Source organism: Marinobacter sp. ANT_B65, assembly GCF_002407605.1.
In the GTDB taxonomy this organism is placed as follows: Bacteria; Pseudomonadota; Gammaproteobacteria; order Pseudomonadales; family Oleiphilaceae; genus Marinobacter.
Genome location: NZ_NXGV01000003.1, coordinates 57,271 through 287,956, shown reverse-complemented (window position 1 = coordinate 287,956; position 230,686 = coordinate 57,271). Strand labels below are relative to the sequence as shown.

General features: G+C 53.1%; 200 protein-coding genes, 3 tRNA genes and 2 pseudogenes (2 of these 205 running past the window's edge). 133 read left to right on the top strand and 72 right to left on the bottom strand.

Features of this window, described 5'->3' with window-relative positions; translation table 11 throughout:
• Nucleotides 1–347, top strand: the end of a protein-coding gene (locus CPA50_RS14400; RefSeq protein WP_096783230.1) for an acyl-CoA dehydrogenase family protein. 805 nt of this gene lie to the left of the window's left edge; only the last 347 of its 1,152 coding nucleotides appear in the window; its start codon lies beyond the left edge, outside the window; its stop codon occupies nucleotides 345–347.
• Nucleotides 348–365: 18 nt separating this feature from the next.
• Nucleotides 366–1,547: an acetyl-CoA C-acyltransferase gene (locus CPA50_RS14395; protein WP_096783229.1), complete on the top strand. Its 1,182-nt coding sequence runs from the start codon at nucleotides 366–368 to the stop codon at nucleotides 1,545–1,547.
• A gap of 44 nt (nucleotides 1,548–1,591) precedes the next feature.
• Here CPA50_RS14395 and CPA50_RS14390 read toward each other — a convergent pair whose 3' ends face one another.
• From CPA50_RS14390 to ilvG, 8 genes are all read right to left on the bottom strand, one after another.
• Nucleotides 1,592–2,302 (bottom strand): GntR family transcriptional regulator, encoded by a 711-nt coding sequence (locus tag CPA50_RS14390; protein ID WP_096783228.1) that lies wholly within the window; start codon nucleotides 2,300–2,302, stop codon nucleotides 1,592–1,594.
• Nucleotides 2,283–3,980 (bottom strand): dipeptide ABC transporter ATP-binding protein, encoded by a 1,698-nt coding sequence (locus tag CPA50_RS14385; protein ID WP_096783227.1) that lies wholly within the window; start codon nucleotides 3,978–3,980, stop codon nucleotides 2,283–2,285. Before CPA50_RS14385 ends, CPA50_RS14390 begins: the two co-directional genes overlap by 20 nt.
• Before the next feature lie 9 nt (nucleotides 3,981–3,989).
• On the bottom strand, nucleotides 3,990–4,883 hold the full coding sequence (locus CPA50_RS14380) for an ABC transporter permease (protein WP_096783226.1): 894 nt from the start codon (nucleotides 4,881–4,883) through the stop codon (nucleotides 3,990–3,992).
• Nucleotide 4,884: 1 nt separating this feature from the next.
• The gene (locus tag CPA50_RS14375; protein ID WP_096783225.1) at nucleotides 4,885–5,913 is read right to left on the bottom strand and encodes an ABC transporter permease; all 1,029 of its coding nucleotides are present in this window, start codon (nucleotides 5,911–5,913) and stop codon (nucleotides 4,885–4,887) included.
• Nucleotides 5,914–5,935: 22 nt separating this feature from the next.
• Nucleotides 5,936–7,555, bottom strand: a complete 1,620-nt coding sequence (locus tag CPA50_RS14370) for an ABC transporter substrate-binding protein (RefSeq protein ID WP_096783224.1) — start codon at nucleotides 7,553–7,555, stop codon at nucleotides 5,936–5,938.
• Nucleotides 7,556–7,788: 233 nt separating this feature from the next.
• Nucleotides 7,789–9,003 (bottom strand): MFS transporter, encoded by a 1,215-nt coding sequence (locus CPA50_RS14365; protein ID WP_227519664.1) that lies wholly within the window; start codon nucleotides 9,001–9,003, stop codon nucleotides 7,789–7,791.
• Between the two features lie 33 nt (nucleotides 9,004–9,036).
• Complete coding sequence (locus CPA50_RS14360; RefSeq protein ID WP_096783223.1) at nucleotides 9,037–9,321, bottom strand: ACT domain-containing protein; 285 nt, start codon at nucleotides 9,319–9,321, stop codon at nucleotides 9,037–9,039.
• Nucleotides 9,318–11,018, bottom strand: coding sequence for an acetolactate synthase 2 catalytic subunit (gene ilvG, locus CPA50_RS14355; protein WP_096783222.1), 1,701 nt, complete (start codon nucleotides 11,016–11,018; stop codon nucleotides 9,318–9,320). The genes CPA50_RS14360 and ilvG overlap by 4 nt, the downstream gene beginning before the upstream one ends.
• 334 nt (nucleotides 11,019–11,352) lie before the next feature.
• On the opposite strand from ilvG, the gene CPA50_RS14350 reads away from it, so the two are divergent.
• Together CPA50_RS14350 and CPA50_RS14345 are read left to right on the top strand one after the other, a co-directional pair.
• On the top strand, nucleotides 11,353–12,435 hold the full coding sequence (locus CPA50_RS14350; protein ID WP_096783221.1) for an efflux RND transporter periplasmic adaptor subunit: 1,083 nt from the start codon (nucleotides 11,353–11,355) through the stop codon (nucleotides 12,433–12,435).
• Nucleotides 12,436–12,441: 6 nt separating this feature from the next.
• Entirely contained in the window at nucleotides 12,442–15,504 is a 3,063-nt protein-coding gene (locus CPA50_RS14345) for an efflux RND transporter permease subunit (RefSeq protein WP_096783220.1), read from the top strand.
• Between the two features lie 81 nt (nucleotides 15,505–15,585).
• On the opposite strand, the gene djlA is transcribed toward CPA50_RS14345, so the two are convergent.
• Nucleotides 15,586–16,362: a co-chaperone DjlA gene (gene djlA / locus CPA50_RS14340; RefSeq protein ID WP_096783219.1), complete on the bottom strand. Its 777-nt coding sequence runs from the start codon at nucleotides 16,360–16,362 to the stop codon at nucleotides 15,586–15,588.
• Between the two features lie 168 nt (nucleotides 16,363–16,530).
• Here djlA and alkB point away from each other — a divergent pair, with 168 nt between their 5' ends.
• Nucleotides 16,531–17,181 carry a DNA oxidative demethylase AlkB gene (gene alkB, locus CPA50_RS14335; RefSeq protein ID WP_096783218.1) on the top strand — a complete coding sequence of 217 codons (651 nt, stop codon included), beginning with the start codon at nucleotides 16,531–16,533 and terminating at the stop codon, nucleotides 17,179–17,181.
• Between the two features lie 11 nt (nucleotides 17,182–17,192).
• On the opposite strand, the gene CPA50_RS14330 is transcribed toward alkB, so the two are convergent.
• On the bottom strand, nucleotides 17,193–18,473 hold the full coding sequence (locus CPA50_RS14330) for an MgtC/SapB family protein (RefSeq protein WP_096783217.1): 1,281 nt from the start codon (nucleotides 18,471–18,473) through the stop codon (nucleotides 17,193–17,195).
• Between the two features lie 195 nt (nucleotides 18,474–18,668).
• On the opposite strand from CPA50_RS14330, the gene CPA50_RS14325 reads away from it, so the two are divergent.
• The gene (locus CPA50_RS14325) at nucleotides 18,669–20,156 is read left to right on the top strand and encodes a SulP family inorganic anion transporter (protein ID WP_096783216.1); all 1,488 of its coding nucleotides are present in this window, start codon (nucleotides 18,669–18,671) and stop codon (nucleotides 20,154–20,156) included.
• Between the two features lies 1 nt (nucleotide 20,157).
• Nucleotides 20,158–21,054: a universal stress protein gene (locus CPA50_RS14320; protein WP_096783215.1), complete on the top strand. Its 897-nt coding sequence runs from the start codon at nucleotides 20,158–20,160 to the stop codon at nucleotides 21,052–21,054.
• Between the two features lie 78 nt (nucleotides 21,055–21,132).
• On the opposite strand, the gene trpB is transcribed toward CPA50_RS14320, so the two are convergent.
• From trpB to CPA50_RS14300, 4 genes are all read right to left on the bottom strand, one after another.
• The gene (gene trpB, locus CPA50_RS14315; protein ID WP_096783214.1) at nucleotides 21,133–22,338 is read right to left on the bottom strand and encodes a tryptophan synthase subunit beta; all 1,206 of its coding nucleotides are present in this window, start codon (nucleotides 22,336–22,338) and stop codon (nucleotides 21,133–21,135) included.
• Between the two features lie 100 nt (nucleotides 22,339–22,438).
• Entirely contained in the window at nucleotides 22,439–23,632 is a 1,194-nt protein-coding gene (locus tag CPA50_RS14310) for an NAD(P)/FAD-dependent oxidoreductase (protein ID WP_096783213.1), read from the bottom strand.
• A 43-nt stretch (nucleotides 23,633–23,675) separates the two neighbouring features.
• Nucleotides 23,676–24,482, bottom strand: coding sequence for a PhzF family phenazine biosynthesis protein (locus CPA50_RS14305; protein ID WP_096783212.1), 807 nt, complete (start codon nucleotides 24,480–24,482; stop codon nucleotides 23,676–23,678).
• A complete protein-coding gene (locus tag CPA50_RS14300; protein ID WP_096783211.1) occupies nucleotides 24,479–24,760 on the bottom strand; it encodes a hypothetical protein in 282 nt (93 codons plus the stop codon). The genes CPA50_RS14305 and CPA50_RS14300 overlap by 4 nt, the downstream gene beginning before the upstream one ends.
• Nucleotides 24,761–24,988: 228 nt before the next feature.
• On the opposite strand from CPA50_RS14300, the gene CPA50_RS14295 reads away from it, so the two are divergent.
• The gene (locus CPA50_RS14295; protein ID WP_096783210.1) at nucleotides 24,989–26,404 is read left to right on the top strand and encodes a PLP-dependent aminotransferase family protein; all 1,416 of its coding nucleotides are present in this window, start codon (nucleotides 24,989–24,991) and stop codon (nucleotides 26,402–26,404) included.
• 20 nt (nucleotides 26,405–26,424) lie between these two features.
• Here the strand turns inward: CPA50_RS14295 and CPA50_RS14290 are convergent, their stop codons facing one another.
• Together CPA50_RS14290 and CPA50_RS14285 are read right to left on the bottom strand one after the other, a co-directional pair.
• Nucleotides 26,425–27,078 carry a response regulator transcription factor gene (locus CPA50_RS14290; RefSeq protein WP_096783209.1) on the bottom strand — a complete coding sequence of 218 codons (654 nt, stop codon included), beginning with the start codon at nucleotides 27,076–27,078 and terminating at the stop codon, nucleotides 26,425–26,427.
• A complete protein-coding gene (locus CPA50_RS14285; RefSeq protein ID WP_096783208.1) occupies nucleotides 27,071–28,549 on the bottom strand; it encodes a PAS domain S-box protein in 1,479 nt (492 codons plus the stop codon). The genes CPA50_RS14290 and CPA50_RS14285 overlap by 8 nt, the downstream gene beginning before the upstream one ends.
• A 180-nt stretch (nucleotides 28,550–28,729) precedes the next feature.
• Between CPA50_RS14285 and CPA50_RS14280 the strand changes: the two genes are divergently transcribed.
• The 4 genes from CPA50_RS14280 to CPA50_RS14265 all read left to right on the top strand — a co-directional run bounded on the left by CPA50_RS14280 (nucleotide 28,730) and on the right by CPA50_RS14265 (nucleotide 33,735).
• On the top strand, nucleotides 28,730–30,358 hold the full coding sequence (locus CPA50_RS14280) for an acyl-CoA synthetase (RefSeq protein WP_096783207.1): 1,629 nt from the start codon (nucleotides 28,730–28,732) through the stop codon (nucleotides 30,356–30,358).
• Between the two features lie 97 nt (nucleotides 30,359–30,455).
• Nucleotides 30,456–31,829, top strand: a complete 1,374-nt coding sequence (locus CPA50_RS14275) for a solute carrier family 23 protein (protein WP_096783206.1) — start codon at nucleotides 30,456–30,458, stop codon at nucleotides 31,827–31,829.
• 64 nt (nucleotides 31,830–31,893) lie between these two features.
• Nucleotides 31,894–33,063, top strand: a complete 1,170-nt coding sequence (locus CPA50_RS14270) for a hypothetical protein (protein WP_227519662.1) — start codon at nucleotides 31,894–31,896, stop codon at nucleotides 33,061–33,063.
• Nucleotides 33,064–33,102: 39 nt separating this feature from the next.
• Nucleotides 33,103–33,735 carry a LysE family translocator gene (locus CPA50_RS14265; protein WP_179397237.1) on the top strand — a complete coding sequence of 211 codons (633 nt, stop codon included), beginning with the start codon at nucleotides 33,103–33,105 and terminating at the stop codon, nucleotides 33,733–33,735.
• Nucleotides 33,736–33,827: 92 nt separating this feature from the next.
• On the opposite strand, the gene fdxA is transcribed toward CPA50_RS14265, so the two are convergent.
• Nucleotides 33,828–34,151, bottom strand: coding sequence for a ferredoxin FdxA (fdxA, locus tag CPA50_RS14260; RefSeq protein WP_096783204.1), 324 nt, complete (start codon nucleotides 34,149–34,151; stop codon nucleotides 33,828–33,830).
• A gap of 147 nt (nucleotides 34,152–34,298) precedes the next feature.
• Complete coding sequence (mutS, locus tag CPA50_RS14255; RefSeq protein WP_096783203.1) at nucleotides 34,299–36,917, bottom strand: DNA mismatch repair protein MutS; 2,619 nt, start codon at nucleotides 36,915–36,917, stop codon at nucleotides 34,299–34,301.
• Between the two features lie 82 nt (nucleotides 36,918–36,999).
• Between mutS and CPA50_RS14250 the strand changes: the two genes are divergently transcribed.
• The 4 genes from CPA50_RS14250 (at nucleotide 37,000) to CPA50_RS14235 (ending at nucleotide 40,523) form a co-directional block, all read left to right on the top strand.
• A complete protein-coding gene (locus CPA50_RS14250) occupies nucleotides 37,000–37,500 on the top strand; it encodes a nicotinamide-nucleotide amidohydrolase family protein (protein ID WP_096783202.1) in 501 nt (166 codons plus the stop codon).
• Nucleotides 37,501–37,676: 176 nt separating this feature from the next.
• Nucleotides 37,677–38,726 carry a recombinase RecA gene (gene recA / locus CPA50_RS14245; RefSeq protein WP_096783533.1) on the top strand — a complete coding sequence of 350 codons (1,050 nt, stop codon included), beginning with the start codon at nucleotides 37,677–37,679 and terminating at the stop codon, nucleotides 38,724–38,726.
• Nucleotides 38,727–38,991: 265 nt separating this feature from the next.
• The gene (locus CPA50_RS14240) at nucleotides 38,992–39,831 is read left to right on the top strand and encodes a type IV pili methyl-accepting chemotaxis transducer N-terminal domain-containing protein (protein WP_096783201.1); all 840 of its coding nucleotides are present in this window, start codon (nucleotides 38,992–38,994) and stop codon (nucleotides 39,829–39,831) included.
• A gap of 221 nt (nucleotides 39,832–40,052) precedes the next feature.
• Nucleotides 40,053–40,523 carry a flavodoxin family protein gene (locus CPA50_RS14235; RefSeq protein WP_096783200.1) on the top strand — a complete coding sequence of 157 codons (471 nt, stop codon included), beginning with the start codon at nucleotides 40,053–40,055 and terminating at the stop codon, nucleotides 40,521–40,523.
• Nucleotides 40,524–40,538: 15 nt separating this feature from the next.
• Here the strand turns inward: CPA50_RS14235 and CPA50_RS14230 are convergent, their stop codons facing one another.
• Nucleotides 40,539–41,447 (bottom strand): LysR family transcriptional regulator, encoded by a 909-nt coding sequence (locus CPA50_RS14230; RefSeq protein ID WP_096783199.1) that lies wholly within the window; start codon nucleotides 41,445–41,447, stop codon nucleotides 40,539–40,541.
• 163 nt (nucleotides 41,448–41,610) lie between these two features.
• Here CPA50_RS14230 and CPA50_RS14225 point away from each other — a divergent pair, with 163 nt between their 5' ends.
• Both CPA50_RS14225 and CPA50_RS14220 read left to right on the top strand, forming a co-directional pair.
• On the top strand, nucleotides 41,611–42,411 hold the full coding sequence (locus CPA50_RS14225; protein WP_202971770.1) for a DNA-binding response regulator: 801 nt from the start codon (nucleotides 41,611–41,613) through the stop codon (nucleotides 42,409–42,411).
• A 19-nt stretch (nucleotides 42,412–42,430) separates the two neighbouring features.
• Nucleotides 42,431–44,800 carry a hybrid sensor histidine kinase/response regulator gene (locus CPA50_RS14220; protein ID WP_096783198.1) on the top strand — a complete coding sequence of 790 codons (2,370 nt, stop codon included), beginning with the start codon at nucleotides 42,431–42,433 and terminating at the stop codon, nucleotides 44,798–44,800.
• On the opposite strand, the gene CPA50_RS14215 is transcribed toward CPA50_RS14220, so the two are convergent.
• From CPA50_RS14215 to CPA50_RS14205, 3 genes are read right to left on the bottom strand one after another with little or no spacing between them, the layout of a single operon-like run.
• Complete coding sequence (locus CPA50_RS14215; protein WP_096783197.1) at nucleotides 44,787–45,728, bottom strand: diguanylate cyclase domain-containing protein; 942 nt, start codon at nucleotides 45,726–45,728, stop codon at nucleotides 44,787–44,789. The genes CPA50_RS14220 and CPA50_RS14215 overlap by 14 nt on opposite strands.
• 30 nt (nucleotides 45,729–45,758) lie before the next feature.
• Nucleotides 45,759–48,089 carry an ATP-binding protein gene (locus tag CPA50_RS14210; RefSeq protein WP_096783196.1) on the bottom strand — a complete coding sequence of 777 codons (2,331 nt, stop codon included), beginning with the start codon at nucleotides 48,087–48,089 and terminating at the stop codon, nucleotides 45,759–45,761.
• An 8-nt stretch (nucleotides 48,090–48,097) separates the two neighbouring features.
• Nucleotides 48,098–49,360: an ABC transporter substrate-binding protein gene (locus CPA50_RS14205; RefSeq protein ID WP_096783195.1), complete on the bottom strand. Its 1,263-nt coding sequence runs from the start codon at nucleotides 49,358–49,360 to the stop codon at nucleotides 48,098–48,100.
• Nucleotides 49,361–49,746: 386 nt separating this feature from the next.
• Between CPA50_RS14205 and CPA50_RS14200 the strand changes: the two genes are divergently transcribed.
• The 9 genes from CPA50_RS14200 to CPA50_RS14160 all read left to right on the top strand — a co-directional run bounded on the left by CPA50_RS14200 (nucleotide 49,747) and on the right by CPA50_RS14160 (nucleotide 69,344).
• A complete protein-coding gene (locus tag CPA50_RS14200) occupies nucleotides 49,747–57,768 on the top strand; it encodes an SdrD B-like domain-containing protein (RefSeq protein WP_096783194.1) in 8,022 nt (2,673 codons plus the stop codon).
• Nucleotides 57,765–61,913 (top strand): OmpA family protein, encoded by a 4,149-nt coding sequence (locus CPA50_RS14195; RefSeq protein ID WP_096783193.1) that lies wholly within the window; start codon nucleotides 57,765–57,767, stop codon nucleotides 61,911–61,913. The genes CPA50_RS14200 and CPA50_RS14195 overlap by 4 nt, the downstream gene beginning before the upstream one ends.
• A 149-nt stretch (nucleotides 61,914–62,062) precedes the next feature.
• Nucleotides 62,063–62,590, top strand: a complete 528-nt coding sequence (locus CPA50_RS14190; protein ID WP_096783192.1) for a sigma-70 family RNA polymerase sigma factor — start codon at nucleotides 62,063–62,065, stop codon at nucleotides 62,588–62,590.
• A gap of 85 nt (nucleotides 62,591–62,675) precedes the next feature.
• On the top strand, nucleotides 62,676–63,995 hold the full coding sequence (locus CPA50_RS14185; protein WP_096783191.1) for a permease: 1,320 nt from the start codon (nucleotides 62,676–62,678) through the stop codon (nucleotides 63,993–63,995).
• Between the two features lie 39 nt (nucleotides 63,996–64,034).
• Entirely contained in the window at nucleotides 64,035–64,265 is a 231-nt protein-coding gene (locus CPA50_RS14180) for a thioredoxin family protein (RefSeq protein ID WP_096783190.1), read from the top strand.
• Between the two features lie 92 nt (nucleotides 64,266–64,357).
• Nucleotides 64,358–66,766: a Lon protease family protein gene (locus CPA50_RS14175; RefSeq protein ID WP_096783189.1), complete on the top strand. Its 2,409-nt coding sequence runs from the start codon at nucleotides 64,358–64,360 to the stop codon at nucleotides 66,764–66,766.
• A 39-nt stretch (nucleotides 66,767–66,805) separates the two neighbouring features.
• Nucleotides 66,806–67,432, top strand: coding sequence for a response regulator FixJ (fixJ, locus tag CPA50_RS14170; protein WP_096783188.1), 627 nt, complete (start codon nucleotides 66,806–66,808; stop codon nucleotides 67,430–67,432).
• A 46-nt stretch (nucleotides 67,433–67,478) separates the two neighbouring features.
• The gene (locus tag CPA50_RS14165) at nucleotides 67,479–69,071 is read left to right on the top strand and encodes a response regulator (protein WP_096783187.1); all 1,593 of its coding nucleotides are present in this window, start codon (nucleotides 67,479–67,481) and stop codon (nucleotides 69,069–69,071) included.
• A gap of 196 nt (nucleotides 69,072–69,267) precedes the next feature.
• A tRNA-Asp gene (locus CPA50_RS14160) sits at nucleotides 69,268–69,344 on the top strand.
• Nucleotides 69,345–69,423: 79 nt separating this feature from the next.
• Here CPA50_RS14160 and CPA50_RS14155 read toward each other — a convergent pair.
• Nucleotides 69,424–70,314: a LysR substrate-binding domain-containing protein gene (locus CPA50_RS14155; RefSeq protein ID WP_096783186.1), complete on the bottom strand. Its 891-nt coding sequence runs from the start codon at nucleotides 70,312–70,314 to the stop codon at nucleotides 69,424–69,426.
• Nucleotides 70,315–70,518: 204 nt separating this feature from the next.
• Between CPA50_RS14155 and CPA50_RS14150 the strand changes: the two genes are divergently transcribed.
• Both CPA50_RS14150 and fghA read left to right on the top strand, forming a co-directional pair.
• Nucleotides 70,519–71,637, top strand: a complete 1,119-nt coding sequence (locus CPA50_RS14150; RefSeq protein ID WP_227519686.1) for an S-(hydroxymethyl)glutathione dehydrogenase/class III alcohol dehydrogenase — start codon at nucleotides 70,519–70,521, stop codon at nucleotides 71,635–71,637.
• 52 nt (nucleotides 71,638–71,689) lie between these two features.
• Nucleotides 71,690–72,529, top strand: a complete 840-nt coding sequence (gene fghA, locus CPA50_RS14145; protein ID WP_096783184.1) for an S-formylglutathione hydrolase — start codon at nucleotides 71,690–71,692, stop codon at nucleotides 72,527–72,529.
• A 30-nt stretch (nucleotides 72,530–72,559) separates the two neighbouring features.
• Here the strand turns inward: fghA and CPA50_RS14140 are convergent, their stop codons facing one another.
• A complete protein-coding gene (locus CPA50_RS14140; RefSeq protein ID WP_096783183.1) occupies nucleotides 72,560–73,642 on the bottom strand; it encodes an AraC family transcriptional regulator in 1,083 nt (360 codons plus the stop codon).
• Between the two features lie 147 nt (nucleotides 73,643–73,789).
• On the opposite strand from CPA50_RS14140, the gene CPA50_RS14135 reads away from it, so the two are divergent.
• From CPA50_RS14135 to CPA50_RS14035, 21 genes are all read left to right on the top strand, one after another.
• Nucleotides 73,790–75,859, top strand: coding sequence for an NADPH-dependent 2,4-dienoyl-CoA reductase (locus tag CPA50_RS14135; RefSeq protein WP_096783182.1), 2,070 nt, complete (start codon nucleotides 73,790–73,792; stop codon nucleotides 75,857–75,859).
• Nucleotides 75,860–75,958: 99 nt separating this feature from the next.
• A complete protein-coding gene (locus CPA50_RS14130) occupies nucleotides 75,959–77,203 on the top strand; it encodes a DNA repair protein (protein ID WP_096783181.1) in 1,245 nt (414 codons plus the stop codon).
• A gap of 137 nt (nucleotides 77,204–77,340) precedes the next feature.
• Nucleotides 77,341–78,225 (top strand): NAD(+) kinase, encoded by an 885-nt coding sequence (locus tag CPA50_RS14125; protein ID WP_096783180.1) that lies wholly within the window; start codon nucleotides 77,341–77,343, stop codon nucleotides 78,223–78,225.
• Nucleotides 78,226–78,227: 2 nt separating this feature from the next.
• The gene (locus CPA50_RS14120) at nucleotides 78,228–79,247 is read left to right on the top strand and encodes a metallophosphoesterase (protein ID WP_096783179.1); all 1,020 of its coding nucleotides are present in this window, start codon (nucleotides 78,228–78,230) and stop codon (nucleotides 79,245–79,247) included.
• A 49-nt stretch (nucleotides 79,248–79,296) separates the two neighbouring features.
• Nucleotides 79,297–80,160 (top strand): rhomboid family intramembrane serine protease, encoded by an 864-nt coding sequence (locus tag CPA50_RS14115; RefSeq protein ID WP_096783178.1) that lies wholly within the window; start codon nucleotides 79,297–79,299, stop codon nucleotides 80,158–80,160.
• A gap of 165 nt (nucleotides 80,161–80,325) precedes the next feature.
• Nucleotides 80,326–80,619 carry a YeaC family protein gene (locus CPA50_RS14110; RefSeq protein ID WP_096783177.1) on the top strand — a complete coding sequence of 98 codons (294 nt, stop codon included), beginning with the start codon at nucleotides 80,326–80,328 and terminating at the stop codon, nucleotides 80,617–80,619.
• A 35-nt stretch (nucleotides 80,620–80,654) separates the two neighbouring features.
• Nucleotides 80,655–81,455, top strand: a complete 801-nt coding sequence (locus CPA50_RS14105; RefSeq protein WP_227519684.1) for a DUF2797 domain-containing protein — start codon at nucleotides 80,655–80,657, stop codon at nucleotides 81,453–81,455.
• An 82-nt stretch (nucleotides 81,456–81,537) separates the two neighbouring features.
• On the top strand, nucleotides 81,538–84,186 hold the full coding sequence (gene pepN, locus CPA50_RS14100) for an aminopeptidase N (RefSeq protein WP_096783175.1): 2,649 nt from the start codon (nucleotides 81,538–81,540) through the stop codon (nucleotides 84,184–84,186).
• Nucleotides 84,187–84,362: 176 nt separating this feature from the next.
• Nucleotides 84,363–85,751 (top strand): DUF1329 domain-containing protein, encoded by a 1,389-nt coding sequence (locus CPA50_RS14095; protein ID WP_096783174.1) that lies wholly within the window; start codon nucleotides 84,363–84,365, stop codon nucleotides 85,749–85,751.
• A 98-nt stretch (nucleotides 85,752–85,849) separates the two neighbouring features.
• Nucleotides 85,850–86,998, top strand: coding sequence for a WD40/YVTN/BNR-like repeat-containing protein (locus CPA50_RS14090; RefSeq protein ID WP_096783173.1), 1,149 nt, complete (start codon nucleotides 85,850–85,852; stop codon nucleotides 86,996–86,998).
• 46 nt (nucleotides 86,999–87,044) lie between these two features.
• Complete coding sequence (locus CPA50_RS14085; protein ID WP_096783172.1) at nucleotides 87,045–89,429, top strand: efflux RND transporter permease subunit; 2,385 nt, start codon at nucleotides 87,045–87,047, stop codon at nucleotides 89,427–89,429.
• Nucleotides 89,430–89,614: 185 nt separating this feature from the next.
• A complete protein-coding gene (locus CPA50_RS14080; RefSeq protein WP_096783171.1) occupies nucleotides 89,615–90,598 on the top strand; it encodes a TAXI family TRAP transporter solute-binding subunit in 984 nt (327 codons plus the stop codon).
• 82 nt (nucleotides 90,599–90,680) lie between these two features.
• Nucleotides 90,681–93,290: a TRAP transporter permease gene (locus tag CPA50_RS14075; protein ID WP_096783170.1), complete on the top strand. Its 2,610-nt coding sequence runs from the start codon at nucleotides 90,681–90,683 to the stop codon at nucleotides 93,288–93,290.
• Between the two features lie 172 nt (nucleotides 93,291–93,462).
• Nucleotides 93,463–95,388, top strand: coding sequence for a threonine--tRNA ligase (gene thrS, locus CPA50_RS14070; RefSeq protein ID WP_096783169.1), 1,926 nt, complete (start codon nucleotides 93,463–93,465; stop codon nucleotides 95,386–95,388).
• Nucleotides 95,385–95,930 (top strand): translation initiation factor IF-3, encoded by a 546-nt coding sequence (gene infC, locus CPA50_RS14065; RefSeq protein WP_096783168.1) that lies wholly within the window; start codon nucleotides 95,385–95,387, stop codon nucleotides 95,928–95,930. Before thrS ends, infC begins: the two co-directional genes overlap by 4 nt.
• Before the next feature lie 96 nt (nucleotides 95,931–96,026).
• On the top strand, nucleotides 96,027–96,215 hold the full coding sequence (rpmI, locus tag CPA50_RS14060; RefSeq protein WP_096783167.1) for a 50S ribosomal protein L35: 189 nt from the start codon (nucleotides 96,027–96,029) through the stop codon (nucleotides 96,213–96,215).
• Nucleotides 96,216–96,263: 48 nt separating this feature from the next.
• Nucleotides 96,264–96,617: a 50S ribosomal protein L20 gene (gene rplT / locus CPA50_RS14055; protein WP_022989373.1), complete on the top strand. Its 354-nt coding sequence runs from the start codon at nucleotides 96,264–96,266 to the stop codon at nucleotides 96,615–96,617.
• Between the two features lie 158 nt (nucleotides 96,618–96,775).
• Nucleotides 96,776–97,774 (top strand): phenylalanine--tRNA ligase subunit alpha, encoded by a 999-nt coding sequence (gene pheS, locus CPA50_RS14050; RefSeq protein WP_096783166.1) that lies wholly within the window; start codon nucleotides 96,776–96,778, stop codon nucleotides 97,772–97,774.
• Between the two features lie 60 nt (nucleotides 97,775–97,834).
• On the top strand, nucleotides 97,835–100,207 hold the full coding sequence (gene pheT / locus CPA50_RS14045; protein ID WP_096783165.1) for a phenylalanine--tRNA ligase subunit beta: 2,373 nt from the start codon (nucleotides 97,835–97,837) through the stop codon (nucleotides 100,205–100,207).
• A 3-nt stretch (nucleotides 100,208–100,210) separates the two neighbouring features.
• Complete coding sequence (gene ihfA / locus CPA50_RS14040; protein ID WP_096783164.1) at nucleotides 100,211–100,513, top strand: integration host factor subunit alpha; 303 nt, start codon at nucleotides 100,211–100,213, stop codon at nucleotides 100,511–100,513.
• Entirely contained in the window at nucleotides 100,494–100,859 is a 366-nt protein-coding gene (locus CPA50_RS14035) for a MerR family transcriptional regulator (protein ID WP_096783163.1), read from the top strand. Before ihfA ends, CPA50_RS14035 begins: the two co-directional genes overlap by 20 nt.
• Before the next feature lie 67 nt (nucleotides 100,860–100,926).
• Here CPA50_RS14035 and CPA50_RS14030 read toward each other — a convergent pair whose 3' ends face one another.
• On the bottom strand, nucleotides 100,927–101,115 hold the full coding sequence (locus CPA50_RS14030) for a DUF2892 domain-containing protein (protein ID WP_096783162.1): 189 nt from the start codon (nucleotides 101,113–101,115) through the stop codon (nucleotides 100,927–100,929).
• A gap of 113 nt (nucleotides 101,116–101,228) precedes the next feature.
• Here CPA50_RS14030 and CPA50_RS14025 point away from each other — a divergent pair, with 113 nt between their 5' ends.
• On the top strand, nucleotides 101,229–101,834 hold the full coding sequence (locus CPA50_RS14025; RefSeq protein WP_096783161.1) for a Crp/Fnr family transcriptional regulator: 606 nt from the start codon (nucleotides 101,229–101,231) through the stop codon (nucleotides 101,832–101,834).
• A 55-nt stretch (nucleotides 101,835–101,889) separates the two neighbouring features.
• On the opposite strand, the gene CPA50_RS14020 is transcribed toward CPA50_RS14025, so the two are convergent.
• From CPA50_RS14020 to cysP, 5 genes are read right to left on the bottom strand one after another with little or no spacing between them, the layout of a single operon-like run.
• Complete coding sequence (locus CPA50_RS14020; RefSeq protein ID WP_096783160.1) at nucleotides 101,890–103,323, bottom strand: aldehyde dehydrogenase family protein; 1,434 nt, start codon at nucleotides 103,321–103,323, stop codon at nucleotides 101,890–101,892.
• A gap of 60 nt (nucleotides 103,324–103,383) precedes the next feature.
• On the bottom strand, nucleotides 103,384–104,523 hold the full coding sequence (locus CPA50_RS14015; protein WP_096783159.1) for a sulfate/molybdate ABC transporter ATP-binding protein: 1,140 nt from the start codon (nucleotides 104,521–104,523) through the stop codon (nucleotides 103,384–103,386).
• Nucleotides 104,523–105,392: a sulfate ABC transporter permease subunit CysW gene (gene cysW / locus CPA50_RS14010; protein WP_096783158.1), complete on the bottom strand. Its 870-nt coding sequence runs from the start codon at nucleotides 105,390–105,392 to the stop codon at nucleotides 104,523–104,525. Before cysW ends, CPA50_RS14015 begins: the two co-directional genes overlap by 1 nt.
• 4 nt (nucleotides 105,393–105,396) lie before the next feature.
• The gene (gene cysT / locus CPA50_RS14005) at nucleotides 105,397–106,278 is read right to left on the bottom strand and encodes a sulfate/thiosulfate ABC transporter permease CysT (RefSeq protein ID WP_096783157.1); all 882 of its coding nucleotides are present in this window, start codon (nucleotides 106,276–106,278) and stop codon (nucleotides 105,397–105,399) included.
• A 3-nt stretch (nucleotides 106,279–106,281) separates the two neighbouring features.
• On the bottom strand, nucleotides 106,282–107,295 hold the full coding sequence (gene cysP, locus CPA50_RS14000) for a thiosulfate ABC transporter substrate-binding protein CysP (RefSeq protein ID WP_096783156.1): 1,014 nt from the start codon (nucleotides 107,293–107,295) through the stop codon (nucleotides 106,282–106,284).
• A gap of 197 nt (nucleotides 107,296–107,492) precedes the next feature.
• Between cysP and CPA50_RS13995 the strand changes: the two genes are divergently transcribed.
• Genes CPA50_RS13995 through CPA50_RS13985 form a run of 3 tightly spaced genes read left to right on the top strand, consistent with a single transcriptional unit; the run spans nucleotide 107,493 to nucleotide 109,634 of the window.
• Nucleotides 107,493–108,131, top strand: a complete 639-nt coding sequence (locus CPA50_RS13995) for an SDR family oxidoreductase (protein WP_096783155.1) — start codon at nucleotides 107,493–107,495, stop codon at nucleotides 108,129–108,131.
• A 32-nt stretch (nucleotides 108,132–108,163) separates the two neighbouring features.
• Entirely contained in the window at nucleotides 108,164–108,859 is a 696-nt protein-coding gene (locus tag CPA50_RS13990; RefSeq protein WP_096783154.1) for a hypothetical protein, read from the top strand.
• Between the two features lie 46 nt (nucleotides 108,860–108,905).
• Nucleotides 108,906–109,634: a molecular chaperone DnaJ gene (locus CPA50_RS13985; RefSeq protein ID WP_096783153.1), complete on the top strand. Its 729-nt coding sequence runs from the start codon at nucleotides 108,906–108,908 to the stop codon at nucleotides 109,632–109,634.
• On the opposite strand, the gene CPA50_RS13980 is transcribed toward CPA50_RS13985, so the two are convergent.
• The gene (locus CPA50_RS13980) at nucleotides 109,631–110,716 is read right to left on the bottom strand and encodes an alpha/beta hydrolase (RefSeq protein WP_096783152.1); all 1,086 of its coding nucleotides are present in this window, start codon (nucleotides 110,714–110,716) and stop codon (nucleotides 109,631–109,633) included. The two genes, CPA50_RS13985 and CPA50_RS13980, sit on opposite strands and share 4 nt — an antisense overlap.
• Before the next feature lie 445 nt (nucleotides 110,717–111,161).
• On the opposite strand from CPA50_RS13980, the gene CPA50_RS13975 reads away from it, so the two are divergent.
• The 15 genes and pseudogenes from CPA50_RS13975 to CPA50_RS19945 form a co-directional block, all read left to right on the top strand.
• Complete coding sequence (locus CPA50_RS13975; protein ID WP_096783531.1) at nucleotides 111,162–112,118, top strand: hypothetical protein; 957 nt, start codon at nucleotides 111,162–111,164, stop codon at nucleotides 112,116–112,118.
• Between the two features lie 133 nt (nucleotides 112,119–112,251).
• Nucleotides 112,252–113,835 (top strand): IS1182 family transposase, encoded by a 1,584-nt coding sequence (locus tag CPA50_RS13970; protein WP_096783151.1) that lies wholly within the window; start codon nucleotides 112,252–112,254, stop codon nucleotides 113,833–113,835.
• 354 nt (nucleotides 113,836–114,189) lie between these two features.
• Nucleotides 114,190–114,369, top strand: coding sequence for a type II toxin-antitoxin system HicA family toxin (locus tag CPA50_RS13965; RefSeq protein ID WP_048494339.1), 180 nt, complete (start codon nucleotides 114,190–114,192; stop codon nucleotides 114,367–114,369).
• Nucleotides 114,370–114,562: 193 nt separating this feature from the next.
• Nucleotides 114,563–114,967: a type II toxin-antitoxin system HicB family antitoxin gene (locus tag CPA50_RS13960; protein WP_096783150.1), complete on the top strand. Its 405-nt coding sequence runs from the start codon at nucleotides 114,563–114,565 to the stop codon at nucleotides 114,965–114,967.
• Between the two features lie 146 nt (nucleotides 114,968–115,113).
• On the top strand, nucleotides 115,114–115,740 hold the full coding sequence (locus tag CPA50_RS13955; RefSeq protein WP_096783149.1) for a hypothetical protein: 627 nt from the start codon (nucleotides 115,114–115,116) through the stop codon (nucleotides 115,738–115,740).
• A gap of 494 nt (nucleotides 115,741–116,234) precedes the next feature.
• A complete protein-coding gene (locus CPA50_RS19715) occupies nucleotides 116,235–116,954 on the top strand; it encodes a reverse transcriptase domain-containing protein (RefSeq protein WP_227519661.1) in 720 nt (239 codons plus the stop codon).
• Between the two features lie 87 nt (nucleotides 116,955–117,041).
• A complete protein-coding gene (locus CPA50_RS19710) occupies nucleotides 117,042–117,560 on the top strand; it encodes a group II intron maturase-specific domain-containing protein (protein WP_227519660.1) in 519 nt (172 codons plus the stop codon).
• Between the two features lie 145 nt (nucleotides 117,561–117,705).
• Complete coding sequence (locus tag CPA50_RS13945) at nucleotides 117,706–117,999, top strand: putative quinol monooxygenase (protein WP_096783148.1); 294 nt, start codon at nucleotides 117,706–117,708, stop codon at nucleotides 117,997–117,999.
• A gap of 175 nt (nucleotides 118,000–118,174) precedes the next feature.
• Nucleotides 118,175–118,576, top strand: coding sequence for a hypothetical protein (locus CPA50_RS13940; protein ID WP_096783147.1), 402 nt, complete (start codon nucleotides 118,175–118,177; stop codon nucleotides 118,574–118,576).
• A gap of 108 nt (nucleotides 118,577–118,684) precedes the next feature.
• Nucleotides 118,685–119,149 (top strand): hypothetical protein, encoded by a 465-nt coding sequence (locus CPA50_RS13935; RefSeq protein ID WP_096783146.1) that lies wholly within the window; start codon nucleotides 118,685–118,687, stop codon nucleotides 119,147–119,149.
• A gap of 309 nt (nucleotides 119,150–119,458) precedes the next feature.
• The gene (locus CPA50_RS13930) at nucleotides 119,459–119,737 is read left to right on the top strand and encodes a type II toxin-antitoxin system RelE/ParE family toxin (RefSeq protein ID WP_096783145.1); all 279 of its coding nucleotides are present in this window, start codon (nucleotides 119,459–119,461) and stop codon (nucleotides 119,735–119,737) included.
• Between the two features lie 10 nt (nucleotides 119,738–119,747).
• Nucleotides 119,748–120,062, top strand: coding sequence for a HigA family addiction module antitoxin (locus CPA50_RS13925; RefSeq protein WP_096783144.1), 315 nt, complete (start codon nucleotides 119,748–119,750; stop codon nucleotides 120,060–120,062).
• 94 nt (nucleotides 120,063–120,156) lie between these two features.
• Complete coding sequence (locus tag CPA50_RS13920) at nucleotides 120,157–120,513, top strand: hypothetical protein (RefSeq protein ID WP_096783143.1); 357 nt, start codon at nucleotides 120,157–120,159, stop codon at nucleotides 120,511–120,513.
• A gap of 91 nt (nucleotides 120,514–120,604) precedes the next feature.
• The gene (locus CPA50_RS19950) at nucleotides 120,605–120,841 is read left to right on the top strand and encodes a transposase (RefSeq protein ID WP_413772165.1); all 237 of its coding nucleotides are present in this window, start codon (nucleotides 120,605–120,607) and stop codon (nucleotides 120,839–120,841) included.
• Nucleotides 120,775–121,059 (top strand): annotated as a pseudogene (locus CPA50_RS19945) (IS3 family transposase); the annotation flags it as partial. The gene CPA50_RS19950 and the pseudogene CPA50_RS19945, both read left to right, overlap by 67 nt.
• A 212-nt stretch (nucleotides 121,060–121,271) precedes the next feature.
• On the opposite strand, the gene CPA50_RS13910 reads toward CPA50_RS19945, so the two are convergent.
• A tRNA-Pro gene (locus CPA50_RS13910) sits at nucleotides 121,272–121,348 on the bottom strand.
• Nucleotides 121,349–121,497: 149 nt separating this feature from the next.
• On the bottom strand, nucleotides 121,498–123,141 hold the full coding sequence (locus tag CPA50_RS13905) for an FMN-binding glutamate synthase family protein (protein WP_096783142.1): 1,644 nt from the start codon (nucleotides 123,139–123,141) through the stop codon (nucleotides 121,498–121,500).
• A gap of 157 nt (nucleotides 123,142–123,298) precedes the next feature.
• On the opposite strand from CPA50_RS13905, the gene CPA50_RS13900 reads away from it, so the two are divergent.
• Nucleotides 123,299–124,888, top strand: coding sequence for a BCCT family transporter (locus CPA50_RS13900; protein WP_096783141.1), 1,590 nt, complete (start codon nucleotides 123,299–123,301; stop codon nucleotides 124,886–124,888).
• 107 nt (nucleotides 124,889–124,995) lie between these two features.
• On the opposite strand, the gene CPA50_RS13895 is transcribed toward CPA50_RS13900, so the two are convergent.
• From CPA50_RS13895 to CPA50_RS13885, 3 genes are read right to left on the bottom strand one after another with little or no spacing between them, the layout of a single operon-like run.
• Nucleotides 124,996–125,943, bottom strand: coding sequence for an alpha-L-glutamate ligase-like protein (locus CPA50_RS13895; RefSeq protein WP_096783140.1), 948 nt, complete (start codon nucleotides 125,941–125,943; stop codon nucleotides 124,996–124,998).
• 1 nt (nucleotide 125,944) lies between these two features.
• The gene (locus CPA50_RS13890; protein WP_096783139.1) at nucleotides 125,945–127,462 is read right to left on the bottom strand and encodes an inactive transglutaminase family protein; all 1,518 of its coding nucleotides are present in this window, start codon (nucleotides 127,460–127,462) and stop codon (nucleotides 125,945–125,947) included.
• Entirely contained in the window at nucleotides 127,462–128,163 is a 702-nt protein-coding gene (locus CPA50_RS13885; RefSeq protein ID WP_179397236.1) for an ATP-dependent zinc protease, read from the bottom strand. The genes CPA50_RS13890 and CPA50_RS13885 overlap by 1 nt, the downstream gene beginning before the upstream one ends.
• 547 nt (nucleotides 128,164–128,710) lie before the next feature.
• Here CPA50_RS13885 and CPA50_RS13880 point away from each other — a divergent pair.
• Together CPA50_RS13880 and CPA50_RS13875 are read left to right on the top strand one after the other, a co-directional pair.
• A complete protein-coding gene (locus CPA50_RS13880) occupies nucleotides 128,711–130,096 on the top strand; it encodes a DNA recombination protein RmuC (RefSeq protein ID WP_179397235.1) in 1,386 nt (461 codons plus the stop codon).
• Between the two features lie 5 nt (nucleotides 130,097–130,101).
• The gene (locus CPA50_RS13875; protein ID WP_227519659.1) at nucleotides 130,102–130,980 is read left to right on the top strand and encodes a hypothetical protein; all 879 of its coding nucleotides are present in this window, start codon (nucleotides 130,102–130,104) and stop codon (nucleotides 130,978–130,980) included.
• Here the strand turns inward: CPA50_RS13875 and CPA50_RS13870 are convergent.
• Nucleotides 130,977–132,002 carry an AraC family transcriptional regulator gene (locus tag CPA50_RS13870; RefSeq protein ID WP_096783137.1) on the bottom strand — a complete coding sequence of 342 codons (1,026 nt, stop codon included), beginning with the start codon at nucleotides 132,000–132,002 and terminating at the stop codon, nucleotides 130,977–130,979. The genes CPA50_RS13875 and CPA50_RS13870 overlap by 4 nt on opposite strands.
• A gap of 186 nt (nucleotides 132,003–132,188) precedes the next feature.
• On the opposite strand from CPA50_RS13870, the gene CPA50_RS13865 reads away from it, so the two are divergent.
• Nucleotides 132,189–133,295 (top strand): CaiB/BaiF CoA transferase family protein, encoded by a 1,107-nt coding sequence (locus tag CPA50_RS13865; RefSeq protein ID WP_096783136.1) that lies wholly within the window; start codon nucleotides 132,189–132,191, stop codon nucleotides 133,293–133,295.
• A 123-nt stretch (nucleotides 133,296–133,418) separates the two neighbouring features.
• Nucleotides 133,419–136,082, top strand: a complete 2,664-nt coding sequence (locus CPA50_RS13860) for a penicillin acylase family protein (protein ID WP_096783135.1) — start codon at nucleotides 133,419–133,421, stop codon at nucleotides 136,080–136,082.
• Between the two features lie 57 nt (nucleotides 136,083–136,139).
• On the opposite strand, the gene CPA50_RS13855 is transcribed toward CPA50_RS13860, so the two are convergent.
• Both CPA50_RS13855 and CPA50_RS13850 read right to left on the bottom strand, forming a co-directional pair.
• A complete protein-coding gene (locus CPA50_RS13855) occupies nucleotides 136,140–139,019 on the bottom strand; it encodes a hypothetical protein (RefSeq protein ID WP_096783134.1) in 2,880 nt (959 codons plus the stop codon).
• 360 nt (nucleotides 139,020–139,379) lie between these two features.
• Nucleotides 139,380–140,153 carry an enoyl-CoA hydratase gene (locus CPA50_RS13850; RefSeq protein WP_096783133.1) on the bottom strand — a complete coding sequence of 258 codons (774 nt, stop codon included), beginning with the start codon at nucleotides 140,151–140,153 and terminating at the stop codon, nucleotides 139,380–139,382.
• A 184-nt stretch (nucleotides 140,154–140,337) separates the two neighbouring features.
• Here CPA50_RS13850 and CPA50_RS13845 point away from each other — a divergent pair, with 184 nt between their 5' ends.
• The gene (locus CPA50_RS13845; protein WP_096783132.1) at nucleotides 140,338–141,852 is read left to right on the top strand and encodes a fumarate hydratase; all 1,515 of its coding nucleotides are present in this window, start codon (nucleotides 140,338–140,340) and stop codon (nucleotides 141,850–141,852) included.
• Nucleotides 141,853–142,375: 523 nt separating this feature from the next.
• On the opposite strand, the gene CPA50_RS13835 is transcribed toward CPA50_RS13845, so the two are convergent.
• The 3 genes from CPA50_RS13835 to CPA50_RS13825 all read right to left on the bottom strand — a co-directional run bounded on the left by CPA50_RS13835 (nucleotide 142,376) and on the right by CPA50_RS13825 (nucleotide 145,266).
• Complete coding sequence (locus CPA50_RS13835; protein WP_096783130.1) at nucleotides 142,376–142,951, bottom strand: hypothetical protein; 576 nt, start codon at nucleotides 142,949–142,951, stop codon at nucleotides 142,376–142,378.
• 20 nt (nucleotides 142,952–142,971) lie between these two features.
• Nucleotides 142,972–143,604, bottom strand: coding sequence for a hypothetical protein (locus CPA50_RS13830; protein WP_179397234.1), 633 nt, complete (start codon nucleotides 143,602–143,604; stop codon nucleotides 142,972–142,974).
• Nucleotides 143,605–143,811: 207 nt separating this feature from the next.
• Nucleotides 143,812–145,266, bottom strand: a complete 1,455-nt coding sequence (locus tag CPA50_RS13825; RefSeq protein ID WP_096783128.1) for a protein adenylyltransferase SelO — start codon at nucleotides 145,264–145,266, stop codon at nucleotides 143,812–143,814.
• A 77-nt stretch (nucleotides 145,267–145,343) separates the two neighbouring features.
• Between CPA50_RS13825 and CPA50_RS13820 the strand changes: the two genes are divergently transcribed.
• The 6 genes from CPA50_RS13820 to CPA50_RS13795 all read left to right on the top strand — a co-directional run bounded on the left by CPA50_RS13820 (nucleotide 145,344) and on the right by CPA50_RS13795 (nucleotide 152,315).
• Nucleotides 145,344–146,285, top strand: coding sequence for a hypothetical protein (locus CPA50_RS13820; protein WP_096783127.1), 942 nt, complete (start codon nucleotides 145,344–145,346; stop codon nucleotides 146,283–146,285).
• Between the two features lie 11 nt (nucleotides 146,286–146,296).
• The gene (locus tag CPA50_RS13815) at nucleotides 146,297–147,112 is read left to right on the top strand and encodes an HAD-IIB family hydrolase (protein WP_096783126.1); all 816 of its coding nucleotides are present in this window, start codon (nucleotides 146,297–146,299) and stop codon (nucleotides 147,110–147,112) included.
• Between the two features lie 20 nt (nucleotides 147,113–147,132).
• On the top strand, nucleotides 147,133–148,356 hold the full coding sequence (locus CPA50_RS13810) for a glycosyl transferase (RefSeq protein WP_096783125.1): 1,224 nt from the start codon (nucleotides 147,133–147,135) through the stop codon (nucleotides 148,354–148,356).
• Nucleotides 148,353–150,083: a sugar phosphorylase gene (locus tag CPA50_RS13805; RefSeq protein ID WP_096783124.1), complete on the top strand. Its 1,731-nt coding sequence runs from the start codon at nucleotides 148,353–148,355 to the stop codon at nucleotides 150,081–150,083. The genes CPA50_RS13810 and CPA50_RS13805 overlap by 4 nt, the downstream gene beginning before the upstream one ends.
• Nucleotides 150,084–150,097: 14 nt before the next feature.
• Nucleotides 150,098–151,282 (top strand): DUF3524 domain-containing protein, encoded by a 1,185-nt coding sequence (locus CPA50_RS13800; protein WP_096783123.1) that lies wholly within the window; start codon nucleotides 150,098–150,100, stop codon nucleotides 151,280–151,282.
• A gap of 67 nt (nucleotides 151,283–151,349) precedes the next feature.
• Nucleotides 151,350–152,315, top strand: coding sequence for an NAD(P)H-quinone oxidoreductase (locus CPA50_RS13795; RefSeq protein ID WP_413772166.1), 966 nt, complete (start codon nucleotides 151,350–151,352; stop codon nucleotides 152,313–152,315).
• A 34-nt stretch (nucleotides 152,316–152,349) separates the two neighbouring features.
• Here CPA50_RS13795 and CPA50_RS13790 read toward each other — a convergent pair whose 3' ends face one another.
• From CPA50_RS13790 to CPA50_RS13775, 3 genes are all read right to left on the bottom strand, one after another.
• Nucleotides 152,350–153,375 carry an NADP-dependent oxidoreductase gene (locus CPA50_RS13790; protein WP_096783121.1) on the bottom strand — a complete coding sequence of 342 codons (1,026 nt, stop codon included), beginning with the start codon at nucleotides 153,373–153,375 and terminating at the stop codon, nucleotides 152,350–152,352.
• A 98-nt stretch (nucleotides 153,376–153,473) separates the two neighbouring features.
• The gene (locus CPA50_RS13785) at nucleotides 153,474–155,342 is read right to left on the bottom strand and encodes an MFS transporter (protein ID WP_096783120.1); all 1,869 of its coding nucleotides are present in this window, start codon (nucleotides 155,340–155,342) and stop codon (nucleotides 153,474–153,476) included.
• A 194-nt stretch (nucleotides 155,343–155,536) separates the two neighbouring features.
• Nucleotides 155,537–156,454 carry a DUF1853 family protein gene (locus CPA50_RS13775; protein WP_096783118.1) on the bottom strand — a complete coding sequence of 306 codons (918 nt, stop codon included), beginning with the start codon at nucleotides 156,452–156,454 and terminating at the stop codon, nucleotides 155,537–155,539.
• 113 nt (nucleotides 156,455–156,567) lie between these two features.
• On the opposite strand from CPA50_RS13775, the gene CPA50_RS13770 reads away from it, so the two are divergent.
• The 3 genes from CPA50_RS13770 to CPA50_RS13760 all read left to right on the top strand — a co-directional run bounded on the left by CPA50_RS13770 (nucleotide 156,568) and on the right by CPA50_RS13760 (nucleotide 158,908).
• Complete coding sequence (locus CPA50_RS13770; RefSeq protein ID WP_096783117.1) at nucleotides 156,568–157,008, top strand: VOC family protein; 441 nt, start codon at nucleotides 156,568–156,570, stop codon at nucleotides 157,006–157,008.
• A gap of 132 nt (nucleotides 157,009–157,140) precedes the next feature.
• Nucleotides 157,141–158,562 (top strand): hypothetical protein, encoded by a 1,422-nt coding sequence (locus CPA50_RS13765; protein WP_096783116.1) that lies wholly within the window; start codon nucleotides 157,141–157,143, stop codon nucleotides 158,560–158,562.
• Nucleotides 158,534–158,908, top strand: a complete 375-nt coding sequence (locus tag CPA50_RS13760; protein WP_096783115.1) for a hypothetical protein — start codon at nucleotides 158,534–158,536, stop codon at nucleotides 158,906–158,908. The genes CPA50_RS13765 and CPA50_RS13760 overlap by 29 nt, the downstream gene beginning before the upstream one ends.
• Before the next feature lie 65 nt (nucleotides 158,909–158,973).
• Here the strand turns inward: CPA50_RS13760 and CPA50_RS19850 are convergent, their stop codons facing one another.
• The gene (locus tag CPA50_RS19850) at nucleotides 158,974–159,516 is read right to left on the bottom strand and encodes a cold-shock protein (protein WP_096783114.1); all 543 of its coding nucleotides are present in this window, start codon (nucleotides 159,514–159,516) and stop codon (nucleotides 158,974–158,976) included.
• A 251-nt stretch (nucleotides 159,517–159,767) separates the two neighbouring features.
• On the opposite strand from CPA50_RS19850, the gene CPA50_RS13750 reads away from it, so the two are divergent.
• Entirely contained in the window at nucleotides 159,768–159,986 is a 219-nt protein-coding gene (locus tag CPA50_RS13750) for a SlyX family protein (protein WP_096783113.1), read from the top strand.
• A gap of 72 nt (nucleotides 159,987–160,058) precedes the next feature.
• Here the strand turns inward: CPA50_RS13750 and dapE are convergent, their stop codons facing one another.
• Genes dapE through map form a run of 6 tightly spaced genes read right to left on the bottom strand, consistent with a single transcriptional unit; the run spans nucleotide 160,059 to nucleotide 167,182 of the window.
• The gene (dapE, locus tag CPA50_RS13745) at nucleotides 160,059–161,195 is read right to left on the bottom strand and encodes a succinyl-diaminopimelate desuccinylase (RefSeq protein ID WP_096783112.1); all 1,137 of its coding nucleotides are present in this window, start codon (nucleotides 161,193–161,195) and stop codon (nucleotides 160,059–160,061) included.
• Nucleotides 161,182–162,210 (bottom strand): 2,3,4,5-tetrahydropyridine-2,6-dicarboxylate N-succinyltransferase, encoded by a 1,029-nt coding sequence (gene dapD / locus CPA50_RS13740; RefSeq protein WP_096783111.1) that lies wholly within the window; start codon nucleotides 162,208–162,210, stop codon nucleotides 161,182–161,184. The genes dapE and dapD overlap by 14 nt, the downstream gene beginning before the upstream one ends.
• Nucleotides 162,211–162,227: 17 nt before the next feature.
• Nucleotides 162,228–162,569 carry an ArsC family reductase gene (locus CPA50_RS13735; RefSeq protein ID WP_096783110.1) on the bottom strand — a complete coding sequence of 114 codons (342 nt, stop codon included), beginning with the start codon at nucleotides 162,567–162,569 and terminating at the stop codon, nucleotides 162,228–162,230.
• Nucleotides 162,570–162,572: 3 nt separating this feature from the next.
• Complete coding sequence (gene dapC / locus CPA50_RS13730) at nucleotides 162,573–163,769, bottom strand: succinyldiaminopimelate transaminase (RefSeq protein WP_096783109.1); 1,197 nt, start codon at nucleotides 163,767–163,769, stop codon at nucleotides 162,573–162,575.
• On the bottom strand, nucleotides 163,766–166,411 hold the full coding sequence (locus tag CPA50_RS13725) for a [protein-PII] uridylyltransferase (RefSeq protein ID WP_096783108.1): 2,646 nt from the start codon (nucleotides 166,409–166,411) through the stop codon (nucleotides 163,766–163,768). The genes dapC and CPA50_RS13725 overlap by 4 nt, the downstream gene beginning before the upstream one ends.
• The gene (gene map / locus CPA50_RS13720; protein WP_096783107.1) at nucleotides 166,412–167,182 is read right to left on the bottom strand and encodes a type I methionyl aminopeptidase; all 771 of its coding nucleotides are present in this window, start codon (nucleotides 167,180–167,182) and stop codon (nucleotides 166,412–166,414) included.
• 261 nt (nucleotides 167,183–167,443) lie between these two features.
• On the opposite strand from map, the gene rpsB reads away from it, so the two are divergent.
• The 24 genes from rpsB to CPA50_RS13600 all read left to right on the top strand — a co-directional run bounded on the left by rpsB (nucleotide 167,444) and on the right by CPA50_RS13600 (nucleotide 187,178).
• The gene (rpsB, locus tag CPA50_RS13715; RefSeq protein ID WP_096783106.1) at nucleotides 167,444–168,196 is read left to right on the top strand and encodes a 30S ribosomal protein S2; all 753 of its coding nucleotides are present in this window, start codon (nucleotides 167,444–167,446) and stop codon (nucleotides 168,194–168,196) included.
• A 91-nt stretch (nucleotides 168,197–168,287) separates the two neighbouring features.
• Nucleotides 168,288–169,157, top strand: coding sequence for a translation elongation factor Ts (gene tsf, locus CPA50_RS13710; protein ID WP_096783105.1), 870 nt, complete (start codon nucleotides 168,288–168,290; stop codon nucleotides 169,155–169,157).
• A gap of 171 nt (nucleotides 169,158–169,328) precedes the next feature.
• Nucleotides 169,329–170,057 (top strand): UMP kinase, encoded by a 729-nt coding sequence (pyrH, locus tag CPA50_RS13705; protein WP_096783104.1) that lies wholly within the window; start codon nucleotides 169,329–169,331, stop codon nucleotides 170,055–170,057.
• Between the two features lie 42 nt (nucleotides 170,058–170,099).
• Nucleotides 170,100–170,657: a ribosome recycling factor gene (gene frr / locus CPA50_RS13700; protein ID WP_096783103.1), complete on the top strand. Its 558-nt coding sequence runs from the start codon at nucleotides 170,100–170,102 to the stop codon at nucleotides 170,655–170,657.
• Between the two features lie 70 nt (nucleotides 170,658–170,727).
• The gene (gene uppS / locus CPA50_RS13695) at nucleotides 170,728–171,489 is read left to right on the top strand and encodes a polyprenyl diphosphate synthase (protein ID WP_096783102.1); all 762 of its coding nucleotides are present in this window, start codon (nucleotides 170,728–170,730) and stop codon (nucleotides 171,487–171,489) included.
• A gap of 30 nt (nucleotides 171,490–171,519) precedes the next feature.
• A complete protein-coding gene (locus tag CPA50_RS13690) occupies nucleotides 171,520–172,362 on the top strand; it encodes a phosphatidate cytidylyltransferase (RefSeq protein WP_096783101.1) in 843 nt (280 codons plus the stop codon).
• A gap of 2 nt (nucleotides 172,363–172,364) precedes the next feature.
• Nucleotides 172,365–173,549 carry a 1-deoxy-D-xylulose-5-phosphate reductoisomerase gene (gene ispC / locus CPA50_RS13685; protein WP_096783100.1) on the top strand — a complete coding sequence of 395 codons (1,185 nt, stop codon included), beginning with the start codon at nucleotides 172,365–172,367 and terminating at the stop codon, nucleotides 173,547–173,549.
• 47 nt (nucleotides 173,550–173,596) lie between these two features.
• Entirely contained in the window at nucleotides 173,597–174,946 is a 1,350-nt protein-coding gene (gene rseP, locus CPA50_RS13680) for an RIP metalloprotease RseP (protein WP_096783099.1), read from the top strand.
• 44 nt (nucleotides 174,947–174,990) lie between these two features.
• Entirely contained in the window at nucleotides 174,991–177,309 is a 2,319-nt protein-coding gene (bamA, locus tag CPA50_RS13675) for an outer membrane protein assembly factor BamA (RefSeq protein ID WP_096783098.1), read from the top strand.
• Between the two features lie 47 nt (nucleotides 177,310–177,356).
• Nucleotides 177,357–177,851, top strand: coding sequence for an OmpH family outer membrane protein (locus CPA50_RS13670; RefSeq protein ID WP_096783097.1), 495 nt, complete (start codon nucleotides 177,357–177,359; stop codon nucleotides 177,849–177,851).
• A 48-nt stretch (nucleotides 177,852–177,899) separates the two neighbouring features.
• Nucleotides 177,900–178,925, top strand: coding sequence for a UDP-3-O-(3-hydroxymyristoyl)glucosamine N-acyltransferase (gene lpxD, locus CPA50_RS13665; RefSeq protein ID WP_096783096.1), 1,026 nt, complete (start codon nucleotides 177,900–177,902; stop codon nucleotides 178,923–178,925).
• 11 nt (nucleotides 178,926–178,936) lie between these two features.
• A complete protein-coding gene (fabZ, locus tag CPA50_RS13660; protein ID WP_096783095.1) occupies nucleotides 178,937–179,374 on the top strand; it encodes a 3-hydroxyacyl-ACP dehydratase FabZ in 438 nt (145 codons plus the stop codon).
• Nucleotides 179,374–180,165, top strand: coding sequence for an acyl-ACP--UDP-N-acetylglucosamine O-acyltransferase (lpxA, locus tag CPA50_RS13655; RefSeq protein ID WP_096783094.1), 792 nt, complete (start codon nucleotides 179,374–179,376; stop codon nucleotides 180,163–180,165). The genes fabZ and lpxA overlap by 1 nt, the downstream gene beginning before the upstream one ends.
• A 20-nt stretch (nucleotides 180,166–180,185) precedes the next feature.
• Nucleotides 180,186–181,367: a lipid-A-disaccharide synthase gene (gene lpxB, locus CPA50_RS13650; RefSeq protein WP_096783093.1), complete on the top strand. Its 1,182-nt coding sequence runs from the start codon at nucleotides 180,186–180,188 to the stop codon at nucleotides 181,365–181,367.
• Nucleotides 181,368–182,057, top strand: a complete 690-nt coding sequence (gene rnhB, locus CPA50_RS13645) for a ribonuclease HII (RefSeq protein ID WP_096783092.1) — start codon at nucleotides 181,368–181,370, stop codon at nucleotides 182,055–182,057.
• A gap of 67 nt (nucleotides 182,058–182,124) precedes the next feature.
• Nucleotides 182,125–182,201 (top strand) — tRNA-Met (locus tag CPA50_RS13640).
• A 543-nt stretch (nucleotides 182,202–182,744) separates the two neighbouring features.
• Nucleotides 182,745–183,242 (top strand): hypothetical protein, encoded by a 498-nt coding sequence (locus CPA50_RS13635; RefSeq protein WP_096783091.1) that lies wholly within the window; start codon nucleotides 182,745–182,747, stop codon nucleotides 183,240–183,242.
• 90 nt (nucleotides 183,243–183,332) lie between these two features.
• Nucleotides 183,333–183,662, top strand: a complete 330-nt coding sequence (locus CPA50_RS13630; protein WP_096783090.1) for a hypothetical protein — start codon at nucleotides 183,333–183,335, stop codon at nucleotides 183,660–183,662.
• Nucleotides 183,663–183,764: 102 nt separating this feature from the next.
• Complete coding sequence (locus CPA50_RS13625) at nucleotides 183,765–184,391, top strand: DJ-1/PfpI family protein (protein WP_096783089.1); 627 nt, start codon at nucleotides 183,765–183,767, stop codon at nucleotides 184,389–184,391.
• An 81-nt stretch (nucleotides 184,392–184,472) separates the two neighbouring features.
• Nucleotides 184,473–184,847, top strand: a complete 375-nt coding sequence (locus CPA50_RS13620; protein ID WP_096783088.1) for a hypothetical protein — start codon at nucleotides 184,473–184,475, stop codon at nucleotides 184,845–184,847.
• Between the two features lie 86 nt (nucleotides 184,848–184,933).
• A complete protein-coding gene (locus CPA50_RS13615; protein ID WP_096783087.1) occupies nucleotides 184,934–185,191 on the top strand; it encodes a hypothetical protein in 258 nt (85 codons plus the stop codon).
• A gap of 71 nt (nucleotides 185,192–185,262) precedes the next feature.
• Nucleotides 185,263–185,547 carry a hypothetical protein gene (locus tag CPA50_RS13610; protein ID WP_096783086.1) on the top strand — a complete coding sequence of 95 codons (285 nt, stop codon included), beginning with the start codon at nucleotides 185,263–185,265 and terminating at the stop codon, nucleotides 185,545–185,547.
• 113 nt (nucleotides 185,548–185,660) lie between these two features.
• Nucleotides 185,661–186,101 carry a hypothetical protein gene (locus CPA50_RS13605; RefSeq protein WP_096783085.1) on the top strand — a complete coding sequence of 147 codons (441 nt, stop codon included), beginning with the start codon at nucleotides 185,661–185,663 and terminating at the stop codon, nucleotides 186,099–186,101.
• 90 nt (nucleotides 186,102–186,191) lie between these two features.
• Nucleotides 186,192–187,178, top strand: a complete 987-nt coding sequence (locus CPA50_RS13600) for a hypothetical protein (RefSeq protein WP_096783084.1) — start codon at nucleotides 186,192–186,194, stop codon at nucleotides 187,176–187,178.
• 736 nt (nucleotides 187,179–187,914) lie between these two features.
• Here CPA50_RS13600 and CPA50_RS13590 read toward each other — a convergent pair.
• Nucleotides 187,915–188,940 (bottom strand): IS110 family transposase, encoded by a 1,026-nt coding sequence (locus CPA50_RS13590; RefSeq protein WP_096783082.1) that lies wholly within the window; start codon nucleotides 188,938–188,940, stop codon nucleotides 187,915–187,917.
• Nucleotides 188,941–189,541: 601 nt separating this feature from the next.
• On the opposite strand from CPA50_RS13590, the gene CPA50_RS13580 reads away from it, so the two are divergent.
• The 4 genes and pseudogenes from CPA50_RS13580 (at nucleotide 189,542) to CPA50_RS19700 (ending at nucleotide 192,233) form a co-directional block, all read left to right on the top strand.
• On the top strand, nucleotides 189,542–190,411 hold the full coding sequence (locus CPA50_RS13580; RefSeq protein WP_179397233.1) for a DUF3553 domain-containing protein: 870 nt from the start codon (nucleotides 189,542–189,544) through the stop codon (nucleotides 190,409–190,411).
• A 77-nt stretch (nucleotides 190,412–190,488) separates the two neighbouring features.
• A complete protein-coding gene (locus CPA50_RS13575) occupies nucleotides 190,489–190,860 on the top strand; it encodes a transposase (protein ID WP_096783079.1) in 372 nt (123 codons plus the stop codon).
• Nucleotides 190,845–191,669, top strand: a pseudogene (locus tag CPA50_RS13570) (IS3 family transposase); the annotation flags it as partial. The gene CPA50_RS13575 and the pseudogene CPA50_RS13570, both read left to right, overlap by 16 nt.
• A gap of 99 nt (nucleotides 191,670–191,768) precedes the next feature.
• Nucleotides 191,769–192,233: an excalibur calcium-binding domain-containing protein gene (locus tag CPA50_RS19700; protein WP_227519658.1), complete on the top strand. Its 465-nt coding sequence runs from the start codon at nucleotides 191,769–191,771 to the stop codon at nucleotides 192,231–192,233.
• 356 nt (nucleotides 192,234–192,589) lie between these two features.
• On the opposite strand, the gene CPA50_RS13555 is transcribed toward CPA50_RS19700, so the two are convergent.
• Nucleotides 192,590–193,615, bottom strand: a complete 1,026-nt coding sequence (locus CPA50_RS13555) for an IS110 family transposase (protein ID WP_096783077.1) — start codon at nucleotides 193,613–193,615, stop codon at nucleotides 192,590–192,592.
• Nucleotides 193,616–193,725: 110 nt separating this feature from the next.
• Here CPA50_RS13555 and CPA50_RS13550 point away from each other — a divergent pair, with 110 nt between their 5' ends.
• The 11 genes from CPA50_RS13550 to CPA50_RS13480 all read left to right on the top strand — a co-directional run bounded on the left by CPA50_RS13550 (nucleotide 193,726) and on the right by CPA50_RS13480 (nucleotide 200,791).
• Nucleotides 193,726–194,010 carry a hypothetical protein gene (locus CPA50_RS13550; protein ID WP_096783076.1) on the top strand — a complete coding sequence of 95 codons (285 nt, stop codon included), beginning with the start codon at nucleotides 193,726–193,728 and terminating at the stop codon, nucleotides 194,008–194,010.
• 485 nt (nucleotides 194,011–194,495) lie between these two features.
• The gene (locus CPA50_RS13540) at nucleotides 194,496–194,894 is read left to right on the top strand and encodes a GFA family protein (RefSeq protein WP_096783074.1); all 399 of its coding nucleotides are present in this window, start codon (nucleotides 194,496–194,498) and stop codon (nucleotides 194,892–194,894) included.
• A 646-nt stretch (nucleotides 194,895–195,540) separates the two neighbouring features.
• Nucleotides 195,541–195,969 (top strand): LysM peptidoglycan-binding domain-containing protein, encoded by a 429-nt coding sequence (locus CPA50_RS13530; RefSeq protein ID WP_096783072.1) that lies wholly within the window; start codon nucleotides 195,541–195,543, stop codon nucleotides 195,967–195,969.
• A gap of 601 nt (nucleotides 195,970–196,570) precedes the next feature.
• Entirely contained in the window at nucleotides 196,571–196,972 is a 402-nt protein-coding gene (locus CPA50_RS13520) for a GFA family protein (RefSeq protein ID WP_096783070.1), read from the top strand.
• A gap of 114 nt (nucleotides 196,973–197,086) precedes the next feature.
• Complete coding sequence (locus CPA50_RS13515) at nucleotides 197,087–197,488, top strand: GFA family protein (protein WP_096783069.1); 402 nt, start codon at nucleotides 197,087–197,089, stop codon at nucleotides 197,486–197,488.
• Between the two features lie 190 nt (nucleotides 197,489–197,678).
• Nucleotides 197,679–197,924 carry a type II toxin-antitoxin system CcdA family antitoxin gene (locus CPA50_RS13510; RefSeq protein WP_096783068.1) on the top strand — a complete coding sequence of 82 codons (246 nt, stop codon included), beginning with the start codon at nucleotides 197,679–197,681 and terminating at the stop codon, nucleotides 197,922–197,924.
• 209 nt (nucleotides 197,925–198,133) lie between these two features.
• Entirely contained in the window at nucleotides 198,134–198,610 is a 477-nt protein-coding gene (locus CPA50_RS13500) for a GNAT family N-acetyltransferase (RefSeq protein WP_227519657.1), read from the top strand.
• A 104-nt stretch (nucleotides 198,611–198,714) separates the two neighbouring features.
• Nucleotides 198,715–199,032, top strand: coding sequence for an antibiotic biosynthesis monooxygenase family protein (locus CPA50_RS13495; protein ID WP_096783067.1), 318 nt, complete (start codon nucleotides 198,715–198,717; stop codon nucleotides 199,030–199,032).
• Nucleotides 199,033–199,165: 133 nt separating this feature from the next.
• Nucleotides 199,166–200,080 carry a DMT family transporter gene (locus tag CPA50_RS13490; RefSeq protein WP_264754001.1) on the top strand — a complete coding sequence of 305 codons (915 nt, stop codon included), beginning with the start codon at nucleotides 199,166–199,168 and terminating at the stop codon, nucleotides 200,078–200,080.
• A gap of 10 nt (nucleotides 200,081–200,090) precedes the next feature.
• Complete coding sequence (locus CPA50_RS13485) at nucleotides 200,091–200,375, top strand: hypothetical protein (RefSeq protein ID WP_096783065.1); 285 nt, start codon at nucleotides 200,091–200,093, stop codon at nucleotides 200,373–200,375.
• A gap of 110 nt (nucleotides 200,376–200,485) precedes the next feature.
• A complete protein-coding gene (locus CPA50_RS13480; protein WP_096783064.1) occupies nucleotides 200,486–200,791 on the top strand; it encodes an NIPSNAP family protein in 306 nt (101 codons plus the stop codon).
• Between the two features lie 249 nt (nucleotides 200,792–201,040).
• Here CPA50_RS13480 and CPA50_RS13475 read toward each other — a convergent pair whose 3' ends face one another.
• From CPA50_RS13475 to CPA50_RS13435, 9 genes are all read right to left on the bottom strand, one after another.
• Entirely contained in the window at nucleotides 201,041–201,520 is a 480-nt protein-coding gene (locus CPA50_RS13475; protein WP_143750750.1) for a hypothetical protein, read from the bottom strand.
• Between the two features lie 280 nt (nucleotides 201,521–201,800).
• A complete protein-coding gene (locus tag CPA50_RS13470) occupies nucleotides 201,801–202,793 on the bottom strand; it encodes a DctP family TRAP transporter solute-binding subunit (protein ID WP_227519656.1) in 993 nt (330 codons plus the stop codon).
• 367 nt (nucleotides 202,794–203,160) lie between these two features.
• A complete protein-coding gene (locus CPA50_RS13465) occupies nucleotides 203,161–204,321 on the bottom strand; it encodes an alpha-hydroxy acid oxidase (protein WP_096783061.1) in 1,161 nt (386 codons plus the stop codon).
• 104 nt (nucleotides 204,322–204,425) lie between these two features.
• Nucleotides 204,426–205,676 carry a flavin-containing monooxygenase gene (locus tag CPA50_RS13460; RefSeq protein ID WP_096783060.1) on the bottom strand — a complete coding sequence of 417 codons (1,251 nt, stop codon included), beginning with the start codon at nucleotides 205,674–205,676 and terminating at the stop codon, nucleotides 204,426–204,428.
• Nucleotides 205,677–205,952: 276 nt separating this feature from the next.
• On the bottom strand, nucleotides 205,953–207,104 hold the full coding sequence (gene argE, locus CPA50_RS13455; RefSeq protein ID WP_096783059.1) for an acetylornithine deacetylase: 1,152 nt from the start codon (nucleotides 207,102–207,104) through the stop codon (nucleotides 205,953–205,955).
• Nucleotides 207,105–207,779 (bottom strand): DUF1028 domain-containing protein, encoded by a 675-nt coding sequence (locus tag CPA50_RS13450; protein WP_096783058.1) that lies wholly within the window; start codon nucleotides 207,777–207,779, stop codon nucleotides 207,105–207,107. It lies immediately after the preceding gene.
• Nucleotides 207,780–207,877: 98 nt separating this feature from the next.
• Nucleotides 207,878–208,696: an ABC transporter permease gene (locus CPA50_RS13445; protein WP_096783057.1), complete on the bottom strand. Its 819-nt coding sequence runs from the start codon at nucleotides 208,694–208,696 to the stop codon at nucleotides 207,878–207,880.
• 1 nt (nucleotide 208,697) lies between these two features.
• The gene (locus CPA50_RS13440) at nucleotides 208,698–209,552 is read right to left on the bottom strand and encodes an ABC transporter permease (RefSeq protein ID WP_096783056.1); all 855 of its coding nucleotides are present in this window, start codon (nucleotides 209,550–209,552) and stop codon (nucleotides 208,698–208,700) included.
• Nucleotides 209,553–209,650: 98 nt separating this feature from the next.
• A complete protein-coding gene (locus tag CPA50_RS13435; protein WP_096783055.1) occupies nucleotides 209,651–210,676 on the bottom strand; it encodes an ABC transporter substrate-binding protein in 1,026 nt (341 codons plus the stop codon).
• Nucleotides 210,677–211,046: 370 nt separating this feature from the next.
• On the opposite strand from CPA50_RS13435, the gene CPA50_RS13430 reads away from it, so the two are divergent.
• Nucleotides 211,047–212,021, top strand: coding sequence for a LysR substrate-binding domain-containing protein (locus tag CPA50_RS13430; protein WP_096783054.1), 975 nt, complete (start codon nucleotides 211,047–211,049; stop codon nucleotides 212,019–212,021).
• 5 nt (nucleotides 212,022–212,026) lie between these two features.
• Here CPA50_RS13430 and CPA50_RS13425 read toward each other — a convergent pair whose 3' ends face one another.
• From CPA50_RS13425 to CPA50_RS13400, 6 genes are read right to left on the bottom strand one after another with little or no spacing between them, the layout of a single operon-like run.
• Nucleotides 212,027–212,959 carry a 2-hydroxyacid dehydrogenase gene (locus tag CPA50_RS13425; RefSeq protein WP_096783053.1) on the bottom strand — a complete coding sequence of 311 codons (933 nt, stop codon included), beginning with the start codon at nucleotides 212,957–212,959 and terminating at the stop codon, nucleotides 212,027–212,029.
• Nucleotides 212,956–213,405 (bottom strand): type II 3-dehydroquinate dehydratase, encoded by a 450-nt coding sequence (locus CPA50_RS13420; protein ID WP_096783052.1) that lies wholly within the window; start codon nucleotides 213,403–213,405, stop codon nucleotides 212,956–212,958. Before CPA50_RS13420 ends, CPA50_RS13425 begins: the two co-directional genes overlap by 4 nt.
• Before the next feature lie 14 nt (nucleotides 213,406–213,419).
• The gene (locus tag CPA50_RS13415; protein ID WP_096783051.1) at nucleotides 213,420–214,034 is read right to left on the bottom strand and encodes a glutathione S-transferase; all 615 of its coding nucleotides are present in this window, start codon (nucleotides 214,032–214,034) and stop codon (nucleotides 213,420–213,422) included.
• Between the two features lie 34 nt (nucleotides 214,035–214,068).
• Complete coding sequence (locus CPA50_RS13410) at nucleotides 214,069–215,073, bottom strand: NAD(P)H-quinone oxidoreductase (RefSeq protein ID WP_096783050.1); 1,005 nt, start codon at nucleotides 215,071–215,073, stop codon at nucleotides 214,069–214,071.
• 18 nt (nucleotides 215,074–215,091) lie between these two features.
• A complete protein-coding gene (locus CPA50_RS13405) occupies nucleotides 215,092–216,237 on the bottom strand; it encodes an ABC transporter ATP-binding protein (protein ID WP_096783049.1) in 1,146 nt (381 codons plus the stop codon).
• A gap of 16 nt (nucleotides 216,238–216,253) precedes the next feature.
• Nucleotides 216,254–216,679, bottom strand: coding sequence for a RidA family protein (locus CPA50_RS13400; RefSeq protein ID WP_096783048.1), 426 nt, complete (start codon nucleotides 216,677–216,679; stop codon nucleotides 216,254–216,256).
• Nucleotides 216,680–217,038: 359 nt separating this feature from the next.
• On the opposite strand from CPA50_RS13400, the gene CPA50_RS13395 reads away from it, so the two are divergent.
• The 4 genes from CPA50_RS13395 (at nucleotide 217,039) to codA (ending at nucleotide 221,560) form a co-directional block, all read left to right on the top strand.
• Nucleotides 217,039–218,046 carry a lipid A deacylase LpxR family protein gene (locus tag CPA50_RS13395; RefSeq protein ID WP_096783047.1) on the top strand — a complete coding sequence of 336 codons (1,008 nt, stop codon included), beginning with the start codon at nucleotides 217,039–217,041 and terminating at the stop codon, nucleotides 218,044–218,046.
• Nucleotides 218,047–218,312: 266 nt separating this feature from the next.
• Nucleotides 218,313–219,596, top strand: coding sequence for a cytosine permease (gene codB / locus CPA50_RS13390; RefSeq protein ID WP_096783046.1), 1,284 nt, complete (start codon nucleotides 218,313–218,315; stop codon nucleotides 219,594–219,596).
• Nucleotides 219,597–220,298 (top strand): PucR family transcriptional regulator, encoded by a 702-nt coding sequence (locus tag CPA50_RS13385; RefSeq protein WP_096783045.1) that lies wholly within the window; start codon nucleotides 219,597–219,599, stop codon nucleotides 220,296–220,298.
• 32 nt (nucleotides 220,299–220,330) lie between these two features.
• A complete protein-coding gene (gene codA, locus CPA50_RS13380; RefSeq protein WP_096783044.1) occupies nucleotides 220,331–221,560 on the top strand; it encodes a cytosine deaminase in 1,230 nt (409 codons plus the stop codon).
• A gap of 58 nt (nucleotides 221,561–221,618) precedes the next feature.
• Here the strand turns inward: codA and CPA50_RS13375 are convergent, their stop codons facing one another.
• The 3 genes from CPA50_RS13375 to CPA50_RS13365 are packed head-to-tail and all read right to left on the bottom strand — an operon-like array spanning nucleotide 221,619 to nucleotide 224,392.
• Entirely contained in the window at nucleotides 221,619–222,881 is a 1,263-nt protein-coding gene (locus tag CPA50_RS13375; RefSeq protein ID WP_096783043.1) for a TRAP transporter large permease, read from the bottom strand.
• Entirely contained in the window at nucleotides 222,878–223,396 is a 519-nt protein-coding gene (locus tag CPA50_RS13370) for a TRAP transporter small permease (RefSeq protein ID WP_096783042.1), read from the bottom strand. Before CPA50_RS13370 ends, CPA50_RS13375 begins: the two co-directional genes overlap by 4 nt.
• On the bottom strand, nucleotides 223,397–224,392 hold the full coding sequence (locus CPA50_RS13365; RefSeq protein ID WP_096783041.1) for a TRAP transporter substrate-binding protein: 996 nt from the start codon (nucleotides 224,390–224,392) through the stop codon (nucleotides 223,397–223,399).
• Between the two features lie 197 nt (nucleotides 224,393–224,589).
• Here CPA50_RS13365 and CPA50_RS13360 point away from each other — a divergent pair, with 197 nt between their 5' ends.
• The 4 genes in view from CPA50_RS13360 to CPA50_RS13345 are tightly spaced (each overlapping or abutting the next) and all read left to right on the top strand, a layout consistent with a single transcriptional unit that may run on beyond the window.
• Complete coding sequence (locus CPA50_RS13360; protein ID WP_179397232.1) at nucleotides 224,590–228,333, top strand: ATP-binding protein; 3,744 nt, start codon at nucleotides 224,590–224,592, stop codon at nucleotides 228,331–228,333.
• On the top strand, nucleotides 228,326–228,961 hold the full coding sequence (locus CPA50_RS13355) for a condensin complex protein MksE (RefSeq protein ID WP_096783039.1): 636 nt from the start codon (nucleotides 228,326–228,328) through the stop codon (nucleotides 228,959–228,961). The genes CPA50_RS13360 and CPA50_RS13355 overlap by 8 nt, the downstream gene beginning before the upstream one ends.
• On the top strand, nucleotides 228,961–230,205 hold the full coding sequence (locus CPA50_RS13350; RefSeq protein ID WP_096783038.1) for a hypothetical protein: 1,245 nt from the start codon (nucleotides 228,961–228,963) through the stop codon (nucleotides 230,203–230,205). The genes CPA50_RS13355 and CPA50_RS13350 overlap by 1 nt, the downstream gene beginning before the upstream one ends.
• Nucleotides 230,195–230,686: the 5' portion of a hypothetical protein gene (locus CPA50_RS13345; RefSeq protein ID WP_096783037.1), read on the top strand. 378 nt of this gene lie beyond the right edge of the window; 492 of the gene's 870 nt are visible here — the first part of the coding sequence; its start codon is at nucleotides 230,195–230,197; its stop codon lies beyond the right edge, outside the window. The genes CPA50_RS13350 and CPA50_RS13345 overlap by 11 nt, the downstream gene beginning before the upstream one ends.

Sequence of the window (230,686 nt, the reverse complement as noted above, 5' to 3'; positions counted from 1 at the left end):
AACGGGTTCTGTTTGGCCAGAAACTGGCCCAGATCCAGAACACCCGGTTTGAAATTGCCCGCATGGAAACCGACTACCAGGTTAACAAGGCTTTTGTCAGTCAGTGCATCAGCCAGTATGAAGCTGGTGAGCTGGACGCGCCGACGGCGTCGATGGCCAAGTACAGCGCGACCGAAATGCAGTGCCGTGTGGCAGATGGCTGCCTGCAGCTGTTTGGTGGTTATGGCTACACCACAGAGTACCCCATTTCCCGTGCATTTACGGACGCCCGGGTTCAGCGTATTTATGGCGGTACGTCCGAGGTCATGAAAGAAATTATTGCCCGCTCTGTTCTGGGTAGAGTCTGACATTATTGAGGTTTGAGTATGAGTGATAACAGCGTTGTGATTGCTGGATCTGCCCGGACGCCCATGGGCGCCATGATGGGAGCCCTGAGTTCTGTACGCTCTCCGGAGTTGGCAGCCTCTTCTATCAAGGCTGCTATTGAACGCAGTGGCCTGACCCCCGCAGACATCCAGGAAGTGATTATGGGTTGTGTGTTGCCGGCTGGATTGGGGCAGGCTCCTGCACGCCAGGCATCCCGCGCGGCAGGCATTCCCGACAGCTCCGGGTGTACTACGGTAAACAAGATGTGCGGTTCCGGTATGCAGGCTGTGATGCTGGCTCATGACCAGATCAAGGCAGGTACCAACAGCATCATGATTGCTGGCGGTATGGAAAATATGAGCCAGGCGCCTTACCTGTTGCCAAAGGCCCGTGGCGGCATGCGTATGGGTCACGGTCAGGTGATGGACAGTATGTTCCTCGACGGCCTTGAAGATGCCTACGAAGGCGGCTTGATGGGCGTGTTTGCCCAACGTTCAGCTGATGATTACAACATCACCAGGGAGGCAATGGACGAATTTTCCATTGGCTCGCTGAACAAAGCACTGGCGGCTATAGAGAACGGTTGGTTCAAATCTGAAATCTCACCAGTTTCCATCGCTGGCCGTGGCGGTGAAACTCTGGTCGATACCGATGAACAGCCGGGTAAGGCAAGGCCGGAAAAAATTCCTACGCTCAAACCCGCTTTTGCTAAAGATGGTACGGTAACCGCTGCCAACTCCAGCTCCATCAGTGACGGTGCCTCTGCTCTGGTACTGGCTTCTGCGGCAGAAGCCAAAGCCCGTGGCCTGACGCCTCAGGCCCGAATTGTGGCTCATGCGACGCACGCCCGCTTACCGGCGGAGTTTACACTGGCTCCCATCGGTGCGATTGAAAAGGTGCTGGAAAAGGCTGGCTGGACCAAGGACGATGTGGATCTGTTCGAGATCAACGAAGCCTTTGCGGTTGTCAGCCTGCTGGCGATCAATGAGCTCAGCCTCCCGGCTGAAAAGGTTAATGTATACGGTGGCGCCTGTGCTCTCGGCCATCCTATCGGTTCTTCCGGATCGCGTATCCTGGTCACACTCATCAATGCGCTGAAGCAGAAAGGGCTGAAGCGAGGTGTGGCTTCCCTTTGTATTGGCGGCGGAGAGGCAACTGCGGTTGCTGTTGAGCTGGTCTGATTTTCAGCCTCCCACACTCTTAACGCTTGCAGTGGGGAGGCTTTTTACCTGGAGGCAATGTCCTCGTCACTATGCTCTTGCCGCGGCAGGTGTTCTGCCACGAATCCGGCTGACATGGCACTCACTGTCTGAACGTGGCTGCGCATCAGTCGCGCTGCCCCGTCAGCATCACCTGCGAGAATGGCGCTTAAAATTGCATCGTGTTCCTCCCAGGACTTGCTCATCCGGTTTGTCATGCGAAACTGCGCACGGCGGAAGGGTGCGAGGCGGGTACGGGTGGCCTCTGCAAGCTGTTTCAGTTGAGGGCTCTGAGCTGCCTGAAAAATCAGTGCATGGAAGTCCTGGTTGAACTGGTCGTATTCGTCTGAGGTGCCGTCTCTCACCAGGTGAATCGAGTTTTTGTGTAGTTTTTCCAGTGCTTGCCTCTGTTGACGGCTCATTCTCAGAGTTGCCAGCCTGGCTAATGAAGCCTCCAGTTCCGCCATGGCTTCGTACAGGTAGTTCAATGAATCAGTAGATAAGGTCGCGACTATTACCCCGCGGTTCGGTCGGTGAGTGACCAGCCCCATGGCGGCGAGATGCCCAAAGGTTTCACGAATGGGGGTTCGGGATACGCCAAAGCGTTCGGCCACGGCTTTTGCATCCAGCTTGGCACCAGGCAGCAGTTTGCCGCTGACGATGTCATCGGCCAGCGTATGAACGATTGTATCCACGGTTTTGCCCTTACGTGGGCCTTCAGCGGAAGTCAGTGTCATGCCAGGTCTCTCCTTGGACGCTTGACGTATGGCTGGCCGGAGGGTGCGGAATCGCGGCCAGCAGGCTCCGGGTGTAATCGGTCTCTGGTTGATCCATTATGGCCCGGGTATCACCTTCTTCAACAATTTCTCCCTTCTGCATCACGATAATGCGATCACACAAGAGGCGAACCACGTTCAGGTCGTGGCTGATAAACAGATAGCTCATGCCGAGATGATGTTTAAGGTCTTCCAGCAAATTCAGAACCACGGCCTGGACCGAGACATCCAGCGCAGCCGTCGGTTCGTCCAGAATCAGAAGCTGTGGATCCAGGGCAACAGCTCGCGCAATACCCACTCGCGCCTTCTGGCCACCGGACAGTTGGTGGGGATAGCGGTCCAGCAGATCGTGCGGCAGGCCAACCAGGCTTGCAAGCTCCAGTACCCGTGCTTTTCGTTCAGCTTTGCTCAGGTCTTTGGCAAGGCGCTTCAACGGATCTTCGATAGAGCGCTCAGCGCTCCAGCGCGGATTAAGGCTGTCGGTCGGATCCTGAAACACCATTTGTAGCTTGCTGCGTAACGGGTGGGATGCAAATTGGCTGGCAGGAATGCTGGCAATGTCTTCGCCCAGAAATTCGATCCGCCCCTCGGTTGTATCAAGTAACCGCATGAGCATGGCCGAGGTGGTGGATTTTCCGCATCCGCTTTCTCCCACCAGTCCCAGGCTTTCGCCCTGGCGAATACTGAATGACAAATCCCGAACCGCAAGGTGGTGGTTTTCCGATCCCGGCTTGCCGAAGCTCTTTTTGAGATTGCTGACCGTTAGCAGAGGTGGCCCCGGAGGGCTGGACTCCGGCAGCGGATCAGTCTTGTCGAGCATTGCCTTCGGCAGCAGGTCCCGCACATTTGAATCACGACGCGGTGTGGCCTGCAGCAATTGTTTGGTGTAGTCCTTCCGGGGCGACTGGAATAACACTGTGGACGGGTTTTGCTCAACAACACGGCCTTTTTCCATCACCATCAGTCGATCGCAGTAGGCGGCTGCCAGGCCGAGATCATGGGTAATGAGTATGGTCGACATGTTGAAGCGCGCTGTGAGTTCCACAATCAGGTCCATCACTGCTTTCTGGGTAGTAACGTCCAGACCTGTTGTGGGTTCGTCGGCGATCAGCAGCTGAGGTTTGCAAGCGAGCGCAATGGCGATAACAACCCGTTGGCACATGCCGCCCGAGAGTTCAAACGGGTAGGCATCGAAGCGCTTCTCGGCGTCTGCGATTTTTACTGCCTGGAGCATTTCGATGGCTTTGCCCCGAGCCTCTGCACGGGTTGCCTGATTGTGCTGGATCAGAACATCGGCCACCTGCTGGCCAATTTTTCGTATGGGGTTCAGAGCAGCCCGCGGATTCTGGAAAATCATGGAGATTTCCCGGCCACGGATATCGCGCATGTCGGATTCCGGGATTTTCTGCAGGGCCATACCACCGTAGATAATCTTGCCGCTGGTAATCTTTCCCGCGCGATCCAGTATTTTCATTACCGCATAGGATGTGACGGATTTGCCGGAACCGGATTCGCCAACAATGCCCAGAGTTTCTCCCTTGGCGACTGAAAGGGAAACGGCGTCGATGGCACGGACAATTCCTTTGCGGGTATTGAAATCAACGCTCAGTCGTTGAACATCAAGTAAGGGTACGTTCATGGGAGTTCCTTATGTCCGTCGCTGGGGGTCGACAAGATCACGTAGTCCGTCGCCGATCAGATTAAAGGTAAACACTGCCAGCATCAGGGCCATGCCGGGGAAGACCACAAGCCACCACTCTCCCGAGATGATGAAGTTGGCGCCTTCAGCGACCATGATCCCCCACTCAGGCGTTGGTGGCTGTACGCCCAGGCCTATAAAAGAAAGGCCGGCAGCATTGAGGATGGCCCATCCCATATTGAGCGAGATCTGCACCATCATCGGGGGCAGGGTATTTGGGAAAATGTGCCCGAACAGTACTCTGAGCTCCGAGTTACCGGACAGACGGGCGGCCTGAACAAATCCTGCATTGCGCCGGATGCCGACTTCGGCCCGGGCCATGCGGGCGTAGAACGGCAAGTTGATAATGGCGGTAGCGTAGACAATGTTTTCAACAGAATTCCCTGCTGCAGCTACTATGCCCATAGCCAGGACGAACAGCGGGAAAGCCATGATAGTGTCCATCAGGCGCCCTGCGATCCTGTCGGTCCAGCCGCCGAAATAGCCGGACAGTGAACCGATAACAGAACCGAAGAAAAATGACAGAGCGACCGCAGACACAGATATCATCAGATCCAGACGTGTGGCGACGACAACTCTGGAGAAAACATCCCGTCCGAGATGATCGGTGCCAAACCAGTGCGCAAGGCTGGGCGGGGTCAGAGCCGGGCCTGCGCCTGTTTCGACCGGGTCAAAAGGCACCAGGTAGGGGCCAAAAAGGGCCATGATGATCAGAGCGATGAACATGGCGAATGAGATACCGGTTAGCGGGTTTTCCGCCATGATGTATCCAAGGTGCTGCCAATAGCCTTCGCGAGCTGGCTCTGCGGGTGAGGTTGCCGGTGTGGCTAATGATGAAGTCATGTTATTCCTCCTCACTCACACGCGGGTCGATCAGCGTGTAGGCCAGATCGATCAGCAGATTGAGGGATACGAACAGAAGTGCCATGGACAGGACGAATCCCTGAACGGCGGCGTAATCGGATACCACCAGAGCCTCTACAGCGAAGGAGCCAATACCTGGCCACGCGAATACCTTCTCGACCAGCACGTTGGCGCCGAGCACGAACGAAAATACCATCCCGAGTGTTGTCACAACCGGCAACAGGGCATTCCTGAATGCGTAATCAATCAGAACCCGACGGCTGCTCAATCCTGCTGCGCGGGCTGTGCGGACATAGTCGCTGGCAAGGGTCTGCAGCATTGCGGCCCGGGTCATTCGGGCGATAGGTGCAAGGGTAAACAACGCAAGGGTGATAACCGGAAGCGCCATTTGAGCAAGGGAAGCCTTGAACAGAGCCCAGTCGCCAGCGATCAGTGAGTCGATCGTATAAAAGCCGGTGACCGTTTCCGGTGGCAGAAACATCATATCCAGCCGGCCCATGGGCGGTGGGGCCCAGCCGAGTAGATAGTAGAATACGTACAGCAATGCCAAACCTGTAAAGAACGTCGGCAATGAGACACCGGCCGTTACGAGGAAGCGACACAGGTGATCTACCCAGGAGTTGGGGCGGGTTGCCGCCAGAACCCCGAGTGGAATGGCGATCACCAGTGATAACAACAGGGCCGCCAGAGTCAGTTCCAGGGATGCGGGTAAGCGTTTTGCGAGTTCCTGGGCCACGGTTTGCCCGGTTGAAATGGCAACCCCCAGATCACCCTGCATCAGATCGCCCACATAAGTGACGAACTGCATCGGCATTGGCTGGTCCAGCCCCAGGTTTTTACGTACCTGTTCAATGGACGCTTCATCGGCCATGTCGCCGGCAAAATAGGCCGCAGGATCCCCGGGCAATGCCCGGGTCAGCAGAAAGCACACCACCAGAATACCGAAGATCGTTGGGACCGCCTGTAATAGGCGGGCCAGTACCCGCCTGGACTTTACTCCGAGAGCCACGTGTTACTCCTTAATGACGAAATCAGGCCGGTTTAAGCGGACGGATATCCATCTGGCGGTGGAACCAGTATTCGTAACCTTCAACACCTTCCTTGAAGGCCACGTTCAGCGTTGGTTGCCACAAAGGAATGCGGGGGATGTCGTCGAAGGCAATCTCGATCATCCGTGTCACATTGGGGGTGTATGCAGGGTCCGTGACGGCCATATCGAGAGTTTCGTCGATCAGTCTGGTCATCTCCGGATTGTCGTAATTGTAGGAATTGAAAAGATTGCCTTTGATGTAGGCCCAGAAAAAGTAGTAATCCGGGGTGTTCAGCCAGCCACCAAAATTTTCCAGATGCAGTGGGAGTTTTTTCTCAACCAGGGCAATGGTGCGCCAGTTGGCGCCTGGGATTTTTTCTATCGTGGCTGTGATACCAATCTGGGCAAGGCCCTGTTGAATCAGCAATGCGGTTGGTTCTGCCCAGTCGGCGACCGAGAGGTTAAAAGACAGCGGGACTTCGAAGCCATCTTTGTAGTCTGTCTGTGCCAGCAACTCCCGCGCTTTTTCCAGATTCAGTTCATAGGGAGACTTTTGCGGCCAGGCGATACTGGTGACCTCATCAGTGCCTCCCCACATGGGCATGCCCTGGCCATAGGCGGCCTGCTCAAAAATCTTTTCATAGGGAATAGCCCAGGCAATGGCCTGGCGAACCCGTTTATCTTTAAACGGTTCGAAATCCATATTGGTACAAAGTGAGTAGATACAGTTCTCAATAGGGGTGCTGACTACTTTTATACCGTCTTTACTGGCCAGTTCTTTGGCATCTTTATTGGGGATGTCCTGTGATGCGGTCACGCTTCCCCGTTCGATAAGAGCGCGTCGGGTTGATTGTGCCGGAACCTCACGCTGTATCACCCGCTGATAGCTGGGAAGAGGGCCGCATGCCCAGTTGTCATTGCGTTCATAAACCAACTGTTCACCGGCATTCCATCGGGATACTTTGAATGCGCCTGATCCCGCAGGAGTGCGGTGCAGGTACTCTGTTGCCCAAGGGTCTTCCGTGGTTGCATTGGCTTTGGCAACTTGTGAGTTGATTATGATGGGAATGGGTGTCGCCAGGTCGGGTAACGCCAGCTTGGATGCAAAGGGCAGGGTGATCTGGAAGGTACGATCATCCAGGGCCTTGAACTGATCCGGCGACTCAAGCCGGCCAGCCTTCATTTGAACGGTCGGGAAGCCACCCAGAGAGACTGCACGATCCAGCGACCATTTTACGTCGTGGGCTGTGACAGGCTTGCCATCCCAAAAAGTGGCGCCTTCCCGGATCCTGAAGGTCATAACCGTCCCGTCCTCGTTAATCTCCCAGGACTCGGCCATTTCCGGTTGAACGTTGTTGTAGTCATAGCTCAGAGAACCGTCGGGCATTTCCTTGGTGCCAAAGCTGACCAGACGGTCGTAGCAGTTAATGGCGACCTGGTAGCTGGTTCGGTTGGTGCCGCTGCGATGAATGTCCAGGCTGTTGATAGTTCCGCCGATTACAACCACGGCGGTTTCGTTTGATGCGGCCAGAGCACTTCGCGGAAGTAACTGGCTAAGGGGAATAAGGCTGGCCCCTACTGATAATGTGGTGGCGCCTTTGAGGAAATTTCGACGATTCATTATGCATGCTCCATTTTGCGGATTATGCAAATAGTGCATGCACCTTCCAAGCCAACTTGATTTTTTATAATTGAACCAAAAGAGTATGTTGTAAATCTTGAAGGCTGAGGCGTGTAAAGAACAAAATGGAATGCTGACTGGATATTGTATGCACGGTCTTGGGTCGTGCCAGGTAGAGGTAGCACCATTAAGGCGCCGTGTTCTGATTTAAAACCGGCCTCCGTTATACAGGATTACTTACCAGGAATATGGAGACCCAGGCCATCGGTTTTCAGCTTGTTGAGCCGGCGCATTGACCAGAGCCCCAATACCGGACCAGGAAGCAGCCAAAGCGTTACCCACACCCCTTCGGATTCCCATAGATTACTGGTTATCCAGATAGCAGGCAGGGTCAGCGCAAAACCGATGGCGTTCATTACAGCCAGCGATGCGCCAACAAACTCTCTGGGGGCTGCGGCGGCAGCCAGTGCAGAAAACTGCGGCGAGTCTGCAATGACGGTGATGCCCCACAGGGCCAGCAGGAACAACAGTATTCCGGGCGGAACCCAGGGAAGAAAAGGGTAGGCCAGACAAATTACCCCTGAGATTGCCAGAGAACCGTTTGCTACCCATTCACTTCCAAATCGCCGGCTGAGTTTGCCGCCCCATATACACCCGAAAAACCCTAACCCGATTACCAGAAACGAAAGCAGGGGTATTGTTGTTGGAGATGCCTGCATGCGAAGCACTTCTCGCGTGATAAGTAATGGTGTCAGAGTCCAGAAAGCATAAAGCTCCCAGCAATGGCCAAAGTAGCCGCCGGCTACCGCCCGGAATCTGGGCGATCTGAGCCCGGCAAGCCCTGTGCGCAATCGCGTTTTTGCAGTACTGACAGGCAGGTGAGGGCCATCTCCCAAAAACAGAATCATCATGCCGCCAAGAAGAGCCAGGGCTGAGGAGCCCAGTAATGGCCATTGCCAGGGCAGGCCGGGCGTCATGCCGCGCAACAGGTGCGGCATGGCGGTGCCGAGAGTCAGCATGCCAACCAGCCAGGCCAGTGCTGTCCCCGTATGTCTGGGAGTCCAGCCAATAACCAGTTTCATACCGAGAGGGTAGATGCCGGCAAGACAGAGGCCTGTCAGAAAACGCATGACAAGGTCGAACGGCGGGGAAGATGCTGTCAGCACAAAACCAGCATTCATCAGAGCTCCAAGCAGGCTGGAGCATGCAAAAATATAGCTGGCCCTATAGCGGTCAGCCAGCCCGGAAATTGCAATGGTGAGCGTGCCAATGATGAAGCCAGCCTGTACGGAGAGCGTTAAGCTTCCGAGATCTGACTCAGTTAGCCCCAGTTCACGGGAAAGGGATAACCAGACTCCGTTTATACTGAACCACAGGGAGGTGCCACAAAGCTGCGCCAGGACGATGACAAATAACGGATGGCGTTGTGTAGCCTTGCGAAAAATCACGGGTTTTTCCCCTGTTGTTATTGCCCCCGGCTGTCAGGCCGTTCGGCTTGCTGCAGGTGCCAGGGCTGGTGTGGTTAGTATAACCTCCGCCACAGTGTGCAGCTTTTCCAGCTGGGATTGAAGCATAGTTACAGGTCGGGTGCCTTGAACGGTCAGAGCAATATCCAGAACGCCGTCTTTGGTTTCCACTGCCATCTTCGCAATCCGGAAGCCGCGGATACGAACGACCTGGCACAGGCGTTCAAGCGCAGCGGCTTCGTGGTTCATGCGACAGGTGATTGTATAATTGGGTGCGTTATTGCCGTTCTCAGTGGTCATGCAACCTTCTCCTTTTTATCTGCGGTGTTGCGGCGGGTTTCATCAATCATCTCTTTGTTACTCCCGCCTGGTTTTACAATTGGCCAGACGTTTTCATCCCGGGCAATAGCAACATGCAGAAGCATCGGGCCGTGGTAGGCGAGTATGGTTTCAATACCCCGGCGAACCTGGTCGGTACGCTCAATTTTCAGGGCTGGGATATCGAACGCCCGGGCCATAGCGACAAAATCCGGGTTGTCGTCGAGGTTAATCTGGCTCTCCCGGTTGTTGTAAAACAGCTCCTGTTGCTGGCGCACCATGCCCAGGCACTGGTTGTCCATAATGATCAGTTTCACTGGCAGGTTATACCGGCGAATGGTGGCCATTTCCTGCGCGTTCATCATGAAGGAACCGTCGCCGGTTACATTCAGAACGGTACTGTCAGGCCTGGCAAACTGGGCCCCGATTGCCGCAGGCAAACCAAAACCCATGGTGCCCAGGCCGCCGCTGGTGAGATGATGGCGCGGGTGGTCGAACTGGTAATGCTGGGCTATCCACATCTGATGCTGGCCAACATCGCACGCAATAGTCGTGTCATCCGGTGCAATCCGGGATAGCTGGCGAATGAATGCAGGGCCAGTAATTGGAGCCAGAGGCTCTTCATTATCTGCTGCCTGAAAACCTCCCGTCGTGCGCCAGGTCTGGCATTGCCTGCGCCATTCGCTGATCTCCAGAGGCGCTTCTCTGAGTGTTCGTGTCAGTTCTTTGAGAATGGCGTTCAGGTCGCCGCGAATTGCGAGCTCTGCACTCAGGAGTTTGTTCATTTCAGCCGCGTCGGCGTCAATGTGGATCAGGCGTGCATTTGGCGCAAATCCCTCCAGCTTGCCGGTGGCGCGGTCGTCCAGGCGGGCACCGATTACCAGAAGGAGGTCGCATTCATCTACGGCACGGTTTGCAGCACGGGAACCGTGCATGCCCAGCATGCCGAGGTTGTGAGTACTGTGTTTGCCAGGGTTTCCGATACCCTTGAGTGTTACTACCGCCGGCAGCCCGGAGTTCTCGGCAAATTCATGAAAGCTCTCTTCTGCATGGGCCAGGCTTATGCCTCCGCCACTGTAAAGCAGTGGCTTGCGGGCTGTTCGCAGCATGGCTATCGCGCTGGCGAGGTCGGGGCATACGGCTTCCCGCAGTATCGAACGGCCGATCGGGGCAGCTGCAGTTTCTGCCAGTAACACATCCTTTGGGATATCAATCCATACAGGCCCGGGTCGCCCGCTTTGAGCCAGTTCAATGGCTTCGTCCAGAATGACAGGCAGTTCGTCAGCACTCTCAACCAGATAGCTGTGTTTTACGATTCCAAGAGTCATTCCCAGAACATCGGTTTCCTGAAAGGCATCAGTGCCAATCAACGAGGAGGGAACCTGGCCAGTTATTACCAGCATGGGGGTTGAGTCCCGGTGCGCGTTGGCTACACCCGTAATCAGGTTGGTAGCGCCGGGGCCGGAGGTGGCAATGCAAACACCCAGCTTGCCGCTGGCCCGGGCATAGCCGTCCGCAGCCAGGGCACAGCCTTGTTCATGACGACAAAGCACATGTTCTACGTTCACATCATCCACCAAGGCATCGTATAGCGGCATTATGCAGCCGCCCGGGTAACCAAAAACCGTCTGGATGTTGTGGTGGTGGAACGTTTCAAGAATGTGCTGTGCGCCGTTCATTGTCGTATTTCCTGTTTTTTTCTTCCGCAAAAAAGAAACCCCCGGGACCTTGCGGTGCCGGGGGTTTCTGGTGTTTCGTCAGGCTTGTCTCTATCTCACCCGCTTATCCACGCAAAAGCCCCCGGAAGGTATCACTACCACCAGGACTGACACTGCAAGGATGATTACGGAGTTAAGATTCATAAAACGGACAATCTGCTCTGAATTCGTAAAAAGATTCTGTGTAGAATCTACCTCACGTTTTAAACAGGTTGCAACCGTTTAATCCGTTTTTTTTCAGAGGGCGTTTTTATTTCAGCTGCAATTCATTGGTTTCACGCTGTGTAGGTATTTCATGAGCAGAGTAAAGTGGAGTTCGTTGGGATTGTCCATAGTGGTGGTGATTGCTCTGGTGATCTGGATGGCAACGGGCGATATCAGGGTTGCCAGCACCAAAGCGCCGGAACAGCAGGAAGTCGCGCAGCAGAAACGGACCCGGGTCCAGGTGACAACTCTCAACGCTCAACTATATGAGCCGGGTCTTCTGCTCCAGGGCCAGATTGAGCCGTGGAATGCTGTAACAGTGAGCGCCCGGATTGCCGGCACAGTTGAAACCATTGAAGCAGAGCTCGGTGATTCAGTTAAAGCCGGTGATGTGTTGTTAACCCTTTCGGAAGACGGCCGCAGTGCAGAGGTCGCGCGCTGGCAGGCTCAGGCCAGAAAGCTTGAGGCAGATCTGTCTGCAGCACGCAGGCTTCGCGCCAGCAACCTGACATCCCAGTCGGAAATTCTCGGTCTTGAAAGCGAACTGGCTGCAGCCCGTTCGGAGTTGAAGGCTGCTGAGCTTGCTGTTTCCCATCTCAGGCCTTCGGCGCCTTTTGATGGAGTGATTAACGGTAAAAGCGTGGAGGCAGGAAGTCTGGTTCAGGTGGGCTCACCCTTGTATGACCTGGTTCGGATCGACCGGCTTAAAGCCAAAGGGCAGGTGCCACAGCAATCCGTTGCGCAAGTCGCTCCCGGCCAGAAAGTGCTGGTGCGTCCTCTGGATGGGGATGCACTTGAGGGCGTGATCACTTTTGTGGCCAGTGCCGCAAACCGCGAAACCCGTAGTTTTGCTATAGAGATCGCCGTTGAAAATCCGGAGCAGAAACGCATTGCCGGTGGCAGCGCCAACCTTCGTGTTGCGCTGGCGGATGTTCAGGCCACTTTTATTTCCCCGGCTTTTTTGTCTCTGGGTGAAGATGGCCGGCCCGGAGTGAAATATGTTGATGAAGATAATCAGGTTGTTTTTGGCGCGGTAACCTTGCTCAGTGTTTCGACCGAGGGTGCCTGGGTAACCGGTTTACCCGATGAGATTCGCCTGATTACCCGTGGCGGTGGATTTGTCAGCGAGGGCGAGTACGTTGAGCCTGTTGATGTCGCTGAAAAACAGGGCTGAGCAATTATGCGTGCACTCATTTTCGCCGCAATAGATCGTAGCCGCACCACACTGTTAACCCTGCTGTTTTTGATTCTGGGTGGTGTAGCTGCTTTTCAGACAATCCCGCGGGAAGCGAACCCTGACGTTACCATTCCCATGATCTATATCTCCATGACGCTGGAAGGCATAAGCCCGGAAGACGCAGAGCGACTGCTGGTGCGGCCTATGGAACAGGAGTTGCGCTCGCTTGAGGGTGTCAAGGAAATGCGGGGTACAGCTTCAGAGGGCCATGCTTCGGTGATGCTGGAGTTCGATGCCGGTTTTGATCCGGACACAGCTCTGCAGGATGTGCGGGAAAAGGTGGATACTGCCCGCAGTAACCTCCCGCAAGAGGCGGATGAACCACGGGTGAATGAGATCAATGTTTCTCTTTTCCCTGTGCTTTCCATTGGTCTTTCCGGACCCCTTTCTGAACGGGAATTGATAACCATCGCCCGCGAGTTTCAGGATGCTATCGAGGCGATTCCGGAGGTCCTGGAAGTCGAGATTGGAGGCGATCGGGAGGATCTGCTGGAAATTGTTGTAGACCCCCAGGTGCTGGAAAGCTATGGCATAGACTTTGATAACCTCGGCTCTCTGGTTACCCGCAACAATCAGCTGGTGGCAGCCGGCTCGCTGGATACCGGTAATGGGCGCATGACGCTGAAAGTCCCTGGCGTTATCGAGAATATTGAAGATGTTATGTCCATGCCGATCAAAGTTGATGGCGATACCGTAGTGACTTTCGGCGACGTAGCCATGCTCCAGCGCACCTTCAAAGACCCGACCGGATTTGCCCGCATCAATGGCGAGCCGGCTCTGGTGCTGGAAGTGTCAAAGCGCACTGGCGCAAACATTATAGAAACCGTGGGTCAGGTGCGTGAGCTGATCGCCCGGGCACAGCCCCAGTTGCCGGAGGCTCTGGATATTCGCTATATCATGGACCAGTCTGATGAAGTCCGGGATATGCTGAGTGACCTGCTCAATAACGTACTGACCGCCATTGTGCTGGTCATCATTGTGATCATCGCTGCCATGGGACCGCGATCCGCCATGCTGGTAGGGCTTACTATTCCTGGTGCCTTTCTTACCGGCATTCTGGTGATCTGGATGATGGGCCTGACCCTGAATATCGTTGTGCTCTTCAGCCTGATTCTGGTTGCAGGAATGCTGGTCGACGGTGCCATTGTGGTATCAGAGCTGGCAGACCGTAACCTCTCTGAAGGGCAGACAGTGAAAGACGCCTGGGCGGAGGCAGCAAGCCGCATGGCCTGGCCTATTATCGCGTCTACTGCCACCACTTTAGCGGTGTTTGTACCGCTTCTGTTCTGGCCCGGTGTTGTGGGAGAGTTCATGAAGTTTCTGCCCATCACCGTAATCATCTGTCTGGTTGCATCTCTGGCGATGGCTCTTGTGTTTCTGCCGGTTCTGGGGGGTATCAGCGGTGGTCGGCGTGCCCGTGCGGTCAGTGAAAGCGGGCAAATGATGCAGGGTTACCGTCGTTTGCTCTCCACACTCCTGTCTTATCCCGGTTTTACCTTGATGGGCGTGTTGGCGATCGTTGTGCTGGTCTATATCGCCTATGGAAAGTTCAACTATGGCGTAGAGTTCTTTCCCAGTGTGGAGCCGGATTCAGCTCAGGTGCAGGTTCGCGCGCGCGGAGATCTCTCGGTGCTGGAACGGGATGCCATTGTGCGGCAGGTAGAAGATCGTTTGCAGGGTATGCCTGAAGTGAAAGCTGTTTACGCCCGGTCAATGCTGAGCGCCAGTACGCAGATGGCTCCGGATGTGATCGGAGTGCTTCAGTTCCAGTTTACCGACTGGTTTTCCCGCCGCCGTGCCAGCGAGATTCTTGAGGATTTTATGGCCCGCACTGAGGATATTCCGGGTATTGAACTTGAGTTTCGAAAGCAGGAGAACGGCCCGGCGGGCGGCAAGCCAATTGAGCTTCAGATCAGTAGTCGCGAAAGCAGCAAACTTAACGGGTATGTAGACCAGATAGAAGAGCAGATGCGTGCCCAGGGCGGATTTCTGGATATTGAAGATGATCGGAGCTTACCCGGTATTGAATGGCGCCTGGAAGTTGACCGGGAAGCTGCTGCCCGGTTTGGAACCGATGTGCTCAGCATTGGCAGTGCAGTTCGTCTGGTTACCAATGGGCTGGTACTGGCAACCTACCGGCCCGAAGATGTGCGGGACGAGGTGGACATTGCGGTACGGGTTCCGAATAACTGGCGCGAGCTGGATCATTTGCAGCGCCAGACAATCAGCACACCCCGGGGGCAGGTGCCGCTATCGCAGTTTCTCGATCTGCAGCCGGGAAGCAAGACCGGCAGTATTGCCCGGGTTGATGGTCAGCGAACGGTTACTATCAAATCAGATATCCAGCCCGGCGAGCAGGTGGACAGTTTACTGAAAGCGTTACAGGCAAATCTCCCTGAGCCCCCTGATGGCGTGTCGGTGAAGTTTGCAGGTGAAAACGAAGATCAGCAGCAGGCTTCCAACTTCCTGGCAACCGCATTTCTGGTGGCGATTGCCGTGATGCTGCTTATTCTGGTGACCCAGTTCAACTCGCTGTATCAGAGCTTTCTGATTCTCTCAGCGATTGTGCTTTCCACCGCAGGGGTTCTTCTGGGATTACTTCTGAACGGGCAGTCTTTCGGTGTTGTTATGGTCGGTATGGGCATTATTGCGCTGGCAGGGATTGTGGTGAACAACAACATCATTCTGATTGATACCTATAACCAGATGAAGAAAGAGGGGATGGCTGCTTACGAGGCAGCGCTGGAAACCAGTTGCCTGCGCTTACGCCCGGTGATCCTGACCGCTGTGACCACCGTGCTGGGGTTGATGCCCATGGTCCTCGGTATCAATGTAAATCTTCTGGCGCCATCGTTGGGGTTAGGGGCTCCATCCACGCAATGGTGGGCGCAACTTTCCAGCGCTATTGCCGGGGGGCTGGCTTTCGCAACCATACTTACGTTGTTACTGACACCCGCTATGCTGGTGCTCGGTGACAAAGCAGGCCAGAAGTTGAGAAGCTTTTAACGTGACTGCGGCATGGTTGACTGTTGCGGGTTCACAAGCCCGTTAAATTAACCGGGCTCGTGAAGGTTCAGCTAAGGGGAATCAGGCGCTGTTTTTGCGGGATTCCTTGATGATGTCGTAGGCGTGGGTTATTTCCTGAGTCCGTTCTTCTGCCATTTCGCGCATGCTTTCCGGAAGACCACGCCCTGCAAGTTTGTCGGGGTGGTTCTCGCTCATCAGCTTGCGATAGACTTTTTTAAGTTCAGCGTCACTGATTGACGGCGAGACTCCCAGAACCTTATAGGCGTCGTCGTTCTGTTGGGCCGTAGACCGCTGGCCTCCGGCCTGGCCAGTATGCGCGCCGCGCAACATGGCTTCCAGTTGATCAACCTGGCTTTCAGGCAGGCCCAGACCGCGGGCAATGCGAACCAGCATCTCGTGCTCTGCCGGGTGTACAACGCCATCTGCTGCAACCGCTGAAACCTGCACCTGAAGGAACATCTGCAGGAAAGCCGGCTGGCCTCCACTGATGCGCATGAAGTGTTCCAGCTCTGCATCCAGATCGAAGCCTTCGGCTTTACCCCGGCTGAACGCTGCTTTGGCGGTTGTAATCTGGGCTTCGTTCAGGCGAAAACGCATGAACATGGTTTCAGCCATCTGTATTTCATCTTTCGATACAACGCCATCTGCTTTGCAAAGGGCGCCCATAACCGCGAATACAGATTCAACAAAGCCGGATTGAATATTCTGAAGTTTGCCAATCAATCGGCTTTTAGCGCGGTTAAGCAGAAATGCACCCAGAGCTGCCCCCACCAGTAAACCGGGGAACTTGCCAAAGGTGTAACCAATCAGACCACCAATGATCATTGCAAACAGCATTAAAACGTCCTTACTGGATAATGGATAAGACCACAGAATATACGTGTTTTTCAGCGGTTCTTCATGAACAGGCTTTCATTCATGCTACATGTTTTACTTTTCCCATGTGAAAGGGCTTGTTTTTCGTGTTAAAAATGCTCTCTGTAAAGTCCATTTAAAAGGCAGTTGATGACACCTGATCTGTTTGCCGATCAGCCGGTGGAAGCGTCTACAGAGGCTCTTTCCGAAGGCGCAATTGTACTCCGGCAGTTCGCATCTGCTATCGGGGAGGACCTGCTGCTGGAGGTGAAGGGGGTAACGGCGGTCGCTCCGCTGAGGCACATGAAAACACCCGGCGGGCACAGCATGTCCGTTGCCATGAGTTGTTGTGGAAGCCTGGGGTGGGTTACTGATGCGAGAGGGTATCGCTATCAGGCTGAAGATCCTGATTCCGGCGTCCCCTGGCCAGAGATGCCGGCCGCTTTCACCGATTTGGCCTGGCGGGCTGCAAATGCGGCGGGATATACGGGGTTTACTCCGGATGCCTGTCTTATTAACTGTTATGAGCCGGGTGCAAAAATGGGGCTGCATCAGGATAAAAACGAACAAGACCTTTCGCAGCCTATAGTATCTGTTTCTCTCGGGTTGCCTCAGGTATTTCAGTTTGGCGGGCTCACTCGCAGTGAACGACCATCGAATATCCCGCTGAGCCACGGCGATGTGGTGGTCTGGGGCGGGCCCTCAAGGTTGCGCTACCACGGAGTGCTTGCCCTTAAAGCGGGAGCCCACCTGCTGACTGGTGCCTGCCGTTACAACCTGACATTCCGTTGTGCGCGTTAGCCATTCAGAGATCACTGAAGCCACGCCACAAGAAGTCCCGCACCCAGTGAAAGCAGCATGGGGCCCGCCACATAGAGTCCCGTTTGCCGGTTGCCAATCACCCAGGCCATGCCTGACTTGACCAGATTGTTGGTGGTCGCGGCAATAACAATGCCCATAACCGCCGTATCCATCGCAAGGCTGGTGTTGGACATGCGGCCCAGGGAAAGAGTAATCGCATCCACATCAGCAATGCCAGAGGTGGCTGCCAGCACGTACACGCCAGTGTTGCCCAGCCAGTTCTCAAGAAAATCGCCAAGAAGCAGGATAACGGTCAGGAGTATGCCGAAAACCAGAGCGGATTTCAGGTCGAGTGGGTTCTGACCGAGCGTCGGCTGGCTGACCTGGTTTGCACCAGAGTTCCGTTGCCAAATAACAATGGCCGGCACATAAAGGAGGATGGACATCACCACTACTGGCCATACGAGGCTTGGAAGCAGGTCACGGTTGATTACGAAGCAGTACACCAGTATGCGAGGGAACATGGTGCCGCAGGCAATCAGAATGCCGGTTGCAAATTGCGCGTTCAACGCTGGGTACAGCTTGGCCTGGCGGGCAAAATGCAGGGTCAATGCGGTGGAGGAGCTCAGGCCACCAAACAGGCCGGTAAAGAGAATGCCCTTGCGGGTGCCGGCAACCCGCATTGCGAAATAGCCGATGAACGACAGAGATGCGATCATCACCACCATCCACCAGATTTCACGAGGGTTTAATACTCCCCCGGGGCCCATTGCTTCATTGGGTAGCAACGGCAACATCACCACAGATATAAGAAGCAGTTTGAGTGCTGCGTCCAGTTCATGGGCTTTGAGTTTGTTGACCCAGCTGTGAATCTCTTCTTTATTGTCGAGAATAAGGGCGGTGATCACAGCGGCTGCCGTTGCCATCACAGGATCCACCGCCACAGCAATGGCACCGAAGCAGAAGGTCAGTGTCATGCCGACCATGCCGGTAATGCTGAAGTTGCGGATATGATCGAGTCGTTCACTGTACGCCACGATTGCCATGGCAACGACGCTCAACAGTAGAACCGGGAAGGCCCAGGGGGTGATCTCCTGGGCCAGTACCGCTGAAATGCCACCCAGAAGACCGGTGAGTGAAAACGTGCGGATACCGGCTATGCGTTCCCCGGATTTCTGTTCACGGGCGTCCCAACCTCGTTCAAGCCCTATAATTGCGCCAAGAAGGAGCGCCACAAATAAATGCAGTATGGTCTGGTTTGCGGTCAGGAACTGGGATGCGACATCATCCATAAACAGGCGAAACTCCGTTTAACCTCAGGCTAGGCCTTAATAATACCAGCCTGCAACGCTCAGGGGACAGGCGCTCTTACGCATGTACCCGCAGTTTGATAGAATTTGCGCCCTTTCTTCTGCCGGTATTTCCTTAATTCATGCACCGGCAAAGCCCTAATTTTTAAACCGCACAGACACCTGGACACCCGAACTATGGTAAACACCCTGAAAGCCAACTGGTTTTCCAACACCAAGGGCGACTTGCTCGCCGGAATTGTGGTTGCCCTGGCCCTGATTCCGGAAGCGATTGCTTTCTCGATCATCGCCGGTGTAGACCCCAAAGTGGGGCTTTATGCCTCGTTTTGTATCGCAGTGATTATCGCCTTTGTGGGTGGTCGCCCGGGTATGATCTCTGCAGCAACCGGTGCTATGGCGCTGCTTATGGTCACGTTGGTGAAAGAGCACGGCCTGGAATATCTTATGGCTGCTACTCTGTTAACTGGTGTGATCCAGATCCTGGCTGGCTGGCTGAAGCTGGGCAGTCTCATGCGATTTGTGTCACGCTCAGTCGTTACCGGCTTTGTGAATGCCCTCGCCATTCTGATTTTTATGGCGCAGTTACCTGAGCTGACCAACGTAACCTGGCACGTATATGCCATGACCGCCGCCGGGCTGGGAATCATCTACCTGTTCCCTTATGTGCCGGTGCTGGGCAAGGTGCTGCCTTCTCCTCTGATCTGTATCGTGGCCCTGACGATTGTCGCTGTGCTGTTCAATATCGATGTACGCACCGTAGGCGATATGGGTGAATTGCCTGACACTCTGCCGATCTTTCTCTGGCCGGATGTACCGCTGAACCTCGAAACCCTGATGATCATCCTGCCGTATTCCATTCCGCTGGCGGTAGTCGGTTTGCTGGAATCCATGATGACGGCCACTATTGTGGATGAGCTGACCGATACAGAAAGTGACCGCAACCGTGAATGTCGCGGGCAGGGCATCGCCAACATAGGGTCTGGCCTGTTTGGTGGTATGGCTGGCTGCGCGATGATTGGCCAGTCTGTTATCAATATCAAATCAGGGGGGCGGACCCGGCTCTCCACTCTCACCGCCGGTGTTTTCCTGATGGTGATGATCGTGATTCTGGACGATATTCTGGTGCAGATCCCCATGGCCGCCCTGGTAGCTGTGATGATTATGGTGTCTATTGGCACCTTCTCCTGGGAATCCATTCGCAACCTGAAAACCCATCCGCTTTCGACCAACATTGTCATGCTGGTAACCGTGTGTGTGGTTGTTGCAACCCACAATCTCGCATTGGGCGTTTTTGCCGGGGTGCTGCTTGCATCACTGTTCTTTGCCAACAAGATCGGGCACTTTATGGAAGTGCAGACAACGCTGGATGAATCATCGGGTACGCGTACCTACAAGGTAATGGGGCAGGTTTTCTTCAGCTCCTCGGAAAAATTCATTGCCGCGTTTGATTTTCGTGAAGTGGTCGATAAAGTGATCATAGATGTCAGCCGTGCCCATTTCTGGGACATTACCTCAGTGGGCGCACTGGACAAGGTGGTTATCAAATTCCGTCGTGACGGAGCGGAAGTGGAAGTGATTGGCATGAACGAAGCCAGCGCCACCATCGTTGACCGTTTTGGTGTGCACGACAAGCCGGAAGGCATTGATCAGCTGATGGGCCATTAATATGCAGGATTCGACAAGCAATCTCCAAACCGGTACTCCCCAGGATACACTGCAGGTTTTAGCCTGCATTGACGGTTCACGAGCCGCGCCAGCGGTTTGTGATTACGCGGCCTGGGCCAGTAAGCATATGGACTCACCGCTGACCCTGCTGCATGTGCTGGATAAAGAGCGTTATCCGTCAGAGCCGGACCTGGCAGGGAACATTGGCCTGGGCAGCCGGGAGCAGCTTCTGGACGAGCTGGCACAACTGGACCGTAAGCGGGCCAAGCTGGCTCTGGAACACGGTAACCACATGCTGGAGGAGGCTGCCAGCAGGTTGCAGGAGGCTGGCGTAAGCAATATCAAAAAGCGCCAGCGCCATGGTGATCTGACGGAATCTCTGTTGGGAATGCAGGGGGAGATTCGACTGCTGGTGATGGGGCTGCACGGCGAAAGCAGTTCCGACGGTGAGCACCACATTGGCAGCCAGCTTGAAACGGTTATTCGCAGTATGAGTCGTCCGATTCTGCTGGTGCCGAATGAATTCTCCACGCCCAAAAGCGCCATGCTGGCGTTTGATGGCAGCGCAACTGCGTTTCGCGGAGTTGAACACCTGGCTGCCAGCCCGGTTCTCAAAGGCATGCCATTGCATCTGGTGATGGTAGGTGCTGAAACGCCGGAGGCCATGAGCCAACTGCACAAGGCCAGGGAGATGCTGGCGCCCTTACAATCGGACATCACCCTGAGCATCCGTAGCGGTGAGGTAGAGCCGGTGTTGCACAGTTATCAGGAAGAATTTGGTATCGATATTCTGGTGATGGGCGCTTACGGGCATTCGAAAATACGCCGTTTTCTGCTGGGCAGTACGACTACCAGCATGCTGACAACGGCAAAAAAACCCCTGGTAATTCTGCGTTAGATAGCAACGCGCCACCGGGCTACAAAAAAGGCGAAGCCGTATAAGGGTTTCGCCTTTTTTTGTGGCCTGAAAAAGCAGTTACAGGCCCAGTTTTTCTGCTACGTAGTCGGCGTCCTTGTCTCCCCGCCCTGAGAGGTTGACCAGGATTGACTGATCTGATGACATTTCTGGCGCTTCGCGTATCGCCCAGGCAACGGCGTGGGCACTTTCCAGGGCAGGGATAATCCCTTCCACACGTGACAGCATCATAAACGCATCCAGGCACTCGGTGTCATTGGCGCAGGCGTATTCCACTCGCCCCAGATCCTTGAGATAGCCGTGCTGCGGACCGCTGCCGGGGTAGTCCAGCCCGGATGCAATGGAGTGCACCGGCAGTGGATTACCTTCACTGTCTTCAAGCACATAGCAGGCCATACCGTGTAACTGACCGGGCTTGCCCAATGTCATGGTTGCAGCGTGGCGTTCTGTATCCAGACCTTCTCCGGCCGGTTCAACTCCCACCAGTTTGACACTCTCATCATTCAGGAAGGCTGTGAAAATGCCCATGGCATTGGAGCCACCGCCTACGCAGGCAGCTATGTAATCCGGCAGTTTCTTGTAACGTTCCAGAAACTGCGCCCGGGCTTCACGCCCCACAACCGACTGAAAGTCACGAACCATTCCTGGGAAGGGATGCGGTCCAACAACCGAGCCAATAGCGTAAATAAAATGTTTCGGGTCTTTCAGGTACTCCTCAAAGGCACTGTCGACCGCGTCCTTGAGTGTTGCTGTACCGCGTGAAACCGGAATTAATGTGGCGCCCAGGATTTTCATCTTGGTTACGTTCGGGTGCTCTTTGGCGATATCCACAGTTCCCATGTGGATCTCGCAGGGGATGCCGACGAGGGCACAGGCCGTTGCCAGAGCGACTCCGTGCTGGCCTGCTCCTGTTTCGGCGATCACTTTGGTTTTACCCATGAACTTCGCCAGCAGGGCTTCACCCAGACAGTGATTGATCTTGTGTGCACCGGTATGATTCAGGTCTTCCCGCTTCAGGTAGATGCGCGCTCCGCCGAGCTTCTCAGACAAACGACGCGCATAAAAAATCGGGCTGGGCCGGCCTACATAATCCGCCAGCAGGTAAGCCAGTTCGTCCTGAAAATCCTTGCGTTGACGGATCTCCTGATAGGCAGCGCTGATTTCATCCATTACCTGCTTCAGTTCCGGCGGTACGAACTGCCCGCCGAATTTACCAAAAAAACCGTTTTCGTCAGGCAGGTTGTCATAAGGGGAAGGTGTGGTCATAAGGCGGTGTCTCGTCTTGAAATTATGATCGCAATGATAGCGCCCTGTACTGGGCTGCTCAACGGCAACAGAAGTTCGGTAAGGACATGCTGTTCTTAAGTCAGGCAGCCTGCCCGGCCGCCACTCCTGACGCCCATGCCCACTGGAAGTTGTGGCCGCCCAGGTGGCCGGTTACGTCTACAACCTCTCCGATGAAGTACAGGTTTGGATGGTCCAGTGCTGCCATGGTTTTCGATGAAAGCTGGCGGGTATCTACGCCGCCCAGCGTAACCTCGGCGGTGCGATAACCTTCGGTTCCCGCCGGTTTGACCGTCCACTGGCTCAGTATGCATGCAACCTGCTCAAGATCACTGTTCCGGTAGCCCTGAAGAGGGCCTTGCCAGTGGTAAAGCTCGCTGAATGCCTGCGCAAAGCGTTTGGGCAGATGCTGAGTGAGATACTGGGCAAGGGTTGATTGCGGCTTCTGTTTGCGCAAGGCGGTCAGGTCTTCGCGGACGTTGCGTTCCGGGAGCAGGTTGATGGTGAGCGGGTCACCGGGCTGCCAGAAGCTGGATATCTGCAGCATGGACGGCCCACTCAGGCCTCGGTGTGTGACCAGCATGGGTTCACGGAAATGGTGGTTATTGCAGGCCGCATCTACCGGGCAGCTTACACCAGCGAGAGGGGCCAGTTGCTGTTTCAGTTCGGGGTGCAGCGTGAATGGAACCAGTCCGGCCCGGGTGGGCAGAACCGTGAGGCCGAACTGGCGGGCAACCTCGTAACCGAACCCTGTGGCCCCCATGGTCGGGATGGATAGTCCCCCGCAGGCGATGACCAGGGATTCACAGGTCAGGGAACCTGAGCCAGTGTCCACATGGTAGTGCCCGGCCTTTTGGGTAATGCCCCTGATACTGGTTTTCATACGAATTTCAGCACCTGCCCAGTCGCATTCGGTCAGCAGCATGGTGAGGATGTCTTTTGCGCTGTCTTTGCAGAACAGCTGCCCGGCAGCCTTCTCTTCATGTTCTATACCGTGACGTTCAACAAGGTCCAGAAAATGCTGAGGGGTATAGCGTTTCAGGGCCGAGATGCAGAAGCGGGGGTTGTCCGACAGAAAATTCGCAGGCGAGCTGTTCAGGTTGGTGAAGTTGCAGCGCCCGCCGCCGGACATGAGAATCTTTTTCCCGGGCTTGTTGGCATGATCCAGTACCAGTACTTTGCGGCCGCGATAGCCGGCAGTGGCTGCGCACATCAGGCCTGCGGCACCGGCCCCGATAATGATCACATCGTATTGGTTGCTGGAACTTGCCGTCATTGCTGCCCGCCGGTTGGTTTCTTTGGCGGGCAGTATACCAGCCTCAGGGCATATGTACGGTGCCCTCCATATAGAAAGCTGCCTGTCCGGCGATGCCGACACGGTCGCCCTTCAACTCGCAGTGCAGCAGACCGCCCCGGGCGGAGACTTGCCGGGCCTCGAGCCGTGTCCTGCCGAGCCGTTTGGCCCAGTAAGGCACCAGAACACTGTGGGTTGAGCCAGTAACCGGGTCTTCATCAATGCCCGCGCCAGGGGCAAAGTAACGGCTCACAAAGTCCGCGGTTTCTCCGGGTGCTGTAATAATCAGCCCCTGATTCCCCAGTTGCATGAGTTTTCGCATGTCGGGCTGCGCTGCCAGCACGGCCGCCTCGCTTTCCAGAACAGCCATGTAATTGGTGTCTGCGGGTACGTAGAAGACCGTCCTGGGTGTGCTATCAAGGGCCTCGCTGATGATTTTCGGGGTCTCCTGTTCTTCGATCGGGAGGTTTGGGAAGTCCAGAACCAGCCAGTCGTCTGGGGTTCTGCCAACACCGAGAGGGCCGCTTTTCGAATGAAAACGAATCTGTTCTGCTGGCCAGTGCAGTTTGTGGAAAATTACCCAGGCGCTGGCCAGGGTTGCGTGCCCGCACAGTGGAACTTCAACGCCGGGGGTGAACCAGCGGATATGAAAGTCGTAGTTGCTGGTGTCGGATCCGCGCACAAAAAACGCAGTTTCTGACAAATTGTTCTCCGCCGCCAGTGCCTGCAATGTTTCATCCGGGAGCCATTCCTCCAGCGGCATTACAGCTGCAGGATTACCTTTGAATATCTCGCTTGTGAAGGCGTCTACCTGATAGATGGGGTAGCTCATGTTCTGTTCTCCGGGAGTAAGTGCCTGGCGTAGTGGTGAGCCTTGTAGCTGGCAAATTGTGCCAGTTCATGTTCACTGTAAAAGTGGAACTCAGGCAGCGGGCTCTTGTGGGTCACTACCCAGTGTTCCATGTCTGGCTGCTGTACAGAAAATCCGAGATCTTCGAGCCACTGACGTTTGGTGGTTAGGTCCTCTCCATACAGGGAGGCAGGCTTGTCCTGCAGGCCAAAAAGATTGTTCCGGGTTGCTGGCAGAGCATGACTGTTGGCGATTCCCATTGTGAAACTCCTTCTTCTGTTTGCGATGTTGTTATTCTCCTCCTGTGCTGACGGCCATAACAGATTCAGATATTCTGTTTTTGAACCGGTACAGAGTTATATTTCAGCTATCTGTATTGGTGGTATTTCCGGCATCTGTACTGTTCGTGTCAGGTGTCGGTCTGCTGCAATAGAGGCGGTGGCAATTCAACTGGTCAGAGATTTCATGGATTCGGTGAGGCAGACAGGATGGGTGTTCTATATAACCAGGTAGCAGACAGGCTTCAGGCACTTATCAAGGATGGCGTCTATCGGGAAGGAGATCGCCTGCCCGGTGTCAGGGTTTTGAGCAAACAGTTTGGTGTCAGCATATCAACAGTGTTGCAGGCGCATCAGACTCTTGAGGCCCGTGGTTACCTTCAGCCCCGGGAGCGCAGTGGTTATTTTGTGCGTTTGCCCGCCGTTGATGCCCCTGAGCCGGTAATGCAAAGGCACCGGAACCGCCCGGTTCCGGTCACGGCCCGTGAGATGACACTGGAATTGTGCGCTGATGCGCAAAAGCTCATGGTGCCTCTCGCGACCGCCATTCCTCACGCGGATTACCTGCCGTTGCGGCAGATCCAGCAAAGTACGCTTTGGGCAGCGAGGCGTGGACTTGAGACTCTGGACTATGCCTTTCCCGGCAAGGAGTCGTTCCGAAGGCAGATTGCCCAGCGCATGGCTGCTGTGGGCGTTCAGGTTACTCTGGATGATGTACTCGTTACCAACGGTGCCCAGGAGGCTATTATTCTGGGTTTGCGTGCGGTTACCCAGCCCGGGGATATAGTGGCAGTTGAGTCGCCGTCATTTCCGGGCATCCTTCAGGCTCTGGAAGTAGTCGGGCTGCGGGCGTTGGAAATCCCGACTCATCCCTCTGATGGTCTCAGCCTTGAAGGCCTGGAGCTCGCCCTGGAGCAGTGGCCTCTGAAAGCCTGCGTGGTGGTGACGAACCACAGCAATCCTATGGGTGCACGGATGCCGGATGAGCGGAAAAAGCAGCTGGTGTCGATGCTTGCCGCCGCCGGGGTTCCGCTGATTGAGGACGATATATACGGTGATCTTTACCACACTGGGGAAAGGCCGCGACCCGCTAAGGCCTTTGATCGCGCGGACAATGTGATCTACTGCAGTTCGTTTTCAAAAACCATTTCCCCGGGGCTGAGACTGGGCTGGATGCTACCCGGGCGGTATATGGCCAGTGCCAGACAGCAAAAGTATTTTTCCAACCTGGCTACCTCTTCCATTCCCCAGCTGGCGGTCGCGCATTTTCTTGAACAGGGCGGCTATGACCGGTATTTGCGGTCTGCACGGGAGCACTACCGGGAGGCGACAGAGCGTATGAGGGCGGCTGTAGCGCGGTCATTTCCTGTGGGTACGGCGGTGAGCCGGCCCCAGGGCGGCTTTGTGCTCTGGGTGCAACTTCCTGAGGGAGTCTCCGGAACCCGGGTCTATCATCGCGCCCGGGCGGAAAATATCAACGTGGCGCCGGGCCTGATGTTCTCGATTTCAGACAAGTTTGAGTCCTGCCTTCGTCTGAATGGTGGCAACCCCTGGACCGAACGAATTGATCAGGCCATTGCCAGGCTTGGTGCACTGGCACATGAGGAGCTGGGCCAAGGCGGCTGAAGAAACGGGGCGGAGGCTGATCAGGATTCAGAGCGAAGATGCAATGGATCAATCAGCCCGGCGGTGATTGCAATACCTGTAAGGTCAGGCAACCGCTCCGCACCCAGACGCTTCATTACCCTGGCTCTGTACAGGTCGATGGTCTTGACGCTGACCCCCAGTTGATCGGCAATTTCCCGGCTGGTGTAGCCTTGCGCCATAGGCAGAAAAACATCCCGCTCCCGGCGCGTAAGCGTGGTGATCAGCTCCCCTGTCTGCTCGTCGCCCAGTTGCAGTTCGCTGGACTGCTGATGGGCCGCCAACGCTTGCTGGACGCTGTCCAGAAGCAGTTGCTCGTTAAAGGGCTTTTCAATGAAATCAAAGGCGCCGGATTTAAAAGCACGTACTACTATCGGAACATCTGCGTGGCCAGACACAAAAATAATTGGCAGCTCAATTGCCCGTTTCTGAAGTTCTTCCTGCACGTTAAGCCCGCCAACACCAGGCATCCGGATATCGAGAATTACACAGCCCCCCCGGTTATCCTCAAGAGCATCAAGAAACTTGCGGCCATCGCTGTACGCCTGCACTTTCAAGCCGACCGACTCCAGCAGCCACTGGGTTGATTCCAGCATGCCGGCGTCGTCATCAACAACATAAACAGTGGTCGTATCCGGGCCGGTGTTGTTACTCATAGGGGGAAATCTCCGTGCTTGTTATACGTTTGTTTGCCGGTTTTTTCGGGAACCGGCATATTAACCTGAGGCCTCCTGCCGGGTCAGGCTGTGCATCCAGAAAACCGCCGAAACCTTCAATAATGGACCTGCTCATGGAGAGCCCCAGCCCAAGTCCATGGGGTTTGCTGGTATAAAACGGCTGGAACATCTGCCGGATGCCCTGCTCGTCAAGGCCGGGGCCTTCATCCGTAACTTCAATCAGCGTTTCGGTCTCGTGATTTATGGCGGTTGAAAGTATCAGGCGGGTTCGTGCGCCGCATGCCTGAGTAGGGCGCGCCTCCACGTTTGCTTCGATACCATTGCGGATCAGATTGATCAGTACCTGTTCCAGCAACACCGGATCTGCGGTTATGGTCGGGTCACAGGCTGCGGGTGAGCAGATGATGTCCACATCGTTTTTTTCGGCGTCCCATTGGCATAGTCGGGCGACATTGGTGAGGGTCTGGTTAAGTGAAACTGTTTCAGTGCGCTTCCGGCCTTTGCGGAGAAATCCGCGCAACCGCTTGATGACTTCGGACGCGCGATTGGCATGATGGATGGTTTTTTTAAGGCCATCGCTGACCCGTTCAAGATGCTCAGGATTTGTAGCGGCACTTTGCAGGTACCGCTGGCTTGCGCTGGCGAAGTTCACGATCGTCGCCAGTGGCTGATTCATTTCGTGGGCGATGCTTGAGGCCAGCTCGCCAAGAGCTGCCAGCCGTGCTGTACGGGCAAGTTCATCGGCCAGCTTGCGGCTGTTTTCCTCCGATTCCACCCTCGCCGTGATGTCCCTCGATACGCTGACTACTTCAACAACCGCACCTGTATAGGTTTCCCGTATGGCACGGCTTGCTATCTCAAACCAGCGTTTGCTGCCGTCACGGTGAGTTATGCCCAGAGTCATGGTGGCGTAGCCGTCGTCTCTCAGGTGGATGTGGCTTTCTCTCAGCTGCCGGGTAGTGCTGTCGCTATGAAAAATCTCCTCCAGCGGTTTGCCCCTCAGCTCTTCTGGCCAGTAACCAAGCAGGCGCCATGAAGCCGGGGTTGCATCGATAAAGCGTCCGTCCGGAGTGTGACGTGAAATAAGGTCTGTGGTGTTTTCTGTGATTAATCGATAAAGGCGGTTCGATCGAATGGCCTGTTCGTGAGTCCGGACATCTTCAGTAGCATCTCTGCCGCGAGCCAGTACTTCGCCGGTTTCCGGGCAGGGAATAAACGTCCACATAAGTATGGTGTTATTGATCCTCGCTTCCACGTGTTCGATGGCCCTGGACTGCTCCAGAGCAGCCTTAACCAGCGACGGCGCGTTTGGCGGGAGCAAATCCAGCGGTCCGGACAGGCTGTTCGCCAGGCGTAACTCTTCGGCGGCCAGGTTGCCGCGCAAAAAACCTGCGTCGCCATCCAGTATCAGGCCAGGTTGCGGATCTACGTTCGACAAGCTAAAACCCATAGTAGGGACAGGACCGGTTGTGTGAAACTGGATATAGTAAATACACTATAATACGTTGGTGTAATTTCTATAAATTCTTCTGTTCATTAGCATTATCTGCCAGATAAAAGTATAGCGGCTCAAGCGATTTTTCTGAATACGCTACAAAAACAACAGGCTCACTAAAGAGAGTACTACTCAATGACCTCGATTTTTGATCAGGGCCTTGCGCCCGTTGATGCCAATTACGCTGTTAACTCTCCCATCGATTTTATTGAACGTACAGCCAGTGTGTATCCGGATTACACCTCCATTATTCATGGTGCTATCCGTTATAACTGGTCGCAGACCTATGATCGTTCCCGGAGGCTTGCCTCTGCGCTGAAAGGCCGTGGAATTGGCCGGGGCGATACAGTCGCCGCTATGCTGCCCAACATCCCTGCGATGGTGGAATGCCACTTTGGTGTGCCCATGGTTGGCGCCGTGCTGAACACGCTGAATGTGCGTCTGGATGCAGAAGCCATTGCGTTTATGCTTGGGCACGGGGAAGCCAAAGTCGTGATCGCCGACCGGGAGTTTGGTGAGGTGATTCGCGAAGCTGTCAGCCGCATGGAAGACAAGCCGCTGGTTATCGATGTGGACGACCCCGAATACGGAGAGGGGGTTCAGGTCAGTGACCTGGACTACGAAGCCTTCCTGAAAGAGGGTGACCCTCAGTTCCAGTGGAGCTTTCCTGAGAATGAATGGGATGCCATTTCACTGAACTACACGTCCGGAACCACCGGCAACCCCAAAGGCGTGGTGTATCACCACCGCGGTGCCTATATCAACTCGCTGGGGAACCAGGCGGTATGGTCGATGGGTATGCATCCTGTGTATCTGTGGACATTGCCCATGTTCCACTGCAACGGTTGGTGTTTTCCCTGGACAATTACAGCTATGGCGGGCACTCATGTTTGCCTGCGTCGTGTTGATCCGGAAAAAATTCTGCGGCTGATCAAAGAGCATCAGGTCACCCATATGTGCGGTGCTCCCATTGTTCTGAACGCTCTGCTGAATGTCCCCCCTGAGTCCAAGGCGGGTATTGATCACGAAGTCCGTTCCATGATCGCTGGTGCTGCGCCCCCTGCGCAGGTGATAGGTGCTGTTGAAGAAATGGGCATCAAGGTGACTCATGTATACGGCCTGACGGAAGTTTATGGCCCGGTAACTGTCTGCGCCTGGAAATCCGAGTGGGACGAACTGCCTCTGGATGGACGTGCGCGAATCAAAGCCCGCCAGGGCGTGCGTTACCACACACTTGCCGGCACTATGGTTGGTGATCCCAATACTATGGCGCCTGTTCCCAAAGACGGCAAAACCATCGGAGAAATCTTCCTGCGCGGTAATACCGTGATGAAGGGATATCTGAAAAACCCGAAAGCCACCGAAGAGGCATTCCGTGGCGGTTGGTTCCATACAGGCGACCTGGCTGTGTGGCATGAAGACGGTTACATGGAAATCAAGGATCGCCTTAAAGACATCATTATCTCCGGCGGTGAGAACATTTCCACCATCGAAGTTGAGGATGCCCTTTATCGGCACCCTTCCGTTCTGGAAGCTGCTGTAGTGGCGCGCCCGGATGAAAAATGGGGTGAAACGCCCTGTGCATTTGTAACACTGAAGCCAGAAGCCGGCGATGTTAGTGAAGAAGATATTATCAGCTTCTGCCGTGAACACCTGGCCCGCTTCAAAGTCCCTAAAACTGTCGTTTTCTCGGAGTTGCCAAAAACGTCTACGGGTAAAATCCAGAAATTCGTATTAAGGGATCAGGCCAAAGAACTGGGCTGATCTTCTGACCGGCAGCACCGGCCCTGGTGCTGTCGTATATCACCACAAAAACAACACATTTAGCATGCACCGCCAGGCGCGTGCAGGAGATACTATTATGCAAATGTTTCATCGAAAGAACGGGGAAGAGCAGCCATTCTGGCCTGCGGGCCCGTTCAAGATCCGTCTTCCTTTTGTCCATTACCGTTGGGAATTTGCGGAAATGGTGCAAGCCCTGATCATGTTCGTGGTGAGCCTCGCCATGATCCCGCTACTGGAAACCTACCTTGGTGTGCCCTACGACGTGGCACTGGCCTATGTAGTGATCTGTGGTATTGGTTTTATGCTGCCTGCGCTGTTGGGTGTGCCTCTTGTTCCAGGCTGGATTACGCCGGGCATTCCTGTTGTGTTGTTGTTCCTGAGTGACTATGAGCCGGGCCCCGAGGCAATACAGGCGTTGTTTGCACTACAGTTTCTGGTGTTTGTTATTTTCCTGGTGCTCGGAATTACGCGCCTCGGAAGCAAACTGGTAGACGTGATACCCCGCTCCATGAAGGGCGGCATTATTATCGGTGCTGGTATTGCGGCGCTTATGGGCGAGATTGAGGCCGGCGGTCGTTTGGCTAATACGCCGATCTCCTTGATTGTTGGTGGTCTGGTTTGCCTGTACCTGATGTTCTCTGTGTCGTTCAAGGGGTTTGTAGAGACTAACTCTATAGCCCGCAAGATCGCGAACTATGGCATGGTGCCAGGCATGATTGTGGCAATTCTTGTGGGCTTTGCTACAGGAGAATATGACGTGCCAGATGTGCAGTGGGGTATTACCAAGCCTGCTTTCGACGAGCTGTGGAACTATCTTCCGTTTTCTGTTGGTTTTCCGGACGCTGAAGTATTTTTTTACGCCATTCCTACGGCGGTAATTGCCTATGTTATTGCTTTCGGGGATATCGTGGTGGGCCAGTCCCTGATGAACCGTGTTGATCATCTTCGTAAAGACGAAGATATTGATAACAGCATCGACCGCGTACACCTGGTTACCGCAATCCGGAACGGTGGCCATGCCTTCTTTGCTCCGTATCCTGGCCTGGCAGGTCCGATCTGGACCGCGGTAACGGCTACGATGGCCGAGCGCTACAAATATGGTCGCAACGCTATGGACTCTATTTACAGCGGCGGCGGCACATTCTGGATTACGGGCTTCATCGCTCTGTTTGTTTTGCCTCTGGTGAGCTTTTTTCAGCCGGTGCTTCCCATAGCGCTTTCCCTGACGCTTTTGTTGACTGGCTACATCTGCCTGATGGTTGGCCTGGAACAGCTGGAAAATAACACTGAGCGGGGCATCGCGGGCACCATGGGAGTGGTGTTGGCAGTCTATGGCGCTGGCTGGGGACTTGCGACCGGCGCAGTTCTCTATTTGTTGATTGAAAGAACCAAATTGCTTGGCTTTACTGCGGACCCTGAAGCTCCGGGTGCAGATGAGGTTGGCAAGTAGTTAATTGGTTGCCCCCGGCACGCTCCGGGGGGAATCCACACACTGTGTGTCTTTGGGAGGCGGAATGCCTCCCCTTTTTTTGCCCGCTTGTCGTTTTCTGGATGCCTTCCTTCCTGGTTCCCCGGGGCTTCGTGTTAGCCTCATGGTATATACAGCCATTGTCGGCATATTTGATCATATCAACAGGGCCTCGAGTATTGTGACGAAAGCGAAGGTTGATCCAGCCAGTCGACTGCTTGAACTGCATGTGAAGCACGAGCTCGCCTCTCTGAAGGGGGCAAAACTCCGGAAGTTTCTGAGGCAGGAAGCCAGTGAGCTATTTGATTATGCGGGTAATATCAGTCTGAACCGTATAGCCTCTGAAAATCAGGTGATGGAGACTGTTCAGCGTGTTGTCGTGGATATGGAACTGAATGCCGGGGTTCCGGAGCTGGCGGGCGAGATGGCTGCCAGAGTGCTGAATGCACCGGTTCAGGCTACGACAGCCCTGCAGGATATTCTTACCCGGGACCAGGCTGCAGCCTTTGTGGAAGAAATGCTTGAGCTGCGACAGCAGCGTGAGCAGCTGATCAGTGAAATCATGACGCACCCGGTTTACCAGGAACTGGTCTCGAATGTGGTGTATCAAGGGGTGGTTAATTACCTTTATGAAGACAACCTGATTGCCAAATCGGTACCTGGCGTTGGCTCCATGATGAAGTTCGGCAAGCGTATGGCCAATAAGGCAGTGCCCGGGCTGGATGAAACCTTCGAGCGCCGTCTGAAGGCCTGGCTCTCAGACAGTCTGCCTGGGCTGATCACTCGCAGTGAGCAATTCCTGCAACGGGCTCTCTCTGACGATGAAGTGCGGGACACGGCCATGGCAACCTGGGTTGCCATGGAAGACCGGACGCTGGCTGATTTGCAGGAAGGGTTGGGTGAGGTTCAGTTGCAGGAATTTGTAGCATTGGGTTATGAGTTCTGGCTTCGGTTCCGGAAAACGGACTACTTTACGGGCTGTGCCCGCGCCGTGGTTATGCACCTGTTTGAAAAGTATGGTGACCGGCCGCTTGCCGACCTGCTCGGCGCCTTGGGGATTACCCGTGAAATGATTCTGTCAGAGGTGGACGCCTGGGCTATTCCGGTTATAGACGTGCTCAGGGAAGAGGGTTATCTTGAGGCCCTTGTGCGCAGGCGGTTGTCAGCTTTTTATAATTCCGCTGCAGTACGCAAGATTTTTGCGCAGGAGTCATAATACTTTCGGTCTCCTGCATCAATAGATGTGGAGGTCTGTTTGTTTTCTGAGCTGTTCTGGGCTTATCTGATTGCCATAAGCCTGCTGACTGTCACGCCAGGGGTTGATACGCTGCTGGTCATGCGTAACGCCGGCCGCGGGGGCCTCCGTGACGGCTGTGTGACCAGTGTGGGTATTTGCAGTGGTCTTTTTATTCACGCGACGCTTTCGGCGTTGGGTATCTCCCTTCTTTTGCTTGAAACAGCCTGGGCATTCTCTGCACTGAAATGGGCCGGAGCCTGTTACCTGATCTGGCTTGGCCTTGGTTCGTTGAGGCAGGCTTTAAAACCCAGGTCTGTTTCCGGCGCAGAAGCACCTTTGGTTGTGCGTCAGGGTGTACCTCTGGTGGTGTCATTTCGTGAAGGGCTGCTGTCCAATGTATTGAATCCGAAAACCGCCCTGTTCTATATGGCTTTGTTGCCCCAGTTCGTGGATCCGGCGGGAAATGCCTTTCAACAGTCTTTAATGCTGGCTGGTGTGCACTTTCTTCTGGCGATGTTCTGGCAGTGTGGACTGGCATGGGTGGTTGTGCGTTTCCGGGGTGCGGGTATCGGGGCACGGGCCAGGCGACTGCTCAATGGGCTGACCGGGGGGTTCTTTATTGCCATGGGAGCCAGGCTGGCGGGCAATTGACTGCGGATTTCAGGGTGTAAGAGCAAAAAAGGGAAGCCTGCAGAGGCTTCCCTTTTGTCACATTCAGGCGCTTGCGTTAACCAGCACCAGAATTATTTCTCCAGATACTGAAGCTTATTGGGTTTGCCATCCCATTCTTCGGCTTCCGGGAGCGGGTCTTTTTTCTCGGTAATGTTGGGCCATTTCCCCGCCAGGTCGGCGTTGAGTTCCACAAACTGCACCTGATCGGCAGGCAGTTCATCTTCTGAGAAAATCGCTTCAGCCGGGCATTCGGGCTCGCACAGCGCACAGTCGATACACTCGTCCGGGTCGATTACCAGGAAGTTCGGGCCTTCGTAGAAGCAGTCTACCGGGCATACTTCCACACAGTCTGTGTATTTGCACTTGATGCAGTTATCGGTAACGATAAACGCCATAATCAGATCCCTGGTCCAGTGGTCAATCTCATCCGGAGCTTGTTGTCAGCTCCATGGTTCTGTTTTGATGGGCGATATTGTAGGGAGCGGCCCGCGCAGCCGCAAGCGTTTGGCTGCTATAACCTTATTACCCAGATCAACTTTCTGTCAGTTTTTCAGTAATCCTTTCAATTCATACAGCCGGTTCATCGCCTCTCTGGGTGACAACTCGTCCAGGTCGAGACTTTTCAACGTTTCCTCTACAGCGCTGGGCTCCGGACAGGCAAACATATCGCCCTGATAGACCGCCTGGCTGGGCATCGTTGATATTTTTTTCTCAACCTCGGTTATCGGCGCTGGTCTGGCTTCTGCGGGTACTGAACTGCCTTCCAGCAGTTTCAGTTGTGTTTTGGCGTTGCCGATAACGCTTTGGGGGACTCCGGCCAGCTTGGCTACCTGCAAACCGTAACTCTGGCTTGCAGGGCCTTCGTGTACGTTGTGCAGGAAAACAATGCTGTCGTCGTGCTCGGTTGCGGTCAGGTGCACGTTAACTGCGTGCTCCATGTCGTCCGCCAGTTGCGTGAGCTCAAAATAGTGGGTGGCGAACAGGGTATAGCAGCGAATTTCTTTTGCCAGGTGTTCTGCTGTAGCCCAGGCGAGGGACAGACCATCAAATGTACTGGTGCCGCGGCCAACTTCGTCCATCAGAACAAGGCTCAGCTCTGTTGCATTGTGCAGAATGTTTGCGGTCTCTGTCATTTCAACCATAAAGGTAGAACGGCCACCAGCGGTGTCATCAGAAGAACCCATGCGAGTAAAAATACGGTCCAGCGGGCCCAGTACGGCGCGGTTGGCCGGCACGAAACTCCCGGTGTATGCGAGCAGGGCAATCAAGGCTGCCTGGCGCATATAGGTGGATTTACCGCCCATGTTGGGGCCGGTAATAACCAGCATCCGGCGTTGAGTATCCATCAGCAGATTGTTGGGTACGAAAGGTTCGTCAAGAAGCTGCTCGACAACAGGGTGTCGGCCATCTTCAATTTCGAACCCCGGAGCATCGCGGAATTCAGGTGCTGCGAAGCGCAGAGTGCTTGCCCGTTCTGCGAAATTGCTGATGACATCAAGCTCTGCCAGCGCCTGAGCGGCATCCTGCAGTGGCGCGAGTTGCTCTGCGACGGTTTCAAGCACCTCGTCGTAGAGTGCTTTTTCTCTTGCCAGAGCCCGGCTTTTGGCGCTCAGGGCTTTGTCTTCAAAAACTTTCAGTTCTGGCGTTATGAAGCGCTCTGCGTTTTTCAGCGTCTGGCGACGAATGTAATCCGCTGGCGCCTGGGCAGACTGGGCCCGGCTGATCTCAATGTAATAGCCGTGCACCCGGTTATAACCTACTTTCAGGGTGCTGATTCCGGTACGTTCCCGCTCCCGGGTTTCCACGTCCAGCAAATACTGGCCAGCGTTTTCGCTGATGTTGCGCAGCTCGTCCAGTTCTTCATCAAAGCCCTCACGGATAACACCGCCTTCCCGGATTACGACCGGAGGGTTGTCTATAATCGCGCGTTCCAGGGTGTCTGCCAGCTCGGGGTACTCGCCAATTATCCCGGCCAGAGCTGCGATGTGTTGTGAGTTTACCGGCTTTAGTGTTTCCTGAAGCTCCGGCAGGGCCAGGAATGCATCCCGCAGACGGGCGAGGTCCCGGGGCCGGGCTGAGCGCAGTGCAACCCGGGCCAGTACCCGTTCAATATCGCCCACTGTCTTCAGCAGGTTATGCACCGGTTCGTAGTGGAAGCCATCAAGCAGAGCAGATACCGCTTGCTGGCGCTGCTGCACCACGGTTGCATCCCGCAGTGGTCGGTTCAGCCAGCGCCTTAGCTCCCGCCCGCCCATGGATGTTGCGGTTTTGTCCATGACCCATGCCAGCGTGTGCTGGTGGCCACCCATAAGGTTGATGTCGATTTCCAGGTTCCGGCGGCTGGTGGCATCGAGAATCACCGCTTCATCCCGGCGTTCACGGGTCAGTTTGCGGATGTGGGGCAGGGCGGTGCGTTGGGTTTCTTTGGCATACTGCAACAGGCAGCCGGCGGCACAAATGGCCAGGGTGAGATCGTCGCAGCCAAAACCCGTCAGATCACGAACCTGCAATTGTTGGGTAATGACCCGGCGAGCTGTGTCGGATTCGAACAGCCAGGGACCCTGGCGCCGGATACCGGTAAAGCCAGCCAGGACTTCCTCAAATGGAAAATCTTCGCTGATCAGTATCTCCGCCGGACGTAAACGCTGCAGTTCTCCCTGCAGGGCTTCAAGGTTTTCCAGTTCGGAAACTGCAAAACGCCCACTGGAAATATCCAGGGATGCAAAACCAAACTGCTCCTGGTGGTGGAAAATGGCAGCAAGCAGGTTGTCGCGGCGATCTTCCAGATAGGCATCATCACTGAGAGTGCCTGGGGTGACAATCCTTACAACCTGGCGGTCAACTGGCCCTTTGCTGGTTGCGGGGTCTCCGATCTGTTCGCAGATGGCGATGGATTGACCCGCTCTGACCAGCCGTGCAATGTACCCTTCAGATGCATGAAACGGGATACCGGCCATGGGAATCGGATTGCCGCCGGACTGTCCCCTTGCGGTGAGGGTTATGTCCATCAGCTCGGCAGCTTTTTTTGCGTCGTCGTAGAACAGCTCGTAAAAGTCACCCATGCGGTAGAACACCAGTTCATCCGGGTGCTGACCCTTGATCCTGAGGTATTGCTGCATCATTGGAGTGTGCTTGGAAAAATCATTCTGAGCTGCTGACATGGACAAATCCGGATAATCTTGCTTTGGGTGAAGCCAAGGATTGTAAGAAAATAACGCCCTTGATGAAATGAAGGAGAGCATTATGCCTGCCAGTGATCACGAACTCGAACAAGCTGGAAGCCAGTTGGGTGAAAAGCTGTTAGCAGAGAATCTTACCCTGATAACGGCTGAAAGTTGCACCGGAGGCTGGGTTGCAAAGGTAATGACTGATAAACCGGGGTCTTCTGCTTATGTGGTGGGGGGACTGGTGACCTACAGTAACCATGCAAAACAGAAGCTGCTGGGTGTTGCTGGCAGAACTCTGGATACCCACGGAGCTGTCAGCGAACCGGTTGTCCGGGAGATGGTTGCAGGTGCGCTGGCCACAACCGGGGCTGGTGTTGCCGTGGCTGTCAGCGGTGTTGCTGGGCCTGGGGGGGGGAGTAAAAAAAAGCCCGTGGGTACAGTCTGGTTCGCCTGGGGATCAAGTGCGGAAAACACTGAGGCGGTCGTTCAGCACTTCAGTGGTGATCGTGATCAGGTGCGCCGCCAGGCAGTTCTCTTTGCCCTGCAAGGTGTTAGCGGTTTTTTGGAAAAAGCCTGAATGTTTTCGTATCAGCCTTTCATAATCACAGGGGTTGGTCTCTTTCTCCGGGTATGCTTTAATACTGTTCAAATATACAGGGATCCTGCTGTAACCGCTGTGCAGGTTCCCTTCATTATCTCTCCGCTGGCTTGTTCTACCTTGCCGGCGGCCAAGGCAACAGAGGGTTTGCACTGATGGAAGACAACCGCAAAAAAGCATTGAGCGCTGCGCTGGGCCAGATCGAGCGCCAGTTTGGTAAGGGCGCAGTAATGAAAATGGGCGATCAGCCCCGCGAAGCCATACCTGCGGTCTCCACTGGTTCTCTGGGGCTGGATGTTGCTTTGGGTATAGGCGGCTTGCCTTACGGCCGTATTGTTGAAATTTACGGGCCTGAAAGTTCCGGTAAAACAACCCTGACTCTTCAGGTCATCGCCGAAGCGCAAAAAGCTGGCAAAACCTGTGCCTTTATAGATGCGGAGCACGCTCTGGATCCCATCTATGCTGAAAAGCTGGGTGTTAATGTGGATGACCTGCTGGTTTCCCAGCCAGATACCGGGGAGCAGGCGCTGGAAATCGCAGATATGCTCGTGCGCTCCAACGCAGTAGACGTCATTGTTGTTGACTCCGTTGCGGCGTTGACCCCGAAAGCAGAAATTGAAGGTGAAATGGGCGATAGCCACGTTGGCCTGCAGGCTCGTCTTATGTCACAGGCACTGCGTAAGCTAACGGGTAACGTGAAAAATGCCAACTGCCTGATGGTGTTTATCAACCAGATCCGTATGAAAATTGGCGTGATGTTCGGCAGTCCTGAAACGACTACGGGTGGTAACGCTCTGAAATTCTATTCGTCAGTACGCCTTGATATCCGCCGCATCGGCGCGGTTAAAGAGGGTGATGAAGTTGTTGGTAACGAAACCCGGGTTAAAGTCGTCAAGAACAAGGTAGCTCCGCCTTTCCGTCAGGCAGAGTTCCAGATTCTTTACGGCAAGGGTATTTATCACATGGCAGAAGTGCTCGATATGGGCGTTAAAGAAGGCTTTGTGGATAAATCCGGCGCCTGGTATGCCTACAACGGTGACAAAATCGGTCAGGGTAAGGCTAACGCCTGTAAGTTCCTTGAAGAAAACATGGATCTGGCCAAGGAAATTGAAGCCAAGGTACGTGAAAGGCTGATGCCGAAGCCGGTTTCCAAGAAAGACGCTGAAGCTGAAGTGCCGGCAGAAGCGGATGGTGAACTGCTTTAAGATAATCCGGAGGGTATTGTGCCCTCCAGAAAGAAATTGCTTGTTATAGCTTATGCAACTCCTCCGAATACCTCCCACCCTGCGCAATTCTGTTGCGCAGGGTGCCGGCAATAAGACATTGAAAGCGTAGAAGTAACCACAAAGAAACTAATGATTATTATCAACGCTATTTTCCTTTACGAAGTTTAGCATCAGAAACTCATAATTCTGGCGCAGGCGGTGCTTCTTTGGGCTCCCTTCTGCCCCAGTGACAGAGGAGTACCTGATGCGGCTCAGTTATAGGATGCTCAGGCGTAGCCAGTTTGCTGGCCGCCCTGTGCAAGCGGTGATTCCGCCCTTGCTAATAATTGCAACTCTGATTATCTTGCTCGCCTCTGTACCGACGAACGCTGGTGCTGAAGTATTGGCTCCTACTTCTGCGATCAACAAGGCTGGAATGCAGCGGATGTTGACTCAGCGTATCGTCAAATCCTATTTACTGATTGGCCAGGATGTCGCTGCTAACAAGGCCCAGAAACAGCTGGATGAAAGTGTGGCTCTTTTTGAGGAAAACCTCGGAGACTTGGAAGGTTTTTCACCTACACCGGAAATTACCGCATCGCTACAAGACATTCGCCGGGAATGGAACAGATTCCGTCAGCTGGCAATTGCCAGACCAGAGCATAGCCAGGCACTTGGCGTGATCGAAGGTGGCTCCCGTTTGCTTGGGCTATGCGAGGAAAATGTCGAGTTGTTTGAAACCTATTCAGGCGGAAAGAAGGGGGAGCTGATCAACCTCTCCGGGCGTCAGCGTATGTTGTCACAACGTATAGGTATGTTATATGTCGCCAAGAGCTGGAGGATCTCTGGTGAGATGCTGGACAAAGAGTTTGAGCAGGCGCTGGGTGATTTTGATCGTGCACTGACGGTTCTGACTCAATCTTCTCTTAATACCGGTGAGATAAACCAGGCTTTGAGTGAAGTTGTGGCTCAATGGAAGTTCTCACGATCGGGGTTTGAGATGGTGGAAAGCGGGCGTTATGTACCTTTTGTTATTCAGGTGACTACTGAGTCCATGCTCAAGAAAATGGATAAAATTGCGGGTTTGTACGTTTCCATTGAATAGCCCTTGAAATACATACTCTCTGGTACACCTTGATATCTGCCGTACCGGTGCGGTAAAAGGAATATAGTGAAGCTGCAGGTAACGAAGCTTGCCTTGAATTTCGCAAGAACACTATGGCTTCACTTTTCTGCCAGGTCAGTCCTCAGCATTTTGTGGAAAGGGCATTTCCCCGATGACAGGATTGGGTGGTGATCTGCTCCAGAACCGACCAGGAGGTGAGTATGGATCGCAAAAAGAAACTGCTTATTGTTGCCCATGCACCGTCTCCGAATACCCTTACCCTGCGCAACGCCGTTGCGCAGGGCGCAAGCCATGAAGATATTGAAAATGTTGCAGTAACCGTGCTGGCACCACTGGATGCCGGCCCGGATGATGTTCTTGCCTGTGACGCCATTCTCCTTGGCACCACTGAAAACCTTGGATATATGAGTGGCGCCCTCAAGGACTTTTTCGATCGCTGCTACTACCCCTGCCTGGAGAAAACCCAGGGTCTGCCTTTTACCTATTACATTCGCGCGGGTCACGACGGCACCGGAACGCGGCGTGCTATCGACAGCATTACCACCGGACTGCGCTGGAAACTTATCCAGGAGCCATTGGTCTGCCGGGGAGAATACCGGGAAGAATTCGAAGAGCAGTGTCGAGAGCTGGGTATGTACGTCGCTGCAAGTCTGGATGCGGGGCTTGTCTGAGTATCCCCGGCTTTTCTACATCCCCTCCTGATCTTCAGTCTCTGCCGATGCTTGTCTGATCGCGTCAATAAGGCAGCGTGTTGTCAGAGTAATGCCGCGGAACGATGGAGTGAGACTTTTCAGCTGTAGGGGTTCGGGCCGTGCGCTTTCGCAGACTGGCTGAAGAACCTGGTTTTCGAGCTCGTGGCGGCATGCTAACAATGGCAAACATGCAATGCCGATCCCTGCTTTGGCGGCCTCTTTCAGCATGTAGAGATCCGGAGCGATAAAGGCGGGGTTTTTGATGATTCTGGTAGTTTTTTTTACAACCCAGGGGTGGGGGTTGCCATTATCTCCCCAGGCCAGGAGTTGACCATCCCGTAGATCTGCCATGTGTGTTACATCACCAAGATTCTGGATATATTGCGGACTCGCAAGCAGTTGTTGCTGCAAGGTTGCGATCGGGCGGACTACAAGCTCGGCACTGTCCGTTGGCGAAGGGTGAACGCTGAGGCAAAGGTCGAGGTGTCGCAAAGCTGTACTGGCAAAATTCTCGGCGATGTGAACCTCATAGCGGACGTCCGGGTTCTCATTTTTGAATTGGCTCAGAACCTTGAGCAACCACTCCGACAGAATTGTTGGTATTGCCACGCGAATAAGTCCGCCAGGTCTTTCGAGAGTGTCCCAGGCACTGATCTGGGCAGCACGAGCTGCAGTCAGCATATCGAGCGCGTGTCGATAAATTTCTTCACCGATTGTCGTCAAGACCAGCCTGCGGTTGTTGCGGTTGAGCAACTGAACACCCAGTCGTTCTTCAAGGTGCCTGACTCTTTTGCTAAGGCTGGATTTTGCGACTCCCATATGCTCTGCGGCTGCAGAGAAACTACCTAGTTCTACAACCGAAGTGAACCAGAATAATTCGGTAAAGTAGTCTGCATCGCGCAATGTTTCTTCCTCGGTACAACAGTTTATTGTTCGACTGGCGGCAACGCCTGTATTATTCGTGATATGTTACCTCGGCGTAATGTATAAGGCTTTTGAATGCACGGCTTGAGCTTTTGTTTGCGCGGAAAGCTTCCTGTAAGAACGTACTTAAGGCAAGTGTTATATGGATACCACCAGAACGGCGTTTGGCGTGCGTGCGGCACCAGTTGATGAGATGTCCATACCTCATATTTTGGTGGTTGATGATTCGCCAGAGGATGTCCGCCCTATACTGCTGGCGATAAAAGCGCAGGGCTGGCGAATTTCTTTAGCTCATGATGCCCGTCAAGGTTTGCAGCGCGCACTTGTGCTGGACCCTGATCTGATTTTGCTGGATGTCCAGATGCCCCACATGAATGGCTTTACCTTCTGTCGTTTGTTGCGTGAATCTGATGAAACACGGGCTACTCCGGTTATATTTCTCACTTCAGCCGGGTCATTGGAGCAGCGCCTGGAAGGGCTCAAGACGGGCGGGGTCGATTACGTTCTCAAACCTTATGAGCCCCTGGAAGTGCTGGCACGTATGCGAATTCACATGCAGCTACAGCATCGGGACACTGTGGAATCCGGTGAGTCTGTGGTGGCAGCCAACAGTGATGACGAACTGCTGCTGCGGGCAGCTGTGCGCTATATTTCACAGAATCTGAGAGACCTCCCATCGCTCCAGGAAATCGCGCGTAGCGTGGGAACCCATGATAAGCGTTTGTCTAAACTGTTTCGCGAGCATATCGGAGTGACAGTGTTCGCGTACATTCGGGAAATACGCTTGCGGAAGAGCCAGGAACTGCTGAGTGACGGCAACATGAGTGTTCAGGATATTTCTGACTGGCTTGGTTTCGGCAGTGCCTGCAATTTCACGACTGCTTTTCGCCGCGATGTGGGAATGACACCGAGTCAGTTCCGTCAACAGGCTAAGGGTAAGTAAACTGCTATATCGATATCTGATGTCAGTCCTGGTCGTTTGGCTGGTGTTTTATTCCATACCGCTGTCGGCGCAGGAAAAGCTTGAGCTCTGTGCCTCCAATGAGATGGCTATCCTCAGTCATGTCAGCATCCTTGAAGACTCGTCACAGCGCCTGGACTATCGCGATGTTGCCGCGACCGGCGACGAAAGTTTCTATCATATCGATGACAGACCTCCATCCTGGGGGTATACCAGATCTGCGGTATGGCTGCGTTTTGAATTGGTGAACAGCGGAGCCTCTTCTTGTGAGCGTTGGCTGATAGTAGGCGAACCCAGGTTAGAGGATGTTCAGGTGCACTCGTTTCACAATGGAATTTGGAGCGAGATGACAGGGGGAAGTGCTTACCCCTTGGAACAGTGGGCAGTAGCCGCGCGTCAGCCTCGCTTCAGGATTGCACTAGGCGCAGGGGAGGAGATGGAGGTTCTGGTTCGTATTGCCAGCAGAAGTTCAATGTTGGTACAGCCTGAACTCTGGGACGACAGAACGTTAATTCAAAACGTGACAGCCAGCCATTTAATCGAAGGTGTAATCCTCGGGACAATACTGCTTCTTCTATGTGTTGGGCTGGTCATTGCTGTAATCACCCGGTTTCGTTTGTTGCTCTTGAGTTGCCTGGCATTGTTTTTTTATTCACTGGTGTATTTCATATTAAACGGGTACCTGTTCTATTTACCTTCATTATTGCCTTGGTCAAGGGAATTGATCGGAATACTTTCGATGACTTCCGGGGCATTTTTTTACGCTTATTGTTATCTGCTTTTCCAGGTGCGCAGCCTTGGTTCGTGGGTGAACCTGGCGTTTTTCGTTTATGCCCTGATTGCAGTTGTTGTGCTTTTGGTTGGCGCGTCCGGAGATCCCGTATCGAGTTCCGGTTTGTATTCCTTTTTCATGTTTGGGCACTACCCTCTGGTTCTGATCCTGCCCCTGGTCGCTGTCTACCAGGGTATCAGGCCTGCATGGCCTGCATGGTTGCTCAGCAGTCTGGCGCTGTTTCAAGTGGGCTTGTGGGTCTGGTGGCAAGCTGGAGAACACATCTGGCATTATACTGGCGAGCACCAGCAGGAGTCAGTTTTTACGTTGATTGTACTGGTTCTAAGTACCCTGATGTCTGGCGTGGTTCGTTCCCGGCAACAAAAACAGGAGGCACTCGCCGAGGTTTCCCTCCTGCAACGTGTTGAGAATGAGCGGCTGGAGAAAAAGGTTGAGTTGCGTACCCGGCAACTACGCGAAGCACTTCACGCCCGCAGTACTCTGCTAGCCCGGGTTAGTCATGACCTTCGAAGCCCTTTGAACCGTATTGTTAATAATGTGCGTCAGGTGAGGGGGCAGCTTATTCCTGAATACCTCAACAAGATTGAGCGCATTGCTCTTCAACAACTTGAGTTCATCGATGACCTTCTCGATTTCTCCAGAACGGAGTTGAATGAGATTGAACTTAGCCTGGAACCCGGGTATCTGTTTGGATTCCTGAAAGAGATAGAAGAAGAAGGGCTAGACCTCGCATCAAGTCATGGCAACCGGTTGAACTGCTCCTTTGCGGATAATTTGCCCAGACTGGTCAATGCCGATTTTCGCCAACTCCGGCGAGTTCTGGTTAATCTGCTGCATAACGCTGCCAAGTTCACGAAAGAAGGCTCAATTGAACTGAAGGTTGAGAGCATTGCCAGCCAGGGCGGGAAGTTCTGTATACACTTTTCAGTTGAAGACAGCGGGGCCGGGTTTTCTCAGGAAATCAGCAGCAGGCTGCTTATGCCGTTTCAGCGTGGCAATAATGTAAAGAGTGTGGAAGGTGTCGGTCTTGGTCTGTCGATTGTCAAAAGCTTGCTGGAGCAGATGGGATCACGCCTGAGCCTTGAGAGCAGTGAGAGCCGTGGTAGCACTTTCAGCTTTTTATTGTGGCTGAACGATGCTTCGGAAGATGAGATAGATTCGGTTTTTCTGGAGAGTTACGTCACCACAACGGATGGTTGCGGGCGTAGCCTTATGATAGTGGATGATGTGGCGTTGCCTCGAATGTTCCTCGGTGATCTGTTCTCGGGTTATGGCTTTGAAGTGATGTTGGCGGCTGATGCTGAAGAAGCTCTGGCCGGATTGAAAACCAGGCGGATTGATCTGGTTATTACCGATCAGTTTATGCCAGACAAAGATGGCTGGGATTTGCTGCGGGAAGTTCGTCGCTCTCATCCGGGGTTGCCGGTATTGCTCTATTCCGCTTCTCCCGCACGCTCGCGACACGACACACAAGAGCTCTTCTTTGATGCCGTGCTGCTTAAACCATCCAGTACAGGGGATTTGTTGGCTTGCATAGAAAGGCTCTGCCCCCTGTCTTCGCCGGTTATTCCGCAATAACCTGATTGCGACCTTTGTTTTTTGCCTCATATAGATAGTGGTCAGCTTCAGCGATCAGTCTCTTCGGGGAGCTACTAACATTCGGGACTATGCTTTTCGCACCAATGCTCACGGTAACCCAGGGAGCGACCGTTGAAGCCCGGTGAGGAATCTGGAGGTCCTGCACAGCATCGCGGATACCTTCTGCGATGATGCTGGCACCATTCTGATCCGCATGGGGGAGGATGCAGGCGAATTCCTCACCACCATAGCGGCTGGCAAGATCGTGTTTGCGCTGCATCTGACGATTGATTGCAGTAGCAACCTGCTCAAGAACCTGGTCGCCGGCCTGGTGGCCGTAGTGGTCATTGAAGGGTTTAAAGGCATCAACATCAATCATTAACAGACCGAGTGGCTCCTGGAGCTTGATAAGACGCTGCCATTCCACACTCAATACCTGGTCAAAACTGCGACGGTTAGCCAGTCCTGTAAGACCATCAAACTGGGCCAGTCGCTGCAGTTGCATGCGTTGTCGTTGAATAAGGAGATGGTTGCGTACGCGGGCTCTCAGAATGGCAGGGCTGAAGGGTTTGGCAATATAGTCAATGGCCCCGAGCCTGAGGCCCTGCTCTTCATTGACTTCTTCGTCGAGGACCGTCAGAAAGATCACTGCGATGTGAGCAGTTCTGGGATCCTGCTTCAGACGTCGGCAAACCTCAAACCCGCTCATTCCGGGCATGTGCGCGTCCAGCAGAATCAGGTCCGGTTGCTCACTGGCAGCAAGCTGAAGTGCCTGCTCTCCACTGTGTGCTTGTATCGGGTGGCAGATATCCTCTATCTCTGCAGCCGCAAAGGCAAGGCTCAGGGGCTGGTCGTCAACAAGAAGAACCTGTTGTCTTCCATGACTTGCTGTTTTGCTGAAGCGTTGCTGGCTTATAAGGTCATGCATGAAAACGGATTCCTGACCTGTGTAGGGTTATCACCGTTGGAAGTGCCTTTGTAATTCCTGTGTAGCATCCATAGTTGCATGGTGAATTTCCTGCACCAGTTTCTGTATGGCTTGAGCATCCGAATCCCGGGTGGCCCGCTTCAATGCCTCGCCGAGATTTTTCAGATTATTGAGCCCTACGTGTCCGGCGGTACCTATCAGGTCATGGGCGTGCTGGAGAAGCTGTTGCGGCTCGGTTTGTGCTGTCAGTGATTGAAACACCTGCCCGCGTTGCTGGCAATCTTCAAGGAGCATGTCAATCATATTGTTGAACTTTTCCGGGGCAATAAGGCGCTTGAGATGCTCCAGTGGCCTCGGGTCCAGAGCCCGGCTCGGGCTCTTTTTGCAGTGTTCCGCGAGAATTCTCAGGAGCGCCTTGTCATCTACAGGTTTGGCTACATGTGCGTTCATGCCTGCCTCAAGGCACGATGCCACGTCCTGCTCAGTGACGTTGGCGGTCATAGCGATGACTGGAATCTGTCTGAAGCGTGGGTTTCTGCGTAACCGGCGGGTTGCACTGAGGCCGTCAAGCTCTGGCATCATCATGTCCATTAGAATCACGTCGTAGGTATTGTCAGCCGAGGCCTCAAGCATATCCAGGGCCTTCTGCCCGTCGCTTGCACTATCAACCAGGATGCCAGCATCCATTAACAGTTCGCTGGCGACAAGCCGGTTAAGTTCGTTGTCATCTACCAGAAGCAGACGTAGCCCATGCAGATTATGAGTGGGCTCAAGCTGCTGTCTGAGGGGAGCTGTTGCGGGAATCGTTTCATCCGCCTCGGGAAGGTAAACCCGAACACGAAACCAGAAGGTGCTGCCCTGCCCAGGCGTACTGTGGACACCGGTACTGCCCCCCATCAATTCGGCAAGGTTGCGGGAAATCGCCAGGCCCAGACCTGTACCACCGAAACGTCGGGAAATCGAGTTGTCAGCCTGGTGAAATGGTTGAAACAGCTGCTGAATTTGCTCGTCGTCCAGGCCAATGCCCTGATCTTCAACTTCACCGTACAGGTACAGAGACTTATCGGTTTCCTGTTCTGATTTCAGGCGAATAACGATCTGCCCGTGATCGCTGAATTTAAGTGCATTGTTGGTATAGTTAAGCAGAATCTGGCTAATCCGCATCGGATCGCCGACGAGCAGATCAGGGCAGTCTTTCACATCCAGAACCAGGCTCAACCCCTTGCTTTCAGTTGTTTCTTCAAGCATTTCTTCGACATCGGTCAACAATTCTTCGGGAGAAAAAGAAATTGCCTCCACGGAGACACGACCGCTGTCTATCTTTGAGTAATCCAGGATGTCGTTAATAATGCCCAGTAAATGCTCACCGGCACGCATGATTTTCTCTACCCGGTCTTTTTGGCGAGGCTCAAGCGGGTGGCGAAGGCTGAGTTGTGCGAGCCCCAGGATGGCATTCATTGGGGTGCGGATTTCGTGGCTCATTGTTGCCAGGAAGTTGGCTTTGGCCTGAGCCACTTGTTCTGCAAGCTCCCGTGCTCTGGCGTTAGCTGCTGCTTCAACCTCCAGTCTGTCGGCTCGTAGCATAGTGTCACGAAACACCTGGAGAGCCTTTGCCATTTCGCCGACTTCATCATGGCGCTGAGTATGTTGGATATTCTGTTGATAGTCCCGGGTACTCAGCCTGCGCATTGCGTTGGTCAGTTGTTTTATGGGGCGTGATATCTGAGTAAATGACAGGTAGGCCGACAGGCCAATGACTGTCACCAGAGCCAGACTAAAGAGCAGCGTTGTATTGAATAGTGTGTTGCGGGTTGTCATATCAAGTGTTTGTGAAGCCCGCTGAAAACGCTCGACAGTGGCTTCTTTGAGATCGTCCATGTCCTGACGCATCGCGTTGAGTTGCGGGTCAAAGTCTTCATGAATGATATTCAGAGCCTTATCGCCTCGCCAGCGAGCGGCGGAGTTAATAATTGCGTCAGCCAGCGCAAAAACTTTCTCTTTCTGTTGTTGTATTGCGTCGAGTTTTGAATTTCCCTCATCAAGCAGTGGAGCAATGCGTGTGATTTTATCATTGAGCTGGATCTGAAGATTTTTGAGTTTTTCCTGTGTTGCCCGCATCTTTGCCACTTCCTGTTCGGTCAGAACAGAGAGTACAAGTTTGCTGGAATCGCTCAGGTCCAGTATGGCCTCGTTGATCAGAAGTGAGGCCTGGGCATCTCTGTTCAACAGAGCACGGTAGTTGTGATTCACGTCGTACAGGTTGGTCATGGAATAGAAGGTGATGCCGACAGCCAGAGCACCCAAAAGGATAACCAGCATAACGATTTTGCTGGTCAGTTTAAGATTACTGAACAGATGCATTGGCTTTCCTATGAGCGTGGTGCTTGAGAAATGATGTGAGCCAGGCGGCTTACCGCCTGGCTGTTGCTTATGTGGCCCATAAGGTGATCACTGATAACCTTGTAAAGAGCATTCTTGACAGGCCCGGGGTTGGCGTTCCCCATTGCAATTGATCCCAGCATCGCCCGGCGCATATTCGCGGCACGCATGTCGTTGATCGCCTGCTGACCGCATTGATCAAAGGCCGCTCGCGGCACATCCACCCGCGCTGGCGCCGCTCCGGTCGCGATATTGAGATCGCGTTGTAGCTCAATGCTCATAAGGGTTTTAACAAATTTGTTTCTTGTTTCGGGTTCAGCGGCATAGTCTTTGAACAGAATGTACTGGTCGCTATTAAAGAGCACCAATCCCTGGGTATCTGGAAAGCGGTAACAATCGTAGTCACGGCCAGATATCAGTCCCATGGCTTTAAATTCGCCACCAACCCAACTTCCCTGAACCTGCAACAAGGCTTGCCCTGAATGTACAAGTTCGGTTGCCTGGTTCCAGCTGCGTTTCGTCACCCCCGTATCCAGATAGTTTCGTAGCAGACTCATGCGTTGAAATATCAGGTCAACAATTTCGATATCCAGAGCCGTAGGGTCCAGCTCCATAAACACTCGGCGATAGAACTCTGCGCCTCCAACACCCGCGGCCACAGATTCAAACAGCAAGGTGTGCTCCCAGGCCTCCCTGCCAATCGCGATGGGGATCAGCCCGCTGGCTTTGGCTGTATCGAGCATATTTATCAGATCGGGCCAGGTGTCTGGCTGCTTCAAGCCCAGGCGGGTGAGTTGTGCATGATTCACCCAGAGCCAGTTGGTGGAATGCGTATTTATGGGCACACCCACCCAGTGTCCCTGGTATTTGGAAAGGTGCTGGATGGCGAATGGGATGACTTCATCCCATTGGTACTCCTCGGCAATATTGTCAAGGCTCAATAGCTTGCCCTGACGGGCCCAGTCGCGAATGTCATAGCCAATAGCCTGTGACGCCATCGGTGGTTTCCCGGCAGCTACCCGCCGGCGCAGTACGTCGCTGAAGCGATGGGTGCCGCTTCCGGCAAAGGCCTCGGCGTGCCAGCCAATACCCTGTTTCTCAACATGGCGCCGGATAGTATTAATGCTTTCTTTCTCTCCGTCGGAAACCCACCAGTGAAGAATGTCGACAGTATTGCTTGAAGAGGGTTGTGCCGCCGCTGACGCACAAAGCAGAAGGCCGCAGATAAAAGCAATTGAGCGCGGTTGGGACATTACTGGATCCAATGGGTGGCTGGCTGGGAACCGTCTTTAATTTTGAGGTATCTGACCCGGATCTACAAATCTAAGGTGGCAAACGTTCACATCCATCCGCAATCGGGTTGCTTGTTTGTCCGCTCAGTCAAAGGTCTCTGATTTGCCTCGCTTTGCCTGGAAAGTGTGTCTGTAACCGGGGTTGCCGGCGCCCGTATGTGGAAAAGGTTATATGGAAACCTTTGCCAGCGCGGATTTTCAATCACTTAGGCGCAACCCAGTGTTCGTTTGCCTGATCTGTTCGGCTCTCTATAAGGCCGGTTAACATTCTGTAATGCAGCTTCAAGCTGGCGGTTAGTGTGCCTGTAACTTTGGCACAGCGAATTTAATGATCAGGGAATCCCGTTATGTTTCATCCGGAAGTCACCAGACGAATGGTGCGGTTGTTCGTTAATTTGAGCCTTGTATGTTCAATGCTGTTGCCAGCACTGGTTCATGCAAACATCGGGGTCAGCAAGACCCAGGCCCCGGGTTATGCCGGCACCAAGTATGTCGGTGACATTGATGCCTTCCGGATTCGGCTTACTAATAATGATGACACCGCTGTTGTTACTTCTGTCAGCTTTACGGACACCATGCCCCCAGGCTTTCAAGTGGCGGGAGGCGCTGTGGTGTCAGCGGTCTGTGCAGACGGTACCGGGGCTGCTGCGGGTTTTTCCGGGACAGTAACCGCGCCGCTGGGTAGTAATACGTTTGGGCTGACTGGCGGTGTGATTCCGCCTCGTAACGGCGGGAGTGAGGCGGGTTTCTGTGAGCTGGTCGTAGAGGTTACGTCAACGGTTGCCGGCTCCGGCACTAACGAGTTGCCTGTTAACAGCGTTACCGGAATTCGTGCAGGAACCCCCGTAAGCAACGCAGACCCGGCGGTTCAGTCCTTGAATTTTGAAGGGCTGAGTTCTCCAGGCATAAGTAAGAGTTTCGGCGCCAGCGAAATTGTAAAAGCCGACGAGCCTACGCGGCTGACTATCACTATTGCTAACAACGCCTCGCAGCCACTGCCATTGAATGGTGTCGGGGATAGTCCTGCTTTTGCCATCCGCGACAGACTGGGTGATTCTGGTCTGAGAGTGGCTCCGGACCCCGATGTGCAGATCAGTTGTGGAGGAACGCCTCCATCCTTTTCACCCTCAGCAGGGGACCTCACCATTACCGCTGTTGGCGGAGAGATAGCTGCAGAAAGTGCCTGCGAACTGAGCGTTATGGTCGTGGCTGACGGTGTTACTAACGCCTACTCCACAAGTGTCGTTAACACTATTGATCGCAATACGGATTTCGCTAACAAGCGGGGCCTGATTCCCTCATCGAACGCTACTGCGACCTTGAGTGCAACCGCGCCTTTGCGGGTAAGCAAGCGCTTTACTCCAGCCACAATCTCCGCTGGTCAGGAAGCCATTCTGGAAATTCGCTTGACCAATGCCAGCCCATTGACAGGCATGCAACTGGGAGCTTTCGCGGATGATATTGATGGCCCTGGGGATATTGGTTTAGAGATCACCTCGGCGCCTACAGTCAGTTGCAGTGGAGGTTCCAGCCTGTCCGGCCTGACTGGTCTGGGTAGTCAGACTCTAGAATTTACCAGTGGATCGCTTCAGCCGGATAGCAGTTGCCTTATACGGGTTCCCTATACTGCCACTCTGGATGTCGCGGGTACTGCGCAGGCTTTTACTAATACGATTCCTGAAGGGGGGATTACAGTTACCAGTCCGGCTGGCGTTGTCAGTCAACAGGCAGTAGCTTCAGTTACCGTTGCGGACCGGTTCCGTGTCGAGAAGAGTCGTAGCCCAGCAGTGGTTGCGCCCGGCAACCCAGTGCGTTTTGATGTTCGGGTCAGAAATTTCCGTATTCAGCCGGAAACTGTGACGGTCACGGATCGTCTGCCAACAGGAATGCAGTTATTGGGGGCAGCGGAATCGTATCCTGATCCGGCTTTGAGTGGCGCAGGTTGCTCGACGCTCGTCGTTGGCGGTAGTGAGGAAGAGCCTACTTTCACTTTTGATATGCCGGCAGGTGTCGATGGCACTCCGTCTGCCTGTACGGTGCGGTTTTGGGCTATGGCGCCGGAGGGAGCCTCGGCGGGCGTCACCATTACTAATAGTATTGCCGGTGGAGATGTGTGTAGTGGCGGAATCTGCAGTGATATCACGGACAGTGCCAGCTATACCGTAAGCAGTTCTACCTTGGCCGTTGAAAAAGAGTTTGATGAGAGCTCCAGGCCGGAAGGTGCTCCCGCAACCATGACGTTGACCTTGCTGAACTGGTCAGCACAACCGTTGACCGATGTTTCGCTCACCGATAATTTGCCCGTTGGAACCAACGGCACGCAAATGCGGGTAGCCTCTCCCAATAATGCGTCGACCACTTGTGGTGGAGTTGTCAGTGCCTTACCGGGTAGTGACCAGGTGGTGTTGTCCGGTGCTACGGTGCCAGCCCGCGCTGACCTGGGTATTGGTTCGGCTGGGCGTTGTACGCTGACCGTTAATGTCTCGGGAGCTGCAGGTTCGTACGTTAATACCCTGCCGCAAGGTGCGGCGACGGGAACTGAAATTCTCAGTGATGGGGTCACCCGAGCGGTTGAAAGCCCTGGTCCTGTTAGTCGTAGTATCGATTTCGTGTCGGCACTCAGTGGCAGTAAGTCATTTCTTCCGGATGTGATTCAGCCAGGTGGGAGCTCAACAGTCAGGATCCGGTTTACGAACAGCCAGCCGGGCGTGCTGGAAAATGTCAGCCTTACCGACAACCTTCCAGCCGGGATGTTGGTTGCTGACCCGGCCAATGCCTATTCTACATGTGCCGGTTCGCCGATTGTCAGTGCGCAGCCTGGGGCAAATGCTGTCAGTCTGAGCGGTGCTCAGGTTGCAACCGGTAATTGTGACCTGCTGTTTGATGTCACGGCGACCGGTGGTAGCAACTGGGTAAACACCATAGCACCAGGCGAGTTGACCGCGGCCGGTGGTGTACAGAACGTAAGCTCTTTCGGGGCAACTCTGCGAAATGCCTCTGGCGGCGGGCTCTCTGTATCGTTAAACCACTCCAGCCCGAGTCTGTCTGCGCCTGGGGCTGCCACTCAGCTTATCATTACGCTTTTTAATAATGGCAGCCTGGATCTCACCAACCTGAATCTGGCCGGTTACTTTACGGATACAGGCCTGGCTTCGGGCACTTTAACCGGAGAGCTGATTGCCAGTTCGCCCAACGCTTCGACTACCTGTACCGACGGCGTAGTCACTGCAACACCGGGTGAGGCTGAGCTGAACCTGACGGGAGCCAGCCTGGAAACAGGACAGACCTGTACTGTCATTGTCGATGTCACGATGAATACTACAGGTACTGTCACCGCAACCATTCCAGCTGGCAGCATCGTATCTGCGCAGGGTATCACTAATGATGACCCTGCCTTGAGTAGCTTGCAGACCAGTGCCGGATTGGGTGTGGTCAAAGACTTTGATCCTCAGGTAGTGACTCCGGGGGAACACTCCCGGCTACGTATCACCTTGTATAATCCGACGTCGCAGGTTGTAAGAAACCTTGAATTCGTTGATGACTTCCCAGGTGGGTTGACCGTTGCTTCGCCACCTAATGCAGTGAGCACCTGTCAGGGTACTTTGAATAATTCCGCTGATCAGTTTTCGGTCACTGGTGGACAGATACCGGCAGGTACTGCAACGGGTCCCGCCAGCTGTTATCTGGAAATTGACGTTGTCGCTGCCGCCCAGGGCGATTATGACAACGTGATCCCGGCAGGGGACGTTACTGGCCAGGTTGGTGGTACCCCCGTTAGTAATAATGATCCTGCGCAGGGTACGTTACGGGCAAGGTCGGCTTTGGTGGTTCATAAAGCCATTAGTAATTTCACTCTCGATTCGGGCGATCCTTCGGGCTTCAGTACCGGCACAGCTCAGGGCTCGGCAAGTAGTCCTTACCGCCTTTCCATTGTGGTTGAAAACCAGAACGATATTGCACTAAACGGGCTGGCTTTTACCGATAACCTGCCAGACGGGTTAGTTATCGCACAGACGCCAGATGCTGCAACCACCTGTTCTGGTAGCGTAAATGTTGTGCCTTCAGGGCAGACTGTGCGCCTGACCGGCGGGGTTATTTCAGCCAATGCCAGCTGCACCGTGAGCGTAGATGTTCTCAGCAACGTCGCAGGCACCTATACCAACACGCTGCCAACTGGAGCCGTCAGAACTACGGAAGGCGTGACCAACTCGGAAACCACGCAAGCGCGTATCGTTATTTCCTCGCCGCCAACCGTTGCAAAACAGTTTGAACCAGCGGTAATTGCGCAAAACGGCATTTCCCGGCTGACTGTTTATGTCAATAACCCAAATGACAGTGCGATGACGTTGACGTCTGCGCTGGTAGATACCCTTCCTGTTTCGCCGGGTGATGTCATCGTAGCTGCAGCTCCGGACATTGGTGGTACCTGTCCTTCTGCTGCTGTAACTGCCGGAGCAGGAACGGGTTCAGTGACTCTTGCCAGCGGCACAGTGGTTCCTGCTGGTGGCTGTACCATCGAGTTGGATGTAACAGCTTCTGCATCAGGCGAACACACCAATATTATTGAGGCTGGCGCTCTGGAGACGGATCTGGGCAGTAATGCGCAACCGGCCTACGCATCATTGGCGGTGAGTACCCTGGGTTATGTTTCTGGCCGGGTATACCTGGACAACAACTTGACGGACGGGCAGGCGTACGTGCCGGGTGTGGACGATCCGTTAGCCGGGATTGCAATAGAATTGCGCAGTGGCAGTGACTGTACAGGTGCTTTGGTCAGTGGCATCCCTACGCTGCAGAACCCTGCGCAAACGTCGGCTTCTGGAAGCTATGTATTCAGTGGGTTACCTGCTGGCACTTACTCTGTTTGTCAGAATGGACAGCCAACCGGTTCGCTTAACGCAAATCCGGTTGCCGGCAGCATAAACATGCTTAATGGCAGCACCGGAACTGAGGGTGTTGCCTCCAATCCGGCTTCGGGGTCGCCCTCCAGCCAGATTGCGGGTATTCAGCTGGATGCCAACGGTGCAGGCGAAGTTAGTGGTTCGGTAGGTAATCTGTTTCCTGAGGTTACGCCTTCCAGGCTTGGAGGCAGTGTTTACATTGATCTGAACAATGACGGGGTACGCCAGGGCAATGAAACCGGGCTTCCAGGTGTTGTAGTGACTTTGTCAGGCACAGACTGGCAGGGCCAGGCTGTGAGCCGGACGACCACGACCGATAGCAACGGCAATTATGTTTTTGACGATTTGCCGCCGGGTGAATACACAGTTACTGAGCCAGATCAGCCTGCAGGAACGGCTAACGGTATCACCAGTGCAGGCTCGACCGGAGGCACTCCGTCTACAGTTGATGTGTTGCCAAGCAATATTCAGAACATAGCGCTTGCTCCGGACACCAGCCTGGATGGCCTTGATTTTGGCGAGTTGGCCACCGGGCGCAGTATCTTTGGCCGGGTTTTTTATGACAGGGACAATAACGGTGTTTTTGACGGCAATGATGCAGGCATTGGTGGGGAGAGAGTGGTGCTGTCCGGTGTTGATATCAGTGGGAATGCGGTCAGTGTTACTCGTGTAACCAATGATGATGGCACATACGCTTTCACGGATTTACCTCCCGGTGTATATGAGGTTTCGCAGCCCACTCAGCCGAGTGGTTACCGGAACGGTGAGACGTTAGTGGGTTCTGCGGGGGGCGTCGCGACTTTGGTGGAGGTTGTTCCTAGCACTATTTCCCAGATAGACCTCAGTGTTACTCGTATATCTGTTGGCAACGACTTCGCAGAACTGGCGAAGCCCGCCTCCCCCCGAGGTACCATTTCAGGGCGGGTGTTTCACGATCAGGATGCCAATGACCTCTATGACGGAGATGACATCGGCCTGGGTGGGCAGCTTGTAGTGCTTGAAGGGACAGATTTCAATGGCAATGCGGTTAGTGTCAACGTTCTTACCAACGATGATGGCACCTATGTATTCAACAACCTGTTACCGGGTCTTTATCGGCTGACTCAGCCAAATCAGCCGGAAGGCTTGCTGAATGGATCGACAATATCAGGGTCTGCAGGGGGGCTTGCGACGGCGACAACGGTTACGCCAAGTGCGATTTTCAATATTGATCTGAGTAGCATTCTGGTGTCTGAAGAGAACAACTTTGCTGAGTGGAGTAACCCGGCAGAGGATACCCGCACTATCTCTGGCCGCGTCTATCATGACCGCAACGTCAATGACAGTTATGACGAGGATGACACTGGTCTGGGTGGGCAACCTGTGTTGCTTTCAGGTACAGACATCAACGGCAACCCGGTTAATGCCAGTGTTCTTACGAACAGCGATGGCACTTATACGTTCGTGGATCTGCCGCCGGGTGTGTATCAGATCACTCAGCCAGACCAACCTGAGGGGCTGTTAAACGGGACGACAATTCCAGGCACAGCAGGTGGTCAGGCCACAACGCCTGAGGTTACCCCAAGTGCTATTTCCGGTGTGGATCTGCGTGTTGCACTTGCTTCAGAAAACAACGACTTTCTGGAGTGGACTGTGCCGTCATTGTCTGGACGTGTCTGGCGCGACAGCAATCACGATGACGTGTATGACCCGGGTGAAATTTCGATACCCGACTGGACCGTCGAACTCTGGCGCGACGGTGTCAAAATTTCTGAAATGATTACTGATGCAGATGGTGGCTATGAATTCAGCAACCTGATGCCGGGTACTGGTTATGAAGTTCGTTTCCGGCATCCGGACAGCGGTAGCTATTTTGGCCGCCCGGTGCCCAATGAGTCGGGAACAGGTTATACCGTGGGTGTAGTCAGCCCAGGCAACCCGGTCGGAGCGGATAATACAACGGGGTCGTTGAGCAATATGACGATTCCTGGCGGGAGGGATGTTTACGAGCATAGCTTGCCGCTTGATCCGGCAGGGGTTGTCTATGATGCGGTAAGCCGCCTGCCAGTACCTGGTGCAACGGTTACTATCAGCGGCCCGGCAGGGTTTACCACCGATGATGTGTTGGGTGGGTCTACCGTTCAGGTCACTGCCAGCGACGGCTTGTATCAGTTCCTGTTGTTGGGTACTGCACCGGCGGGAACCTATACGCTGACGGTAACTCCTCCCGAGGGGTATCTCTCTACACCTTCGCAGCTGATTGAAGCTTGTAACAACGCGCTTGAAGTCGGTGCATTTCCGGACCCGGCGCTGGTTCAGAATAGCAATCAGGCCCCTGTCGAGTCATCGTCGCTGCACGATTCACGCACCTGCGCTACCAATACTGCAAATCTTATGACAGGAGCTGAGACCACTCAGTATTACACCAGCTTTGAGTTCAACGGTAGCTCGGCAGATATTGTGAACAATCATATACCCGTTGATCCGCTCCTTAGCGGGGCGATTTCCATGACCAAAACAACGCCCAAAGTCAGCGTTACCCGTGGTGAAATCGTGCCCTACGTGCTCACTGCAACAAACACACTGACTGTGGACTTTTCCAATATTGTGCTGGAAGACCAAATCCCATCAGGCTTTCAGTATGTCAGTGGTTCCGCCCGGATTGATGACGCCCCGTTTGAGCCAGTGGTTCAGGGGCAATTGTTGAAGTGGCCGGGGCAATCGCTGACCGGAGGCCAGGTTGTGACGGTCAAATTACTGCTGGTTGTTGGCTCCGGGGTTGGGTTTAACGATTACGTGAATCAGGCCTGGGCCACGAACGTACTGGCCTCGACCCGGGTATCCAATGTTGCTACAGCGACTGTCCGGGTTGTGCCTGACCCTACCTTCGACTGCAGTGACATTGTTGGTACCGTTTACGATGACGAGAACCGGAATGGATATCAGGATTCAGGCGAGAGTGGTTTGCCTGGCGTGCGCCTGGCGACACCGCGTGGCTGGCTGGTAACGACGGACAAGTTCGGCCGTTACCACGTGGCCTGTGCGGATGTTCCAAGCGAACTGCGTGGTGCCAACTTTATTATCAAGGTGGATGAGCGCACGCTGCCAAGTGGTTATCGCATCACTACCGAGAATCCGCGGGTCGTGCGTATCACGCAGGGCCGGATGACCAAAGCCAATTTCGGGGCCAGCATCCATCGGGTTATTCGCCTGGATCTGGGCAGCGATGCCTTCAACTCCGACAACGAACTGAATTCCAACTACCAGACGCGCATGCAGGAAGTATTGGACCTGCTGCATGCCGAGCCATCAATACTGCGCATTGCTTATCGCATGCCGGTGGATTCACCGGTTGATCAGGCACGTGAGCGCATAGGATACATCCGCGACTGGATTACAGAGCGCTGGGAACCGGACGGTTGCTGTTATGACCTGCAACTTGAGGAAGAAATTGTGCCGGCGACTGACAGCGTGGAGGTGATCCGATGAAGGCTTGTAACTTGATGAAGAGCGCTGTAGCAGCGCTGATGTTCCTGCCTCTGTCTGCGACAGCAGGTAATGATCCTCAGGAATGTGGCGTGGATAAAGGTTGTGGTATGCAAGGGCCCCGGGGGGCCATACAGGATGAATCCCTGATTCAGCGCCGCCCCTTTGCGGTTGCTGGTTTGCCAGCGTTGCCCGAAAATTCTGAGCGCGAATTGCCTCAGGAACGCTTGATCTTGTGGCAGTTGCCGGGTGATGTATTGACAGAGCGTGCACAGATACTGGATCTGAATGACGAAAAGATCAGCTCAGTCAAGCTGGATGCCGACCTGCCAGTGGTTCGTTTTGAATCTGGCCGCTCCGTGATTCCGGAACAGGACAATGAGGCACTTCAGAAGCTACTTGACCGGCTTGCTGACAAGCGCAATCTGCGCATGCGCTTTATAGGCCATACCGACCCTCAAAGGTTGTCGCAGCGCACGAAGGCACTTTACGGTGATAACTATGGCCTCGGTATGAAAAGAGCTGAGGAGGTTGGTGGTATTTTTGGTCAGCGTCTGAGTCTCGGCGCCGATCAGCTTGAGTTCCATAGCCGCGGGCCGGACGAGCCACTGGTCAGCAATGACACTCTGGCGGGCATGGCGATCAACCGCCGTGTGGAAGTCGAAATCTGGTATGACGAAGTTACTCCTGTAGTTACTACTGTGGCTGCTCCATTGCCTCTGGTCTGCTCCGGCGGAACGGTTGCAGCGGATGATGTAGATCCCTTCCGCATCAGTCTGGATGGCCGGCAACTGAATACTTCGGGGTTGCCAGGCAGCGCCGATAACCAGCGCTGTATTGATGTGGCTCTGGCTCGCGATCTGTTGCAGGTGCGTTATGACAACCTGTCGGCGAAGCCTCGCCTGAACGTGGTGTCTGGCCCTCGCCTGGCGCATGTCGGGGAGCCTGTGGAGTTTCGTGGCTACAGTAACTATCTGCACTGGATAGATCGTGCTGAAGTCCGGATCCTGGGGCGTACTGGCCTGTTTTCAGGCGTCGATGTCCTGGCGACACAAGCACTGGATGAGCAGCTGGCTGGTGAATGGGTACCAGCGGGCGAGCTCCCGGACAGGTTGTATTACCAGTTGAGAGTATACGATGCTGAGGGTCGGTTTGATGAGACCAGTCCCCGGCCACTGAACTTGTCACGGGTACCGGTGACAGAGGAAGAAGTAGTGGATGCCGAGGCTGACCTGCTCGCAGGGTATGGCGAGAACCGTCTGCAGCGTCACCGGATTCCGGTCGCTGGCGGCACAGTGACGGTTAATGGCAATGATGTCAGGCCAGATCAGCAGGTATACGTTATGGGGCGGCCGGTGCCAGTAGACCTAAATGGGCGCTTTGCCAATAGTCAGATTATTCCCCGGGGATTGCACAGTGTCGAGGTCGCGGTACTGAATGAGGACGGTAAGGGGCGTATCTATCGACGAGATCTGCGTCTTCCGGCCAAGGACTGGTTCACCGTGGCCATTGCCGACATTACCGTCGGTCAGCAAAACACCACCGGACCGGCCCGTCTGGTGACTGGCGAAGACCGCTATTATGACGACAAACTCTATGTCGACGGCCGACTGGCGTTCTACACCAAAGGTAAGATCGATAACAAGTACACGGTGACCGCGAGTGTTGATACCACTGAAGAATCCTTCAGCAGCATTCTGAGCAACTTCAACGACAAGAACCCCAGCGAGTTCCTCCGTCGTATGGATAGTGATCAGGGGTGGACAACCTTTGGTGACGATTCCACGCTGGTTGAGGATGCACCGACCCGAGGCAAGTTCTACCTTAAAGTAGAAGACGGCAAATCTCATGCGATGTGGGGGAATTTCCGGGAAGAGATTCGGGCAACAGAGTTAAGTCAGATCGATCGTAGCCTCTACGGCGCACAGCTTCGTTTCAACAGCGATGACTACACCGCTTTTGGCGAACGTCGTCTGCAGATTGAAGGGTTCGCGGCTCAGCCGGGTACGGCGTCGGCACGTGAAGAGTTCCGTGGTACCGGTGGCTCCCTTTACTTCCTGAAGCATCAGGATCTGACACAGGGCAGTGAGCGGGTACGTATTGAGGTTCGGGACCAGGACTCTAACCTGGTGCTGTACAGCCAGGATCTGGTTTCGGGTATTGATTATGATGTTAATGCCCTGCAAGGGCGGATCATTCTGTCCGAGCCGCTCTCCAGCACCGTTGATGGCAGTCTTCTGGTGCGATCTGGTGGCAGCCTTAGTGGCAATGCGGCTTATCTGGTGGTTGGTTACGAATATTCACCTGGCGTCGATGAACTGGACGACATCGCCGTGGGCGGACGGGCAGCTTACTGGGCTTCTGACTGGGCACGTATCGGCGTGACGGGCAGTCGGCAGGAGCAGACCGGTAGCGATACACAGGAGTTGGCAGGGGTTGATGTGCTGTTGCGCCAGAGTGACCGCAGCTGGATCAAGCTTGAATCGGCGCAAAGCACTGGCGACAGTTTTGAGCAGTTTACTTCCTTTGATGGTGGTTTTGGTTTCAGCAGCAGCGTAGTGGGAACCACCTCAGATGCCCGTGCCCACCGGTTGGAAACCGCATTCTCCCTGCACGATCTGGGCAGTGAGAACGAGGGTGGCGGTACCTTCTACTTCGAGCAACGGGACGCTGGCTTTTCTGCACCAGGGCGTTTAACAAGCCTGGATACCCAGCAGGTTGGAGGTAGCTTCACGGCGCCGGTTGGCGATGATACCGAAGTGATCGTTAAAGCGGATGAGCTGGATGAGGACGGCGGTACCCTGAAGCGCTCGGCTGAGGCTGCGATTGCTCACGATCTCGATGAGAACTGGCAGCTTTCCGCGGGCATTCGGGCGGATGATCAGGAAACCCAGGTAGGCACCAACGACGGGAGTCGTAATGATCTCCTGGTGCAGGCGTTATACCGGGATAACGAAGACTGGTCGGTGTATGGCTTTACCCAGGGAACGCTTGATCGCAGTGGCACTCGCTCGGCCAACAACAGAGGCGGTGTAGGTGGTCATTATCGTATCAACCCCCGCACATCGCTAAGCGGTGAAATCTCCGACGGTAATCTGGGCGTGGGAGGCAAGGCCGGGGTTAATTACGATGCGTCTGACCGCACCAACCTTTATCTCAACTACGAACTGGACAATGATCGCACCGATGATGGCTTTGGTGGCCGAACCAGCCAGATTGTAACCGGTGCACGTTCGCGCTGGACCAACACGGTGAGTGTATACGCGGAGCAACGCTATCAGGACGCGAGCGAACAAAGTGGTCTGATTCAGGCCTATGGACTCGACTTTGCGCCGAATGATAACTGGAGCTATGGCCTGAACACGGAGTTCGGAACCATCAACAGTGAATTGGGTGATGAACTCAGGCGGCGGGCTCTAGGTGGTAAAATCGGGTATAGCGGCGAAGAAGTGCTCTATGCCGGTTCTCTCGAATACCGTGAAGACAAAACCGATGCTGAAACCCGTGATGTCTGGCTGATGCGCAACAATTTCAGCTACAGGATCAACCCGGAATGGCGCTTTATCAGTAAGCTGGATCTTTCGATTGGCAACTCGACCCTGGGTGACTTCTTTGATGGTAACTTCGTTGAAGGGTCTGTCGGCTATGCCTACCGCCCGGTATTCAATGACAGGCTTAATTTGCTGACCAAGTATACTTACCTGTCTGATCTGGCGCCGTCTGAACAGTTGAGCAGTTCTACTGGGAGCACCATCGATTATTCACAGCGCAGCCATGTTTTTGCGATCGACGGTATTTACGACCTGACAGAACGCTGGAGTGTGGGCGGACGATACGCTTATCGCTTGAGCGAACTGCGCATGAGTCGTGACGACTCAGCTGAATGGTTTGACAGTCGCGGGCAGCTTGCGGCCCTTCGCCTTGACTGGCACGTTACGCGTAAGTGGGATCTCATGACCGAAGTGCGCCAGCGTGATGAGTTTGCTGCTGATGATAGCCGCACCGGGGCGCTGGTAGGCATGTATCGTCATTTTGGCAACCATCTGAAAGCCGGGTTAGGCTATAACTTCAGCGATTTCAGCGACGACCTTACAGACATGTCGTTCCGGAGTCAGGGCTGGTTTATTAACGCCGTAGGCAAGTACTGACCGTTTATCTGCCGCCGGGCCCGGTGGCGGAGTTTCTTACCCTTCTTCTGAATATAATCCCCCGGCTGGCATTTGTTGCCAGTTTGGGGTGCTTGTACAATCGGTGCTCATATATCCCCCATCATCCCGCAGCCTGGAATGAATCTGATATGACGCCTGTCTGCATTTTGAGTGCCTGGGATCAGTACGAAAAGGAGTTGCGTGCTTTCCTGCTGACACGAATAACGGATCCTCACGAAGCGGATGATGTGCTTCAGGAGCTGTTTCTCAAACTCGTCTTGCAAGGCGATACTTTCTGCGAAGTGCAAAATCCCAGGGCCTGGTTGTTCAGGGTCGCACGTAATTATCTGGCCGACCGTTTTCGCACTGCTAAAACGTTCATTGATCTGGATCCGGACATGCCGCATGAGCGGGCGGAAAAACCTCCGGTTGTTCAGCTGGAGGGATGCCTGATACGGAATCTGGCTCATCTTTCTGAAGAGGACCGGAATGTCATTGAGCAATGTGATCTGCAAGGCCAGTTGCAGGAGCGCTACGCAGAGCAGAGTGGATTGACACTGAGTGCGGTCAAATCCCGGCTGTTAAGGGCCAGGCAGCGCCTGAGGAAAGAAATTGTTGTAAATTGCCAGGTAAGATTCGATGAAAATGGGCAAGTCTGTTGCCATGAGCCCCGGTGAAAGTATTTTTTCTGCATCCTTTTGAGAGTGTGTTCGTCTTCATAACAGGAATGTTTCAATTACGCCCACTTCAAGGAGCTTTTAGATGAACTTACGATTACGCGAGCTGTACGCCAGCAACTCTCGTGAAGCCAACCTTCTGTTTTTTATGCTGGCCACCTTTCTGCTGATCTACTTTATTCCCGCCGGAACGGCGCGCTTCGATAACGCCGTGCTGGAGGCTGTCCGGCTGACCCACTGGTACGCTCAGGAGCACGTTATTCTGTGCCTGCTGCCAGCATTCCTGATTGCCGGAGCCATGTCGGCATACATTAGCCAGGATGCAGTGATGCGCTATCTGGGGCCGGATGCGTCCAAACCCGTGGCATTTAGCGTTGCGTCTGTCTCGGGAACTCTGTTGGCGGTCTGTTCCTGTACTGTCCTGCCTCTGTTCGGTGGTATCTACAAACGCGGTGCCGGCCTCGGTGCGGCGATTGCGTTTCTGTATTCAGGGCCGGCCATCAATATCATGGCGGTCGTTGTAACAGCAAAGGTGCTGGGGCCTGAGATCGGTATTGCCCGGGCTGTAGGGGCTATTCTGTTCGCGCTGGTGATTGGCACCATCATGCACCTCATCTATCGCAAGGAGGAAGCACAGCGAACAGTCAATAACGCCCGGGGATTTGGTGGCGGAGATTCGGATAAACCCATGAGTGCGATCGTACCTTTTTTCGCGCTGATGGTCGGGGTGCTGGTTTTCGCAAACTGGGCTGCGGCGGATAGCCAGGTCTGGATGCAGATTTATGCATGGAAGTGGGAAATTACAGCATTGCTGTCTGCTGCACTGGCAGGCCTGCTGGTTTGGCGCTGGCAGTGGCCTGTTACCCGGTTATTGATCCTGACGGCTGTGGTTGTTGTTGCGGCTGTGATTGTTCCAACAGCTCCCGAGCTACCTTTTGCTATCGGTATTGCCGGGTTGATGATTATCGCGGCTTTACGCGAGCAGGACCGGGAGTGGTCGATACAAAGCTGGGATTTTGCAAAACAGATATTGCCCCTGCTATTGGGCGGGGTATTCATTGCAGGCTTCGCACTGGGCCGTCCGGGCCATGAAGGCATCATTCCTTCGGAATGGGTCGCCATGGCTGTAGGTGATAATACTCTGGCTTCAACCATCATCGCTTCTGTGCTGGGCGCGCTGATGTACTTTTCTACCCTGACTGAGGTCCCGATTGTAGAAGCGCTGATGGGGGCAGGTATGGGTAAGGGACCGGCACTGGCGCTGCTATTGGCCGGGCCGGCGCTCTCGTTGCCGAACATGCTTGTTATCCGCACTATTCTGGGTACGCAAAAAACACTGGTTTATTGTGCGCTGGTGGTGGTAATGGCCACCCTGACGGGTTTTGTCTATGGTAACTGGTGGTAATTCCACCTTTCGGTATCACATTAAAAATGAGGAAAAACCATGAAATTCACTATCTATGGAAGCGGTTGTGCCAAATGCAAACAGCTGACGGCCAACGCAGAAGATGCGGCCAGTGCGAAAGGGCTTGAATACGAAGTGGAAAAAGTAACAGACACTAATGCCATCATTGATGCAGGCATCATGCGCACTCCGGCGCTGGCCATTGATGGCGAGATCGTTATTGAGGGTAAGGTAGCCAGCGCAGATCAGATTCAGCAGTTGCTGGGCTAGTGTTTATAGAAATCTCTTCTCCGGGCGCGACAGACTGGCCCGCAGAACCTACAATGACCGGCCAATGAGTTAACCGTTACAGGGACCCAACCTTGAAGTCACTGCCTCTGCATCAGCTATACAAAGCCTGTGTTCTGAAAGATCTTCCGTTCAAGTCCACCAGACAACTGGTGCCCCTGGCCGAAATCGTAGGCCAGAACCGGGCCCAGGAGGCCGTTCGCTTTGCTATGGCCATGCCCCATAGCGGCTATAACGTGTACGCCGTGGGGCGTGACGGTCTGGGTAAACGTACAATGATGCTGCGCTATCTTGAGCACCACCTGGATACCGATCATCAGACCCACGACTGGTGCTATGTCGCAGACTTTGAGGAGCCCCGGGTTCCCAAATTGCTTAAGTTGCCAGCAGGTGAAGGCGCACGGCTGAAGCGGGACATGGAAAAACTCATGGGCCGGCTGGTGAAGGTTATCCCGCAGACTTTCGACAGCGACAGCTTTCTGGAGCGTTCAGAACAGCTCAAGGAAGAGTATGGAAAGAAGCAGGAAGACGAGCTTGAAAAAGTAGCCGCTCAGGCGCGCCGGAAAAAAGTCAACCTCACGATTACCACGCCCGGCGGATACCGTCTGGTGGCAATGAACGGCGATCAGCCTCATACGGCAGAAACGTTCAAGGCGCTGACAGATGCACAGAGAGAAAAATTCGAGGACTCTGTAAACCGGCTTGAGAAAAAGCTCCGCCAGGCATTGCGTAAGCTGGCTGACTGGGAACAGGAGTATGCCGATAAACAGCAGGCGCTGAACAGGGAAACACTGGAAGGTATATCTGGTCACCAGATTGATGAGCTGATCGAAAGTTATAAGGATCTTCCGGATGTGGTTGCCTACTTCGAGGCGGTGCGGGCTGACCTGGTTGAGAATCTGGAAATCTTTCTGGACGACAACGAAGAACAGGCTGCAATCGCCTATGCGTCTCTGGATAAAAAGATGCCACGCCGTTATCTGGTTAACGTTCTGGTACATCAGAAGAGCAACGAAGTTCCGATGGTGGTGGAAGACAATCCGACTTATCACAACCTGTTCGGATACGTTGAAAACGTAACCTATAAAGGCACTGTATTCACGGACTTTTCGCTGATTCGTGCAGGTAGCCTGCACCGGGCCAACGGCGGTTATCTGTTGATGGATGCTATCAAGATGCTTGAGCAGCCATTTGTCTGGGACGGGCTGAAGAGGGCCTTGCGTGCCCGGTCTCTTCAGATCAACTCCCTTGAGCGTGAACTGACCCTTTCAGGAACTATCTCGATAGAGCCTCAGGGTGTACCGCTGGATGTGAAGCTGGTGCTTTTCGGCGATCGTGAAACCTGGATGTTGTTACAGGATTACGACCCCGAGTTTGCGGAGCTGTTTCGGGTAACCGCAGACTTTGAGAATGAAATGTTCCGCTCTGAAGACAGCCAGGTGCTGTATGCCAAGTTTATCGCCAGCGTCGTAAAAGAAAAGAAACTCCTGCATTGCACAAACAAGGCAGTAGCAAGAGTTATAGAGTACAGCGCCCGTATGGCTGAGCATCAGGACAGGCTTTCGCTGCATGCGGCAAACATAGCCAATTTGCTTCGGGAGTCGGATTTCTGGGCAAGACAGGCGAATGCAAAACTGATTCAGGATATTCATGTAGAGCGGGCTCTGGAGAGTGCCAAATACCGTAGCAGCCGGATCCGGGACCAGTTCTACGATTCAATCCGGGACGGTTCTACTCTGGTATCAACTCAGGGTGCGGTTGTAGGGCAGGTGAATGCCCTCTCTGTGCTCTCTTCCGGTGGGTTTGAGTTCGGCCTGTCTAACCGTGTTACCGCTACCTGCTATTATGGGAGCGGTGAAATCATGGATATTGAGCGGGATGTAAAGCTGGGTGGCAATATTCACTCTAAAGGCGTCATGATACTCAGCGCATTGATTTCGTCACGTTTTGCTGTGAATGACCCGATGCATCTTTCCGCAAGTATTACGTTTGAGCAGAATTATGGTGAAGTGGATGGCGACAGTGCTTCGCTGGCAGAGCTATGTGCGCTGCTCTCTTCACTTTCCGGCATTCCGGTGCGACAGGATCTGGCAATTACCGGCTCTGTAAATCAGTTTGGTGAGGTCCAGCCTATCGGCGGTGTTAATGAAAAAGTTGAAGGGTTCTTTGCTACCTGTCAGCTTAAGGGCGGGTTAACGGGTACCCAGGGCGTCATCATACCGGCAAACAATGTACAGAACCTTATGCTGGACAGTGAAGTGGTTCAGGCGGTGCGCGAAGGCCGTTTTGCAGTGTACGAAGCATTGCATGTTGAGGATGCTGTTGGCCTGTTGCTGGGTAAGCCCGCTGGCAAGCCTGATAGCAAAGGCAACTATCCGAAACAGAGTGTTTTTGGCATTATCCAGCAACGGCTTGAGAAAATGCGCGAACACGAGCGCCAGGAGCACGCTCGGGACGATCAGAAAGATCCGTCCATTCACTGAGTGGTTGTCACAATAAAACAGACAGGAGATGGCACACACATGACTGATATTCAGCAGACTGTTTACGTGGTGGAAGATGACGAGGCAGTTCGTGACTCACTGGAACTGTTACTGAGATCTGACGACAAACCAGTCAAAACTTATGAAAACGCAGCTGCGTTTCTTAAGGACTACTCTGAAAAAATGGCCGGATGCATTGTGCTGGATATTCGCATGCCGGGCATGGATGGAATGGAACTGCAGAAGAAGCTGAACGACAAACATTCGATTCTGCCAATTATTTTTGTAACCGGGCACGGCGATGTGCCTATGGCAGTGGATGCCATGAAAGAGGGTGCAGTGGATTTTATCCAGAAGCCTTACCGTGAAGAGGCACTGCTGGAGAAGATCGAAGCTGCACTGGAACAGGATCTCGAGCAAAGGAAGACGCTTGGAGAAAAGCAGGAAATTATTCGCCGGATCAAAAGCCTGACCCCTCGGGAACATGAAATCATGGACCGGATGATAGAAGGTCAGGCGAACAAGGTAATCGCTATCGAACTGGAAATCAGCCAGCGCACAGTAGAGATTCACCGCTCACGGGTAATGCACAAGATGGGTACGCATTCGCTGGCACACCTTGTACGTATGGTACTGTCCGTAAAGGACCTTATCGACGCGCGGTAATCTCACCGGCATTATACGGTTATCTTTCTAACCGGCTTTTTATGATATGACTGAAGTTGTCAGTGAAAGTGCAGAGGTTACGGTTCTGCTTGTGGATGATAATCCACAGAACCTGAAAGTTCTCTATGAGACGTTGAAAGATAAAGGCTATCGGCTACTGATTGCCAATGAAGGCGAAAAAGCGCTGGATCTTGCTCATCGGCACCAGCCTGAAGTCGTTCTGCTCGATATCATGATGCCTGAAATGGACGGCTATGAGGTGTGTGAACGCCTCAAAGCTGATCCTGAAACGGCTGATTGTGCCGTGGTATTTCTCTCAGCTCTGGATGACCTGCAAGCAAAGGTAAAAGGCTTCTCTCTTGGGGGCGCCGACTATATCTCCAAGCCGTTTCAGTCTCAGGAGGTTATTGCCAGGGTCAAGACCCACGCACGTATGACCCGGCTTGAGCGTGAACTGCAGGCGCGCAACCGGGAGCTTCAGAGTGACCAGACCCGCATCCTGAATTCCATCAGTGAAGGCATTTACGGCCTTGATGAAAACGGAACAATTGAGTTTGCCAACCCTGCTGCAGGCGCCATTATGGGGTGTCCGGTAGAGGATCTGATTGGTCGTAATTTTTTTGAAATTCACTTCTCGACTGCTGAAGAATGCAAAACCAGCCTTCCGGTTTACGCGACCTGTAGCCACGGTGTGGCGGAAGAGCAGCGTGATATCCGGATGCTTCGTGCGGATGAAACAGGGTTTTCTGCAGAATACCGCTCTACACCCAAGCACGATGGAGAGGAGTCGCAGGGTGCCGTGGTTGTGTTCCGTGACATTACCGCAGAGCTGGAGAGCGAACAGGCGCTGGAAGAGGCGAGAGAGCTGGTTCAGGAGCAGCGTGACCAGTTAGCTCATACTTCTCGTCTGACGACCATGGGGGAGATGGCTGCGGGTGTGGCCCATGAGGTCAATCAGCCGCTGACGGCGATTGCGAATTATGCGCGGGTTGCCAAGCGGGTTATGGCCAAAGAGAGCCCGAACCTGAGCATGCTGCAGGAGACTCTGGACAAGATTGAGGCGCAATCCCATCGCGCCAGCGAGATTATTCGCAGGATCCGGCGTTTCATGAAGAAACCGGCAACCGGGAAAGAAGTGCTGTCCGTATCTGCATTGCTGGAAGATACCCGCCAGTTTGCAGAAGTGGATATGAGAAATAATGATGGAGAAATTCAGCTTTTCGTTCCGGATGACTTGCCGGATGTTCTGGCTGACCCGATTCAGGTGCAGCAGGTTGCTCTGAACCTGATACGAAACGCGCTTGAGGCCACTCGCAGTGCTGAATCTTCATTGCCGGTTGAGGTCAGTGCCAGTGTTACGGACCATGGCTGTGTCCGGGTTGAGGTTCGCGACTATGGCGTAGGGCTGGCCGAGGATGCGGAAGAAAAGCTGTTTTTGCCGTTTTACACCACGAAAGATGAGGGTATGGGCATTGGCTTGCCTACGTGTCGCTCCCTGATTCAGGCGCAGGGGGGCAATATTGGCTTCGAGCGCCCCGAAGGCGGTGGAGCACGATTCTTCTTCACGCTTCCTGTTGTTAGCACCCAGAGTAGTCCATCTTGCACGCCAGGTGACGAGAGCATATCTGAACCTGTCTAGGGCTCATATGATGCGCTGATGGATTCCGGCGCTGACGATTCATGCAGGGTGATGGGGTCGCGTAATACACTGGTTTATTGAATTTTTATCAGAAAGGCGTTGACATGTCCGGGCACCTCTATATAATGCGCTCTCGTTGTCACCGAGCAATCAGAAGCAGGATTGCAAAGCCTTTCAAAGCAATCGGTTATGACTCGGAGCGGTAGTTCAGTTGGTTAGAATACCGGCCTGTCACGCCGGGGGTCGCGGGTTCGAGTCCCGTCCGCTCCGCCATATTTAAAAAGCCGTTAGCTATTTTATAGCTAACGGCTTTTTTCGTTTCAGTCCCCTGTCGCTGGGTCCAGCCTTCTTCTTATTGCTGATGCCTGTTGTCCGACTGAAGAGATTCGCTCAGATAGTCCAGCAGCATGCGCACCTTCGGAGACAGGTGGCGGTTTTGGGGATAGATAGCCCAGATACCGTCATCGGCTTCCTGCCAGTGTTCCAGCAGGCTGATCAGTTCTCCGGATGCCAGAGAAGGCTGCACATAATAATCAGGTAGCTGAACAATACCTATGCCTTTAAGGGCAGCATCTAGAAGTGCCCAGCCGCTGTCGCATTTGATATTGCCTTTTATCCGGATATTATGGAGTTTTCCCCGCTCCTGAAACCGCCAGTAATCCAGATTGCCCTGCAGACAGTTGTGTTGTTCCAGTTCAGACAGAGAATGGGGAAACCCATAGGTCGATAGATATTCCGGTGAGGCGCATACGTACAGGGCTCTTGATGACAATCGTCTGGCCATCATGCTGGAATCCTCGAGCTTGCCCAATCGCACGGCCAGATCATAGCTTTCGCCCACAAGATCCAGTTTCTGGTTAGTGAGGTTCAGCTGTACCTCAAGCTCCGGGTAGCGCAGAACGAAATCGTTCACCAGAGGGGCGATGGTTTTCTCCCCGAAGGTGACCGGTGCGGTCAGCCGTAACTGGCCTTTGGGAACAAGCTGAAGGTTGGTCATGGCGCGCTCCGCTTCTTCCAGACCGTCCAGCACCTGTCTGCAGTGTTGGTAGTAGGTCTGCCCGGCTTCGGTTACCGAAACCTTGCGGGTGGTTCGGTAAAACAGCCGTGTAGATAACCTGGACTCCAGTGCGCTGACCTGACGACTGACCTGAGCTGTTGAGATTCCCAGCCTTTTGGCAGCTGCGGTAAAGCTCTCTGCTTCTGCAACTGCTACAAATTCACTGACACCTTCCCAAATAAACATCCACTGATCCTCACGTTGCAGGCCGAATGCGCCGGGATATAAAGCACTACCCGGGAAAACACTTCTGCTATTGTTACTCACCAGTAAAGGTGAATTAACATATTATGGGATTATCACTTCATACGATAGGAATACAATGTCCCTATTAAAATGGCGGACCCCTCTGCCTGAGCTTTACAACGACTGGAGAGTTTTATGACTCAGATAATCAAATCCAAAGCCGCCATCGCCTGGGGCCCGACACAACCCCTGTCCATTGAAGAAGTGGATGTTATGCCCCCGCAGGCAGGTGAAGTGCGTATCCGTGTTATTGCCAGCGGTGTGTGCCATACGGATGCGTTTACCTTGTCCGGTGAAGATCCGGAAGGCATCTTTCCAGTGATTCTGGGGCACGAAGGCGGCGGTATTGTGGAGTCCATCGGTGAAGGCGTAACCAGTGTTCAGGTGGGTGACCATGTCATCCCTCTGTATACCCCGGAGTGTGGGGAGTGCAAATTCTGCACGTCGGGCAAAACGAACCTGTGCCAGAAAATCCGTGAGACTCAGGGTAAAGGCCTGATGCCGGATGGCACCAGCCGTTTCTCGAAAGACGGCCAGCCCATTTTCCATTACATGGGGTGCTCAACCTTCTCCGAGTACACCGTATTGCCAGAAATCGCTTTAGCAAAGGTCAATAAAGACGCACCGCTTGAAGAAGTGTGTTTGCTCGGTTGTGGCGTCACCACGGGCATGGGTGCGGTCATGAACACGGCCAAAGTAGAGGAGGGCGCAACTGTGGCCATCTTCGGCATTGGCGGCATTGGCCTTTCTGCAGTTATCGGGGCCACCATGGCCAAAGCCAGTCGCATCATTGCTATTGATATTAATGAGAGCAAGTTCGAGCTGGCCCGCAAGCTGGGGGCTACCGACTGCATCAATCCAAATGACTACGACAAACCAATTCAGGAAGTGATTGTTGAGCTGACTGACGGTGGTGTGGATTACTCGTTCGAATGTATCGGTAACGTAAATGTGATGCGTTCAGCTCTGGAATGCTGCCACAAAGGCTGGGGCGAGTCAGTGATTATTGGTGTAGCTGGTGCCGGACAGGAAATCTCTACCCGCCCATTCCAGTTGGTAACCGGGCGGGTCTGGAGAGGCTCAGCCTTTGGGGGTGTCAAGGGTCGTTCAGAGCTGCCAGGAATTGTTGACCGTTATATGCAGGGTGAATTTGCACTGAACGATTTCATTACTCATACCATGGGCCTGGAAGAGATCAACGAAGCCTTTGATCTGATGCATGAAGGAAAGAGCATTCGATCCGTTATCCACTTCGACAAGTAGTCAGGATGGCCGTCTGTGCCTTGTGCGGGCGGCTATTTTTTGAGAGGTTCCAATGAGTATAGAAAATCTGAGCCACAATAAGAGCTTCGATGGCTGGCATAAACAGTACAGCCATTACTCGGAAACGCTGAATTGCACCATGCGTTTCGCTATCTACCTGCCACCCCAGGCCTCAAATGGCGACAAGGTGCCGGCCTTGTACTGGTTGTCCGGTCTGACCTGCACTGATGAGAATTTCATGCAGAAGGCGGGGGCCCATCGTATCGCAGCCGAACTGGGAGTGGCCATTATTGCACCGGACACCAGTCCCCGTGGTGATGATGTGGCGGACGATGAAGGCTATGATCTGGGCAAGGGCGCAGGTTTCTACGTTAATGCTACCCAGGCCCCCTGGAGCCGGCACTACCGGATGTATGATTATGTGCTGAACGAACTGCCGGCACTTATCGAATCCATGTTCCCGGTCAGTGATCAGCGCTCAATTTCCGGTCACTCCATGGGCGGACACGGAGCCCTGGTTCTGGCGTTGCGGAATCCGGAGCGCTATCGCTCGGTATCCGCCTTCAGCCCGATCAGCAACCCTGTTAATTGCCCCTGGGGCAAGAAAGCCTTTGGTGCATACCTGGGCAAGGATACCTCCAGTTGGGCAGACTATGACGCCAGCATGCTGATGCGTAAGGCCAGCGAGTTTGTGCCAGCACTGGTAGATCAGGGGGAGGCCGATGATTTCCTGGTGGAACAACTGAAGCCGGAAACGCTGGAAGATGCCGCTATGCAGAGTGGCTATCCGCTGGAGCTGAACCGGCGCGAAGGCTTTGATCACAGCTATTACTTTATTGCCAGCTTCATTGAGCAACACCTGCGTTTCCATGCCGGGTACCTGTTTCGGTAATGTCTTGGGCCCGTGGTTGCGTGCTGTGGGTCAGGTCAGTAATTGAGGGGTTGTCTCACGGAACTGCTTTCGATGCTCCCCCGGGCTGACCCCGAACCAGCGGCGGTAAGCTTTGTGCAGTGCGGCGGGATTGGCAAATCCGAGAAGCCAGGCTATTTCAGATAATGAGGTTTCTGTTTCCCGGATATAGTCCCTTGCCAGTTGTTTTCTGGTGTCATCCATCAGTTCCCGGAACCCGGTGTTCTCTGCGGCCAGCTGTCTCTGTAGCGTCCATGGTGTGATGCCCAGCTTTGAAGCAATCGTCTCAAGGCTGGGGGTCTCTCCCCTGAACAGCGGTGTTAACAGGCTTCTTACCTGATCCCCGGTTGTCCAGCCCCGTTGAATCTCTTGCAGTTCCTTGTCGCAAATCTGTGTCAGCTTTTCATGCATGGCTGGTTGTGCCTGCATCGTTTCCCGCGTCCATGCATCCTGTCTGACAGTGAGGCTGTTCACCGGTGCACTAAACTGAACAGGGCAGCGGAACCAGGTCTCAAATAGCTCGTCCATCCCTGTGGACGGGTATTCTATGGTGACTCGTTCCAGCACATCCCACTGGCCGGTAATTGTGCGTAAGAACTGTGTCCAGCCAGCCAGTACCGAGTCCACAACAAAGTAATTGAAGGCGTTATAAGGGCGGATAGAGTAGAACTGTAATCTCCTTTTCTCCGGTTGGGCAGTTGGGGTTCCGCGGGCGTTACGGCTGGTCAGCAAAGAGTAGCGAATAAGTGTCAGCAAGCCTGCGCCCGCAGTGCTGGCGGCCTCGCCGGCAAGGCCTGCGATCCCGGCGTCCACCGGTCGGGACAAGGCTCCCATTCTGAGACCCAGCCCCGCATTGCCGCAGGCCTCAATTGCTGCATGGCCCATCCTCATGAACCGTGGAATACTGATTCGGGCTGCAGGCGATGTGAGTGTCTGTTCGCTGAGTTGAAAGCGCCGCTTCAGATCCTGCACATTTACGCCCTCCGCTTCTGCAGCGCGGAGCATTACGCCCACATGGAGAACGCTGATATCGCCCAAAGGGTTGCGCTTAGGGTTGAGGGGCGAGAGTGGTGAGCGGGGATCCGGTAAGTTCATCGTCTTTCTCGGCGGTTTTGTTATTTAAGGATACCAGAATGTTGTTCAGGGATATTGTTGAAGGCGTCCCGCACCGGTAATTTAGTCATTATCAATAAGAGCCGGGCGATTAAAGCCTTGCGAAAAATTACGATGAGGAGACCCGTTATGACCACCAATACAACTCCAGGAATGGCCAGGTACCCGCATTTGCTTGAGCCGCTTGACCTTGGATTTACCAGGCTGCGTAACCGCACGCTGATGGGGTCGATGCACACAGGGCTGGAAGAGGCGAAAAACGGCTTCGAACGTCTGGCTGAATTCTACGCTGAGCGGGCCCGTGGCGGCGTTGGCCTGATTGTTACCGGAGGTATTGGCCCAAACCCTGAGGGCGGTGTTTTCCAGGGCGCGGCCAAAATGACCAACGATGAGGAAGTTGAGAAACACAAGATTATCACCGGTGCAGTGCATAATGCTGACGGCAAGATCTGCATGCAGATTCTTCACGCGGGTCGTTATGCATACTCTCCTGCTCTGGTCGCACCTTCTGCTATTCAGGCGCCTATCAATCCGTTCAAGCCTAAAGAGCTGGATGAGGCTGGTATTGAAAAACAGATTGAAGACTACGCTGTATGCGCGCAGCTGGCTCAGAAGGCGGGTTATGACGGTGTTGAGATCATGGGGTCTGAAGGCTACTTCATTAACCAGTTTATTGTGTCTCATACCAATCACCGCACAGATCAGTGGGGCGGCAGCTATGAGAATCGTATCCGCCTGCCCATCGAAATTGTGCGTCGTGTCCGCGAGCGGGTTGGCGAGAATTTCATACTGATTTACCGTCTTTCCATGCTTGACCTTATTGAAGACGGCAGCACCTGGGAAGAAGTGGTGCTTCTGGCCAAAGAGATTGAAAAAGCCGGTGCGACTATCATCAACACCGGTATCGGCTGGCATGAAGCCCGTGTGCCCACCATTGCGACCTCTGTTCCGCGTGGTGCCTTTACCAAAGTAACAGCTCGCCTCAAAGGTGAAGTCAGTATTCCACTGGTCACCACAAACCGTATCAACATGCCGGACGTTGCCGAAAAGATTCTGGCGGAAGGCGACGCAGATATGGTGTCCATGGCTCGTCCATTCCTGGCGGACGCGGATCTGGTTCTGAAAGCGGCGGAAGACCGCGCCACCGAGATCAATACCTGTATTGGTTGCAATCAGGCGTGCCTGGATCACACTTTTGGTGGCAAGTTGACCTCGTGCCTCGTGAATCCTCGCGCATGCCACGAAACCGAACTAACCTATGTGAAAACAGCATCGCCCAAGTCAATTGCTGTCGTGGGTGCCGGGCCTGCCGGGATGGCTTTTGCGTCAGTTGCGGCAGAGCGGGGCCATAATGTGACACTGTTTGATGCCGGCAAAGAGATCGGTGGCCAGTTCAATGTAGCCAAGCTGATTCCGGGTAAAGAGGAGTTTTACGAAACTCTGCGTTATTACCGTGTGATGCTTGATAAGCGTGGTGTTGATGTTCGCCTCGAAACCCGTGTGAGTGTCGATGATCTGAAAGCCGGTAACTTCGATGAAGTTGTGCTGGCAACGGGCGTAGAGCCGCGCACACCGGATATCGAGGGAATTGATAACCCGAAAGTGATCGGCTATCTCGATGCCCTGCTGGAACGTAAGCCTGTAGGGCAGAAGGTTGCAGTTATCGGTGCGGGAGGTATCGGTTTTGACGTGTCCGAATTTATCGTGCACAAGGGTACTTCCGCTGCGCTGGATACTGATCACTTCATGCGCGAGTGGGGTGTGGATCTGACGGTAGAGCACCGCGGAGGTATTCAGGGTGTAACGCCGGAAGTTCCGGAACCTGCACGGGAAGTCTATCTGCTGCAAAGAAAGGCTTCGAAAGTTGGCAAAAATCTGGGCAAGACCACCGGCTGGATTCACCGGACCTCGCTCAAGAACCGCAACGTTCAGATGATTCCAGGTGTTACCTATCGCAAGATTGATGATGAAGGGCTGCACATAACAGTAACGCCCAAGGGCGCGGAGAAGGGTGAAGACCGGGTTTTGCCGGTCGATACTATTATTCTTTGTGCAGGCCAGGAGCCTCTGCGTGAACTGCAGGGTGGCCTTGAAGCCGCAGGGCTTAAGGTACACCTTATCGGCGGCTCGGATGTAGCTGCGGAACTGGATGCCAAGCGTGCTATTGATCAGGGTAGCCGACTGGCAGCCAGTATCTGATCACAAAACGTTGCAGTTTTTCGCTGTGCACCGGAAACTCTCTGGCTAGACTGTTAACTTTGGCGCTGTCAGAGAGTTTTTGATTTTAGGGAGTCTGCAATGGTTTCTGCCGGCCCGGCAACGGACGATTATTCGGCGGTGTTTTTTATCGAAGGCAACGAGGTGGCCCGCCAGATGCGTGCCAGTGAGTTTGGTGCCTTTCTTGACGGCTATGTCGGGTTGTCGGATCTCGCTGAAACCGACGTAAAAGCTGTACTGGTTGATCTGAGTAGCGATCTTCTGGTGCGGGCTCTGGTGTTTTTCCGTATCTGGTTTGATGAGGAAGGCAGAGCCGATAGCAGCTGGAACATGCCTATTGAGGAGCTCGCTGCCCGTGGCGCCAAAGGCCCGAATATGGGCGGTGGAGCTATTCGTCTGGTGTGTCGCAGCCAGTGCCCGGAGCCCAGGTACGCCTCCGAGTTATGGGATCCGGATATGACGCCGGGCAATAATCATTTTCAGGTTATCCGCAAAGCCGTCAACGCGAATAATCTCAAGTTTCGCCGTATTGAGCCTGAAGAGGAAAATATTCCCGTGCTTCTCGCCGGACAGGAGGCTCCAGTTCCGGATGAGGCGTCACGCATCGAAGCTGATCGCGCGCGTCTGGCTCAGCTGATTCGTGAGCAACGCCTGCGCATCAAAACCCTGCAAAGCGTTCATCGGGACATGCTATCCGAAGTGCAGCGTGAGCACCGGCTTGAAATCAAGGCCCAGCGCAATGAAATCGCCGACCTCAGCCAGAGGTACGAACGCCAGCGCCTCAGCAATGAACAGCTGAAGCAACGGCTGGCGGAGCGGAACCAGCAGTATCTGACGCTGCAGGAACAGGTGGCTTCCAGTGGCGAAGGTAAGGATCGCGATGACGCCAATGTGAATGCCGAGCTGGTATTGCTCAGGGAGCAACTCGACAGTAAACGGCGTGAACTGGAATATAAGGAAGAGAAAATCGCAGCTCTTGAGCAAGAGGCTGACGAACTCAGATATCGTGAGCCACCCGAAAATTCCATTATGAGTCATCTCAGGAAACAGTCTGTTTTCCTGGTGGCCTACCACCCGGGTGTCGGGCACCTGACTTTGCCCTACCATGAGATTGAAACCTACTTCAATAACCCCACTACCTATGCTTCAGAGCACTGTGGTATGAATGAGCCTTCGTACCTCCAGTGGCTTGAACACTACGAGAATCCTGTGTGCCAGCATTTGGACGAGAACGGAGACGTTTGTGGTGAGCCCCTGTTGCGCGCAAGTCAGCCAGGAGATTTCCGGCCCGGTTTCGATGACCATTGTGAAAACCATCAGCCCTGAAAGCTGGCGGACTTTTCAGGAGTTCTGACGAACTATTTTCAGTATAGGGATGACTTTCGTTAGACTGTAGGTCAGATTGAGATAGGCGCCGGCGGGCTTGTCCGCTCTCGTCATATTCCGACACCACAGGAAGCTTCATGGATCATTTCAGAAACATAGGCGTTATCGGCCGGATGGGCAGCGTTAAAGTGGTTGAATCCTTACGCCAGCTCAAACAATACCTGGTTGCTAACCATTATCACGTAATCCTTGAGGAAGACACGGCCAGCATGTTGCCCGGCCACGGCTTCCAGGTTGCCAGCAAAAAACTCCTTGGCGAAATCTGTGATCTGGTTATTGTGGTGGGCGGTGACGGAAGCTTGCTGGGAGCTGCCCGGGAACTGGCAAAATCCAAGATTCCCCTGCTTGGTGTAAATCGTGGCCGGCTGGGTTTCCTTACGGATATTTCGCCCTCGGATCTGGAAGAGCGCCTGGGTAAAGTTCTTGGCGGGGAGTACATTGAGGAAACGCGGTTTCTGCTTGATGGCAATGTAGAGCGTAACGGGCAGCCGCTTGGTTTTGGTACCGCACTGAATGATGTGGTTCTGCACCCGGGGAAATCTACCCGGATGATTGGCTTCGATTTATATGTCGATGGTCACTTTGTATACAGTCAGCGCTCAGATGGTCTGATTGTTTCTACCCCTACCGGCTCAACCGCTTACTCGCTTTCAGCAGGAGGGCCGATTATGCATCCGAAACTGGACGCTATTGTACTGGTTCCGATGTTCCCTCATACGCTCAGTAGCCGTCCGATCGTGGTGGATGGCAAGAGTGAAATAAAGCTGGTTATCGGGGAAACCAATGAAACTTATCCGCAGATCAGCTTTGATGGCCAGATGAATATCGCCTGTGCGCCAGGTGACATTATTCGCATATCCAAAAAACCCTTCAAAATCCGGCTGATTCATCCAACAGACCACAATTTCTACGCCACCTGCCGTGACAAACTTGGCTGGGCCAGCGAAATATCAGCGAGTTGATCATGGCCGGAAGCAATGATACTGCAAGTCGTGGTTACGACATCATCGGAGATGTTCACGGTTGCGCGAACACCCTCGCACGGCTGCTTGAGCAGATGGGGTACAGCAAAGTTAACGGCGTGTACCAGCACCGCCGCCGTCAGGCTGTATTTATCGGGGATATCATCGATCGCGGCCCGAGAATCCGGGAAGCCCTGCATCTCGTAAGGGATATGGTTGAGCGGGGTTCGGCGCGGATCGTAATGGGGAATCATGAGTACAATGCTCTGGGCTATTGCACACGTGCACGGCCGGGCAGTGGCAAAACATGGTTACGTGAGCACAATGCCCGTCACGACCGGCTGATCAGGGAAACTCTTGATCAGTTTGATGCTTACCCTCATGAATGGAATGATTTTCTTGAGTGGTTTTTTACTATTCCCCTGTTTATCGAAGACGAGGATTTTCGTGCAGTGCACGCGTGTTGGGATAATGATCTCATCGAGAAGTTCAAACAGGTGCAGGGTGGTGCATGCATTGATGAAGACTTCCTTCACGCTTCTGCCGCTATAGATTCTTTCGCCGGACAAGTCATGGATACGCTGTTACGGGGTACTGATCTTCGTCTTCCCAGGGGGATGAAAATTACCGGGCGTGATGGATATGTCCGGGAGTTCTTTCGCACCAAATTCTGGGCGGATAACCCGAAAACCTATGCAGATGTTGTGTTTCAGCCTGACCCATTGCCGGGGGAAGTCGCCAGCAGGGTTCTGGCAGAGCATGAGCGTAAGCAGCTTATCAGTTATCCCCTGGATGCCCCGCCTGTGTTTGTTGGCCATTACTGGATGGAGAGCGAACCAGCTCCGCTCAGGTCCAATGTTGCCTGTATTGATTTCAGTGCAGTGAAATACGGCCGGTTGGTGGCATACCGGATGGATGGTGAGCGTGTGCTTTCCCGGGACAAGTTTGTCTGGGTAAATGTGGCTCGGGATCACCAAGATTCTCCGGATTATCCCACCAGTGAAGACAGTGTCGCGCGCTGATGCAATTTCGTGAGCGTCCGTCGGAATATTTCATGAGGCAAGGTAGATTGTGTACCGAGTAAAACAGCTGGATACAAGTATAAATCTTGGCGGGTTTAGTCAGTGGTTGAGGGGCCAGGGTGTTCCTCACCGGATTAGTGAGGAGGGTGGTTTCCAGGTGCTCTGGCTGGAAAATCCGGATCACGCAGAGCCCGTTCTTGAGGCCCTGGACAGGTTCCTTGCAGAGCCGGAAATCCGGCAGGCAGTGGATGATCTCAATCGCTCACCAGTGTTTGTGGCCGGTCGCTGGCAGCCATCTCCTCGTCATGCACCTCTGGTGCTCGGAATGATTGTGCTGGGTGTGCTGATGGCCTGGTTTACCGGTCTTGGCAGCAACCAGTTTACGACCAGCCTGATGATTGTTGATCCACGGGTGCATGATTGGGGCAATATGGCCGCGCGCATTGACGCTCTCTCTGCAACGCTTGCCAGCGGTCAGGTCTGGCGACTGTTCACGCCGGATTTCCTGCACTTCAGCTGGACCCATATTATATTTAATTCTGTGATGCTGTGGTTTCTGGGCAGCCAGGTTGAATGGTTTGACGGTCGTGGCCGGCTGGCTGTACTTTTCGTCATAACCAGCCTTTTCTCCAACGGGCTGCAATATATGATTTCGGGGCCCCTGTTCGGCGGTCTTTCCGGAGTAGTTTATGGCATTCTCGGGTATTGTTGGCTGAGTCAGCGAACTCTTCCCCGGTTTCAGTTTCCCCCGGCGCTGGTAACCTTTGCGGTGGTATGGATGGTGATCGGGTTTACACCTTTGCCTGAATTGCTTGGTCTTGGGAGTATGGCAAACGAAGCTCATCTGGGCGGGTTTGTCGCTGGTCTGGTGTTGGCGGCCATATTGCCGGCACGTAAAAAACAGCGCACATAAAAAAACCCCACCAGAGGTGGGGTATAAAAGAAGCATATAGCTCCTGATGAGAGAGACCAAATGATACGACCGTCGTCATTTGGTAAAGTAATGATAATCATTATCGTTTATGTCTGTCAAACGATTCCTCTACTTTATTTATGAAGGTTTGTTCAGGAGAGCCGGATGACCTACGAAGAACTAATTGAAAGGCTAGACCCCAACGTCTATCAGAGCCTGCGTCAGTCCATTGAACTCGGTAAGTGGCCCGATGGCCGCAAGATTACGCCGCAGCAGCGTGCGATCAGTCTGGAAGCCGTTATTTATTATGAAAACCTGCACAATATTCCAGAGCAGGAGAGGGTGGGGTATCTCGACAGAGGCAGCAAAGCGGGCACAGCATGTGATCCTTCTGTGAGTCGCAACCTGCCCGACAGTAATGACGTTGATCCTGACCAGTTTGTAGAGATCAAGTCTTGAATAACCGTGTCGATGTAACCGGAAGGCTCAGGAAAATGCCTGCAGATGCAGGGAATCCCGTGTCTTATGATCTGGCTGTGGGTGATGCCCGTGTGCCAATGAATGAGCTTATTGGCAAGCCTCTGCGTTTTGATTTCGAGGGCGTAATCCGTTGCATCCATTGCGACAGGAAAACAAAAAAGAGCTTCAGCCAGGGTTTTTGCTATCCCTGCTTCCGAAAACTTGCCGCCTGTGACAGCTGCATCATGAGCCCGGAGAAATGCCATTATCATCTGGGCACCTGCCGGGAACCAGAATGGGGGGAGACCCACTGTATGGTTGAGCATGTCGTCTATCTGGCCAACTCCTCCGGCCTGAAGGTAGGCATTACCCGTGGCTCACAAGTTCCGACGCGATGGATAGACCAGGGGGCAGTCGATGCGATTCCGATGCTGAGAGTGGCTACCCGTTACCTGTCAGGCCTGGTTGAAGTTGCTTGCAAGGCTCATGTTGCAGACCGTACAAACTGGCGCGCCATGCTAAAGGGTGATGTTCCCGAGGTGGATCTTGTGCACGAACGCCAGAGAATACTGGCACTGATTGCCGGTGATATTGCCGCGTTGCGGGATGAGCACGGCCAGGATGCAATCCGGGAGGTCGATGAGCAGGGTCTTGGTCTGAGTTACCCCGTGCAAACCTGGCCGGAGAAAATCAAAACCCATAATCTGGACAAAACACCGGAAGTTGAGGGGGTCCTTGAAGGTATCAAGGGCCAGTACCTGATTCTGGATACCGGGGTGATCAATATCCGTAAATTTACCGGCTATGAAGTCCGTTTTCGGGTAATGGGTGATTAGCTCACCTGTTCCCGCCCTATCTGATAATGCCCGTGCAGCCTGTCTGAGTCTGGCTGCCGGCTGAGAAATCTGGAGACAATCAATGCGCACCGAGCAGCCAAAAACCATCTATCTGAGTGACTATAAAGTACCTGCACATCTGGTAGATACAGTCGATCTACGCTTCGAACTCTTTGACGACGGTGCACGGGTACACAGTACACTGTCCGTGCGTCGCAATCCTGAATCCGCTGAAATGGCTGCACCTCTGGTTCTGGACGGAGACAGTCTTAAACTTGAGCTTGTTGCACTCAATGGGAAAGAACTCCCGGCAGACGATTATCAGGATACGGGTGATCGGCTGGTGATTGCAGAAGTGCCAGACCAGTTCGAATTAACGGTCGTGACATGGGTTGAACCCCAGAACAATACGCGCCTTGAAGGTTTGTATAAATCGTCCGGAATGTTCTGTACCCAGTGCGAAGCAGAAGGCTTCCGCTGCATTACCTATTTCCCGGACCGGCCTGATGTCATGGCCCGTTATCGCACCCGTATCGAAGCAGATAAGAGTAGTTGCCCGGTTCTGCTCTCCAATGGTAACGATGTAGAAAGGGGTGACCTTGAGAATGGCCGCCATTTCGTCACCTGGGAAGATCCGTTTCCCAAGCCCTCTTATCTCTTTGCCCTGGTGGCCGGTGACCTGGTTGAAAAACAGGATACCTTTACAACCTGTTCCGGCCGCGACATTGCCTTACGGATCTATGTAGAGCCCCGTAATGCTGCCAAGTGCGGGCATGCCATGGACTCTCTCAAGCGCTCTATGCGCTGGGATGAAGAAGTCTATGGTCGCGAATACGATCTCGATATCTTCATGATCGTTGCCGTGGATGACTTCAACATGGGGGCCATGGAAAACAAAGGCCTGAATATCTTCAACTCATCCTGTGTGCTGGCCAGCCAGGAAACGGCGACCGATCTTGCGTTTCAGCGCATTGAGGCAATTGTTGCTCATGAGTACTTCCATAACTGGTCTGGTAACCGGGTTACATGCCGCGACTGGTTCCAGCTGAGCCTGAAAGAAGGGTTCACCGTATTCCGGGATTCCACTTTCTCTGCAGACGTAGGCTCGCCAACGGTCAAGCGAATTGAAGATGTGACATTGTTGCGCACCGCTCAGTTTGCTGAAGATGCAGGTCCTATGGCCCACCCGGTGCGGCCGGCGTCTTATATGGAAATTTCCAACTTTTACACCCTGACTATCTACGAGAAGGGGGCTGAAGTTGTTCGCATGATCCACACCTTGCTCGGGCCGGATCTGTTCCGTAAGGGCAGCGACCTGTATTTCGAGCGCCATGATGGTCAGGCAGTCACTACTGATGATTTTGTGAAAGCGATGGAAGATGCGTCTGGCAGGGATCTTACACAGTTCCGCTTGTGGTATGAGCAGGCGGGCACACCAGTGCTGACAGTGTCGGACGATTATGATGCAGAGCGGGAAGTCTACCGTCTGACTATCCGGCAGTCGGTGCCGGATACACCAGGCCAGACCAACAAGAAGCCTCAGCATATCCCGTTTGCCCTGGGTCTTCTGGGCCCTGATGGGGAGGAGTTGCCTCTCAGTCCTGAAAACGCTGAAGGTGCTGCAAACTCGCCCACAGAGCGTGTTCTGGAGTTGACCGAGGCGAGTCATACCTTTGAGTTTTACGGGCTGGCGCAGAAGCCGGTGCCCTCGCTGCTGCGCGATTTCTCTGCGCCGGTGCGTGTGGTGTACCCCTGGAGCCGGGAACAGCTGGTATTCCTGATGAGCCATGATCCGGATGGTTTCAACCGCTGGGACGCAGGCCAGCGACTTGCGGTTGATGTTATCCAGTCGCTTGTTGGCTCACCCGGTACCTCTGAAATTGAACCGCGTCTGGTAGAAGCTTATCGCACCTTGCTTAATGACTCTGAGCTTGACCAGGCTCTGGTGGCGAAAATGCTGCAACTGCCTTCTGAAGCCTATTTGATTGAACTGGCTGACAGCCCGGATGTTGCGGCTATTCACAGTGCGCGGGAACTGGTTCTGAACCACCTTGCGGTCGAGCTGCGGGATGAGCTGATCACCTGCTATCACCGGAACACCAAGGTGGGTACTTATGAGGTTACGCCGGAATCCATTGCCCGTCGAAGCCTGAGAAACACTGCGTTGGCCTGGTTGCTGATGATTGGTGACGACACAGGTCGTGAGCTGGCGGTCCAGCAGCTTCGCGAAGCTGACAACATGACTGATCGTATGGGTGCACTTCGTGCTTTGGTCAACTCTGAATACGCGGATGAACGAAACAAGGCATTGGCCGGGTTCTATGAGCAGTTCCAGAGTGATCCCCAGGTTGTTGAGCAGTGGTTCTCGGTACAGTCGTCCAGCGATCGCGCCGGTCAGTTGCCACAGATTCACGCATTGCTGAATCATTCTGCCTTTGATTGGAAAAACCCCAACAAAGTCCGTTCTGTCATTGGTGTATTTGCAGGGCAGAATCTGGCGGCCTTCCACAATCCGGATGGTTCGGGCTATTCGTTTCTGGCCGACCAGGTGTGCAGGCTCGACGACAGCAACCCTCAGATAGCTGCACGCCTGGTGACGCCACTGACACGCTGGAAAAAATTTGCCCCTGCATACAGTTCTCTGATGCGCTCAGCTCTTGAACGAATCCGGGACAAGGCGGGACTCTCTGCAGACCTTTATGAGGTGGTGCATAAGAGCCTCGAAGCCTGAGGAATGGGAACGTAGCGGCTGCAATTGGAAGTACCGGTTGCAGCCGGATACAAAATCGCACTTTCGGTCGATAGACAACCTTGATGAATTCGCTAACCTGTCGGAAAGCCTGTCCTTTCTCCAGGTAATAATAAAAAGCCTTCTCAGAGGCCTTCAGTCGAATTCAGGGTTATATAATGATCAATAAAAAGAGTGTGATACTCGGTAGCTTACTCGCCCTCTCGATGGCATCCGCTTCTTCCTGGGCAGCAGTTTCTCCAGATGAAGCTTCACGTCTGGGCAAGGATCTCACACCGTTTGGTTCGATCAGGGCCGGAAACGACTCCGGAACCATTCCGGCCTGGACCGGCGGTCTCACCAAGCCTCCCGCGGGCTATCAGGGCTCAGGGCAGCATCATATAGATCCGTTTCCGAAGGATGAGGTGCTGTTTACAATCAATGCCTCCAATATGGATCTGTATGCCGAGCATCTCACCGATGGCGTTCGTGCCATGTTCGAGGCATATCCCACCAGTTTCCGTGTACCGGTATACCAGTCCCGCCGTACTCACGCGATACCCGAGTGGGTTGCGGAAAATACCCGGAAGAACGCGGTAAAGGCAGAAGTTGTGGGCAAGGGAGAAGGTCTGCAGGGTGCGTTTGGCGGCTACCCTTTCCCGATTCTTCACGGCAATCGTGAACAGAAAGCCTGGCAGGTGATCTGGAATCATCTCACGCGCTGGCGCGGAGTTTCGGCCACTCGTCGGTCAAGTGAAGTTGCTGTGCAGGTTAGTGGCGACTATTCGCTGGTGACTTCGCAGCAGGAAGCGTTTTTTAATTTCTATAATCCCGAGGGTAGTGAAAGTGAGCTGGATAACATCATTTTCTACTATCTTTCGTTTACCCAGTCTCCGCCTCGCCTTGCCGGTGGCGCTATTCTCGTCCATGAAACCCTGAACCAGATTATCAACCCGAGAAACGGTTGGGGCTATAACGCCGGACAGCGTCGCGTGCGGCGCGCTCCGAACCTGGGGTACGATTCGCCGATTGCAGCTGCAGAGAATCTCAGAACCGCAGACGATACAGACATATTTAACGGTGCTCTGGATAGATACAACTGGTCCTATGAAGGTTTGAAGGAAGTCTATATTCCTTACAATAACTACCGGATTGGTAAAAAAGGTCTCCCATATTCGGAAATACTCGGCACTTCTCATCTGAATCCTGATTACACCCGCTGGGAGCTTCAGCGCGTACATGTGGTTGAAGCCACGTTGAAAGAAGGTGCACGCCATATCTACCACAAGCGTCGCTTCTATGTGGATGCCGACAGCTGGAATACGGTTTTACTGGATCAGTATGACGGTCGTGGTGAGCTGTGGCGTGTGACTATGGGTATTGCGAAAAATTATTATGAACTTCCGGGTGTGTGGACGGTTCTGGACGTCTATCATGATTTACAGGCTCGTCGTTATCATGCACTCGGCCTGGATACGGAAGAACCCAATACCCGGGTCTTTACTGACGCGGTTCCGAATAAGCGCTATTTTTCTCCGGCGTCTTTGCGTCGCAGGAGTGTCCGCTAGGGCGGGCAGTCTTTCTGCGGTATCAGGCTGATGCCGGCATGTTTTTCGTTATTACCGGTCAGAGACATACAGTTAAAACAACATAATAGGCAATCTGAATGGCTAAAAGGTTGAGGTGCAAGACTCTGGGGGCAGCCTGCCTCGGGCTTTCCATGGTTTGGTCCGCGCCAGCGGCGTACGCGCTTGCAGATATTATCGAAACGCCTGCCCGGCAAACCGAACTGGCTCCGGCTAACCTCCTGAATGACGCTGTGCGTGCGGGTGACCGCGTTGTTGCTGTCGGAGAGAGAGGGCATATCATCTACTCGGACGACGACGGGCAAACCTGGGTACAGGGAAATGTCCCTGTTTCTGTAACCTTAACTGCGGTGGATTTCGGATCTGAGACCCATGGCTGGGCAGTAGGTCACAGTGGTGTAGTGCTGCATACCGAAGATGCAGGTGAGAACTGGAGCCTGCAGTTGACCGGCGTTGATGCTGCTGAGCTGGCCATCGCCAGTAAGGAAGACCAGGTCGCTGCGATGGAGGAGCGCATTGAAGAGGCTCCTGAATCGGAAAAAAGCGACCTGGAGTGGGCGCTGGATGATCTGTTTTTTACTCTGGAAAATATGCAGTCGGATTTGGATATTGGTCCTGTAAATCCGCTGCTTGGGGTTTGGTTTGAGGATGATCAGCACGGATTTGTGGTGGGTGCTTACGGCATGATCCTACGCACGGAAGATGGCGGAGAATCCTGGAGTGACTGGGCTCCGAAAATTGAAAATGCCCAGAACTTCCACCTTAACAGTATTGCCCGCATAGCGGGTGGCGGGCTTGTGATTGTTGGTGAAGCAGGGCAGATCCACGTATCTGTGGACGGCGGGGACACGTGGGAGCGGCAGGAAAGCCCCTATCCGGGCTCTCTTTTCGGCGTAATCGGAACGGGGAAGGTCAACGAGATCCTGGCGTTCGGTTTACGTGGGAATATGCTGTTCTCTCCTGATCTGGGAAAGAGTTGGCGTATGGTCCCGAATAGTGCCGGTGCAACACTGAATGATGGAGCCGTTGCTGATGACGGCCGCATAACCTTGGTGGGTAACGGCGGCACTGTGCTGATGAGCGGCAATGGCGCCGATTCATTTCGTGAGCATTTCCGTGAAGACCGGGCCGGAATTATGAGTGTTGTTCCGGTATCGGGGACTAACCTTCTTATCGTAGGTGAAAGCGGCGTAAAAATTACTGATGCCCGTGGAAAGAACCTTCAATAACGCCCTGATGTGGCAACAACTGAAAAAATAATAGAGGGGCTTTTGAATGTCCAACCCGAACCATGACAGGGGTGATCACTACCTGACAACGCCCAAGGCGGAGCCGTTTCTGGAGCGTCTGATTTTTAACAATCGGGTCGTTATCCTTATAGGCTTTCTTCTGCTTACGGCGTTTCTGGGCTACAACGCTGTAAAGATCCAGCCAGATGCCAGTTTCGAGCGAATGATCCCGCTCGATCATCCCTACGTCATCAATATGCTGGACCACCGGAACGATCTGGAGAACCTCGGTAACTTCGTGCGTATTGCCGTGGAAACCAAAACCGGTGACATTTTCTCCGCAGAGTATATGGAGACTCTGAAGCAGATCACCGATGAGGTTTTTTACCTTGATGGTGTGGATCGCTCCGGCCTGAAAACTCTCTGGACATCAAACGTTCGCTGGGTAGAAGTAACCGAGCAGGGATTTCAGGGTGGTACTGTTATTCCGGATAACTACGATGGTTCGCCCGCGAGTCTGGAACAGTTACGCCAGAATATTCTTCGTTCTAACGAAGTAGGGCGGCTGGTTTCTGATAACTTCAAGTCTACGATTGTGTACGCCCCTCTGTATGAAAAGAACCTGGAAACGGGCGAGCCGCTGGATTACGCAACCTTTTCCCGTCAGCTCGAAGAAAAAATACGGGATAAGTACAAAGAGCAGAATCCCGATATTGATATTCATATCGTGGGTTTTGCAAAAAAAGTCGGTGATCTGATTGAAGGTATCGGTTCCATTGCCTGGTTTGCGGGTATCACGATCCTTCTGACGACGTTGCTGCTCTTCTGGTATTCACGGAGCGTCACAGGCACGCTTGTGCCCGTATTTACGTCGATTGTTGCCGTATTCCTGCAACTGGGCGCACTGAGGCTTCTGGGCTACGGTCTGGATCCATACTCGGTACTGGTGCCGTTCCTTGTGTTTGCTATAGGTATCAGTCATGGCGTCCAGATTGTAAATGCCATGGCGGTGGAAGCCGCCAAGGGTTTTGATGCCGAAACATCTGCACGCCTCGCGTTTCGTGCGCTTTATATTCCCGGCATGCTGGCACTGATTTCCGATGCCTTTGGTTTCCTTACCCTGTTCTTCATCGAGATCGACGTTATCCGTGATCTGGCCATTGCGGCTGGTCTGGGTGTGGCATTCGTTATCATTACCAACCTGGTACTGCATGTTCTGATTATGTCCTACCTCGGGATTTCCAAAGGTGGTATCCGCCACGTACAGAATCACGGTGAAAAGCAGGATCGGAAATGGCGCCTCATGTCTTACTTCGCCCATCCCGGGATTGCACCGGTTTCATTGCTCATTGCGGTGATTGGCCTGGGCCTGGGCCTGTATTACAAGCAGGGGCTTAAGGTAGGAGACCTTGATCAGGGCGCTCCGGAGCTTCGCGCGGACTCGCGTTACAATCTGGATAACGCGTATATTATCGATAACTATTCCACGAGTGCGGATGTGCTGGTCGTGATGGTGGAGACACCGGAAGAGCAGTGTACCCAGTACAGTGTACTCAGGGCTATGGACTCGCTGCAGTGGGAGTTGCAGAACACTCCGGGCGTTCAGTCTTCTGCCTCGCTTGCAGACGTATCCAAAATTGTTACCAAGGCTCTGAACGAGGGTAGCTGGAAGTGGTACGAGATATCCCGCAACCAGACCATTATCAATGCGTCCATCCGTGAGGCACCATCCGGTCTTATCAACACCAACTGTAGTCTGACTCCGGTTCTGGTGTTCCTCGAAGATCACAAAGCAGAAACTCTTGAAACCGTGGTTGAGAGGGTTGAGGTATTCGCCAAAGCGAACAGCGATGAGAATCATACATTCCTGTTGGCGGCTGGTAATGCCGGCGTCGAAGCTGCGACCAATGAAGTTATTGCCAATGCCAAAGATATGATGCTCATCATGGTTTATGGTGTGGTGAGCTTGTTATGCTTCGCGACTTTCCGCTCCATCCGTGCGGTGCTGTGTATTGTGGTTCCCTTGGGGCTGACCTCGGTTCTCTGTGAAGCCATAATGGCGGTTTCGGGTATTGGTATCAAAGTTGCCACCTTGCCTGTTATCGCACTGGGTGTAGGTATTGGCGTGGACTACGGCATCTATATCTACAGCAAGCTGGAAAAATACCTTTTGGAAGGTAAACTTCTCCAGGATGCCTATTTCGAGACTCTGCGCTCAACGGGCAAGGCTGTTATGTTTACCGGTGTAACGCTTGGACTTGGTGTAGTGACCTGGATTTTCTCACCTATCAAGTTCCAGGCTGATATGGGCTTCCTGCTGTTCTTCATGTTCCTTTGGAATATGGTCGGGGCAATCTGGTTGCTGCCAGCGCTTGCGCGATTCCTGTTGCGGCCGGATCAAATGATCGCGAAAGCAAACGCTGCAAAATAGAAATGTTCAGCCAATGACAAAAGAGCCCGTGCGCGGGCTTTTTTGTTGCTGACTCAGTTGGTTAGCGAGCTAACCCATACTTTATTTATCGTGAAAAGTGGTCTATGTTCTGTGGTGAGTGTTTAGCTTGCCTGCGGGCTCAGATGGGCAGTTAATAACATCGAAAAAAAATAGGGAATATTCATATGACTCTGAAATTTAAAGCCTCTGCATTTGCAATTGCTGCGGCTGTTAGCCTGAGTGCAGCTTCTACAGTTGTTTCCGCTCAGGAACAACGTTTTGTGACCATCGGCACAGGTGGTGTAACCGGTGTTTACTATCCTGCCGGTGGCGCTATTTGCCGTCTGGTTAATATGGATCGCAAAGAGCACGGTATTCGGTGCTCTGTAGAGAGTACTGGTGGTTCTGTATACAACCTGAACGCCATTGCTCAGGGTGAGTTGGATCTGGCGGTGGCTCAGTCAGACTGGCAGTTCCATGCTTACAATGGCAGCAGTCAGTTCAAAGACGACGGCCCCAATAAAAAACTGCGTGCGGTTTTCTCCATGCACCCGGAGCCGTTCACCGTGATTGCCAGCAAAGGCTCTGGCATCAAAACCTTTGAAGATCTGGAAGGTAAGCGTGTTTCCGTTGGTAACCCGGGTTCCGGTCAGCGAGCTACTGCAGAAGTGCTGATGAATGAAATGGGCTGGACCATGGACAAGTTCTCTCTGGCAGCAGAGCTGAAAGCCGCGGAACAGTCTCAGGCGCTTTGTGATGGCAACATCGACGCGTTCTTCTACACCGTTGGCCACCCCTCCGGTGCTATTAAAGAGGCCACCACGTCTTGTGACAGTGTTGTCGTAAGTGTTGACAACGATGCTACCAAAACGCTGATCGACGAAAACCCGTACTACCGTAAAGCTATCATCCCGGGCGGTATGTACCGCGGAAGTGATAACGATGTTGCAACCTTTGGTGTCGCTGCGACCTTCGTATCGTCTACTGATGTGCCAGACGATGTTGTGTATCAGGTAGTTCGTGCGGTGTTTGAAAATTTTGACAGCTTCAAACGTCTGCACCCTGCCTTTGCAAACCTGAAAAAAGAAGAAATGGTATCGGATGCGCTGAGTGCGCCTCTGCACCCGGGCGCGGTCAAGTACTACAAAGAAGCCGGCCTGATCAAGTAAGTCTTACCCCCTGCCGCCGCGCACCGCTTGGGTGCCCGGCGGCCATTTCGTTTTATCGATTAATCTTCAACAGGATATTGCTATGACCGATAGCGAGCCGAAAGTCGGAGGTGCCATCGACAAACAGAATGTGGAAAAATTCCTTCAAACCGAAACCGGGGGAAGGGCGGCCACTGGGACCGCCGCCATTATTCTGTTCGCGGTGCCTTTGCTGTGGTCTCTTTTTCAGCTGTGGATAGCTTCACCACTGCCGTTTATTCTGGAAGTAGGGGTGTTCAACTCCACCGAAGCTCGTTCTATTCATTTGGCCTTTGCCTCGTTTCTTGCATTTGCCGCCTTTCCTATGTTCAAAGGCCGGCACACTGGCCACGTACCGTTTTACGACTGGATTCTTGCCCTGGGGGCAGCGTTCACTGCCTCTTATTTGTATGTCTTCTATGACCAGCTCGCTACCCGTCCGGGCGCACCTGAAACTCAGGACCTGGTTGTTGCTCTGACCGGTCTGGTGTTCCTGCTGGAGGCGACCCGCCGGGCACTGGGCCTGCCGTTGGCTGTGGTTGCTACAGTATTTATTATTTACGCTCTGGGCGGGCCGTTTATGCCCGATGTTATTGCCCATAAAGGCGCAAGCCTCAGTAAGCTGGCGTCGCATCAATGGTTAGGCACCGAAGGGGTCTTTGGTGTGGCACTGGGTGTGTCGACCAGTTTCGTGTTCCTGTTCGTGCTGTTTGGTGCTCTGCTGGAGCGCGCTGGTGCCGGAAACTACTTCATAAAAGTAGCTTATGCCATGCTTGGTCACATGCGCGGCGGCCCTGCCAAGGCAGCAGTGGTGGCCAGTGGGCTCAGCGGTATTATTTCCGGCTCCTCCATCGCCAACGTTGTGACGACGGGTACCTTCACCATCCCGCTTATGAAGAAAGTAGGTTTTCCGGCTACAAAAGCTGGAGCTGTGGAAGTGGCTGCGTCTACCAATGGTCAGCTGACTCCGCCGATTATGGGGGCTGCAGCGTTTCTGATGGTTGAGTATGTGGGGATCTCTTACCTTGAAGTGATCAAGCATGCCATTCTGCCGGCGATGATTTCCTACGTGGCGCTTATCTATATCGTGCACCTGGAAGCCTGTAAAATGAACATGAAAGGCGTGGAGCGGCTGGACAAGCCTACTCTGGCCCAGCGCATGCTTGTATGGGTTATGCTTTTGCTCGGCCTGAGCGCCCTCACTCTGGCGGTATATTACGGGGTAGGCTGGACGAAGGATGTGTTCGGAAGTGCTGCCATGTGGGTGCTTACGCCGCTGCTGGTGGCGATATACATCGCGCTTGTGGGCTATGGTTCGCGCTTCCCGGATCTGGAAGAGGATGATCCTGATTCTCTTATGGAGAAACTGCCTCCTGTCGGGGCAACGGTAAAAACCGGCCTGTACTTCCTGTTGCCAGTAGTTGTACTTGTGTGGTGCCTGACAGTAGAGCGCTTCTCGCCGCAGTTGTCGGCCTTTTGGGCAACAGTGTTTATGGTGTTTATCATCATTACCCAGCGGCCGCTGAAGGCGTTCTTTAAAAACAGCGGTCAGTATCTGGATGGTCTGAAGCAGGGCTGTGATGATCTGATGCACTCACTGGTTACGGGTGCACGCAACATGGTTGGCATAGGTGTGGCGACTGCTACCGCAGGCATTGTGGTGGGTACTGTGACCCTGACAGGTATTGGCCTTGTGATGACTCAGTTTGTTGAGTTTATCTCCGGTGGCAACCTTCTGCTAATGCTAGCGTTCACCGCTGTTATCAGTCTGATACTGGGTATGGGGCTGCCGACAACAGCCAACTACATCGTGGTGTCTACGCTGATGGCTCCGGTCATCGTGACTCTGGGGGCGGAAAACGGCTTGCTGGTGCCATTGATTGCTGTTCACCTCTTCGTATTTTACTTCGGCATACTGGCAGACGACACGCCGCCCGTGGGTCTTGCGGCTTATGCTGCGGCGGCCATTTCGGGTGCCGACCCGATACGAACGGGTATTCAGGGTTTCACCTACGACATACGAACGGCCATTTTGCCGTTCATGTTTATCTTCAATACTCAGCTGTTGCTGATCGGGCTGACTGGCTGGTTTGATCTGCTGGTCACGATTTTCGGCGCTGTGACTGCCATGCTGGTATTTTCTGCTGCTACTCAGGGTTTCTGGTTCACCAAAACCCGTTGGTGGGAAACCATTGGTTTGCTGCTGATAACATTTACTCTGTTCCGCCCCGGCTTCTGGTGGGATGAAATTTATCCACCTACAAATGGTCACCCTGGGGTGGAGTTGCTGCAGCACGTAGATGATGTACCCGCAGGGCAACCTATTGTCCTTCAGGCTTCCGGGATGTCATTGTCAGGTGACGATGTATCCAAGTACCTGCAGTTGGCACTGCCTGCCGGCGATACACCGGAGGAAAGGCTGGCTGCAGCGGGGCTGGAAGTGTCAGCGGCGGGAGATGTGATGAACGTCGATTTTGTCAACTTTGGCAGTGATGCGGAAAAAGCCGGGCTTAGCTTCGGATGGGTTATTGAAACCGTTCAGGTAGAAAACCCCCGTCCTCCAAAAGAATTGATGTTCATTCCGGCGCTGCTCTTGCTTGGAGTGCTGGCCTTTGCACAACTCCGGCGCAGGGCGGGTGAAGGTGAACGGCCGGCTTTCGTACCCTCGCGATAACCAAAAGAACGCGGCCTGAAAGCCCCTAAGCGAAACCCGGCATTAACCTGCCGGGTTTTTTTCTGTTAAACTCCGCCCCATTCTTTCCGGCTCTGCGGTTTGTATCGTGGAAGCCATTCACCCAAGTGGTCTTTGGTATAGATCACCGCTGAGCATCTATCTGGAGTCTTTTATGCCCGTCGTAACCCTGCCTGATGGCAGTCATCGTAGTTTTGCCCAGCCCGTCAGCGTTCACGAAGTAGCTGCTGACATCGGCGCTGGCCTCGCCAAGGCCGCTCTGGCCGGTAAAGTTGATGGCAGTCTTGTCGATACCAGCTATGTGATCGAGCATGACGTAGAGCTGGCTATTATTACCGAGCGCGACGCCGATGGCCTTGAGGTAATTCGCCACTCAACCGCTCACCTGTTGGCGATGGCAGTCAAAGAACTTTTCCCTGAGGCCCAGGTTACGATCGGCCCGGTGGTGGATGACGGTTTTTACTACGACTTCAAATATGATCGCCCCTTTACCAACGAAGATCTGGCGCGTATTGAAAAGCGTATGTCAGAGTTGGCCAAGCAGGACATTCCTGTAACTCGCTCTGTGCTGTCCCGGAGTGAGGCAGTTCAGTTGTTCACTGACATGGGCGAAGAATACAAGGTCCGTATTATTGAAGATATTCCTGGCGACGAAGATCTGTCGTTCTATCGTCAGGGTGATTTTGTTGACCTTTGCCGCGGCCCGCACGTGCCCAGCACCGGCAAAATGAAAGCTTTCAAGCTTACCAAGGTAGCTGGCGCATACTGGCGCGGGGATACCAGTAACGAGCAGTTACAGCGGGTGTATGGCACTGCCTGGGCGAATAAGAAAGATCTGAAAGCCTATCTGCACCGCATCGAAGAAGCAGAAAAGCGTGACCATCGCAAAGTCGGTAAAAAACTGGGTCTCTTTCATATGCAGGAAGAGGCACCTGGCATGGTGTTCTGGCATCCGGCAGGCTGGACTATATACCAGGAAATCGAACAGTACATGCGTCAAATCCTGCGCCGCCATGATTACCAGGAGATCAAGACGCCTCAGGTGGTGTCCCGCGTGCTATGGGAAAAGTCCGGTCATTGGGACAAGTTCAAAGAGGGGATGTTTACCACTGAGTCGGAAAAACACGACTATGCCATCAAGCCCATGAACTGCCCGTGCCACGTCCAGGTGTTCAATCAGGGTCTGAAAAGCTACAAGGATTTACCTTTGCGTCTGGCTGAGTTTGGTTCGTGCCACCGCAACGAAGCCTCCGGGGCATTGCACGGTCTGATGCGGGTGCGTGGTTTTACCCAGGATGATGCTCATATTTTCTGTGAAGAGGATGCTATTCAGGAGGAAGTGTCGAGGTTCATCGATCTACTCCATGAAGTGTACAAGGATTTTGGCTTTACCGAGATCCTGTACAAGCTCTCCACCCGCCCGGAACAGCGCGTGGGTTCCGATGAAGTCTGGGATAAATCTGAGGCTGCACTGGAAGAAGCATTGAACCGTGAAGGCGTTGACTGGGAGCTATTGCCGGGCGAAGGTGCTTTTTATGGCCCGAAAATCGAGTTTTCCCTCAAAGATTGTATCGGTCGGGTATGGCAGTGTGGCACTATTCAGGTAGATTTTTCCATGCCTGGACGCCTCGGTGCCCAATACGTTGCGGATAACTCCGAGCGCAAAACGCCGGTTATGTTACACCGTGCCGTACTTGGATCATTCGAACGTTTTATCGGTATCCTGATTGAGGAATATGAGGGGGCTTTCCCGACGTGGCTGGCTCCGACTCAGGTAGCGATTCTCAATATTACCGATAATCAGCGTGATTATTGTCAGAATCTGGAGAAAAAGTTCGATTCTTTGGGTTTTAGGGTTAATGCTGACTTGAGAAACGAGAAGATCGGCTTTAAAATCCGCGAGCATACTATTAACAAAGTTCCTTACCTTGTCGTTGTCGGCGATAAAGAAGTCGAGAACAACGTTGTTGCGGTGAGAACCCGCAAAGGCGAAGATTTGGGAACTCTATCGCTCGAAGCGTTTGAGCAGCTTCTGCAGGAAGATGTTGAGCGCAAGAGCAGAACCAAGACGGAGATTTGACTATTAAACAGCGAACGAATCGGGGTGGGCGTACGCCTAAGGCGCCTATCAATGAGAATATTGATGCAACTGAAGTCCGCCTGATAGATGCCGAAGGTAATCAGGTAGGTGTAGTTCCGATCGAAGACGCCCTCAAGATGGCAGAGGAGGCGACCCTGGATCTGGTACAGGTTACAGATTCCGATCCGATCGTCTGTAAAATAATGGACTATGGCAAAAAGGTCTTCGACGAGAAAAAAGCGAAGGCCGCTGCCAAGAAGAAGCAGAAACAGACGCAAGTCAAAGAGCTTAAGTTCCGACCAGGAACTGAAGAAGGGGATTATCAGGTAAAACTACGCAACCTGGTACGTTTCCTTGAAGGCGGGGACCGCGGCAAAATCACTATCCGCTTCCGTGGCCGTGAGATGGCACACCAGGAAATTGGTATGAAGCTCATGGAACGCATCGAAGCAGATATTGAGGCGCTGGCTCAGGTTGAAATGCGGCCGAAAATGGAAGGCCGTCAGATGACCATGATTGTGGCTCCCCGCAAAAAGAAGTGAGCCTGATTCAATGATGCATCCCCTGCTGAAAGCGGGGGATTTGTCGTTCAGGTTCATATTTATGTATTTAAAAAAACAGAATGCGGAGTTTTAAAAATGCCTAAGATGAAAACCAAAAGTGGAGCGGCCAAGCGGTTCAAAAAAACTGCTACCGGCTTCAAGCACAAGTCAGCCTTCACCAGTCACATCCTGACCAAGAAGACCCCCAAGCGTAAGCGTCAGCTGCGTGGTACTTCATTGGTTGCCAAATCTGATGTGGCTTCCGTAAAGCGTATGCTCGCGTAAATAGCGCAGACTACACTCACAACGGTTTCAAGGTAGAAGGATTATAGTATGGCTCGTGTTAAGCGTGGCGTGGTTGCACGTCGTCGTCACAAGAAGATTCTAAAGCAGGCCAAGGGTTACTACGGCGCTCGTAGCCGTGTATTCCGCGTTGCCAAGCAAGCGGTTATCAAAGCCGGTCAGTATGCATATCGCGACCGTCGTAACCGTAAGCGTGCATTCCGCGCACTGTGGATTGCTCGTATCAACGCTGGTGCCCGGGCTAACGGCCTGTCGTACAGCCGTTTGATCGCTGGCCTGAAAAAGGCAAACGTTGAAATCGATCGTAAGGTTCTGGCTGATCTGGCCATGAACGAACAGCAGGCGTTTGCCGCTGTGGTTGAGAAAGCAAAAGCATCTCTCTGATCGCTTAGCTCTTTCATCGATTACGAATCGAATCGGTGTCGCCGTTGATTTTCTGGCGTAACAGGCACCGTTTAATAGGGGAAGGGCACGCTCTTCCCCTATTTTTGTTTCAAGATTTCAAATTTTGAAATCCTCACTTCTGGTTTGGAGCAGGGTCAATGGAAAACCTGGAGCAACTGGTTCAGGATGGTTTGGATGCAGTTGAGAAAGCCGACAGCTTGCAAGCGCTTGATCAAATTCGCGTTGAATATCTTGGCAAGAAAGGCGTTATTACCCAGCAGGCGAAAACTCTGGGAAAACTCTCCGCAGAAGAGCGCCCCGCTGCCGGCCAGAAGATTAATGAAGCAAAAGGACAGGTTGAGCAGGCAATTAACGCCCGGCGCAGTGACCTTGAGCGGATTGCCATTGAGCAGAAACTTGCTGGTGAATCCATAGATGTGAGCTTGCCTGGTCGTGGTCAGGATCTTGGCGGGCTGCACCCGGTTACCCGAACACTTCAGCGTATTGAAGATTTCTTTTCCCGTGCCGGTTATACGGTCGAGCAGGGGCCGGAAATCGAAGATGATTACCATAATTTTGAAGCCCTCAATATTCCGGGCCACCATCCCGCCCGGGCAATGCACGATACCTTTTATTTTAATCCCGGTACCCTGCTGCGCACCCATACATCTCCGGTTCAGATCCGGACTATGGAAGCTGGTAAGCCTCCATTTCGTATGATCTGCCCGGGGCGTGTTTATCGATGTGATTCGGATGTGACCCATACCCCGATGTTTCATCAGGTTGAAGGGTTGCTGGTCGAAAAAAATGTCAGTTTTGCCGACCTGAAGAGTACGGTTGAAGAGTTCCTTCGGGTCTTTTTTGAACGTGATCTTCAGGTGCGCTTCCGCCCGTCTTACTTTCCGTTCACTGAGCCCTCCGCAGAGGTGGATATTGAGTGGGGCCGTGAAGCCGATGGAAGCATCAAGTGGCTGGAGATCATGGGTTGCGGCATGGTGCACCCGAAGGTGTTCGGTTACTGCGGTATTGATGCCGAAGAGTATCGTGGATTTGCATTCGGCATGGGTGTAGAGCGTTTGGCTATGCTTCGCTATGGCGTAAATGACTTGCGTATGTTCTTCGAGAACGATTTGCGCTTTTTACGCCAGTTCCGTTAAAGCGGAACCTTACGGCATCCAAATCAACAGTCGAAACCGAATCAGGATAAGGCAATAACCATGAAATTCAGTGAGCAGTGGCTGCGCGAGTGGGTTAACCCGGATATCAGTTCTCAGGAACTGATGGATCAGATTACGATGGCAGGTCTGGAAGTTGATGGCTTTGAGCCTGTAGCCGGCAAGTTTCAGGGAGTTGTGGTTGGCGAAGTTCAGTCTGTTGAGCCACACCCCAATGCCGACAAGCTGCGGGTATGTCAGGTAAATGACGGCAGCCAGACCGTTCAGGTAGTGTGTGGTGCACCCAATGTACGCCCAGGCCTGAAGGTGCCTTTTGCTGTACTGGGTGCAGTTTTGCCTGGTGACTTCAAAATCCGTAAAGCCAAACTCCGCGGTGAACCTTCTGAAGGTATGCTGTGTTCCGAGTCTGAGTTGGGGTTGTCTGAAAGCCACGCAGGCCTCATGGAATTGTCGTCTGATGCTCCGGTCGGTGCAGCGCTGAACGATTACCTTAAGCTGAATGACGTAGCTATTGATGTTGATCTGACCCCGAACCGCAGTGATTGTCTCTCGATTAAAGGTATTGCCCGCGAAGTTGGCGTACTGAACAGTCTGACTCCCCTGTTTCCAGAGATTGATCCGGTTGAAGCTGTGCATTCTGAGGTGCCGGATATTCGCATTGATGCACCCCAGGGGTGTCCGCGTTATCTGGGCCGCATCCTTCGCAATGTGAATTTGCAGGCTGAAACGCCCTTGTGGATGCGGGAAAAGCTTCGCCGTTCAGGTGTGCGTTCGATTGACGTTGCCGTTGATGTAACCAATTACGTGATGCTGGAGCAGGGGCAGCCCTTGCATGCGTTCGATCGCGATGAAATCAGCGGAGGCATTGTTGTGCGCATGGCGCATCCGGCGGAGAAACTGGTATTGCTGGATGGTCAGGAAGTTGAGTTAACGGAGCAGACGCTGGTCATTGCTGACCATGAGAAACCTGTTGCTATCGCCGGGATCATGGGTGGTGAGCACTCCGGTGTCAGCGCTAAAACCCGCGATCTGATACTTGAAGCTGCTTATTTTGATCCAATTACCCTCGCGGGCAAGGCTCGCCACTATGGCTTGCATACCGATGCCTCGCATCGCTTTGAGCGCGGTGTGGATTACGAGCTTGCACGTGACGCCATGGAGCGTGCAACCCGGTTGCTCATGGATATTGCAGGCGGCGAGCCTGGCGAGATTGTTGAGGTTGTCAGTACAGAGCACCTGCCTCAGGAGCGCGCCATTGATCTTCGTTCACAGCGCCTGGCGGACGTGCTGGGTCTTGATATAGACAGGACCAAGGTTGAGGAAATTCTGATCCGGTTAGGCCTGAGTGTTGGCAAACTGCTGAAGAACGGTTGGCGTATCAATGTGCCCAGCTTTCGTCCCGATATTTCAATTGAAGAAGACCTGATTGAAGAAGTTGGTCGCATATACGGCTACAACAACTTACCTGTAACCGAACCGACAGGCTCGCTCGGTCTGAGAACGAACGAGGAGGCGGTCCGTCCTGTATCGGCTATACGGGATTACTTTGTTTCCCATGGGTACCAGGAGGCGATCACTTACAGTTTTGTGGATCCGAAGGTACAGGCGCAGGTTGATCCCGAGCGTGAAGGAATAGCCCTGGCTAACCCCATTTCCTCCGACTTGTCGGTTATGCGGACAACTCTGTGGAGCGGCCTTCTGAAAACAGTCGCTTATAACCAGAATCGTCAGCAGCCGCGAATCCGCATGTTTGAGACGGGTCTGCGCTTTTTGCAGGATGGCCAGCGTATTGATCAGCAGCCTATGCTTGCAGGCGTAGTTGTTGGTTCCCAATATCCTGAAAACTGGGTAAACGGTCGCAGAACTGCAGACTTCTTTGATGTAAAAGGTGAGTTGGAGGGGTTGTTCAGCTTGCTGGGTATTGAAATCGGGTTTGTTGCTGGCCGGCATCCGGCTTTGCACCCGGGCCAGACGGCTGAGCTCCTGCGAGATGGCGAGCATGTTGGGTGGCTGGGTACATTGCACCCGCAAGTTCAGAAAAATCTTGAACTTAATGGCACGATTCTGATGTTTGAGCTATCCTTGAACTCAGTCATTACCGGATATGTGCCTAATTTCAAAGAAATTTCGAAATTCCCGGAAGTTCGTCGGGATTTGGCTATCATTATCGGTAGTAAGGTCTCGTTTGCCGATGTTGAGCGTATAGCCCGAAAACATGCTGGTGAGCGTCTGACAGCGTTGCGTGCGTTTGATGTATATGAAGGAGAGGGTCTGGGTGAAGGCAACCGAAGCCTGGCCTTGAGCCTGTTCTGGCAACATCCTGAGCGTACGTTGAATGAAGATGAAGTGCATTCGCTCTTCAATGGTGTCATCGACGCACTGAAGGAAGAGTTGGGGGCAACACTGAGGAGTTGAGAGATGGCGGCTTTGACGAAAGCGGAAATGGCGGAGCGCTTGTATGAGGAGTTGGGCCTGAACAAACGCGAAGCCAAGGAAATGGTGGAAGCTTTCTTCGATGAGATCAGAGGCGCGCTCAGCCACAATGAACAGGTAAAACTGTCGGGTTTCGGTAATTTCGACCTTCGTGATAAAAAACAGCGCCCAGGACGAAATCCGAAAACTGGTGAAGAGATTCCGATAAGCGCAAGACGTGTTGTTACGTTTCGCCCGGGTCAGAAACTGAAACAGAAAGTAGAAGCGTATGTTGGAACCGAGTCATAACAACGAACTCCCCGCGATTCCCGGGAAAAGATACTTCACAATTGGCGAAGTAGCTGATTTGTGCGCAGTGAAAGCTCACGTGCTGCGTTATTGGGAACAGGAGTTTCCGCAGTTATCTCCGGTTAAACGTCGGGGTAACCGGCGTTATTATCAGCGCGCTGACGTTATTACTATCCGTCAGATACGCAGCTTGTTGTACGAACAGGGTTATACCATTGGTGGTGCCAAGCAGAAGCTTAGTAGCCATGAGGTAAAAGACGACACAACCCAGTATAAACAGCTTATCCGGCAAATGATTTCCGAGCTGGAAGAGGTTCTGGACGTACTTAACGCACCAGTAAAGTAGGCTGCTCTTTTGAACGACAAAGCCGAAGTGATATCCGTCACTTCGGCTTTGTTGTACCTGTATTGGTCTATTTCTTTTTACAGGTTTTAATACCCAGCAGTGAATATGCAGGGCAGTTGCCCATCAGTGCTGTTGCCAGCGGCACAATACCGATCCAGCCCCAAGGTGTTTGTGGGCCGACAAATACCAATGCCAGAAGTACAATGCCAACGACGGCGCGAATAATCCGATCTGCTGAACCCATATTAACGCTCATGATCTGTTCTCCTGTGTTGATATGAGGCTATGGTTATTACTTTAGCGCCCGCCAGCGTCCAGTTCAGTGATAAAGTCACACTGGCACCCGTATTAAGAGCCCAGGAAGGATTCATGCTGCATCATAGTGTTCTTGAAACATTGCCCAGAGAGCTCCAGAAAGATGCTCTTGAAAGCATTCAGGTTATGCGATTCCCTCCGGGCAAGATTCTGTTCCGGGCGGGTGAGCATTGCCAGGGTCTGCCGTTGATGCTTAGTGGTGCCGTGAAGGTTCAGATGACAGGCGTCTCTGGCAACAGCATTGTGTTATACCGCATGGGCACTGATGACATTTGCACGCTCTCCATCGGTTGCCTGATGACTGGCTATGGGTATCGCGCAGAAGCAATTGTAGAGGAAGAATCTGAGGCGGCCATGGTTCCCCGGGGATTGTTTGACCGGCTAATGGATCAGTCTGCTGCGTTTCGCCTGGCTATTATGGAATCGTACGGGCGTCGGCTCGATGATCTCATGTTACTTGTGGAAGAGGTCGCGTTTCGCCGCATGGATGAGCGCCTTGATGAGTGGTTAAGCGCACGGTGTAGCCCCATCCATATAACTCATCAGGAGCTGGCTGTTGAGCTGGGAACTGCCAGAGAAGTTGTCAGCCGGTTGCTCAAAGAACTTGAGCGTAAGGGCAGGGTGCAGTTGTCACGTGGCAGAATTGATCTGATTGAGTAAACCCGGCGCCTCTCAGGTTAGCGTGGAGGCGCCAGGTCGGTTATTCAGGTGAGTATTACCAGTCAGTGACGGATTTAACTTCCAGGAACTCTTCCAGGCCCCAGACACCGCCCTCGCGGCTGCCATTACCGGACTGCTTCATGCCGCCGAATGGAAAGCCGGCCGATCCCGATTTGCCATTAATTTCCACCATGCCGGACCTGACCTGTCTGGCGACTCTACGGGCTTTATCCTTATCGGATGTCTGGATGTAGTTTGTAAGGCCGTAGAGCGTATCGTTAGCCAGCTCTATCGCTTCTTCTTCGGTTTCAAAAGGCGTTATAGCCAACACAGGGCCGAAGATCTCTTCGCTCCAGATGGTCATGCCCTGAGTGACATCCGCGAAAACCGTTGGCTTTACGAAATACCCTTTTTCAAGCCCCTCTGGACGCCCTTCGCCGCCGGCAACCAGTGTGGCGCCTTCCTCTATGCCCTTTTTGATCAGCGCTTGAACCTTTAGAAACTGCTGTTCGGAGACTACGGGGCCGATGTGCCGGCCTTCGTTGCCTGCAGGGCCTACGTCGGTTTTGCCGGCAATCATTGCCGCGGTTTCAACGGCCTGGCTGTATAAAGACTTTTCCACCAGCATTCGTGTAGGGGCGTTACAGGACTGGCCCGAGTTGGCAAAGCAGTGGCGTACACCACGGGTTACGGCTTTTTCATCAGCATCGGCGAAGATGATGTTTGCGCCTTTGCCGCCCAGCTCCAGACCGACCCGCTTAACGGTGTCTGCTGCTGCAATTGTAATTGCTTTGCCGGCACGGGTTGAGCCGGTAAAGCTGACCAGATCAATATCCGGATGGCTGGAGAGTTGCGAACCGACGCCTGCACCATCGCCGTTTACAAGGTTGAAAACGCCTTCCGGGAAACCGGCACTATCAATCATCTCCGCGAGAAGCATGGCCGACAGGGGGGAAATCTCGGATGGTTTGAGAACCACTGTGCAGCCAGCGGCCAGTGCCGGAGCCACCTTGAGCATCACCTGGTTCATAGGCCAGTTCCAGGGTGTAATCAGCGCACAGACACCGACCGCTTCATGCAGAATGATGTTGTCTGGTGCATGGTCGCCAAGGGGATGCTCAAAGTTAAAGGACTTCAGGGCACGTATAGTATTTTTCAGGTGTACGGCACCAGCGCCAACCTGTGCGCTTCTCGCGAGATCAATAGGTGCGCCCATTTCCTGGCTGATGGCCTGGGCCATTTCTTCTGATCGTGCCTTGTAAGTTTCGAACAGGCGCTCCAGCAGCTCAACACGCTGCTCTCTGGCAGACGCTGACCAGGCAGGGAAGGCTTTTTTTGCGGAATTGACAGCGTTGTCCGTATCAGCCTGTGAGCCCAGGGTGATTGTGGAAAACCCTTGCTCGTCAGAAGGGTTGATAACTTCCAGTTGTTGGGTGCTCTCGGGTGTAACCCACTGCCCGTTAATATAAAACTTGCTTGCGTCCATTATTGCTCAGCTCTTCGTTGGGAATTTGAATTATGGTAACAGATTCGCCAGAGCTGATTGTATTCAAGATGGGCAAAGTGTCCGGGCCTGACTGTGTGTTGCCTCTGCCCAGTTAACAGGTGATGGACGGGTATCTTCGCCGGTGAACAGATGCCCGACTTCTGGCACCGCATACCGCAGGTCGCCGCGAGTGGGGCGCTGTTGATTAAATTCTGCGTGGGTGATGCCCACTTCCCAGATATCGTCTGAGCTTTCGCTGTGCCAGCCTACCGGACTGAGTTCAATGCGCACCTCTGAGCCAATCAGGCTGACGGCCTCAATGCGCAGCGGCAGATTGGCGCGCGGGTCAGGGGATGTGGCCAGGCGGACTTCATGGGGGCGCAGATAAAGCTGTGCATCGCCTTGGTGCCTGATCCCCGGAAGGCTCACCCAGGCTTTGCCCTGGCTCAGGCGGCCATGCTCAACTGTACCGGACAGCGCATTTACCTGCCCGAGGAAGTCGAATACAAAGCGACTGTCAGGGCGGGCGTAGAGTTCGATAGGTTCATTCACCTGCTCTACATTACCCTGGCTCATAACCACTACCTGATCAGACAATTCCAAAGCTTCTTCCTGATCGTGGGTCACAAATATACTGGTGAAGTGGAACTCATCGTGCAGATTGCGCAGCCAGCGGCGGAGGTCTTTACGCACCTTGGCGTCCAGCGCGCCGAAAGGTTCGTCCAGCAGCAGAATTTTTGGTCGTGTTGCAATGGCGCGGGCAAGAGCAACGCGCTGCTTTTGGCCGCCGGACAGTTGCGCAGGATAACGCTGTGCCAGGTGCGGCAGTTGTATCATATCCAGCAGTTCACTGACGCGGGCCTGAATCTCCGCCTTGGGTGGGCGTTTGTTCCGTGGAAGCGAGTCCAGGCCAAACGCAATGTTTTGCGCTACTGTCATGTGGCGGAACAGGGCGTAGTGCTGGAAGACAAAACCTATGTTGCGATCACGCACGTGAAGGCCTGTTACGTCCTTGCCTGAGAAGCTGATACGCCCGCTATCGGAAGATTCCAGCCCGGCGATAATGCGCAACAGGGTGGTTTTTCCTGAACCGGAGGGTCCTAGCAAGGCGGTCAGCTTGCCTTCCGGGATGTCGAGAGAGACGTTGTTCAGCGCCTGATACTTACCAAAACGCTTGTTGATGCCATCAACTGTGATGCTCATTATATGGTCTCCTCTGATTGCTGGCGGTTCAGAACACGGGCCTGTCGCCATTCAACAAAGCCTTTGGCTGCGAGTGTAAATACAGCAATACATGCCAGTAGCGAAGCGCTGGCAAAGGCGCCAACAATATTGTAATCCTGATACAGCAGCTCAACGTGCAGGGGGAGTGTGTTGGTTTGCCCGCGGATATTGCCTGATACCACCGATACAGCGCCAAATTCACCCACGGCCCGGGCATTAGTGAGCACTACGCCGTATATCAGTGCCCATTTGATGTTGGGCAGGGTGATCGTACGGAAGATGCGCCAGCCTGAAGCGCCCAGCACCACGCCGGCTTCTTCTTCCTCGCTGCCCTGTTGCTGCATCAGCGGTATGAGTTCACGGGCTACAAACGGGCAGGTGACAAAAATCGTGACCATTACAATTCCGGGCCAGGAAAACATCAGCTGCACGTCGTAGTCAGCCAGCCAACTGCCAATCCAGCCATTGCGACCGTATAGCAACAGGTACAGCAGACCGGCAACAACCGGGGACACTGCAAACGGGATGTCGATCAGTGTTATCAGCAGTTTTCGGCCGGGGAAACGAAAACGTGTTACCAGCCAGGCCAGAGCAGTGCCAAATATCAGGTTGAGGGGAACCGTGAGCGCGGCTACAAACAGTGTCAGGCCGATGGCATGTAATGTGTACTGATCAAGAAGGTTGTCTGCCAAGGTGCTCCAGCCGGCTCCCAGGGCCTCAACAAAAATAACCAGCAAAGGCATTATCAGCAAACCAACAGTGACGGCCAGGGCAATGCCTGTCAGCAGCCATTTTATAACCGGACCATCGCCAACCCGGCGGTGCCTGGAGGAATGGGAGCTGTGCATTGAGTCAGCGTCCTTCTATGCGTTTGAGGTAGCGGGCCTGCCAAAGGGTAATGGCGAAAAGCATCACCAGCGACACCAGAAGAATTACCGAGGCAATAGCGCTGGCGGCTGCGTAGTCGTACTCCTGCAGGCGGACAAAAATCATCAGGCTGGTCACTTCGCTGACGTAAGGCATGTTGCCGGCAATAAAAATAACGGCACCGAACTCACCAAGGCTTCGGGTGAAAGAAAGCGCTACCCCGGTCATCAGTGCCGGCCATAAAGCCGGAAATATAACTTTGCGGAATACATAGCCATCACTGGCACCGAGGCTGACAGCCGCTTCTTCGTCTTCGGGGGCCAGCTCTTCCAGCACAGGCTGAACCGTGCGCACCACAAAGGGCAGGCTGGTAAATGCCATTGCTACCACTATTCCCACCGGGGTGAAGGCCACTTCAATCCCCAGCTTGCTCAGCCATTGTCCGTACCAGCCGTTGGCGGCAAACAGTGTAGCCAGGGTAATGCCTGCAACAGCGGTGGGAAGAGCAAATGGCAAATCCACTACTGCATCAATCAGGCGTTTACCGGGAAACTCATAACGCACCAGCACCCAGGCCAGCAGCAACCCGAAAGCACCGTTAAACACCGAGGCGGCCAGGGCTGACAGCGCCGTAACCTTATAGGAAGCGACTACCCGCGGATCGGTAATTACAAACCAGAACTCGTTAAAGCTCATGGCTGATACTTCAATCACCAATCCTGTGAGCGGTAACATCAGTATCAGGCTTATAAAAAGCAGCGAAATACCGAGGCTCAAGCCGAACCCCGGTAGTACCCGCTTGCTGCGGTTTCCGCTCCGTGGCCAGCGCTGCGGACTTACAGCACTGGCCTGGTCTGCCGTAGACACGGATTACTTCCGGCGTTGCAGTTGGTCGAGTTTTCCACCACTGGCAAAGTGCTCTTTTGTGGCGTTTTCCCAGCTACCGGCAATGGCATCGATGGGCAGCAGTTTTACGTCAGGAAAGCGGTCGGCGGTTTCCTGTTTTACTGTATCGTTGTGAACCCGGTAGTTGAATCCGGCCAGCAGGCGCTGGGCGTCTTCGCTGTACAGATGCTCAAGGTAGGCTTTTGCCAGGTCTTCAGTTTTGTTCTGCTTTACGTATTCATCAATCCAGGTGACCGGAAATTCAGCCAGAAAGCTTACTTTGGGCGTTACCACCTCATACTCGCCGTTGTCGTAACGGTCGGCCAGATTCAGCACTTCCGATTCAAAAGTCAGCAGCACATCACCGATTTCCCGCTCGATAAAAGTCGTGGTTGCACCGCGACCACCGCTGTCAAATACCTTTACATGGCCCAGAAAATCCCCCATGAAGTTGTCGATTTTCTGCTGGTCATCGCCAAAGCTGTCCTGGGCGTAGCCCAGCGCAGCCAGGTAGGTATAGCGGCCGTTTCCTGAGGTTTTCGGGTTAGGCATAACCAGAGCGACATCTTCTTTGATCAGATCGTCCCAGTTTTCAATATTTTTGGGGTTGCCCTTGCGGACCAGAAAAGCCATCGTGGAGTAGTAAGGTGAGCTGTTATTGGGCAGGCGTTCGGCCCAGTTTTCCGGGATCAGTCGCCCACGTGTGTGCAGAATGTCAATGTCGGTAACCTGATTAAAGGTAACCACATCGGCTTTCAACCCCTGGATTATGGCTTGGGCCTGCTTTGAGGAGCCTGCATGGGACTGGCTGATCTCAACAGTTTCTCCGGTTTTCTCTTCCCAGTATTTGTTGAACTGCACGTTGTAGGCTGCGAACAGTTCCCGGGCAATGTCATAGGACGTATTGAGCAGTTCGCGATCGGCCGATACCGCAGGTTGTGCGAAGAGTGACGCACTGAGCGCAAGACCGGTAACCAGGCCTTTGAATATACTTGGCATGACATTCCCCTGAAACAAATGATGTGTTGGAGAGGAATCTATCAAAGCCAGAATAAAACTGGAAAGAATATAAAATCATGTATTTCAGCCTTTATGGAATAAAGGTCGGTTAAGGAGAGTCCACGGGTTGAGTTGAGCGGGTGTCACACAGATTTTTAACCTGAAACCATCAGAAACAGCCAGTCAGGAGGTTTGCCATGCATGTGTTTATTGCAGGGTCCAACGGACAGATAGGGCAACATCTGTTGCGTGAAATGGCAGATAGCGATCACGAGGCCCGGGCTATGATCCGGCATCCGGATCAGGGGCCTGAATTGCAGCAACTGGGCGCCACCGAAACCGTGCTCGGTGATCTGGAAAAGGATTGCAGCGAAGCCATGAGAGGCTGTGATGCAGTCATTTTTGCCGCAGGCTCGGGGCCTCATACCGGGCCGGATAAAACCATAGATGTGGATCAGGATGGTGCCATCCGGCTCATTGATAGTGCCAGCGCCATGGGCATAAAGCGTTTTATCATCGTGAGCAGTATGGGTGCCGGAGAGCCGCAAAACGGGCCTGAAAAACTTCGCCATTATCTGCAGGCCAAGCACAACGCTGACGAGCATCTGATAAACAGTGGCCTGACTTACACTATTGTACGGCCTGGCCAGCTGACTAATGACGAGGGTACAGGCAAGGTTACAGTCAGTGCGAAGCATGAGAGCGTCGGGAGAATTTCACGGCAGGATGTTGCTCGCGTTCTGCTGGCAGTGCTGGATGAGAATACGGCCGCTAACCGGGTTTTTGACGTGGTGTCTGGTGATGTGCCCATAGCTGAGGCACTTGAAAAACTGTAACACCCGCTTGACCAGGAGGTTTACAAAAGCGTATGTCCGACAAAGAACTCCGTACCAGATCCGATAAAAAGTCGATCGACCAGTTCATTCAGCAGGTTCGTAAGCTGCCTCCGCAAGTTGGAGGGCAGGGCCGGCTGATTTTCGCACTGGATGCCACCGCCAGTCGCGGTGCTACCTGGGATGAGGCTTGTCACTTGCAGAGTGAGTTGTTCCTGGCGACCAAGGATTTGGGCGGTCTGGCCATTCAGCTTTGCTACTACCGCGGTTTCAGGGAATTCAAAGCCACGGGGTTTGTAAATGAGACCGGCCAGTTACTTAATCTGATGAATGGCGTTTCCTGCCTGGGCGGACATACCCAGATTGGCAGAGTGTTGGCGCATGCAAGGGAAGAAACCCGTGCAAAAGCCGTCAAGGCTCTTGTGTTTATCGGTGATTCCTGTGAAGAACCTGTGGATGAGCTTTGCCATATTGCCGGAGAGTTGGGCATGCTGCGAACCCCGGTATTTATGTTTCACGAGGGTGCTGATGCCCATGCCAGGGCAGTGTTTCAGCAGGTGAGTAAATTGTCAGGAGGCGCCTATGCGCCCTTTGACCGTAACAGCCCGCAAGTACTTAAGGATCTTATGGCCGCTGTTGCGGTCTATGCTTCGGGGGGAGTCAAGGCCTTGAAGGACTATTCCAGCAGCAGTTCCCCGGAGGTAGAGCGTTTGATTCGACAGATCAGATAGCACTTTTTCCAATCAACCGGTGGGCCAGCTGGCCCGGAGTATCCGAGTGCCACTTACGTTTCTGGTTATTGCAGTGACGGTTGTTGCGCTGGTCTGGCTACGTAATCAGCCGCCCAGCCAACGAAAATCCGCTATTCTGAAACTGGCGGTCATTGCCAGCCTTCTGATACTGGTTCTTCTGGCTGTTACCGGCCGCCTGAATATCCTGTTTGCCTTGCTGGTATTCCTGTTTCCCCTGCTACGCCGGTTCTTGCCATCTCTGCTGATGGGGCGGATGCCGGGCCTGGGAGGGAGTGGAGCGAAGGCCAGGCCGGGCAATCGATCCCATGTCTCCAGTGAAATCCTCAATATGACACTGGACCACGACTCCGGAAATATGAGCGGGGAAGTGTTGACAGGACCCATGGCCGGGCGGGCGCTGGCGGATCTTGGTGAAAGTGAATTTATAGAGCTGCTGAGATATTGCCGGGACCAGGATGAAGATTCTGCGCGGCTTCTGGAAACCTATCTGGACCGCCGTTTCGGTGACTCCTGGCGCGATGACGATCCGGCTGACGACGACAGCAAAAATGGAAGTGAGCGCGATAGTTCGGGCGGTAGCGGTGCTCTGACTGAGAGCGAAGCACTGGATATTCTGGGGCTGGAGGCTGGTGCGAGTCGGGATGAGATCATTCAGGCTCACCGCCGGGTGATGCAAAAAATACACCCGGACCGTGGAGGGAGTAATTATCTGGCCGCCCGAGTCAACGAGGCCAAAGAGCGACTGTTGAGCTAAGTGGCTTCAGAAACCGCTTCTACCCGCGCCAGAAATTCCGCTATATGCTCGAATGCTTCTTCTGCTTCCGGCAGTAGTGGCGTAAACAGATGCCATACATGAACCATGTCGGGCCAGGTTTCGATTTCTACCGGTGAGCCGGCGGCCTGTGCTTTTGCTGCATACCTTTGTGCGTTTTCCAGTAGCAGCTCTGATTCGCTGACGTGAATCAGTGTGGGTGGGAGGTTGTGGAGGTCTCCGCGCAGGGGAGAGGCTATCGGGCTTGTGGGCAGTACCCGAAAGCCCAACACTGTTCCCCACCACAATAGTGGCAGGGGAATTCGTGCCAGCTTCTCGACGGTTGGCCCCAGCATGGCATCGGTTTTCAGATTAGCTCGTTTGCCCAGCGAGGTGAGCATGAGTTCGGTAGAGGGTGACAGGGCAATAGCGGCATCCGGTGCTTGCAGCCCCTGGTCTCTTATCCAGGCAAGTAGCCCTAGTGTGTGACTGCCGCCTGCGGAGTCCCCGGCGACCACCAGAAAATCGGCCGCGGCCTTGCCGTCAGGGCCGTTCCCGAGTATCCAGAGGTACGCCTGCCGACAGTCGATAATACCGTCAAGATAGCGGTTTTCCGGCATCAGCCGGTAATCAAGGGCGAATACGCTGGCGTTGGCCAGCCTGGACAGTCGGTCGGTGATGGTGCGATGGCTTTTGGGACTGCCTGCGATCCAGGATCCGCCGTGAATGTACAGGATCCGGCGGTTGGGTTCTGATCCAGGTGCCATTACCCATTCCCCCTTTGGCGAGCCGTTTGCTGAGGGGCGGGTTTTCGAGATGAATTCCAGACCATCGCTCATGCTATCCATGTAGCTGCGAAGGGCTTTTATCCGCGCGCGACCGTGAAGGCCTTCAGCGACGGTATGCATACCCCCAACCTTTGCAAGCACTTGCTGGCGGGATGCGTTGTGCTGCTGGTGAGTGGTGTTTTCATTGTGGTCCCTGGCATCGTGCTTCCGGCGCAGAAAAAACACCACCACAGCCGCCAGCACGACCATCATCAGGCCAAACCACATCATTGCGAACCAGACGATTCCGAAAATCATGTGTAACCCCTAGCGTGGATTAATCATGGTTCACACGGAGGGCCGTGAGTACTGCTCACTGTAGCATGGCTTTGGGGTAATCGATGTGGATCAGCGGGCCTGGTCGGACTTCGTTGATGTACAGCCTTACTTGTTCATCGGTATTGCGATTGAACGGAGATATACGACAACTGTCGCAGAAAACGCAAGATTTTGAGGGAAGGACCTTACAACCCTATGAAAAACATGGAATAGTTACTGGTGAATGATTGGGGATAAGCGAACAGATATTTTGGGTGAAATCCGACAATTGACGCTTATTTCCAGCCAGACTATCTTTCAGGGTAGGTAGTTTTCTGATAACAAAGGAAAATTTGATGGGTGGCATGTGCAGCGTTGGGAAATATACGCGTTTGGATAGATGTCATTTGTCGTTGAATTAGCTGTTATGTTTTTCGGAGATCTGATGTTAGAACTTTTAATTCCCATACGGAAGACTCTAAATAAATCTGCTTTAATGGAGTTATCGAATTGGTTTTCTGAAATGCCAGATAATTCAGCTTGGTATGTCATTTCCGATTACTGTTTTGGAGATAAAACTAAACAAAATGATACTGTTTCTTTTACGATACTTCTTCATCACGATAAAATTGAAAACATAAAGGAATATATTAATCATTTTGCTCCAAAGGATATAAAGTCAACTAGAACAATTTCAGAAGAATTTCTTCAGTATATTAATTCTCCAGTAGCTTTTACGTTTACATTTGTAATTGACAGAAAATCAAATTTATTACGTGATTATGCATCTGACGAAAACATGTTGTCATTTCTAGCTCCATTTCGAGATGTTGTGAATAATATTGCTTCAAACTCGACTTTTGATGCCTATGTTGACGGCGTACTAAAACGTTCAAGCCTCTTTGAGGCTGATTTTAAAAAGAAAAACTTCAATTCGAAATTAGCTCGCCAGATTTACTTAGTCTCAGCGTTTGCTAGTTTAGTATTCGAGTGCTTAACCATAACCAAGAAACCCGAATACATTCAGTGGGTTTCAGATCGAGATGCGCTGGCAGAAAGGTATGATGGATTTATTTATGACTTGTCTTATTTTTTGTTTCTAACTGGGTATTCTGAATATATTCCATCGATTGAAGATTCACCAACGATACTTGATAAACCCAAATTTATCTTTCCTGAGCCTGAAAAATCAGGTAAGAACTTTTTCGATGAATTAATACGTATTCCAGATTATCTTGCAGGAACATTAGCCGATCTTGATATTACAGCTAATACCTTTAGTAAAGATAAATACAATACAATATTACTTGGTTCTATGGTTAATTCTAAGAACCATGTTGTACTAAATGTATCCGGTTCTGGCAATGACTTAACATGTAGACGTTTGGTGCACAAAACATAACAAGGCGCTGCTGTCGGACAATTTTTCCGCTGCGCTCCAAAATTGCCGCAGAGCAAGGCGTTGAGGCTGTAGAAAAACCCCGAAATCGCGCCTCGGTTTGATAGGATTGAGCAAACAGGCAAGGAGCTGTCAGATGTCCAAAGCCAAGCCCCGCTTCAGGCCCTATAACCACGATCAGGACACTATTCTCGTGGTGAATTATAAAGAGCAGCTCCAACCCGGCACCTTCGAACATGCCGTGCACTACCTGATTCAGCACAAGCTCGATCTGTCGGTTTTTTATCCCCGCTATTGCAACAAGGACACAGGCCGTCGGGCCTACGATCCGGCGATTCTGCTGCCCGTTATTCTGTTTGCCTATTCCCGCGGTATCACCTCCAGCCGGGAGATCCAGTGGTGCTGCGAGACCAGCGTTATTTTCAAAGCCCTGTCCTGCGACACGGCGCCCCATTTCACGACCTTGGCCAAGTTCGTCAGCAGCCATGCTGATGAGATTGAGGAACTGTTCGAACAGGTACTGCTGGTCTGTGACGAGCAGGGCTTGCTGGGCCACGAACTGTTTGCCATCGACGGTTGCAAGATGTCCTCCAATGCCGCCAAAGAATGGTCCGGCACCTTTAAAGAGTTGGAGGAGAAACGCCAGAAACTCAAACGACTCATCCGCCACCACCTGAAAGAACACCACGAACGGGATGAAGCGGAAACCGAAGCCGAACTGGACCGGGATATCCGCCGTGCGAAGACGGTTCTCTCTCTGGACGAGTCTTTGCAGAAAGTAGACCGCTTCCTAAAGACGAGCAGTCCAAGGATGGGCCAAGGGAAACGACGCAAGGAAGTGAAGAGCAACATCACCGATAACGAAAGCGGCAAGATGACCACCAGCAAAGGCACGATCCAGGGCTATAACGGCGTGGCCACGGTGGACAAGAAACACCAGATCATCATCGATGCTCAAGCCTTCGGCGAAGGCCAGGAACACCACACTCTGCAACCGGTTCTGGAAAGTGTCGAAGCCCGATTCAGGAAACTGGGCATCGCGGACAACATTTACCAGCAAGGCACTGTGGTAACCGCCGACACCGGCTTCGCCAACGAAGCCAATATGAAGTACCTGCATGAACGGAATATCAATGGCTACATTCCGGACAACCGGTTCCGCAGCCGGGATCCCAAGTTCGCGCATCAGAAAGACAAATACGGCAAACGTCACCAGAACCAGCCCGACACAGGCTGGAAAGACATCATTCCGGCCCGTGAATTCCAGTTCGATCCGGTCACGCTCACCTGTATCTGCCCGGCAGGGCAAGAGCTTCATTATGAGGCGACTCGCACGGATGAGAATGGTGTCTCCCGTGCCCACTTCAAAGGCCGCCTGCTGCAGTGTCGTTATTGCCCCAAAAAGCACCAGTGCATGCAAACCCCGGCGTCGGCTGACCACCGCAAAGGCAGTGGCAGGCAAGTGACGTTTGCATTAGAGCGCAATCGTGCGCCGAGCTACACCGACTGGATGAAGCATCGGGTGGATAGCCCTAAAGGTAAAGAGATTTACAGTCATCGCATGTCGGTGGTGGAACCCGTGTTCGGCAACATTGGCACCAACAAACGGCTGAACCGGTTCAGTCTCAGGGGTAAGAAGAAGGTGCAGGGCCAGTGGCAGTTGTACTGCTTGGTACACAATATTGAGAAGCTGGCTAATTATGGGCGGATGGCGGCATGACCGGGGGAGCAAGCCCTCCAGAAATACCCCTTAGGCACAAGGTTACGGGCGCCTGAACACTGAAATACCGGGATTGAGGGCTATAAAGGGCAATCAATCCGAAAACTGGAAGTTGCTGGACGAACTGACCGGCTAAAAAAAACGAGATCGCAGGCGGTGGAATACTCGCTCATTTTTGGGTTTTTCTACAGCCTCGTTAAATTGCCCTGTTCTCTTTGTCTTTCGAGATCAAAGAGTATCTCTCCGCAGAAGATCCCTAGTGAGACACCTTTCGGTGTGTAAGGTGTGTAAGAAATTGACTTTCGTGTGTTGCGTGTGTAGGCTAACTTTGTCATTTTGATTAAGGACCCGCTTATGGATAGTCGGAAACTTGTCAAGATGATCGAAGCAGATGGTTGGCAGCTCATTCGAACGAGGGGGAGCCATCAACAGTTCAAGCACCCAGAAAAGCTTGGACTGGTGACGATTCCCCATCCAAAGAAAGATCTTCCAACTGGCACTGTTAAGAGCATCTTGAAGCAAGCCGGGCTTTAAAGCCCGGCCGCTTTTCCGAGCCAATTGGGGGGTAAATCCAACAAAGGAGGAAGGCGCGAGGCGATTGAGATACGCGCAACTATAAAGTTCATCAACTAAGTTCGTTGAATTGACTGTTAAGTTAACCAAAGTAAATTGTCATTTAATAAATAGACCTTTAAATGAAATCTAAGTGGAAAGTGGAGGTGGTGATATGTTCTATCCCATCCTGATCCAACAAGAAGGGGACAGTGCCTACGGAGTGATTGTGCCGGATCTTCCCGGCTGTCACTCAGCAGGAGATACCTTTAATGAAGCAGTAGAAAATGCAGCAGAAGCGATTGATTTCCATATGGAGACTATGGCGGAAGAGGGAATAGAGATTCCGGCCGCCAGTGATCTAGGAGAGCTAACAGGTAATCCGAATTACGCCAACGGCGTTTGGGTAATGGTTCAAGTCGATGTGGTTCGTTATCTTGGTACAGCCCAACGAATCAATATCTCGCTGCCGAATCGCCTGATTACTCAGATCGACCGCTTCGTGGACACACATAAGGCCTACAAGGATCGATCGAAGTTTTTAGCAGATGCTGCAATGAAAATTTTGCATCACGTTTAATCTTCTATCGCCTTAGTAAATAAAAAGCCCTGCATTTTGTAGGGCTTTTTATTTTGAACTTGATATCCAATTTAACAAGGTGGTCAACGGGACGCCAACTACGCTGCGCTCCGTTGGCGCCCATTACCACTGGCGTTAGGTGAAAAATGAGCAAGCCTGATGAGAATATTGAAAGCATCGAACAAGCCGTAACTTTGCTTGAGGAAGACTTGAAGATAGAACCGGGATTTCTCATCAAGTTAAACGATGAGGATGACTGGTCATTCGTAATAAAAAGTCACGCATTTCTCGAGGCGGCGCTTTCTCATTTGATATCAGAAGCGCTGTCCGAAGCTGCACTTCATGATGTTTTCGCCAACATCGAGACTTCAAATAACAAGTCTGGAAAGCTAGCTTTCATAAAGGCGCTAGACTTGCTTGATGACGAGGCCCGGCGCTTTATCCGTGCTCTTTCCGAGCTTCGTAATAGTCTCGTGCATGACATTGGGCAGGTGGGATTTTCATTCGAGGACTACGTTGCCTCCTTGGAAAAACAGCAAAAAGCGAATTTTGTTAGGTCATTCGGCTATTTCGCAAACGGCGAAAACTTTGAACTTGGCGGCCAATCAGTGAGTACCAAGGAGTTTATGCTCAAGAGTCCAAAGCGGGGCACTTGGTTCAGCGTGATGGCGCTATGTTCAGTCATTTATTTGGCTAAGGGTAATGTAAAAGTACGTAAGATTTTGGCGTCTCTTCAAGTAGATATCGAGGCTGGCCCTAATCTGGACACCTAACAAATTGTTGTAGGTTGTTCCGGCCTGCGGCCTCCACCGGACGCCCCTGTCGGGGCGCCGCTAAACAAAAGCGTGTGTGCCGGGCATGGCACAGAACTAGGGAGGTGAAAGTCCTCCTGCTAGGTGTTCGCAGAGCCGAAGGCTAGGAGAAGGGCAAGGGCGTCATCGCGTGGTGGGGTCTGAAGGAGGCCCAATCCAAAGCGGCGGGGCGACGAACAGGAACCCGATACGAGGTGTGGTGCATCCGGGGCGAGCGAGCACGTGACCGTGAAGCCCTCCTTCTGCGACCGGGATGTGCTTTATAAATCGGGCGTTTACGCCGTGAAAGCTCTGAGCCTTACCCCGGGAGGTCTGCCATGTGTGGACGGACCCACTGAGAGACGAGTGATCGCCTCTGATCGCATGGCAGAAATCAGCCGAGGGCATAGTAGGTTCACCCGTGAACTGAAGGCCCGAACAGAGACAGGAGTCGAGAATCCGTGCAGGGTAATGGGATGGCATCCGCAAAGCAGCTTTCGCTGCCCCTGGAGAATCCAGGGGATGAACCTGTTTCCGGAAATCGGGAAAACTCGCACTCCGTTCAACCCTCACCGTGGATGGCGCGTGTATTGAGCAGGGACAACCTCAATCGCGCGCTGAAACAGGTTCGACGTAACAAAGGAGCGCCGGGCATCGACGGCATGACCCTGGATGAACTGCCAGATTATCTGCGCCAACACTGGCCAGAGATCCGGCAGCAGCTGCTCCAGCAGACCTACAGACCCAAACCGGTCCGTCGGGTCGCCATCCCCAAAGCCAACGGCGGTTCCCGCCCGCTGGGCATTCCTACGGTTCTGGATCGCTTTATTCAGCAGGCGATTGCCCAGGTGATCCAACAGGACTGGGAACCCCGCTTCCACCCGCACAGTTATGGCTTCCGTCCAGGACGCTCTGCGCATCAAGCAGTCCGACACGGACAGCATTGCACTCGGGAAGGCCGTAACTGGGTAGTGGATCTGGACTTGGAAGCCTTCTTCGATCGGGTAAATCATGATCGGCTGATGGCACGGCTGAAACGGCACACGCTGGACAAGCCGCTGCTCAGGCTGATCAACCGATACCTGAAAGCAGGCGTCCAGATCAACCATCACAAAGAGCCTACACCCGAAGGCGTGCCGCAAGGCGGCCCCTTGTCCCCGGTGTTGGCCAACGTGGTGCTGGATGAACTGGACTGAGAACTGGAGCGGCGCAACCTGCTCTTCGCCCGTTACGCGGACGACTGCCAGATCTACGTTGGCAGTCGCCGTGCAGGCGAGCGGGTAATGGTGAGTCTGACGCGCTTTATCGAGGACTCGCTGAAGCTCACAGTGAATACACGAAAGAGCGCGGTAGACCGGCCTTGGAAGCGCAGCTTCCTAGGCTTCACCCTCAGCCGGAAAGGGCAACGCTTGAAGGTGGCCAGCAAAGCCATCACGAAGCTGAAAACCCAGATCCGGATACTGAGCCGCCGAACACGGGGCCACTCACTGGCCCAGGTGATCGCAGATCTAAAAGAGACCCTGCTTGGTTGGAAAGCGTACTTCGACGCAGCCGAAGTGCTGAGCCCGCTGCGGGACCTGGACAAGTGGATAAGGCGGAGAATGAGAAGTTACGTGTGGAAGCAATGGGGCCGAAGAGGGTATCGTGAGCTGAGAAAGCGGGGTGTCCCGGTCAGATTGACCTGGAACACCGCGAAATCAGCTCACGGCCCGTGGCGGCTGAGTCATTCGCCAGCACTGCGGCACGCCTTACCGGCCCGGTTGTTCCAGAGCTATGGACTGCCGGAATTGGCAGTACGGTAAAGGGTTGAATCAAGTCACTGAATCGCCGTGGTACGTGATCCGTATGCCCGGTGATGTGGGAGGAGGGGCATCGTGAGGTGCCTCCCTATCCCGATTAGGCTCAAAACCAGCATCGAAAATCCGATGTACAAAAGGAGAAATGTTCATGGATGAAATCAATCTATTGGTGTTCATAGAAGTTTTGCCGGGTAAGCGTACCGAGCAGATTGAGGCCTATAAGGTGCTCAAACCTCTAGTCGAGGCAGAGCCTGGCTGCCTGCGGTACGAGTTGCTTGCTGACTCCAATGACGAGAATAGGTTTGTTCTTGTCGAAAAATGGGCCTCGCAAGAGGCTCTTGATGCTCACGATAATACTGCACATATGGTGGCTGCGGATGCCCACAGTCCAACATTCCGTGCAGGGCCTGCAAGGGTTCAGAAAGCCAGTGCCGTACTCTAAAAGCATAACAAATCAATTAAGTACGTTCCGGCCTGCGGCCTCCACCGGACGGCTCTGTCGGGCCGCCGCTTATTTTCGGCGTTATGAAGAAGATCCCACAAGGGGCATACTCCAGAAGGAGATGTCTTCTGTACCTGGCATAAGCCGCAGTGCAGGCAACGTATAGGGAAGTAATGTGCCAAGACGATTAACTCAAACTAAGCCGAACACGCACCAAGCCCTTAAAAACTCTTCGTACGAGAGCATGGTTGTAAGCTGGTTGATGCAAGATGGCTGGCAGGTGTTTTTGCCAGTGCTCGACCATGGTCATCAGACGGATATTCTCATCTCAGACGGACCCAATTATTTCAGAGTCCAGGTCAAAACAGTTGGCGCCACCGGTAATGACCACGTGGTCCACAATCAGTGGAAAGACAGTAATATCGATTGCGTAGTCTATTTTGCTAGAAATTCTAACTGGGGAGTAGTTGCCCCAGCATTTGAAGAGGACAGTCGTCCGATTACCCACGACTCGCACGTGAGGTTCAATCAGGGCAAAAAGGAGTTCCTGACGGCGTTTCATAAATTGGAGGTCTAGACCTTCATGACAAGGTGATCAACGGGGCGCCAACTACGCTGCGCTCTGTTGGCGCCCATTACCATCGGCGTTTGGCAAGAAACACAAATCAATCAAGGAGGATGAAAGATGAGTCAGTGCTATACATCTGGCGATTTTCAAAAATACTTTAACGAAAATATGAAGGATTTGGGGCTGCCCGTTCCTTCTACGTTATTCGATACTTATCAAACTGCAGTTGCGACGGCATCCACACTTGTAGGAACTCTGGCGACCTTAGGAAAGGGGGCCACCATGGGAGAAGTGATCGGTGCCACAGTGGGCTTAGAAAAACTGGCGGTTGCCGCTTCCATAGGCGCTGCCGCTTATACGGGAGCTGTCATTGGCAGTATTGCGGTTGCAAGTGGTCGCTCTTTGGGATGTGGTTCTCGAATATCGGACCTTTTTGTATTTGCCGAGCAGAACAATCTCCAATTTAAAGGGCTGGCTGCGTTTTATACACGTAACCCCCAAGTCTTGGATAAAGGCAGCAGTTTTCGAAGCAGCTTCGGTATTCGCGCTAAAAATTCACCTTCAGTTTTCGAGTACGCGTGATGTTAAAGAACATAGTGTTTCTACTAGCCTGTGTGGCACTCACGGCATTGGCTTGGGGAGTTTTCCAAGTATTTGGCCAATATACTTTCCTGATAATGCTGGTCATCACCATAGCTGCCTTGTTAGCCAAGGTTGGCAAACCCAAGTTTGGTGGAAGGGAGTAGCCTAACCAGTAGCGCAAGCGGGCCGGTTTTTCGGCGCGGTAACGCCTCCAAACCGGCCGCTTCGCATGGTGTTATGCCTTTCTTCCAATCAATCCCTTAGGTAGTCACGCTTTACGTTATTATCGCGCTGCGTTATTATTTGACCATGATCATATCGTTCAAGTGTAAGGATACCGAGAAGCTGGCAACTGGTCGCCGCATCAGGCGTTTTGTCAATTATGAGCGTGTTGCCTTGAGGAAAATTCGGCAACTCCAGGCTGCGAGCCAGTTGGATGATTTGAAAGTACCGCCCGGAAATATGTTGGAGCCATTGCATGGTGACCGCCAAGGTCAGCACAGCATTCGAATCAACAAACAGTTCCGGGTTTGCTTCCGCTGGACCAAGGCCGGCGCGGAAGAGGTCGAAATTGTTGATTACCATTAGGAGGTAATTCATGCGCAACATTGATCCCGTAACGCCAGGCGAGTTACTGAAAGAAGAATTTCTTGAGCCGATGGGCATTTCTCAATATCGCCTTGCTAAAGAAATTGGCGTGCCTGCCCAGAGAATAGGCCAGATTATCGCGGGTAAGCGTTCGATAACTGCAGACACAGACCTGCGACTGTGTCGCTTCTTTGGTTTGTCCAATGGGTATTGGCTGCGGGCTCAGGCAGCCTACGACACAGAGATTGCGGAAGAGGCTCTTGAGAGCCAATTGAAGAATATTCGTCCGTGGAACTCTGTGCCGGGAATTGGCCATAGGCCATAACCAACGGCTGCACGGCGACCGATTTTCCGCCGCTTCGCGGCTCCAAACCGGCGCGTGAGCCGAGCGTTATGAGCCATGAGGGTTTCAGATAGATATGGAAAAATGGCTTAAGGAAATGGAAGCCTCGCTGAAAGAGGCTGTCGAGGCTGCAAGGGTTGGAGAAATCCCGCCTGAAAATCTCTATATGATTGCTCCGCTGATCTATTCCAAACGCAACCATATGAACAATGATGCGCTCCTCCAGCAAATGGTGGATGGGAATGAGGAGCAGGTGCAGAGGGACTGGGCATGCGATGAAAGGTCAAAGGATCAGTATAGATTCCATTATGTTGCCTCATACCTCTCATGCTATGTGGTTGCTGGGAAAATAGAAGAGATCAAATACGACGAACTCATGGAATACGTGACCAGCAAACTGGACCTGTTCACTGATGATTACGGTCTTGAGTAAAGCTCATAACCAGTCATTCAAGTTCGTTCGGGTTCTACCCCGTTACTGCGGACATTCCTAAAAAGAGGCGCAATGTGCCAAAGGGGTGTTCATGTCCAGACGCAGAAAATATAGCTCAGAGTTCAAACGCGAAGCCATTGCTTTGACTCGCCAACCCGGTGTGAGCTATCGACAGGTAGCCTTGGAGATAGGCATCATTCCCAATCTGTTGTCGCAGTCAGTTCCCGATACGTCTTATGTGCCGATGCCTGAAGGTGTCGGCCACCAGGTATCCGAAACCATCTGGAGCGGAACTTCTCCGCTCTGGAGCCGGACACCAAATGGGTGACGGATATCACGGAGATATCCACGCAGGAAGGCGAGGGATTCTTCGGAATGCTCAAGCGGGAGCGAATTTACCTCCGGCGCTACCGCACTCAGAACGACGCGCGAGCTGATGTATCCGACTACATTGAGCGGTTCCATAATTCCAGGATGCGACGTAGAGTTGCTGCTCGGGATATGAAGCTGTCCACCATTTTAAAACCGTCCGTGGAAATGGGGTAGAGCCCCCGTGAATTAAATGGGTACCTGCTTTAATACGCTTTAACCTGTCCCTTCTGCTTTAACGATTCATCTTAATCTTAATAGAACTTCAAAAAGCGCGTCGCAATATCGGGTGATTACAAAAGGTATTGAGTTTTTATTGAGTTAGTTTTGAGTTGCCCAAAAACAAAAAAGCCAGATCACTCGTAAGTGTCTGGCTTAATTGCTTAAATTGGTCGGGACGGAAGGATTTGAACCTTCGACCCCTTGCACCCCATGCAAGTGCGCTACCAAGCTGCGCTACGCCCCGTTTTGCTAATTGCTGCCTTCTCAAAGCCGGGCTTTGATGGCATGTGCCAATGAGACTTAAAAGAGGAATCTCAGTGGCTTAGCGGGAGCGAAGTCTACACTAGCCCGAATCAAAAATAAACAGGCTTTTGGAGGTTCGCTCCCGAATTTTTAGCGAAGCTTGGTTTCTCTGAGCTGCTGAACGAACTCGGGAGGATCAAAGCTGTCTGGTTGCGAATCCGCCCAGTACTTATCGAAGACTGCCAGGCCGGTTTTTCCTTCAAGCAGTGCACCGGGAGCCAGGAAGGGGAAAAGGTCCATATACGAATGTACCTCTGTTTTTGATACCCGGCGTACGATGTGCTCCGGCCCCAGTTCGCCCGGGTGGCACAGGCCGGAAGCTTCCAGCATATGTTGCAGGGCATCCAGGGTGTTTTTGTGGAAGTTGTAAACCCTCTGGCTTTTGTCTTCCACATCCAGCTTGTTGCTTCTTCTCGGGTCCTGAGTGGCGACGCCGCTGGGGCAGAGGCCAGTATGGCAGTTAAGTGCCTGGATGCAGCCCAGAGAGAACATGTAGCCACGGGCCGCATTGCACCAGTCGGCCCCCAGAGCCAGCGTACGGGCTATATTAAAGGCAGATGTGATTTTACCGGCGGCACCAATGGAGATGTCTTCCCTGAGATTGGTGCCTACCAGAGTATTGTGTACAAGGAGTAGTGCTTCCGTCATCGGAGTGCCAATACGATTGATGAATTCCAGTGGCGCTGCCCCGGTGCCACCTTCGCCGCCATCTACAACGATAAAGTCGGGTTTGCTGCCGGTTTTCAGTATTGCTTTAACAATGGCAAACCACTCCCAGGGGTGGCCAATAGCAAGTTTGAATCCGACGGGTTTACCTCCTGATAATTCGCGGAGCTGGTCCAGAAATTCAAGCATTTCAACGGGCGTTGAAAAAGCAGAGTGCTGTGCTGGAGAAATACAGTCTTCGCCGATGGATACGCCTCGGGCTTCCGCAATTTCCGGTGTTACTTTTGCTCCGGGAAGAATGCCCCCGTGGCCGGGTTTTGCGCCTTGAGATAGTTTGACCTCTATCATTTTTACCTGGTCGAGTGTGGCATTCTTTGCAAACTGCTCGGGGCTGAATGATCCGTCTTTGTTTCTGCAGCCAAAGTAGCCGGAGCCGATCTCCCATACCAGATCGCCACCCGGTTCCTTGTGGTAGCGGGAGATAGAACCTTCACCGGTATCGTGATAAAAGCCTCCCATTTTAGCGCCGGTATTCAGGCTCAGAATGGCGTTTGCAGAAAGAGAGCCAAAGCTCATGGCTGAGATGTTGAACACACTTGCACTGTAGGGCTTGGCACAGCGTGAACCAATCTCTACGCGAAAGTTGCTGTCAGCGATGGTGCACGGTTTGAGGGAGTGGTTTATCCACTCGAATCCTTCTTCGTACATGCCCAGTTGTGAGCCGAAAGGGCGCTTGTCCAGTACGTTCTTGGCGCGCTGGTAAATGATGGTTCGCTGTTCTCTGGAGAAAGGCCGCTCTTCCGTATCAGACTGAATGAAATACTGCCGGATTTCCGGCCCTACGGATTCGAACAGGTAGCGGAAGTGCACCATGATTGGGTAGTTTCTGCTGACTGTGTGCTTCTTCTGGAGCACATCGTAGGTGCCTAGAATCGTCAGGGCGCCGAATATGCACGGAAAAAAGTACCCCTCCTCGAAACCCAGGCTTAGAACCAGTGAAACAAGAAAGCCTGCAATGCTGATGACGTAGGCTGAGTAACGCATTGGGAAAGAGGTTGTTTTCTGCATGAATATCTCGTTTGGCTCCTTGGACGTTGTTGGTATGGTCAGTTATGACGGCTTTGATGTTTTGAGCTCAAAGTATTATTATGACGCGCTTGTAACGTTTGAATCCAGGTGTATGAACGGTATTCGTTACTAAATTCTGAATCAGGAGGCGCCAAACGTGGGCGACGTAGTAAAAGACGAATATCAAACGGATTACGTAGCCGGCCAGGATAATATCAATCCATTCGGGCTGGATCTGCATGCTCCGGTATTTCCGATCACCGCGATACTGGTGGTCGTTTTTGTTATAGGCACACTGATGTTCCCTGAGGCCGCGAAGGCTTTGCTGGATGGCGCCAAGCTGGACATTATTGCAACCTTTGACTGGTTTTTCCTGTTAAGTGCCAATATTTTTGTGATTGTTTGCCTGGCTTTGATTGTGATGCCGGTGGGTAAGATTCGCCTGGGTGGAATGGATGCCAAACCTGAGTTCTCCACTATGTCCTGGTTTGCCATGCTTTTTGCGGCCGGCATGGGTATCGGCCTTATGTTCTGGGCAGTTGCAGAACCTGTGGCCTATTATACCGGCTGGTACGGGACGCCTTTTAATGTAGCTGCGAATACGCCCGAAGCCCGTGATCTTGCTATGGGTGCCACCATGTATCACTGGGGGCTTCACCCATGGGCGGTGTACTCAATCGTAGCACTTTCATTGGCGTTCTTTTCTTTCAACAAGGGTATGCCGCTGACCATTCGTTCAGCCTTCTTCCCGCTGCTGAAGGACAAAGTCTGGGGCTGGCCTGGCCACATTATTGATATTCTCGCCGTTGTAGCCACGATTTTTGGCCTGGCGACTTCTCTTGGATTTGGTGCGCAGCAGGCTGCGTCTGGTTTTGACTACCTGTTTGATACTGGTTCCGGAATCAACGTGCAGATGGCAATTATCGTTGGTGTTACGGCCGTTGCACTTATGTCTGTACTCCGGGGTCTTGATGGCGGGGTTAAAATACTCAGCAATATCAATATGTCTCTGGCCGCTATTTTGCTGTTTTTCATAATATTTGCCGGCCCGACCATGAGTATTCTGGAAACCTTGTGGGTGACGACTTCCAGTTATGTCACCAACATTGTGTCTTTCAGCAACCCGTTTGGCCGTGAAGATGAAGCCTGGATGCGTGGCTGGACTGTGTTCTACTGGGCCTGGTGGATTTCCTGGTCGCCGTTCGTAGGTATGTTTATCGCACGGGTTTCCAAGGGCCGGACTGTTCGCGAGTTTGTAACTGCGGTACTGATTATTCCGACGCTCATTACTTCTGTATGGATGAGTTCGTTCGGTGGTGCTGCGCTTGAACAGATTGATCAGGGCATTGGTGCCCTTGCTGAAGATGGCATTACTGAGGTTTCTCTGGCCACGTTCCAGATGTTTGCAAACCTGCCATTTACCGGCATCCTCTCGTTTATAGGCATTATACTGGTGCTTGTGTTCTTTATAACGTCTTCCGATTCCGGCTCACTGGTTATAGATAGCATAACCGCTGGTGGTAAAACCGATGCTCCTACAACACAGCGTGTGTTCTGGGTAGTAATGGAAGGCGCTATTGCTGCGGCATTGATCTTTGGCGGCGGCGCGGATGCGCTGGGTGCCATTCAGGCCACGGCAGTCAGTGCGGGTCTGCCCTTTACGGTGATTCTGCTGGTTATGACCTGGGGCTTGCTGAAAGGCTTGACCCATGAGCGCAAGTTGCTGATCGCCAGAGGTGAGATGTAGTTGTTGCGGAAATAACCAGGCATAAAAAAACCGGAGCTTTGGCTCCGGTTTTTTTATGCCTGTCATTATGACCAGGAAAATCTCAGGCAGAATCGTGTATTTTCAGCTCAAAGTCTGGCGAAGGTTTCCATCGCGTAGTTTGCCCGTTCTCTGGGAGTAAAGTGAGGGCGCTTAAGGCTTTCAACAGCGCGCAATCTCGGTAACAGGCCGCGGCCATTCGCCATCTGGATGGCCAGGCCGGGCCGGGCGTTAAGCTCAAGCAGCAGAGGGCCTTCGTTGGCATCGACTACAAGGTCAACGCCCATATAGCCCAAACCGGTGGCCTCGTAGCAACGAGAGGCCATTTCCAGCATCTCTTCCCAGTCATTGATGTCTATGTTTTCAAGTGCCAGTCCGGTGTCCGGATGAAGCGTAATAGGGCGGTTGAACTGCACTGCATTCAGGCTTTTGCCAGAGCCTATATCCAGCCCTACACCCACTGCACCCTGATGCAGGTTAGCTTTGCCATCAGATGCCGTGGTAGCTAACCGCAGCATTGCCATTACCGGGTAGCCCTGGAATACGACAATGCGTATGTCTGGTACACCCTGGTGAGAGTATCTGGCTAGTGAAGGGGCCGACTCTACGAGGTTTTCTACTATGGCAACGTCTGGTGTGCCCGCCAGGGAATAGAGGCCTGCCAGAATATTGGTAAGGTGCCGCTCCAGCACAGGAGCACCTACTCGCGCACCGGATGCCTTTACAAAGAAATCTTCATCCCGGCCGGTGATTACAGTAATGCCTTTGCCGCCAGAGCCCTTCGCGGGCTTAATGGCAAAGCCTGCAAGCCCTTCGGCCATTTCCCTGAAATGGGAAATCTCATGTTGGTGTTTTACAACCTGCAGGAGCTTTGGTGTTTTCACACCATACTCGGCAACAACCAGCTTTGTTTTAAGTTTGTTGTCTACCAGTGGATAGGATGAGCGCTCGTTGTAACGCGCAATATAGTTCACGTTGCGCTGGTTCATGTTCAGCATGCCCAGCCTTTTCAGTGTGCGCGGCGAGATCCAGTCCATATCAGTCGTAGGCCTTCATCGGCGTGAAGCGTTTTAGCTCGGTGAGTTTGTAGCCGGTGTATTGTCCCATCAGAAGAATCAGTCCCAGAATTGCAAAATGCAGCTCGGGGAAGTTGAACGTAAGATGGCCTGCCAGGGGGGCGCTCATCAGTAAATAGGCGCAGATTGCCACAAACAGACTGCCTGAGCCCTGAACCAGAACCTCCTGGCCACCTTCTTCTTCCCAGAGTATGGACATACGCTCAATGGTCCAGGCAATGATGACCATGGGGAAAAAGGTTACGGTCATACCTGTATTGAAGCCCATCTGATAACCGAAGACGCTCAGGCCTGCGGTAATAAAAATGACGAGAATGATCAGTGCCGATATCCGGGAGACCAGCAGAAGGTTCAGGCTGGAAAGGTATCCTCGCATCGCCAGCCCGATAGAAACGACTGAAAGAAAGGCGATAAGACCCGGTACGAGCGTGGTCTGTACGAAAGCGACGGCAATCAGCACTGGCATGAAGGTGCCCGAAGTGCGGATACCGATCACGATCCGCATGAATGCAACCACCAGAGCCCCGAGTGGCAGCAGCAGAAGCATGCGGAACATGCTCTGTTCTTCAATAGGGAGTTCATAGAAGCTCAGAAAACCCAGGCCCTTGCCATCAGATTGCATAGCCGCAAGCTGAAGGGCTGGCACGGTTTGCCGAAGCATGGAGAAGCTGATCTCGGAGTTACCACCTCCGACAACGTCCAGCAGTGATTCGGAACCTTGCCTCCACAGCAGAATGTCTTCCGGAACGCCTTGAGCCGCAGTTTTTGGGTTCAGCGTGAGCCAGCGTTCACCATTGTATATCTGCAGAAACGGTATCAGTTGCTGTCGCCGGCGGGCATCCTCAAGCTTCAGACCATCCGCGGTTCTGGCAGGGATGCCGGAGTGGTTGAGCATGTTAACCAGCAGTGGAAGATAATTCTCTTCAGAGACCAGCAGAGTCGTATTCTGAACTCGGGTGTCTGGTTGCATCAGGCGAATCAGTTCCCGTGTCATGCTCTCAGGTGTGCTTGAGCGCGCCTCAGCCTGAGATAAAATTTCGCGAACAGCTGTTGCCTGGGGTTCTTCCCAGAATAGCTTTTGGGTTTTTGGCTGCTGGGATGGTTGTGTCGGTTGAGCTCCCGGATCGGGTATGAATTGCGCTTTAAAGTATAGGGTTTGCGGGCCCGAAACTTCACGTTTAGTCCATTCGGCACGCCGGCTGCCGGACTTATCTATGATTGAGAAACCATAGCCCGGTGAGGCTGCCTGTTCAGTGAGGATGCGGAACCCGGGCGGCTGTTCCGGAATGTTCAGGCTTGCTACGACGGGATCGTCAGCTCCGTCAAAATCAACTCGTGCCTCTATCATCCATACCGGGCGCTGTTCTCCTGTAAGCCAGGGGATGCCCAGTTCTATGTGTCGCCATACAGCGAGTGAAATGCCAGCGGAAATCAACAGCAAAACGGCGATATAAAACGGCAAACGGGAGGGGCTACTCACTATTTTTCCCCATTGTTATTGTCGGTAAGGATAGATTCAGGTAGCTCGGTAGCATATTCCTTGCCAACATCAATCAGCATGACATCCCGGAGTACGTTGCGACCAATGAGAGCCTGGTAGGTAAGATTGCTCCGGTCTGCAAGCGTAAATTCCGCGACCTGCTGATGGTCTCCAATGGTGAATTGAAGTTCCACTACCACGCGTCGCTCAGCTTCGTCAGCGCTGGCCTGAATCACCTTGACCCGGCGGGAGATTTCCTTTTCAAGGGTGACCAGGTCCTCTGTGCCCGGTACGGGTACATCAAAGCGTACCCAGTTTCCGCCGTCCCGCTCAAAGCGGGTAATGTTGCGGGCATCAAGAGAGGACGTTTCCGCACCACTATCAATCCGGGCCTTGTAAATCAGTCCGGGACCGGCGAGATAAAAGTTTTCAACCTCGCCGACAATCACTTTTCCTTTAAGGCGGTCGGCCCGGCCGTTTGAATGGTCAGAAGCAGGGCAGGCTTTCTGGGCGGGCACGGGCGGGCAGGAAGGCTTTGCAACCTGAGTTGCAATGGCGTCCAGCACCTTTTGGGTCGCGGCTTCGTTATTTTCCAGAACCTTCTGGTGTCGAACCGTTGCGTTTTTTTCCATGGTAACCAGCGTTGCACGCTGGCTCTGAACCGAGGCGTTCAGGTCGCTGAGGTCAGATTTAGGAACCATAAAGTATCTGTCTGCTGAACACCCCGTCAGCAGAACAGTGCCTGCCAGAATGAAAACGGAGAACGTTGGCAGACCAGCTCGCAATCGTTTAGAACACATGAAAAACCCCTGAGCCGGTTACCGGCCACACTCGGGAAATACAGAGCATGACGGTTTGAAAGTGTATTGCGGAGAATATCCGGAGCCAAAGTATACAACAGTCGACCTGTGCATATGCTTTACAGTTGGTTAAGGGGATAGAACGTGATTTGTCCCCCGGCACCCTGTCAGAGCGCATATGGTCTTGCGTTCGCCCAAAAGCGGTTAAGAAAACGTAATGCCGACTATCGCGGATGACGACGAACCTTGTAATGGATATTACGTTGCGCGTCCATAGGCGGATTGAACCGCATTACAAAATTGCCAAACAGTCGTGATTCAGACGGTGAGATAGTGCTCTGGCGCCAAGCATGCCGGAGAAAAGGCAGCGAGGTTCCGATAGAATGCAATATGCGTGTAAGCTCACGTTAATCCGGATAAATACGAAAATTCATAGGAGTCTTTCTCTGTGCCTGAGGCCGTCAGCGAATTTATAGTATCCCAGCCGGGGTTGATGGCGGTATTTGTGACTCTGCTGTTTTTCATCGCAATTATTTTTGTCGTGTTTCTGGTGAAAGCCAGGGCTGAAAGCCGGGCTGCTGGCCTGCACGCTGATCTGGCTGTTTGCAGCCGTCAGATCGAAGAACTTACGAAAGAGCGTGAAAGCCAGCGGCTGGAGATTGATGAGCTTTCTACGGAGCTGACTGAAGCCCGGGCAGTGTTGAGAGAGCAGCAGGTTATGCTGAAAGAAGAGCGGCGCTTTGCTTCTGAGAAACTTACGCTGCTGGAGCGCAACCGGGATGCTCTGAAGCAGGAGTTTGAGAATCTTGCCAATCGGATTTTTGAGCAAAAGAGTGAACACTTTACCCAGCAGACTCGTACCAGTCTCGATGCCTTGCTCAACCCCTTTCGGGATCAGTTGCAGGATTTCCGCAAAAGGGTAGACGACGTATACACCTCGGAAACCAGGGACAGGCAGGCTCTTCGCAGCGAGATAAAATCACTTCAGGATCTTAACCGGCAGATTACTGAAGAGGCAGCTAACCTGACCCGGGCTCTGAAAGGCGATAAAAAAATTCAGGGTAACTGGGGCGAACTGATCCTTGAACGGGTTCTGGAAAAATCCGGGCTGCGGAAGGGTATCGAGTATGAAACCCAGGGCAGCTACCGGGACGCTGAAAAACAGTTATTGAGGCCGGATGTGGTTGTTCATCTTCCTGACAATCGAAATCTGGTGATCGACTCCAAAGTATCCTTGCTGGATTATCAGAAATGGGTGGTTGAAGAAGATGACGAAGCCCGTGAGAATGCGCTGAAAAAGCATGTTGAAGCGGTTCGAAATCATATCCGTACACTCAGTGAGAAAGACTACAGCCAGCTTGATGGTCTGCACTCGCCCGACTTTGTCTTTCTGTTTATGCCAATAGAGCCGGCATTCGTGGCGGCTTTTCAGCAGGACGAGAACCTCTTCGCAGAAGCCTTTGAGCGAAAGATTATTGTAGTAACACCAACCACATTGCTGGCGACCCTGCGGACGATTGAAAATATCTGGAGGTATGAACGCCAGAGCCAGAACGCGCGTTTGATAGCCGAGCGCGCCGGCGCAGTTTATGACAAACTCAGAGTGTTTGTAGAAGCCATGGAACGCCTTGGCGGACAACTCCATACTGCACAGGTGACGTACGACTCAGCCATGAGTACGTTGACCAGAGGGCGGGGTAATCTGATTTCACAGGCCAATCGGTTTGTGGAGCTTGGCGTGAGGGTAAAAAAGGAGCTGCCGAAAGCCATTATGGATCAGGCAGAGGTGGATGCGGAAGAACAGGCAACTGGTGAAGATAACCAGCAGGAGTAAGTACCATGGCAGTAGCGTTTGGGTATAGCCGTTTACCGGCCTTGAGGATAAAAGGCCGGCAGTTGGCCAGAGTAGTGGTAGTTGCTTCGGCTTTGCTGGCAGGGCAGGCTGCCGCGCTGGCACCGGAGCATGAAGCTCGCAGGCTGATGCTCGCGATCGAGGAGTCGGTAGCTGCCGAAAACTGGGGCGAGGCCAGTGAATACCTTAACCGTCTGCAGCTTCTGGATGCGGAAAAACCAGACGACTACAATTATTACCGTGGCAGGGTGATGTTGCAGTCTTCTCATCTCAATGAAGCCCAGGCTGCGCTTGAAGCCTATGTGACCAAGGCGGGAACTGAAGGCAGTCATTACCAGAGTGCTCTGAAACTTATCACAGGAATTGAGCGCGAAAGGAAAGAAAAAGCTTTGGTGACGCAGGTTGGCAATGACACCAAAATCGCTGTGATTGAGCCAGCAAGTGATCAGCGAACAGCATCTCTGCGCAAGCTGTATCTTGCAGACTCAGACAATGAAGCGCTTGTACTGCATCTCAACAGTTTATTGGGCGTTGCCGGGTGGCGGCAGGATCAGGCTGTGGTGCGCCTGGACCGGCCAGCAGATGTGGAGTATCGTCTGAGCAGCGGTGATAACGTTATCTCCATTCAGGAAATCCGCCGTGGAAGTCCGGGCAGTGTTACGCGAAAAACCCTGCAGATTCCGGTTTTTGGTGTAAATCCTCAAGTTGAGTGGGGATGTGAGCCGGCGGTGGCGACTTGCTGGATATACGACCCAAGAGACGGCTCCCGCCTGATCCAGCTTTCGCTAAACCGAAGCCAGGTGGAGGAGATAGCCCAGACTCTGGGTAAACTTATCCGCAACCTGCAGGCCCCCTCAGACTCCTAGCGGTTGATCTCCAGGTTACCCCGTTCGCCTTCACGGTAGGCACCCGGGGTAACCCCTGTCCACTTCTTGAAAGCCCGGTGAAAGGTCGAAGGTTCTGTGAACCCGACTTTTTCTGCGATGTCGTTAATAGAGAGTTCCTGTCGGCTCAGGTAGTAAATCGCCATATCCCTGCGCAGCAAATCCTTGATTTCCTGGAACGACGTGTTTTCCTGTTTGAGTCGCCTGCGCAGTGTCTGCGGGCTGGTGTGCAGTTCCGTCGCAATCCATTCAAAGTCAGGCAGCGGTTTTGAAAAATCCCGCCCCATGAGACCCCGGATCCGCCCGGTAAAGGTATTGCTCTCGTCCGGACGGGACAGGAGATCTGCTGGCGATGTTTTCAGAAACTGAAGCATTTCCGGCTTGTCCCGAATAACCGGAGCCGACAGAAAGCGTTTGTCGAAGGTAAGAGCTGTGCCGCCGGACTCGAATTCCAGTGGGCAATGGAAAATGTGGCGATACTCGTCGCCGTGGGCTGGCCGGGGGTAGTCGAACTCCGCTTTTTCAAGCTCCACTGGCTGGCCGATGAGCCAACAGCCAAGCCGGTGCCAGATCACCAGAATGCTTTCCCGCAGAAAGTAGTGTGGGTCGTGGATGTTGCCTTCAATCTGAGTAACCAGCCGCGCCTTATGGTCATCAACTTCCAGTCTCATGGCAGCTACAGGATCAAACAGGCGGGAAAACCGGTATGCGCGCCGATACACTGCTTCTAGCGTAGGGCAGTCAATGACCAACGCACACATGGTTGCAAATGTGCCCGCCCGGGCGCGCCGTGGCCCCATGCCCAGAAATTCATCATCCATGCGGCTCCAGGCGATCTGCAATAAAGAGCTGAACTGGTCGCTGTTAACCCTTGCCATCTCGATGCGCAGAAGATCGGGGGATATACCCGCTTCACGGAGCATTTCACCCGTGTCAAACCCCAGATGCTCTGCGCCAGCAAGGGCTGCATGCACAAAGTGCCGTGAAACTGTCAGATCAGACATCTAACTCGCCATTTCATAAAAACGAGCCCTATCATAAAACCCCCAAGCCACAATGCAACCGACGGCACTGGAAGAATCGGCTAATTGTAATGGCGTAACAGGCAGTTGGCGTCAATCGCAAAACCGTGCAGCATGGAGATCTGTGCAAAGACAATCAGAACAACACATTATAAAAAGGAGAACACTATGGCGGGTCCTTTAACCTCGATGAAAGTTCTGGACTTCAGCACGCTGTTGCCCGGGCCATACGCCACCATGTTATTGGCCGACATGGGCGCAGAGGTATTGAGAATTGAGGCGCCGGACCGGGTAGACCTTGTTCGGGTAATGCCACCTTATGATGGGGGAGTGAGTACAGCTCATGGGTTTCTCAACCGGGGCAAGCAATCTCTTGCGCTCAACCTGAAAAATGAAAGTAGCAGGGAAAAGGTTCTGGAGCTGGTCAGGGATTACGACATTGTGATCGAGCAGTTTCGCCCCGGGGTGATGGATCGCCTTGGTATTGGTTATGAAACCCTGAAAGCAATTAATCCAAAGCTTATCTATTGCGCCATTACAGGTTACGGCCAGACCGGTCCATACAAAGACCGGGCCGGGCATGATATCAACTATCTCTCCGTTGCTGGTGTTGGCAGCCACTGCGGCCGGGTGCAAAGCGGTCCGCCACCTATGGGTATCCAGATTGCCGACGTAGCGGGTGGGTCCCACCATGCCGTGATGGGGATACTTGCTGCTGTTATCCATCGGCAGCAAACCGGGGAAGGTCAGTTTGTTGATATCAGCATGACCGACGCTGCGTTCGCACTTAACGGTATGGCCGGCGCTGCCTGCCTTGCTGGTGGTCAGGAACAGAAGCCGGAAACCAGCCTGCTGAATGGTGGGTCGTTCTATGATTATTATCAGACCCGGGATAGCCGCTGGTTGTCTGTAGGAAGTCTGGAGCCTCAGTTCTCTGCAAGGTTGTGCGACATCCTCGGGTTGGCCGATATGAAAAGTCTGGTGCTCAGCCAGAAGCCGGAACATCAGAAAGCATTCAAGGCCGCGCTCAGTGAAAAGATACAGCAGAAAACACTGGAACAGTGGAAGGCTGTCTTTGCGGATGCAGATGCTTGTGTGGAGCCGGTTCTGACTATCGATGAAGCAGCGGAACACCCACAGTTGAAAGCGCGGGATATGGTAATAGGAGTCGATCGGGGTGATGGCACACTGCAGAGACAGATAGGGTTTCCGATCAAATTCGAGAAAACACCAGCTGCAACGACAAGGATTGGGCAGCCGCTGGACGGAAAGTAGCTATAAAGTATGATTTTCGCGAAATAATCTGAATATGAATTCAGTTTTCGTGACCTTCTGCTAGCTTTAATAGTGTCGCCGATGACGGCGAATCCTGTAGTCAATAATTATAAGGGTAACACTATGAAAAGCTGGAATAACCGGGCAGCGCGAACAGTGCGCGGCGCAGCGCTCGTGCTATTGGGCAGTACTGTGCTTACAGGCTGCTTTGATGGCAGTAGCTCCTCATCAGGGGCGTCTCAACCTGAGCTTGATGCCAACCTGTTTCCTGCGAATGGCAAGCTGGAAGCAACCATCAGGAGAACCGAAGGAGGAGTACCTCATATCAAAGCCGATAACCTGAAATCGGCGGCATTCGGACACGGCTATGCGCAAGCGCAGGATAACGTTTGTCTTTTGGCTGAAGCAATTGTCAAGGCGCGGAGCGAGCGTGCCAGGTACTTTGGGCCGGGGCCTGGCGACATTAACGTCATCAACGATTTCAGCTTTAAGGCTCAGAAAATATTGAGCGGGGCTGAAACCGAGTTTCCTGCGTTGAGTGATGAATCCAGAGCGCTTATCGAGGGGTTTTCGGCTGGGTACAACAAGTATGTGTCGGAGACGGATCCCGCAGATCTGCCGGCTGAGTGCAGAAATCAGCCCTGGGTTAAAGAGATATCGCCAGTTGACCTTTTAGCTCACTATCGGATCGTTGGTCAGTACGCCAGCGGCGCACTATTCGCCACAGGGGCGCTGTTCGTGGCGGTGCCTCCGGGAGAGGAAGCTAATCCTGTGCCGGTGATTGGAGCTACTGACGACGAGCCGGATGCTTTTGTCAGGCAGATTGCTCTCAATGCACGAGCTAATGCCGGCGAGATTGAAGACTTTCAGGATACGGGGCTGGCCAGTAATGCCTGGGGTGTTGGGCGCGATATGACAGAAAACGGCAAGGGCGCGCTGCTGGCAAATCCTCACTTCCCATATACCGGGCATCGCAGGCTGTATCAGGTTCAGATGACGGTGCCTGGATACCTTAATGCCATGGGAGCAGGTCTTCTTGGAACTGCGGTTCCTCTGATAAATTTCAATGAGAATCTTGGCTGGTCCCACACGGTTACAACGAGTCGTCGGTTCACTCTTTATGAGTTGACCCTCAAGGAGGGGGACGATCTTGTTTACATTAAAGATGGAAAGGAAAAGCCAATTACATCGGAAACCTTCCAGATTGAGGTATTTGATGGCTCACCAACCCCGGTAGTCCTGGAGAAGACATTTTACTATTCCGAGTATGGTCCGATGGTTTCTGCCAGCGCCCTGACCAACGGTGGCTTGCCGGCATGGGGCAACGAGGGCAAGGCTTACACCTATCGTGATGCCAATGCCAGTACTATGAAGCTCATGGATACCTGGCTGCAAATGAGCCGGGCGTCTACGCTTTCGGAATTTCAGGATGTTTTCAGGAACTGTGGGTCTACTCTCTGGACCAACTCGACCTATGCTGACGATCAGGGTAATGCTTTCTATATCGACAGCAGTTCTGTTCCGAACCTTTCCGATGCGACGCTTGCAGTCGTTCAGTTCAAACGTCAGGCCAGCCCGGCCTACAATCAGCTTTTTGAAGCCGGTTTGACGTTGCTGGATGGCGATACTTCACGGGATGACTGGGTAGAGGGTGAGTGTGCTGGCCTGGTTCCATACGAAGATAAGCCGAAGCTGTTGAGATCGGATTGGGTTCAGAACTCCAACGACAGTTACTGGTCCACCAATCCGGATCAATTTCTGACAGGGTATTCTCCGATGTTCGGGCCTGAGGAGTCGCCGTTGGGGCCTCGCACCCGGCTCGGTATCTCCATGCTGAAAAATCCAATGTCACCGGGCACGGTTTCACCTACAGCTCCACTTCCTGCCGGACAGGATGGAAAGTTCGGAGCCCTGGACCTCATCAATGTTATCTATAATAACCGCGCCTGGTACGCCGACCAGTTCCTGCCGGAGCTTCGGGACAGATGTGCTGCGATAGGATCCGCGCCCGTCAATCTGCCGGAAGGTGGATCGCGGACGGTAGATCAGGCTTGTAATGTTCTGCAATCCTGGGATGGCCTGTACAACGTGGATAGTGTGGGCGCTCATGTTTATCGGGTCTTCATCGCAAACTACAGACAGAGCTTTGGCTCGGATTTGACGGTCGCTTTTGATCCTGAAGACCCTGTAGGAACACCATCGACCCCTTCAGCTGCGAATGCTGGAACCGCCAATGACGTTATGCTTCAGGCGCTTGCAGTTGGGCTGAACGCACTTGATCAGGTCAACATTGCCTATGACGTACCCCTCGGAACGGTCCAGTATTATCAGCCCTCTGGTGGTGCGCTGCCGGGATTGGCGGGAGGAAGTCTGAGTGGTGGAATGCCAACGGACCTTGGTGCTTCCTTTCCCTGGCACGGTGGCGATGGATCCGTTGATGGTGCATTTAATGCTATAGGTGTGGTGTCCGATTCGTTTTTTGAGGATACGCGCTTCCCTCGCGTTGCTCCCGGCACTATTGACGGCACAGCAGGGTTGTCTGCGACCAGTGGCGAAGGCTGGCGAATGGCTCGCGGTACCAGTTGGCACTTTGGTCTGGAGTTTACCGATAATGGCCCGGAGGCCTATGGCCTGGTAAGTTACTCCCAATCAACCGATTTTGAGTCGGCATTCTTCAATGACCAGAGCTTGAGATACTCGGAGAAGAACTTCCGGCCCTTTATCTTCAGGGAAGGAGATATTGACGCAAATCTCCTTCCTCAGGGGGAAGTGACTATTTCGAACTGATTCGTGCAAATAAAAAAGGGACGGCATTTGCCGTCCCTTTTTCGTTCTGCTGGTTGCTTAGTCTTGTTGTACGACTTCAGTGATATCCGGATCAGAGCCCGCGACATTGGGAACAACTACTGTGCCTTTTGTCGAGATAACACTGGCAGTTTCAGACACCATTTCTGTAAAGACCCGCACGTCCAGAGGCCCGCCTTGAGGTAGGACCGGTGTGCTGTGGGTTCCGCCAAGATAGCGGGTGATTGTTGCATTACTCACTGGTACAGGAACGCCGTCGCCCGTTACTGCGGTCGCATTCAGCACCCTGGCGAAAGCCTCAGTGCCAGAAAGGTAGGCTTCGAATGCCTCACCAAGTGGGTTGGCCAGCGGATCATTTGGTATTACCAGATCACCATTTACCTGCGACAACACGACTTTGGATGCAGACAGATCATCAGCAAAATTGATCGGGTCTACAGAGTCCAGAGCGGCCTGGAAGACATTGAAGAATGTTTCCAGATTCGCATCGCCTTGCTCTAACCCGGCAGCAGCTTGCAGTCCGCCCAGAATAGATGGAGCAAACGCTGGTGAGTTCTCCAGCATGCGAACAATGCCTGCGCCCGGAGTCAGCAATTGCGCGGCAACGATATCGTCCTCAGATTCAGAAGAGCTGTTTGCGACGGCAACGAAGGGCGCTCCGACAATGGTGCCAAGTGAGTGACCAGTGAAGTAAACCTGAGTTGGATCAAGGTCAGGGCCAGCGGTGCCATCGAAGTCCAGGGACCCGAGAGATTCGCGCAGGTTCAGCAGATCGAGAACTCCCTGACGGATCTTGTCACGGGAGTTGGTGAAGTTGGTCAGGTTGATGAACAGGCTACCGGAATCACCAGTGGTGGCCGTCATGGGTACCGGTTGATTTGCTGCTCCGGCTGTGAAATTAAAGTGACGCTCATTTCCGGTTTGCGCAAGACCCGGAACGGTGGAGCCAGCATTGGCTACAGCATTCTCAAGCCCGATTGCTCCGGCAAGAGATGGTTTTGCAGTTGGCGCAAGAGCATCCAGCGCACCACTCAGAACCGTATTGATAGCATTTTGGATCTGCGCCGGGTCTGTAGGGTCTGAAATGCCAAGGTTTGGTGCGCCACCGGGGTTTGCGGCGTCCAGTGCTGTCTGGATCTGGAGTAATGCTCCTACCTTGAAGGAGCCATTAATTACGGCTTCACGAGTAGCTGCATCGTTGGTTTGGCCAGCAGCTTCCAGGAGCGTGCCTGCCAGAGCTTCCTGGTCGGTTTGTGAGAAAGGCGCTACACCATGCAGTGGCAGGTCAATTGCAACGACAGCAACGTTGGAATTTTTTGCCAGAGCGCTGCCGAAGGTCAGGGCTGCACTGCGGTCGGTTGTGATGCCGTGTTGGTAAATGACGGTTTCAAGAGGTGTCGAGCCATCATAGCTTGCCGGGTACAGAATAATGATCGGTACAGTCTGAGCGCTGTTGGTTGCTTTAGGGAAGGGGAAGCGATAGTTAACAACGTCGCTGACCGAGGCGTCTGACTGAGCCAGCTGAACACCAAGCTGGTCTCCAATATTTGACGCTGCAACCAGATCTGCGGTGAAGTCACTGGAATTGATTACAGCACCTTCGGCTTCAGTCTGGCCTGTAGGAACACCCAGGTAATAGGGCAGATCAATTGTGCCCTGCACGATATTCACATCGCCAAAATCAACAAACTGACTCGTGATTGCCGATACCAGGGTGACGTCCTGAGGGGCACCAAAAGAAGCGCTGGAACTGCGGTCGTCGGGGTTCGGTAACAGAGAGCCCAGCCCTGCATTGAGAGCATTTGCAATGGCATCCGGATTTGCGCCGGCTTCTGCTGCGCCTGCTGCTGCAGCCAGTGCCGGGAATGCTGTTTCACCACCTGCGAGGGCAGCTTTTACACCCGCTACCCGGGCGGCACCGGCAACAGTATCCCGGAAGTAACTGGTCGGGTCGGCAATGTACTTCAGCACTTCCTCGTCATTTGAGGTGGTAAAGCTGTATGACAGTGCAATATCGTCAACAGTCAGCGGCGTTGGACGCGTTGTATTGTTTACTCCGAAATAGCTGCCTGCGACGTTTTCCCAGAAGCTATTGATAATTGTGCGGACAGCAGCCAGTGAAGCGGTGCCCAGCGGCTGGGTTTCATCGGTCAGGTTGCTATAGGTCGGTGAGGCGATAATCGGGTCGCCATTAATATCCTTTACTTCCTTGGTTACGACAACCAGATAACGCTTCTTGGGATCAAGAGGAACCGTGGGGTGAATCCGGATTGCCGAAGTACCATCCAGTTCTACAACTTCATGTGTGTAGGTCGGGTTCTGTGCCAGGCCTGCCAGGTAAGCGCCAGCTTCAGGCTGGTTCCGGCCGTCAAGATCCTGGGGCAGAGCCCCTGCCGCAACCTGTGCTGTTATTGCCAGCGGGATTGTCGGTGGTTCACCCATGCCAAGACCCTGGACCGGATCGCCACTGGCGTATTCCAGTTCAATCAGGAACACGTTCTGGTTCGGGTTGGGGGCCGGTACCGGGCCGGATTCTGTTGTCATGATGATGAATGGACGGGAATCCACAGAATCGGGATCAATCTGTCCGTTCAGGCGTACAACGGCCGGAGCAACTGTCGATGCACCGCTGAGCCTGTTGAGCGCGCTGGTTACTGGAGGTGAGGTGTCTGCAACGCTGAAGGATCCATCAGCCTCAATGATGGCTGTAGTCGGATCATCAGACTTGAATATCAGGTCGTTGGGAAGAGGTAGTTCACTGGTAACCGGATTAAAAACGGGCCAGGTTTTCCCGTCAATATCGGGGTTACTGATTGGATAATCCGGATTAGCATTCGCCCCCTCGTCACCGCCACTGAGGCAGCCTGTTAGCCCAAGGGAAGACGCCACGGCAAGACTTATTAGAGTTTTCTTGAACATGGGTGGAACCTTTTCCTGTTGTTGTATCGTTATGTTCGGCAACTAACGGGGCCGGTCTGATCCGGTAAGCCCGATGTCAGAGGCCTGTTCTGCATAAACGGTTGTCTGAAATTATAGTCAGCGCTTCAAGCCAATTTCCGTATCTGTGACTATAGCGTCACTATAGCCAGTGTTGATCAGCCAAAAGTGTGATTCTTGCTATTTGAATCCTCCTTGCACAGCTCATACAAAAGGGAGCTTTGCCTGCATGAAAAATAGTTGGCTGGTGTTTGTTTGTCGAGCTGTGGGTGGTGATATGTTGCTGTTTTTACAATTTGTATCAATCGCCCGCCAGAACGGGCGTGCAGGCGGGCGACTGAGTTATTTGAAATCTGAAAAATCCGGTTTGCGCTTTTGCATGAAGGCGCTGAAAGCTTCGGCTGCTTCCGGTGATTTCAGGCGTTCCGCAAACAGCTCGCCTTCGGCCAGCATCGTTGCGGTAAGCTGTTCGTGAACGGGGTGGCTCAGAAGTTTTTTGGTCGCCCGGATGGCCGCTGGCGGCTGACCTGCGAGTTTCTGGCAGGCATCAAGCGCGGCTGCTTCAGTGTCTGAGGGATCGCATACGCGGTTAATCAGCCCCAGGCGATAGGCGTCGTCTGCACTGAATGCCCCGCCCAGCATCAGGAGTTCTGCTGCACGCACCCGGCCAATCCATGAAGGAAGCAGCAGGCTGGAGCCACCCTCGGGACACAGGCCCAGGCTGGCAAATGGCATCTGGAAGCGGGCATTGCTGCCAGCGAAAACCATGTCGCAGTGCAGAAGCATAGTGGTGCCAATGCCGACCGCTGGCCCGTTTACCGCTACGACCACCGGCTTTTGTGTGTTTGCCAGAAGAAAGAGAAAGCGCCCCACGGGTGTTTCTGCAAAGGTGCCTTTCAGGCCGCTGGCAAAATCACCCAGATCGTTGCCTGCGGTAAAACAGTCTTCACTGCCGCAAAACAGAACGCAACGAATGCCGGTATCTTCACTGGCTTGTTCAATTGCATCTCCCAGCGCGGTGTACATCGCGTGGGTGAGGGCGTTTTTGCGCTCAGGCCGGTTGATGCGAACGGTCAGAACCTGATTGCTGATTTCGGTAAGAACAAGGTCGGTCACGGTTTCTCCTGAAGCACTTTACTGATGTTGTTTTATTCTTTAGTTAGGATGATACCTTTTTCTCGGAGTTTGTTAAGAAAAGCTTCTCCTTCTGTCTACCCCTCGCTCTTTCGATTTTCTGGTAAACTGTGCCACCTGTTTTTTGACGATACGATCATAACTAGACCAACCTGATGAGGCGCCTATGACCACCGTAATTCGCCAGGATGACCTGATTGAAAGTGTAGCCGACGCGCTGCAGTTCATTTCTTACTATCATCCCAAAGATTTTATCCAGGCTGTTCACGAGGCCTACCAGAAGGAAGAATCGCAGGCGGCCAAGGATGCCATGGCGCAGATTCTGATTAACTCGCGCATGTGTGCCCAGGGCCACCGGCCGCTTTGCCAGGATACGGGTATTGTTACCGTATTCGTAAATGTCGGCATGAACGTTCAGTGGGATTGTGATATGCCGCTGGACGACGTAATCAATGAAGGTGTGCGTCGCGCATACACTAATCCGGACAACGTGCTACGCGCGTCGATTCTGGCTGACCCGGACGGCAAGCGCCAGAACACCGGAGACAACACGCCGGCGATCATTCATTACAAGATCGTGCCGGGTGACACAGTTGAAGTACATGTGGCGGCAAAAGGTGGCGGCTCTGAAGCCAAATCCAAATTTGCCATGCTGAATCCGTCTGACTCTGTTGTGGACTGGGTTCTGAAAATGGTTCCACAGATGGGTGCTGGCTGGTGCCCGCCCGGTATGCTGGGTATTGGCATCGGCGGGACTGCCGAGAAAGCCATGGAGATGGCGAAGGAATCTCTGCTGGATCCGATTGATATCCACGATCTGCAGGCCCGTGGCGCATCTAATCGGGCCGAGGAGTTGCGCCTTGAACTTTTTGACAAGGTCAATGATCTTGGTATTGGCGCTCAGGGCCTGGGTGGCCTGACAACTGTTCTGGATGTGAAAGTAAAGGATTACCCTACTCACGCTGCGAACAAGCCGGTTGCGATTATTCCCAACTGTGCCGCTACCCGCCATGCGCACTTTACGCTGGACGGCACTGGCCCGTCTCTTCAAACGCCGCCGAGCCTGGAAGACTGGCCGGAAATCACCTGGGAAGTGGGTGAGGGTGTGCGTCGTGTAAATCTGGATACGGTTACGCCGGAAGACGTGAAGGACTGGCAGCCAGGTGAGACGGTTCTGCTGTCCGGAAAGATGCTGACCGGTCGCGATGCCGCGCACAAGAAAATGGTTGATATGATCAATAACGGCGAAGAGCTTCCGGTGGATCTCAAAGGCCGCTTCATTTACTACGTTGGCCCGGTTGATCCGGTCCGTGAAGAAGTCGTTGGCCCTGCCGGCCCCACTACGGCAACGCGTATGGACAAATTCACCCATACCATGCTGGAAAAAACCGGCCTCACCGGAATGATCGGTAAGGCGGAGCGTGGTCAGATTGCAATCGACGCTATCAAAGAGTTTGGAGCGGTTTATCTGATGGCTGTAGGAGGCTCTGCTTATCTGGTATCCAAAGCTATCAAACATGCGGAGGTGGTTGCATTCCCGGAACTGGGAATGGAAGCCATTTACGAGTTTGACGTGGAAGATATGCCGGTGACCGTGGCGGTGGACTCCAAAGGCACGTCAGTTCACCAAACAGGTCCGGTGGAGTGGCAGGAGAAGATTATCGCTGCGAAGGCGGTTTGAGCTGTTGATTTTTTGGATACCGCGGAGAATAGGATGCAACGCTTATTCTCCGCGGTATCTATGTAAAGAATAGCGGGAGGGCGCTACGTTGCGCTGCCCTGTCTGAAAGCGAGCTTGGTAGTGCCGGTGAAGGCCGCAGCATTTACCATAAAGGCCAGCACAATCTCGCCTGATGATAGCGAATCGAAGGAATAGGTCCAAAACGGCGACAAGCCCGCAAGCAGCATTAAGAATAGTACCCCTGCAATGCCGCATAAGATCGAAAAGTACAACACTAGCCAAGTATTTCCGGCCAGAGACCAACCTCTCCAATGGCAGAGCAGCAAAGCAGTAATTATCGCAGCCCCCAGGTTGCCAGCCAGATTTCGCTCAAAACCCAGCCATAGATTTACGGCTAGACCTGCGGCAGACAGGCCTAGCGCACAAATGAGACACACTAAAGAACTAATCAGAATGCTCTTATACGTCATACTTCGACCATCCGAAAATAATATTCGACTTGTCTGGAGTGAAGCATACGATATCAGTTGATCAGGGAATTCCGGTTTGCCGGAATCGCTTTGTGTCGGCTTTGTAGCTCTGCACTCGCGCTCTCGCCTTGCTGATAAGAAGCCTCACCAACACCTACCAAGATAACGGATACTGCAAAACCGACAATGCCTCCGGTAGACGCGCCATGCTTGATAATACTCCACGTTGCCGCACCAACACCGTAGGCCCCTGGGTTGGCCCCGACAACGCTGGACAACCTCCCAAACTTTCTATGAGCCTCAACGATTTCTTCAAGTTCTCTGTTGGTGAGCGACCACTTTTCCCATCTTGCCTGTACGAGTATATTCGCTATTTTACCTTCCATCTGACCACAGAAAGCTCGGTGACTGGTGCTAAAGCTATGCACCATTTCCATGACTTCTCTGCGACGGCTTCCGTCTAGATGCCGATACAGTATAATGCCAGCTAATGACGCCACAACGCGGTTATAGTCGGTATCTCTAGGGATAAGAGCCTTCGATATACCTATTATGTTCGCAAGCTTAAAAGCTGCTTCGCTCATACGCTCTGGCGTTTCGTAAGGGATCATTTCGATAAAATTAGTCATTGTACTCACTTCCTTGTTGGCTATTTTCCTAAAGTGAAGCCACATTGCTTCACCATTCTATTTAAACCCAATCTGACTTCGCCCTCATCCAAAATGCCGTTAGGCATTGACGTTAGCCCAGGTAAAAACTGAACACTCTGCAACCAACCTTCAATAGGTCTAACCCAATACCCATGTACTTGTCGGGCGCTGCCAAATTGAACCTTCAGTAACCCGGTCGAGCCTCCCGGGTCACTCAAAGCCTTTTGACTGAGTTCGCTTATTTCATATGGTAGCCCGCTATAAAAATAGGGAATATATCCATTTGAACTCACCGGAAACCCATCGAGTGTTGCCGGGCTTACATCTTTCCTTCCTTCCTTCTGCAGTCTGACTATCCACACTAAGTAAGATTCGCCAGACTGGTAGCCAAAACTGACCCCCTCAAACTCAGAAGTGAAGCTGTCATCGATAAAAAAAGCTGACGAATCTATTGGGATTCCCGCCAGTGTGCAGTTCAAACGTCCAGACGGGCTTGTATATGTCGTTTCTGATAGAGAACCCTCGAGTTGGGGGCGAGCCAGAGTTTTACCCCCTAAAAGAGTAAGCGACAGAAAGACAAAAATGAGACTAGAGAGCTGGGAGGGGAATATGCACAAAATGGATCCTTCCATCGTATAGCTTTCATCCATGTGGTGGACGAACAATATCTTGACCCTCCATCTATTTCAACCTCAGTTTCATTAATCGGTTTGAGGTATCTGCTATCAGTCTATGTTGCCGCTGTATTCGCAGATCACTCAAAAACGCCAAAACCCAAATTGCAAGAGCCGGGGAAGCGTTCGTGCTAGAGCTAATGTTGGAGCTTTGGCTTCAGAGCCTTAACTTGAACAGCTAATGTTTAAATGCTTGCCCCAATCTGGCGGCAGCTTTGCGTATTTTTCAAAGTCTGGTTGCTCGTCATACGGCCGCTCCAGAACTTTAATCAGCTCCTTCATGGGTTCGAAATCGCCATTCTGTGCTTCCAGAATTACTTTTTGTGCCAGATAGTTCCGCAGGATGTATTTTGGATTAACCTGTCGCATCCCGTACTCACGCTCATCGTGGGCGCGGGTTTCTTTTTCCAGTCGCTCCTCATAGCGTGTGAGCCACTCATCAGCAATTTCACGGTTCACAAACAGATCCCGCACGGGCGCATGGCCCTGGGCGTACAGGTTCGACAGCGCCCGGAAAAAAGCGGTGTAGTCGGTATGTTGTTCGTTGAGCATGCTGAAGGTGTCCATAATCAGGCCCAGATCGCCTTCGTCTTCCTGCGCCAGGCCCAGTTTGTCCCGCATGTTCTGTAAAAAACGCTCGTTGTAGGCGGATTCGTAGCGCTGCAGACTGTTGCGAATGGTGTTTTCATCCATCACCGGCAGCAGAGCATTGGCAAGATACTGGCAGTTTGCAAAGCCCACCTGAGGCTGGCGGTTATAGGCGTACCGCCCTCCCTGGTCAGTGTGATTGCAGATGTACCCGGCATCAAAGTCGTCCAGAAATGCGAAAGGCCCGTAGTCGAAGGTATCCCCGACGATGGACATGTTGTCGCTGTTCATAACGCCATGGCAGAATCCTACCGCCTGCCAGTCGGCAATAAGCCGGGCAGTGCGCTCCACCACTTCTTCAAACCACCGGGCGTAACGTTCTTCCTCTGCAAGCTTGATCAGATGAGGAAAGTGGAGCGCGATAACATGCTCCAATAGAGTTTTGACCGCTTCCGGGCCTTCATGGTGTGCTGCAAATTCAAAGTGGCCAAAGCGGATATGGCTCTGAGCGACGCGCACCAGAGCCGCTGCGGTTTCAATGGATTCCCTGCGTACCGGGTCCCGGGCACTGACCATAAACAGGGCCCGGGTGGTTGGAATGCCCAGACCGTTCATGGCCTCGCTGCAGAGATACTCCCGAATAGTTGAGCGCAGAACCGCCCGGCCATCCCCGAAGCGGGAGTAGGGTGTCATGCCTGCACCTTTCAGGTGCCAGTCCCAGCGGCGGCCATCGGGGCCGACGGTTTCCCACAAAAGAAGCCCCCGGCCATCACCCAGCTCCGGGTTGTACATTCCGAACTGGTGGCCAGTGTATTTCATGGCAACCGGGTCCATGCCTTCAAGTAGCTCGGTACCCCCGCCAATTCCGGCCCAGTCGGCTTCATTGCTGACATGGAAACCCATTTTTTCAGCCAGTTCGTGGTTAAAACAGGCTATTTTGGCACCTTTGAGCGGAGTGGGTTTTACACGAGTGTAGAAACTGTCCGGGAGTTCCAGGTAGCGATGCTCTATGCGAAAACCCTTGTTGCTCATATGCACCTATACTCCAGTGTGGTACGAATTCTGCTGAATACTTGATTAACCGATTCATCAATGACGGGAACTTTAACGTGTCTGACCGTGAGCTTAAACCAACTATCGATGCCCTGATCGAGCGAGAAGGGCTTCCTCACAACTACGCTGCTACCGTAGAACAGACTATCCTGCCCCTTATAGAACATATTGTTTCTTTGAGGAAGGTGAAAGGCAGAACCGTTGTTGTGGGCGTTCATGGCGCTCAGGGTACCGGTAAATCAACCCTGGCGCTGTTCCTTACGAAGCTGTTGTGCGATCACTGGCACTGCCAGACCGCGAGTTTTTCGCTGGATGATATCTACCTTACCAGAGCTGAGAGACAGGTGCTCGCTGAGAAAATACACCCGTTGTTTAAGACCCGCGGCGTGCCAGGAACCCACGATGTAGAGCTTGGGGAACGCATAATTGATCAACTCCGTCACGCAGGACCTGGGGATCAGACCCCTATCCCTGCGTTCGACAAGTCTCATGATGACCGCGTGCCTGAGAGCGAATGGCCGGTTTTTGAAGGACCCGCAGAGGTTATTCTTATTGAAGGCTGGTGTCTTGGTGCTTTGCCTGAAGACGATAGCGCTCTTGCCGCCCCGCTCAACACGCTGGAGGCGGAGGAAGATCCATCAGGCACCTGGCGAAGTTATGTAAACCAATGCCTCAGGAGCACATATCAGAATTTTTTCGGGGGACTGGACAGCCTTATCATGCTCGAGGCGCCGTCGATGTCGCGGGTTCTGGAATGGCGTACGCTGCAGGAGCACAAGCTGGCGGAAAAAACGGATGACGCACCAAATGAGTGCCATCCGGACCCGGCTGCACGGAATCTGCGCATTATGAGTGATCAGGAGGTCATCCGTTTCGTCATGCATTACGAGCGGGTTACCCGGTCCTGTCTTAAGGACCTCCCGGGCCGGGCGGATGCACTGATTCGGGTCTCGGCAGACCACTCTCTTGGCCGTCCCTGCTTCCGTACAAGAACATAAAGGAATCTTCCATGGCCAGAACGCGGCTGCTCATATTTTCTGATCTGGATGGAACCCTGCTTAACCATGAAAACTATGGTTGGCAGCAGGCGGTACCGGCATTGAAGCGGGTTGCGGAGGCCGGTATCCCTCTGATCCTTAACACCAGCAAAACTGCCGCGGAAGTCCGGATATTACGCCAGCAGCTGGGAAATACGGATCCTTTTATAGTAGAGAACAGTGCGGCTGTGGTTATTCCGGTAGGTACTTTCGGAAATGAGAGTGAGCTGATTGTACATTTTGGGGCATCCCGGGCTGAAGTTCTCGGGGTACTGGCAGCGCAGAGAGCGAATGGTGCCCGTTTTAGGGGCTTTTCGGATATGTCTGATGAGGAACTGGCGGAATTCTCCGGGCTGGATACTGCCTCGGCCGCACGGGCCCGGCAACGACTGGGAACCGAGCCGCTTTTGTGGGAGGGAACCGACGATGAGCGTCTGCGTTTTGAGGCCGCACTGAGTGCTGACAACCTGCGACTTGTGAAAGGCGGTCGGTTCTATCACGCCATGGGTATTTTTGATAAGGCCGATGGGGCCCGCTTTTTGCAGAACAAATATCGGGAGCGATATCAGGAGCTCTATGGTGACGAGCGGGTGACGGCTATTGCCCTGGGAGACAGCCCCAATGATCAGCAAATGCTGGAGGAGGCAGATATCCCCGTTGTTATTCGTGGAGTTAACAGCAGTGAGGTGCAGTTACCCTCAGAGAAGCACGCTATGCGCTCTCTCAAACCTGGCCCGGAAGGCTGGAATGAGTGTGTACTCAATCTCCTGTTTGAGTATGGGTATTAGTACAACAAAGGAGAATCGCCATGGGCGACTTTTACCAGAATGGCATTGTTACCACACTGCATAATCTTGTTCGCCGGCCTGTAGAGGATCTGGAGGCCGAGTTGATGACCTTTCGCAAGTCCCGGCCGATGTCTCTCGTGTTGCCGTCGTTGTATTCCGAACTGGAAGGGCCTGCGTTAAAGAATATCGTGCATGAACTCACGAAAGTGCCTTATCTGGACGAAATCATTATCGGTCTGGACCGGGCCAGTGAAGAGCAGTACCGCCATGCGCTGGAATATTTCTCTGAACTTCCCCAGAACTTCAAAGTTCTCTGGAACGATGGGCCGCGCCTCAGAGCCATTGATCAGAAACTTCAAGAGCAGAACCTGGCGCCTACGGAAATGGGTAAGGGGCGCAACGTATGGTACTGCTTCGGCTATGTATTGGCCTCTGGAGTAAGCGAATCGGTTGCTCTGCACGATTGTGACATCCTCACCTATTCACGAGACCTGGTGGCCCGCCTGATTTATCCGGTGGCCAACCCGGGTTTCAACTATATGTTCTGCAAGGGTTACTACGCCCGGGTGGCAGACGGGAAGATGAACGGGCGTGTCAGTCGCCTTCTGGTGACCCCTCTGATTCGCGCTCTGAAAAAGGTATGTGGCCCGAGCGATTTTCTGGATTACCTGGACAGTTACCGCTATCCCCTGGCTGGAGAGTTTTCTTTTCGCACGGATGTGATTAATGATCTTCGCATTCCCAGTGACTGGGGGCTGGAAATTGGCGTGCTCTCGGAAATGAAACGGAACTATGCCACCAACAGGCTATGCCAGGTGGACATTGCTGATGTATATGATCACAAACATCAGGAGCTCTCACAGGAGGATGCCAATCAGGGACTGTCCAAGATGAGTGTGGATATTTCCAAGGCGCTGTTCAGGAAACTGGCCACGAACGGTGAGATATTCTCTAGCGAGAAATTCCGGACCATCAAGGCTACCTATTTCCGTATTGCTCTGGATTTTGTGGAGACCTACCAGAATGATGCCATCATCAATGGCCTTGGGTTTGATCGCCATAAGGAAGAAAAGGCTGTTGAGCTGTTTGCCCAGAATGTGATGAGCGCGGGCGCACATTTCCTTGAGAACCCGATGGATACGCCCTTCATTCCAAGCTGGAACCGGGTAACCAGTGCGATTCCGGATATCAAGGAGCAATTGCTGGAGGCTGTGGATCTGGACAATAAGGAATTCCGGCCATGAGCCAGGTTCTGAGGGCTAAACTGGTCAGTATGCTTGAAACTGTCTATCCGGCGCTGGATTGTCACTTCCTTGCCGGGCAGCTTCTGACAACCATGGGGCTGCAGGCGGATCAGCCCCCGCCGCCGGCACATCAGAACCACTGGTCTGAGTCCGACATCGTGCTGATCACCTATGCGGATACGGTTCAGCAAGCGGGTGAGAAGCCGTTGGCAACACTGCACCAGTTTCTGAATCATTGTCTTTCCGAGAGTATTTCTGCTGTCCATATACTGCCTTTCTTTCCTTACAGTTCCGATGACGGCTTCTCGGTGATGGACTATCTTGCGGTTAATGAGTCTCACGGAAACTGGGACGATGTCGAAGCCATCGCACGGGACTTCAAACTTATGGCTGATCTGGTGATCAACCATATGTCAGCGCGCAGCCGCTGGTTTGAGAATTTCAAAAAACGGATTGATCCCGGCAAGGACTACTTCTTTGAGGGAAATCCCAGGGACGACTTGAGCGCGGTAGTCAGGCCGCGCACGTCACCATTGCTTACACCTGTCCAGACGGACGATGGCGAGCGCTATGTATGGTGTACCTTCAGCGAAGACCAGGTTGACCTTAACTTTGCCAACCCTCAGGTGTTGATCGAGTTCGCTGCCATTGTCCGTTATTACCTCGAACGAGGCGTTGTTATCTTCCGGCTCGACGCCGTAGCGTTCCTGTGGAAAGAGCCCGGGACCCCGAGTATCCACCTGCAACAGACCCATGAACTGATCAAAGTCCTGCGCCTGCTGATAGAGCACCACAGCCCGGATGCTGTCATCATTACCGAAACCAATGTGCCTAACCGCGAGAATCTCACGTATTTCGGCAACGCTAACGAAGCTCACGTAATCTACAACTTCTCTCTGCCGCCTCTTCTGATCAATACGCTGGTTACGGGTGACTGCAGGCATCTGAAAACCTGGCTCATGAGCATGCCGCCGGCACAGATGGGAACCACCTATCTGAACTTTATAGCGTCCCACGATGGGGTTGGTATGCGGCCCACAGATGGGCTTTTGTCTGAAGAGGAAAAGCAGCGACTGGTCAACACCATGGAGTCGTTCGGCGGTAAAGTGTCCTTCAGGCGTACATCAGATGGCCGGGACCAAGCCTATGAGATAAATATCGCTCTTTATGATGCCCTGAAGGGCACAGCCGGAAACGGAGCGGATCATTGGCAGTTGCAGCGGTTTATCTGTGCGCACACAGTAATGCTTGCGCTGGAAGGCATACCCGCTTTTTACATACACAGTCTGCTGGCGACGGAGAACGATGTTGAGCGAGTGGAACATACTGGCCGCCTGCGCTCTATCAATCGGAGCCAGTGGCAACTTGCGGATCTGGAAGATGAGCTTAAAAACCCGTTGAGCCATCACAGCAAAGCCTACCAGGAATTGAAGCGCCTGATTACGATTCGCCGCAGACAGCCAGCTTTTCATCCCAATGCGACCCAGTTCACCTTGCATCTGGGGCTAAAGCTGTTCGGCTTCTGGCGCCAGAGTATGCGCCGGGACCAGTCCATTTTCTGTATTCATAACATAAGTGACGAGGTACAGCAGGTGGCATTGAGTGACATCAACCTGATAGGTACGGATCACTGGCTTGATCTTATCGCCGGTACAACTATCGACGACCTTTCCGGCTCTATCACCCTGAAGCCTTATCAGAGTGTCTGGCTGTCCAATCGGGAGTAGGGCAGAATGCCCCTATGTCCAAAACGTCCACTCTCCGAAAACCCAGAATTCTCCTGCTTTCTGCCTATGATGCGGGCAGCCATCGCCGCTGGAGAGAACAACTGGTGCATAGCCAGCCGGAGTTTGAGTGGCAGGTGCTGTTTCTTTCGCCCAGGTTCTTCCGCTGGCGGATCCGGGGTAACGCGCTTACCTGGCTGAACGAGCCCCTGCTGAAAGAGAGCTGGGATCTGCTGCTCGTGACGTCGATGGTAGATCTGGCGTCAATCCGGGGCTTTCATCCGAATCTGGCCCATACGCCAGCGCTTCTCTATATGCATGAAAACCAGTTTGCCTATCCGGCATCCGATGACCAGCACAGCAGCATCGACCCTCAAATGGTGAACCTTTACAGCGCTGTCGCTGCCGAAGCGGTTCTGTTCAACAGCGACTGGAACCGGCGGAGTTTTCTTGAAGGTATTGAGAAACTCTTCCGACGATTGCCCGATGGTATTCCTGAGGGAACGCTCGAACGAATTGCTGAGAAATCCAGGGTTTTGCCGGTCCCCATAGATGACGATGTATTCCGCCACACCTCGGAACGCCGGGGCTCCGGTGAACTAGAGCGTTTATGGGGTGGCAGCCCTGACGCCAGGCCCTGCTTGTCGCCGATAAGAATTGTCTGGGCCGCGCGTTGGGAATATGACAAGGGCCCCGACCGGCTGCTTGCGATTTTGCAGGAACTGGATCGCAGGGCGGTGAACTTTCAGGTGTGCATCCTTGGTGAGAGTTTCCGGAAAGTACCGGAAGCCCTGATGCTTGTTCAGCAGCAATTTTCCCACCGGCTTGTTCAGTTTGGGTACGCCTCAAGTCGCACAGAGTATTACCAATGGTTAAAAAGTGCAGATGTGGTTCTCTCAACGGCGCTGCACGAGTTTCAGGGGCTGGCTGTGCTTGAGGCGGTGGCGGCTGGTTGTGTGCCTGTTGTGCCAAAGCGTGAAGCCTACCCGGAATTGTTTGCTCCGGAATATGTGTATCCGGATTGTGGCGAGGATATCCAGGCTGAGGCTGCGCACGCAGCGACGCTGATTGAACACCAGGCTGGCAAAAGCCAGGGGGGCCAGTTGACCGTGCCAGACGTACGGAGCTTCAGTTGTGATGCATTAAAGTCGGGTTATGAAAACATCCTCATTACAACCATTCAGTCACATGGGTTATCCTGACCGCATATTCCTGACCGGACACTGATTTTTTGGCCGGGCACCCGTAAGTACCGAGATTTAATACATGATGAAAGCAATCAAGATAACCGGTGCTTCCCTTTCATGGGAAGACTGTGCGGGCTTTGATGAACTGCCGGCAGACCACGTAGAAATCGACGTTGTCTGGACAGCTGTAAACCGTGCCGATCTGTCACAGCGGGCCGGGGTTTATCCTCCGCCCCCTGGCGCTTCTGATATTTTGGGGCTGGAAGTCAGCGGTCGTATAGCGGCGGTTGGTAGCGCAGTGACAGGCCTGGCGCGAGGCGACGAAGTGTGTGCCCTGCTTACCGGCGGTGGCTATGCTACCAAGGTTGTTGTTCCCGCGGTTCAGGTGCTGCCGGTCCCCAAGGGATTCTCGTTGAAAAAAGCTGCTGCTATACCTGAGGTATTTGCGACTGCCTGGTTAAATCTTTATCAGGAAGCCGATCTCAAACCTGGCGAGAGGGTGTTGTTGCACGCTGCCGCCAGTGGATTGGGCACCGCTGTTATACAGATTGCCACGGCATTTGGTAACCCGGTATTCGCGACTGCCGGTGATGCAGAAAAGCTGGAAGTCTGCCGGAAACTGGGCGCAACAGGCACGTGGAACCGGAAAGACGGCTCTTTTGTGGACGCGGTGAAGAACTGGGGCTGTGTGGATATGGTGCTGGACCCGGTTGGCGGCAGCTACATCAAGGAAGATCAGAAAGTTCTGAATGCCGATGGCAGAATTATTCTGATAGGCCTGATGGGGGGACGATCTGCGGAAGTTGATCTGGGTCTTATGTTGATGAAACGCCACAGGCTGATTGGTTCTACATTGCGATCCCGCTCAGTGGAAGACAAAGGACGTGTCATGCAGGCGTTGCACCGGAATGTCTGGCCATTGCTGGTGGCGGGCCAGATTGAGCCCCTGATCGACAGCGCCTGGTCCATTGATGAGGTTGAGGAAGCCATGGCGCATGTGGCGGCCAACAGGAATACCGGGAAGGTTCTTCTCAGGATTGCTGAGTAACCCTTAACCTTCCCGGCAAAGAACAGCCACTGCTTTAATCGGTGATATGCACCAGTTGCTTGCCGAAGTTCCTGCCCTTCAACATACCTTTGAAGGCCTCGACTGCATTTTCGAGGCCTTCAGCAACCGTTTCGCGGTATTTGAGCTGGCCTGAGGCAATGCGGCTCGTAAGAATATCGGTAATCTCCTGGTGTTTATCCTGCCACTCGGTGACCAGGAAAAAGCGATGCTCCGGAACCGGATCGAGGCGCTTGAGAATGTCGAATGGAGTCTCTACTTTGTCTGTGCTTTTTGCATTGTAAGCTGAGACATAACCGCAAATGGGTACGCGGGCTCCGGGGTTAAGCAATGGCGCTACGGCCCGGGTGACGTCGCCTCCTACGTTCTCATAATAGATGTCGATGCCGTCGGGGCAGGCGGCTTCAAGATCGGCATTCAGGTTCCCCGCCTTGTAATCCACACAGGCATCAAAACCCAGTTCATTTACCACATAGCTGCACTTTTCCGGACCACCGGCAATACCAACTACCCGACAACCGTCTGTTTTCGCGGTCTGGCCAACTACTGTCCCTACTGGGCCGGATGCTGCTGAAACGACCACGGTTTCGCCTGCTTTAGGCTTGCCCACATAGGTCAGGCCACAGTATCCGGTTCGGCCTGGCATGCCTGCAACACCAAGGTAAGCCTGTAGCGGAACGCCGTCTTTCTGATGGATTTTGTAAACCATAGGTGCATCGGCCGGGAAGGTGACGTATTCCTGCCAGCCTGAATAACAGGTGACCAGATCACCAACTTTCAGCTTGTCTGACCGGGATTCTACAATTCGCGCAACGCTTTCGCCGGTAATGGGCTCATTAATGGCGATAGGGTCCATATAACCTTTGGCATCATTCATACGCGGGCGCATGTAGGGGTCCAGAGACAGCCATAGTATCTGTGCAACGACCTCGCCCTCTCCGGGTTCGCGCACCGGGCGCTCTTCCATAACCAGATCGCCTTCCTGGATTTCCCCGTTGGGGCGTTGCTTCAGGACGATGGCGCGATTTCGATAGTTGCTCATGATGTTCCTCCCTGTCTGCCGTGAGGTAATTCGGAGCAGTGTTGCTCCTTGGGTTGCGTAACGAAACCAGATTAGCGTGAAGCAGATTGGTGTTGTGGTCAACCTCTCAAGCTTTTTACTTGCTCCTCCATAACTTCAGCATTCGCCTTCTCTGCCGAAACTGGCTTGCCAGCCACCAATTCAATCCGCGACCAGAACCGCTTTGGAAGGTGGCTTAGTGCCGGCCCACCACAATGGCTGAAAAAGCTGCCCCAAAGACCTCGGAGTGCCAGTGGCACAACGGGTACAGGCCTGCGCTTCAGGATGATTTCAACGCCTTTTTTGAAGGGCCCCACTTCGCCGTCACAGGTGAGCCGGCCTTCCGGGAAAATACATACCACGTTGCCTGCGTCCAGTTCTTCATCGATGCGTTCGAAGGCGTTATCGTAGATCTCCGGCACTTTATTTCTTGGACCGATCGGAATGGTCTTTGCGAGTTTGAACAGGGCACCAAGAACGGGCATTTTGAAGATCTGGTAGTCCATCACGAAACGGATGGGACGGCGTACAGCACCGGCGATAACCAGTGCATCCATGTAGGTTACGTGGTTACAAACCAGCAGAACCGGACCTTCTTCCGGAATCCTGTGAAGGCCTTCATGACGAACCCTGTAGATAGTGTGTGACAGCACCCAGACAATAAACCGTAAGGCGAATTCCGGCACTTGTTGGTAAACAAAGCCTGCCACGACCAGGTTCATGATGGACAGCACCAGAAAGAATTCGGGAATACTGATGTTGATCACGCCCAGCATCAAGATCCCCATGCCGGCACTGACCACCATGAACAGGGCGTTGAATACGTTTAGCGCTGCGATTACGCGGGCACGCCGGGGTTCCGGGGTTTCCCGTTGCACAAATGCATAAAGCGGTACGATAAAAAGGCCGCCAAAAAAGCCGATACCCAGCAGATCAATTGCCACCTGCCGGTGCTGGCTGTCAGTGATGATCATCCACCAGTCGGTTGGCACCGGGTTGGCGGGCATATTGAAGTATAAGTCCAGCCCGAACAGGCTGATGCCGAGAGAACCAATGGGTACGATACCCAGTTCGATCCGGTGCCCGGACAGCCGTTCACAGGCCACTGAGCCCAGTGCGATTCCTATGGTGAATACGGCTAGCAGCAGGGTGACAACGGTTTCGTCTCCCATCAGGTCCGTTTGGGCGAAGCTGGGGAATTGGGTGAGGTAGGCGGCACCCAGAAACCAGAACCAGGAAATGGCGATGATGCACAGCAGTACCGAGTAGTTTTCAGCTGCCATCCGCATCAGGTTCCAGGTTTCTTTCAGCGGCCGGAAGCCAATGGTCATTTGTGGGTTTGTAGCGCCAGTTACGGGAACCTGTCGTGCGGCCAGATAGCCAATAGCGGCGATAGCTACTACGCCGACCGCAGCCAGCTTTTCAGGCTGCTCACTGCCCATTAACAGGCCGGCGGCCAGTGTACCCACCAGAATTGCAACGAAGGTGCCCATTTCCACCAGAGCATTGCCACCCACCAGTTCATCATTCGTGAGCACCTGGGGCAGAAGGGCGTATTTGACCGGCCCAAAGAAGGTGGACTGCACGCCCATGAGGAATAACAGCAGCAGCAAGGCCCCGTACCACTCGTGCCAGAGGCCAATGGCGGCCAGCACCATGATGGCGATTTCTGCCAGTTTTACCCAGCGGATAACCCGGGATTTTTCATACTTGTCAGCCAGTTGGCCTGCAATTCCTGAGAACAGAAAAAACGGCAGAATGAACAGGAAAGCTGCAATGTTCACGGCCACATCAATCGGCAGGCCCATTAATCCACCTGCGGTATAGGTAATTAACAGCAGCAGGATATTGCGGAACAGATTGTCGTTGAAAGCACCGGAAAATTGCGTCAAAAAAAATGGCAGGAAGCGGCGCTTTGCAAGCAGACGAAACTGACCGTGATCATCCATGAGATCTATCCTTTATCCATTGTTTGGGTGCACTCACTTGGCCGTTCTATTACTGCGCTGATTTGCCACCGCAGTGAAAACTATCGAATCCGCAAGATGATAACAACCTTTTTGCGGGAGCAAGGGCTTAAGGATGAGCACAAGGCAGTGCCTGAAGGAAATTATTCAGGCATATGAGGTTCTGTTACTGAAGGTCAATATCGCGGCTGTGAGATTCCGGGCCAGGCTTCAGGTACAACAAACAGACGGTCTGTCTCGGCCCAGCTACCCGTCTGATGGTCTTCCTGCATGATTGCGAACAGTTGCGGAACTGATTTGCTCTCTACACGCGTCAGCGCTTCCAGCACATGTTCTTTATCAGGCTGTACGCTCTGACACCAGTTGCCAATCCAGTGTGGTTTGTTGAGTACAACCCAGTGTGATGTGTTCAGTTTTCTTGCGTCGTGGGCGTACATCCAGCGGCCGCGCAGGTGGTTTTCCGGAACATAGTCCGGGGTTTCAACCTGCTGATCATCAGGATAGAAAAGATATCCCGGCATGAAAACCCGCGGTGTCAGCGGGCCGGTGATATCAAATTCAGAGAGTAATGCCAGGGTTTCCGGGAGTTGTGTGCGGCGGCTTTGCTGTTCCAGCAGACTGGTTGTTTTCCTGTCCAGCCGGTCACGGGCATTGGGGCCATACCAGAGTGTTGAGCCATTTTGCCCGGAAACGCCCAGATAGAATTTGATAGCAATCTCGTGGTGTTCAATGCAATCATTTTTCTTGTTGAGCACCACAAAATCCAGTTCGCCAATGGTGCGTCCGTTTGACTGGATCTGCTGGTTTTTCAGCAGAATGGGCCAGCCCAGCAGGTCTTCGAGTAATACCTGATACAGTCGCTCGAAATAGAAGCCCAGCCTGCGTTGTGGTGGTTCGCCAAGCAGTGGTGGTGCAGTTTCTGTGTCCTTGTCCCAGGCGGCAAGGGTGTCGGGATAGTCTGGCGGCAGATACTGTGCAGGTTCAAATGTGATTGGTGAATGCATCAGTTGCGGAGCCTGACACAACCATGCAAGGTGGCGTATTGCAGGTGTCTGGTAGGAATTGATCAGCTGTGAGTTGAGGTTTACAGTCATTTTTCCAGAATACCGTAAACTGCAAGGTAATAAAGATGAGTGTGTGCATATGGAGCGTGAGCTTGCCTGAAATGATTCGTTAGACGATGTAATCGTAGATAACAGGAGAGTGTATGCAATACCTACATACGATGATCCGTGTAAGCAACCTTGAGCAAACCCTGAATTTTTTCTGCGATCTGCTGGGTATGGTCGAAATCGATCGTAAAAGTAACGAGAAGGGTCGTTTTACACTTGTATTCCTTGCCGCAAGCGGAGATGAGTCCAGGGCTCGTGAAGACAAGGCCCCTATGCTGGAGTTGACCTGTAACTGGGATCCGGAAGAATACTCCGGAGGTCGTAACTTTGGCCATCTGGCTTATAGAGTGGATGATATCTATGTACTTTGTGAGAAGTTGCAGGCAAATGGTGTAACCATCAACCGCCCGCCCCGGGATGGTTACATGGCGTTTGTCCGGTCGCCTGATGGCATATCGATCGAGTTGCTGCAAAAAGGCGAAGCGCTCGCACCCAAAGAACCCTGGGTTAGTATGGAAAATACGGGTATCTGGTAAACTGGGCCGGTCAGCCCGTGATAAATGAAGCTGCATGAAAACACTCATGAAATCACAGAAGGCTTTTGAGCAAAAATTGTTGGTATAACTTCTACTGCATCAGGATGGTGCGATAAAACAGGGAGATGTTTCATGGAAGACTGGCAAGGATGCCTTACCCCTCAATGTCAGGCTGCGCTGCTGAATGCCCGCGATAATGTTGATCGCCGTGGCGGCAAGGTTATTACGGTTGAAGACTTCTTGCTTGCACTGCTGGACTCCAGCCCCTCTGCAAGCAGCTTCCTGCGCGGCTCCGGTGTGGACATGGATGAGTTGATACGAACCATCCAGTGTGAACAGCCGATAGTGACAGAGGTGGGGGGTGAAGGTTTGCTTTCCTCTCAGTTGATTTATTGGCTGGCAACTGCGCGGGAAGCCTTTGGTACTGCTGTCTGGCTGGACTGGCCTCAGCTTCTGGAGGTGCTTGCGCGGAATGCGGAACGTTTACAGGGAAAAGCCTATGTCGCAGTTCTGGAGCTTGTTCTTCGCTGGCCGTCACCGGGTGACCTGTTTAATCCCGGTGAGAGCCCGCAGCCGCCCGGCATAGAAGAGCATGAATCTGCGCCGATTGTAATTACCGACCCTGAGTGGATTGAACTGGCCGAAGATGTTGCCATTACACTCGCTGCGGTTCCTGGTGCTTTGGTCTGGATTCGGGGAGCGCGCGGGGGAGGGAAGTCCTCATGGCTGAGTTCCCTGCTGGATTCACTTACGCAACCCTATGTCGAGATGGATCTGCGTCGCGAAGTTGAGCTGATGGCTAGTGATCTCGCCGTGATCCCGGCAGCTACCATTAAGCCCTGGCCTGTCCTTGTTCTTGATAATGTGACGCCTGCGGATCTTCTGATGTTTTTAGATCAGCCATCTGGTCTTGTGTCTGAGCTGGTTCTGCGCTGGGAAGGCCCTGTAGTGCTTCTGGGGCCAGATTCGTCAGGCAGTGACGGCGCCTGCAATACACTGGAACAGCGCCTGGGCCGGGAGCTGGCAGTGTTCGATATGTGTCCTTCCAGTACTATGCAGCGCAAGGCAATTCTGGTCGCTCACCAGGCGGCTATTGAGCGGCGATGGAACATTCAGCTACCTGAATCCGCTATTCAGTTTGCAGCTTCGCGGCGGAGCCGTTGTGTGAGCTCGCCAGGGGGAATGCTGCAGTGGGTAGAGCGCGCAGCGGCAAGGCTTGATCTCTTCGCCCGGCGCGGGCCTGTCAGCTCGATGGCGCTCTCCGGGCAGGAGGATACTCTCAGGCGTCAAAGCCTGGTTGCCATTGCACGGCAAGAGCCGTTGAACCAGATTGAGCAGTCACTGGAAGAAGTCAGTTTGTTGCGAGCGGCTGCGGAAGTTGCGTGGCACGAGCGCAAATCTGCCGGAGCGTTGCGCAGGCTTTCGGAGGAAGACTTGCGTCAGGAACTGGAACGCTGGGTTGCAGCGCGGCGCGGGCCGGTTCACTATGTGCTCCATTGTGACCATCAGCATGGAGAATCTGCGAGTGCAGGATCTGGAAATCTACATCCGTGACCTGGAAGGCGGAGTGGTTAGTCGTTGGCTGGGAAACCATATTTCGCAGCTGGCACTGGATGACAGTGATGTTTCATCCATCATCAAAGGCTCAGCCTGTTTTGGTGAAGACCGCCTGAAAATAACACTGTATCCGCAAGCTTTTGGTAAGCGGTATACGTCACTGCTTATTGAGGGTAATCGGTTACCCTGGAACAGTGATCTGGAATGCGCACGGAGTGCATGGCGTGCATTGGATACAGAAGTCCGCTGCAGCTCTGGAGAGTGGAAAGAGGATGAGCTGCCAGAAGATGAAAGGTGGTGGCGGCTGGATGACCGGGGTGAACAACTGGTGGTCTGGAACTGAACAGGCAGAAACAAAAAAAGGCAGCCCGTATGAATAGGGCTGCCTTTTTTACATCAACTGACGTTTCATTCGCTCAGAATGGAAACGTTGTCTGCCTGCAGGCCTTTGTCCGCATCAACTACGCTGAAACGAACCAGTTGGCCCTGGCGTAGTACCCTGCGACCACTGCCGCGAATAGCACGGAAGTGGACAAAGACTTCGTCTCCGCTTTCACGAACGATAAAGCCAAAACCTTTTTTAACGTTAAACCACTTCACAGTGCCTTCTTCGTCGCCTTCAGGGCTGTTGTCATCGTAGTCTCCATCATCATCGGCGTAGCTCTGGTCGGAATTCTGATTCCTCGGCGCCGAATTTCCGTGCTGAGACGTGCTGCGGACAGGTTGCTGTCTGGCTGAAACTGCAGCGGCCAGAAAACCCGCAATACCGAAAACAATAAAGGTGATGATGTAAGCGGCAATGCCACGGGTGCTGCCCAGGGCCTCTACAAACTCGCCAACGGCAATCAGGCGAAGAGGTTCAGGGGTAAATGAGAGCAGCAGGGCAAGTACCAACGGTGCTGGAATAGCGATCAGGAGAGCAACAAGGATCGCTTTGGCTGGATTACGCATTGACTAAGAATTCTCCATTTTTACTAACTCTGACGATAAAAAACCGGATATCGGGTAAAATCGCTTATCCGGCCAGTGAATGCCGCCTGATTTCCGGTAAAACGGAAGTTCGGGCGGGTAAAAGCGGCATGATAACAGATTATTCCGACTGCTGACCAAGTCGTCATGCCGAACCTGGCCTTAAGAGTGCTTTTGATTACATTCCTCACCCATCCACTTGAACGATTCATGCGAAGGAGTTTCGGTACCCGATGAGCGATAAGGATCTGCAAGCCAGACTGGATGAGCTTGAAACCCGGCTTGCCTTTCAGGACGACGTTATCAACACCCTGAGCGAACAGTTAGCGAAACAGGAGATGGATATCCGTGAGCTCTGGAACGCCAAGCGGCTATTGCACAACCAACTGAAGGATGTTTCATCGTCCAACATAAAGCGGGAAGAAGAGGAAGCTCCTCCGCCCCACTATTGATGCCGCGAATAAAAATGCCGGAGCATCTGCTCCGGCATTCCAGGTACAACTGTCAGCTTGTCAGGCAGCCGTTCAGGCCAGCAGTTCTACAAGTATCTGCTCGTAGATCAGGGACAGGGTATCCAGATCATCAGCCTTCACGCACTCATCTATCTTGTGAATGGTGGCATTGATCGGGCCAAGTTCTACGACCTGAGCCCCTGTAGGTGCAATGAAGCGACCATCAGACGTGCCTCCTGAGGTGGACAGTTCCGTTTCCCGCCCTGTCACATTACGGATAGCATTCTGGCTGGCAGCGACTAAAGCACCCTTGTCGGTAAGGAACGGGCGGCCGCTGAGATGCCACTGCAGGTCATATTTGAGATTGTGCCGGTCAAGGATGGCCACAACCCTCTCTTCAAGGCTTTCCGCCGTATTTTCAGTGCAGTAACGAAAGTTGAAATGCACCAGACATTCTCCGGGAATGATATTGCTACCCGTGCCGGCTTCCACTTTCGTGATCTGAAATGTTGTAGGTGGAAAATAGTCGTTGCCGTTGTCCCAGAACTCGTTGGCCAGGGTGTGCAGAGCCGGTGCAACACTATGAACCGCATTTTCCGCAAGGTGAGGGTAGGCTACGTGGCCCTGAGTCCCTTTCACCGTCAGATAACCATGCAATGAGCCGCGGCGGCCATTTTTGATGACATCTCCGACTTCCCGGGTGCTGGAGGGTTCGCCTATCAGGCACCAGTCCATTTTCTCCGACCGGTCTTCCAGGGCTTCAATCACCTTAACGGTACCGTTGTGGGCCGGGCCTTCTTCATCGCTTGTAATCAGCAGGGCAATAGAGCCATGGTGATCCGGGTGAGCGCTTACAAAACGCTCACACGCAGTGATGAATGCCGCAAGGCTGCCCTTCATATCGGCGGCGCCACGACCGTACAGGTAGCCGTCCGTGATGACAGGGTCAAACGGAGGGTGTGCCCAGTTTTTTTCAGGCCCTGTGGGGACAACATCAGTGTGACCTGCAAAAGCCAGCACGGGTCCCTCTGAACCTTTGCGGGCCCAGAGGTTATCTGTGTCGCCAAAACGCATGTGCTCGCCAATAAAACCCAGAGGAGCCAGGCGGGACATCATCAATTCCTGACAACCGGCGTCGTCAGGTGTTACTGACGGCCGGCTGATCAGGTCGATGGCCAGTTCGAGTGTTTTAGAATCAGTTGTTTGCATGCAGCTCTTCGTTCAGCTCAATGGCAGATTGGTTGGTTTTACATTCAACTGCACCAGTCTGGCTGTTGCGGCGGAATAGCAGGTCGGGCTTGTTGGCCAGATCCCGGGCTTTGATCACTTCGACCAGTTGGTTGCTGTCATCCAGCAAAGCCACTTTTGTACCGGAAGTAACATAGAGGCCAGCCTCAACCTTGCAGCGGTCACCCAGGGGAATGCCAACGCCGGCATTGGCGCCGATCAGGCAGTTTTCACCAACAGAAATAACCATGTTGCCGCCACCGGACAGGGTGCCCATGGTGGAACAGCCGCCACCAAGGTCGGATCCTTTGCCGACTATAACGCCAGCGGAAATACGGCCTTCAATCATGCTGGTACCTTCAGTACCGGCGTTGAAGTTAATGAAGCCTTCGTGCATTACCGTTGTGCCTTCACCCACATAGGCGCCGAGGCGCACGCGAGCCGTGTCTGCAATACGGACGCCTTTGGGCACCACGTAATCTGTCATCTGCGGGAATTTGTCTACAGATTTGACTTCCAGTGTGCGCCCTTCCAGGCGCGCTTTCAGCTGGCGTTCAGGTAGTTCATTCAGGTCAACTGCGCCCTCGTTGGTCCAGGCCAGGTTTGGCAACAGGCCGAAGATGCCGTCAAGTTTGACGCCATGAGGTCTGGCCAGGCGGTGGGAGATCAGGTGCAGTTTGAGGTAGACCTCCGGAGTGCTGGAGGCGGCGTCGTCTGTTTCAAGAACGGTCACGACAACCGGGCGCTTGCTGCTGGCTGCTTTTTCCGCGAGAGATGCCTGGCCAGTTGCGCCAGTCTGACGCAACGCATTGGCAAACTGAGTCAGTTGCTCTGCGGTTACCTGAATAGCGTGATTGCCGCCTTTGTAGTCTAGGGCAGTCTCTACCACGTCGATCAGCTCTCTTTCGGGTTTCATGATCGGCTGCTGGTAAAAAACCTCTAGCCACTCGCCCTGATTGTTTTGGGTGCCGATACCGATACCGAATGCAAAGCTCATATACGGGTTGCTCCTGTTTAGTTAATCAGTGTTGCCCAGTCGTTGGCGTTAAAGCCGACATAAACAGACCCTTCATGCTCGACCACGGGCCGTTTAATGATGGAGGTGTTTTCAAGCATGATGTCATGGGCAGATTGGGCGCTAATGGTATCACGAACCTCTTCGCTGAGTTTGCGCCATGTCGTGCCGCGGCGGTTCAGCAAAATTTCCCATCCCACGGCTTCTTCCCATTGGATCAGGCGGGCTTCGTCCAGCCCCTCTTTTTTAAAGTCGTGGAACTCATAGGCGATGTTTTGCTCATCAAGCCATTTACGGGCCTTTTTGACGGTATCGCAATTCCGGATGCCATAGAGCTTCATAAATCAGTTTGCCTTTACAAATTCAACTATGCGTTTTGCAGCTTCAACGCATTCTTCCAGCGGTGCAACCAGTGCCATGCGTACCCGGTTTTCCCCGGGATTGTGGCCATCGACAGTTCGGGACAGATAGCGGCCTGGCAACACATGTACGTTTTGCTGTGCCGACAGTTCCCGCGCAAATGTCTCATCATCCATCGGAGTGGCCGGCCAGAGGTAGAAGCCTGCATCAGGAAAGTCCACATCCATGACTTCCCGGAGAATGGGTACCACGGCTTCAAACTTGGCACGGTAAGCAGTCCGGTTTTCGCGGACATGGGCTTCGTCCTGCCAGGCTGCGATGCTTGCCAGCTGGTTGTGAACGGGCATGGCGCAACCATGATACGTGCGGTAGCTCAGGTAGCCTTTCAGTATAGCTGCATCGCCTGCGACAAAGCCTGATCTCAGGCCCGGCAGGTTACTGCGTTTTGACAGGCTGTGAAAAACGACACAACGTGCGAAGTCGTGTCGGCCTATGGCTGCACAGGTTTGCAACAGACCCTCGGGAGGATTGTTTTCATCTGGGTAGAGTTCGGAATAACACTCATCTGAGGCAACAATAAAGTCATGCCTGTCTGCCAGTTCAATGACCTTTGTCAGAACTTCCCGGGGCATGACGGCACCGCTGGGGTTCCCGGGTGAGCACAGGAAGAGTACCTGGCAGTCCTGCCATACGGATTCTGGCACTGCGTCAAAATCCGGAATAAAGCCATTTGAGGCATCGCAGGGCAGGTAGACTGGAGTAGCGCCTGCGAGAAGCGCTGCACCTTCATAAACCTGATAAAAGGGGTTCGGGCTTACAACCGTCGCCTGCTTGTTTGCATCAACCACTGCCTGTACCAGCGAAAATATTGCTTCGCGGGTGCCGTTCACCGGAACGATGTTGTGTTCCGGGCTCAGGGCCCCGGGCTGCAGCCGGAACCGACGTGTAGCCCACTCACCAATTGTCTCCCTGAGTTCTTCCATTCCTTTGGTTGTAGGATAGTTGGCGAGTCTGTCGAGGTTATCGGCAATCACCTGTTTCACGAACTCAGGAGAGGGGTGCTTGGGTTCGCCAATCCCCAGGGAAATTGGACGCAGATTGTCTGGCACAGATATGCCGGCCTTGAGTTTTGCCAGCTTTTCAAAAGGGTAGGGGTGAAGCTTGTCCAGATTCGGATTCATTGGGTGTCGTCCAGCATTTTGCATAGGTCCTGCTGCAGGGCGCTGCACACGGAAGGATCGCTGATAGGCCTGCCGTGTTCGTCGGTAACAAAAAATACGTCTTCGACCCGTTCGCCCAGTGTCGCAATTTTTGCATTGCTCAGGCGTATACGATGATCCAGAAGAACCTGCCCAACCCTTGCCAGAAGGCCGGGGCGATCAGGTGTGACCACTTCGATTACCGTGCGCTCGTTGATGGTGTCGTTGGAAAAAACCACTTCGGTCGGGAACGCGAAGTGTCTTAGCTGCCGAGGTGTACGTCGGTGAATAATGTCCGGGTAGTCTTCCGGATCATCGAGTTCCTCAATCAAGCGCTCGCGAACTCGCTCCTTGCGGGCCGGATCTACCCCCAGTGGCTGGCCTTTTTCGTCCAGTACCACATAAGAGCTGATTGTGTAGGGGCCATCGTTTGAACTGATGCGGGCGTCAACAATGTTCAGGTTGAGTTGTTCCAGAACTGCTGTTGTTGCGGCAAAAAGAGTTGCCCGGTCGTTCATGTAGATAATGATCTGTGAAAAGCCTTCAGATGGCCCTCCGAGAGTGTCCCGGATAAGAACCAGTGGCCCGGGGGTGTTTCCATGATTGATGATGGCTGCGGTTTGCCAGGCTATATCAACAGTGGAATCCTGAAGAAAATAATCTTCATCAACCGTGTCCCAGATGGCATCAATCTGTTTGTCGGTAATGCTTTGGGCATGGAGGATTTCGCGGGCCTCAGACTGTGTTGCCCGAACCCATGCCTGCCGGTCAACAGGGATCTCTGCTCCGCGACGCAGGGCACGCTTTGCTTCCAGGTACAGCTGGCGCAACAGAGATGCCCGCCAGGTATTCCAGAGTTTGGGGTTGGTGGCGCTGATATCACACACAGTGAGGATGTACAGGTAATCCAGGTGCGCCTGACTGGGAAGCGCCCGGGCAAACGACTGGATAATATCCGGGTCGGAAATGTCTTTGCGTTGGGCTGTCATGGACATTAGCAGATGATTTTCCACCAGCCAGGATGCCAGTTGGGTATCACGCTCACTAAGGTGGTGACGTTTGCAGAAGGATGCTGCGTCTTCCGCACCAAGCTCTGAATGGTCTCCCCCCCGGCCTTTGGCAACGTCGTGATACAAGCCGGCAATATAAAGAATTTCCCGCTTTGGAAGCCCGTGAATCAGCCGCGCTGCCAATGGGTAGTTCTCGCGCGCGTCCGGGCGGTTCAGGCGAACCATGTTTCGGACGACCCGCATGGTATGAGCGTCAACGGTATAGATGTGGAATAGGTCGTGCTGCATCTGGCCGATAATCTGGCCGAACTCTGGCAGATAGCGGCCCAGCACGTTGTATTTTTTCATGGCGGAGAGTGTTTCATCCAGCGCATGGGGTGTCCGAAGCAGTTCCATGAACAGGGACGTTACTGCCAGATCGGAGCGGAAGGCATCATCAATCAGGTGTCTGTGTGCCCGCAAGGACCGGATGGTCGTGGCCCTGATGCCTTTGATTTCCGGGTGCTGGGCCATCAGCACAAAGATTTCCATGATTGCATAGGGGGAGTAAGCAAATACCTGGTTGTTTACTGCCTCTATATAGCTGTTACGAATCTGGAAGCGTTTGTTGATGGGTTGAATATTATCTTCGGTACCGGTGCCGAGTATTGCTTCATCGTAAAACTGAAGAATGACGTCGGTGAGCTCTGCCAGCGCCAGCACGGTCCGATAATAGGACTGCATCATCAGTTCGACATCCAGCCGCTTGCCTTCATCTTTGTATCCCAGCATCTGCGCCAGGGCACGCTGATGGTCGAACAGCAGCCGGTTCTCGTTGCGGTCTGCAATCAGCTGAAGCCCGTAGCGCAATCGCCACAGGAGGGTTTCACCCTGCACCAGTACCTGATGCTCCTCGTCAGTGAGAATGCTGAAGTGGGTCAGATCGGCAATGCTCTGCAGGCCAAAGTGTCGTTTGGTAATCCAGCCAATGGTTTGTATATCCCGCAGAGCACCGGGTGAGCTTTTTACGTTAGGCTCAAGATTGTACTCTGTATCGCTGTATTTTTTATGACGCTGGAACTGCTCTTCGCGCTTGGCAATAAAGTAGTCGCGGTCAGTAATGATGTTGTCGGAGTAGGCTTGTTCGCTGAGTTCTTCGCGCAGTTCATCCGGGCCGGCAATTGTGCGGGTTTCAAGAAGGTTGGTCAGGGTGGTTATATCATCCCGTGCAGCATCTTTACTTTCTTCAATGCTGCGTACGCTGTGGCCGATATCGAGCTTCAGATCCCACAGCAGGGTGATGAAGGCGCCAACATCTTCTTCCCAGCCGGGTTCAATGCCATTCCGGGTCAGAATCAGCAGGTCGATATCCGAATGTGGGTGGAGTTCACCACGACCGTACCCCCCAACAGCGATCAGCGCTATATCGGGTGAGCTGGAGAAAGGGTAGCGGTTCCAGATCAGCTTCAGTACCGTGTCGACGGTATCGGCTCTGGAGTGAACCAGAGCCCTTACGTCGGCGCCCTGCCGGAAGGCTTCTGCATCTGCATCATAGCGTTCTTTCAGAAGCTCCCGGGCCACCATGACAGGGGAAGTGTCGTTGCTGATTCTGGCCTCCAGCTCCTGACGGTCCACTTAGAAGGATTCCTCCGATCGTCTGGTCAACACTTCGTGGCCATCGGCGGTCACAAGGATGGTGTGCTCCCACTGGGCGGAAAGCTTGTGATCTTTGGTGACCACGGTCCACTGGTCCGGTAGTAACTTGGTGTGGTATTTGCCTTGGTTGATCATTGGCTCGATGGTGAAGATCATGCCTTCTTTAAGCTCCAGCCCGGTTCCAGGCTTGCCGTAGTGCATGACCTGAGGCTCCTCATGGAATACCTTGCCGATGCCGTGGCCGCAATAATCCCTGACAACGGAATAGTGGTGCTTTTCAGCGTGTTGCTGGATTACATGGCCGATATCGCCCAGGCGCGCGCCGGGCTTTACCAGTTCAATACCTTTATACATGCATTCCTGAGTGATCCGGATCAGGCGCTCTGTCCCCGGCTTGGGCTTGCCTACAATCCACATTTTGCTGGTGTCACCGTGGTACTCATTCTTTATAACGGTCACATCGATATTCACGATGTCCCCGTCTTTCAGAATTTTCTTCTCTGAAGGTATTCCATGGCAAATCACGTGGTTGACAGAAATGCACACGGATTTCGGAAAGCCTTTGTAGTTCAGAGGGGCCGGGATCGCATCACGCTCGTTAACGATGTAGTTATGGCAGATCTGGTTTAGTTCTTCGGTTGAGACGCCGGGCTTGACATGCTCACCGATCATTTCTAGAACGTCAGCCGCCAGGCGACCGGCTACGCGCATCTTTTCAATTTCTTCCGGAGTCTTGATCGATACTTGCATTAGGCTTCCCGTTGATTTGTGTCAGACAAGCATTTTAAGGGCCCTGCGGCCAGTGCACAAGGAATGCGGTGCGCAAAATTAATGGCATGGGGGCCATATTTTGTGATATAAACGCGCCCGCTGGAAACGATTCCGGCAAATTCGCACACGTGTCAGCACGTTGTCCCAGGGTGCCTGCTCCTGTTCTATAGTCACAGGGAGCCTGGTTGGGGCAATCGGACGCGTGGAGGACTAACCCGAAGCTAAACTAAGGTTATTATCATGGCTCAGGTAAATATGCGTGACCTGCTCAAAGCAGGTGCTCACTTCGGTCACCAGACTCGTTACTGGAACCCGAAAATGTCGAAGTTCATCTTCGGCGCCCGTAACAAGATTCACATCATCAACCTTGAACAGACTGTTCCTGCCATGAATGAAGCACTCGACTTCGTTCAGAAACTGACAGAGAGCAAGAACAAGATCCTGTTTGTTGGCACCAAGCGCGCCGCAGCCAAGGTCATCAAGGAAGAAGCAGAGCGTTCTGGCCAGCCTTTCGTTAATCACCGCTGGCTCGGTGGCATGCTGACCAACTACAAAACTATCCGTCAGTCCATTCGTCGTTACCGTGAGCTGGAAGCCCAGAGCAAAGACGGTACTTTCGACAAGCTGACCAAGAAAGAAGCTCTTGAGCGTACCCGTGAAATGGATAAGCTTGAGCGTTCCATTGGCGGTATCAAGGATATGGGCGGTTTGCCTGACGCGTTGTTTGTTATCGACGTTGATCACGAGCGCATCGCTATTAAAGAAGCGAACAAGCTCGGCATCCCTGTTATCGGCGTAGTCGATACCAACAGTAACCCGGACGGCGTAGATTTTGTAATTCCGGGCAACGATGATGCTATCCGTGCGATCCAGATTTATGTAAAAGCTGTAGCTGATACTTGCCTTGAATCTGCACAGGCTGGTGGCGCAGGCGCTGACGAATTCGTAGAAGTCAGTGAAGAAGCTGCAGGAACTGCTCCAGCTGCTGAGTAATGCATCGCGTAGTGTTTGAGAAATAAGGAGTGCCCGGGAGAGTTCCCGGGTACGCCTCCCACCGAATTTGAAAAAGTTAAGAGGACTGAACATGGCTGCAATTACCGCTGCAATGGTCAAAGAACTGCGTGAGCGCACCGGCCTTGGCATGATGGAATGCAAAAAAGCGCTGGTTGAATCTGAAGGCAGTGTAGATGCTGCAATTGAAGAACTGCGTAAGTCTTCTGGTCTGAAAGCCGCCAAAAAAGCTGGCCGTACGGCCGCTGAAGGTGTGTCACTGGTCAAGATTTCTGATGACAACACTGCAGCTTACATTGTTGAAGTAAACTCCGAGACAGACTTTGTTGCCCGTGATGACAACTTCATCAATTTTGCCAACGACGTTCTGAATGTTGCCTTCGAAAAAGGCGAGACTGACGTTGCCAAGCTGATGGAAGGCGATCTGGAAGCCAAGCGTGAAGCGCTGGTTCAGAAGATCGGCGAGAACATCACTGTACGTCGTATCGTTGAAATCAAAGGCCCGGTTGTTGGTGGCTATGTTCACAGCACCAATAAAATCGCCGCAGTTGTTGCTCTGACTGCAGGCGATTCTGAGCTGGCACGCGATATTGCTATGCACGCCGCAGCAGTTAATCCGCGTGTTGCACGGCCGGAAGATATGCCTGCTGACGAACTCGAAAAAGAGAAGGAAGTCATCAAGGCTCAGCCCGATATGGCAGGCAAGCCCGCCGAGATCGTCGAGAAGATGATGGGTGGCCGTATCAAGAAGTTCCTGAAGGAACACAGCCTTGTTGAACAGCCTTTCGTCAAAAACCCGGATCAGACTGTAGGTGAACTGATCAAGTCTGCTGGCGGCGAGCTGGTTGGCTTTATTCGCCTGGAAGTGGGTGACGGTATTGAAAGAGAAGAAGTAGACTTTGCTGCTGAGGTTGCTGCTGCAGCCGGTACAGGCAAAGCCTGATTTTTCTGGGTGCTGTAACGATCAGTTGCAGCACCACTTGAGTCTGCCACGTTAGTTGGATTTTTCCGGCTCTCGTGGCGGGCTTGTATCTGAGATCCCCCTTTTTAAAGGGGGATGTCAGATACAAGCCTGCAGAGTGATCGCAGTCAACAGACGCAAAGGGGAATCAGTATGCCGACGCCACCGAAAAGCCAGCCAAGATACAATCGTGTTCTACTCAAGCTAAGCGGCGAAGCCCTGATGGGTGAGCATGATTTCGGTATTGACCCCAAAGTTCTTGATCGCATGGCACTTGAAATTGGTGCACTGATAGGCATCGGTGTTCAGGTTGGCCTGGTTATTGGTGGAGGCAATCTGTTCCGGGGCGCCTCACTCAGTGCTGCCGGTATGGATCGGGTCACCGGTGATCACATGGGTATGCTGGCAACCGTGATGAACGGTCTGGCCATGCGCGATGCTCTGGAACGCTCGAATATCCGCACCCGCGTTATGTCCGCTATCCCCATGAGCGGGATTGTCGAGCATTATGATCGTCGCCGTGCAGTCCGCGATCTCAAAGACGGTGACGTGGTTATATTTTGTGCGGGAACCGGCAACCCCTTCTTCACAACCGATTCCGCAGCCTGCTTGCGTGGTATCGAGATTGAAGCAGATGCCGTATTGAAAGCAACCAAGGTGGACGGTGTTTACTCTGCAGATCCATACCTTGACCCGACAGCAGAAAAGTACGACAAACTGACCTATGATCAGGTTCTGGATAAAAAGCTGGGCGTGATGGATCTGACAGCCATATGCCTGGCGCGGGACCACGGGATGCCATTGCGTGTTTTTGATATGAGCCGCGCGGGTGCGCTGACGCGCATCGTGACCGGTGAGAAAGAAGGTACACTGATCGAATAATGGGCCTCACAAAGCCCTGATGAACGAATTGAGGATGATTACGTGATTAACGATATAAAAGCTGAAGCCGAAGCGAAGATGAAAAAGAGCCTTGAAGCTCTGCACTCGGCGTTCAACAAGATCCGTACTGGCCGTGCCCACCCGTCTATTCTGGACGGTGTTATGGTTAACTACTACGGTGAAGAAACGCCACTGAAACAGGTCGCCAGCATTAACGTGGAAGATAATCGTACGTTAGCAGTGTCGCCCTGGGAGAAGAACCTGGTGCCGGTTATTGAAAAGGCCATCATGACGGCTGATCTGGGCCTTAATCCGGCAACCAGCGGTGATCTGATCCGTATTCCTATGCCTATGCTGACGGAAGAGACCCGTAAGCTCATGGTCAAGCAGTCGAAAGCGGATGCAGAGAACGGTCGCGTCTCTATTCGCAATGCCCGCCGTGATGCAAATGGCATGATGAAGGATCTGCTGAAGGAAAAAGAAATCAGCGAAGACGACGAGCGCCGGGCTGAAGAAGAAATCCAGAAGCTGACAGATCGCTATATCGCCGAAGTTGAGAAGATGCTCAAAGCTAAAGAAGAGGATCTGATGGCGGTCTGATCGCCTTGGCTCACTTTCAAGCGAAACTTGCGGCTGGCAGGAGTTTTCTGCAGGCCGTACAGGGGATTTCATGACGGAAACAGTATCCGCAGAGATTCCGGTGTCGGCTGATAGCCGGCCCCGGCATGTGGCCATTATCATGGACGGTAATAACCGGTGGGCTAAAGCGCGCCGGCTGAAAGGAGTGGCAGGGCATAAGGCTGGGGTGGATGCGGTAAAGTCTGTTGTTGAAACCTGTGCCCGCGAAGGGGTGGAGGTGCTCACGCTGTTCGCTTTTTCAAGCGAAAACTGGCGCCGACCCAAGGATGAAGTTTCGGCTTTGATGAAGCTGTTTGTTTTTGCTCTGGAGCGGGAAGTCAAAAAGCTGCACCGTAATGAAATACGGCTGCGCATTATCGGTGACCGCTCTGCGTTTACTCCGACGCTGCAAGAGCTTATGGCGAATGCCGAGCAGCTCACCAGAAACAACACCAGGATGACGCTCGTCATTGCCGCAAACTACGGTGGCCATTGGGATATTGTCCAGGCTACCAGGCAGGTTGCTGAAAAGGTAAAGCAGGGGTTGCTTCAGCCATCTGATATTACCGACGATCTCATTCAGCAGCACCTGAGCATTGGGGATCTCCCCTTGCCAGATCTCATGATTCGTACGGCAGGCGAGCAACGGATAAGCAATTTCATGCTTTGGCATCTGGCTTATACAGAGCTGTATTTTTCGCCTGTATTCTGGCCGGATTTCAAACAAGATGAAATGCATAAAGCGTTGCAGTCCTATGCCGGACGCCAGCGCCGTTTTGGCCAGACGGATGATCAGATTACGGCCACGTCGTAACTACAATAACGAACCAAAGCGACCTCTATTTTGCTAAAAACCCGAATCATCACCGCACTTATCCTCGCTCCTATAGCTATTGGTGGCATCTTTTTCCTGCCACCCCAGGGGTTTGCGCTTTTTACAGCTGCGATTATCACGCTGGGTGCCTGGGAATGGGCCAATATGTCCGGGCTTGAGAAGCAGCCGGCAAGAATTGGATACGCTGCAGTAATCGCTGTCATTCTGTACGGTCTGGCCAATGTACCTGCCTCTGCAGTGCTCTGGTTTGCTCTTCTTTGGTGGGGTGTCTGCTTTTTGCTGGTTCGTAGTTATCCTGCAGGTTCTGAGCGTTGGGGCAGTGTGCCTGCAAGGGCGCTTATGGGCGCGCTGGTTCTCGTGCCGGCATGGATTGGTTTGAAGCATCTCCGTGAGGGCAGTTTTCAGTTTGGCGATACGGATAACAATCTTCTGGTTATTCTGTACGTGTTCTGTGCTGTCTGGGTTGCGGATATTGGGGCCTATTTTGCTGGCAGGGCCTTTGGCAAAGCCAAGCTTGCACCCAGGGTCAGCCCTGGTAAGTCCTGGGCTGGTGTCTGGGGTGGTCTGGTGGCAGTTGGTGTGTTTGCTTTGATTGTCAGCAATCTTGCTTCAGCGAGCATTACTGAAACCTTGATGCTGGTTGCCGCAAGCCTGGTGACCGGAATGGTTTCGGTGCTTGGTGATCTGCTCGAAAGCATGCTCAAACGCTTCAGGGGTATCAAGGACAGCAGCCGGCTGCTGCCAGGGCACGGCGGGATTATGGACCGCATTGACAGCCTTACCGCTGCAATTCCGGTGTTTGCACTTATTATCACCCAACTTGGTTGGTTGACAACGGTTGGGTACTTTTGAGTATGGCCGCTCGCTCTATTACGTTACTTGGTGCCACGGGGTCCGTCGGTTTATCTACTCTGGATGTTATTCGTCGCCATCCCGGTCGATTTTCTGTGTATGCGTTGACGGCCGCAACCCGGGCTGAAGAGCTTGCTGCGCTTTGCCGTGAGTTTCGCCCGAAAGTTGCTGTAATGGCGGATGAGCTGGCGGCCCGGAAACTGGCTGAACTGCTTTCTGACCTTCCGGATATTTCGGTTTTAAGCGGAGAGCCCGGGTTGTGTGAGGTAGCTGCGGCTCCGGAAGCATGTACCATTCTCGCGGCTATAGTGGGGGCGGCAGGGTTGGCGCCTACCCTTTCTGCCGTGCATGCAGGAAAGCGTGTACTGCTCGCAAACAAAGAAGCGCTGGTTATGTCCGGCAAGCTTTTCATGGATGCTGTATCTGCTTCCGGTGCTGAATTACTGCCGATAGACTCCGAGCACAATGCAATCTTCCAGTGTTTGCCTGCAGATAAAGTCCGCGACCCCGATGGGGCCGGAGTTACCCGGATTCTGCTGACCGCTTCCGGTGGGCCTTTCAGGGAGCACAGTGCAGAATCCCTGTGTTCGGTTACTCCGGCTGAGGCCTGTGCTCATCCGAACTGGTCCATGGGGCAGAAGATCTCTGTTGATTCAGCAACCCTGATGAACAAGGGGCTTGAGCTGATTGAAGCCTGCTGGTTATTTAACATTACGCCAGAGCGGGTTGAGGTTCACGTACATCCGGAAAGTATTATTCACTCCATGGTAGAGTATGCGGACGGTTCTGTACTGGCTCAGCTGGGCAGCCCGGATATGCGTACGCCGATTGCCAATGGGCTGGCATGGCCGGAACGAATCGATGCCGGAGTTGCGCCTTTGGACCTGTTCTCCATAGGGCGGTTTCGTTTTGAACGGCCAGACCTGTTACGCTTTCCCTGTCTGCGGCTGGCAGCTGAGGCCTTTGAAACAGGCGGAACAGCACCTGCGGTACTGAACGCAGCCAACGAGATTGCGGTAGCCGAGTTCCTTAAAGGAAATCTGGCTTTTACCGATATTCCGGTTGTTATAGAGAAAACTCTTGCGGCAACGCCCGTGGTTCCTGCAGACAGCTTTGATATTATCTTCGCGAAAAACTCCGAAGCCCGGCAGCGGGCGCGGGAACAGATTGCCTTGTTAACTGTCTGATTTAAGACAAAGGTCTCCGCCAGGCTGGCGCTAATACCAGGAAAGCTATGCAGATTATTCAAACCATCCTTGCTCTCGTGCTTACTCTGGGCATACTCGTAACCCTGCATGAGTATGGCCATTTCTGGGTGGCGCGTCGGTGTGGTGTCAAAGTGCTTCGTTTTTCCGTGGGTTTTGGGAAACCACTGTTTTCGTGGTATGACCGCCATGGTACCGAGTTTGCCATAGCTGCAATCCCTCTGGGTGGTTATGTCAAAATGCTCGACGAGCGTGAAGGACCTGTTCCTGATGAGCTCAAAAGCCAGGCTTTTACCTCCAAGCCCCCTTCTCAACGGATTGCGATCGCAGCGGCTGGTCCGGTTGCTAATTTCATTTTTGCTATTTTTGCCTACTGGCTTCTGAGTGTTGTGGGTGTAACCCACGTTGCACCGATCGTCGGCGAAGTCGCCAGTAAAAGCGTTGCTATGCAGGTTGGCTTGCAGCCGGGGATGGAAATTAATGCCGTTGACGGGCACAGGGTGAACTCCTGGCGCGACGTAAACATGCGTATTCTTGAGCGAGCGGGTGAGCAGGGCCTGATAACCCTGAACGTATCTGATGGGGAAGCACAGGGGACCCTGAGCGGCGAGCTCGGGGGCTGGAATCTGAGTGATGAAACCCCTGATCCGCTTGGGGAGTTCGGTATTACGCCATGGCGACCGGATGTACCTGCAGTACTTGGCCAGATTTCAGAGGGGGGGCGAGCCCAGGCCGCAGGGCTGCAGGCAGGTGATCGCATTCTGGCCGTCAATGACCAGTCTGTTAGTAACTGGTTTGAGCTGGTGGACTTTATTCGTAATGCACCTGAACAGACGCTGTATCTTGACGTTGAGCGTGCAGGCTCCGGGCAAACTATAAAGGTTACTCCGGCCGCGAAAACACAGGATAATGGCGAGGTGATCGGGTTTGTTGGTGCGGGTGTTGAAGCGGTAACCTGGCCAGATGACGTTCTGCGGGAAGTCCGCTATGGCCCTCTGGAAGCCATTCCCATGGCACTTGATGAAACCTGGGCGGATACTCGCCTTACCCTTGTTGCCATCAAAAAAATGCTTACAGGGCTGCTGTCTCCCAGTAATCTTAGTGGTCCGATTACGATTGCCCTTGTGGCTGAGGCCAGTGTCAGCTCCGGGTTTGAAGATTTTGTGCGTTTTCTGGCTTACCTCAGTGTGAGTCTGGGTATTCTGAACCTGTTGCCGGTGCCGGTTCTGGATGGCGGTCATATTGTGTATTACACGATTGAGGCGATCCGCAAAAAACCGGTTTCGGACGCTGTCCAGGCGCTAGGGTTACGAATTGGTATGGCAATGATTCTCACATTAATGGTGTTTGCTCTTTACAACGACCTGATGCGGTTGTGAGAATTGCGAGCTCCTTACGCGCATTAACCAGGCGAAATAATTGAATGAGACGCTCTCTTCTAGGTTTAGCCGTTGGCCTTGCAGTTGCCGCAACCGGCATGAAGCCAGCATTTGCAGATGAATTTACGGTTGCAGATATTGAGGTGGAAGGCTTGCAGCGTGTTTCTGCGGGCACGGTGTTTTCCGCATTGCCTGTCAATATCGGCGAGCAGATGGATGAAGCCGAGCTGGCGGATACCATCAAATCTCTCTTCCGGACCGGATTGTTCACAGATATAGAAGCCAGTCGCGATGGAGGTATTCTTATCCTCACCGTGCGTGAGCGCCCTTCGATCACTTCGATCGAAATTGAAGGCAACAAGAATATCGAAACTGACATGCTCATGGGTGCGCTTGCGGGTGCCGGTCTTCAGGAAGGCCAGGTATTTCGGCGAGCTACGCTTGAGCGGCTTGAGCTTGAAATTCTTCGCTCCTACATAGGCCAGGGACGTTACAACGCGCGCGTTAAAGCTACCGCTGAAGTGCTGCCGCGCAACAGGGTTGCCATTCGCCTGGATATTAACGAAGGTACGGTTGCCGCAATCCGGCACATCAATCTGGTGGGTAACAGTGAGTTCAGCGACGAGCAATTGCGTGATCTTTTCGAGCTGCAAACCAGCAGCTGGTGGAACTCCCTTACTAACTCGGACAAATATGCGCGGGAACGCCTGAGTGGTGATCTTGAAACGCTGCGCTCATTCTATCTCGACCGTGGTTATCTGGACTTTAACGTAGAGTCCAGCCAGGTATCCATTTCACCGGACAAGCGGCAGGTCTTCATTGCGATAGCACTGAATGAAGGGCCGCAGTATACGATCTCCGAGATCCGGCTTCGCGGCGACCTCATTATTGATGAAGCAGAGTTGCGGGATCTGATTCCTGTGGGTGAGGGGGATGTGTTCTCCCGTGCCCGCATGACGGCAATTTCGGAAACACTGGCGTTCCGGTTAGGTAAAGAAGGTTACGCTTTCGCTAACGTGAATGCTGTGCCTGAGCCAGCTGAAGATAACACTGCGTCCGTTACCTTTTATGTTGAGCCCGGTAAACGCGCCTATGTCCGCAGGATTAATTTCGACGGTAACGTGTCCACCCGCGATGACGTTCTGCGCCAGGAAATGACCCAGATGGAGGGTGGTATTGCGTCCTCGGACCGTATCGAGTTTTCCAAAACCCGTCTGGAGCGGTTAGGCTTTTTCCAGACCGTCAATGTGGATACCGTCCCGGTTCCGGGCTCCGACGATCTGGTTGACGTTAATTACTCGGTAGAAGAGCAGCCAACAGGCAGTCTTTCAGCTTCTGTGGGCTTCTCTCAGGATTCCGGTGTAATTCTTGGCGCCAACGTTTCTGAAAACAACTTCTTCGGGACTGGCAAGCGCGTATCCTTCGGTGTGAACACCTCCGATTCGGTCAAGAGCGCAAACATCTCATATTCGGATCCTTACTACACCGTAGATGGTGTCAGTCGCGGGTTCAGCGTTTTTGCCCGCGAAACCGACTACGAAGAAGAAGATATTACCTCTTACCTTCTGGATGAATACGGCGGGCGTCTTACGTTCGGCTACCCGACAGACAACATTACGCGACTGAACTTCGGGGTTGGGTACACCTTATCCAAGGTCAAAGGCGGCATATATACTTCTGAGGAAGTCACCGACTTTATAGCTGAGGAAGGTGACTCTTTTAATAACTACTTCCTGTTTGGCAGCTGGAGTCGCAGCACTCTCAACAGGGGCGTGTTGCCAACGAAAGGGTACAGTCACTCGTTATCGCTGGATGTCGCTGTTCCGGGTAGTGATCTAACCTTCTACAAGGTCAGTCACAAAACCGATTTCTACTTCCCGGTCACCAATGACGACCGTTGGGTGTTCCGGGCAAGAACAGACATTGGTTACGGCGATGGTTATGGCGACCGTTCGCTCATGCCATTCTATGAGCATTTCTATGCCGGTGGTTATGGTTCCGTGCGCGGTTATCAGGCCAATTCGCTGGGCCTGAGTGCCACGAATGCAGCCACTGATACTTCAGACCCGGATCCTTTCGGTGGTAATCTCCTGACGGAAGGTTCTCTGGAGCTGATTTTCCCGACTCCGTTTGCCGGTGATACCCGGTCTATGCGTACAGCGTTCTTTGTGGATGCTGGCCAGGTTTTTGATACGGACCGGGGTTTCGATCCTGAATTCGGGGAAGTGCGTTTTTCAGCTGGTATCGGGTTCCAGTGGATTACCGCAGTAGGCCCTCTGGCATTTAGTCTCGCCAAGCCGTTGAATGAGAAGTCTGGCGACGATACTCAGATATTCCAGTTTTCCCTTGGCCAGACATTCTGAATCAGAAGTATTTGACACAATAACGAGTGCAACTCAGGAGACCCATTATGTTCAGAACGGTATTGATGTTTGTTGCAGCGATGGTGCTGGCATTACCTGCTATGGCGGAAAACCGGATTGGTGTTGTCGATCTGCGCCAGGCTTTGTTTTCGTCTAACGATGCCAAGGCATTCAGCGAAACCATGCAGAAAGACTTCGCCGCGGATGAAGCGAAAATCCGTGAAGCTCAGACGGCCGCCCGTAAACTTCAGGAACGTCTGGAAAAAGACGGCGCCATGATGAACGAGAGCGAGCGCAACAAGCTTACCGGCGAATTCCGGGCTCAGGTCAACGAGTTCAATGCGCTCAAGCAACGTCTGGACACTACCGTTAATCAGCGCAAACAGGCATTTTTGGAAGAAGCCCGGCCAGAAGTGGACGCAGCGGTGAAAGAACTTCTTGAAGAAAATGACCTTGACCTGATTTTGCCAAGCGAAGCTGTTGTATATGTAAAGCCAGAGATGAATCTGACTTCACAGCTTCTGGATAAGCTGAACCGTTAATCCTTGCCGCAGAGCCTCCGGGCCTACGGGTGTGTTTTGGAGCGAGTGATGACAGAAAAGTCTTACCGGCTTGGGGAGATTGCACAAGCGCTGGGGGCCGAGCTTCGCGGAGATCCTGAAGTCCGGGTTTCTGGCCTTGCAACTCTCCAGGCCGCGGGCCCGGATCAGCTTAGTTTTCTTGCAAATCCCTCTTATGCAAAGTATTTGACTGATACCCGTGCGGCGGCGGTTATTCTGTCTCCCGCTGCGGCGGGAGATGGTCCTGCCAATGTCCTGTTACTTGATAATCCATATCTGGGATACGCTCGCCTCAGCCACTGGTTTGATCCGGCGCCAGTCGCGCCGCCCGGAATTCATCCTGCGGCCGTGGTTGATGCCAGCGCAACAATAGCAGCCAGTGCCAGCATTGGCCCCAATGCCGTTATCGAAGCGGATGTTGTTGTTGCAGAGCAGGTTGTAATCGGAGCCGGTAGTGTAATCGGAGCCCGGAGCAGCATTGGCTCAGGTTCCATAATCCGCCCGAGAGTGACCCTGGCCCATGATGTAGTCATAGGACAGCGCTGCCATATCCTCAGCGGAGCCGTGATTGGCTCTGACGGGTTTGGTTTTGCAAATGAAAAGGGCCAATGGCACAGAATTGCCCAGCTCGGTCGCGTTATTCTCGGCGATGATGTTGAGGTGGGAGCGAATACAACGATTGACCGTGGGGCACTGGATGACACGGTGATCGGTAACGGGGTAAAACTCGATAACCTTATACAGATCGCTCACAATGTCCGCATTGGAGATCATAGTGCGATGGCCGCTATGGTCGGTATTGCGGGCAGTACAAAGATTGGCAGCCACTGTGTATTTGGCGGAGCCTCTGGAGTAGCTGGACATCTGGAAATTGCTGATCAGGTGCATCTGACCGGTATGACCCTGGTAACCGGGGACATTCGGCAGCCAGGCGTCTACTCTTCAGGTACCAGCGCAGATACGAACAAGCAATGGCGCAAGAATGCCGTACGTTTCCGTCAGTTGGATACCCTGGCACGTCGCGTTAAAGAGCTTGAAAAGAAATCAAAGGGCTGAGGCCGATCAACATGATGTACATCGATGAAATATTGGAATATCTGCCACATCGCTACCCGTTTTTGCTGGTAGACCGGGTTACCGAGGTAGAAAAGTCCAAATCGATTAAAGGCTACAAGAATATCTCTTTCAATGAGCCGTTCTTCACTGGCCACTTTCCGGAAAACCCGATCATGCCCGGTGTGCTGATTATTGAAGCCATGGCACAGCTTTCTGGCATTCTTGGATTTGTGACAGTCGGGCGGAAGCCCTCGGACGGAGTGGTCCAGTATCTGGCAGGGTCGAGCAAGGCGAGGTTTAAGCGCCCGGTTATACCTGGGGACCGTCTGTGTATGGAGTCGGAGTTGATCTCTGGCAAACGTGGTGTTTATAAATTTGATTGTCGCGCACTGGTCGATGGTGAGGTCGTATGCGTGGCAGAGATATTGACCGCTGAGAGAGAAGTTTAATGGCAGCAAATGACTGGTCGGGTGTTCATCCTCAGGCAATTGTAGACCCGTCAGCCAAACTTGGGGAAAACGTAACGGTTGGCCCGTGGAGTTATATTGGCCCGGACGTTGAGGTTGGCGAAGGTACAGAAATCCTTTCCCACGTTGTTGTGAAGGGACCTACAGTAATTGGCCGTAATAATCGGATTTTCCAGTTTTCTAGCGTTGGTGAAGAGTGCCAGGATAAAAAGTATGCCGGAGAGCCAACCACGTTGGTTATCGGTGATAACAATGTTATCCGGGAGAATTGCACCATTCACCGGGGCACAGTGCAGGACAAGGGTGAAACCCGCATTGGCAGCAATAATCTGCTAATGGCTTATGTGCATGTGGCTCACGATTGCAATATAGGTGACAACACTATACTTGCAAACTGCGCAACCCTGGCCGGGCACGTGACAGTGGGCGACTACGCCATTCTGGGCGGTGGCACCATGGTTCATCAGTTCTGTCATATAGGGCCTCACAGCATGGCTGCCGGGGGCAGTATTGTGCTCAAGGATATTCCTGCATATGTGATGGCTGCCGGCCAGTCGGCGGAACCGCACGGAATGAACGTGGAAGGTCTGAAGCGACGTGGTTTTGACAAGGAAGTGCTGATGACTCTGCGGCGTGCTTACAAGGTTATCTACCGCCAGGGTCTGACCACAGAACAGGCTGTTGAAAGGCTGGAAGAGGCCTATGCCGATACGCCGGAAGTCATCGTACTGATTGACTCCCTGCGCGGAGCTCATCGCGGAATTATCCGCTGAGCAGGCAGGAGCCCCGGCCAATGGATCACTCCCTTGCTGCTGTTGTCAGCGACCGCAAAGTAACCTTCGGAATAATTGCGGGTGAGGCATCGGGAGATATCCTTGGTGCCGGCCTGATTCGCTCGCTCCGCCACCGCTACCCCAACGCCCGGTTTGTTGGTATCGGTGGTGATGAAATGATTGCCGAAGGTTTCCACTCTCTGGTCCCTATGGAACGATTGTCCGTTATGGGGCTGGTAGAGGTGCTTGGCCGTATTCGTGAGATTTTCCGGATCAGGTCCCGGTTGCTGAGCTACTTTTTTACCACACCACCGGATGTGGTTATCGGTATTGATGCTCCCGATTTCACCCTTGCTATAGAACGGCGATGCCGTGAGGCGGGCATTCCCTCTGTTCACTATGTGAGCCCTTCAGTCTGGGCCTGGCGCCAGAAGCGGATCTTCAAGATTGCGAAATCAGTGGACCTCATGCTTACCCTGTTGCCTTTTGAAGCAAGGTTTTATGAGGAGCACCAGGTGCCCGTAGCCTTTGTAGGGCACCCACTTGCCGATCGAATCCCTGTTATCCCCGAGACAGGCAAAGCCCGCCAGGAACTGGGGCTTGATGAGAATGTACCTTTGCTTGCCTTGTTACCTGGTAGCAGGGCAGGAGAGGTTGAGCGTCTTGGCACCTTGTTTCTGGAAGCTGCTCGCTGGATACAGTCCAGGCGCCCCGATGTGCAGTTGGTTATTCCCTGTGTGAATCGTGAACGGGAACAACAGGTTCGGGACCTTATTGAAGCGCTTGCAGTGAAATTGCAGGTTACTATCGTGAGGGGGCGCTCCCGTGAGGTTATGGCCGCCTCAGACGTTGTATTGCTGGCTTCCGGAACAGCCACCCTTGAAGCGATGCTGCTGAAGAAGCCCATGGTAGTGGGTTATCGGTTAAGCAACCTTAGCTATGCATTGGTTTCTCGCCTCGTGAAAGTGCCATACGTCTCATTACCAAACCTGTTAGCAAGGCAGCCTCTGGTTCCCGAGCTATTGCAGGACGATGCTACACCAGAGTCTCTTGGGGCTGCTGTGCTGGAGCGAATGGAAAACCAGCAGGAACGTGACCGGCTGGTGGAGGCATTTTCGGAACTTCACTACACCTTGAAGCAGGATGCCGACGAAAAAGCGGCTCAGGCAATCTCATCGCTTCTTGAAAAGAGAACCCATTGAATGGCCCGTGCACCAGCATTGCCACCTTTTGAGTGTGCGTATCAGGGGCGGCTTCTGGCCGGCGTGGATGAAGTAGGGCGTGGGCCGCTCATCGGCGCAGTTGTGACTGCCGCCGTGATTCTGGATCCTGACAGGCCTATTGCCGGGTTAGCGGATTCAAAAAAGCTTACAGAGAAAAAACGCAATGCTCTCTACGACCAGATTATCGAACACGCAACCGCGTGGTCTTTGGGGCGTTGTGAAGCTCATGAAATTGACAAGGTAAACATCTACCAAGCCACAATGATCGCCATGGAACGCGCCGTTTCGGGGTTAGGTGTGGCACCCGAATACGTGCTGGTAGACGGAAACAAATGCCCGAAGTGGCACTGGCCCTCCGAACCGGTGGTAAAAGGTGATAGCCGGGTAGAGGCCATTAGTGCGGCCTCGATACTTGCCAAAGTAACGCGGGATCGTGAGATGGAGGCGATGGAGTTGGAATATCCGGGTTATGGCCTGGCTAAACACAAGGGCTATCCCACCCCCGTACATCTGGAAGCATTGTTCCGCCTGGGCGCGACTCAGGAACACAGGAAATCCTTCCGACCGGTACAAGAGGCAATAGAGCAGGTGGGTTTTTTCAAAGCCCAGGGCCCATTGATGGAAGAGCCTCTGCACTACGCAACTGATCTGTTTGAAAACAGCGGTTGACAAAGTCTGCGCCAGTCCTTAATATACGCGCACGTTGATCGGGGTGACCCGGCAACAACAAGTTTGATGCGGGGTGGAGCAGTCTGGTAGCTCGTCGGGCTCATAACCCGAAGGTCGTAGGTTCGAATCCTGCCCCCGCTACCATATAAGAGAAAGGCAAATCAGTATTTTACTGGTTTGCCTTTTTTGCTTTCCCGGCCTGTAAATTCCTCTGTATCTGGCCTTGATCTGCCCCCTCCCGTTCTTACAAGCCGTCTATATTCGCCATCGTTTAAGAAACACCGCAATCTCGCGTTGGCTCATGCCCGTGGAAATCGTGATATTGAATGCTGGCGAGCGCTTCCCCACCCTCCAGGAGCCGTAGCATGATCCGCTCTAATTGCGTGGTGAAAAGCGGAGATATACGACAATTGTCGCAAAACGTCATGGTTTTGAGAGTGTGCTGCTTACAACCTTATGAAAAATATGGAATAGTTACTGGTGAGCGATTGGGAATAAGCGAACAGATATTTTGGGTGAAATCCGACAATTGACGCATATTTCCAGCCAGACTATCTTTCAGGGTAGGTAGTTTTCTGATAACAAAGAAAAATTTGGTGGGTGGCATGTGCAACGCTGGGAAATAGACGCGTTTGGATAGATGTCATTTGTCGTTGAATTAGCTGTTATGTTTTCTAAGTGAGAGATATGCATCCACATTTACAAGTGAAATCTACAAGCAGTGATGCATTTCTTGAAAGCATTATCAGCGCAATTGAAAGTGTGGGCTGCAACGAGTATTTTTCAAATCACATTGGCCAAAGTCAATCTGATCAAAAAGCTATTGTTGCAAGGTTCCAGAGCGCCATATGTAGTGTTTTAGAGTCTAATATTTCATCGGTCAAATGGGAGCTGGAATACTCTCCCAGTAAGTCAAACAGAGACTCCATTGATATATTCGGAAGCAACGAGTCCACAGTTGTAGCTATTGAACTCGATAAACATCGAGCCGATCAGGTGGCAAAGAAATTTGTCTCTCGTGTGGCAATTCTTCCTGAAACTAAAGTTTACTTTATATCTTTGTGTTACCCAGGAACGGCTAATATGAGCAAGCTGGAGACAATAAAGTATTTTGGTTATTGCGCAAATTTGGCCAAACGAATGAATAATGTATATGCAGGCTTTACCGTTGAACCAAAAACATAACAAGGCAATGAAAAAACGCCCACGAAAAGCCGTGGGCTGGACTCGCTACGCTCACCTTTTATTGCGGCGTTATGAGTAAAAGCGAACTCTATGTCTAAGCTACAAGTTATTTCAATTTCCGTCTTATGCTTCGCAGGGTTCGCTTCGGTTCTCTCGCTGATTTTCTATTTTGGTGATTGGCCCCGACTGATTGCCGTAGTTGTAGTCGGCATATTTCTGGGATTGTTAGCTGCACCTTCAATTGAGCCAAAGGCATTCAAGCATGCTTGGGCCTATGAGCTTTTGTCAGGGGCAATGTCAGGAGCCTTAATCGGGCTGATTTTTATGGGCAGCGCCGAGGCCCTTTTAGTGGGCGCGTTGGTCGGCGGTGTGCTTGGCTATATGGCTCCTTATTGGATCAAGCATGCGCCAATTCCGTAAAACTCATAACAAGTGCAGGCACGGCGACGCCCACTACATTGCGCCTTTGGCTTCATTCCGTGGGCGCGCATGCTGCAAGCGTTAACTGCTCAAGGAGTGGGCATGAATTTTGGTATTTTAGTGTTTCATGGCGTGGAAGAGCTCGATTTCGTTGGGCCGTGGGAGATTCTCAAAATTTGGTCCAAAATTGCTGACGTCCCTGAAAATTGCTTCATCGTTGGTGAGTCACAAACTGCTATTAACTGCGCTCGTGGTTTGTCTATTAACCCCGAGATTTCTTTCGAAGACTGCCCGAAGCTTGACTACCTGTTAGTTCCGGGAGGCCAAGGAACAAGGAAGGAGGTTCAAAATCGGGTTCTATTGGAGTTTGTCGAGAGTCAGGCACGAAACTGTCAGGCCGTACTTTCCGTATGCACCGGCGCCTTTATTCTTCACGCTGCCGGGTTATTGGCGAATAGAAAGGCAACAACGCATTGGGCCTCGCTTGGTCGTTTAAGGGCTTTAGGCAATGTGGAAGTGATGGAAAAACGCTTTGTCAGGGACGGCAATATATGGACGTCTGCGGGCGTATCGGCGGGAATTGACCTTATGCTTGCTTTTATAGCGAGTATCGCTGGAGACGAAGTAGCGGGACAGGTGCAATTCAACTCTGAGTATTATCCCGCCTCAACTAATTATGGTGGGTTCGAGCTGCATCCGGACGCACCGGCGTACCTAAAACGCAGTTAACCAGTAGGTGAAGCCGATCGGTACTACGCTGCGCTTCGTCCCGGCGGCTTACCACGGCGTTAATGGTACAAGGATGTTCCTATGGATGTAGTTCTGCCAGCGGTCGCTGTCAGTATTGGCTTCGTGGCAGCGGTGTGGGTTCCGGTGGGATGGGCATACCTATTCGCCAAGGTAAAAGGCGTGGCTAAGCCCGGTTGGTTCGCGTTTTCGAGCGGCTGTCTCGGTTACGGGTTCCATATTCTTGTTGGGGCGATCGTTGCGATCCCGATGGAGGTTTTTCTTGCGAAAGTCGCACCCTCGCACTGTCTTTACAGTCAGTATGGGCAGCTTTGCTCGGTTTATGACTTTCTTGACCAGTGGGGAGTTGCGTTTGGGCTGATAGTATTATTCATCGTGTCAGTCCTCTCCCCCTTCGTTGTCAACAAGTATGTATGGTCTCGAGTCGGTGACCATTAACCAGGCAAGTCAGCGGACGCATGCTGCGCCGCTGCTTTTCGCGTTTAGGTTTCTCAACCGGATGTTTACGGTGAAAGGATGAAAAGGTGAGTTTAGATAAAGACTTCCGGGTCTCGATATATAAAAATGAAGCGCTTCTTTGTACATATGAACTGCATACCGAGTTCGAAGATGATGAGTATGTAGATGTCTCTTCACGTCACACTTCTGGTGAGCCATTCGATGATCCGCTTGAGGATGAAGCGATTGATCTGATTCTAGAATCAGGTCTAGATTCTGGGGTGGGAATAGTCCAGGGCTTCAAAATCGAATGGGTCCTGCTAAACATGGTATTCGACGATTGAAACCTAACCAGTCACGGAAGGCGGACGCGTGAGGCGCGCCGCTTCGTTCAGCATTAAATTTAAGGGAGCTTATGCAAGACACTGGATCGGGATTCGTCAGCACGCTGGAGTCGCTTGCCCAATCTTTCGTAGTTGCTTCGGTGCTTTGGATGATGTTTCTGGTTGTGGCCTGGCCCTTTGTTACAGTATCGAGACTGGTTTTTTACATCGGTTCCTTCGGATCTGTTAAGCCGACTTATCGACAGGCCCTAGAGCATCAGGGAATCGTTGGTTTGGCTTTTCTGATTTTTGTGCCGCTTCTTTTCTATGTGCACATCGTTCATGGGGCTCGGCTCTATGGCAATCAGTCAGGCTGAATTTAACAAGGCCAGGCACGGCGACGCCTACTACATTGCGGCTTCGCCTCCATTTCGTAGTCGCGCATGCTGGCGGCGTTAGCTGTCATTCCCATATCAAAGAGTAGAGTTTTATGCAAAATAAATTTATACCAAAGCAATTTATAGTCGTCACACTCATTACCAGTATTTGGATACACATAGGTGAAGTGTTAAGAGCACTTTTCGTTGCATTCCCAAGAATGGAAGCTTTCTTTGATGGGCGTGTGATCTTAAATGGACTTGATAAATTCGATATAGGAATAGCCTTAGTTTGGGGTGGTTGGGATACTCTCCTAACTGCTATTTTAGTGTTTACTTTTTGGCTATGTGCTCAAGTATTTGGGAATAATTTAAAATCAATTGTAATTTCAGGTACAACAACGAGTTTCGCAACGATAGGTATTTTCTGGATAGCTACAGTTAATAGCGGGTTAGGCGATTGGTCTACAGCTTTTATTGTGTTCCCTCTAGCATGGACTGAGATGGTTATTGGGTCATTCATCGCATCAAAACTATATTCCCGTAATAGCTAGACAGCTAACAAGTGTGTCAAATCGACGCATTTACGCTGCGCTTCAATGCGCAATTTACACAGGCGTTAGACTGAAAGGATTACTTGGGGAATGTCGGATCCTATGTTCAGTAAGCTGGAAACAGACGATAGTTGTTGCTTCTTATGTGGAGCCAAGTCGGAGGCGATTACAGCAGAACATGTGTTCCCCAAGTGGTTGCAGACAAAGTTTGATCTCTGGAATAAAAAACTAGATTTACTCAATGGAACAGCGTTCCCATACAAAAGTCTCAAAATTCCATGTTGCTCTTCATGCAACAACAACGAATTAGCGCAGCTCGAAAGCCGAGTAGCATCAGCTATTACGTCAGGATATGAAGCGTGTTGCCGTCTAGAGAAGCATCAGTGGTATCTATGGGTAGGCAAACTCTTTTACGGAATTCTACGAAAGGAAATTCAGCTAAAGCGAGATCGAACCAAGACCTTCTCTGAACCTATCGTCCCTCCAAAAGCTTTAGATTTTTTTTCAAATCTTCATTTGTTTCTACAAGGGATACTAGGAAATCATGAGTTTGTAGATCGGCCCCCGTATTCTGTCTTAGTTTGCAATCTTCACAACTTGGGGCCAGGTCGGGATTTCGATTTTCGCGATAACTTTCACAACATGACAGTAGCTATTCGTATGGGTAGCGTTGGGGTGATAGTGGCCTTAGAAGATGGTGGCGTGAATAAGGACAGCTTTGGACGCTACGTGACCAAGGTGTGCGGACGAAAATTGCATCCGATTCAATTCGACGAACTGTACGCGAAGGTAACTTATCAGGCCTACCTCATTGATACACCGATAAAATACATCAGTTCAAAAAATGATCCCGACGTTTCGAAGGTATTAACTGAGGTTTTCGGAGGACTTTACATTCGCGACTGGTCTCAAAAAGATTTTTCTGAGCTTCTCAAAGTCCATGTTGGAATTTGGTTGCCAGAAGGCGGAGAGAACACCACGTGGTTTGCAGAGCCAAATTTGGTGCCGACATGGATGATTGATCATAATGGGGAGTTATTGCTCAAGCCTTTAGAAGCCTGGGAGCTTAGAGGCTAGTATAGAGTCTAACCAATGCATCAACGGGACCGGTTTGTTCCGCTGGTGCTCCACAAACCGGCCCGTTATGCCAGCGTTAAAAGTTTAGATGAGCGATACAGCAGATAGAGTTTTCAGCCTCTGGGCGAGAGGTTTATACCCATTTTCCGCAATTGGTGCGGTTGCGATTTTTTCCTACGCTGCCACTAGAAACGATTTGGTCGCAAGGGTCGTAGACATACTAGTTCTCGGGTGGATTTTTTATTTTGGTGTGGGCATTTACCTTTTTTTGCCCATGTTCATCTGGACTAGTACGAGGGATTGGCTTCGCCTTACCCTGTACTTTATCTTTACGGTTCCCGTCGGAATGTTGGTCTACTTGCGGTTGTGCTGATCTAGAATTTTTAACAATCTGTTGTAGTTCGTTCCGGGCCTCCGGCCCTACACCGGACGCCCACTTCGCTGCGCTACATGTGCGCCGCTAAACGTTAGCTACATGGACTCCCCCTGCGGTCAAGCAACGCCATTTGAATTCGAAGCGGTTTGAGACTGCAGCTCTACATTCGGCCTCTTTGTGGGCATTGCTGCCCGGGCCAGGATGATGATGCGTGTGAGTGATGACCTCATTCGTTAGTCGGCTTGTATCAGCCACAAAGCTTATCAGGTTCAATCACTCTCGGTCTGACCGTTCCGTCATCGCTTGCCGTTGCAAGACTCGGCTGGCAGGCGTGTTCTGCCTGTCGTTGGTGCTCGGTTATCAGCCCTCTACAGGCTGTGTTTTAAATTCAGTCTGGTTCATCAGTAGCGCCCATATAATTCGCGCATTCTTGGCCGCTAATGCGACAGCGGCTCGTTTGTATCCGCGACGTTCCACCAGATTTCTGGCCCAGCCACTGAGCCGATCGTTTTTATCGGCAAGTTTTGCGATCACCGCTCGAGTGCCATGGATGAGCAGTGTTCTCAGGTATTTGTCCCCGCGCTTGGTAATCCTGCCCAATCGGGGTTTGCCTCCGGTCGAGTATTGTCTGGGTACCAGCCCCAGCCAGGCGGCGAAGTGTCGTCCGCTTTTGAACTGTCTGGGATCGGGCGCACTGGCCAATATCGCAGTGGCGGTTTGTGGCCCGATACCTGGAATGGCCATCAACCGTTTGGCCTGTTCGTCGCGCCGGGCCATCGCTTCGATTTCCCGGTCGTAAGCCAGAATATCTTCGTCGAGCTGGAGAATGCGCTGGTTGATGTTGTTGAGTAGACGCCGTGCCAGCATGGGCAAGCCATTTTCGGCATCCTCCAGGATTTCTGGAATCCGATGTCGAGCGTGATAGCGCCCTTGAGGGATGATCAGTCCGAACTCAGCCAGCAGCCCACGAATCTGGTTGATCTGGGCTGTGCGTTCTTTGATCAGCCCACGGCGAATGCGGTGTAGGCAAAGTACCGCTTGTTGATCCTCGGTTTTGATCGGGACGAAACGCATATTGGGTCGACCGACAGCTTCGCAGATGGCCTCGGCATCGTTGTCGTCGTTTTTACTGCTCTTGCGGTAGGGCGCTACGAATCGGGGTGCGATGATCCGGGCATCGTGGCCAAGCCTGGTTAACTCACGAGCCCAGTAGTGGGCACCCGAGCAGGCTTCCATGCCGATCAGGCACGGCGGCAGTTGTGCGAAGAACGCCAGCAGTTTAGGGCGATTAAGCCGTTTGCGAACCACGACCTTGCCGTATGGATTGGTGCCATGAATACTGAACACAGTTTTCGCCAAATCGATGCCAATAGTTGTAATATTCATGAGGACTCCCCCTCTTCTGATTGAAGTTTGACTACACCTTCAATGTGGCACATAGATGCCGTGGGAGCAGGGGGAGTCCATATCATTCGTTATATTTGGAGAGAAATTGAGAGTAAGTCTTAAAATCGCAGCATTGGTCTTTTTCGCTGTGTTGGCCCCCGTTACTCTCTGGAACGCTGGTCACCTCTATCTGACTCAATCATGTGACCCAAAATTTGGGTGTATCGGTGTTTTTCAGCTTTTGATTTTCGTTGCCAGTCTTTGTGCTGGAATCTCTGCTCTCTCGGTTTTTGTTGCGCACTATATTTTCGTAGTCCGCCGCGGAGGCGACACCACCAGCCGAGAAATCGCTTTGACTTTGCTATGCTTTACTGGCGTGAGCATCGTAAGCGGAAGCGCTATTGGTCTTGCGGAGGCTTTGGGGGTTGCGGCGTTGGCTTCGCTTTGGGCGCTTGTGTCGTTTCTCATTGGTATAGCAATTTTCAAATTCGGTAGAAAAATATAACCAGTGCATTAAATTCGTTCCGGCCCGATGGGCCTCCACCGGACGCCCTAGTCGGGCGCCGTTTATGCAAGCGTTATGCGCAAAAGAGGACAGCGCATGGAATATAAGAAAGGCGATAGAGTCAAGCACCCAAGCAAAGAAGACTGGGGGCTTGGTGAAGTTCTCGAAAATAGTAACGGAGCCACAGTCCGTGTGTTCTTTGTTGGTGCCGGAGAAAAGACATTATCTCTACAATACGTTCAGCCAATCAAAGTAGAAGGTAACGAGGCAAATAACGCTGTCCTTGATAATCTCAAAATCAGCAAATCCTCAAGCGGCATCAAATATCAAAGCCTCCCTCAATCCATACAGTTTTTCTTAGAGGAATTTCCAGAAGGCTTTTACGGCGAAAAATTCAAGGAGCATGAAAGGGATTACAAAGAAAAAGCCCATGCCTTAGCCCGTGATCTTTTAGGAAAAGAGGCTTTTTTCGGGCTATTGGAATCAGAAGATTACTCTGAAATAGTGAAACGTGCATTAAAGGTTGCCAATGCAACGAATCTAATATTCCCCAATGAAAAAATGTCATTAAAGGATGGGCTGCAAGCTTCTGAGGCTCAGAAGAAATTCAGTAAATCTTTATATTCGCTGCTCTATGGTGAGGAAGAATTAGAGAAACGGTTTGCTGATTTTGCCAAGGTTCTCGAATATATTGATGCCGCCAAATGGACAACTGCATCTTATTTCTTGTTCATAATTCACCCTGACAAGTATATGTTTGTAAAACCAACTATTACTCAATATTCGTCAGAGTTGTGTGGTTACGAGGTAAATTACAAGCCGCAGTTGAATTGGCTCACTTACAAGTCGGTTCTTGGCTTTTCAGAATATATCAGGTCTGAAATATCGGAGTTGAAACCAAGAGACATGATTGATGTTCAATCTTTCATGTGGTGCATTGCACCCGGAACGTATGGTGGCGTATAACAAGGCCATAAACTCGGACCTGGACTTCCCCCAGTTTAGTGGACACGCATCGATAACTCCGCAGGAGGAGATAACCGATGCCGAAGATGATCACGGGGAAGAAAACCCAGCAGTACAGCACTGAGTTCAAAGTCAAAGCGGTGGAGTGGAGTCACCAGGCCCACCGCAGCGTCAAAAGCGTTGCCGAAGCGCTAGGTATTCACCCCTTCATGCTGTCACGCTGGCGCAAGGAATATCGTGAAGGAAAGTTCGTCATGAAACGGGTCAAGAAAGCACCAGCAGACGCCAAGAAGAAAATACAGGAGCAGGATGAGGTTGCCCGCCTGAAACGCCGCGTATCGGAGCTTCAGGAGGAAAATGACATCCTAAAAAAGTTTCAACGTTTTCAGGCCGAGGAACGACGGAAGCGTTCCGGTTCGTCTGGAAACACCGACGGGAATACAGCATAAAAGCGCTGTGTCGTCACCTGAACATCTCTCGGTCTGGCTACTATGCCTGGGTAAACCGCAAACCCGGTCAGAGGGCTGCGGAGAATGCGGAGCTGTTACTAAAGATCCGTCGCATCTACGACAGTAACAAAGGTCGCTACGGCAGCCCCAGGGTCTATCAGGCACTGCATCGGGAAGGCGAACAGGTTGGTGAGAATCGTGTGGCGCNCCTGATGCAGGAATGGGGTATGAAAGCGCGTGTGATGCGAGTGTATCGTCGAATGGCTAAACGCCGTGAAGAACTCAAAGCCCTCCCTAATCATCGTTTGAGCGTTGAAAAGCCCGTTGCGGTGAATCAGCAATGGAGCAGCGACGTCACCTACATCAAGCTTGGCAGAAAGCACGTGTTCCTGGCTGTCGTTCTGGATCTGTTCTCGCGCCGGATCGTGAGCTGGCGCTTGGATGAAANTTTGAATGCGGCACTTGCCAAAGGCGCGCTGCGGGAAGCATTTGCAGTGAGGCAACCGGGAGCCGGATTGCTGTTCCACACGGATCGAGGCACGGAATACCGAGCTCATAAAACTCAGCTATTTCTGAACCAGAACCGCGTGCGCCATAGCATGAACCGGCCGGGTCAGTGTACGGATAACGCNGAGGTGGAATCCTTCTTCAAAACCCTCAAGGGAGAATTGCTGCATGCGACGAGTTTTGTGACGATGCGGCAGTTACGGAAACATATAAAAGACTATATTGATGGCTTTTATAACAGCCTACGGCTGCACAGTAGCCTTGGTTACCGGACTCCGATAGAGTTCGAGGGAATTAACTGATGGGGCGTGTCCATTTTATTGGGGGAAGTCCACCGTTTTGCGCTGGCGCTCCAAACGGCGGCTTATTCAAAGCGTTAGAACGCACAAAAGGAATTGAGAGTGATCGAGATACTTCTATATGCCGGTCTAGGCATATTCATTATCGGTGGAATTGGCTTGCTGATCGCGGCTTTTAGAACCCACATACTCTGGGGGCTTGGCGTTTTATTACTTGCGCCAGTTGGCATAATTTATTTGATCCTTCACTGGCATGATGCGAAAGGCCCATTCAAGCTACAGGTCTTCGGCTTGCTGATAATTGTGGGCTTTGCCTACGTGAATGGCGGAATAACACTGCCCTCATCGGTAAAATCAACCTTGGCCGGCATAGATAATTCCACACCGATGATTTCGTGGGGAGACTCATCCAATATACAGAATCAACGATTCACGTGTGATGGCAGGCAACACTGCAGCCAAATGCGTTCAAGAGCTGAAGCCGAGTTCTTCAACAAAAGCTGCCCCAACACAAAAATGGATGGCGATCGTGACGGCGTACCTTGTGAGAACGATTCAAGATTTTAGGTTTTGCGGAGTACGTTCTAACAAGTCAATTAAGTTCGTTCCGGCCTTTGGCCTCCACCGGACGGCCCTGTCGGGCCGCCGCTTATTTCAGCTACATGGACTCCCCCTGCGGTCAAGCAACGCCATTTGATTTCGAATCGGTTTGAGACTGCAGCTCTACATTCGGCCTCTGTGTGGGCGCTTTTGCCCGGGCCAGGATGATGATGCGTGTGAGTGATGACCTTATTCGTTAGCCGGCTTTTGCTAGCCGCAAAGCTTAACAGGTTCAATCACCCTCGGTCTGACCGTTCCGTCATCGCATGCCGTTGCAAGACTCGGTTGGCAGGCGTGCTCTGCCTGTCGTCGTTGCTCGGTTATCAGCCCTCCACAGGCTGCGTTTTAAACTCTGTCTGATTCATGAGCAGTGCCCATATAATCCGGGCATTCTTCGCTGCCAACGCGACGGCTGCCCGCTTGTACCCACGTCGCTCTACCAACTCTTTGGCCCAACTGCTTAGCCGGTCATTCTTATCGGATAATTTCGCTATGACTGCNCGGGTGCCATGAATTAACAGCGTTCGAAGATATTTGTCTCCGCGCTTGGTGATTCTGCCCAATCGGGGTTTGCCACCCGTCGAATATTGCCGGGGCACCAGACCCAGCCAGGCGGCAAAATGTCGTCCGCTTTTGAATTGTCTGGGATCAGGAGCGCTGGCGAGAATGGCTGTCGCGGTTTGTGGTCCAATGCCAGGGATAGCCATCAGGCGCTTGGCTTGCTCATCACGCCGGGCCATGGCTTCGATTTCCCTGTCATAAGCCAGGATCTCTTCATCAAGTTGTAGGATGCGCNGGTTGATGTTGTTGAGTAATCGCCTTGCCAGCATGGGTAAGCCGTTTTCGGCATCCTCCAGGATTTCTGGAATCCGGTGTCGAGCGTGATAGCGCCCTTGAGGGATGATCAGCCCGAACTCAGCCAGCAGTCCACGAATCTGGTTGATCTGGGCCGTGCGTTCTTTGATCAGCCCACGACGAATGCGGTGTAGGCAAAGTACCGCTTGTTGATCCTCGGTCTTGATCGCTACGAAACGCATATTGGGTCGACCGACAGCTTCGCAGATGGCCTCGGCATCGTTGTCGTCGTTCTTGCTGCTCTTGCGATAGGGGGCAACAAAGCGGGGGGCAATGATCCGGGCATCGTGGCCGAGCCTGGTCATCTCCCGTGCCCAGTAGTGGGCACCAGAACAGGCTTCCATACCGATCAGGCACGGTGGCAGCTGTGCAAAGAACGCCAGCAGTTTAGGGCGATTAAGCCGTTTGCGAACCACGACCTTGCCGTATTGATTGGTGCCATGAATACTGAACACAGTTTTCGCCAGATCGATGCCAATAGTTGTAACATTCATGAGGACTCCCCCTCTTCTGATTGAAGTCTGACTACACCTTCAATGTGGCACATGATTGATGCCATGGGAGCAGGGGGAGTCCATATCATTCGTTAAGTGTTAGGTGAAAGATGAGTAAGCCACCAAAAGAAATAGACGGAGTCAAAGTTTTGGAGTGGGCATGGTCAGGTGATAAGCCTTTTGGTGTACTCCGCTATGAATCCGGCGAAGTTGCCTCAGAAATATTTGGTTTGGCGATATGTAAGCACGATGATTCGGATATCGTGTACCGCTTTAGCTGTGACGCAAGCTGGGAGACTGAACAAGATTCAGACTATTCGTCAGTTGCAGAGGCAAAAGAAAACCTACCTGAACAATATCAAAAGATTAAGGCATACTGGCAGAAATATGGGTAAGCATTTAACAAACAAAGGCAGCATCGCCCTGCGGGCTGGACGGCTTCGCCGCCGCTGCTTTGGGCGTTATAGACAAGGAATGTTCTTAGATCATGGCAAGGAATCGTGGCCAAGGTGGGCCGATTGAAACAAGGTTGATCAGCCTTTTTGCATCACTGTTTTTCTCTATCCCAACAGCGGCATTCGTTTGGCTCTGGGTCAATTTAGAGTTGGCCGTCTATTGGGATGGCTTTCTCAGTAGCCGCTACCTTGTCAGCTGTATCATCATATTTGCTGTCTTGGCATTGCTGCTCCCGAAGCTTTTTCCGTCTATTCTCGCGGGTGTCTGGCGTGCTATAGGCAAGGTTTGGAGTTGGTGGTAGTCCTATGTATAACCAGTCGTTTAAGTTTGCTACCGGCCTGGCGGCCGTCCGCCGGACGCCTACTACGCTGCGCTCCGCAGGCGCCGCTTAACATTCAGCGTTATCACACAAGGAGGTGAATAAATGAAGCAAACAGGTAGTTGTCTCTGCGGGGGTATTCAGTACGAAATCAATGGTCCTCTGACGGATGTTCTGAACTGTCACTGTTCAATGTGCCGGAAGCTTCATGCCTCGGCGTTCAGAACGCGGGCTAAGGTGCGGTCCTCGGATTGGAACACCGTCAAAGGTGAGGAGTTACTGAAGTTCTACGAATCCTCCCCGGGTGAGCACAAAGGCTTTTGCTCAAACTGCGGCTCTAGCCTCTACACTAAATTCGATGCAGCCCCCGAGGTCTATGGTTTCCCACTTGGAACACTTGATACCGACCCGGGAGTTAAAGCGGAGCGCCACGTGTACGTTGGCAGTAAGGCGCCCTGGTTCAATATCACGGACGATCTGCCTCAGAATGCGGAATACGACTGAGTCAGTGATAACAAGTGCAGGCACGGCGACGTCCACTACATTGCGCCTTCGGCTCCATTGCGTGGGCGCGCATGCTGCAAGCGTTAAGAGGCAACATGTTCTGGAAGCGGAGAGGATCATTCAGGCTCATTCCTGTGCTCCCCAAAAACTATCGCAGTATTTGCTTGTACGCGATAAAGGTCGCGTCTGAGCCAAGCGTGGTAATGGATAATGGTGTGGTTGCCGACTTCTCCGAGCGGGGTAGGCTTACCCAAAAGGGCATTCGCAACTGTACCAATCTAGAAGTTCGGGATGGGGATGTTGGAATCCTAGGCTTCCATGATCACCCTGATGAAATGTGGATCAATGAAAACTACCAAGACTTCGCCACCTACTGCGAACACCAAGGTTGGCTACAAATCCAGGGGCCGGCCTCTTAACAATCGGCTGTTGTCGGACGCTCCTACGCTGGCGCTCCGGTGCGCCGCAAAGCCAAGGCGTTATGTTTCTATCAAGAAGGAATCCATGCATTGATCCAATTATTCTTTACTTTCTCTTTACTTTCTCTTTACCTAAGTTTGCATTTATCTGGTGTAAAATACTTTCAATGTTTGAACAAAAGCAACAAACGAATTTAAATCAATAAATTTAATCAAGGGTAAGTAAAATGAAAAACGTAAAATTAACTTTAGTAACAGCTCTTTCGGTTTTGGCTTTAACTTTTGCAGGCGTGGTATCAGCGGATAACAACGGCGGATCTAATAACCATAAACAACAAAATGAAGTTACTTATACAAAGAAGGTAAATAAAAACGTTAGCAAGAATAATGCGAAGACAGTAGTCGTTACTAAGAACGTTAAGAGTACTAACAAGAAAGTTGTTGTTAAAAGTATCCCAGCCAAGAAGGTTGTCGTTACAAAGATAGTGGTAAAACAGCCTGCTAAGACTAAACAACAATTTTATACTGTTCGTTCTGGTGATAATTTGTCACTTATTTCTGCAAGAACTGGAGTTAGTGTGAAGACGCTTGCAAAATTGAATCAGATTAAGCATATAAACAACATACGTATTGGACAGATATTGAGAATTCTATAATTTTAACTCAGAATTTATTTATAGATTTTTAAAAGACACCCCACCTTTTGGGGGTGTTTTGTATTCGCTAGATAGGTTGGTCTAACGATAAGTAGCCCAACTTTTTCATATCTAAAACAATCTATTGGGCTTCGTGCCTCAGCTCAACCTACAGAATTTTTGATGAAAAACCGCCCGGCCGAACGAAGTGAGACAACGAAGGAGCAATGCGACGCCGACTCGAAGGGTGAGTTTGAAAAACTCATAAAAAGTAGGGGGGTGTCATTTATGATCAGTATCTTTGGTCCTGAGTATGCTCATGGTGCTTTTGTAGCAAGATTACACTTCCAAGACAGAGGTAAAATTAATGTAATTATCAACGCTCAGTCAGAGTTCGAGGACTTCGGTATAAAAAGTGTTTCTAGTTAAGCCCAGTTATATTTTATTACTGAAACAGCTCTACTAGATAATTTTATAACTGAGTTAAAATAATTAAACAATGGCGATAGAACCATGGCATCTCTGAAATGTGCCTAACAAGTTGCTTCATCGGAAAAACTACTCGCTCACGCTCGCATTTTTCCGCTGAGCAAGGCGTTAAATGTACAAAAGGAGATCCCCTATGGGGCTGAAGGGAAGCTGTTTGTGTGGCGAGATAAGTTACGAAATCGACCCTTTAGATATGCCGATTGTGCATTGTCATTGTCAGACTTGTCGTAAAGCCCATGCGGCCCCATTTGCCTCCACGGCTGGAGTAAAGCGCGAGAACTTCCGCTGGCTCAGCGGCATAAATTCTATTTCTACGTTCGAATCATCTCCTGGAAAATTGCGCCATTTTTGCAAACGCTGTGGTTCTCATTTGGTCGCCGAGAGGCCTGCACAGCCACACGTAATTGTTCGGGTCGCCACTCTGGACGATGATCCCGGGTTGAAGCCAGAGGCCCATATCTGGGTGTCGCACGATGTGCCATGGCTTGAGTACGATAGGGTGTGTAAGCATAGCGAATGGCGCGACGACATTTAACAAATCAATCAAGTCCATTTCCGGCCTGGCGGCCGTCCACCGGACGCCCTAGCCGGGCGCCGCTTAATATTGGCGTCATGTGCGCTTGAACTATAGCCAACATAGGGAAACTTGATGACTCATTATTTTGGTTCTTGTCTGTGTGGCAATGCAAAATTTGAAGTGCAAGGAAATTTCGATGGCTTTTACCTGTGTCATTGTAAGTATTGTCAAAGGGATACCGGGTCTGCTCATGCGGCCAACTTATTTTCGAAGTCAGCTAAGTTGACTTGGTTGGCGGGTTCCGATTCTGTGACTACCTTCACGCTTGCAGGTACTCGCCACAAAAAAAGTTTTTGTAAGGTTTGCGGTTCAGCATTGCCAAGCACTCATGACACAGGTCTTCTAGTTATTCCCGCTGGGTGTTTGGATACGGAAGTATCAATCTCGCCAACAGCTCACATCTTTACATCTAGCAAAGCTGTTTGGGACGAGGGGTTAGGGGACTTGCCAGAATTCGAGGGGCTGCCAGAGTGAGCAGTTATCACATAACAAACCGTGGCAGTTAGCGCCTATCGGCGCCGGACTCGCTACGCTCGCCGCTGCAAAGCCAAGCGTTATGCTACTGACCCCGAGAATTCTCTTGTGCCAGCACTAAAACTGCAGGGTAGATGGGCATAGAGTATGCGCATATTATTGGTGTGTGATTTCTTATGAGGACTGAGCCATGCACGCCGCTGAAACCACCAAATTCATACGAAAGCCAACAAACCTATCGCTGGACAGCGCCCTTCTCAAAGAGGCTAAGGTTTTGGGAATTAATGTATCGCGGTCGGCAGAAGCTGGGATCGCCGAAGCCGTGAAACTTTATAAGCAAGAGAGTTGGCAGAAAGATAATGCCAATGCCCTCGTAAGCTCGAACGCATATGTTGAGGCTAATGGTTTGCCTCTCGCAAAGCATCGTCAGTTCTGATGGCTCGTTTTGATGTCTTCGAAAATAAGGGCGGAACTGGTTTTCTATTGGACGTTCAATCAGACCTTCTCAGTGGCGTGCCACAGTTGCCTAACCATTAAACTCGTTCCGGCCTGATGGGCCCCCACCGGGAGGCTTTTTCTTCGCTTCGTTGCGTAAAAGTCGCCGTTTATGCAGGCGTATGATCCTGAGTTATCGAAACTGGAGTAATGATGAATTTAGATGAGTTGATCCTGCGGGAAGCAAGGGGTGACGACTACCGTTCTCTTGTTACACTGGAACAGAAAGTGGTTGACGCAGAGCGACCTTATAACACGTCGCTTAAAAAGAAAGACGCCTATTACTATGACATCGAAAAGCTGATTTCAGATCGTGATAGTAGGTTGGTTGTTGGAGAAGTTTCTGGCGACATTGTCGCTACAGGGTACGTTCAAATACGCCACTCAAAGCCCGCCCTGGACCACGATAATCATGGATATTTGGGCTTCATGTATGTGGCAGAGGAGTACAGAGGGCTCGGGCTAAACAGGGTTATCTTGCAAGATTTGGTCAACTGGGGCCAGCAACGAGGAGTGACGGACTTCTATCTTGATGTGTACGCGGAGAATAATTCTGCGGTTCGAGCTTACGAGAAGTTTGGCTTTCGAGGCTCTCTGTTGGAAATGAAGTTGAATCTTGGGAGTTGATTCAAAGCATAGCCCGCGCAGGTATGGCGACGCCCACTGCATTGTGCCTTCGGCTCCATTCCATGGGCGCGTATGATGCAAGCGTTAAATGCCAGGAGGAACTCATGTCAGGAATCGCTAAAACTCCGACCCCGCCATATTACGCGGTGATTTTTAGTTCTGTTCGTACGGATAGTGACCATGGTTACGGTGCTATGGCTGACAGAATGGTAGAACTGGCAGCCCGGCAGGATGGATTTCTTGGTATCGAGTCAGCCCGCGAGGATGTTGGTATCACCGTTTCGTACTGGGCCAGCGAGGAAGCTATCAGGAACTGGAAGAAAAATGCTGAACACCTTGAAGCCCAGCGTCTGGGCCATAAAACCTGGTATTCGGAATTCAAGGTCCGGGTTGCTAAGGTAGAGCGGGCTTATGGTATTTAACCAGCAAAAAATATCCGGCCCCGGTCTGGTGGTCGTCCACCGGGTCTCCCTGCCGGGCTGTCGAGTAGTTCAGCGTTATGTGGCAAGTAAATGGAAGCCTTTTAACAGTGTGTTTTTTATGGGGCTGTAGGATTTGGAGCGCACGGAACGTACTGAAACAGGCAGGAAAAATCTGGCAGGTAGCCTTTGGATGGTTGCTTCTATGGGGGCATTCGCCGTTGAGGACGCCTTTATTAAAGTGGCAACCAGGACGCTTCCGATAGGGGAGGTGCTTATCCTTTTCGGTCTGGGTGGCATGTTGATTTATATTGGTATGCTTTACTTTAATCGTGAGCCTCTTTTTATTCCGGATGTTTTATCTCGCCCTATGCTGATACGGGTGGGCTTCGAGATAACAGGACGTCTTTTTTACGTACTTGCCATTGCTTTGATCCCACTGTCTGCGGCAACGGTAATCTTGCAGGCAACACCTCTCGTTGTGGTTGCTGGTGCCGCTCTGGTGTTTGGCGAAAAAGTGGGCTGGCATAGATGGGCAGCCATTATTCTGGGGCTCCTGGGTGTGATCGTTATAGTCCAGCCAGGCACGGACGGCTTCTCCGAATTGTCTCTGTTAGCGATAATCGGGATGATCGGTTTTGCTGGTCGTGATCTCGCAAGCAGGGCAGCCCCAGCGACCATTGGAACATCGCTTCTTGGCCTATACGGGTTCTTGTCGGTGGTCGTGTCGGGGGTGCTTTACTCCATCTGGGCAGATACCCCATTGGTTATTCCTGAGAGCGAAGCATCTCTGGCAGTAATGGGCAGTATCATGGTGGGGGTAATAGGTTATTCTTGTTTGATGAAGGCCATGAAAACAGGGGAAGTTTCCGCTGTTACACCCTTTCGCTACACCCGGCTTCTGTTTGGTATAGCCTTGGGATTTTTATTTTTTGATGAAGTGCTGACGCCTGGGATTCTGTTCGGGTCGATATTGGTTGTCATGTCTGGACTTTTCATTATGTGGCTGGGAAAACGCCGGGAAATGCACGAGATACCTGTACTGCCATAAGAGTTCAATTATGAATGTGGATAAAGCAAAAAAGCGTATATCAAAACAAGTTAAAAAGGGCTTCTCTGGTTATCCAGAGATAGCATTAGAGTACTTTGGAAAAACACCGGAATGTGCAACTGAAGTGGTTGTTTCATTTACCCTGGAAGAAGGTGCGGAACCACAAGAGCAGAGATTTAAAAGCGAATCTGATATCCGGGAAGATGAGGCTGTCCAGTCGGCGTTAGTTAAAATTATTGAACGTGCTAATGCGTCTACAGTCACTGAAATTGATGGTGTTTCGGCAATCAAATGAAGACCTTAATCTCTTCAGGTGTCCGGGAAGATGTTCGGGTTGCCGGTGGATGATGTGACGCTACCTGCTGATGCGGGGAGTTATAAGGCAATGAATAAAAAGGAGTTCCAGTGGTAACCTGTTATCTGAAATACATTATAGATCCCTACAAAGTTCCGGAGTTTGAACGCTATTCCAAAATGTGGATACCTCTGGTCCGGAAATTTGGAGGTCAGCATCATGGATATTTCCTGCCGTCCGAGGGCGCTAACAATGTCGCGCTTGCGTTGTTTACTTTCGAGTCGTTGGCAGCCTACGAACAATATCGTGAGGCCTCACTTAAAGATTCGGAGTGTCAGGCTGCGTTCAGATACGCCGAGGACACTCGCTGTGTACTGAGCTGTGAGCGCAGTTTTATGAGGCCGGTTTTTGAGTGAGCTTGTAACCAGTCATTCTTCCAGGACATCAGTAAAAAGCTGCAAGGCAAAACCGCTTTTCCGGGCGCCAGAACGTAACGTTCCTGGCTTCCTCCGCTGGCATTCCGAAGTTGGTCGCCGTTTTCATTTTAGTGATCCAACTGGCAATGAGTATGCCGTCTGGTCAGAGTCAGGCGCGTAGCAGGAGTGGCAGTTTGAGGTATTTTACAGCAGCGACTCAATAAATCGTTTGTCCTTGTAAACTCTCTGCTAGAACTCGTCTGCCCGAACCGGACACCATACGTTATCAGGCAAGCTTTCGTCAGGCTCGTACAGACCTATTTCCACTGCCCTGATCTTCATCATCTCATCCCGATCAACGTACTCAAGAGCCGCGCTGATAAGTTCTCCATCCACTGACACACCATTAACAACCAAGCAGGTCCTGTCATCGACGAGGCCCTGATGGGTTTTCGAAACGGCATCAAACCAGAACGGTGGAGCAAGAAACTCCACATGCTGATCCAGGTCACCGGAGAGTTCAGAGTGAATTTGCTCCACCAACTCCTGTGATAGGTAGCGCTCATAGGTTGCAAACGTAGGTGTCTCTGATAGATCGGTCACCATGTGCTGATAGGTGTCGAGCATATCTTTTGTTTGTGAGTGAGGTGCTGACTGCAAAGCGGCACACCCGACCAATAGCAATAGGGGCGTCGCCAGAGCTGTCTTTCGGTATACCTCCAAATTCATTGCAAAGCCCTCTCGAGTTGCCGGTCTACGCTAGTTGTTCTGCCTTTCAGCGCTCGTGCAGCACGGCAGAGCCAGCCAGAGCACGACAGGATCAATTCCTCCACATCAATGGTTCCCCGGACAGATAAAGCCAATGCCCCGGCAAACATAAAGCGGGCGGTATAATTCAGCTCTCCTTCACTATTCACATTCATCGAAATGCCAACTCGGCGAACCTGAATACCTAGCTCTTTCACCGCATGTGTACCCCTCTGTCAGCCTGGTTGTCTGAGTACCCGCTTTAGTGCCGACTGGCTTGCCGGGCAGCCTGAATAATATTCTCACCAATCAAATCTTCGTAGCTGGCCCACAAGGGTTGCATGGCGGTCTGCCAGGTGGCCAGCTCGGAGGCTGAGGGTTTGAATACGGAGATGCTTTTCATGCTGGTCAGTTCAATTTTGTCGTTGGCGCTTTTAGCCTTGGCCACAGCGTTGCCGTATTTCAGCGCCATCTCCAGAGCGTAGCGGAACATGTCGCGGTCTTCTTCGTTCAATTCCTTCCAGAAATCCGAATTTGTGATCAGCATGTAATCCAGTACGCCGTGGTTGGATATCATCATATAGGGCTGGTGTTCGTAGAAGGCTTTGGAATAAATGTTGGACCAGGTGTTTTCCTGCCCCTGAATGCGTTGTTCGGCGAGCGCGCTATAAACCTCGGAAAATGCCATGGGTACCGCTTCTGCATTGAGCAGCTCGAACTGTTTGATCAGTACATCCGAGTTCATGGTGCGAAAACGCAGACCAGCCAGGTCGCCTGGCTGGGTGAACGGGCGATCGGCGGTCAATTGCTTGAGGCCGTTGTGCAGATAACCAAGCCCCAGGATGCCCTGGCTGTCCATGCTGGTCAGCAGGCTCTGGCCGGTGGGGCTCTTCTGGAAGCGGTTCACGGCTTCAATGTCCCGAAACAAAAAGGGCAGATCGAAGACTTTAAGTTTCTGGGTATAGGCTTCAAATTTGGACAGTGACGGTGCTGCAAAATGAATGCGGCCTTCAGCGATGGCAGAGACGGCTTCGTCGTCATCCATCAGATCGGAGTTGGGGTATATGACTATCTCGAACCGGTCGCCCATCTTGCTCTCGATCATCGATTTGAACATCTCCGCCATCTTACCTTTGGGCGTATTGGGTGAGACAACGTGGGAGAACACCAGTGGCTGTGGTTCGGCCCACAAAAACATGGGTAGTAAGAGAGTAATGAGTCCCAGCAGAGTGGGGCGGATAAGGCGGTTCATCATGCGACTCCTGTTCGCTAATTGCTGTCAGCTGCTAACCCCCCATTTTTTGCAGGGTTCAAAAGTAGACTTCAGGCCATCATGGCCAGTTTCTGTTAAAGAATAATTTCTATGAGCCCCATTTGGGGCCGTTCGTGATTGTGATGACAAAGCCCCCGAGTTGCATGATTCCAGGCTTCCCCGGTGCTCTCGAATAGATACTATATCAGCCAACCATATCGAAAGGATTGGTTTTAGCGCTTTATAACAGGGGGCTGTTGCGGCCATGGAACCTGCAATTGGTAGGGTGGTGCACGTTATATGGGGTACGGTATTTAAATTATCCATTAACAAGGTTGCTCCAAAAAAATAGCAATCCGCACTGGTACGCTTAAAAATCCGATATCCGGTTCTCCTTGAAGAGAATGTTTCGATCAACTTCCCGGATGTCGGTTTTGCCGCAAAATGCCATAGACAGGTCCAGTTCGTTGTAGATGATATCCAGAGCCCTTGCGACACCCTGTTCGCCTTGTGCGCCCAGCCCATAAAGCATGGCCCGGCCAATAAAGGTGCCTTTGGCACCCAGTGCGGTTGCCTTGAGAACATCCTGACCGGAGCGGATACCGCCGTCCAGGTGAACTTCCACCTGTCTGCCAACCGCATCGACAATAGCGGGTAATGCGGTGATGGAGGACGGTGCGCCGTCCAGTTGTCGGCCTCCATGGTTGGAAACAACGATTGCATCGGCACCGGCTTCAACTGCGCGCCGGGCATCTTCGGGGTCGAGAATACCCTTGACGATCAGCTTGCCGCCCCAGCGTTTTTTGATCCATTCCACATCCTGCCAGGACAGGGTGGGATCAAACTGCTCTTTGGTCCAGTCTACCAGTGAGGAGATACTGTCGACGCCTTTGGCGTGACCGAGGATATTACCAAACTGACGATTTTTTGTGCCCAGCATGCCAATACACCAGCGCAATTTGGTGGCGATGTTCAGGATGTTGCCCAGTGTGGGTTTTGGTGGCACGGAGAGCCCGTTCCTGATGTCTTTGTGCCGTTGCCCGAACACCTGTAGATCCATGGTTACCATCAGCGCAGAGCAGTGGGCACGGCGGGCGCGCTCAATCAGGTCGGCGGTAAAGCTGCGATCCCGGGTGACGTACACCTGAAACCAGAAGGGGTGTAATCCCGTTGCTGCAGAGACTGCTTCGATAGAGCAGATGCTCATGGTCGAGAGGGTGAAGGGGATGCCGAAGGTCTTTGCTGCCCGTGCAGCCAGCATTTCGCCATCGGCATGCTGCATTCCGGTCAGGCCGGTTGGTGCAATGGCAACGGGCATGGCTACCGGTTGGCCAAGCATAGTGGTTTCGGTCGTGCGCCGGGTGATGTCGCAAGCCACGCGTTGCCTAAACCTGATGTGTTGAAAATCCGTCTCGTTGGCACGGTAAGTGGATTCGGTCCAGGAACCACCATCGACATAGTCATAGAACATGCGTGGCACGCGCTTTTTCGCCAGCACTCGCAGGTCTTCAATACAGGTGATCTCAGCCATAAATTGGCGCTACCTTTTGAAGCGTGGATAAAAACAAGCCGCCAGATCATGCGGATAAAGCGGCTTGTGTTTGACGGGCTGGTGCTATCACCTTTATTGGGATATCAAGGCTTCTCGTAATTCATGTAACCGTTTTGAATGACGATATGGTCGGCGATGTATTTTGCGTCATGCCAGACTCCGTAAATAAATGAGGAGGCGCGGTTGACGAGGTTCGGCAGGCCGAGGAAGTAGATACCACTTTCTGCGCTGATGCCACGTTTGTGAAATGGCTGCCCGTTGTTATCGAACGCGTTCACCTGCAGCCAACTGTAATCAAACTCGAAGCCTGTAGCCCAAAGAACGGTCGTGATGCCGGCTTCTTCTACGTTAAGGCTAAGAACAGGCTGCTTGAGGCAGTCCGGATCTGGCAGCAGTTCCCAGGCTTCAGGTTCTGGCGGGAAGGACAGCCCGTTCTGTTCGATGTAGGCATCGGCCTCACGCAGAACATCAAAATAGGCCTCGTCACCTTCGGCGATATTCTTTGTCAGGCCATCCCGGAATTCCAGCACGCCCTCGTTCCAGGACTTGGTAATTCCCACCAGGTTGACGCCCATTTGAGCCAGTCGGCGGAAGTCCACGGTGCGGCCACCTTCGTAGCCGCTGACTGCAAATGCCACATGCTGTTTTTTCGGTGTGATCTTGACTTCATCCCATAGTCCAAGGGCTCCGAGCCACCAGACATAGTCTCGGCCACGGTAAGAGCGGGGCGGCCGGTAGTGCTCGCCGATAGAGAGGTAGACTTTCTTGCCGGACTGCCGCAACTCTTCAGCGATCTGAGTGCCGGAGGCACCTGCTCCCACAACCAGCACGGCACCTTCGGGCAGTTGCCCCGGGTTTTTGTAGCTGGAGGAATGCAGCTGATGGATGCCGCTGCTCTCGGGAATGATATTCGGGTATCTGGGGCGCTGGAACGGGCCAGTGGCGGCCACCACATTGTCGGCTTCGAAAACGCCCTCTGAGGTGGTTACGGTGAAGCCGGGGCGACCCTCGTTGTGCACAACCTTTGTGACATTTACGCCGGTGCGAATAGGAGCGTTCAGCATTCTCGCGTAGTCTTCAAAGTAATCCGCCACTCGCTCTTTCGGTGGAAATGCCTCCGGATCCACTCCTTCAAATTTCAGACCGGGAAAGCGGTCATGCCAGGCGGGACCATTAGCTACCAGTGAATCCCAACGCTCTGAGCGCCAGCGTTCCGCGATCCGGCTGCGCTCAAGTACCACGTGGGGCACGTCCATCTGGGACAGGTGTTCGCTCATGGCAATTCCCGCTTGTCCTGCACCGATCACTAAGGTGTTAATTTTTTCCACTGACATGTGAATATCCTAAAGGTGGTTGCTCCTGACTATTTGGCCGATGTGTTCTGTATCGCCAGCCGTTCGGAAAGGCCGGTCACTCAGAATACATCTCGCATCGACAGGTAAAGTCTGAGCAAAGCCGCCGCTGTTGAACATCATGCAATTCGAAGCCAGAGCTTAGGAAAAAACAAACCGTGATTTTCCGGTTTCTGTGGCAGTTCGAAAGGTCGACAGCCTTAAAGGCGCCGTTCATTTTGTCCGTTCAGCGGAGGGTGAATATTTGATTGGGACAGATCAGGCACGCAGCAGTTTGGTCAGGCGTGCCAGCATCGCGTCACAGGCTTCAAGTTGTTCTATGGTGATGAATTCGTCTGGCTTATGCCCTTGATCCATACTGCCCGGGCCGCAGATTACCGTGGGGATGCCGATCGCATCATAGAGTCCACCCTCGGTACCGAAGGCAACGGTGGAGAACTCCCCGGATTCACAGATTTCGGCAACCAGGCTGGCTGCATCGCTTTCAGCACTGGTGACCAGTCCTGGATAGGATGACAGCTCCGAAAACTGAATATCGGTGCTGGCATCCACTGCATGCATTTTCGGCAACACCTGTTCAAGGGCGTATTGCTCCAGCTTTTGCGCAACCTCTTTGGGGTTTTGCGCAGGAAGAGCGCGTATCTCGAAGTCGAAACGACAATTGTCGGGGACGATGTTCAGTGCTTTGCCGCCGCTGATGACTCCGGTCTGCACTGTAGTGAATGGCGGATCAAAGCGGGAATCGCACAGCTCCGGATTGCGAAGTTCAGTGCCAATGCGTTTTAGCTCGCCGATGAGGTCGGCAGCATTCTCGATAGCATTGACGCCTTCGGGTGCGTAGGCCGAGTGGCAGGCCGCACCATGGACGTCACAACGCATTGCCAGCTTGCCCTTGTGGCCGAGTACCGGTTTCAGTTCGGTGGGTTCGCCGATGATGCACAGTTTCGGTCGATTGGTGCGCTGCTCCAGTGTCTCCAGCAAACTGCGGACCCCCAGACATCCCACCTCTTCGTCGTAGGATAGAGCGATGTGTACGGGCACCTTGAGCGGACCGTCATCAAGCATCCCGGGGACGGCGGCGAGCACGCATGCAATATAGCTTTTCATGTCGGCTGTGCCACGGCCGTAAAGCCTGCCTTCATGTTCGCTGAGTCTGAAGGGTTCGAAAGACCAGTTCTGCCCATCTGCCGGTACCACATCGGTGTGACCAGACAGTACGATTCCCGGTCGGTCGTCCGGCCCCAGCGTCGCAAACAGGTTTGCCTTGCTACGTTCCTCGTTGAAGATCAGTTCGCAGGACACTCCGAGTTGATCAAGGTAGTCCTGAACGAACCCGATCAGTTTCAGATTGGACTCGCGGCTGGTGGTATCGAATGCGATAAGCTTCGACAAAATATCTTTGCTGTTCATTTATACCGCTCCTGGAACACCGTAACCGGGGGCCTCGGTAGGATCCAGGGCACGAGTGATATAGTCTTGCATCTGCGGTTTGTAGTCGTCCCAGAGCTGGGACAGTGCACCAATGGGGTTTTCATCTGCCCAATCCACACGCAGATTGACCACCGGCCATTCGACCTCATCTACGATCATCATCGCGGCGGAGTGCACGGGGCCAGCTTCGCCCCCGGCTGAAGCCGCTGCCTGCATGGCCGCGATCAGCCGGTCTCCCAGATCGCCCTCGCTGTTTTCAAAGGTTTCTACCAGCGTGCTGATGACGTTTTCGTTCGCCAGTATGTTGCCGGCACCAACGCATTGTGTTCCTTCAACGGCGGCGTGGCATCCCAGTGTTTCGCTGCCACTGAAGTGAGCGGTATTGCCGTGATGGTCAAGTACCGTTACCTGCCGGTAAGCGCTGTAAGCATCGCAGGAAATAGCCTTGCTCAGGGCCTGTTCGGGGGACAGACCCTGTTTCAGTAGTTGGAGCACGTCCGTACCCAGCGACGGCAGGGTGATGTTCTGTGTGGAAACGGCGCCGACACCGCTGCTGAGCCAGGGGCATCGAGCACCCACGGCAATGCTGGATGAGCTGATAGCAATACCGAGTTGTCCTGTCTTTGCGCATCGCCCGACGATTGAGAAAGTCATATCTGTCTATCCTTTTCTATTCCGTTTGAGCGCCACTGGTATGGCTATGGCGCCGGGGGGATCAAAACAATTGACCGAAGTGCAGCTGCTCCTCTGCCTCAGCGTGATGCCTCCACATTCAGCACCCGTCCCAGGCCTAAAAAGCGATTGGCCAGGATCAGCAGAGTGGCAGTGACTGCAATGTAGATAACTGAAATCGCGGCCAGGGTCGGGTCGGCAAATTCGCGCACGTAGTTGTACATGGCTACCGGCAGGGTCTGTGTTGCCTGTGTAGTCACGAACATCGACGCGGTGAATTCGTTGAATGACAGGATTGCAGCAAAGAGCCAGCCACCGAAGAGTCCGGGAATCATCAGTGGTATGGTCACCGTCCACACCACTCGCAACGGTGATGCGCCCAGGCTGGCTGCGGCATGCTCAAGGCGCAGCTCCAGATTGTGTAGCGACACAAACAGGCTGCGCAATACAAACGGCAGTACCAGCACGATATGACAGAAGATCACTAGTGGGTATCCGCGCCCCAGGTCGAGCTGAGCGACCAGCATCAGTAGTCCCAGACCAATAGTGAAATGAGGTATGAACAGCGGTGACAGCAGTACTGCTTCGAGCATGCGCTTGCAGCGGAATTCATAGCGGGTAATGGCAATGGCCAGGGTGGTGCCTATCACCACAGCAAGAGTCGATGCCCAGGCGGTGACGATCAGTCCCGCGTAAAACCCCTGTTTGAAGTCGTTGTAACTCACTGCCCGCTCGAACCAGCGCAGAGACCAGCCCTTGGGCGGGAAGAAGAGTACGGATGTGCTGCTGAACGAGGAGAGTGTTACGACCACCGTTGGAAGTAACACGAACGCCAGAATCAGTACCACGAGCAGGCGGCCAGAAATTCCCAGCCATTTTTCGTATTGTGATCCGGTCATATCAGTGGGCTCCTACACGTTGCAGTGAGTGGGTCATCCATTTGAATGTGGCCAGCAGCAGAACGGTTAGTATCAGGCCGACGATGCTCAGTGCAGCGGCAAACGGGAAGTTCAGAGATGAAAAGCCGAGCTGATACACCAGTGTGGCAACGGTGCTGACTTTGCCGCCACCGATCAGTTGTGGTGTGGCAAAGGCGCTGAAGGTCCAGGCGAAGGCAGTGGTAAGGCTGGCGACAATGCCGGGAAGTGACAGCGGCAGGGTGATGGTCAGAAAGGCGCGAACGGGGCCGGCGCCCAGGCTGGTGGCAGCCCGCCGGTAGGCCGGATCTATGTGGGAAAGTCCGGTCGCCAGCATCAGCACCATTATGGGCATGGTGACGTGAACCAGAGCCAATACTACGCCGGTCTGGGTGAACATCAGTTGTAGAGGCTTTTCGATCAGGCCAATGGCAAGCAGGGCGCTATTGATGAATCCGCTGTTGCCCAGCACGATAATCCAGGAGTAGGTGCGTACCACCTCACCGAGGAACAGCGGGGTGATGGCGATGATCAGGATGGTGGATTTCATCCAGCCGGAGCGTGTTCGTACCAGGGCATAGGCCAGTGGGTAACTGAGCAGAAGCCCGAAAAATGCCGTTTTGATACTGAGCCAGGCCGTAGTAACAAAAGCGTTGATATAGATGCTTTTGTACAGGTCCTGAAAGTTGTCGAGGGTATAGCCGCCAACGTCCAGTGAACCGGGAATATGTGCGCGTATGCTGTACTGAAGTACGGTCAGCATCGCGACCATCAGGCCGAGTGCTGTCAGAACCGAAGGTAGCACGAACCAGGGGACAAAAGCGGGTCTTTGAGTCATGGGGCTTCCGTAAGAACAAAGGCCATCAGGTATGGCTGCTGAAATATGGGGTTACTGTGGAAAGGGCGCGAGGCCAGGCCCCGCGCCGAATCCGGCGCTCAGTGCGCCATAATGTTTTCTGAGAACCACTTGCGCCATTCGGCGGTCTTTTCAGCCCGCAGCCTGGCGTCGGTGTCCAGAGTGGCTCCCCACTGATCTGCGGTGGTCAGCATGCCCGGTAGCTTGGCGATCTCGGGATCCACTTTTGCATTGTCAACAACCGGACTGCCGCGGTTGATTCTGGCGATGTTGGCCTGAACTTCCGGGGACAGCGCGATATTCATGAACTGGTACGCGAGGTCGGCCTGTTCTGTGCCCTTGTTGATACCCATGGCATCGACACCAAGTACCGCGCCTTCCTTGGGTATTGCCAGCTTGATGTCCACACCTTCGTCCATCATGTGGTAGGCGTTCATCGACAGCAGCAGCTGTACAGAAGTTTCGCCGGTGGCGATCAGTTGCTGGCTGTTGGCATCATTGGTGTAGAAAGCTTTTATATTGGGAACCAGTGCTTTGAGCTTGTCCTGCCCCTGTTCCCAATGCTCGGCATCTGTACCTGACAGCTTGGCGGATACGGCAATGATGTGGCTTGGATCCCAGTCCGGGAAGGCGATCATACCTTCCAGTTCCGGGCTCCACAGGTCGTTCCAGCTGTCGAAGGTGATGCCTTCAGGCACCATGTCCGGGCGGTAGCCGATGGTATAGACATAACCCCAGACGCCGATATGGCTCGGGCTGAGTCTGGCCTGGTCCACCAGGTGACTGGCGTTGGGGATCCTGCTCATGTCCAGTTTTTCAAACAGGCCATCATTGGTGTATAGCCAGCCCACATGTGAGGTGGTGAATGTGACATCGCTCTCGGCGGTGCCTGCCAGTTTGGCCTTGTTCAGCCGGTCGATAGTGCCACCTGTGACATATTCGACCTCAACACCGGTCTGCTTTGTGAACTCCTGACCAATGGCTTTATCGATCAGATCCTTGAAGCTTCCTCCCCATGTGCTGACGATGAGCTTGTCGGCTGCATTGGCGTTTGTTGCTATCAGGCTGGCGCTCAACAGGGACAGTGCAATGGTTTTACGTAGCATGTTGTTACTCCTAATGGGTGGTACAACGTTTAGCGTTATAGGTCTGCTGCAAAGAGAAGATTGTCTGACTGTGCAGTTCCTGCTCTCTACTGATGTTCATCGCCCTGCTATGGGGCATGGATCAATGTGTCTTGATGCGGATCAATAATGTAATGACGGGGGCGGTGGGTAAAACAGCCTTTGCCGTTCTTCTGCGTCGGAATTCCTGACGCAGCCATTTGCTGCTGTTTGGCGGGGTTTCTGTTAATCCTTATAGGCAGTGAGCAGGTGCTGGCCAGAGGGCATGATCGATGGCGTGATCCTTGCTTTGGACTTTTGAAAATATATGCCAGCGTGTATGTATTGCATCGCTTTTTTATGGAGTTCCGTTATGCTCAGTCGAATAACTCAGAGGCAGCTCGAATACTTTGTCGCCTCAGGTGAAGCGGGAAGTATTCAGGGTGCGTCGGAACGTATCCATGTTTCCTCACCGTCGATCTCGGCGGCCATCACTCATATCGAATCAGAACTGGGAGTGCAGTTGTTTGTCCGTCACCATGCTCAAGGCATTTCACTGACGTTGATCGGCCGGGAGATCGTGAAAGAAGCCAAGACAATTCTGGATCAGATGACTAATCTCTATACCATTGCGTCGGAATCGCTGAACACGGTGCGTGGTCCGTTGCGAGTGGGCTGCATGTCATCACTGGCACCAATGCTGACGCCGGAGCTGGTATTCGGTTTTGGACGTGCGTTCCCCGGTGTTCGCATCAGCCAGGCTGAAGGTGATCACGAGGAGCTGTTGTCCAGACTGCGCAATGCCGAGGTGGATATCGTCCTGACCTATGACCTTGCCTCCAGTGATGATATTGAGTTTCATCCTCTGGCCCGGTTACCGCCGTATGTGATGGTCGGAGAACATCATCCGCTGGCAAATCTGTCGGCGGTGACAATGAACGATCTTGAGACACATCCGATGGTGTTGCTGGATATTCCCTGCAGCCGTGACTATTTCCTCAGTCTGTTCCGCCAGGCTGGGGTGACGCCGAATATCGTCATGAGGTCGAGTAACCTGGAGGTGATACGGGCGATGGTAGCCAACGGCGTGGGCTACAGCATTGCGAATGTTCGTCCCAAGGCTAACCTGTCTCAGGATGGCAAGCGGCTGATCCGCGTGCGCCTGGCCGGTGATCATCAGTCGTTGCGATTGGGCTATGTGACGTTGAAGAATGTTCAGTTGTCACGGGTGGTGAGCACCTTCGCTGAGCGCTGCCGCATGTTTGTTTCCGAGCAGTACATTCCGGGAATGGCCGCGCCCAGTTTCTTTGATCCTCATACGGTTCGATCGCTGAAGGGCGTGGCCTGATTCGTTTAATAACCGCGGGCTGGATCGACCTGGTGCAACACGGGTTCACCGCGATCCAGCCGCTGAATATTGTCAGCGATCTGTTGTGCAGCTGACGCAGGAATGGCGACTGATGCGAGGTGCGGCGTGATAAGCACATTCTCCATGGCCCAGAGCGGATCTTCCGGTGGTAGCGGCTCGCGGTCGAACACGTCCAGAGTGGCTTCACCGATCTGACCGCTGGCGAGTGCCGAGGTCAGTGCCTGCTGATCGACCAGTGCGCCGCGGGCGACGTTAATAAAGCTGCAACCCCGGGGCAGGTGCGCCAGCCTGTCTGCATTCAGCAGACCTCTGGTCTGTGCCGTTAGCGGTAACATCACCACCAGAATGTCGCTGCTGGCGAGAAATTCGTTCAGGCTCTCCATTCCATATACGCAGGTGACATTCTCCAGTTGTCTGGGTGAACGTGACCACCCGCGTACATCAAACCCCTGGCGAGACAGCTCTTTGGCCGCAAAGGTACCCAGCTCGCCAAGCCCTAGTATGCCAACACGCACACTTTCCGGCAGGCGCGGGTGCAGGTAGTGCCAGCGGCGTTCGCGCTGGGCGCGCTCGAAGGCAGGTATGTCGCGTGCATGGCGCAGCACGGCAAACAGCACATAGCTGGCCATCATTCGGCTCATATCGGGGTCGGATATGCGCGTGATAGGTACTGCCGGCAGGTCGTCGCGGTTGACCAGCGAGTCAACACCGGCGCCGAGGTTAACCAGCAGTTTCAGATTCGGGTACTGCACAAAGAAGCCCTGAGGCGGCTTCCACGCCAATACATAATGCACGCTGTCGGGATCTTCTACCTCCTCCGGGAGGCAGATACGCAGCTCCGGCAACCGCGGTGCCAGCAGGGCTTTCCAGTCATCGAAACTATCGACCTGGCTATAGAATACCAGCGTCGGGATCATGATGAAGCCTCATCCAGCAGCTCGGCTACGGCGCTCAGAGCCATGCGGTAACCTTGTGCTCCGAGACCGGCGATCACGCCGGTGGCCGCTTTGGATATATAGGAGTGGTGGCGGAAGCTCTCGCGTTTCCAGATATTGCTCATGTGGGTCTCGATAATGGGGCCCTCAAATGCAAGCAGGGCATCCAGTATGGGAACCGAGCTGTAAGTCAGACCGGCCGCATTTATGATGATGGCATCTGCCGACTGGCGTGCCTCCTGAATCCAGTCCACCAGCACGCCCTCGTGATTGCTCTGGCGAAACTTCAGCTCCAGGCCAAGATTCTCAGCATGGTGCAGGCATCCGGTTTCGATGCTGGCAAAGCTTTCGCTGCCATAGGTGCCGTTCTTGTCCAGGCCATAAAGGTTGGCATTGGGGCCATTGAGAAAGAATACGGTAGGGCTCATTGTGCCTCCATCAATCAGGTAAATGGACGGGTTTCGAGCATGGCAGGGTGCTCATCAAATTCCGCAAACCATTCAGCGGCTTGCGGATAGAGGGCGCGCCAGTCCATCCCGGGAAAGCGGAAGTCCAGATAGCCCAAAGCGCAGCCGAGTGTGATCAGTCCGAGATCATCGGGTGTACGGCTTAGTTGCGGCGCCTGGATGTTGATCTCGGCCAGCGCAGCATCGATCCTGGACAGCTGAGCCTGGCGCCATACCTCCCACTGTTTTTCCTCCGGGCGCAGGGTCAGCTCATAGCGTGCCAGAAGCGCCGCATCCAGAAGGCCATCGCCCAGCGCCTGCCGGGTGAGACAACTCCAGCGTGCACTCCCATCGGCCGGTATCAGTGTGTGGCCACTCTGGGCATCGAGATATTCACATATCACGCGGCTGTCGTAGAGCAGGGTGCCATCATCCGTGCACATGGCTGGGACCTTGGCGAGCGGATTGAACCGGGCGATACGGTCATCACGTTTGACCGGGTTTGCCGCAGATTCGAGTTTTTCGATCTGAACGGTAAGTCCCAGGCAATGGGCGGCGGCCATCACCTTGCGAACATAGGGAGAGGTTGATGCGTAATATAATTGAAACATGAAAGCTCCATGACGGGCCGTCTGTGGGGATGAGCTAGTGAGGCGACATCGTCAGCAGCACTTTGCCGATATTGGCGTTATCTTCGAGTATCCTGTGGGCCTCTACGACCTGATTCAGTGGCAGTTGAACATGGATCAGCGGGCGTACCTTGCCCGATGCGAGCCAGGGCAGAATATGCTCGCGAATGGCGGTGGCCAGCCGGGCTTTTTCCTGATCGCTTTTTGGGCGCAAGGTTGAGGATGTGAGCGTCAGCCCCTTCTGCATCACCTGAAGCAGATCCACCTCGACATTGGCGCCCAGCAGAAATGACAGGCTGACATGGCGACCGCCTGGAGCCATTGAGGCGAGGTTGCGGGCTACGTAGCTGCCGCCGACGTTATCCAGCACAACATCGACGCCGCGGCCTTCGGTACATTCAGCTACCACTGCGACAAAGTCTTCCTGATAGCGGTCGACCGTTCGCCAGACGCCCAGCTCTTTAAGCGCGGCGATCTTCTGATCACCTCCTGCGCTGGCAATCACCCTGGCTCCGGCGGCGTGCGCACACTGAATTGCGAAGCTGCCAACGCCGCTCGCGGCGCCGTGGATCAGCAGCGTATCGCCGGCTTTCAGGCGGCCAAGCTCAAACAGGTTGTGCCAGACAGTGAAGGCGGCTTCCGGTACGCCAGCTGCGACCTCCAGTGGCAGGTTTTCCGGTACTGGCAGGCAGTGCGCAGCCTTGGCTGTGCAAAAGCCGGCGTAGCCGCCACCGCTGAGAAGTGCCATTACAGCATCGCCCGGCGCGAAATCAGTGACATCCGCACCGACTGCGGCAACGATACCTGCTGCTTCCAGGCCCAGAATATCAGTGGCACCGGGAGGCGGTGGCATACCTGCGCGTTGCATCAGATCCGGGCGGTTGATACCGGCACCGGCGACCTGGATCAGCACCTCATCAGCCAGCGGTTGTGGCAGAGGGCGTTTAACTGAATGCAGAACCTCTGGCCCGCCGGGCTCGCGGGCAACGACGGCATCCATGGTTTCGGGGCGTTGGATCATGGCTGGTAAGGCTCCGTTTCAGGTTTGGTCGGCGGCGGTGAAGGCGCAGACGCCTTCGTCATCAAAAGTTAACCCGGCGACAGCGCCGACCGGCCAGCGGCTTAGGGCGTTAAGACCGGACTGGCGTACAAACAGGCGGGCGTCTCCCAACGCGGGAACATGCAGATGGATATCCACATGGTCACCCTGGAAAGCATGGGTCACTACCGTTGCGCTCAAGAGAGAGAGAGGGCCGAGGTTATCAAGCTGGATGTTTTCCGGACGCACATGGATGTCGAGGCGGTCACCTACCTTGGCCTGTACCCGTTCCTTGGGAAGACGAAGGGAGTTGCCGCTGATTTCCAGAGTGGCCTGATCGTCATGGCTCAAGTAACGCCCGGGCAGAATATTGACGTCGCCAACGAAGCTTGCCACGAACGGGTCCTCAGGACGACGATAGATGGTATCGGGGTCGCCGATCTGGCGAATATGCCCGGCAGACATGACCACAACCCGATCGCTCATGCTCAGGGCTTCGCTTTGGTCGTGGGTTACGAATACGGTGGTTACGCCGAGCTTTCTCTGTATCTCCTTCAACTCGATCTGCATCGATAGCCGCAGATTCTTGTCCAGAGCGGAGAAGGGCTCATCCAGCAGCAGTACCTTGGGCCGGATAACCAGCGCACGGGCCAGAGCGACGCGTTGCTGCTGACCGCCGGACAGCTCACTGGGCTTGCGCTCGCCGTAGCCTTCAAGTTTGACCAGTGCCAGTGCTTCGGCGGTTCGCTGACTGATCTCCGCCTTGGGCATGCCACGCATGCGCAACCCATACCCCACGTTTTTGGTGACGCTCATGTGTGGGAACAGCGCATAATTCTGAAACACTATGCCGATCTCACGCTGATAGGGCGGTGTATCGGTGACCAGCTGGTTGTCGATGAAAATTTCGCCGGTATCAGCTTCAGCAAAGCCTGCAATCAGGTTGAGCAGAGTGGTTTTTCCGCATCCGGACGGACCCAGCAGCGTGATGAATTCACCCTCCTGAATTTTCAGAGATACTTTTTGCAGTGCAATGGAATCGCCAAAACGTTTCAGCACGCCGTCCAGCCGGACGGCAATATTGGGGCGTGGTTCGGACAGTAGCGTATCAGCAGTCGCGAAGTCGTGTGCCTGTGCAATGGCCATGGTAGCTCCGGTATTGTTAAACGGTGGATTCGTCATCAGGGATTACTGCGATTACGTCGATTTCCATCAACCATTGAGGCTGGCCCAGAGCTGATACCACGAGCCCTGTCGAGATCGGGAACACGCCCTTGAGCCATTTGCCGACCTCTTTATAAACGGGTTCGCGAAAGCGGGCATCGGTGAGATAGGTGGTCGTCTTGACGATATGGGAGAGGTCGGAGCCGGCCTCTTCCAGCAATTGCTTGAGGTTTTTCATTGCTTGTTCGGCCTGCGCCCGCGGGTCGCCGAGGCCGACCAGATTGCCCTCAAAATCGGTACCGACCTGGCCACGGACATAAACGGTATTGCCGGCACGCACAGCCTGGCAGAGATCATTGTCCAGAGACTGGTTTGGGTAGGTGTCTTTGGTGTTGAACATACGGATACGTGTATGAGTGGGCATAGTCTCGTAACTCATTGGGAATAGATAGTTGCGGATCAGCTTCACATCGTCGCGGCAGTTAAGAAACCAGTCTTTGGATGGGGTAGTGATTAGGAAAAAACGAAGCGTAAGGAAATGACTGGTTTAAGGGGATAACTCTATGACCTGCAATTCGCGGAGTAACAATACGAAGGCTGTCGCCGCAAATGTGGTGAGCGAAGAGCGTGCTGTGACACCTTGGTGATTTCCGCGGTTTGCTTCGTTACTGCGGACTCTTGTGAAAACAGGTTCCATAATCCCGGAATGCGACGTAGAGTCGCTGGTCTGTAGCAATAGCTATCCGTTGTTTTATAACTGTTTGTGGGGCGGGGTAGAACCCAATGTCTGTTTGCGTTTTTCTGGTACGTGCTTCTTTGCAGGCGTTGTTGCTGGCTGCTTTTCTCTCTGGTAGCGCCCTGGCGGATACCTTCAATATTTCCTGGGATAATGACCTGATCCTGGGGTTGGATCAGGGCTACACCAATGGCGTACGCTTGTCCTATTTAACGTCACCGTCCAGCGATGATGAGTCTGGCTCGGCCAGGATTTCACGTGCGGTGGGTGAGTGGTTTGAGGCATTTCCGGGGGTTAGTCCGAAAAGTCAGGATCAGGCCGTAGCCTTCAGTCTTCGACAGCTCATGGTTACCCCCGCTGATATTTCTCGTGAGGAGCCGCTCCTGAATGATCTTCCCTATGCTGGTTATCTGGCCCTGAGCAGTGCTGTCTGGAGTTGGGATGAAGAAACAATTACGGGTTATGGCATTCATATTGGTGTGGTCGGCCCGGAAAGCGGGGCTGGTGCCTCGCAAAAATGGGTCCACAAGCTTACCGGCAGCGAAAAGCCCAGGGGTTGGGATAAGCAGCTGGGTACGGACGTTGTTGGCGGTGTGCAAGCCACCCATGCCCGAAAACTATGGCGAAGTGGCAGCAAGGGTGAGCTGGAGCACGAACTGGCATGGGTTGGTTCCGCAACGGCTTCCAGCTTTCTGACCAGCGCAAGCGTGGGTGGGGTATGGCGAATGGGTAAATATCTGCCAGTGAACTTTGTACCCGACTACGCGGGAACCTCCAGCACGGTTGGGTTACCGTCAGCATTAAGTGATGCAGGGGAGGGTTGGTCTGTGTTCATTGGCATGGGCCTGGAATATGTTCCCTATTCCTATCTGAAAGACAACGCAGGCCCCTATCAGTTTAAAGAGAGTCTGTTGCTGGGCCAGGCAGGTATCGGCGCTACCTGGCAATGGCAGAATTTCCAGACCGGCCTGGTCATCCGCGCTACCTCTGGTGAAGAGCAATCCAACAAAGACAGTTTCAGCTTCGGCACTCTGTCTCTGACCTGGACATACTGAGTCCTTTCTGGCTCTTCGCTGCCCGTCTTTATATCTCGCACTTAAACCCTGATTCGTGTTGGGGCTGCCTGCACCATCGTGGGGTAGGGTGTGCATTTTTGCACTAAAATGAGACAGTAGGCGGGGACTTCAGAGTTTCTTATGGGTGCGTTTGTGCAAAATGCACATGTTCAGCATGGATTCGGCTAAACCCTGAAGGCTTCTGTGAGGGTATGGCACGAAGGTTGCGAGTTCTCCTTGTGTCTACACCAAACGGAGAAATCACGATGACATCCCGAACAACCCCCCAGGAGCAGGACTACCCTCTGAGTCCGGTTCCCATGGACCAGCGCAAAAGCCTCTGGTCCATGGGTTTTGTTTTACTTGGTTTCACTTTCTTTACGGCGACTATGTGGGCTGGCGGTTCCGTAGGTGTGGCCTTCGATTTTTCCACAATGCTGCTCGTTCTGGGCGCAGGTAACCTGCTGCTGGGAATCTACGCCGCCGTACTTGGTTATATTGCAGCGAAAACCGGTCTGAATACCGCCCTGATGAGCCGTTTCACCTTCGGGGAAATTGGTAGCAAGCTCTCGGATATTATTCTGGGCTTTACACAAATTGGCTGGTACGCGTGGGGCACAGCTACCATGGCTATTCTGCTGGTTAAACTGACTGGTCTGCCTGAAAGCTGGACCACGCCTTTGATGGTGTTATTCGGGTTCGGCTTCTGTATTACGGCTTTCATAGGCTACCGCGGTCTGGAGCTGCTCTCACGGTTTGCGGTGCCTGCGATGATCATCCTGGTTGCAGTGAGCATGACCATTGCAACGTCCGATGCCGGTGGTCTCTCCGGCCTGCTTGCGATTACGCCTTCAGAGGATATGACGGTGGCTGCGGCCATTACTCTGGTGTTTGGTACCTTCGTTAGTGGCGGAACCCAGGCTACTAACTGGACGCGTTTCGCCCGCAGTGGAAAGACCGCTGTAATTGCTACGTTGCTGGCATTTTTCCTCGGTAACGGATTGATGACCTTGATTGGTGCTTTTGGTGCGCTTGTTTATCAGCAAGCCGATATCGTCGATATCATGGTGGCCCAGGGGCTGGCAACACTCGGTATTCTGATGCTGTTTCTCAATCTCTGGACGACGCAGGATAATACGGTTTACAACTTCGCTGTTGCCGGCTGCAACATGCTCCGTACCCGCCGGCGAAAACTGGTAACAGTAGGCGGCGCGGCTATTGGTACTACTCTGGCTGTACTGGGGATGTACGAATGGCTGATTCCGTTCCTGGTTCTCCTGGGCACATTTATTCCACCTATCGGTGGTGTGATCATGGCCAGTTATTTTATTGGCTACAAACGGCAATACCCGGACCTGGCGCAGACAAAACTGCCTGCATTCAACGTGCCTGGGCTGGCGGCTTATGCCATTGGGTCTGCTGCAGCTTACACCTCACCCTGGATTGCACCCATTATCGGGGTTGTGGTGGCCGGCGGCAGTTTCGGGCTGGTTCTGTTGATCAGTGATGGGGTTCGTGAACGGAGAGCTCAGGTAATGGGGGCTGTCTGAATGGTGTTGCGTTGCCGGGATATACCGGAACTCGCTGGCCTTGAATCTATCACGCTTCGGGGCGGGCACTGTGGCGGAGACAATGAAGTGCGCTGGCCTTACCTCGCGGAAAACCGGTCGTTTCGGCCGTGGGTTAAGGGTGGGGAGCTGGTCTTCGTAACCGGTATTGGCCGGCAGCGCAATCCTGAGAACCTGGCCGAGTGTCTGTACGAGGGCAAGGAGTGCGGCATTTCGGGTCTTGTGGTGCTCACCGGTGATGCATACATCGGCCAGTTACCCAGGGTGCTGAATCAGTTAGCGGATGAACTCGCCCTGCCGCTGTTTGAGCAGCCTTACTCCCTTCCGATGGTCGAGGTTACCGAGATCATCAGCCGGGCGGTTGTCACGTCGGAACGGGTGGGCAGCAGAGCCCGGGCGGACTCATTGGCGGAATCTCTGGTGAGTCTGGCAGGGTCTCGCGAGGTTGAAGCAATGATTCAGCGATGCCTGCCCGGGGTGGGCAACCTGCTTGCTGAGTCATCCGATATTCTGGGTGCCTGGCTCACTCACCGCGGCAATCAGTGTGCAATGGCTGAAGCACTGGGATGTCATCGTAATACTGTCCGGAACCGGATGCACCGACTGGCCGGAGAAGTGTCCGGGGATAAGGGTACAGCCAAAAATTTCAAAGACTTGCTACTGGCTCACCTGCTGACGCAGTAATCCGGGCTGACAGAAATTCATGAGGAGATGTAATGAATCATTCATTGAATACTATTATCAATGCCCGGCTTCAGGGTCGCGAAGGGTTATACCGGATTTCCATTGCCAACGGCCGGTTTTCCGATATTTCGGCTCAGACTGGATTTGATGAGGCACGTGAGAGTGATCTCGATGCGGCTGGCAATCTCGTGGCCCCGCCTTTTGTAGAGCCACATATCCATCTGGACGCTGCGATGACTGCAGGGGAGCCCCGGTGGAACAAGAGTGGGACTCTGTTCGAAGGGATTGAGTGCTGGGCTGAGCGCAAGGCTATGCTGACCCGCGAAGATGTTATTGAGCGGGCCGAGCGAACCCTTAAACTCTTTGCCGGTCAGGGCATTCAGTATGTCCGTACTCATGTGGATGTAACAGACCCCCAGTTGACTGCGCTACAGGCCATGCTGGAAGTGCGGGAGCGTGTTGCCAGCACAATAGATCTTCAGATTGTTGCTTTTCCACAGGAAGGTATCTGGTCGTTCAGGAACGGCAAAGAACTGATGGAAGAGTCCGTGCGAATGGGCGCGGATGTGGTTGGCGGTATTCCTCACTTCGAGTTTACCCGGGACTACGGCGTGGAATCAGTGCGCTGGCTGATGGAGCTGGCCCATAAGAATGACCGGCTTGTTGATGTTCATTGTGATGAAATTGACGACCCGGAATCCCGCTTTCTGGAGGTTCTGGCGGCCGAGGCATTGCGGCTGGATTATGGTTCCCGGGTTACCGCAAGCCATACCTGTGCCATGGGTTCATACAATGATGCCTATTGCAGCCGACTTTTCCGGTTGCTCAAGAAATCAGGCCTGCGTTTCCTGTCCATGCCGACCGAAAGTCTGCATTTGCAGGGGCGGTTTGACGGATACCCGAAGCGTCGCGGCCTGACCCGGGTTCCAGAATTGCTGGATGCGGGGCTGAAAGTGGCATTCGGGCAGGACTCCATTCGTGATCCCTGGTATCCCCTGGGCAACGGCAATATGCTGCGGACCCTGGATGTAGGGCTGCATGGCTGCCATATGCTGGGTATGAGCTGGATTGAACGTTCACTGGAACTGGTCACCGACAATGGTGCCGCGGCAATGGACCTCAGGGAGTACGGTATTGCAGAAGGCATGCCGGCCCGTTGTATGGTACTGCAGGGGCAGAACCCCTATGAAGTATTGCTGGGTCAGCAACCGGTTCTCGCATCGGTTCGTGATGGCCGGGTACTTATCAGCAGGCAGGGCTGAGAGCCCCGGGGAGTAATGAATCAGGCGTCTGAGCTGAGACCATCTCAGACGCCTGTGTTCAGGTTCCTGACCAACCCGCAAGAATCGGAACATACACTACCAGCAGCAACACGCCGATCAGTCCCAGCAAGTAGGGAATGATTGCCCGGGTAATGCGCTCCAGAGGCAGTTCCGTGACAGACGAGGCCACATAAAGATTGATTGCCACCGGAGGAGTGATCATGCCTATTGCCAGACCAACCACGATGACCAGGCCGAAATGAATCGGATCAATCCCCAGCTGTAATACCAGTGGGAGTAAGACCGGCGTAAGAATGATCAGGGCGCTGGCCGTTTCGATGAATACACCCGTCAGCAGAATTATTCCTACGATCAGCAGCATGATTACATAAGGGTTGGTGGAGACAGACAGCACCGCTTGAGCAATGGCGCCGGGCACCTGCCAGCTGGATAGAGTCCAGCTCAGTACTGCAGAAGTAGCTATCACCAGCATGATCACCGAGGTGGTAATCGCTGAGCGAAGCAGAATGCGGTACACGTCGGGCAGCTTGAGATCACGATAGATGAAGAGTGAAACCAGCAGGGCGTAATTGACCGCAACCACAGCTGCCTCACTGGGCGTGAAGATGCCCGAGAAAATTCCCCCCAGAATAATGACCGGAGTCATCAACCCCCAACTGGCACTTTTCAGGGTGCGCCAGATGGTAGTTATGGAAAGCGGTGTGCCTTTCGGGTACTTGCGCTTGTAGGCCTGGGTAATAGCAATAGCCATCAACCCTAGCCCCATGGCGAGTCCTGGCAGAAATCCGTTCAAGAACAGCTCTGATACAGACTGCTGGGCGATCACCGCGTAGATAATCATGGGTACGGAAGGAGGGATGACTACCCCGATGGTGCCGCTTGCGGCAATCAGGCTGGCGGCAGAAGCCGGGTCGTAGCCCTTTTTACGCAGTTCCGGCACCAGACTTGACCCCACCGCTGCCGTAGTCGCAGCCCCGGAACCTGAAATCGCTGCAAAGAACATCCCGGCCATCACTGATACGACCGACAAGCCACCGCGCAGAAAGCCAAACAGAGAGTCGGCAAAGTTGACCAGCCTCTCGCTCACCTTGCCTTGTGCCATCAGGTCGCCGGCGAGAATAAACATGGGGATGGCCACCAGGGCAAATGAGTTGATGCCCTGGAACATTTGCTGGGTGACTACCATTAAAGGCACCCCGGCCTGACTCAGGGCAACCATGGTACTGGCGCCTATTGCCAGTGCAATGGGCACGCCCAGGAGCATGAGTAAGAAAAACAGACCGAACAGTAGTGCCGTCATAGCGCCGGCTTCTCCGGGTCTTTGTCGCCCAACACCAGTGATACCAAATCAACCAGGGCATACCAGCCCATCACGGCTGCACTGAGTGGAATGACTGCGTAAACGTAGGTCATGGAGATCTGCAAAGAGGCAGATTTCTGAAAGCTCTGGACTTGCATATAGCGATATCCGATCACCACCAGTGCCACCATAAACGCGATTACCGAGAGGATGGCGATAATGTGAGTGGCTTGGCGCAGACGCCCGGGCAGGGCATCAACGGCAAACGTCACTGCGATATGTCTGCCACGCTGAAAAGCCAGAGTGGCAGCCAGGAAAGTGATCCATATCAGCAAAAAGCGGGCGACCTCTTCGGTCCAACCCACCGCGCTGAACAGCACTCGGGAGACAACCTGCAGGGTAATTACCCCGATCAGTGCCACCATACCTGCAAAGACCACGGGCTGGATGACTGCATCCAGTCCGTGCTCAATTTGCTTCAGCGGCTTTAACAGCGGGTGAGTTGTGGCAGACACTTACTTGAGCGCCTCCTGAATGCGTGGCAGGTAATCACCGAACTGTTCGCCATACTTTTCATATATGGGCGCCACAGCGGACTGGAATGCCGCGATATCAGGAGTGTCATTGATCGTCATGCCAGCTTTGCGCAGATCCGCCAGTTGTCCGGATTCCATATCGGCGTTTACTTTGCGTTCATGCTCTGCGGCCTCCTGGGCTGCATCGGCCAGTACGTCCTGAGCCGCTTCCGGCAGTTTGCTCCACGCAGGCATACCCATAACAAAGATTGCAGGGGCATAGGTGTGCCGCGAAAGGGTCATGTAATTCTGAGTTTCGTTCAGTTTGAACGAGTGGATTACGTTGACCGGGTTTTCCTGGCCATCAATGGTGCCTTGCTGCATGGCGGTCAAAGCTTCTGTCCAGGCCATGGGGATGGCATTGGCGCCCAGTTCCCTGAACGTATCCACATACACCGGGTTTTCCATTACACGAATGCGCAGACCGTCCAGATCTTCAGGTGAGTTAACTTCACGCTCGCTGTTGGTCAGGTTACGAAAGCCGCGCTCGGCATAGGCCAGACCTTTCAGGTTAACCTCTGAGAGTTTGTCGAGCAGTTCCTGGCCGATGGGGCCGTCGAGCACACCGTATGCGGCTTCTGGTGAAGGAAACAAAAATGGCAGTTCAAAAACAGCCATCTCACCAACAAAGTTCGCTACAGGTCCGTTGGTGATGACACCCATATCAACAGTGCCGATCTGCATGCCTTCCAGCAGGGTGCGTTCGTCACCCAGAGAAGCGTTAGGATACAGCTCAATGCTCACCGCTCCTTCTGTACGCTCTGCCACCAGTTCCTGAAACTTGACGGCTGCGATATGAAAACCATCCTGCTCGTTGACCACGTGCGCCAGACGCAGGGTAACGGGGTCCATATCAGTAAAGTCGGAGGCAAAAGCTGTACTGGCGAGCGCCAGGGAAATGCTGAGTGTCAGCGTGTTCAGAGCGATTTTTTTCATTGTAATTTTCCTTGAGGGATAAGGCAGTAGCGCGAACGGAAGAATGCACCATGGGAGCGAGACAGGTCAATTGGTTGCGCCTGAATTTTGGCATTTGTTTAAGTCAGGTGGGCATTACAGGCCGTCGGCTTTGTCCGTGAACTATTCACTGTATACTGCTGGTTTCAAGAACGACCTGCCGTTACGGGGAAATCAGTTTGTCTGGCGAGACTGTAAGCTACGGATTGGAAAGCATCGTCCTGCACCACTCCTTCAAGCAAGTGAAGGGACGAACCATCAAAATTGACTGCCGCGAACGAACGCACCTTGGTGGTGTGAACGGGGCCGGTAAAACGTCTGTGCTGGCTCTTGTTCCGGCCTTCTTTGGTGAAGAGCCGGAACGGATAGTCACTAAAGCGTCGGGTAAGCTGTCCTTTCTGGACTACTATCTGCCCACATTTCAAAGCCTCATTATTTTCGAGTACCGGCGACATACAGGGCTTTATTGCGCGGTGATGTATCGTCATGCTCAGGGTAAGCCCTGTTATCGCTTTGTGGCCGGATCTGCCGAAGAGACCTTCTTTGCAACAGAGATCAAAGAGCTGCTTCAGGGTGGGGCCAGTGCAGACGATGTATTTGCCGCTCTGCGCCAGAGAGGCACAGCCGTCTCGAAGATGATCGATACCATTACCAATTACCGTGCAATCATTCAGCGCAATCAAAAGCTGCTCAAGCGTTTACCAGCGGACGCCAGATCCCTTCGTGCACTGGCTGCAGAGTTCGGCCTGGGTGACAGCGATACCCAGATGACCAACATTGAACGGCTCACTCATGTGGTGCTGAACAAGCACCGGCTTCTGAGCAGCTTCAAGACCATGATCTGCGAGACGCAATTCGAGAATATCCACCAGCATGCAAGACCCCGGGCTATTGACCGTAAAGATCTGATCGCCGATATACGGAGTCTTTCTGACTTTGCGGGTGAGGAAGAAAAAATCCGCACCTGCCTGAGAAAAGACGCAGAGCGCCGGGCGATACTTGAACAAGCCGACAGAACCGTCGCTAACTTGTTCGTGACAGTTGAGGAAGCCCGGGAAAAAGTGAGTGAGTTGGGTCAACAAAAGGAGCGGCTTGAAACAGAGAGAACCGATCGACGGTCGGAGTTTGAAGAGACGGATCGTCAGCTTGCTCGCCAGATCACCGATCACAATGCCGATTTTGAGTCCCTGGATGGGCAGGTCGCCGCCCTGCACAGGCAGAACGAAAAGTATGAGACGGAGGGGCTGCCCGATCTGGCCCAGCGTTTTGACAACCTGGCAGACTACCGTCAGCGGCTGGCGACGGCACAGGCTGATTATGACCATCTCACCGGTAAGGCTTCCGCCATTGAGGGCGAGTTTGATCTTGAGAAGCAACGTATCCAGCATGAGCACGAGAAACAGCAGGCTCAGCGCCAGCAGCGCCTGAGGGAAGCTAAAGACGCACTTACCTCTGTGAAGCACGCTTATGAACTGAAGCTGAACTCGATCAAAGCAGACAAAGTGACGGCGGTATCCGAATACAAGGATACCCGCTCGCTCGAACGGTCGGAACTTACCAGCGAACAGGCCCGTTTATCAGCGCTCAGGGAAAATCCCGGGCAGACCGAGGCCGAGCAGCAGGAAATCGCTTCCGCAGAGCAGGCTTCTGAGGAAGCTTCTGAACAGGTCGCTCAGGCCCACGAAAATCGTCTGGAAGCAGGGCGTAAGCGGGATCAGGCGGATCGCGACTGGAAAGCGGCTCAGGAGCAGGTTCAGCTTATGGATGTGAACGTCCAGGAGCTGGAAGACAGATTTAATGAGCTGCAAAAACAGATCGCCCCTGAGAATGGGACCTGGTTGTCGCAGCTACGTAGCCAGGACCCGGAATGGGGTAACCGTCTGGCCAAGGTGGTTAATCCGTCCTTGTTGCACAGAAAGGATCTGGCACCAACCCGTGATCCGGATGCTGGTGAAACAGCGGTGATGGGGTGGCAGCTCGCGCTGGATGCTTTACCGGTTCCGGATTTTGCCGCTTCCGAGGAGGCTCTGCAGGAGCGCAGCCGAAGCATCGATGCCGAGCGGCAGGAGGCGATTAAACTGCGGGCAGAAACTGAACGCGATGCCCAGCGCCGGCATGCTGCCTATAAAGAACGTGCTGAAGCTGCCGACCGGCTGGAAACAGAGTTTTCGCTGGTCGAACGCACCCGCAATAACGCCCAGAACAAGCTTGCCAATGTACGTCTGCGAGTCAAGGAAGCGCAGGCTGCCCGCGTCGCAACAATCAGCATGGACCTCGAGGCGGTTCAACGTAAGCTGAAGGCCTTCGATGAGCAGACCGGAGAAGGTATCCGGGACGTTGAATCCGGCTTTCAGCAGCAGATGCTGGATGTGCGAGGCCATTGGGCGGAGCAGGAGGCGGAGCTTCAGTCCAGTATCGACCAGTTATCTGAACTGATTGCCTCGGCGGAGTCTGAATATAAAGCCCGCCTCAGCAAAAAGCGCGAGATATACGATCAGCGCCTGTCAGAAGAGGGCATTGATCCGAAGGTGGTTCAGGAAGCGAGAGACGCGTTAGGCACACTTAAAGGGACGGTTGAAAAAATCGTTGCGTCTGAGGATCTCGTGCGTGGATACCGGAAGTGGCGCGAACAGGAATGGAGCAAGGTTGAGGCGCTTACGGAGCAGGCCAGCCACGCCAGTGCAAAGCGCGAGGCTTTGGTTCGTGAACGGAATGAAGCCGAGCGAACCTGGAAGGAACAGGATAGCAAGCTGAAGGTATCAATTGCCGGGCACCAGAGCGCTGTCAAAATGCTTCAGGATCATATGGACGCCGCCGAAGGTGTGCTCAGACACTTCCCCGGTGAAACCCTCGCTGAAGGCTTTCCGGGCAACATTGCTGATCTCACTCAGGAGCTTCAGGGCGCTTACCAAAAACTGGAGCAGTTGCGTAAAGAGGTAGTTGGCACCTTTGATCAGGCCACATCCATACTGAACCGGTATGACAACACCCAGATCCAGCAGGCCTGGCAGAAGCTGTCTGCCTACCGGCGCAGTCAGATGACCGGCGAGGTTCTGGATCACGAAGAAAGCTTCAAACTGGCCCGGGTTCCGGATCTGCGTGAACTGCTGGATACCGACATACCTCAGCTACGTGATGCACTGATTGATCAGTTTGTTTCCGAGGCAGGCAGTCTGGTGAAGTATTTTGACAGTCTGGAAGTAATGGCCCGTGAGGTGAAAGCGGTTTCGGGCTTGCTGAAACGCAAAATCAATACAGATCAGCAGATCGAGAGCCTGAGTGATATTCGGGTGGTGTTGGAGCCTCGTGTCTATGAAGACGAAACCTGGCAGCCTTTGAAGGAGTTTGTGGAACAGTGGCAAACATGGATTCAGATGAATCGTCGTTCACTGCCGGGCGATGCGATTCTGAGGCGTTTTAAACTGGTTACAGACACCCTGAGTGACGCCAAAGTGAAAGAAAGTGTCGAGTCGATGATCGACATGCGTCTGGAAATGAAAGAAAACGATCGGCAGGTGGTAATCCGTACGGATGCTGACTTCCTGTCTGCCAGCTCAACTGGCCTGACGTATCTGGCGATCATGACCGTGTTCATGGGGCTGACACGCTACCTGTGTCCGGATCTGAATACCCGTATTACCTGGCCCATTGATGAACTGGCAACACTCAGCCCGAACAACATTTCTCATCTGGCCGATATGCTGGAAGCGAACAACCTGACCATGATTTCTGCATGTCCGAAGCTGGACAGGAGTCTGCGCAAATTCTTCGAAAACAAGATTTCGCTGAAACAGGGCCGGATTCATAGCTACGAAACCTCAGCGAATCAGGGGAGGCACGCCGGGATCTTCGCCAGTGTGAGCCATGGCAGTCAGCCTTCCCTTGCAATAGCAGAAGCAGAAGAGGTGCCAGACCATGAGTAGTCCGTTATTCGAACGCACTGTGACAGCCCTGCTTCAGGAGCGGGTGATCTGCGAAGTCAGTGACGATGAGCTATACAACTATCTGCTTTTGCCGGGCAACCAGGATGCGGTGAACCGCTTTTTGAGCCAGGTCAACCGAACGCTTCGTCAGACCAGCGCCCGTGATGCGTTTGTGTGTGCGTATCTGGATACCTCAGATGCAGAAACCAGAGAGGCGATCCGTCATCAGTTCCGGGATGTTGCCAATAATCTTGAGGCCTTCGTGCAGTTCCTGCGGCTTGTGATGATGCTGGGAGCAAATGATCGCCCGGTATTGCCCGGCGACAAGCTGTCTGAAGGCGCCATACTGGAGCGCATTGCAGCAGCTCCGGCACTGGAATCAAAGCTGAGGTCGCTGGCAGAGAAAAAGGTGTTTCACACCAAACGCGCAGATTCAGCCGGCCAGATTCGCGCGGTACTCTCCAGCCTGGAGAAAATGGGGTACCTGAAACCCGTGGGCACCACAGGCAGCCTGTTCCGGGCCACTGGCAGATGGAGCTGGCTATATGATGCCATGACATTCATTCAGGCCCATGAAGGCATCCAGTCGTCTGAAGATGCGGATTCCGAGCAGATGAGGCTTCACTGATGGCTCGCGCTCAAGACGCTCACAGCACCCTCCGCGCCCTGGCAAAGTATGGCGAGGCGATTCTGGAGGCGCACCTGCGTAACGGAAACCGTATCCCGGATTCTGATGACAATCTTGGCCTGATTGAAACCCTGGAACATCATCGGCTGGTGTGGCGCATAGGTGAATCTGAAGATCTTCAGCTGAAAAAAGTTCTGGTGCAGTTTCTCGATCACATAACGGAATCGGAAAGGCGTCGCTACGCCAGTGCCCAGGTGCACATTCTGTGGCAGCAACTGAGTGAGTTGTTCCAGGAATACAAAGAGGCCAAGAAGCGGTCCGCCCTGAGTGACATTGACCGGCTTGAAGGCGAAATCAAAGAGTGCCTGGCGGATGTGATCGAAGATATCCGCAACGCAACCGAGGCTTTTGCCACCTATATCAACACAGGTTTTGCCTACATTACGGATTTGCAGCTGCGTATCCGCGAAAACGAACGGGTTATTGCGCGGGCTGGTCGCCTGATTACTCTGTTCGAAAGTTTCCGTATTCGGGAGCTGGCGGAGCAGGCTGGTTCGGATGCTTTTCTGAAGCGGCTCTTGTTACGTCATCTGCCGGCCACTCTGGAGTCTTCCCAGAAAAACCTTTCCTACGCACTTAACCAGCTGCGCAAGATGCTGGTACGCATGCGTGAAGACCAGCGGCTGAGCCGGATGGTCGGTGCCTTCGAAGCACACTTCATTAATAACCGCGGGTTTGAGCCGTCTATTGACCACCTGGATTTGCGACAGGTCCCGGAATCTCTCAACACAGTAGCGCCTTTCCAGATACGTGGCTTCGGGGACATATACGATTCTGCTGATGATCTTGAGCTGATAGAGATAGCGGCCAAAGCCCGGACGGTTCCTGCTGACATTGAGGATAGACCCATACCGGATGGCGTAGACACCGTCAGTTTTGACGTGGCAGGTGAAACCGAAACAGAAGAAGACGACCCGGTAGAAGAGGCTATTGAAGAATTAATTCAGCTGGTTGTAGACGGAACTCTTGGCGATCGGGCTATCCTGGCTTCCGAGGCGCTAGCCGGTACAGGGCTGAAGATCGACAAAGCCGACTGGCTGCAAGCTATTGTGTCCGAGATTGAATCTCTGCCTGATGGCGATCAGAGGCATATTGAAGTGATTTACCACCAGACCCCGCACTGGATTTACCCGGACAACGTAATGATTTCTGACCTGACCCTGAAGCACAATCATGCCGGCTGAAATCGCTGCCATAGAACGCTTGCTAAAGGCGGGAAAATCGAAGGTTCAGCGTAATAAGCTTTGGGAACAGATCTGCGCCGAAAACGGGGTAGGGCAGGTCATTGGCAGAGATATTCATTTTTCGCCCGATGACAAGCAACGCCTGCGGGACTATATCCGGGCAGAGCATGGTGTGGATCCGCAATATGACTCCCGCGCCGGGGGCCGAATGGTTATGGCCCGCCAGAACGCCAGTGAAAAGCTCAGCAGGGATTCCGTCTTTGGTCACTTGCTCGTAATGGCAACAGCAGGCACCACGAAGCTGAGAGTGAACGGCGCAGATGTGAGAACGCCCCACGGTAGTGTGCTCAGCGTGCTACCGGAATACCTGGATACCGGCCACCTGAGGTCCGGGAAGCTGGTGATTGTTGAAAATGGCGGCTTAATGCCCTTTTGGGCGGATCTCAGGCTGCCGGATTCCTGGAAAAACTCAGTGATTCTG

Excerpts from the sequence above, each read along its gene's own strand:
- CPA50_RS14110 (WP_096783177.1), top strand. The coding sequence starts at position 80,326 with ATGACCTACGAAGAACTAATTGAAAGGCTAGACCCCAACGTCTATCAG.
- ihfA (WP_096783164.1), top strand. The coding sequence starts at position 100,211 with ATGGCGGCTTTGACGAAAGCGGAAATGGCGGAGCGCTTGTATGAGGAG.
- fixJ (WP_096783188.1), top strand. The coding sequence starts at position 66,806 with ATGACTGATATTCAGCAGACTGTTTACGTGGTGGAAGATGACGAGGCA.
- CPA50_RS13530 (WP_096783072.1), top strand. The coding sequence starts at position 195,541 with ATGAAAAACGTAAAATTAACTTTAGTAACAGCTCTTTCGGTTTTGGCT.
- CPA50_RS13495 (WP_096783067.1), top strand. The coding sequence starts at position 198,715 with ATGTCAGGAATCGCTAAAACTCCGACCCCGCCATATTACGCGGTGATT.
- CPA50_RS14285 (WP_096783208.1), bottom strand. The coding sequence starts at position 28,549 with ATGGGTTTTAGCTTGTCGAACGTAGATCCGCAACCTGGCCTGATACTG.
- CPA50_RS13575 (WP_096783079.1), top strand. The coding sequence starts at position 190,489 with ATGCCGAAGATGATCACGGGGAAGAAAACCCAGCAGTACAGCACTGAG.
- CPA50_RS14290 (WP_096783209.1), bottom strand. The coding sequence starts at position 27,078 with ATGAGTAACAACACCGGCCCGGATACGACCACTGTTTATGTTGTTGAT.
- CPA50_RS13825 (WP_096783128.1), bottom strand. The coding sequence starts at position 145,266 with ATGAGCAACAAGGGTTTTCGCATAGAGCATCGCTACCTGGAACTCCCG.
- CPA50_RS13945 (WP_096783148.1), top strand. The coding sequence starts at position 117,706 with ATGGATGAAATCAATCTATTGGTGTTCATAGAAGTTTTGCCGGGTAAG.
- CPA50_RS19710 (WP_227519660.1), top strand. The coding sequence starts at position 117,042 with ATGGTGAGTCTGACGCGCTTTATCGAGGACTCGCTGAAGCTCACAGTG.
- fdxA (WP_096783204.1), bottom strand. The coding sequence starts at position 34,151 with ATGGCGTTTATCGTTACCGATAACTGCATCAAGTGCAAATACACAGAC.
- CPA50_RS13870 (WP_096783137.1), bottom strand. The coding sequence starts at position 132,002 with ATGTCTGATCTGACAGTTTCACGGCACTTTGTGCATGCAGCCCTTGCT.
- pepN (WP_096783175.1), top strand. The coding sequence starts at position 81,538 with ATGCGCACCGAGCAGCCAAAAACCATCTATCTGAGTGACTATAAAGTA.
- CPA50_RS13925 (WP_096783144.1), top strand. The coding sequence starts at position 119,748 with ATGCGCAACATTGATCCCGTAACGCCAGGCGAGTTACTGAAAGAAGAA.
- CPA50_RS13430 (WP_096783054.1), top strand. The coding sequence starts at position 211,047 with ATGCTCAGTCGAATAACTCAGAGGCAGCTCGAATACTTTGTCGCCTCA.
- CPA50_RS13590 (WP_096783082.1), bottom strand. The coding sequence starts at position 188,940 with ATGAATATTACAACTATTGGCATCGATTTGGCGAAAACTGTGTTCAGT.
- CPA50_RS14235 (WP_096783200.1), top strand. The coding sequence starts at position 40,053 with ATGGATCGCAAAAAGAAACTGCTTATTGTTGCCCATGCACCGTCTCCG.
- CPA50_RS13630 (WP_096783090.1), top strand. The coding sequence starts at position 183,333 with ATGTCTAAGCTACAAGTTATTTCAATTTCCGTCTTATGCTTCGCAGGG.
- CPA50_RS13485 (WP_096783065.1), top strand. The coding sequence starts at position 200,091 with ATGAATGTGGATAAAGCAAAAAAGCGTATATCAAAACAAGTTAAAAAG.
- CPA50_RS13470 (WP_227519656.1), bottom strand. The coding sequence starts at position 202,793 with ATGATGAACCGCCTTATCCGCCCCACTCTGCTGGGACTCATTACTCTC.
- CPA50_RS13935 (WP_096783146.1), top strand. The coding sequence starts at position 118,685 with ATGAGTCAGTGCTATACATCTGGCGATTTTCAAAAATACTTTAACGAA.
- CPA50_RS13350 (WP_096783038.1), top strand. The coding sequence starts at position 228,961 with ATGGCTCGCGCTCAAGACGCTCACAGCACCCTCCGCGCCCTGGCAAAG.
- thrS (WP_096783169.1), top strand. The coding sequence starts at position 93,463 with ATGCCCGTCGTAACCCTGCCTGATGGCAGTCATCGTAGTTTTGCCCAG.
- CPA50_RS13865 (WP_096783136.1), top strand. The coding sequence starts at position 132,189 with ATGGCGGGTCCTTTAACCTCGATGAAAGTTCTGGACTTCAGCACGCTG.
- djlA (WP_096783219.1), bottom strand. The coding sequence starts at position 16,362 with ATGCTGTTTGCAATGATCATTGGTGGTCTGATTGGTTACACCTTTGGC.
- CPA50_RS14360 (WP_096783223.1), bottom strand. The coding sequence starts at position 9,321 with ATGACCACTGAGAACGGCAATAACGCACCCAATTATACAATCACCTGT.
- lpxD (WP_096783096.1), top strand. The coding sequence starts at position 177,900 with ATGACAGAAAAGTCTTACCGGCTTGGGGAGATTGCACAAGCGCTGGGG.
- CPA50_RS13855 (WP_096783134.1), bottom strand. The coding sequence starts at position 139,019 with ATGTTCAAGAAAACTCTAATAAGTCTTGCCGTGGCGTCTTCCCTTGGG.
- bamA (WP_096783098.1), top strand. The coding sequence starts at position 174,991 with ATGAGACGCTCTCTTCTAGGTTTAGCCGTTGGCCTTGCAGTTGCCGCA.
- tsf (WP_096783105.1), top strand. The coding sequence starts at position 168,288 with ATGGCTGCAATTACCGCTGCAATGGTCAAAGAACTGCGTGAGCGCACC.
- CPA50_RS14280 (WP_096783207.1), top strand. The coding sequence starts at position 28,730 with ATGACCTCGATTTTTGATCAGGGCCTTGCGCCCGTTGATGCCAATTAC.
- CPA50_RS13635 (WP_096783091.1), top strand. The coding sequence starts at position 182,745 with ATGCATCCACATTTACAAGTGAAATCTACAAGCAGTGATGCATTTCTT.
- CPA50_RS13805 (WP_096783124.1), top strand. The coding sequence starts at position 148,353 with ATGAGCCAGGTTCTGAGGGCTAAACTGGTCAGTATGCTTGAAACTGTC.
- CPA50_RS13860 (WP_096783135.1), top strand. The coding sequence starts at position 133,419 with ATGAAAAGCTGGAATAACCGGGCAGCGCGAACAGTGCGCGGCGCAGCG.
- CPA50_RS13440 (WP_096783056.1), bottom strand. The coding sequence starts at position 209,552 with ATGACTCAAAGACCCGCTTTTGTCCCCTGGTTCGTGCTACCTTCGGTT.
- rplT (WP_022989373.1), top strand. The coding sequence starts at position 96,264 with ATGGCTCGTGTTAAGCGTGGCGTGGTTGCACGTCGTCGTCACAAGAAG.
- CPA50_RS13460 (WP_096783060.1), bottom strand. The coding sequence starts at position 205,676 with ATGTCAGTGGAAAAAATTAACACCTTAGTGATCGGTGCAGGACAAGCG.
- CPA50_RS14180 (WP_096783190.1), top strand. The coding sequence starts at position 64,035 with ATGAAATTCACTATCTATGGAAGCGGTTGTGCCAAATGCAAACAGCTG.
- CPA50_RS13835 (WP_096783130.1), bottom strand. The coding sequence starts at position 142,951 with ATGACTAATTTTATCGAAATGATCCCTTACGAAACGCCAGAGCGTATG.
- CPA50_RS14090 (WP_096783173.1), top strand. The coding sequence starts at position 85,850 with ATGGCTAAAAGGTTGAGGTGCAAGACTCTGGGGGCAGCCTGCCTCGGG.
- CPA50_RS13425 (WP_096783053.1), bottom strand. The coding sequence starts at position 212,959 with ATGATCCCGACGCTGGTATTCTATAGCCAGGTCGATAGTTTCGATGAC.
- codB (WP_096783046.1), top strand. The coding sequence starts at position 218,313 with ATGACATCCCGAACAACCCCCCAGGAGCAGGACTACCCTCTGAGTCCG.
- CPA50_RS13670 (WP_096783097.1), top strand. The coding sequence starts at position 177,357 with ATGTTCAGAACGGTATTGATGTTTGTTGCAGCGATGGTGCTGGCATTA.
- CPA50_RS14240 (WP_096783201.1), top strand. The coding sequence starts at position 38,992 with ATGCGGCTCAGTTATAGGATGCTCAGGCGTAGCCAGTTTGCTGGCCGC.
- ispC (WP_096783100.1), top strand. The coding sequence starts at position 172,365 with ATGGCCGCTCGCTCTATTACGTTACTTGGTGCCACGGGGTCCGTCGGT.
- CPA50_RS14085 (WP_096783172.1), top strand. The coding sequence starts at position 87,045 with ATGTCCAACCCGAACCATGACAGGGGTGATCACTACCTGACAACGCCC.
- CPA50_RS13995 (WP_096783155.1), top strand. The coding sequence starts at position 107,493 with ATGCATGTGTTTATTGCAGGGTCCAACGGACAGATAGGGCAACATCTG.
- CPA50_RS14275 (WP_096783206.1), top strand. The coding sequence starts at position 30,456 with ATGCAAATGTTTCATCGAAAGAACGGGGAAGAGCAGCCATTCTGGCCT.
- fabZ (WP_096783095.1), top strand. The coding sequence starts at position 178,937 with ATGATGTACATCGATGAAATATTGGAATATCTGCCACATCGCTACCCG.
- CPA50_RS14105 (WP_227519684.1), top strand. The coding sequence starts at position 80,655 with ATGCCTGCAGATGCAGGGAATCCCGTGTCTTATGATCTGGCTGTGGGT.
- CPA50_RS13750 (WP_096783113.1), top strand. The coding sequence starts at position 159,768 with ATGAGCGATAAGGATCTGCAAGCCAGACTGGATGAGCTTGAAACCCGG.
- CPA50_RS14370 (WP_096783224.1), bottom strand. The coding sequence starts at position 7,555 with ATGAATCGTCGAAATTTCCTCAAAGGCGCCACCACATTATCAGTAGGG.
- CPA50_RS13550 (WP_096783076.1), top strand. The coding sequence starts at position 193,726 with ATGAGTAAGCCACCAAAAGAAATAGACGGAGTCAAAGTTTTGGAGTGG.
- CPA50_RS13790 (WP_096783121.1), bottom strand. The coding sequence starts at position 153,375 with ATGAGCAACTATCGAAATCGCGCCATCGTCCTGAAGCAACGCCCCAAC.
- CPA50_RS19950 (WP_413772165.1), top strand. The coding sequence starts at position 120,605 with ATGTCCAGACGCAGAAAATATAGCTCAGAGTTCAAACGCGAAGCCATT.
- CPA50_RS13405 (WP_096783049.1), bottom strand. The coding sequence starts at position 216,237 with ATGGCCATTGCACAGGCACACGACTTCGCGACTGCTGATACGCTACTG.
- CPA50_RS14395 (WP_096783229.1), top strand. The coding sequence starts at position 366 with ATGAGTGATAACAGCGTTGTGATTGCTGGATCTGCCCGGACGCCCATG.
- CPA50_RS13375 (WP_096783043.1), bottom strand. The coding sequence starts at position 222,881 with ATGACGGCACTACTGTTCGGTCTGTTTTTCTTACTCATGCTCCTGGGC.
- rpsB (WP_096783106.1), top strand. The coding sequence starts at position 167,444 with ATGGCTCAGGTAAATATGCGTGACCTGCTCAAAGCAGGTGCTCACTTC.
- CPA50_RS13785 (WP_096783120.1), bottom strand. The coding sequence starts at position 155,342 with ATGGATGATCACGGTCAGTTTCGTCTGCTTGCAAAGCGCCGCTTCCTG.
- CPA50_RS13605 (WP_096783085.1), top strand. The coding sequence starts at position 185,661 with ATGCAAAATAAATTTATACCAAAGCAATTTATAGTCGTCACACTCATT.
- CPA50_RS13770 (WP_096783117.1), top strand. The coding sequence starts at position 156,568 with ATGCAATACCTACATACGATGATCCGTGTAAGCAACCTTGAGCAAACC.
- CPA50_RS13930 (WP_096783145.1), top strand. The coding sequence starts at position 119,459 with ATGATCATATCGTTCAAGTGTAAGGATACCGAGAAGCTGGCAACTGGT.
- CPA50_RS13540 (WP_096783074.1), top strand. The coding sequence starts at position 194,496 with ATGAAGCAAACAGGTAGTTGTCTCTGCGGGGGTATTCAGTACGAAATC.
- CPA50_RS14135 (WP_096783182.1), top strand. The coding sequence starts at position 73,790 with ATGACCACCAATACAACTCCAGGAATGGCCAGGTACCCGCATTTGCTT.
- CPA50_RS14345 (WP_096783220.1), top strand. The coding sequence starts at position 12,442 with ATGCGTGCACTCATTTTCGCCGCAATAGATCGTAGCCGCACCACACTG.
- CPA50_RS14320 (WP_096783215.1), top strand. The coding sequence starts at position 20,158 with ATGCAGGATTCGACAAGCAATCTCCAAACCGGTACTCCCCAGGATACA.
- CPA50_RS13990 (WP_096783154.1), top strand. The coding sequence starts at position 108,164 with ATGTCCGACAAAGAACTCCGTACCAGATCCGATAAAAAGTCGATCGAC.
- CPA50_RS13625 (WP_096783089.1), top strand. The coding sequence starts at position 183,765 with ATGAATTTTGGTATTTTAGTGTTTCATGGCGTGGAAGAGCTCGATTTC.
- CPA50_RS14250 (WP_096783202.1), top strand. The coding sequence starts at position 37,000 with ATGCCTGCCAGTGATCACGAACTCGAACAAGCTGGAAGCCAGTTGGGT.
- CPA50_RS14350 (WP_096783221.1), top strand. The coding sequence starts at position 11,353 with ATGAGCAGAGTAAAGTGGAGTTCGTTGGGATTGTCCATAGTGGTGGTG.
- pyrH (WP_096783104.1), top strand. The coding sequence starts at position 169,329 with ATGCCGACGCCACCGAAAAGCCAGCCAAGATACAATCGTGTTCTACTC.
- CPA50_RS14210 (WP_096783196.1), bottom strand. The coding sequence starts at position 48,089 with ATGCATCTGTTCAGTAATCTTAAACTGACCAGCAAAATCGTTATGCTG.
- CPA50_RS14330 (WP_096783217.1), bottom strand. The coding sequence starts at position 18,473 with ATGGATGATGTCGCATCCCAGTTCCTGACCGCAAACCAGACCATACTG.
- CPA50_RS13355 (WP_096783039.1), top strand. The coding sequence starts at position 228,326 with ATGAGTAGTCCGTTATTCGAACGCACTGTGACAGCCCTGCTTCAGGAG.
- CPA50_RS13365 (WP_096783041.1), bottom strand. The coding sequence starts at position 224,392 with ATGAAAAAAATCGCTCTGAACACGCTGACACTCAGCATTTCCCTGGCG.
- CPA50_RS14200 (WP_096783194.1), top strand. The coding sequence starts at position 49,747 with ATGTTTCATCCGGAAGTCACCAGACGAATGGTGCGGTTGTTCGTTAAT.
- CPA50_RS13830 (WP_179397234.1), bottom strand. The coding sequence starts at position 143,604 with ATGGAAGGATCCATTTTGTGCATATTCCCCTCCCAGCTCTCTAGTCTC.
- recA (WP_096783533.1), top strand. The coding sequence starts at position 37,677 with ATGGAAGACAACCGCAAAAAAGCATTGAGCGCTGCGCTGGGCCAGATC.
- CPA50_RS14325 (WP_096783216.1), top strand. The coding sequence starts at position 18,669 with ATGGTAAACACCCTGAAAGCCAACTGGTTTTCCAACACCAAGGGCGAC.
- CPA50_RS13385 (WP_096783045.1), top strand. The coding sequence starts at position 219,597 with ATGGTGTTGCGTTGCCGGGATATACCGGAACTCGCTGGCCTTGAATCT.
- CPA50_RS14215 (WP_096783197.1), bottom strand. The coding sequence starts at position 45,728 with ATGCATGACCTTATAAGCCAGCAACGCTTCAGCAAAACAGCAAGTCAT.
- dapC (WP_096783109.1), bottom strand. The coding sequence starts at position 163,769 with ATGAATCCGAATCTGGACAAGCTTCACCCCTACCCTTTTGAAAAGCTG.
- CPA50_RS14270 (WP_227519662.1), top strand. The coding sequence starts at position 31,894 with ATGCCTCCCCTTTTTTTGCCCGCTTGTCGTTTTCTGGATGCCTTCCTT.
- CPA50_RS13980 (WP_096783152.1), bottom strand. The coding sequence starts at position 110,716 with ATGATTTTCGGAATCGTCTGGTTCGCAATGATGTGGTTTGGCCTGATG.
- CPA50_RS13885 (WP_179397236.1), bottom strand. The coding sequence starts at position 128,163 with ATGGTTCCTAAATCTGACCTCAGCGACCTGAACGCCTCGGTTCAGAGC.
- CPA50_RS13580 (WP_179397233.1), top strand. The coding sequence starts at position 189,542 with ATGGAATATAAGAAAGGCGATAGAGTCAAGCACCCAAGCAAAGAAGAC.
- CPA50_RS19850 (WP_096783114.1), bottom strand. The coding sequence starts at position 159,516 with ATGCGTAATCCAGCCAAAGCGATCCTTGTTGCTCTCCTGATCGCTATT.
- CPA50_RS13500 (WP_227519657.1), top strand. The coding sequence starts at position 198,134 with ATGATGAATTTAGATGAGTTGATCCTGCGGGAAGCAAGGGGTGACGAC.
- dapE (WP_096783112.1), bottom strand. The coding sequence starts at position 161,195 with ATGCAAACAACTGATTCTAAAACACTCGAACTGGCCATCGACCTGATC.
- CPA50_RS13735 (WP_096783110.1), bottom strand. The coding sequence starts at position 162,569 with ATGAAGCTCTATGGCATCCGGAATTGCGATACCGTCAAAAAGGCCCGT.
- CPA50_RS14120 (WP_096783179.1), top strand. The coding sequence starts at position 78,228 with ATGGCCGGAAGCAATGATACTGCAAGTCGTGGTTACGACATCATCGGA.
- CPA50_RS14125 (WP_096783180.1), top strand. The coding sequence starts at position 77,341 with ATGGATCATTTCAGAAACATAGGCGTTATCGGCCGGATGGGCAGCGTT.
- lpxA (WP_096783094.1), top strand. The coding sequence starts at position 179,374 with ATGGCAGCAAATGACTGGTCGGGTGTTCATCCTCAGGCAATTGTAGAC.
- CPA50_RS13410 (WP_096783050.1), bottom strand. The coding sequence starts at position 215,073 with ATGATCCAACGCCCCGAAACCATGGATGCCGTCGTTGCCCGCGAGCCC.
- CPA50_RS13975 (WP_096783531.1), top strand. The coding sequence starts at position 111,162 with ATGTTAGAACTTTTAATTCCCATACGGAAGACTCTAAATAAATCTGCT.
- CPA50_RS13965 (WP_048494339.1), top strand. The coding sequence starts at position 114,190 with ATGGATAGTCGGAAACTTGTCAAGATGATCGAAGCAGATGGTTGGCAG.
- CPA50_RS13620 (WP_096783088.1), top strand. The coding sequence starts at position 184,473 with ATGGATGTAGTTCTGCCAGCGGTCGCTGTCAGTATTGGCTTCGTGGCA.
- CPA50_RS14185 (WP_096783191.1), top strand. The coding sequence starts at position 62,676 with ATGAACTTACGATTACGCGAGCTGTACGCCAGCAACTCTCGTGAAGCC.
- CPA50_RS13400 (WP_096783048.1), bottom strand. The coding sequence starts at position 216,679 with ATGCCCACTCATACACGTATCCGTATGTTCAACACCAAAGACACCTAC.
- fghA (WP_096783184.1), top strand. The coding sequence starts at position 71,690 with ATGAGTATAGAAAATCTGAGCCACAATAAGAGCTTCGATGGCTGGCAT.
- CPA50_RS14390 (WP_096783228.1), bottom strand. The coding sequence starts at position 2,302 with ATGACACTGACTTCCGCTGAAGGCCCACGTAAGGGCAAAACCGTGGAT.
- CPA50_RS13475 (WP_143750750.1), bottom strand. The coding sequence starts at position 201,520 with ATGAATTTGGAGGTATACCGAAAGACAGCTCTGGCGACGCCCCTATTG.
- CPA50_RS13955 (WP_096783149.1), top strand. The coding sequence starts at position 115,114 with ATGAGCAAGCCTGATGAGAATATTGAAAGCATCGAACAAGCCGTAACT.
- CPA50_RS13415 (WP_096783051.1), bottom strand. The coding sequence starts at position 214,034 with ATGTTTCAATTATATTACGCATCAACCTCTCCCTATGTTCGCAAGGTG.
- pheS (WP_096783166.1), top strand. The coding sequence starts at position 96,776 with ATGGAAAACCTGGAGCAACTGGTTCAGGATGGTTTGGATGCAGTTGAG.
- CPA50_RS14225 (WP_202971770.1), top strand. The coding sequence starts at position 41,611 with ATGGATACCACCAGAACGGCGTTTGGCGTGCGTGCGGCACCAGTTGAT.
- CPA50_RS14165 (WP_096783187.1), top strand. The coding sequence starts at position 67,479 with ATGACTGAAGTTGTCAGTGAAAGTGCAGAGGTTACGGTTCTGCTTGTG.
- rpmI (WP_096783167.1), top strand. The coding sequence starts at position 96,027 with ATGCCTAAGATGAAAACCAAAAGTGGAGCGGCCAAGCGGTTCAAAAAA.
- argE (WP_096783059.1), bottom strand. The coding sequence starts at position 207,104 with ATGAACAGCAAAGATATTTTGTCGAAGCTTATCGCATTCGATACCACC.
- CPA50_RS14295 (WP_096783210.1), top strand. The coding sequence starts at position 24,989 with ATGGGTGTTCTATATAACCAGGTAGCAGACAGGCTTCAGGCACTTATC.
- mutS (WP_096783203.1), bottom strand. The coding sequence starts at position 36,917 with ATGTCAGCAGCTCAGAATGATTTTTCCAAGCACACTCCAATGATGCAG.
- CPA50_RS13875 (WP_227519659.1), top strand. The coding sequence starts at position 130,102 with ATGGCAGTAGCGTTTGGGTATAGCCGTTTACCGGCCTTGAGGATAAAA.
- CPA50_RS14025 (WP_096783161.1), top strand. The coding sequence starts at position 101,229 with ATGCTGCATCATAGTGTTCTTGAAACATTGCCCAGAGAGCTCCAGAAA.
- pheT (WP_096783165.1), top strand. The coding sequence starts at position 97,835 with ATGAAATTCAGTGAGCAGTGGCTGCGCGAGTGGGTTAACCCGGATATC.
- alkB (WP_096783218.1), top strand. The coding sequence starts at position 16,531 with ATGACACCTGATCTGTTTGCCGATCAGCCGGTGGAAGCGTCTACAGAG.
- CPA50_RS13775 (WP_096783118.1), bottom strand. The coding sequence starts at position 156,454 with ATGACTGTAAACCTCAACTCACAGCTGATCAATTCCTACCAGACACCT.
- CPA50_RS14220 (WP_096783198.1), top strand. The coding sequence starts at position 42,431 with ATGTCAGTCCTGGTCGTTTGGCTGGTGTTTTATTCCATACCGCTGTCG.
- CPA50_RS19715 (WP_227519661.1), top strand. The coding sequence starts at position 116,235 with ATGGCATCCGCAAAGCAGCTTTCGCTGCCCCTGGAGAATCCAGGGGAT.
- CPA50_RS14305 (WP_096783212.1), bottom strand. The coding sequence starts at position 24,482 with ATGAGCTACCCCATCTATCAGGTAGACGCCTTCACAAGCGAGATATTC.
- rnhB (WP_096783092.1), top strand. The coding sequence starts at position 181,368 with ATGGCCCGTGCACCAGCATTGCCACCTTTTGAGTGTGCGTATCAGGGG.
- CPA50_RS14195 (WP_096783193.1), top strand. The coding sequence starts at position 57,765 with ATGAAGGCTTGTAACTTGATGAAGAGCGCTGTAGCAGCGCTGATGTTC.
- CPA50_RS13845 (WP_096783132.1), top strand. The coding sequence starts at position 140,338 with ATGACCACCGTAATTCGCCAGGATGACCTGATTGAAAGTGTAGCCGAC.
- CPA50_RS14080 (WP_096783171.1), top strand. The coding sequence starts at position 89,615 with ATGACTCTGAAATTTAAAGCCTCTGCATTTGCAATTGCTGCGGCTGTT.
- CPA50_RS14205 (WP_096783195.1), bottom strand. The coding sequence starts at position 49,360 with ATGTCCCAACCGCGCTCAATTGCTTTTATCTGCGGCCTTCTGCTTTGT.
- CPA50_RS13610 (WP_096783086.1), top strand. The coding sequence starts at position 185,263 with ATGCAAGACACTGGATCGGGATTCGTCAGCACGCTGGAGTCGCTTGCC.
- CPA50_RS14095 (WP_096783174.1), top strand. The coding sequence starts at position 84,363 with ATGATCAATAAAAAGAGTGTGATACTCGGTAGCTTACTCGCCCTCTCG.
- CPA50_RS14015 (WP_096783159.1), bottom strand. The coding sequence starts at position 104,523 with ATGAGCATCACAGTTGATGGCATCAACAAGCGTTTTGGTAAGTATCAG.
- CPA50_RS13515 (WP_096783069.1), top strand. The coding sequence starts at position 197,087 with ATGACTCATTATTTTGGTTCTTGTCTGTGTGGCAATGCAAAATTTGAA.
- lpxB (WP_096783093.1), top strand. The coding sequence starts at position 180,186 with ATGGATCACTCCCTTGCTGCTGTTGTCAGCGACCGCAAAGTAACCTTC.
- CPA50_RS13815 (WP_096783126.1), top strand. The coding sequence starts at position 146,297 with ATGGCCAGAACGCGGCTGCTCATATTTTCTGATCTGGATGGAACCCTG.
- CPA50_RS14310 (WP_096783213.1), bottom strand. The coding sequence starts at position 23,632 with ATGACGGCAAGTTCCAGCAACCAATACGATGTGATCATTATCGGGGCC.
- CPA50_RS13420 (WP_096783052.1), bottom strand. The coding sequence starts at position 213,405 with ATGAGCCCTACCGTATTCTTTCTCAATGGCCCCAATGCCAACCTTTAT.
- CPA50_RS13800 (WP_096783123.1), top strand. The coding sequence starts at position 150,098 with ATGTCCAAAACGTCCACTCTCCGAAAACCCAGAATTCTCCTGCTTTCT.
- cysW (WP_096783158.1), bottom strand. The coding sequence starts at position 105,392 with ATGCACAGCTCCCATTCCTCCAGGCACCGCCGGGTTGGCGATGGTCCG.
- CPA50_RS14300 (WP_096783211.1), bottom strand. The coding sequence starts at position 24,760 with ATGGGAATCGCCAACAGTCATGCTCTGCCAGCAACCCGGAACAATCTT.
- CPA50_RS13895 (WP_096783140.1), bottom strand. The coding sequence starts at position 125,943 with ATGGACTGGATCTCGCCGCGCACACTGAAAAGGCTGGGCATGCTGAAC.
- CPA50_RS13445 (WP_096783057.1), bottom strand. The coding sequence starts at position 208,696 with ATGACCGGATCACAATACGAAAAATGGCTGGGAATTTCTGGCCGCCTG.
- map (WP_096783107.1), bottom strand. The coding sequence starts at position 167,182 with ATGCAAGTATCGATCAAGACTCCGGAAGAAATTGAAAAGATGCGCGTA.
- CPA50_RS13970 (WP_096783151.1), top strand. The coding sequence starts at position 112,252 with ATGTCCAAAGCCAAGCCCCGCTTCAGGCCCTATAACCACGATCAGGAC.
- CPA50_RS13510 (WP_096783068.1), top strand. The coding sequence starts at position 197,679 with ATGCACGCCGCTGAAACCACCAAATTCATACGAAAGCCAACAAACCTA.
- ilvG (WP_096783222.1), bottom strand. The coding sequence starts at position 11,018 with ATGAACGGCGCACAGCACATTCTTGAAACGTTCCACCACCACAACATC.
- CPA50_RS13600 (WP_096783084.1), top strand. The coding sequence starts at position 186,192 with ATGTCGGATCCTATGTTCAGTAAGCTGGAAACAGACGATAGTTGTTGC.
- CPA50_RS13795 (WP_413772166.1), top strand. The coding sequence starts at position 151,350 with ATGAAAGCAATCAAGATAACCGGTGCTTCCCTTTCATGGGAAGACTGT.
- CPA50_RS13920 (WP_096783143.1), top strand. The coding sequence starts at position 120,157 with ATGGAAAAATGGCTTAAGGAAATGGAAGCCTCGCTGAAAGAGGCTGTC.
- CPA50_RS14380 (WP_096783226.1), bottom strand. The coding sequence starts at position 4,883 with ATGACTTCATCATTAGCCACACCGGCAACCTCACCCGCAGAGCCAGCT.
- dapD (WP_096783111.1), bottom strand. The coding sequence starts at position 162,210 with ATGAGCTTTGCATTCGGTATCGGTATCGGCACCCAAAACAATCAGGGC.
- CPA50_RS13435 (WP_096783055.1), bottom strand. The coding sequence starts at position 210,676 with ATGCTACGTAAAACCATTGCACTGTCCCTGTTGAGCGCCAGCCTGATA.
- CPA50_RS14190 (WP_096783192.1), top strand. The coding sequence starts at position 62,063 with ATGACGCCTGTCTGCATTTTGAGTGCCTGGGATCAGTACGAAAAGGAG.
- CPA50_RS14155 (WP_096783186.1), bottom strand. The coding sequence starts at position 70,314 with ATGTTTATTTGGGAAGGTGTCAGTGAATTTGTAGCAGTTGCAGAAGCA.
- CPA50_RS13520 (WP_096783070.1), top strand. The coding sequence starts at position 196,571 with ATGGGGCTGAAGGGAAGCTGTTTGTGTGGCGAGATAAGTTACGAAATC.
- CPA50_RS14075 (WP_096783170.1), top strand. The coding sequence starts at position 90,681 with ATGACCGATAGCGAGCCGAAAGTCGGAGGTGCCATCGACAAACAGAAT.
- rseP (WP_096783099.1), top strand. The coding sequence starts at position 173,597 with ATGCAGATTATTCAAACCATCCTTGCTCTCGTGCTTACTCTGGGCATA.
- CPA50_RS13810 (WP_096783125.1), top strand. The coding sequence starts at position 147,133 with ATGGGCGACTTTTACCAGAATGGCATTGTTACCACACTGCATAATCTT.
- CPA50_RS13960 (WP_096783150.1), top strand. The coding sequence starts at position 114,563 with ATGTTCTATCCCATCCTGATCCAACAAGAAGGGGACAGTGCCTACGGA.
- cysP (WP_096783156.1), bottom strand. The coding sequence starts at position 107,295 with ATGCCAAGTATATTCAAAGGCCTGGTTACCGGTCTTGCGCTCAGTGCG.
- CPA50_RS13765 (WP_096783116.1), top strand. The coding sequence starts at position 157,141 with ATGGAAGACTGGCAAGGATGCCTTACCCCTCAATGTCAGGCTGCGCTG.
- trpB (WP_096783214.1), bottom strand. The coding sequence starts at position 22,338 with ATGACCACACCTTCCCCTTATGACAACCTGCCTGACGAAAACGGTTTT.
- codA (WP_096783044.1), top strand. The coding sequence starts at position 220,331 with ATGAATCATTCATTGAATACTATTATCAATGCCCGGCTTCAGGGTCGC.
- CPA50_RS14140 (WP_096783183.1), bottom strand. The coding sequence starts at position 73,642 with ATGAACTTACCGGATCCCCGCTCACCACTCTCGCCCCTCAACCCTAAG.
- CPA50_RS13465 (WP_096783061.1), bottom strand. The coding sequence starts at position 204,321 with ATGGCTGAGATCACCTGTATTGAAGACCTGCGAGTGCTGGCGAAAAAG.
- uppS (WP_096783102.1), top strand. The coding sequence starts at position 170,728 with ATGACGGAAACAGTATCCGCAGAGATTCCGGTGTCGGCTGATAGCCGG.
- CPA50_RS14130 (WP_096783181.1), top strand. The coding sequence starts at position 75,959 with ATGGTTTCTGCCGGCCCGGCAACGGACGATTATTCGGCGGTGTTTTTT.
- CPA50_RS14035 (WP_096783163.1), top strand. The coding sequence starts at position 100,494 with ATGTTGGAACCGAGTCATAACAACGAACTCCCCGCGATTCCCGGGAAA.
- CPA50_RS14030 (WP_096783162.1), bottom strand. The coding sequence starts at position 101,115 with ATGAGCGTTAATATGGGTTCAGCAGATCGGATTATTCGCGCCGTCGTT.
- CPA50_RS13905 (WP_096783142.1), bottom strand. The coding sequence starts at position 123,141 with ATGCAGAAAACAACCTCTTTCCCAATGCGTTACTCAGCCTACGTCATC.
- CPA50_RS14385 (WP_096783227.1), bottom strand. The coding sequence starts at position 3,980 with ATGAACGTACCCTTACTTGATGTTCAACGACTGAGCGTTGATTTCAAT.
- CPA50_RS13395 (WP_096783047.1), top strand. The coding sequence starts at position 217,039 with ATGTCTGTTTGCGTTTTTCTGGTACGTGCTTCTTTGCAGGCGTTGTTG.
- CPA50_RS13450 (WP_096783058.1), bottom strand. The coding sequence starts at position 207,779 with ATGACTTTCTCAATCGTCGGGCGATGCGCAAAGACAGGACAACTCGGT.